Annotated in this window: 222 protein-coding genes, 1 tRNA gene, 2 pseudogenes and 3 riboswitches (1 of these 228 cut by a window edge); of the genes and pseudogenes, 118 read left to right on the top strand and 107 right to left on the bottom strand. The window is 63.9% G+C overall.

Annotation, left to right across the window (positions count from 1 at the left end; all coding sequences use genetic code 11):
• Both FZI91_RS24060 and FZI91_RS24055 read left to right on the top strand, forming a co-directional pair.
• A protein-coding gene (locus FZI91_RS24060; RefSeq protein WP_309224201.1) for a TadE family type IV pilus minor pilin crosses the window boundary here: on the top strand, positions 1 to 89 show its 3' end. The gene continues 196 nt to the left of window position 1, outside the view; 89 of the gene's 285 nt are visible here — the last part of the coding sequence; its start codon lies beyond the left edge, outside the window; the stop codon is at positions 87 to 89.
• Positions 10 to 432, top strand: a complete 423-nt coding sequence (locus FZI91_RS24055; RefSeq protein WP_309224196.1) for an Rv3654c family TadE-like protein — start codon at positions 10 to 12, stop codon at positions 430 to 432. Before FZI91_RS24060 ends, FZI91_RS24055 begins: the two co-directional genes overlap by 80 nt.
• Before the next feature lie 12 nt (positions 433 to 444).
• On the opposite strand, the gene FZI91_RS21100 is transcribed toward FZI91_RS24055, so the two are convergent.
• Entirely contained in the window at positions 445 to 1080 is a 636-nt protein-coding gene (locus tag FZI91_RS21100) for a TetR/AcrR family transcriptional regulator (protein WP_155941050.1), read from the bottom strand.
• Positions 1081 to 1284: 204 nt separating this feature from the next.
• Here FZI91_RS21100 and FZI91_RS21095 point away from each other — a divergent pair, with 204 nt between their 5' ends.
• The 5 genes from FZI91_RS21095 (at position 1285) to FZI91_RS21075 (ending at position 7425) form a co-directional block, all read left to right on the top strand.
• The gene (locus FZI91_RS21095) at positions 1285 to 1746 is read left to right on the top strand and encodes an MmpS family transport accessory protein (RefSeq protein WP_155941049.1); all 462 of its coding nucleotides are present in this window, start codon (positions 1285 to 1287) and stop codon (positions 1744 to 1746) included.
• Positions 1743 to 4685: an RND family transporter gene (locus tag FZI91_RS21090; RefSeq protein WP_155941048.1), complete on the top strand. Its 2943-nt coding sequence runs from the start codon at positions 1743 to 1745 to the stop codon at positions 4683 to 4685. Before FZI91_RS21095 ends, FZI91_RS21090 begins: the two co-directional genes overlap by 4 nt.
• Before the next feature lie 117 nt (positions 4686 to 4802).
• Positions 4803 to 5243: a MarR family winged helix-turn-helix transcriptional regulator gene (locus FZI91_RS21085; protein WP_155941047.1), complete on the top strand. Its 441-nt coding sequence runs from the start codon at positions 4803 to 4805 to the stop codon at positions 5241 to 5243.
• Between the two features lie 117 nt (positions 5244 to 5360).
• On the top strand, positions 5361 to 6455 hold the full coding sequence (locus tag FZI91_RS21080) for an NmrA family NAD(P)-binding protein (RefSeq protein ID WP_155941046.1): 1095 nt from the start codon (positions 5361 to 5363) through the stop codon (positions 6453 to 6455).
• A gap of 130 nt (positions 6456 to 6585) precedes the next feature.
• The gene (locus FZI91_RS21075; RefSeq protein WP_155941045.1) at positions 6586 to 7425 is read left to right on the top strand and encodes a bifunctional 2-polyprenyl-6-hydroxyphenol methylase/3-demethylubiquinol 3-O-methyltransferase UbiG; all 840 of its coding nucleotides are present in this window, start codon (positions 6586 to 6588) and stop codon (positions 7423 to 7425) included.
• A gap of 577 nt (positions 7426 to 8002) precedes the next feature.
• On the opposite strand, the gene FZI91_RS21065 is transcribed toward FZI91_RS21075, so the two are convergent.
• Complete coding sequence (locus FZI91_RS21065; protein WP_155941043.1) at positions 8003 to 8377, bottom strand: hypothetical protein; 375 nt, start codon at positions 8375 to 8377, stop codon at positions 8003 to 8005.
• A 297-nt stretch (positions 8378 to 8674) separates the two neighbouring features.
• Between FZI91_RS21065 and FZI91_RS21060 the strand changes: the two genes are divergently transcribed.
• Positions 8675 to 9895: a cytochrome P450 gene (locus tag FZI91_RS21060; RefSeq protein WP_155941042.1), complete on the top strand. Its 1221-nt coding sequence runs from the start codon at positions 8675 to 8677 to the stop codon at positions 9893 to 9895.
• A 25-nt stretch (positions 9896 to 9920) separates the two neighbouring features.
• Here FZI91_RS21060 and FZI91_RS21055 read toward each other — a convergent pair whose 3' ends face one another.
• From FZI91_RS21055 to FZI91_RS21025, 7 genes are all read right to left on the bottom strand, one after another.
• Positions 9921 to 10478, bottom strand: coding sequence for a TetR/AcrR family transcriptional regulator (locus FZI91_RS21055; RefSeq protein ID WP_155941041.1), 558 nt, complete (start codon positions 10476 to 10478; stop codon positions 9921 to 9923).
• A 182-nt stretch (positions 10479 to 10660) separates the two neighbouring features.
• Positions 10661 to 11029 (bottom strand): hypothetical protein, encoded by a 369-nt coding sequence (locus tag FZI91_RS21050; RefSeq protein ID WP_162526631.1) that lies wholly within the window; start codon positions 11027 to 11029, stop codon positions 10661 to 10663.
• Positions 11026 to 11946, bottom strand: a complete 921-nt coding sequence (locus tag FZI91_RS21045) for a carbon-nitrogen hydrolase family protein (RefSeq protein ID WP_155941039.1) — start codon at positions 11944 to 11946, stop codon at positions 11026 to 11028. Before FZI91_RS21045 ends, FZI91_RS21050 begins: the two co-directional genes overlap by 4 nt.
• A gap of 30 nt (positions 11947 to 11976) precedes the next feature.
• Positions 11977 to 12621 (bottom strand): TetR/AcrR family transcriptional regulator, encoded by a 645-nt coding sequence (locus FZI91_RS21040; RefSeq protein ID WP_162526630.1) that lies wholly within the window; start codon positions 12619 to 12621, stop codon positions 11977 to 11979.
• Positions 12622 to 12700: 79 nt separating this feature from the next.
• On the bottom strand, positions 12701 to 13558 hold the full coding sequence (locus FZI91_RS21035; RefSeq protein ID WP_155941038.1) for a metal-dependent hydrolase: 858 nt from the start codon (positions 13556 to 13558) through the stop codon (positions 12701 to 12703).
• A complete protein-coding gene (locus FZI91_RS21030; RefSeq protein ID WP_155941037.1) occupies positions 13558 to 13932 on the bottom strand; it encodes a 2TM domain-containing protein in 375 nt (124 codons plus the stop codon). Before FZI91_RS21030 ends, FZI91_RS21035 begins: the two co-directional genes overlap by 1 nt.
• Positions 13932 to 14417, bottom strand: a complete 486-nt coding sequence (locus FZI91_RS21025; RefSeq protein ID WP_309224195.1) for a PadR family transcriptional regulator — start codon at positions 14415 to 14417, stop codon at positions 13932 to 13934. Before FZI91_RS21025 ends, FZI91_RS21030 begins: the two co-directional genes overlap by 1 nt.
• A 120-nt stretch (positions 14418 to 14537) precedes the next feature.
• Here FZI91_RS21025 and FZI91_RS21020 point away from each other — a divergent pair, with 120 nt between their 5' ends.
• On the top strand, positions 14538 to 15497 hold the full coding sequence (locus FZI91_RS21020) for an alpha/beta hydrolase (RefSeq protein WP_155941035.1): 960 nt from the start codon (positions 14538 to 14540) through the stop codon (positions 15495 to 15497).
• A gap of 78 nt (positions 15498 to 15575) precedes the next feature.
• A complete protein-coding gene (locus FZI91_RS21015; RefSeq protein ID WP_155941034.1) occupies positions 15576 to 16679 on the top strand; it encodes an NADH:flavin oxidoreductase/NADH oxidase in 1104 nt (367 codons plus the stop codon).
• On the opposite strand, the gene FZI91_RS21010 is transcribed toward FZI91_RS21015, so the two are convergent.
• Positions 16676 to 18988: a DEAD/DEAH box helicase gene (locus FZI91_RS21010; RefSeq protein ID WP_162526629.1), complete on the bottom strand. Its 2313-nt coding sequence runs from the start codon at positions 18986 to 18988 to the stop codon at positions 16676 to 16678. The two genes, FZI91_RS21015 and FZI91_RS21010, sit on opposite strands and share 4 nt — an antisense overlap.
• A gap of 336 nt (positions 18989 to 19324) precedes the next feature.
• Between FZI91_RS21010 and FZI91_RS21005 the strand changes: the two genes are divergently transcribed.
• From FZI91_RS21005 to topA, 3 genes are all read left to right on the top strand, one after another.
• Positions 19325 to 19528 (top strand): cold-shock protein, encoded by a 204-nt coding sequence (locus FZI91_RS21005; protein ID WP_155941032.1) that lies wholly within the window; start codon positions 19325 to 19327, stop codon positions 19526 to 19528.
• Positions 19529 to 19706: 178 nt separating this feature from the next.
• Positions 19707 to 20294, top strand: a complete 588-nt coding sequence (locus FZI91_RS21000) for a hypothetical protein (protein WP_162526658.1) — start codon at positions 19707 to 19709, stop codon at positions 20292 to 20294.
• 175 nt (positions 20295 to 20469) lie between these two features.
• The gene (topA, locus tag FZI91_RS20995; protein WP_162526628.1) at positions 20470 to 23265 is read left to right on the top strand and encodes a type I DNA topoisomerase; all 2796 of its coding nucleotides are present in this window, start codon (positions 20470 to 20472) and stop codon (positions 23263 to 23265) included.
• Here topA and FZI91_RS20990 read toward each other — a convergent pair.
• A complete protein-coding gene (locus FZI91_RS20990) occupies positions 23262 to 24752 on the bottom strand; it encodes an adenylate/guanylate cyclase domain-containing protein (protein ID WP_155941190.1) in 1491 nt (496 codons plus the stop codon). The two genes, topA and FZI91_RS20990, sit on opposite strands and share 4 nt — an antisense overlap.
• Positions 24753 to 24913: 161 nt before the next feature.
• Here FZI91_RS20990 and FZI91_RS20985 point away from each other — a divergent pair, with 161 nt between their 5' ends.
• Positions 24914 to 26152 (top strand): DNA polymerase III subunit delta', encoded by a 1239-nt coding sequence (locus tag FZI91_RS20985; RefSeq protein ID WP_155941031.1) that lies wholly within the window; start codon positions 24914 to 24916, stop codon positions 26150 to 26152.
• A gap of 91 nt (positions 26153 to 26243) precedes the next feature.
• Positions 26244 to 26319: transfer RNA gene (locus FZI91_RS20980), tRNA-Thr, on the top strand.
• A 62-nt stretch (positions 26320 to 26381) separates the two neighbouring features.
• On the opposite strand, the gene FZI91_RS20975 is transcribed toward FZI91_RS20980, so the two are convergent.
• The 3 genes from FZI91_RS20975 to FZI91_RS20965 all read right to left on the bottom strand — a co-directional run bounded on the left by FZI91_RS20975 (position 26382) and on the right by FZI91_RS20965 (position 27602).
• Positions 26382 to 26600 carry a hypothetical protein gene (locus tag FZI91_RS20975; protein WP_239001932.1) on the bottom strand — a complete coding sequence of 73 codons (219 nt, stop codon included), beginning with the start codon at positions 26598 to 26600 and terminating at the stop codon, positions 26382 to 26384.
• A gap of 98 nt (positions 26601 to 26698) precedes the next feature.
• Positions 26699 to 26947 (bottom strand): hypothetical protein, encoded by a 249-nt coding sequence (locus FZI91_RS20970; RefSeq protein ID WP_155941030.1) that lies wholly within the window; start codon positions 26945 to 26947, stop codon positions 26699 to 26701.
• A gap of 235 nt (positions 26948 to 27182) precedes the next feature.
• A complete protein-coding gene (locus FZI91_RS20965) occupies positions 27183 to 27602 on the bottom strand; it encodes a hypothetical protein (RefSeq protein ID WP_162526627.1) in 420 nt (139 codons plus the stop codon).
• Positions 27603 to 27917: 315 nt separating this feature from the next.
• Here FZI91_RS20965 and FZI91_RS20960 point away from each other — a divergent pair, with 315 nt between their 5' ends.
• From FZI91_RS20960 to FZI91_RS20925, 8 genes and pseudogenes are all read left to right on the top strand, one after another.
• Positions 27918 to 29156: a hypothetical protein gene (locus FZI91_RS20960; protein WP_239001939.1), complete on the top strand. Its 1239-nt coding sequence runs from the start codon at positions 27918 to 27920 to the stop codon at positions 29154 to 29156.
• A gap of 12 nt (positions 29157 to 29168) precedes the next feature.
• Positions 29169 to 29495, top strand: coding sequence for a hypothetical protein (locus FZI91_RS20955; RefSeq protein ID WP_155941028.1), 327 nt, complete (start codon positions 29169 to 29171; stop codon positions 29493 to 29495).
• A gap of 242 nt (positions 29496 to 29737) precedes the next feature.
• Entirely contained in the window at positions 29738 to 30490 is a 753-nt protein-coding gene (locus tag FZI91_RS20950) for a hypothetical protein (RefSeq protein ID WP_155941027.1), read from the top strand.
• A 10-nt stretch (positions 30491 to 30500) separates the two neighbouring features.
• Positions 30501 to 31221: pseudogene (locus FZI91_RS23770) on the top strand (hypothetical protein); the annotation flags it as partial.
• A complete protein-coding gene (locus FZI91_RS20940; RefSeq protein WP_239001938.1) occupies positions 31104 to 31730 on the top strand; it encodes an alpha/beta fold hydrolase in 627 nt (208 codons plus the stop codon). The pseudogene FZI91_RS23770 and the gene FZI91_RS20940, both read left to right, overlap by 118 nt.
• Positions 31731 to 31795: 65 nt before the next feature.
• Positions 31796 to 32341 carry a hypothetical protein gene (locus FZI91_RS20935; RefSeq protein ID WP_155941025.1) on the top strand — a complete coding sequence of 182 codons (546 nt, stop codon included), beginning with the start codon at positions 31796 to 31798 and terminating at the stop codon, positions 32339 to 32341.
• Positions 32342 to 32352: 11 nt separating this feature from the next.
• On the top strand, positions 32353 to 33480 hold the full coding sequence (locus tag FZI91_RS20930) for a hypothetical protein (protein ID WP_313884542.1): 1128 nt from the start codon (positions 32353 to 32355) through the stop codon (positions 33478 to 33480).
• A 4-nt stretch (positions 33481 to 33484) separates the two neighbouring features.
• The gene (locus tag FZI91_RS20925) at positions 33485 to 34642 is read left to right on the top strand and encodes a hypothetical protein (protein ID WP_309224193.1); all 1158 of its coding nucleotides are present in this window, start codon (positions 33485 to 33487) and stop codon (positions 34640 to 34642) included.
• On the opposite strand, the gene FZI91_RS20920 is transcribed toward FZI91_RS20925, so the two are convergent.
• Positions 34582 to 35004 carry a transcriptional regulator gene (locus FZI91_RS20920; RefSeq protein WP_162526625.1) on the bottom strand — a complete coding sequence of 141 codons (423 nt, stop codon included), beginning with the start codon at positions 35002 to 35004 and terminating at the stop codon, positions 34582 to 34584. The two genes, FZI91_RS20925 and FZI91_RS20920, sit on opposite strands and share 61 nt — an antisense overlap.
• Before the next feature lie 241 nt (positions 35005 to 35245).
• Entirely contained in the window at positions 35246 to 35938 is a 693-nt protein-coding gene (locus tag FZI91_RS20915; RefSeq protein ID WP_162526624.1) for a GAP family protein, read from the bottom strand.
• A gap of 215 nt (positions 35939 to 36153) precedes the next feature.
• On the opposite strand from FZI91_RS20915, the gene FZI91_RS20910 reads away from it, so the two are divergent.
• A complete protein-coding gene (locus FZI91_RS20910; RefSeq protein WP_162526657.1) occupies positions 36154 to 36849 on the top strand; it encodes a CPBP family intramembrane glutamic endopeptidase in 696 nt (231 codons plus the stop codon).
• On the opposite strand, the gene FZI91_RS20905 is transcribed toward FZI91_RS20910, so the two are convergent.
• The gene (locus FZI91_RS20905) at positions 36846 to 37280 is read right to left on the bottom strand and encodes a DoxX family protein (protein ID WP_155941023.1); all 435 of its coding nucleotides are present in this window, start codon (positions 37278 to 37280) and stop codon (positions 36846 to 36848) included. The two genes, FZI91_RS20910 and FZI91_RS20905, sit on opposite strands and share 4 nt — an antisense overlap.
• 82 nt (positions 37281 to 37362) lie before the next feature.
• Between FZI91_RS20905 and FZI91_RS20900 the strand changes: the two genes are divergently transcribed.
• Entirely contained in the window at positions 37363 to 37923 is a 561-nt protein-coding gene (locus FZI91_RS20900; protein ID WP_155941022.1) for a TetR/AcrR family transcriptional regulator, read from the top strand.
• Here the strand turns inward: FZI91_RS20900 and FZI91_RS20895 are convergent.
• Genes FZI91_RS20895 through FZI91_RS20885 form a run of 3 tightly spaced genes read right to left on the bottom strand, consistent with a single transcriptional unit; the run spans position 37920 to position 41903 of the window.
• Positions 37920 to 38477, bottom strand: coding sequence for a DUF4352 domain-containing protein (locus FZI91_RS20895; RefSeq protein WP_155941021.1), 558 nt, complete (start codon positions 38475 to 38477; stop codon positions 37920 to 37922). The genes FZI91_RS20900 and FZI91_RS20895 overlap by 4 nt on opposite strands.
• Positions 38474 to 40120 carry a CocE/NonD family hydrolase gene (locus FZI91_RS20890; protein ID WP_155941020.1) on the bottom strand — a complete coding sequence of 549 codons (1647 nt, stop codon included), beginning with the start codon at positions 40118 to 40120 and terminating at the stop codon, positions 38474 to 38476. The genes FZI91_RS20895 and FZI91_RS20890 overlap by 4 nt, the downstream gene beginning before the upstream one ends.
• A 10-nt stretch (positions 40121 to 40130) precedes the next feature.
• On the bottom strand, positions 40131 to 41903 hold the full coding sequence (locus FZI91_RS20885; RefSeq protein ID WP_155941019.1) for a hypothetical protein: 1773 nt from the start codon (positions 41901 to 41903) through the stop codon (positions 40131 to 40133).
• Between the two features lie 69 nt (positions 41904 to 41972).
• On the opposite strand from FZI91_RS20885, the gene FZI91_RS20880 reads away from it, so the two are divergent.
• Positions 41973 to 42905 (top strand): GDP-mannose 4,6-dehydratase, encoded by a 933-nt coding sequence (locus FZI91_RS20880; RefSeq protein WP_162526623.1) that lies wholly within the window; start codon positions 41973 to 41975, stop codon positions 42903 to 42905.
• On the opposite strand, the gene FZI91_RS20875 is transcribed toward FZI91_RS20880, so the two are convergent.
• Together FZI91_RS20875 and FZI91_RS20870 are read right to left on the bottom strand one after the other, a co-directional pair.
• Positions 42864 to 43262 carry a DUF2304 domain-containing protein gene (locus FZI91_RS20875; protein ID WP_162526622.1) on the bottom strand — a complete coding sequence of 133 codons (399 nt, stop codon included), beginning with the start codon at positions 43260 to 43262 and terminating at the stop codon, positions 42864 to 42866. The genes FZI91_RS20880 and FZI91_RS20875 overlap by 42 nt on opposite strands.
• Positions 43259 to 43969 carry a glycosyltransferase family 2 protein gene (locus FZI91_RS20870; RefSeq protein ID WP_309224192.1) on the bottom strand — a complete coding sequence of 237 codons (711 nt, stop codon included), beginning with the start codon at positions 43967 to 43969 and terminating at the stop codon, positions 43259 to 43261. The genes FZI91_RS20875 and FZI91_RS20870 overlap by 4 nt, the downstream gene beginning before the upstream one ends.
• A 173-nt stretch (positions 43970 to 44142) precedes the next feature.
• Between FZI91_RS20870 and FZI91_RS20865 the strand changes: the two genes are divergently transcribed.
• Entirely contained in the window at positions 44143 to 45528 is a 1386-nt protein-coding gene (locus FZI91_RS20865; protein WP_155941017.1) for a wax ester/triacylglycerol synthase family O-acyltransferase, read from the top strand.
• An 83-nt stretch (positions 45529 to 45611) separates the two neighbouring features.
• Here the strand turns inward: FZI91_RS20865 and FZI91_RS20860 are convergent, their stop codons facing one another.
• Genes FZI91_RS20860 through FZI91_RS20850 form a run of 3 tightly spaced genes read right to left on the bottom strand, consistent with a single transcriptional unit; the run spans position 45612 to position 52233 of the window.
• On the bottom strand, positions 45612 to 46874 hold the full coding sequence (locus FZI91_RS20860; RefSeq protein WP_162526654.1) for a hypothetical protein: 1263 nt from the start codon (positions 46872 to 46874) through the stop codon (positions 45612 to 45614).
• On the bottom strand, positions 46871 to 48223 hold the full coding sequence (locus tag FZI91_RS20855) for a M1 family metallopeptidase (RefSeq protein ID WP_155941016.1): 1353 nt from the start codon (positions 48221 to 48223) through the stop codon (positions 46871 to 46873). The genes FZI91_RS20860 and FZI91_RS20855 overlap by 4 nt, the downstream gene beginning before the upstream one ends.
• Positions 48220 to 52233, bottom strand: coding sequence for a Pls/PosA family non-ribosomal peptide synthetase (locus FZI91_RS20850; protein WP_162526621.1), 4014 nt, complete (start codon positions 52231 to 52233; stop codon positions 48220 to 48222). The genes FZI91_RS20855 and FZI91_RS20850 overlap by 4 nt, the downstream gene beginning before the upstream one ends.
• Before the next feature lie 296 nt (positions 52234 to 52529).
• Between FZI91_RS20850 and FZI91_RS20845 the strand changes: the two genes are divergently transcribed.
• The gene (locus FZI91_RS20845) at positions 52530 to 53306 is read left to right on the top strand and encodes an SIMPL domain-containing protein (protein WP_155941015.1); all 777 of its coding nucleotides are present in this window, start codon (positions 52530 to 52532) and stop codon (positions 53304 to 53306) included.
• Between the two features lie 24 nt (positions 53307 to 53330).
• Here the strand turns inward: FZI91_RS20845 and FZI91_RS20840 are convergent, their stop codons facing one another.
• Positions 53331 to 54296 (bottom strand): TerC family protein, encoded by a 966-nt coding sequence (locus FZI91_RS20840; protein ID WP_155941014.1) that lies wholly within the window; start codon positions 54294 to 54296, stop codon positions 53331 to 53333.
• Between the two features lie 243 nt (positions 54297 to 54539).
• Positions 54540 to 54652, top strand: a riboswitch (SAM riboswitch).
• A 32-nt stretch (positions 54653 to 54684) separates the two neighbouring features.
• On the opposite strand from FZI91_RS20840, the gene FZI91_RS20835 reads away from it, so the two are divergent.
• Both FZI91_RS20835 and FZI91_RS20830 read left to right on the top strand, forming a co-directional pair.
• Positions 54685 to 55995 (top strand): aminotransferase class V-fold PLP-dependent enzyme, encoded by a 1311-nt coding sequence (locus FZI91_RS20835; protein ID WP_155941013.1) that lies wholly within the window; start codon positions 54685 to 54687, stop codon positions 55993 to 55995.
• 46 nt (positions 55996 to 56041) lie between these two features.
• Positions 56042 to 56461 carry a hypothetical protein gene (locus FZI91_RS20830; RefSeq protein WP_162526620.1) on the top strand — a complete coding sequence of 140 codons (420 nt, stop codon included), beginning with the start codon at positions 56042 to 56044 and terminating at the stop codon, positions 56459 to 56461.
• Between the two features lie 20 nt (positions 56462 to 56481).
• Here the strand turns inward: FZI91_RS20830 and FZI91_RS20825 are convergent, their stop codons facing one another.
• Entirely contained in the window at positions 56482 to 57003 is a 522-nt protein-coding gene (locus tag FZI91_RS20825; protein WP_155941183.1) for a 2-oxo-4-hydroxy-4-carboxy-5-ureidoimidazoline decarboxylase, read from the bottom strand.
• A gap of 113 nt (positions 57004 to 57116) precedes the next feature.
• Between FZI91_RS20825 and FZI91_RS20820 the strand changes: the two genes are divergently transcribed.
• Complete coding sequence (locus tag FZI91_RS20820; RefSeq protein ID WP_162526619.1) at positions 57117 to 57815, top strand: MmpS family transport accessory protein; 699 nt, start codon at positions 57117 to 57119, stop codon at positions 57813 to 57815.
• On the opposite strand, the gene FZI91_RS20815 is transcribed toward FZI91_RS20820, so the two are convergent.
• Positions 57812 to 58300 (bottom strand): inorganic diphosphatase, encoded by a 489-nt coding sequence (locus FZI91_RS20815; RefSeq protein WP_162526618.1) that lies wholly within the window; start codon positions 58298 to 58300, stop codon positions 57812 to 57814. The two genes, FZI91_RS20820 and FZI91_RS20815, sit on opposite strands and share 4 nt — an antisense overlap.
• Positions 58301 to 58465: 165 nt before the next feature.
• Between FZI91_RS20815 and dacB the strand changes: the two genes are divergently transcribed.
• The 3 genes from dacB to tilS are packed head-to-tail and all read left to right on the top strand — an operon-like array spanning position 58466 to position 61847.
• A complete protein-coding gene (gene dacB, locus FZI91_RS20810; protein WP_239001935.1) occupies positions 58466 to 59845 on the top strand; it encodes a D-alanyl-D-alanine carboxypeptidase/D-alanyl-D-alanine-endopeptidase in 1380 nt (459 codons plus the stop codon).
• Positions 59845 to 60915, top strand: a complete 1071-nt coding sequence (locus tag FZI91_RS20805; RefSeq protein ID WP_155941010.1) for a zinc-dependent metalloprotease — start codon at positions 59845 to 59847, stop codon at positions 60913 to 60915. The genes dacB and FZI91_RS20805 overlap by 1 nt, the downstream gene beginning before the upstream one ends.
• A gap of 56 nt (positions 60916 to 60971) precedes the next feature.
• The gene (gene tilS / locus FZI91_RS20800; protein WP_162526653.1) at positions 60972 to 61847 is read left to right on the top strand and encodes a tRNA lysidine(34) synthetase TilS; all 876 of its coding nucleotides are present in this window, start codon (positions 60972 to 60974) and stop codon (positions 61845 to 61847) included.
• Between the two features lie 72 nt (positions 61848 to 61919).
• On the opposite strand, the gene FZI91_RS20795 is transcribed toward tilS, so the two are convergent.
• A complete protein-coding gene (locus FZI91_RS20795) occupies positions 61920 to 63407 on the bottom strand; it encodes an NAD(P)/FAD-dependent oxidoreductase (protein ID WP_162526617.1) in 1488 nt (495 codons plus the stop codon).
• 89 nt (positions 63408 to 63496) lie between these two features.
• Here FZI91_RS20795 and hpt point away from each other — a divergent pair, with 89 nt between their 5' ends.
• Positions 63497 to 64078: a hypoxanthine phosphoribosyltransferase gene (gene hpt, locus FZI91_RS20790; RefSeq protein ID WP_162526616.1), complete on the top strand. Its 582-nt coding sequence runs from the start codon at positions 63497 to 63499 to the stop codon at positions 64076 to 64078.
• Here the strand turns inward: hpt and FZI91_RS20785 are convergent.
• From FZI91_RS20785 to FZI91_RS20765, 5 genes are all read right to left on the bottom strand, one after another.
• Positions 64075 to 64689 carry an SIMPL domain-containing protein gene (locus FZI91_RS20785; RefSeq protein WP_155941007.1) on the bottom strand — a complete coding sequence of 205 codons (615 nt, stop codon included), beginning with the start codon at positions 64687 to 64689 and terminating at the stop codon, positions 64075 to 64077. The two genes, hpt and FZI91_RS20785, sit on opposite strands and share 4 nt — an antisense overlap.
• Positions 64690 to 64692: 3 nt before the next feature.
• Positions 64693 to 65382, bottom strand: coding sequence for an SIMPL domain-containing protein (locus tag FZI91_RS20780; protein WP_375234393.1), 690 nt, complete (start codon positions 65380 to 65382; stop codon positions 64693 to 64695).
• Between the two features lie 69 nt (positions 65383 to 65451).
• Entirely contained in the window at positions 65452 to 66513 is a 1062-nt protein-coding gene (locus FZI91_RS20775) for a zinc-binding dehydrogenase (protein WP_155941006.1), read from the bottom strand.
• Complete coding sequence (locus FZI91_RS20770; protein WP_162526615.1) at positions 66513 to 67691, bottom strand: LLM class flavin-dependent oxidoreductase; 1179 nt, start codon at positions 67689 to 67691, stop codon at positions 66513 to 66515. Before FZI91_RS20770 ends, FZI91_RS20775 begins: the two co-directional genes overlap by 1 nt.
• Positions 67688 to 68653 carry an alpha/beta fold hydrolase gene (locus FZI91_RS20765; protein ID WP_155941005.1) on the bottom strand — a complete coding sequence of 322 codons (966 nt, stop codon included), beginning with the start codon at positions 68651 to 68653 and terminating at the stop codon, positions 67688 to 67690. The genes FZI91_RS20770 and FZI91_RS20765 overlap by 4 nt, the downstream gene beginning before the upstream one ends.
• Before the next feature lie 115 nt (positions 68654 to 68768).
• On the opposite strand from FZI91_RS20765, the gene FZI91_RS20760 reads away from it, so the two are divergent.
• On the top strand, positions 68769 to 70115 hold the full coding sequence (locus FZI91_RS20760; RefSeq protein WP_155941004.1) for an amidase: 1347 nt from the start codon (positions 68769 to 68771) through the stop codon (positions 70113 to 70115).
• 49 nt (positions 70116 to 70164) lie between these two features.
• Here the strand turns inward: FZI91_RS20760 and FZI91_RS20755 are convergent, their stop codons facing one another.
• Entirely contained in the window at positions 70165 to 70992 is an 828-nt protein-coding gene (locus FZI91_RS20755) for a Coq4 family protein (RefSeq protein ID WP_155941003.1), read from the bottom strand.
• A 107-nt stretch (positions 70993 to 71099) separates the two neighbouring features.
• Between FZI91_RS20755 and FZI91_RS20750 the strand changes: the two genes are divergently transcribed.
• Positions 71100 to 71762 carry a helix-turn-helix domain-containing protein gene (locus FZI91_RS20750; protein WP_155941002.1) on the top strand — a complete coding sequence of 221 codons (663 nt, stop codon included), beginning with the start codon at positions 71100 to 71102 and terminating at the stop codon, positions 71760 to 71762.
• Between the two features lie 12 nt (positions 71763 to 71774).
• Here the strand turns inward: FZI91_RS20750 and FZI91_RS20745 are convergent, their stop codons facing one another.
• The gene (locus tag FZI91_RS20745) at positions 71775 to 73418 is read right to left on the bottom strand and encodes a substrate-binding domain-containing protein (protein ID WP_155941001.1); all 1644 of its coding nucleotides are present in this window, start codon (positions 73416 to 73418) and stop codon (positions 71775 to 71777) included.
• Between the two features lie 298 nt (positions 73419 to 73716).
• Between FZI91_RS20745 and ftsH the strand changes: the two genes are divergently transcribed.
• The 15 genes from ftsH (at position 73717) to FZI91_RS20670 (ending at position 89466) form a co-directional block, all read left to right on the top strand.
• Positions 73717 to 76044 (top strand): ATP-dependent zinc metalloprotease FtsH, encoded by a 2328-nt coding sequence (ftsH, locus tag FZI91_RS20740; protein WP_155941000.1) that lies wholly within the window; start codon positions 73717 to 73719, stop codon positions 76042 to 76044.
• Between the two features lies 1 nt (position 76045).
• Positions 76046 to 76660 (top strand): GTP cyclohydrolase I FolE, encoded by a 615-nt coding sequence (folE, locus tag FZI91_RS20735; RefSeq protein WP_155940999.1) that lies wholly within the window; start codon positions 76046 to 76048, stop codon positions 76658 to 76660.
• A gap of 7 nt (positions 76661 to 76667) precedes the next feature.
• Positions 76668 to 77723, top strand: a complete 1056-nt coding sequence (gene folP / locus FZI91_RS20730; protein WP_162526614.1) for a dihydropteroate synthase — start codon at positions 76668 to 76670, stop codon at positions 77721 to 77723.
• Positions 77720 to 78100 (top strand): dihydroneopterin aldolase, encoded by a 381-nt coding sequence (gene folB, locus FZI91_RS20725; RefSeq protein WP_155940998.1) that lies wholly within the window; start codon positions 77720 to 77722, stop codon positions 78098 to 78100. The genes folP and folB overlap by 4 nt, the downstream gene beginning before the upstream one ends.
• A complete protein-coding gene (gene folK / locus FZI91_RS20720) occupies positions 78100 to 78624 on the top strand; it encodes a 2-amino-4-hydroxy-6-hydroxymethyldihydropteridine diphosphokinase (protein WP_162525924.1) in 525 nt (174 codons plus the stop codon). The genes folB and folK overlap by 1 nt, the downstream gene beginning before the upstream one ends.
• Positions 78624 to 79091 (top strand): DUF3180 domain-containing protein, encoded by a 468-nt coding sequence (locus FZI91_RS20715; protein ID WP_162525889.1) that lies wholly within the window; start codon positions 78624 to 78626, stop codon positions 79089 to 79091. Before folK ends, FZI91_RS20715 begins: the two co-directional genes overlap by 1 nt.
• Before the next feature lie 70 nt (positions 79092 to 79161).
• Positions 79162 to 80682: a DUF6779 domain-containing protein gene (locus FZI91_RS20710; protein ID WP_155940997.1), complete on the top strand. Its 1521-nt coding sequence runs from the start codon at positions 79162 to 79164 to the stop codon at positions 80680 to 80682.
• Positions 80683 to 80836: 154 nt separating this feature from the next.
• On the top strand, positions 80837 to 81793 hold the full coding sequence (locus FZI91_RS20705) for a Rossmann-like and DUF2520 domain-containing protein (RefSeq protein ID WP_155940996.1): 957 nt from the start codon (positions 80837 to 80839) through the stop codon (positions 81791 to 81793).
• Positions 81790 to 82725: a pantoate--beta-alanine ligase gene (panC, locus tag FZI91_RS20700; protein ID WP_155940995.1), complete on the top strand. Its 936-nt coding sequence runs from the start codon at positions 81790 to 81792 to the stop codon at positions 82723 to 82725. Before FZI91_RS20705 ends, panC begins: the two co-directional genes overlap by 4 nt.
• A complete protein-coding gene (gene panD / locus FZI91_RS20695) occupies positions 82725 to 83147 on the top strand; it encodes an aspartate 1-decarboxylase (protein WP_162525890.1) in 423 nt (140 codons plus the stop codon). The genes panC and panD overlap by 1 nt, the downstream gene beginning before the upstream one ends.
• A gap of 2 nt (positions 83148 to 83149) precedes the next feature.
• The gene (locus FZI91_RS20690) at positions 83150 to 83965 is read left to right on the top strand and encodes a type III pantothenate kinase (protein ID WP_155940993.1); all 816 of its coding nucleotides are present in this window, start codon (positions 83150 to 83152) and stop codon (positions 83963 to 83965) included.
• A 59-nt stretch (positions 83966 to 84024) separates the two neighbouring features.
• On the top strand, positions 84025 to 85527 hold the full coding sequence (gene lysS / locus FZI91_RS20685) for a lysine--tRNA ligase (protein ID WP_162525891.1): 1503 nt from the start codon (positions 84025 to 84027) through the stop codon (positions 85525 to 85527).
• Positions 85528 to 85688: 161 nt separating this feature from the next.
• Positions 85689 to 86033: a histone-like nucleoid-structuring protein Lsr2 gene (lsr2, locus tag FZI91_RS20680; RefSeq protein ID WP_155940992.1), complete on the top strand. Its 345-nt coding sequence runs from the start codon at positions 85689 to 85691 to the stop codon at positions 86031 to 86033.
• Positions 86034 to 86336: 303 nt separating this feature from the next.
• Entirely contained in the window at positions 86337 to 88874 is a 2538-nt protein-coding gene (locus FZI91_RS20675; RefSeq protein WP_155940991.1) for an ATP-dependent Clp protease ATP-binding subunit, read from the top strand.
• Between the two features lie 121 nt (positions 88875 to 88995).
• Positions 88996 to 89466 carry a DUF2231 domain-containing protein gene (locus FZI91_RS20670; protein ID WP_155940990.1) on the top strand — a complete coding sequence of 157 codons (471 nt, stop codon included), beginning with the start codon at positions 88996 to 88998 and terminating at the stop codon, positions 89464 to 89466.
• Positions 89467 to 89483: 17 nt separating this feature from the next.
• Here FZI91_RS20670 and FZI91_RS20665 read toward each other — a convergent pair whose 3' ends face one another.
• From FZI91_RS20665 to FZI91_RS20650, 4 genes are read right to left on the bottom strand one after another with little or no spacing between them, the layout of a single operon-like run.
• Positions 89484 to 90350: an LLM class flavin-dependent oxidoreductase gene (locus FZI91_RS20665; protein ID WP_155940989.1), complete on the bottom strand. Its 867-nt coding sequence runs from the start codon at positions 90348 to 90350 to the stop codon at positions 89484 to 89486.
• A 32-nt stretch (positions 90351 to 90382) separates the two neighbouring features.
• The gene (locus FZI91_RS20660) at positions 90383 to 91366 is read right to left on the bottom strand and encodes an ABC transporter substrate-binding protein (RefSeq protein WP_155941176.1); all 984 of its coding nucleotides are present in this window, start codon (positions 91364 to 91366) and stop codon (positions 90383 to 90385) included.
• 2 nt (positions 91367 to 91368) lie between these two features.
• A complete protein-coding gene (locus FZI91_RS20655) occupies positions 91369 to 92145 on the bottom strand; it encodes an ABC transporter ATP-binding protein (protein ID WP_155940988.1) in 777 nt (258 codons plus the stop codon).
• On the bottom strand, positions 92145 to 93194 hold the full coding sequence (locus tag FZI91_RS20650; RefSeq protein WP_155940987.1) for an iron ABC transporter permease: 1050 nt from the start codon (positions 93192 to 93194) through the stop codon (positions 92145 to 92147). The genes FZI91_RS20655 and FZI91_RS20650 overlap by 1 nt, the downstream gene beginning before the upstream one ends.
• Positions 93195 to 93303: 109 nt before the next feature.
• Positions 93304 to 93541: riboswitch (cobalamin riboswitch) on the bottom strand.
• Between the two features lie 23 nt (positions 93542 to 93564).
• A riboswitch (cobalamin riboswitch) is annotated at positions 93565 to 93671 on the top strand.
• A 40-nt stretch (positions 93672 to 93711) separates the two neighbouring features.
• Here FZI91_RS20650 and FZI91_RS20645 point away from each other — a divergent pair.
• Positions 93712 to 93918, top strand: a complete 207-nt coding sequence (locus FZI91_RS20645; RefSeq protein ID WP_030095805.1) for a CbtB-domain containing protein — start codon at positions 93712 to 93714, stop codon at positions 93916 to 93918.
• Positions 93919 to 93940: 22 nt separating this feature from the next.
• A complete protein-coding gene (locus FZI91_RS20640) occupies positions 93941 to 94735 on the top strand; it encodes a CbtA family protein (protein WP_155940986.1) in 795 nt (264 codons plus the stop codon).
• A gap of 4 nt (positions 94736 to 94739) precedes the next feature.
• On the opposite strand, the gene FZI91_RS20635 is transcribed toward FZI91_RS20640, so the two are convergent.
• From FZI91_RS20635 to FZI91_RS20625, 3 genes are all read right to left on the bottom strand, one after another.
• Positions 94740 to 96116 (bottom strand): oxygenase MpaB family protein, encoded by a 1377-nt coding sequence (locus FZI91_RS20635; protein WP_309224098.1) that lies wholly within the window; start codon positions 96114 to 96116, stop codon positions 94740 to 94742.
• A 166-nt stretch (positions 96117 to 96282) separates the two neighbouring features.
• Positions 96283 to 97596: a serine hydrolase gene (locus FZI91_RS20630; protein WP_155940984.1), complete on the bottom strand. Its 1314-nt coding sequence runs from the start codon at positions 97594 to 97596 to the stop codon at positions 96283 to 96285.
• Positions 97597 to 97619: 23 nt separating this feature from the next.
• Positions 97620 to 97937: an antibiotic biosynthesis monooxygenase gene (locus FZI91_RS20625; protein ID WP_155940983.1), complete on the bottom strand. Its 318-nt coding sequence runs from the start codon at positions 97935 to 97937 to the stop codon at positions 97620 to 97622.
• Positions 97938 to 97990: 53 nt separating this feature from the next.
• Between FZI91_RS20625 and FZI91_RS20620 the strand changes: the two genes are divergently transcribed.
• Positions 97991 to 98773 carry an alpha/beta fold hydrolase gene (locus FZI91_RS20620; RefSeq protein ID WP_162525892.1) on the top strand — a complete coding sequence of 261 codons (783 nt, stop codon included), beginning with the start codon at positions 97991 to 97993 and terminating at the stop codon, positions 98771 to 98773.
• A gap of 83 nt (positions 98774 to 98856) precedes the next feature.
• Here the strand turns inward: FZI91_RS20620 and FZI91_RS20615 are convergent, their stop codons facing one another.
• On the bottom strand, positions 98857 to 99060 hold the full coding sequence (locus tag FZI91_RS20615; protein WP_155940982.1) for a hypothetical protein: 204 nt from the start codon (positions 99058 to 99060) through the stop codon (positions 98857 to 98859).
• A gap of 71 nt (positions 99061 to 99131) precedes the next feature.
• Here FZI91_RS20615 and FZI91_RS20610 point away from each other — a divergent pair, with 71 nt between their 5' ends.
• Complete coding sequence (locus FZI91_RS20610; protein ID WP_155940981.1) at positions 99132 to 100088, top strand: helix-turn-helix domain-containing protein; 957 nt, start codon at positions 99132 to 99134, stop codon at positions 100086 to 100088.
• A gap of 3 nt (positions 100089 to 100091) precedes the next feature.
• Here FZI91_RS20610 and FZI91_RS20605 read toward each other — a convergent pair whose 3' ends face one another.
• The gene (locus tag FZI91_RS20605; protein WP_155940980.1) at positions 100092 to 100577 is read right to left on the bottom strand and encodes a hypothetical protein; all 486 of its coding nucleotides are present in this window, start codon (positions 100575 to 100577) and stop codon (positions 100092 to 100094) included.
• Between the two features lie 6 nt (positions 100578 to 100583).
• The gene (locus FZI91_RS20600) at positions 100584 to 101456 is read right to left on the bottom strand and encodes an A/G-specific adenine glycosylase (RefSeq protein WP_162525893.1); all 873 of its coding nucleotides are present in this window, start codon (positions 101454 to 101456) and stop codon (positions 100584 to 100586) included.
• Here FZI91_RS20600 and FZI91_RS20595 point away from each other — a divergent pair.
• From FZI91_RS20595 to FZI91_RS20580, 4 genes are all read left to right on the top strand, one after another.
• Positions 101450 to 102064, top strand: a complete 615-nt coding sequence (locus FZI91_RS20595) for a carbonic anhydrase (RefSeq protein WP_155940979.1) — start codon at positions 101450 to 101452, stop codon at positions 102062 to 102064. The genes FZI91_RS20600 and FZI91_RS20595 overlap by 7 nt on opposite strands.
• Positions 102065 to 102118: 54 nt before the next feature.
• A complete protein-coding gene (locus FZI91_RS20590; protein ID WP_155940978.1) occupies positions 102119 to 103069 on the top strand; it encodes a cytochrome c oxidase assembly protein in 951 nt (316 codons plus the stop codon).
• 43 nt (positions 103070 to 103112) lie between these two features.
• Complete coding sequence (locus FZI91_RS20585) at positions 103113 to 104645, top strand: LCP family protein (protein WP_162525894.1); 1533 nt, start codon at positions 103113 to 103115, stop codon at positions 104643 to 104645.
• A gap of 110 nt (positions 104646 to 104755) precedes the next feature.
• Positions 104756 to 105502, top strand: a complete 747-nt coding sequence (locus tag FZI91_RS20580; protein ID WP_162525926.1) for a hypothetical protein — start codon at positions 104756 to 104758, stop codon at positions 105500 to 105502.
• Here FZI91_RS20580 and disA read toward each other — a convergent pair.
• A complete protein-coding gene (gene disA, locus FZI91_RS20575; RefSeq protein ID WP_155940977.1) occupies positions 105499 to 106584 on the bottom strand; it encodes a DNA integrity scanning diadenylate cyclase DisA in 1086 nt (361 codons plus the stop codon). The genes FZI91_RS20580 and disA overlap by 4 nt on opposite strands.
• Before the next feature lie 50 nt (positions 106585 to 106634).
• Between disA and FZI91_RS20570 the strand changes: the two genes are divergently transcribed.
• On the top strand, positions 106635 to 107150 hold the full coding sequence (locus FZI91_RS20570) for a PaaI family thioesterase (RefSeq protein ID WP_155940976.1): 516 nt from the start codon (positions 106635 to 106637) through the stop codon (positions 107148 to 107150).
• A gap of 18 nt (positions 107151 to 107168) precedes the next feature.
• Here FZI91_RS20570 and FZI91_RS20565 read toward each other — a convergent pair whose 3' ends face one another.
• Positions 107169 to 108323 (bottom strand): acyl-CoA dehydrogenase family protein, encoded by a 1155-nt coding sequence (locus FZI91_RS20565; protein ID WP_155940975.1) that lies wholly within the window; start codon positions 108321 to 108323, stop codon positions 107169 to 107171.
• Positions 108320 to 109813 (bottom strand): carotenoid oxygenase family protein, encoded by a 1494-nt coding sequence (locus FZI91_RS20560; protein ID WP_203448804.1) that lies wholly within the window; start codon positions 109811 to 109813, stop codon positions 108320 to 108322. Before FZI91_RS20560 ends, FZI91_RS20565 begins: the two co-directional genes overlap by 4 nt.
• A 43-nt stretch (positions 109814 to 109856) precedes the next feature.
• Here FZI91_RS20560 and FZI91_RS20555 point away from each other — a divergent pair, with 43 nt between their 5' ends.
• Complete coding sequence (locus FZI91_RS20555; protein ID WP_155940974.1) at positions 109857 to 110594, top strand: FadR/GntR family transcriptional regulator; 738 nt, start codon at positions 109857 to 109859, stop codon at positions 110592 to 110594.
• On the opposite strand, the gene radA is transcribed toward FZI91_RS20555, so the two are convergent.
• The gene (gene radA, locus FZI91_RS20550) at positions 110595 to 112037 is read right to left on the bottom strand and encodes a DNA repair protein RadA (protein WP_162525895.1); all 1443 of its coding nucleotides are present in this window, start codon (positions 112035 to 112037) and stop codon (positions 110595 to 110597) included.
• A gap of 296 nt (positions 112038 to 112333) precedes the next feature.
• Here radA and FZI91_RS20545 point away from each other — a divergent pair, with 296 nt between their 5' ends.
• Positions 112334 to 113449 carry a ferredoxin reductase gene (locus tag FZI91_RS20545; RefSeq protein WP_155940973.1) on the top strand — a complete coding sequence of 372 codons (1116 nt, stop codon included), beginning with the start codon at positions 112334 to 112336 and terminating at the stop codon, positions 113447 to 113449.
• Between the two features lie 172 nt (positions 113450 to 113621).
• On the top strand, positions 113622 to 114716 hold the full coding sequence (locus FZI91_RS20540; RefSeq protein ID WP_239001717.1) for an acyl-CoA desaturase: 1095 nt from the start codon (positions 113622 to 113624) through the stop codon (positions 114714 to 114716).
• 11 nt (positions 114717 to 114727) lie between these two features.
• Here FZI91_RS20540 and FZI91_RS20535 read toward each other — a convergent pair whose 3' ends face one another.
• The 3 genes from FZI91_RS20535 to FZI91_RS20525 all read right to left on the bottom strand — a co-directional run bounded on the left by FZI91_RS20535 (position 114728) and on the right by FZI91_RS20525 (position 116403).
• The gene (locus FZI91_RS20535; RefSeq protein WP_162525896.1) at positions 114728 to 115093 is read right to left on the bottom strand and encodes an MmpS family transport accessory protein; all 366 of its coding nucleotides are present in this window, start codon (positions 115091 to 115093) and stop codon (positions 114728 to 114730) included.
• A gap of 82 nt (positions 115094 to 115175) precedes the next feature.
• Entirely contained in the window at positions 115176 to 115640 is a 465-nt protein-coding gene (locus tag FZI91_RS20530) for an MmpS family transport accessory protein (protein ID WP_155940971.1), read from the bottom strand.
• A gap of 76 nt (positions 115641 to 115716) precedes the next feature.
• Entirely contained in the window at positions 115717 to 116403 is a 687-nt protein-coding gene (locus FZI91_RS20525) for a hypothetical protein (RefSeq protein WP_162525897.1), read from the bottom strand.
• 435 nt (positions 116404 to 116838) lie between these two features.
• On the opposite strand from FZI91_RS20525, the gene FZI91_RS20520 reads away from it, so the two are divergent.
• From FZI91_RS20520 to FZI91_RS20485, 8 genes are all read left to right on the top strand, one after another.
• A complete protein-coding gene (locus FZI91_RS20520) occupies positions 116839 to 117327 on the top strand; it encodes a CarD family transcriptional regulator (RefSeq protein ID WP_155940969.1) in 489 nt (162 codons plus the stop codon).
• Positions 117317 to 117985 (top strand): 2-C-methyl-D-erythritol 4-phosphate cytidylyltransferase, encoded by a 669-nt coding sequence (gene ispD, locus FZI91_RS20515; protein WP_155941169.1) that lies wholly within the window; start codon positions 117317 to 117319, stop codon positions 117983 to 117985. Before FZI91_RS20520 ends, ispD begins: the two co-directional genes overlap by 11 nt.
• Positions 117982 to 118488 (top strand): 2-C-methyl-D-erythritol 2,4-cyclodiphosphate synthase, encoded by a 507-nt coding sequence (ispF, locus tag FZI91_RS20510; RefSeq protein ID WP_155940968.1) that lies wholly within the window; start codon positions 117982 to 117984, stop codon positions 118486 to 118488. The genes ispD and ispF overlap by 4 nt, the downstream gene beginning before the upstream one ends.
• Before the next feature lie 11 nt (positions 118489 to 118499).
• On the top strand, positions 118500 to 119909 hold the full coding sequence (gene cysS / locus FZI91_RS20505; protein WP_162525898.1) for a cysteine--tRNA ligase: 1410 nt from the start codon (positions 118500 to 118502) through the stop codon (positions 119907 to 119909).
• 2 nt (positions 119910 to 119911) lie between these two features.
• Positions 119912 to 120859 carry a 23S rRNA (guanosine(2251)-2'-O)-methyltransferase RlmB gene (rlmB, locus tag FZI91_RS20500; protein ID WP_155940966.1) on the top strand — a complete coding sequence of 316 codons (948 nt, stop codon included), beginning with the start codon at positions 119912 to 119914 and terminating at the stop codon, positions 120857 to 120859.
• Between the two features lie 293 nt (positions 120860 to 121152).
• A complete protein-coding gene (locus tag FZI91_RS20495; protein ID WP_155940965.1) occupies positions 121153 to 121533 on the top strand; it encodes a hypothetical protein in 381 nt (126 codons plus the stop codon).
• 58 nt (positions 121534 to 121591) lie between these two features.
• Positions 121592 to 122107, top strand: a complete 516-nt coding sequence (locus FZI91_RS20490; protein ID WP_155940964.1) for a hypothetical protein — start codon at positions 121592 to 121594, stop codon at positions 122105 to 122107.
• 94 nt (positions 122108 to 122201) lie between these two features.
• Positions 122202 to 123173 (top strand): glycerophosphodiester phosphodiesterase family protein, encoded by a 972-nt coding sequence (locus FZI91_RS20485; RefSeq protein ID WP_375234353.1) that lies wholly within the window; start codon positions 122202 to 122204, stop codon positions 123171 to 123173.
• On the opposite strand, the gene FZI91_RS20480 is transcribed toward FZI91_RS20485, so the two are convergent.
• The 8 genes from FZI91_RS20480 to kstR form a co-directional block, all read right to left on the bottom strand.
• Complete coding sequence (locus FZI91_RS20480) at positions 123170 to 123886, bottom strand: LamB/YcsF family protein (RefSeq protein WP_155940963.1); 717 nt, start codon at positions 123884 to 123886, stop codon at positions 123170 to 123172. The genes FZI91_RS20485 and FZI91_RS20480 overlap by 4 nt on opposite strands.
• A gap of 18 nt (positions 123887 to 123904) precedes the next feature.
• Positions 123905 to 124735: a metal ABC transporter permease gene (locus tag FZI91_RS20475; protein WP_155940962.1), complete on the bottom strand. Its 831-nt coding sequence runs from the start codon at positions 124733 to 124735 to the stop codon at positions 123905 to 123907.
• A complete protein-coding gene (locus FZI91_RS20470) occupies positions 124728 to 125501 on the bottom strand; it encodes a metal ABC transporter ATP-binding protein (RefSeq protein WP_155940961.1) in 774 nt (257 codons plus the stop codon). The genes FZI91_RS20475 and FZI91_RS20470 overlap by 8 nt, the downstream gene beginning before the upstream one ends.
• Before the next feature lie 40 nt (positions 125502 to 125541).
• On the bottom strand, positions 125542 to 126429 hold the full coding sequence (locus FZI91_RS20465) for a metal ABC transporter solute-binding protein, Zn/Mn family (RefSeq protein ID WP_155940960.1): 888 nt from the start codon (positions 126427 to 126429) through the stop codon (positions 125542 to 125544).
• A gap of 58 nt (positions 126430 to 126487) precedes the next feature.
• On the bottom strand, positions 126488 to 127282 hold the full coding sequence (locus tag FZI91_RS20460; RefSeq protein WP_162525900.1) for an SDR family oxidoreductase: 795 nt from the start codon (positions 127280 to 127282) through the stop codon (positions 126488 to 126490).
• Positions 127279 to 128283: an SDR family NAD(P)-dependent oxidoreductase gene (locus FZI91_RS20455; RefSeq protein WP_155940958.1), complete on the bottom strand. Its 1005-nt coding sequence runs from the start codon at positions 128281 to 128283 to the stop codon at positions 127279 to 127281. The genes FZI91_RS20460 and FZI91_RS20455 overlap by 4 nt, the downstream gene beginning before the upstream one ends.
• Positions 128284 to 128331: 48 nt before the next feature.
• Entirely contained in the window at positions 128332 to 130863 is a 2532-nt protein-coding gene (gene otsB / locus FZI91_RS20450) for a trehalose-phosphatase (RefSeq protein ID WP_162525930.1), read from the bottom strand.
• Positions 130864 to 130932: 69 nt separating this feature from the next.
• Positions 130933 to 131601 (bottom strand): cholesterol catabolism transcriptional regulator KstR, encoded by a 669-nt coding sequence (kstR, locus tag FZI91_RS20445; RefSeq protein ID WP_155940956.1) that lies wholly within the window; start codon positions 131599 to 131601, stop codon positions 130933 to 130935.
• 208 nt (positions 131602 to 131809) lie between these two features.
• Here kstR and FZI91_RS20440 point away from each other — a divergent pair, with 208 nt between their 5' ends.
• On the top strand, positions 131810 to 133966 hold the full coding sequence (locus FZI91_RS20440; RefSeq protein WP_162525901.1) for an acyl-CoA dehydrogenase: 2157 nt from the start codon (positions 131810 to 131812) through the stop codon (positions 133964 to 133966).
• On the opposite strand, the gene FZI91_RS20435 is transcribed toward FZI91_RS20440, so the two are convergent.
• The 3 genes from FZI91_RS20435 to FZI91_RS20425 form a co-directional block, all read right to left on the bottom strand.
• Positions 133926 to 134174, bottom strand: a complete 249-nt coding sequence (locus FZI91_RS20435; RefSeq protein WP_155940954.1) for a hypothetical protein — start codon at positions 134172 to 134174, stop codon at positions 133926 to 133928. The genes FZI91_RS20440 and FZI91_RS20435 overlap by 41 nt on opposite strands.
• Before the next feature lie 185 nt (positions 134175 to 134359).
• A complete protein-coding gene (locus tag FZI91_RS20430) occupies positions 134360 to 134899 on the bottom strand; it encodes a hypothetical protein (RefSeq protein ID WP_155940953.1) in 540 nt (179 codons plus the stop codon).
• A 64-nt stretch (positions 134900 to 134963) separates the two neighbouring features.
• Positions 134964 to 136016 (bottom strand): ferredoxin--NADP reductase, encoded by a 1053-nt coding sequence (locus tag FZI91_RS20425; RefSeq protein ID WP_162525902.1) that lies wholly within the window; start codon positions 136014 to 136016, stop codon positions 134964 to 134966.
• A gap of 277 nt (positions 136017 to 136293) precedes the next feature.
• Here FZI91_RS20425 and hsaA point away from each other — a divergent pair, with 277 nt between their 5' ends.
• The 5 genes from hsaA (at position 136294) to fmdA (ending at position 140623) form a co-directional block, all read left to right on the top strand.
• Positions 136294 to 137481 carry a 3-hydroxy-9,10-secoandrosta-1,3,5(10)-triene-9,17-dione monooxygenase oxygenase subunit gene (gene hsaA, locus FZI91_RS20420; RefSeq protein WP_162525903.1) on the top strand — a complete coding sequence of 396 codons (1188 nt, stop codon included), beginning with the start codon at positions 136294 to 136296 and terminating at the stop codon, positions 137479 to 137481.
• Positions 137482 to 137495: 14 nt separating this feature from the next.
• Positions 137496 to 138398, top strand: a complete 903-nt coding sequence (gene hsaC / locus FZI91_RS20415; protein WP_155940952.1) for an iron-dependent extradiol dioxygenase HsaC — start codon at positions 137496 to 137498, stop codon at positions 138396 to 138398.
• A gap of 14 nt (positions 138399 to 138412) precedes the next feature.
• Positions 138413 to 138985 (top strand): 3-hydroxy-9,10-secoandrosta-1,3,5(10)-triene-9,17-dione monooxygenase reductase subunit, encoded by a 573-nt coding sequence (gene hsaB / locus FZI91_RS20410; RefSeq protein WP_155940951.1) that lies wholly within the window; start codon positions 138413 to 138415, stop codon positions 138983 to 138985.
• An 85-nt stretch (positions 138986 to 139070) separates the two neighbouring features.
• Complete coding sequence (locus FZI91_RS20405) at positions 139071 to 139352, top strand: zinc ribbon domain-containing protein (protein WP_155940950.1); 282 nt, start codon at positions 139071 to 139073, stop codon at positions 139350 to 139352.
• 14 nt (positions 139353 to 139366) lie between these two features.
• Entirely contained in the window at positions 139367 to 140623 is a 1257-nt protein-coding gene (gene fmdA, locus FZI91_RS20400) for a formamidase (RefSeq protein ID WP_155940949.1), read from the top strand.
• 7 nt (positions 140624 to 140630) lie between these two features.
• Here fmdA and FZI91_RS20395 read toward each other — a convergent pair whose 3' ends face one another.
• Positions 140631 to 141737, bottom strand: a complete 1107-nt coding sequence (locus tag FZI91_RS20395; protein WP_155940948.1) for an agmatine/peptidylarginine deiminase — start codon at positions 141735 to 141737, stop codon at positions 140631 to 140633.
• A 17-nt stretch (positions 141738 to 141754) separates the two neighbouring features.
• Entirely contained in the window at positions 141755 to 142129 is a 375-nt protein-coding gene (locus FZI91_RS20390) for a hypothetical protein (protein WP_155940947.1), read from the bottom strand.
• Positions 142130 to 142374: 245 nt separating this feature from the next.
• On the opposite strand from FZI91_RS20390, the gene aqpZ reads away from it, so the two are divergent.
• A complete protein-coding gene (gene aqpZ, locus FZI91_RS20385; RefSeq protein ID WP_162525904.1) occupies positions 142375 to 143139 on the top strand; it encodes an aquaporin Z in 765 nt (254 codons plus the stop codon).
• A gap of 19 nt (positions 143140 to 143158) precedes the next feature.
• Here the strand turns inward: aqpZ and FZI91_RS20380 are convergent, their stop codons facing one another.
• Entirely contained in the window at positions 143159 to 144430 is a 1272-nt protein-coding gene (locus FZI91_RS20380) for a hypothetical protein (RefSeq protein WP_155940945.1), read from the bottom strand.
• A 142-nt stretch (positions 144431 to 144572) separates the two neighbouring features.
• Here FZI91_RS20380 and arr point away from each other — a divergent pair, with 142 nt between their 5' ends.
• A complete protein-coding gene (gene arr / locus FZI91_RS20375) occupies positions 144573 to 144998 on the top strand; it encodes an NAD(+)--rifampin ADP-ribosyltransferase (protein ID WP_155940944.1) in 426 nt (141 codons plus the stop codon).
• A gap of 4 nt (positions 144999 to 145002) precedes the next feature.
• On the opposite strand, the gene FZI91_RS20370 is transcribed toward arr, so the two are convergent.
• From FZI91_RS20370 to FZI91_RS20345, 6 genes are all read right to left on the bottom strand, one after another.
• Entirely contained in the window at positions 145003 to 145404 is a 402-nt protein-coding gene (locus FZI91_RS20370; protein WP_155940943.1) for a hypothetical protein, read from the bottom strand.
• An 84-nt stretch (positions 145405 to 145488) separates the two neighbouring features.
• The gene (locus FZI91_RS20365) at positions 145489 to 145887 is read right to left on the bottom strand and encodes a MauE/DoxX family redox-associated membrane protein (protein WP_155940942.1); all 399 of its coding nucleotides are present in this window, start codon (positions 145885 to 145887) and stop codon (positions 145489 to 145491) included.
• A gap of 22 nt (positions 145888 to 145909) precedes the next feature.
• The gene (locus FZI91_RS20360) at positions 145910 to 146851 is read right to left on the bottom strand and encodes an acyl-CoA dehydrogenase family protein (RefSeq protein ID WP_155940941.1); all 942 of its coding nucleotides are present in this window, start codon (positions 146849 to 146851) and stop codon (positions 145910 to 145912) included.
• Between the two features lie 31 nt (positions 146852 to 146882).
• Entirely contained in the window at positions 146883 to 147839 is a 957-nt protein-coding gene (locus tag FZI91_RS20355; RefSeq protein ID WP_162525905.1) for an acyl-CoA dehydrogenase family protein, read from the bottom strand.
• Positions 147836 to 148972: an acyl-CoA dehydrogenase family protein gene (locus tag FZI91_RS20350; RefSeq protein WP_155940940.1), complete on the bottom strand. Its 1137-nt coding sequence runs from the start codon at positions 148970 to 148972 to the stop codon at positions 147836 to 147838. The genes FZI91_RS20355 and FZI91_RS20350 overlap by 4 nt, the downstream gene beginning before the upstream one ends.
• Positions 148972 to 150534, bottom strand: coding sequence for a FadD3 family acyl-CoA ligase (locus FZI91_RS20345; RefSeq protein WP_155940939.1), 1563 nt, complete (start codon positions 150532 to 150534; stop codon positions 148972 to 148974). The genes FZI91_RS20350 and FZI91_RS20345 overlap by 1 nt, the downstream gene beginning before the upstream one ends.
• 100 nt (positions 150535 to 150634) lie before the next feature.
• Between FZI91_RS20345 and ipdE1 the strand changes: the two genes are divergently transcribed.
• The 5 genes and pseudogenes from ipdE1 to FZI91_RS20320 all read left to right on the top strand — a co-directional run.
• Positions 150635 to 151777 (top strand): acyl-CoA dehydrogenase IpdE1, encoded by a 1143-nt coding sequence (ipdE1, locus tag FZI91_RS20340; protein WP_155941165.1) that lies wholly within the window; start codon positions 150635 to 150637, stop codon positions 151775 to 151777.
• Positions 151777 to 152565 carry a (5R,7aS)-5-hydroxy-7a-methyl-1-oxo-2,3,5,6,7,7a-hexahydro-1H-indene-carboxyl-CoA reductase gene (ipdF, locus tag FZI91_RS20335; RefSeq protein WP_162525906.1) on the top strand — a complete coding sequence of 263 codons (789 nt, stop codon included), beginning with the start codon at positions 151777 to 151779 and terminating at the stop codon, positions 152563 to 152565. Before ipdE1 ends, ipdF begins: the two co-directional genes overlap by 1 nt.
• A 52-nt stretch (positions 152566 to 152617) precedes the next feature.
• On the top strand, positions 152618 to 153268 hold the full coding sequence (locus FZI91_RS20330; RefSeq protein WP_162525907.1) for a TetR/AcrR family transcriptional regulator: 651 nt from the start codon (positions 152618 to 152620) through the stop codon (positions 153266 to 153268).
• Between the two features lie 18 nt (positions 153269 to 153286).
• Positions 153287 to 154435 (top strand): steroid 3-ketoacyl-CoA thiolase FadA6, encoded by a 1149-nt coding sequence (gene fadA6 / locus FZI91_RS20325; protein WP_155940938.1) that lies wholly within the window; start codon positions 153287 to 153289, stop codon positions 154433 to 154435.
• Positions 154436 to 154479: 44 nt separating this feature from the next.
• Positions 154480 to 154737: pseudogene (locus FZI91_RS20320) on the top strand (hypothetical protein); the annotation flags it as partial.
• Between the two features lie 95 nt (positions 154738 to 154832).
• Here FZI91_RS20320 and FZI91_RS20315 read toward each other — a convergent pair.
• The 5 genes from FZI91_RS20315 to echA20 form a co-directional block, all read right to left on the bottom strand.
• Positions 154833 to 155171 (bottom strand): hypothetical protein, encoded by a 339-nt coding sequence (locus FZI91_RS20315; RefSeq protein ID WP_155940937.1) that lies wholly within the window; start codon positions 155169 to 155171, stop codon positions 154833 to 154835.
• Between the two features lie 102 nt (positions 155172 to 155273).
• Positions 155274 to 156350, bottom strand: a complete 1077-nt coding sequence (gene ipdC / locus FZI91_RS20310) for a (3aS,4S,5R,7aS)-5-hydroxy-7a-methyl-1-oxo-octahydro-1H-indene-4-carboxyl-CoA dehydrogenase (protein ID WP_162525908.1) — start codon at positions 156348 to 156350, stop codon at positions 155274 to 155276.
• Positions 156347 to 157093: a CoA-transferase subunit beta gene (locus FZI91_RS20305; RefSeq protein WP_155940936.1), complete on the bottom strand. Its 747-nt coding sequence runs from the start codon at positions 157091 to 157093 to the stop codon at positions 156347 to 156349. The genes ipdC and FZI91_RS20305 overlap by 4 nt, the downstream gene beginning before the upstream one ends.
• Positions 157090 to 157992: a cholesterol ring-cleaving hydrolase subunit IpdA gene (ipdA, locus tag FZI91_RS20300; RefSeq protein ID WP_155940935.1), complete on the bottom strand. Its 903-nt coding sequence runs from the start codon at positions 157990 to 157992 to the stop codon at positions 157090 to 157092. The genes FZI91_RS20305 and ipdA overlap by 4 nt, the downstream gene beginning before the upstream one ends.
• 32 nt (positions 157993 to 158024) lie before the next feature.
• A complete protein-coding gene (echA20, locus tag FZI91_RS20295) occupies positions 158025 to 158795 on the bottom strand; it encodes a (7aS)-7a-methyl-1,5-dioxo-2,3,5,6,7,7a-hexahydro-1H-indene-carboxyl-CoA hydrolase (RefSeq protein WP_155940934.1) in 771 nt (256 codons plus the stop codon).
• A gap of 111 nt (positions 158796 to 158906) precedes the next feature.
• Between echA20 and FZI91_RS20290 the strand changes: the two genes are divergently transcribed.
• Positions 158907 to 159674, top strand: a complete 768-nt coding sequence (locus FZI91_RS20290; protein ID WP_162525909.1) for an SDR family oxidoreductase — start codon at positions 158907 to 158909, stop codon at positions 159672 to 159674.
• Position 159675: 1 nt separating this feature from the next.
• On the top strand, positions 159676 to 160587 hold the full coding sequence (locus FZI91_RS20285; protein ID WP_313884541.1) for an SDR family oxidoreductase: 912 nt from the start codon (positions 159676 to 159678) through the stop codon (positions 160585 to 160587).
• A 79-nt stretch (positions 160588 to 160666) separates the two neighbouring features.
• Here FZI91_RS20285 and FZI91_RS20280 read toward each other — a convergent pair whose 3' ends face one another.
• Positions 160667 to 161170, bottom strand: coding sequence for a nitroreductase family deazaflavin-dependent oxidoreductase (locus tag FZI91_RS20280; RefSeq protein WP_155940932.1), 504 nt, complete (start codon positions 161168 to 161170; stop codon positions 160667 to 160669).
• Between the two features lie 17 nt (positions 161171 to 161187).
• Here FZI91_RS20280 and FZI91_RS20275 point away from each other — a divergent pair, with 17 nt between their 5' ends.
• Positions 161188 to 161574, top strand: a complete 387-nt coding sequence (locus tag FZI91_RS20275; protein WP_162525910.1) for a hypothetical protein — start codon at positions 161188 to 161190, stop codon at positions 161572 to 161574.
• A 115-nt stretch (positions 161575 to 161689) separates the two neighbouring features.
• Positions 161690 to 162931: a cytochrome P450 gene (locus tag FZI91_RS20270; RefSeq protein ID WP_162525911.1), complete on the top strand. Its 1242-nt coding sequence runs from the start codon at positions 161690 to 161692 to the stop codon at positions 162929 to 162931.
• 51 nt (positions 162932 to 162982) lie between these two features.
• Here the strand turns inward: FZI91_RS20270 and FZI91_RS20265 are convergent, their stop codons facing one another.
• Positions 162983 to 164143, bottom strand: coding sequence for a steroid 3-ketoacyl-CoA thiolase (locus FZI91_RS20265; RefSeq protein WP_155940931.1), 1161 nt, complete (start codon positions 164141 to 164143; stop codon positions 162983 to 162985).
• A 218-nt stretch (positions 164144 to 164361) separates the two neighbouring features.
• Between FZI91_RS20265 and FZI91_RS20260 the strand changes: the two genes are divergently transcribed.
• The 7 genes from FZI91_RS20260 (at position 164362) to FZI91_RS20230 (ending at position 171415) form a co-directional block, all read left to right on the top strand.
• Positions 164362 to 165621 carry a cytochrome P450 gene (locus FZI91_RS20260; protein ID WP_162525912.1) on the top strand — a complete coding sequence of 420 codons (1260 nt, stop codon included), beginning with the start codon at positions 164362 to 164364 and terminating at the stop codon, positions 165619 to 165621.
• A gap of 23 nt (positions 165622 to 165644) precedes the next feature.
• The gene (locus tag FZI91_RS20255) at positions 165645 to 166724 is read left to right on the top strand and encodes an acyl-CoA dehydrogenase family protein (protein WP_155940930.1); all 1080 of its coding nucleotides are present in this window, start codon (positions 165645 to 165647) and stop codon (positions 166722 to 166724) included.
• A 12-nt stretch (positions 166725 to 166736) separates the two neighbouring features.
• Positions 166737 to 167900 (top strand): acyl-CoA dehydrogenase family protein, encoded by a 1164-nt coding sequence (locus FZI91_RS20250; protein WP_155940929.1) that lies wholly within the window; start codon positions 166737 to 166739, stop codon positions 167898 to 167900.
• 40 nt (positions 167901 to 167940) lie between these two features.
• Positions 167941 to 168891 carry an OB-fold domain-containing protein gene (locus FZI91_RS20245; RefSeq protein ID WP_309224100.1) on the top strand — a complete coding sequence of 317 codons (951 nt, stop codon included), beginning with the start codon at positions 167941 to 167943 and terminating at the stop codon, positions 168889 to 168891.
• Positions 168888 to 169313 carry a MaoC family dehydratase gene (locus tag FZI91_RS20240; protein ID WP_155940927.1) on the top strand — a complete coding sequence of 142 codons (426 nt, stop codon included), beginning with the start codon at positions 168888 to 168890 and terminating at the stop codon, positions 169311 to 169313. Before FZI91_RS20245 ends, FZI91_RS20240 begins: the two co-directional genes overlap by 4 nt.
• Entirely contained in the window at positions 169310 to 170473 is a 1164-nt protein-coding gene (locus FZI91_RS20235; protein ID WP_162525913.1) for a lipid-transfer protein, read from the top strand. The genes FZI91_RS20240 and FZI91_RS20235 overlap by 4 nt, the downstream gene beginning before the upstream one ends.
• A gap of 102 nt (positions 170474 to 170575) precedes the next feature.
• Positions 170576 to 171415 carry a DUF559 domain-containing protein gene (locus FZI91_RS20230; protein ID WP_155940926.1) on the top strand — a complete coding sequence of 280 codons (840 nt, stop codon included), beginning with the start codon at positions 170576 to 170578 and terminating at the stop codon, positions 171413 to 171415.
• 63 nt (positions 171416 to 171478) lie between these two features.
• Here FZI91_RS20230 and FZI91_RS20225 read toward each other — a convergent pair whose 3' ends face one another.
• A complete protein-coding gene (locus FZI91_RS20225) occupies positions 171479 to 172336 on the bottom strand; it encodes a MaoC/PaaZ C-terminal domain-containing protein (RefSeq protein WP_155940925.1) in 858 nt (285 codons plus the stop codon).
• 9 nt (positions 172337 to 172345) lie between these two features.
• Positions 172346 to 174034 carry a 3-oxosteroid 1-dehydrogenase gene (gene kstD / locus FZI91_RS20220; protein WP_162525914.1) on the bottom strand — a complete coding sequence of 563 codons (1689 nt, stop codon included), beginning with the start codon at positions 174032 to 174034 and terminating at the stop codon, positions 172346 to 172348.
• Between the two features lie 123 nt (positions 174035 to 174157).
• Between kstD and FZI91_RS20215 the strand changes: the two genes are divergently transcribed.
• Genes FZI91_RS20215 through dmpG form a run of 4 tightly spaced genes read left to right on the top strand, consistent with a single transcriptional unit; the run spans position 174158 to position 178506 of the window.
• Positions 174158 to 175741, top strand: a complete 1584-nt coding sequence (locus tag FZI91_RS20215; protein WP_155941160.1) for an FAD-binding protein — start codon at positions 174158 to 174160, stop codon at positions 175739 to 175741.
• On the top strand, positions 175734 to 176519 hold the full coding sequence (locus tag FZI91_RS20210) for a 2-keto-4-pentenoate hydratase (RefSeq protein ID WP_155940923.1): 786 nt from the start codon (positions 175734 to 175736) through the stop codon (positions 176517 to 176519). Before FZI91_RS20215 ends, FZI91_RS20210 begins: the two co-directional genes overlap by 8 nt.
• A gap of 11 nt (positions 176520 to 176530) precedes the next feature.
• Positions 176531 to 177439 carry an acetaldehyde dehydrogenase (acetylating) gene (locus tag FZI91_RS20205; protein ID WP_162525915.1) on the top strand — a complete coding sequence of 303 codons (909 nt, stop codon included), beginning with the start codon at positions 176531 to 176533 and terminating at the stop codon, positions 177437 to 177439.
• 2 nt (positions 177440 to 177441) lie between these two features.
• A complete protein-coding gene (gene dmpG / locus FZI91_RS20200; RefSeq protein WP_155940922.1) occupies positions 177442 to 178506 on the top strand; it encodes a 4-hydroxy-2-oxovalerate aldolase in 1065 nt (354 codons plus the stop codon).
• 642 nt (positions 178507 to 179148) lie between these two features.
• Here dmpG and FZI91_RS20195 read toward each other — a convergent pair.
• Positions 179149 to 179370, bottom strand: coding sequence for a hypothetical protein (locus FZI91_RS20195; protein ID WP_155940921.1), 222 nt, complete (start codon positions 179368 to 179370; stop codon positions 179149 to 179151).
• A gap of 370 nt (positions 179371 to 179740) precedes the next feature.
• On the opposite strand from FZI91_RS20195, the gene FZI91_RS20190 reads away from it, so the two are divergent.
• Both FZI91_RS20190 and FZI91_RS20185 read left to right on the top strand, forming a co-directional pair.
• Positions 179741 to 182746 carry an AAA family ATPase gene (locus tag FZI91_RS20190; RefSeq protein WP_155940920.1) on the top strand — a complete coding sequence of 1002 codons (3006 nt, stop codon included), beginning with the start codon at positions 179741 to 179743 and terminating at the stop codon, positions 182744 to 182746.
• Between the two features lie 224 nt (positions 182747 to 182970).
• Positions 182971 to 184959: a MinD/ParA family protein gene (locus tag FZI91_RS20185; RefSeq protein WP_155940919.1), complete on the top strand. Its 1989-nt coding sequence runs from the start codon at positions 182971 to 182973 to the stop codon at positions 184957 to 184959.
• Here the strand turns inward: FZI91_RS20185 and mnhG are convergent.
• From mnhG to glp, 11 genes are all read right to left on the bottom strand, one after another.
• Positions 184956 to 185282 carry a monovalent cation/H(+) antiporter subunit G gene (gene mnhG, locus FZI91_RS20180; protein ID WP_155940918.1) on the bottom strand — a complete coding sequence of 109 codons (327 nt, stop codon included), beginning with the start codon at positions 185280 to 185282 and terminating at the stop codon, positions 184956 to 184958. The two genes, FZI91_RS20185 and mnhG, sit on opposite strands and share 4 nt — an antisense overlap.
• Complete coding sequence (locus tag FZI91_RS20175; RefSeq protein WP_155940917.1) at positions 185279 to 185569, bottom strand: monovalent cation/H+ antiporter complex subunit F; 291 nt, start codon at positions 185567 to 185569, stop codon at positions 185279 to 185281. The genes mnhG and FZI91_RS20175 overlap by 4 nt, the downstream gene beginning before the upstream one ends.
• Positions 185566 to 186135, bottom strand: coding sequence for a Na+/H+ antiporter subunit E (locus FZI91_RS20170; RefSeq protein WP_155940916.1), 570 nt, complete (start codon positions 186133 to 186135; stop codon positions 185566 to 185568). Before FZI91_RS20170 ends, FZI91_RS20175 begins: the two co-directional genes overlap by 4 nt.
• Positions 186132 to 187724, bottom strand: a complete 1593-nt coding sequence (locus FZI91_RS20165; RefSeq protein ID WP_162525931.1) for a Na+/H+ antiporter subunit D — start codon at positions 187722 to 187724, stop codon at positions 186132 to 186134. Before FZI91_RS20165 ends, FZI91_RS20170 begins: the two co-directional genes overlap by 4 nt.
• Positions 187725 to 187729: 5 nt before the next feature.
• Positions 187730 to 188194 (bottom strand): Na(+)/H(+) antiporter subunit C, encoded by a 465-nt coding sequence (locus FZI91_RS20160; protein WP_155940914.1) that lies wholly within the window; start codon positions 188192 to 188194, stop codon positions 187730 to 187732.
• Positions 188194 to 191031, bottom strand: a complete 2838-nt coding sequence (locus FZI91_RS20155) for a Na+/H+ antiporter subunit A (RefSeq protein WP_155941159.1) — start codon at positions 191029 to 191031, stop codon at positions 188194 to 188196. Before FZI91_RS20155 ends, FZI91_RS20160 begins: the two co-directional genes overlap by 1 nt.
• Positions 191032 to 191171: 140 nt before the next feature.
• On the bottom strand, positions 191172 to 193337 hold the full coding sequence (locus FZI91_RS20150; RefSeq protein WP_155940913.1) for an AAA family ATPase: 2166 nt from the start codon (positions 193335 to 193337) through the stop codon (positions 191172 to 191174).
• A 6-nt stretch (positions 193338 to 193343) separates the two neighbouring features.
• Entirely contained in the window at positions 193344 to 194234 is an 891-nt protein-coding gene (gene pssA / locus FZI91_RS20145; protein ID WP_155940912.1) for a CDP-diacylglycerol--serine O-phosphatidyltransferase, read from the bottom strand.
• A gap of 42 nt (positions 194235 to 194276) precedes the next feature.
• Complete coding sequence (locus tag FZI91_RS20140) at positions 194277 to 195002, bottom strand: phosphatidylserine decarboxylase (protein ID WP_162525916.1); 726 nt, start codon at positions 195000 to 195002, stop codon at positions 194277 to 194279.
• 9 nt (positions 195003 to 195011) lie between these two features.
• Positions 195012 to 195206, bottom strand: coding sequence for a hypothetical protein (locus FZI91_RS20135; RefSeq protein ID WP_155940911.1), 195 nt, complete (start codon positions 195204 to 195206; stop codon positions 195012 to 195014).
• Positions 195206 to 196399 (bottom strand): gephyrin-like molybdotransferase Glp, encoded by a 1194-nt coding sequence (gene glp, locus FZI91_RS20130; RefSeq protein ID WP_155940910.1) that lies wholly within the window; start codon positions 196397 to 196399, stop codon positions 195206 to 195208. Before glp ends, FZI91_RS20135 begins: the two co-directional genes overlap by 1 nt.
• 93 nt (positions 196400 to 196492) lie before the next feature.
• Here glp and FZI91_RS20125 point away from each other — a divergent pair, with 93 nt between their 5' ends.
• Complete coding sequence (locus FZI91_RS20125) at positions 196493 to 197299, top strand: HAD-IIA family hydrolase (protein ID WP_155940909.1); 807 nt, start codon at positions 196493 to 196495, stop codon at positions 197297 to 197299.
• A gap of 15 nt (positions 197300 to 197314) precedes the next feature.
• Positions 197315 to 197695: a VOC family protein gene (locus tag FZI91_RS20120; protein ID WP_155940908.1), complete on the top strand. Its 381-nt coding sequence runs from the start codon at positions 197315 to 197317 to the stop codon at positions 197693 to 197695.
• Here FZI91_RS20120 and FZI91_RS20115 read toward each other — a convergent pair.
• Together FZI91_RS20115 and FZI91_RS20110 are read right to left on the bottom strand one after the other, a co-directional pair.
• Entirely contained in the window at positions 197692 to 198102 is a 411-nt protein-coding gene (locus FZI91_RS20115; RefSeq protein WP_155940907.1) for a hypothetical protein, read from the bottom strand. The genes FZI91_RS20120 and FZI91_RS20115 overlap by 4 nt on opposite strands.
• Entirely contained in the window at positions 198099 to 198686 is a 588-nt protein-coding gene (locus FZI91_RS20110) for an MspA family porin (protein ID WP_162525917.1), read from the bottom strand. The genes FZI91_RS20115 and FZI91_RS20110 overlap by 4 nt, the downstream gene beginning before the upstream one ends.
• A gap of 195 nt (positions 198687 to 198881) precedes the next feature.
• Here FZI91_RS20110 and FZI91_RS20105 point away from each other — a divergent pair, with 195 nt between their 5' ends.
• Positions 198882 to 199799 carry an SDR family NAD(P)-dependent oxidoreductase gene (locus FZI91_RS20105; protein WP_162525918.1) on the top strand — a complete coding sequence of 306 codons (918 nt, stop codon included), beginning with the start codon at positions 198882 to 198884 and terminating at the stop codon, positions 199797 to 199799.
• On the opposite strand, the gene FZI91_RS20100 is transcribed toward FZI91_RS20105, so the two are convergent.
• The gene (locus FZI91_RS20100) at positions 199796 to 200278 is read right to left on the bottom strand and encodes an SRPBCC family protein (RefSeq protein ID WP_162525919.1); all 483 of its coding nucleotides are present in this window, start codon (positions 200276 to 200278) and stop codon (positions 199796 to 199798) included. The two genes, FZI91_RS20105 and FZI91_RS20100, sit on opposite strands and share 4 nt — an antisense overlap.
• A 560-nt stretch (positions 200279 to 200838) precedes the next feature.
• On the opposite strand from FZI91_RS20100, the gene FZI91_RS20095 reads away from it, so the two are divergent.
• On the top strand, positions 200839 to 201918 hold the full coding sequence (locus tag FZI91_RS20095; protein WP_162525920.1) for an AraC family transcriptional regulator: 1080 nt from the start codon (positions 200839 to 200841) through the stop codon (positions 201916 to 201918).
• A 24-nt stretch (positions 201919 to 201942) separates the two neighbouring features.
• Here FZI91_RS20095 and FZI91_RS20090 read toward each other — a convergent pair whose 3' ends face one another.
• On the bottom strand, positions 201943 to 202542 hold the full coding sequence (locus FZI91_RS20090) for a TetR/AcrR family transcriptional regulator (RefSeq protein ID WP_162525921.1): 600 nt from the start codon (positions 202540 to 202542) through the stop codon (positions 201943 to 201945).
• Positions 202543 to 202955: 413 nt separating this feature from the next.
• Between FZI91_RS20090 and FZI91_RS20085 the strand changes: the two genes are divergently transcribed.
• Complete coding sequence (locus FZI91_RS20085) at positions 202956 to 203669, top strand: MspA family porin (RefSeq protein ID WP_375234355.1); 714 nt, start codon at positions 202956 to 202958, stop codon at positions 203667 to 203669.
• Positions 203669 to 204490: a hypothetical protein gene (locus FZI91_RS20080; protein ID WP_155940902.1), complete on the top strand. Its 822-nt coding sequence runs from the start codon at positions 203669 to 203671 to the stop codon at positions 204488 to 204490. Before FZI91_RS20085 ends, FZI91_RS20080 begins: the two co-directional genes overlap by 1 nt.
• Before the next feature lie 569 nt (positions 204491 to 205059).
• Here the strand turns inward: FZI91_RS20080 and FZI91_RS23765 are convergent.
• The 5 genes from FZI91_RS23765 to FZI91_RS20055 form a co-directional block, all read right to left on the bottom strand.
• Entirely contained in the window at positions 205060 to 205206 is a 147-nt protein-coding gene (locus FZI91_RS23765) for a hypothetical protein (RefSeq protein ID WP_162525922.1), read from the bottom strand.
• Positions 205207 to 205442: 236 nt separating this feature from the next.
• A complete protein-coding gene (locus FZI91_RS20070) occupies positions 205443 to 205946 on the bottom strand; it encodes a cupin domain-containing protein (protein WP_155940900.1) in 504 nt (167 codons plus the stop codon).
• Between the two features lie 48 nt (positions 205947 to 205994).
• Entirely contained in the window at positions 205995 to 206573 is a 579-nt protein-coding gene (locus FZI91_RS20065) for a hypothetical protein (RefSeq protein WP_155940899.1), read from the bottom strand.
• A gap of 32 nt (positions 206574 to 206605) precedes the next feature.
• A complete protein-coding gene (locus FZI91_RS20060; RefSeq protein WP_162525923.1) occupies positions 206606 to 208300 on the bottom strand; it encodes a DEAD/DEAH box helicase in 1695 nt (564 codons plus the stop codon).
• A 124-nt stretch (positions 208301 to 208424) separates the two neighbouring features.
• On the bottom strand, positions 208425 to 209336 hold the full coding sequence (locus FZI91_RS20055; protein WP_155940898.1) for an SDR family NAD(P)-dependent oxidoreductase: 912 nt from the start codon (positions 209334 to 209336) through the stop codon (positions 208425 to 208427).
• 100 nt (positions 209337 to 209436) lie between these two features.
• On the opposite strand from FZI91_RS20055, the gene FZI91_RS20050 reads away from it, so the two are divergent.
• Both FZI91_RS20050 and FZI91_RS20045 read left to right on the top strand, forming a co-directional pair.
• Positions 209437 to 210000 carry a TetR/AcrR family transcriptional regulator gene (locus FZI91_RS20050; RefSeq protein WP_155940897.1) on the top strand — a complete coding sequence of 188 codons (564 nt, stop codon included), beginning with the start codon at positions 209437 to 209439 and terminating at the stop codon, positions 209998 to 210000.
• 47 nt (positions 210001 to 210047) lie between these two features.
• Positions 210048 to 211136 carry a hypothetical protein gene (locus FZI91_RS20045; protein ID WP_155940896.1) on the top strand — a complete coding sequence of 363 codons (1089 nt, stop codon included), beginning with the start codon at positions 210048 to 210050 and terminating at the stop codon, positions 211134 to 211136.
• On the opposite strand, the gene FZI91_RS20040 is transcribed toward FZI91_RS20045, so the two are convergent.
• The gene (locus FZI91_RS20040; protein ID WP_155940895.1) at positions 211133 to 212353 is read right to left on the bottom strand and encodes a hypothetical protein; all 1221 of its coding nucleotides are present in this window, start codon (positions 212351 to 212353) and stop codon (positions 211133 to 211135) included. The two genes, FZI91_RS20045 and FZI91_RS20040, sit on opposite strands and share 4 nt — an antisense overlap.
• A gap of 5 nt (positions 212354 to 212358) precedes the next feature.
• Complete coding sequence (locus FZI91_RS20035; RefSeq protein ID WP_155940894.1) at positions 212359 to 212853, bottom strand: hypothetical protein; 495 nt, start codon at positions 212851 to 212853, stop codon at positions 212359 to 212361.
• Positions 212854 to 213205: 352 nt separating this feature from the next.
• On the opposite strand from FZI91_RS20035, the gene groL reads away from it, so the two are divergent.
• A complete protein-coding gene (gene groL / locus FZI91_RS20030; protein WP_155940893.1) occupies positions 213206 to 214831 on the top strand; it encodes a chaperonin GroEL in 1626 nt (541 codons plus the stop codon).
• 70 nt (positions 214832 to 214901) lie between these two features.
• Here groL and FZI91_RS20025 read toward each other — a convergent pair whose 3' ends face one another.
• Together FZI91_RS20025 and FZI91_RS20020 are read right to left on the bottom strand one after the other, a co-directional pair.
• Positions 214902 to 216728 carry an ATP-binding protein gene (locus FZI91_RS20025; protein ID WP_155940892.1) on the bottom strand — a complete coding sequence of 609 codons (1827 nt, stop codon included), beginning with the start codon at positions 216726 to 216728 and terminating at the stop codon, positions 214902 to 214904.
• Between the two features lie 150 nt (positions 216729 to 216878).
• A complete protein-coding gene (locus FZI91_RS20020) occupies positions 216879 to 217874 on the bottom strand; it encodes a hypothetical protein (protein WP_162526758.1) in 996 nt (331 codons plus the stop codon).
• A gap of 339 nt (positions 217875 to 218213) precedes the next feature.
• Between FZI91_RS20020 and FZI91_RS20015 the strand changes: the two genes are divergently transcribed.
• Genes FZI91_RS20015 through FZI91_RS19985 form a run of 7 tightly spaced genes read left to right on the top strand, consistent with a single transcriptional unit; the run spans position 218214 to position 226323 of the window.
• Positions 218214 to 219083: a TauD/TfdA family dioxygenase gene (locus FZI91_RS20015; protein ID WP_155940891.1), complete on the top strand. Its 870-nt coding sequence runs from the start codon at positions 218214 to 218216 to the stop codon at positions 219081 to 219083.
• Positions 219080 to 219634, top strand: coding sequence for an FcoT family thioesterase (locus FZI91_RS20010; protein WP_162526759.1), 555 nt, complete (start codon positions 219080 to 219082; stop codon positions 219632 to 219634). Before FZI91_RS20015 ends, FZI91_RS20010 begins: the two co-directional genes overlap by 4 nt.
• Positions 219635 to 219684: 50 nt before the next feature.
• A complete protein-coding gene (gene fadD10, locus FZI91_RS20005; protein WP_375234400.1) occupies positions 219685 to 221226 on the top strand; it encodes a fatty acid--CoA ligase FadD10 in 1542 nt (513 codons plus the stop codon).
• The gene (locus tag FZI91_RS20000) at positions 221219 to 221470 is read left to right on the top strand and encodes an acyl carrier protein (protein ID WP_309224224.1); all 252 of its coding nucleotides are present in this window, start codon (positions 221219 to 221221) and stop codon (positions 221468 to 221470) included. Before fadD10 ends, FZI91_RS20000 begins: the two co-directional genes overlap by 8 nt.
• Positions 221467 to 225651 (top strand): AMP-binding protein, encoded by a 4185-nt coding sequence (locus FZI91_RS19995; RefSeq protein ID WP_309224225.1) that lies wholly within the window; start codon positions 221467 to 221469, stop codon positions 225649 to 225651. The genes FZI91_RS20000 and FZI91_RS19995 overlap by 4 nt, the downstream gene beginning before the upstream one ends.
• Before the next feature lie 31 nt (positions 225652 to 225682).
• Positions 225683 to 225994, top strand: a complete 312-nt coding sequence (locus FZI91_RS19990; RefSeq protein ID WP_155940887.1) for a PE family protein — start codon at positions 225683 to 225685, stop codon at positions 225992 to 225994.
• Positions 225995 to 226029: 35 nt separating this feature from the next.
• Positions 226030 to 226323: a type VII secretion protein EsxS gene (locus FZI91_RS19985; protein ID WP_155940886.1), complete on the top strand. Its 294-nt coding sequence runs from the start codon at positions 226030 to 226032 to the stop codon at positions 226321 to 226323.
• Position 226324 lies beyond the last annotated feature (1 nt).

Raw genomic sequence — 226324 nt, 5'->3', positions numbered from 1 at the left:
TGGTGGCGCGTGTCACGGCGACAAGCCGACTGCTGCCCGCCGTCACGATTGCCGCCGAGTCGGTGTCTGCGCTGGAACCGGGGAGCTGACAACGGTTCGGCGACCCTGGTCGCGGTGGCGATGATGGCTGTGATGTTGGCGTTGACGGCCGGTGGAGTGGCGATCGGATCGGCAGTGGTGGCGCGTCACCGTGCCCAAGCCGCGGCCGATCTGTCGGCGCTCGCCGGGGCGCAATGGGCCCTGTACGGCGTCGCCCCGGCGTGTGCGCAGGCGACGGCGATCACTCGGCGGATGGGCGCCTCCATGGCGAGCTGTGTGGTGGATGATCTCGATGCTGTTGTGACGGTGAATGTTCCGGTGATACTAGGACGGTTCGGAATTGGCCCGGCACGGGCGGCGGCCCGTGCGGGGCCGGCCACCGAAGGCGGGTGATGGCAGTACTGGTCAGCGCTTGATTGTCGATTGCGGTGAATCGAGATAGGGAGCCACAGCGGCGTAGAAGATCTCGACGTAGATATTGACCATGTGTTGGCGTTCCAAGTCAGGGCGGGATTGCCACCAATGTCCGAGACGTTCAGCTGCCCCGGACATGGCGTGTGAGAGTCCCTCGGCGAAAAGCTTGGGTATGTCGGGATGATCCTTGGTGATCAGTGCGTAGGTCGTCTCGATGTTGTCCAACCGCAGCGCGGAGAGTTCTTCTCGCGAATCGGCGGGTAGCACCACCGCGCTGCCGTAAATGAGCTCCCATCGCTCCGGATGGGTTTCCAAGAGCTCAAAGAACAGGTCGGCGGCGGCGGCGAACTGCTCCCGCACTGCCTGCGCGGGATCTGCTCGCTGTACCAGGGCCTGCGCGAAGTCGGCTTGGGCTCGCCGGGCACAGGCCAGGTATGCCCCGTCCTTGGTTTTGAAATGGCGGTAGGCGATGGGCTTGGTGACGCCCGCGGCCTGGGCGATGTCACTCAACGACACCGCGGCGAATCCGCGTTCGAAGAACAGCTGTTCGGCAGCGTCCAGCAGATGCGCGTGGCGCTCCCCCCACGGTCGGCGCGATCCTGCGCCGGACGTCGGGCCTGTCTCCATGAGGGAACATCCTAGCCGACTTGTTACTTCGGGTAACAAGAGCTAAGTTACCGATGGTAACAATGAGATGTGCACCGTCAACACGGAGGAGCCTGCGATGAGTGGGGGATTCTGCGCGCGGGGATGCCTCCCCGGGTCGGTAACGAGCGACGAGGAGGATCGCATGTTCGCTGTCCATGCCGCCCCAGCTAGGCGTCCCCAGCGATGAGCCGGCACAAGCAGTCTCGGGGTCGTGCCGGTCGAATTCTTGGCGCGCTGTGGATGCCGTTGGTGGCGCTCATTGTCATCGTGACTGTTGGTTTCGGGGTGAATCGGATTCGGGAGAAGTCGCAGGCGATCAGCTACCCGCCGACTACCCGTCCGATTCCGGCCACGGTTGTTCAGATCAATCCCAAGAACGTCACCTATGAGGTGTTCGGCAATCTGGGAACCAACGGGAAAGTGTCCTATGCAAACCTCAACAGCGAACCCGTCGACGTCGTGCTGACATCACTGCCGTGGTCGGTTTCTGAGACCACCATGTCGTCGGCCGCATCACTGAGCCTGGTCGCACAGGTCGACGGAGACTCGTTGGGCTGCCGCATCCGGGTCAACGGCGAGGTCCGCGAGGAGCAGGTCGTCAACCATGCCAGTGCCGCGGTCGCCTGCACGGTGACGGCAGCATGACCTCGGGTCAGCAGCCGCCGGAGGACGCGGCCACCGGTCCGGTGTTGGTACCGCCCGCACCGCCGGTGGCGAAGGAGCCCGAGAAGCGCCCTGGCGCAGTGCGATTGCTCCGCGTGCTGGCGATCCCTGTGGTGATTTTCTGGGTCATCGCCGCCGCGGCACTGAACATCTTTGTGCCCACCCTGGAAGAAACGACCGCGGCCAATGCCAAGGCGATGATTCCACGTGACGCACCGTCTTCGGCCGCTGCCATCACTCAGGGCCAGGACTTCAAGGAGTCGGACTACACCAGCATGGCGGTAGTTGTCCTAGAGACACAGGGCCGCACGCTCGGCGAGCAGGACCACCAGTACTACGACGAGATGGTTCGCCGTCTGCTTGACGACAAAGAGCATGTGCAGTCGCTCATGAATCTTTGGGGTGACCCGGTTACCCGCTCGGGGCAGCAGAGCGCCGACGCGCAGGCCGCGACACTGACGGTCCGGCCGGCCGGCGATCTGGGCGATGCCGACTCCAATCGGTCGATCAAGGCCATCCGCGGCATCATCGAAAAGCTAGATAAGGACAAGCCCGAGGGCCTCACGGTCTACGTGAGTGGTCCGGCGCCGTTGGCCTCGGACACTCTCAATGCGGCCGACGAGAGCATGGTCACGCTGACGATCGTCACCGTTGTGGTGATCATCGCGATGCTGCTCATCGCCTACCGCTCCATCACCCGGGCGATCATTCCGTTGATCGGAGTCTTGATCACGCTGGCCACGGCCCGCGGTGTGGTCTCGCTGCTGGTTGAGAACCATGTCATCGGGATCTCGTCCTTCGCGATGAATATGGCGGTGTCTTTGGTTCTTGGTGTCGCTACCGATTACGGCATTTTCTATCTCGGTCGTTTTCAGGAGGCCCGGCGCGCGGGAGAGGATCGGGAGTCGGCGTATTACACCTCGGTACGCAGTGTGGCCCACGTTGTTCTGGGGTCGGGCATCGCCATATCGGGTGCGTGCCTGTGCCTGAGCCTGACGACGCTCGACTACTTCCGGACCTTGGGCCCGCCGTGTTTTGTGGCGATGGTTGTCGCCGTTATCGCGGCGCTCACGCTGGGTCCGGCGCTGCTGACGCTGGGCAGCAAGGTGCCCTGGTTGTCTGCTCCGGCCAAGACCAGCCCGGTCTGGCGCAAGCTGGGCACGGCGATCGCCAAATGGCCCGGCGCGATGATCGCGGTTGCGGCGCTGGTGATTCCGCTGTGCATCGCCAACCTGGCCAACTACACGGTGAGCTACAACGATCGGGATTACGCTCCCAAGAGCGTCGAGTCGTCTCGCGGGTATGACGCTGCGGATCGACATTTCCAGCCGAGCCAGCTCTCGATCGACACTCTGTACATCAAGGCCGATCACGATATGCGCAACACCACCGACATGATCAGCCTGGATCGCGTCGCGAAGAATATTGTTCGGACACCGGGCATTTCGATGGTGCAGAGCATTACCCGCCCCAACGGTCGGCCCTTGGAACACGCCTCGCTGCCATACGCGATGGGCTCGATGGGGACCAAGATCGGCCAGAATCTGGGGTTTTTGAAGGACCGCGTGGCTGATATCGACACCATGGCGGCCCGGATGGGCGACATGATGGCCTCGACCAAGAAGATGGCGGACATCACCGGCCAGCTCTCCGCGGGTACGCAGATGTCCGTAGAAGCTTCAAGGGGCCTGAAGGCCGCGATGGACAAGACCCGCGACAACCTGTCCACGTTTGACGACTTCTTCCGGCCCTTGCGCAACTACATGTATTGGGAGCCGCACTGTTTCGATATTCCGATCTGCTGGGCCATGCGCTCGTTGAATGAATCGGTCGACAATATCGATGAAGCGACCTCACAGCTAGGTCCAATGGTGGACGGGCTGAGCATGGTTGATGCGGCCACTCCGCAGATGATCACGCAGCTCAACGCGATGGTCCAGAACATGGCGGTCATGCAACAGCTGACGCTCACGATGCAGAGCATGTTTCATACCACCATCGCCCAGCTTGAGCCGATGATCGATCCGATGGTGGATATGGGGAAGGCATTCGATAACGCCAAGAACGACGATTTCTTCTTCATGCCGCCAGAGTCTTTCAAGACTAAGGATTTTCAGACCGGGTTAAAGTTCATGATGACGCCCGACGGCAAGGGTGCCCGGATCCTGATCTACCACCAGGGTGAGGCGATGAGCCCGGAGGGTATCGATCAGATTCAGCGGGCCGAGGCCGCCGCGCACGAGGCCGTCAAGGGGACATCGCTGTCCAACGTTGATCTGCTGGTAGCGGGTGCATCTGCGAATTATCGTGATGTGCAAGCGTTTTCCATGAATGACATCTTGACGATGATGCTGGCCACGTTCGGACTGGTGTTTCTGATCGTCATGGTCATCACCCGCACACTGGCCGGTTCGGTGATCGTGCTCATCACCGTGGTGCTCTCCTTCCTAGGCTCCCTGGGATTGGCTGCCTTCATCTGGGAAACACTCATCGGCATCGAATTACATTGGTTGACACTGCCTATCGCGTTCATCGTGCTTGTCGGGGTTGGCTGTGACTACAATCTGCTGTTGCTTTCTCGATACCGCGAAGAGCTGCACGCAGGCATCCGCACCGGCTTGATCCGCACCATCGCCGGCTCCGGAAATGTCGCCGTCACCGCGGCGTTCGTGCTGGCGGGCACCATGCTGGCCATGCTCTCTAGCGACGTCGTCAACATCGGCCAGGCCGGATCCACCATCTGCATCGGCTTGATCTTCGACATGATGATTGTCCGGCTCTTCCTGGTGATGCCGCTGGCCCGGATTTTGGGGCCATGGTTCTGGTGGCCGCAGAAGTTGCCTACACGCAAACGCGCCACGTTCAGGGATGGGCCGCAACCTGGCCCGCAACCAGGCGAGTCGGAGATCGCGCGGGTATGACGGATCACCGGCCGCGGGCCACGGAACGAACGTGGCTCGCGGCCGGTGTGTTTCAGAGAGACGCACGGAAGTTCCCGAAGTCTTGCCTGATAATGATGTATATGCAACAATAGCTTCATGGTCACCGATGCCGTGGACGAGATCGCCGGCGAATGCCTGGCTGTCCGTGTCCGGCTGCTCGGCCGGGCTGTTACGGGCGTGTACGACCGCGCTCTTGAGCGTCACGATGTGAGCATTGCCCAAATCAACCTCATGGCGGCGCTGGGCAAGGTCGGTCCCTGCTCGCCGGCGCGCATCGGGGAGGTCTTGCAGCTGGAGCGGTCGACCGTCAGTCGCAACCTAAGTCTGTTGATCAAGCGCGACTGGGTGAAGGCCGTCTCGTCGGACGCCAAGGGAGTGCGCGAGGTCGCGCTGACCTCGTCGGGCAGTAAGAAGGTTGAGGCCGTGATGCCCGAATGGAGGCGAGCGCAAAAAGAGGCCGCGCGGCTCCTGGGGTCCGGTGGTGTTGAGGCCGTCCGAACCCTGGCGGCCACTATCGGTCTGCCACCCAGCGGCTAGCGATCAGCATGAGCCACACACCCACTGATTTCACCCTATGTTGCATATACATCACTAGGCGAGAGTTCCGTTGCGACGGAACGGTCATCCGAAAGCCGAACCAAGGAGAGAGCTGCAATGTCACCACATGTCACGTCGACAATCTTCATGATCGGTGCCACAGGCGCCCAGGGTATTCCCGTCACGCGAGCCCTCGTAGGCGACGAGAAGTACTCTGTCCGATTCCTCACCCGCGACGCCTCGAGTGCGCGAGCGCGAGCGTTGCTCGAACTGGGAAATACCTCGGCCCTGGAAGGCACCTTCGCCGACGAATCCGTGCTGCGAGAAGGGTTTCGCGGATGCGACGGCGCGTTTATCAATATCGACGGATTCAATACCGGTGAGAAAACCGAGATTTACTGGGCGATCCGCGCGTACGAGATCGCAATCGAAGAGGGGATCAAGTTCTTCGTATATGGAAATCTCGACTATGGGCTCAAGAAGGCCGGCTATGACTCCAAGTACCGCGTTGGCCACTATGACGGTAAGGGACGCATCGCCGAATGGATCCTGCTTCAGAATCAGGCGAACGCGGAGCGGATGGGTGCGGCAATCTTCACGTCGGGTCCATACATTGAGATGACGATCTCGCCCCTGACTCCCATGGCACCTATGGTGGAGGACGGCGTGGTCACCTGGCGAGTTCCACTGGGTAACGGAGCGGTGCCCCATGTCTCGCTTGAGGATTGCGGTTACTACGTCCGATGGCTCTTCGACAACACCGCCCGATCCAATGGCATGGACCTCGAAGTCGCTATCGACCACATTCCCTATAGCGAGCTTGCCCGGGCGTTCGAGAAGGTCACGGGACATCCCGCGCGGTACGTAGACACAGATCTAGACGCCTACTGGCAGGGGCCGCTTGGAGGCATGGCTGATCGCCCGGCCGGATACAACGCGGACCCGGATGATCCAAGCACCATGACATTCCGAGACAACTTCACCGGCTTTTGGAATCTCTGGAAAGACGGAATCGTCAAACGCGACTACTCATTGTTGGATGAAATTCACCCGAACAGGATCCGCACGGCTGAGCAGTGGTTCAGGCGTGAGGAGGAATTGGGCAGGGAGCGCGGGAAGGGCGGTCTCTGGGAGCGGGTCCAACCGCAAAACTGGAGTCTGGACGCGGCGATCTTGAAGAGTAGTCAAGATCTGCGCACTGGCAAGCTGTGATCGGCAGGGATCGCGACGAGTGCCGCGCGTGGGCCTCGGATTCGACTGCACGATAAGAACGTCCGGCCAGAGCGTCAATGCGTGCGGACGGGCCACTAAATGGGTTGTTCGTGCCAATAGGATGGCAACCATGGGTGAGAGAGACAGTTGGCTAGGTGCAAATCGAGCCAACTGGAACGAGCGTGCTGCGATTCATGCGGCCCGCGATGGGTCGGGATACCAGGTGCAGGAGTTCATCGCGGATCGCTCGTTGCTCTCCGATGTCGTCCGTTTCGACCTGCCGGTGTTGGGCGACATCGTGGGTAAGAAGGCCGTGCATCTGCAGTGCCACATCGGGACCGACACTATTTCGCTGGCCCGCCTGGGCGCCACCGTTACCGGGCTTGACTTCTCCGAAAGTGCCGTGGGGGAGGCGCAGGCACTAGCTGCCGAGACCGGTGATGCCGTGACGTTCGTGCAGGCCGATGTCCATGATGCGGCAAAGGTATTACCGCGCAACCATTTCGACCTCGTGTACACGGGAATCGGGGCGCTGTGCTGGCTGCCGCGCGTCGAGGCATGGGCGAGGGTGGTCGCGGACCTCCTTGCGCCCGGCGGGTCTCTCGTCATTCGCGAAGGACACCCCATCCTCTGGTCGATGGACGAATCCCTGGGTGACGAGCCTCATCTGCGCTACCCGTACTTCGAGCACGAGGAACCGTTGGAATGGGATGACGGCCAGACGTATGTCCCCACGGACAAGATCATTCAGTCGTCCAAGACCTACGAATGGAACCACTCGCTGGGCGAGATTGTGACGGCATTGATCAATAGCGGGCTGCATATCGACCTTCTCGCCGAGCATGACAGCGTGCCATGGGAGGCGCTGCCCGGTCAGATGACGTTGCGGCCCGGTGGTGAATGGGCGCTGACTGAGCGATCGGGCGTCATGCCGTTGAGCTACACGATCAGGGCCACCAAAACCGCGTAGTCGGCAATCAAATCTATTGCACTGCGACCAATACCAGGCTTCCGCTCATCGCCACGAATGAGACGAAGGTTGCCGCCTTGAAACTGAGGGTGGACGTGATGTCTTCCTTGAACGCTATCGGCCGAAACAGGGTGGGATTCAGCGCCGCTCGCAACCAGGATGTCCTGGGGGCTGGGCATGGGAATCCACTGTATTCTGTTCCCCGACTGGTGAGATCAGCAGGATGTAAAACAGCGAAACATATGGCTTAGATCTATGTATGTTCTTCCGGCATACCGGAGTTCGTCTCTTCACGATCGTCGGACAGAGGTCGACAACGTGACGTTGGACCTCGGGGACTTGCGGACGTTGACCGCTCGGATGCGGGCTAAGGGCACAGCCGCCAAGTGGCAGAGTTTCTTTAAAGTTATGTTTAACAACGGCATTCATGGCATGACTATCGGTGCTGATGAGTCAGTAACCGTAGTGTAGGCAGGTTCACCAAGGCTTGTCAGATAGCTCCAGCGCTACTTGGGTTGCAATCGCTTTGCGCGATTTAGTCTCTCGGGACGAAGGCCGCCGCTAGGGCTGGGCCGAGTTAGTTCTCGAAGACGTCCGCGGGATACTCGTTGACCGAAAGGACCAGAGTTGTTGTTGGAATCTTCATGTCGTCCACATACTGGTGTGCGGCTGTATCGCTCTCGATAAGTGGCTCGATTAGTTCGATGATTTCATTCAGCTTGGCCCGGTCGAATCTCCAGACAACGAGATACGGGCTGATGTCGATGTCCGCGGCGCCGCTCTTCTCAGCTATCTGATGCTTGACCCCGTCTCCACAGTCAAAGGCAGCGTGCCCGCTATCGCGTGCTTGGTGGAGGGCAGATATGAACTTGCGCATGCCGTCTTGGTCCGCTGCGGCCAGCGTGATCGGATCCCCGAGGCTGAGATACGGGCCGACGCGAAACGTAGTCATGGTCTGTCCTTGCGGGGGAACGATTGCCAATCGGAATGCTTCCCATGGTGCCATCTGGCGCCCGGTGAGTAGCCCCATCCCTCACCGTTCTTATCTCTGAGGCGTTTTCGCGCAGAGTAACCGAGCTGAGGACAGGAGCCCGATCGAACAGCCGATACGACTGCCTATTGCATTACAGATGAGACTATGTGTAATGTCTGCATTACGAAAGATGAAAACTGTTACGCATGCCTGTGTCGGTGCGACCGGGGCCGCGTATCCAGTTCCTTGCCATCCGTTGGCTTTTGAGGAGTGCACATGTCTATCGGTCCTGTTGTGCTGCCGCCGTTGGATATCGACGGGCCTGATTTCGGGCTTGAGGACCAACGGGACCTGCACACGGTCCTTGCGCGCCTGCGGAGAAGCAAGGCGTATGCGGTGGTGCCATTCGCTTCGACGAAGGCGGTGCTGCTCTTGACTCATGAGTTGGTGTCGGCGGCGTTTCGAGACGAAGAGACCTTCCCCATGCGGGCTTTTCATGAGATAGCCACTAAGCCGCTGCTCGGGCATTCGATCTTGACCATGACTGGGCAACAGCACCGTGTTAATCGTTCGATTGCGTCATCTCCGTTGCGCCGCAACAAAGTCCAATCCTATTCCGGCGCGGTGATCCAGCCGGTGCTCGATGAGCTTATCGACAGATTCGCGGGCCGAGGCAGCGCCGACCTGGTCGCCGAGTTTTGCCAGCGATTCTCACTGTTGATCAACAACCGGATGCTGGGTATCCCCATCACCGATGAGCACTTGTTCTACACGTGGTCACACGGGATGTTGCACTGGATGTTCGATGTCGAGCGTGGGATGCGCTGCGCCCGTGAGCTCACCGAGTACGTCACCCCGCTGGTGGCCGAGCGCCGGGCCAACCCTGGCGATGATCTGATCTCGCACATTGTGACCGCCACGGCCGAGGATGGTGAGCAGCTCAGCGACGAGGAAGTTCTCACCTTCATCCGGGTGCTGTATCCGATAGGTGCCGATACCACCATGCTCGCCATGAGTGTTGTGCTCTCGGCGCTGTTGACTCATCCCGAGCAGCTTGAGTTGGTACGCACCGATCCCAAGGAACATGCCGAGTGGGCGGTCTGGGAGGCGCTGCGCTGGGAGCCGCCGGTCAGCTTGATGCCGCGAGCTTGCCCGAATGCGGTCCGTTGGAACGGTATTGATATCCCGGCGCAGACTCCAATGATCTTCGCGATTGGGGCGGCCAACCGGGACCCAGCCATCTATCTGGACCCGGACGTATTCGACGTCACCCGTAAGTCCAAACCCATCGTCAGCTTTGGGCAGGGGCCGCACAGCTGCATCGGCAACTGGCTGGCCATCGCCGAAATGACGCACGCACTGACCACATTGCTGACTCGGTTACCCGAGTTGCGTCTGGCGCCTGGAACTGATCTTGAGCAGGTGCGGGTGCGTAGTCAGATCGGCACCGCGGTACGTGGCGCGAGCACTCTGCCTGTGGTGTTCACGGCCCAATGATGCACCGGGGCACCGCGGCCCGTGTTCACGTCAGGAGGACCGGGACGACGAACCGTCGGATGAAGTCGAGCTCCTTGGCGTGATCGCCATGCGGTGCGATAGCCAGCGAGATGATCGCCCGGGCGGCCCACTCCACCTTGTCCACAGTGGTATCTACTGATCCTCCACCGACCGCGAACTCATCCGCCAAACGCAGAACCTCGGCATTCGAGCAGGCCAGCTCCAGGGCAAGGGCGGTGCTCTCGCTCGCGAACCACGCCAACATCGGAGGAGACTCCCGCACCAGCTCCACCGCCCGCACCAGCACTATCCCAAGGGCAGCCGCCCCCACGTCTTGGCCGGCAACCGCCTGCTGAAGCTGCGGAATCATCCGTGTCACCTGCCGCTGCAAGTATGCAGCCATCAAGGCGTGGCGACTCTCGAAGTAGCGATACACGGTGGGTCGCGAGCAGTTCGCCTCGGCTGCAACATCAACCATGGAAACCGACGTCAGATCGTTGCGGGTGAACAATCGCTCAGCGGCATCCAAGATCGCCTCAACGGCAACCTCGCCGTGTTGACGCGCAATCCACTGCCCCGCCACTACGTCTCCACTTCATACAGCCGCCGATACATGTCTGCGATCTTGTCATGCAGGGAAATCATATCTGCCGGGATGTAATGCACGCTGTTTAGCGGAACGCCAGGTGCGTCGCCGGGGAGTGGAGCGCTCGATACTGTTGTAAGGGTGGATGTTCCGGTCAGCATTCAGTCACGGTTCCGGAGCTACTGCACCGCCACCAATACCAGGCTTCCGCTCATCGCCACGAATGAGACGAAGGTTGCCACCTTGAAACCGAGGGTGGACGTGATGTCTTCCTTGAACGCCATCGGCAGAAACAGGGTGGGATTCAGCACCGCGCCAAAGACCACGACGCCGGCCAGCCAGCGGGGTAGATCGGGTACCGCAAGACCCACCGCGATCAGCAGTATCCCCATCATGATGTAGTCAAGGTGGGCCTGCAGAATCCTGCGCCCGTTGACCACGCCGATGCGTTGGATTACTTGTGGTGCAAGGAAGTTCGCGGCAACGGCCCACCCCAGTAGTGCGCCGAAGGCCAGCTCGATCAACCCTGCGCGAACGACGAAGTTCACGCGCTCACCATGTTCTTCCGGTACCACGGGCGACCATGCCAGCGTTGGTAATGCCATGCCGCAGTGGCGATTAATCCACGCGAGTGCAGCCAGTATCGGTCGGGAACTTCGAGTGTGGGTGCACGCCGTCCGGGGTCGATGTCGCCAAGAACGACGCCTTGCCCCTCTTCGGGTCGACGTTCCGCGACAACTCGACCGGCGCTATCGGTGATGAGAGTTGATCCTTCGAATTGGCCTTGGTATTCGACGGGCAACCACGGCATGGCGCACCGAAATTCACCGACGTGAGCGGCGTGAATAACTGGCGCACCAACATATTTGGCGAAAGTGGCCGCGGCGGTCCTGGCAGTGTCGCGGTTGCGGCGTTCCATGCCGTCAAAGGTCGCGCGCGGGTGCCAGCGCGGTATCGACCACCACCCGGATCCGGTCATCACCACGTCGACGCGTGAACGCAGGCGTTGTGCCGTGCGGGTGCGCATCAGCTCCCAACACACGGCAGCTCCCACCTCGTAGGCGCCGGCGCGGAACACGCCGTCGTCCTGACCGCCTATGTAGAAGGAGTTCTCCCACATGGTGGGCAGATCCTTGTCGTGCCGCCCGACGATCCCGGTGGAGTCGGCCGCGAAGTAGGCATTGCGGACGTGTCCGTCCTCGTCTCGGCACAGGAACGACCCGCCAACGAGCGCGTCGTATCGGCGAGCCACTGCACACAGCAGTTCGGTAGCAGCTCCACTCGGAGGCAGCGCGGCGTCCTTCAGGGACGGATCGAATGCAATCCCGCTGGTGAAGAACTCGGGCAGCGCGATGATCCGCGCGCCGGCTCGTCCGGCTTCATCGGCGAGCTGCGCGCATTTCTCTAGATTGGCGGCCACATCGCCGATCACCGCTTCGAGTTGAACCGCCGCCGCTAGCACCATAACCGAACGCTACTACAAAACTGAACGCTACTACAAGAGTTTTTGTGCGACGAGGCCCCGTTCAATCACGTCGCGGCCCAATGCGAGCACCCGTTTCATTTCGGCCGGCTCGAGCCGCAACCGGTCGGGGCGCAGATTGAGAGACAAAACGCCGTTCCAGGCGCCCCACAGGAAGATTGACGTGCGGACCGGATCGGGGCAGTGCACCTGACCGGCGGCGTCTGCACGCCGGAGCACATCGGCGATGTCACCCACGAGCGCCTCGACCTTGTCGGCAATCCGACGCTCGACCTCGTCGGCCATATCGCCCGGAGGAACGTCGAGGGTGCGTAGGGCGATCATCCGGAAGTAGCCGGGATTCTGCAGATGAAAATCGCAGTACGCATCACTGGCAGCGCGAAGTTCCTCCACGGGGGTGCGCCCCGCGCCGAACGCCTTGGCCATCTCCGCTTCGTTCACCGACAGGGCGCGCTCAACGAGTGCGAGATACAGGCGTTCCTTGTTCTTGAAGTGGTGATAGATCGAACCGACCGCGAGATCGGCGGCCTCGGCGATGGCATCCATCGTGACGGCATGAAACCCGCGCTCTACGAAGAGCCGTTCGGCCGCATCAAGGATGGCCGCGGTCGTCACAGCGGTGCGACGGTCTTGACGTCGGGCCTTGGTCTCGGACACACACCGAGGCTACGGGGGCCCGTTCTGATGGTGGTAGTTCCGTGTCGTTTTCCTCGGGCCGACCCGCTTGGCTGGTTGCCTACCGCAGATGATCGGCTAATTGCCCTTGCTCGCCGAACAATTGGGTGTTCCAACGCTCGATCAGGTCGGTGTTGTCGAAGTCATCCGGGTGGAACCCTGGGCGGTTGTAAGACCGGATACGTCCGATAATCTCGCGACTGACGAAAGGTGAATGCCTCAACGCGGCTGCACTTTTAATCAGACGGATGGGGTTGTACGCCGCCCGGTCGCGACTCAGTGATAGCACGGTCTCCAGGAATGCCCCGCAGATGAATGTGATGGTGATAAACCGCATCGCCCAGATGCGCATCCGCTCGGTGCCGCCGACGGTCCGGTAGACATCGAATGCGACCGCGCGATGTTCGGACTCCTCCAGTGCGTGCCACAGCAGGACCGACCTAACCTCGGTGTCGCCCAACAGATCCTGCGCGCGTTGGTCGGTCAAAAGGGTCTCGGCGAGCGTTGCGGTGTAGTGCTCTAGTGCGGCCGTCACGGCGAGGTTGAAACGAGGCGATAAGCGCCGCGTGTAGAGATTCATGCCGCGCATCGTCATCCGATCCACAAAGGCTGTCGGGTAGCCCATCTGCTGCAGACGATCGTTCAGTTCGCGGTGTTCACGCCCGTGTGTCACCTCTTGGCCGATGAACCCAGCGACTTGCCTTTTCAGCACGGGGTCGGTGATCTGGTCCGAGTAATGCTTGACCGAGCGGATAAAGAAGTCCTCCCCCTCGGGAAACACCGCAGATAGCATCGCGATGATGTGGCTCATCGCCAGGTCGCCCTGTACATAGTGGCGATTCAACGAACCAGTCGGATACCGAAACTTGATGCGCCTGGTCTTGATGGGTCGGGTGCTGTTGTCGACGGCGGTGTTCATCACGACTCCTCGGTGGGTGTTGTAAACGGGGCTTGGTCGAAGTCTCGAGCGGCGTCCGGTTTGGTGGGAGATTCCTCGGGGCGCAGGAGCCAGATGTGTCTGGCGACGACGTAGTGCACGATCAACGCGATTCCCCAGCCCAAGAGTGGGTAGACGAACCAGGGGTAGGCGGTGCCGTGGTCGAATCGCCAGGTGAGCGCCCAAATGGCGATTAGCAGAATCTGCACGGCAGCGTAGGTGCTGGCATGGATGTGGAAGGCCGTTCGATTCACCTGCCCGATCCATTCGAGGCGCCTGCGATGGAGGCGGCGTTGATCTTCCTCAGCTCTGCGCTCGGCGCGCTCGACAGCTCGTTCAAAGGCATCACCGCTCATCACTTGGTTCCTTCCTTCCGGTTTTGAGCTTGGACAAGGTCTGCGATCTCGGCGGCGGCCTGATCGAGGATTGCCTCTGCCGCGGCGGGATCGACCCGGCCCGCAAACGGCATGACTTGAGCGGTGAATCGGGCCAGCGTCTTCTCGAGTGAGTCGCCGCGGCCGAACCGTGCACCGGTGCGCAGCTCGACGGCTGCCAGCACATCGGCGCGACCGACCAGGGCCTGTTCGCCTTCTGCGGAGGCGCGATAGATCGTTCGGCCTTCGCGAGGCTGACCGATCAGCAGACCTTCGGCGGCCAATGCTTCGACCGCCGGATACACCGTGCCCGGGGAGGGCTGGTATCCGCCGGCACTGAAAAGGCGCGATAGCTCAGACATCAGCTCATACCCGTGCATGGGGCGCTGAGCCAGTAGTGCCAAAAGCACCAGCGGCAGCTCGCCATGTCGGAAGAACCGCGCCCGTGCCACTGAATGACCTCCCACGCCTACGAAATTATTACGAAGCAAGCTATATCGAAACTATTACGAAGTCAACGGATGGGTGCACGGACAAGTTGTCAGGCCGAGGCAAGGGCAGTCTTTATCTGGCGGTAGCGTGGCCGGATGGTCGTCACCCTGCACCCCAAGACGGGCATCGTCGCCCGCCTGCCGTTCCTATTCGTGCTGCTGTTCGTGAAGCCGATCCTGGCCCTCTTCCCGACCACCGAGTTCGGGTTGCGCCAGCTCAAGTGGCTGGACCAGGGCGCCCAGCGTGGGCCGGATGCGCCGGGTATCGAACGGACGCGAATCTCCCTGGCCGACAGGCCCACGGATCTGATGGTTCCCGCCGGGACGATCCCCGCGGATTCCGACACCGCCATCCTCTATCTGCACGGTGGTGCGTTCATCGCCTGCGGCCCGGCCACGCATCGCAAGATCACCGGTCTGCTGTCGCGCCAGCTCAAGATCCCGGTGTACGTCCTGGACTACCGGCAGCTACCGGTCGCCGGTGTGGGCTCCTCGGTGGAGGATGCGGTGCGTGCGTATCGAGAGCTGCTGGCGGACTACGCGCGGGTGATCGTCGTCGGTGACTCGGCGGGCGGATTCCTGTGCGGCAAGGTCATTGAGCATGCGCACGTCAACGGTCTGCCGAAACCCGTTGCCTATGTCGGTTATTCACCGCTGTTGGACCTCGATCTGGGCATCAATCCGACGAGCACCAGCCGCCACGACGCCTACCTTCCCAAGGGCAAGCTGGCGAAGCTGGCTCCGAAATTCGACAGGGGCCCAGCGGAATTTACCGGGGAGCGTCGCATTGTTTCCGTACCGGTCGAGGCGTACCCGCCCACCCTGCTGATCACCGCGCAGGACGAGTTCCTGGAACCGGATGCCATCGAACTGGCCGAGAAGCTCTCCGGCGCGGGTGTGGTGGCCCAGGTGCACAGCTACGCGTGGCAACTGCATGCCTTCCCCGCCATCGCCGTCTCACGCGATACGGCCGAGGCTGTCGTCCTCTCGGCCGACTTCATCCGGGAGGCGCTGTCTGTTGCCGAGCAGGGGCCGGCGGCCGAACAGGCAGGGTAAAGACGACCGGGAAGTATCTCGTGCGTCTCGGTGTTGGCATGTGCCGGACCAGCCACCCGACGCGAGGAGCCCCGGAACATGAGTCTGTTGTTCGAGCCCTACCGGCTGCGCGGCATCACAATTCCCAACCGAATCTGGATGTCGCCGATGTGCCAGTACTCGGCCGCGCCGAACGGCCCATTGACCGGCACACCCAACGATTGGCATCGCACCCATCTGATCAGTCGCGCGATCGGTGGGTCGGGCCTCGTCTTCACCGAAGCCACCGCCGTCAATGCGGAAGGACGCCTGTCCCCGTACGACACCGGCTTGTGGAACGACACCCAGGAACACGCATGGACACGCGTCGTGGAAAGCATCAGGAGTCTTGGTGCAGTACCGGCCGTTCAACTCGGGCATGCCGGGCGTAAGGCGTCGACCGTCGCGCCGTGGGACGGGCACCGTTCGTTGGATCCCTCGGACCCGTTGAGTTGGCAGACAATCGGACCCACCGATCAGCCCTATGGGGAGTTTGTGCCGCCTGCAGCGGCCAGCACGGAAGATCTCACGAAGATCATCGATGATTACGTCCGTGCCGCGCAGCGGGCGCTACGAGCGGGTTTTCAGGTTCTGGAGATCCACGCCGCACACGGCTACATCCAGCACCAGTTCCTTTCTCCGGCAAGCAATACCCGTACAGACGAGTATGGAGGCAGCTTCCTCGGCAGGGCGAAGCTCACCCTCGACACGGTCAGCGCGGTACGCACCGTCTGGCCCGAACACTTGCCGCTGTTCGTGCGGGTCTCGGCGACCGACTGGGTGACCGAAGAGCCGGGCCTCGAGGTGAACAGCTGGACACCCGACCAGACCGTCGAGCTAGCCAAACTGCTCGGCCATCAAGGTGTGGATCTCATCGATGTCTCGACCGGCGGCAATGTGCCGCACGTGCGCATCCCGACGGGGCCCGGATACCAGGTGCGGTTCGCGCGTCGCATTCAGTCCGAAACCTCGCTTCCTGCAGCGGCTGTCGGGATGATCACCGAATCGCACCAGGCCGAGTCAATTCTCGCCGCGGGCGATGCGTCGGCCGTACTGTTGGCCCGCGAGCTGCTGCGTGACCCCTACTGGCCGCGACGGGCGGCCCGGGAACTCGGCGTGGAGCTGAGCCCGGCAGTGCCGCGGCAGTACGCTCGCGCCTTCTAAGTGCCCGGCAACTGGGATAACACCAGGCGCAAAACCTTGATGGCCGCGGCCTTGTCCAGGGGCGAGTTCCCGTTGCCGCACTTGGGAGATTGCACACACGACGGGCACCCGGCCTCGCACTCGCAGGCGGCGATCGCGTCGGCCGTGGCGCCCAACCAGGTCCCGAGCTGTTCATAACCCCGTGCCGCGAAACCCGCACCACCGGGATGTCCGTCGTAGACGAATACCGTCGGCAGGCCGGTTTCGGGCTGCAGTGCGGTGGACACCCCGCCGATGTCGCCGCGATCGCAACTGGCCACCAGCGGCAGCAGACCGATCGCGGCATGCTCGGCGGCATGCAGGGCACCGGGGGTCAGCAAGACGTCGATGCCAATGCCCGCCAACGCTTCCGGTGTCACGGTATACATCACAGCCTTGGTGCTCAGCGTCGACGAGGGCATGTCCAGCTCGACGAAGTCGAGGACCTCGCCGGTCGCCAGCTTGCGCAGATATCCGATCACCTGATGGGTGACGTCCACTGGGACCAACCCAATCTGTACGTCGACCAGGTCAACCCGTTCACCCTCGCCCGTGATGGCGATGTCAATGGTGGAGCGAGCGAAGGTTGAGTAGTCGGGACTCGCGTTGTGCACCAGGGCGATTCCCTCACCAAAATCGAGCGAATCGACCAGATACGTCTCCCCCGAATGCAGGTAGACCGCTCCTGGGTGCACCGTCGCGGGAGCACGCCCGGTATCAACGGTCCCCAACACTCGGCCGGTATCGGCCTCCAGGATCGCCACCTGCCCGCCGATCGAACCGCGGATATCCACCGCGGCATACGGATTCAATCCGGGCGCGGCAAAAAACCCGCCCGGACGCTTACGGAGCAGGCCGTCGTCCACGAGACTGGCAACCACATCCGTTGCCTCCAAAGACCGCACATCTTCCTCGGTCAACGGGAGTTCCGTTGCCGCACACAGTAGGTGAGGGCGCAGGACGTGCGGATTGGCGGGGTCGATCACCACCGCCTCGATTGGCTTGTCCAGCAGCGCGCCCGGATGGTGCACCAGGTACGTGTCCAGTGGATCGTCACGGGCCACCAACACCACCAAGGAGCCCTGTCCGCGTCGGCCGGAGCGGCCCGCCTGCTGCCAGAAGGAAGCCACCGTGCCCGGGAAACCCGCGACCACCACGGCGTCGAGCCCGGCGATATCCACACCCAGCTCAAGGGCATTCGTCGTCGCCGCACCTGTCAGCGCACCCGTCGATAACGCCGCTTCCAGCGCCCGGCGATCCTCCGGCAGATATCCCGCCCGGTACGCGGCTACCTGGGACGCCAACGCGGGGTCGACCTCCGCAAGTCGGTGCGCGGCACTCAGCGCCGTCATTTCGGCACCGCGCCGAGATCTGACGAACGCCAGTGTCCGTGCCCCCTCCTGAACGAGATCGGCTAATAGCCGGGAGGCCTCGGTGCTGACCGGACGGCGGACGGGCGCTCCGTTCTCGCCGGTGATCGGCAGCAGCGGTGGCTCCCACAGCGCTACCGTGCGCATTCCGTGCGGCGACCCGTCCTCAACCACCGCTTCCACCGACTGCCCGATCAGTGCCTGCGCGGCAGTACCCGGATTCGAGGTGGTGGCACTCGCAAACACCACCGTCGGGTGCGATCCGTAGCGCGCGCACAAGCGCAGTAATCGCCGCAATACAAGGGCCACGTTTGATCCGAAAACGCCACGGTAGTAATGACATTCGTCCACCACAAGGTAGCGCAAGCCGCGCAGGAACACCGACCAGCGAGCGTGGTTGTGCAGCAGCGACGCATGCATCATGTCGGGGTTGGTGAAGATCCACCGGGAGCTTTCCCGAGCGAAGCGCCGTAACTCATTGGAGCTGTCGCCGTCGTACGCACAGGGCAATATCCGCTCGAAACTCGTTATCCCCGAGGTTAATTCGCGTACCGCGCGCAGCTGATCGTGTCCGAGCGCCTTGGTGGGCGCCAGATAGAGGGCGCGTGCCCGTGGCTCGGAGGCCAGCGCGGTCAGGATCGGCAATTGGTAGGCCACCGACTTCCCGGACGCGGTGCCGGTGGCAACCACCACATGGCGGCCGGAGAACGCCAGCGCGGCTGCGGCGACCTGGTGCGACCACGGAACGCTTACGCCCTGCGCGGCGAAAGCGGCTACCGCGTCGGGGTGCGCCCACCGCGGCCAGGTATCCGGCCGCGGGTCTCGAGCGGGGATATCGCAAACGTGCCGTACGGGGGTTTCGCCGCTGGGGGTCCCGGCGACGATGAGATCCAGCAGTTCGCGACCGTAGCTGCGAGTCACCGAAAAAGCCCCACTGAACAGCGCATTTGTGCCAGAGCGACGCCGGGTTCGCTACCGCATCTGGCCATAACGCCAGGGTAGGGCAGGCCAAGAGGGATCGAAGTTTCGCCACTGTTCATCGAAGTCTGCATCAAATATCTGGCGCACCGCTATCGCCAACGCTCCAAACATGCTCTACTTAAGGAGGTCGCAGCTTCTGTGTTCGTGTTTTGCACTCGCAGGATCGACGTTGCGGTCGCGGTTCCTGCGAGGGTAATTCCACGGGGTATGGCGGTCGGAACGGGGCCCGACGTGCCGAACGGGTATGTCGCACCCAAGTAAAGAAAGATCAAAGAAATGCCACAGGGAACTGTGAAGTGGTTCAACGCAGAAAAAGGCTTCGGATTCATTGCGCCCGAGGACGGCTCCGCTGACGTCTTCGTTCATTACACGGAGATCACCGGAAACGGATTCCGCACCCTCGAAGAGAACCAGAAGGTCGAGTTCGAGGTAGGCCAGAGCCCCAAGGGCCCGCAGGCTACCGGCGTCCGCGCCGTCTGACCCACATCCGTCGAAGAAACGCCCCCGACCATGGTCGGGGGCGTTTCTGGTCTCCCGGAACATCCGAGTAGACACGTAGCGCACGCTAAGCGCGGGTATCGCGTGCACGAAGCCGGGTGCACTTCCCGCTCGCGTGGGGCTGCTCTCCGAGGCACCCAAGAAAGTACTGTCTGTGACTGTGAGCCAGCTGTCCTTTTTTTCCGCCGAATCGGTGCCTCCCGAGGTCGCCGATCTGGCGGGGCTGCTGGCCGGACCGGGTCAGGTGGTTGTCAGCGGAGCGGGTGCCCGTATCTCGGTGGTCGTCGACCAGCCGTGGCGTGCCCTGGCGCTTGCCGAGATGATCGTCGAAACCGGGCTGCAGGCCGAAGTGGGCCATACCGAAACCGGCACTGAGAATCATCCGCTGGTGCGTACCGCTATTGATCCGGTGCTGCTGCCAGTCGCCAAGGAATGGACCCGTGGTGCGGTGAAAACAGTGCCTGCGCAATGGCTTCCGGGTGCACGTGAACTGCGCGCCTGGGTGCTCGCCGCGGGCATGCCGGAGGCCGACCGTTACCTGCTGGGCCTGGATCCGCACGCCCCCGACACTCATTCCACGTTGGCTGCCGCGTTGATGCGGGTGGGTATCGCTCCAACCCTGATCGGAACACGCGGTGCGAATCCGGCGTTGCGGATTAGTGGGCGGCGCCGGCTGGCGCGGCTGCTGGAAAATATCGGAGAACCACCCGGTGACACCGAAGCATTCCGGGCATGGCCCAGGGTTTAGCAGGGGCTTAGTAGAGGTGTGGACACGCTTTTGGCCACCCTGACATCAGGAATATCCGTGCCCATATGCAAGGCTAGGTTTGCGCAATTGGCGTGGGGGTGTCATCTTGTGACCACGGCGGACCGCCGATGCACCGTACATATGCCGCGAAATGCGCAGGTAAGGAGACGAAGCAGTGCGACGGCTCGTCATCGTCGAATCACCGACGAAGGCCCGCAAGATCGCTGGCTACCTGGGCGACGGATACGTCGTCGAGTCTTCGCGTGGCCACATCCGGGACCTACCTCGTGCTGCTGCCGACGTTCCCGCCAAATACAAGACGGAGCCGTGGGCCCGTCTTGGGGTGAACGTCGACGCGGACTTCGAACCTCTCTATATCGTCAGCCCCGATAAGAAGGGCACCGTCACCGAGCTCAAGGGCCTCTTGAAGGACGTTGACGAGCTCTACCTCGCGACGGACGGTGACCGCGAGGGTGAGGCCATCGCCTGGCACCTGCTGGAGACGCTCAAGCCCAAGGTGCCCGTCAAGCGCATGGTGTTCCACGAGATCACCGAGCAGGCCATCCGCGCCGCCGCGGAGGACCCGCGCGACCTGGATACAGATCTGGTCGACGCACAGGAGACCCGCCGCATCCTCGACCGCCTCTACGGCTACGAGGTCAGCCCCGTGCTGTGGAAGAAGGTCGGACGGAACCTGTCCGCCGGGCGCGTGCAGTCGGTGGCCACCCGGATCATCGTCCAGCGCGAACGTGACCGCATGGCGTTCCGCAGCGCCGGGTACTGGGACCTGGGCGCCGAGCTGGACGCGGGTAAGGACAACCCGGCGGCCAAACCTCCCAAGTTCAACGCCCGACTGCTCAGCGTCGACGCGCAGCGGGTCGCGGCCGGCCGCGATTTCGACTCCCTGGGTCAGCTGAAACAGGCCTCCGGTGAAGGCCCAGGGGTGCTGGTTCTTGACGAAGCCCGTGCCAACGCCCTGGTCACGGGGCTGTCTCAGGCCACGCTGACGGTTGCGTCGGCCGAGGAGAAGCCGTACACCCGCAAGCCCTACCCGCCGTTCATGACGTCCACGCTTCAGCAGGAGGCCGGGCGCAAGCTGCGGTTCTCCTCCGAGCGCACCATGAGCATTGCGCAGCGGCTGTACGAAAACGGCTACATCACCTATATGCGTACCGACTCCACGACGCTCTCCGAGTCAGCACTGCAAGCGGCACGATCGCAGGCCGGCGAGTTGTACGGAAGCGAATATGTGCATCCTTCACCGCGGCAATACACCCGCAAGGTGAAAAATGCGCAGGAAGCTCACGAAGCCATTCGCCCGGCGGGTGAGACTTTCCAAACTCCGGGTCAATTGCATTCATTGCTTGACAATGACGAATTCCGTTTGTACGAGCTGATCTGGCAGCGCACCGTTGCCTCGCAGATGGCCGATGCCCGCGGCACCACGCTGAGCCTGAAACTTTCTGGCGCCGCCACCTCCGGAGAGCAGGTGGTTTTCACCGCCAGCGGTCGCACCCTCACCTTTCCCGGCTTCTTGTCGGCATATGTTGAGACCGTCGACGAGCAGGCCGGCGGCGAGGCCGACGACGAGGAACGCCGCCTGCCACGGCTCACGCAGGGGCAGAGCGTCACGGTTGCCCAGCTGTCCGCGGACGGGCACACCACTAATCCGCCCGCCCGTTACACCGAGGCCTCGCTCATCAAGGCGTTGGAAGAGTTGGGGATTGGGCGTCCGTCGACCTACTCGTCGATCATCCGGACCATCCAGGACCGCGGCTATGTGCACAAGCGCGGCAGCGCGCTGGTCCCGTCCTGGACCGCGTTCGCGGTGATCGGGCTGCTGGAGCAACATTTCGGCCGGTTGGTCGACTACGACTTCACCGCCGCTATGGAGGACGACCTCGATGAGATCGCCTCCGGTAACGAACGTCGCACAAACTGGTTGAACGCCTTCTACTTTGGTGGTGATCACGGCGTCGAAGGCTCGGTGGCACGTGCCGGCGGTCTCAAGCGCCTGGTGGGTGTCAACCTAGAGGAGATCGACGCCCGCGAGATCAACTCGATCAAGCTGTTCGACGACGACCAGGGTCGCTCCATCTACGTTCGGGTCGGCAAGAACGGGCCGTACCTAGAGCGGATGATCGCGGACACCGATGGTGCGGCCGGAGAGCTCAAACCGCAGCGCGCCAACGTCAAGGACGGCGTCACCCCCGATGAGCTGACCGTCGAGATGGCCGAAGAGTTGTTCGCGATCCCGCAGGAGGGGCGGACGCTGGGTGTCGATCCGGTGAGCGGACACGAAATCGTCGCCAAGGACGGACGTTTCGGTCCCTACGTCACCGAGGTGCTGCCCGCACCGCCGGAGCCCGCCGAGGCCGAGAAGCCCAAGCGGGGCGCCAAGAAGGTCGAAGGACCCAAGCCGCGCACCGGCTCTCTGCTCAAGACCATGACGCTGGAGACGGTGACACTTGAGGATGCGCTGAAGCTGCTGTCGTTGCCGCGTGTGGTGGGCGTCGACCCCGCCAACAACGAGGAGATCACCGCGCAGAACGGGCGTTACGGCCCGTACCTGAAGCGGGGCACCGATTCTCGATCATTGGCCGACGAGGATCAGATGTTTACCGTCACCCTCGACGAGGCGTTGAAGATTTACTCCGAGCCCAAACGCCGTGGCGGACAGGCGGCTTCGGCGGCACCGTTGCGTGAACTGGGTGCGGACACGGCGACCGGCAAGCCGATGGTGATCAAGGACGGCCGCTTCGGCCCCTATGTCACCGATGGTGAGACCAACGCGAGCCTGCGCAAGGGCGATGACGTGCTGTCGATCACCGATGAGCGGGCCTCCGAGCTGCTTGCCGACCGTCGCGCGCGTGGCCCGGTGAAGCGGATCAAGAAGGCGCCCGCGAAAGCGGCCAAGAAAGCTCCCGCCAAGAAGGCGCCCGCGAAAAAGGCCGCCAAGAAGGCGACCTAGCTGCGGCGAGGCCGCGCGACCTGTGTTGACACGTTGCGGCCTCGAAGCTCGACGGTCTCGCCGACATCCCAGCGCAGGGCTTCCTCGTCCCGGGCTTCCATGACGGCGGCGGCAGAGGCCAGCACGTTTCCGGGTTCGTTCTTGGCCAGCTCGGTCAGGCGTGCGGCCTCGTTCACCGGGTCGCCGATGACGGTGTACTCAAAACGGGCCTGCGCTCCGATATGTCCGGCGATGGCCCGCCCTGCGGAGACCCCGATGCCGAAGTCGTTGGAGCCCAACACATTGGTGAGTTCGTCGGCGAGTTCACGGGCGGCCGCGAGTGCGGCCGCGGCGCCGTCGGGGTGGTCGATGGGCGCGCCGAAGATGGCCAGCGCCGCGTCACCCTGGAACTTGTTGACGAAACCGCCGTGCGTGTTGACGGTGTCGACGATGACCCGGAAGAACTCGTTAAGTACCCGCACGACCACGGCCGGGCCACGGTTGGATGCCAGCTGGGTGGATCCCACCAGGTCGACGAAAAGTACTGCGACGCTGCGTTCCTGGCCGCCGAGTTCGGTGCCGTACTCGAGGGCTCGGCGCGCAACGTCCTCACCGACGTAGCGGCCGAACAAGTCGCGCAGGCGCTGCCGTTCGCCGAGATCGCGCACCATGTCGTTGAACCCCGCCTGCAACAGACCCAGCTCGCTGGCGTCGTAGATGGGCACGTGGGCGTTGTAGTTGCCGCGCTGTACTTCGCTAAGCGCCCAACGCAATTGGCGTAGCGGGTCGGCGATCGAGGTGGCCACTAGCAGGGTGCCCATCAGGCCGATGGCCAGCGCGATGATCGCCAGGATCAGGATCGATCCGGTGAGGTTTTCGGCCCCGGACTTGAGATATCCCGCGCGCTGACCCACCACCGTCAGCACGATCGCGAGGATCGGCACGCCGGTGCTCAATGCCCAGGTGAGAAGCTGACGGACGATAACGCCTGGGGCGGTGACGTTTTCGGGTACACCGCGGCGTAACGCTTGGATGGCGACCGGGCGCAGCACGCGTTCGGATTGTAGGTAGCCGATGATGCTGGTCGTGGTGGCGCCCAACACCGTCGCGAACATGGAGACCAAGATTGAGCTGTGCGTGGACGACCAGGTGACGGCGACGAAGATCGCGCCACCCACGAGCCAGGTCGCAACGCTGATGACTGTTCGGTAGAAGGGCATCTGCAAGGCGCGGACCCGAACGGCCTCGGAGCCCTCGGACTCGAAGTCGGGGGAGCTGTATTGCCATCGCAGCACCGGTATCAACAGGTAGGTGCTGACGATCGCGCCTGCTACAAACAGGATGAACAGCGAGACGCCCAGGATGATGAGGCGCTGCGGGCCGAGCTCGGTCAGTTCGACGCGGTCGCTCGGTGGTAGGCCGAACCGCAGGAAGCCGAGTACGAACAGCGCGCCGACCAGGTTCGACTGGGCGATACCCATGATGAACAGGGGCCAGGGCGTACGCATGACCCACCGGGAGTACCGGACTGCGCGTGCAAGCGGGCGCTGGTCAGCCCGTCCGTCCGCGCTAGTCACCCGTTAACCGTAGCTGTCGGCGGTGACGGAGGGGCTTCACAGGCCCGTCTGCCTGCCCGGGGCGTCTGTCCTGGCGGCTAGGGTTGGGGGCAATGAGCGGGGTTTTCGAGCGCCTGGTGGATCAGGGAGCGGTGGTGTCCACGCTCTCGTCCGCAGCGATGGCTGCGCGTGGCGATGCTGCGGGCCGCATGACCCACGCGTGGTTGTTTACCGGGCCGCCCGGATCGGGCAGGTCGGTGGCGGCTTTGTGTTTTGCCGCGGCGTTGCAGTGTGAGTCCGATGGTGTGGTCGGCTGTGGGGAATGCCGCGCCTGCACCACGACGATGGCGGGGACCCATGCTGACGTGCGCAGAGTCGTGCCCGAGGGATTGTCGATCGGCGTCGACGAGATGCGCGGCATCGTGCAGACCGCATGGCGTCGGCCGAGTACCGGACGGTGGTTGGTGGTGCTCATCGAGGACGCGGACCGCCTGACCGAGGGCGCCGGAAACGTGCTGCTGAAGGTCGTCGAGGAGCCGCCGCCGCGGACGGTCTTTCTGCTGTGCGCGCCGTCGGTGGACCCGGAGGACATCTCGATCACGTTGCGCTCGCGCTGTCGGCATGTGGCGCTCGTCACTCCGTCGGTGGCAGCCATCGCACAGGTGTTGGTGGACCGCGATGGGATCGACGTCGAGCAGGCCCAGTGGGCGGCGTCGGTGAGCGGTGGTCACGTGGGCCGGGCCCGGCGGCTGGCCACCGATGAGCAGGCCCGAGCACGCCGGCTGCGGGCGCTGGGGCTGGCGCGGGAGGCGGCCACCCCGACGCGCGCGTATGCAGCGGCCGAGGAGCTGGTGGTCAGCGCTGACACCGAGGCCAAGGAGCTGACGGCTGCGCGGAACGAGGCCGAAGAGGAGGAGCTCAAGACCGCCCTCGGCGCAGGGGGGACCGGTAAGGGGGCGGCGACCGCGCTGCGTGGGTCCGCGGGCGTCCTGAAAGACCTTGAGCGCAAACAGAAATCGCGTCAAACACGGGCGTCGCGGGACGCCCTGGATCGCACGTTGATCGACCTGGCGACCTACTTCCGCGATGCCTTGGTGTTGTCGTTCGGGGCCGTCGAGGCGGGCCGGGATGATCCGCTTGCGGGAAGACCGTCCAGGACCGTGGCGCTGCATCATCCCGATATGGCGGACCGGCTCGTGCCGATGGTGGAGCGAGTGCCCGCCGAACAGCTGCTGCGATGCATCGAGGCCGTGTTGGAGTGCCGGGAAGCGCTGGCGGCCAATGTGAAGCCCAAGTTCGCGATCGATGCGCTGGTCGCGACCGCGGGGCAGGCGCTGCGTCCGTCCGAGTAACGACGGCGATGAGCGCTTGCGCGAAGAGCATCAAACTTGGGCCACCCGACGGGGGTGCCGTAGACTCACCGGCGCTGGGTTCGCCCAGCGTGCTGCCCTAGCTCAGTCGGTAGAGCAATTCACTCGTAATGAATAGGTCGGGGGTTCGATTCCCCCGGGCAGCTCCAAAGCCCCAGGTCATAGGCCTGGGGTTCTTTGTATTCGAGGGCAGAAATGCCTCAAGTCATCACTAAATCATCACTAATTCGCACGACGCGCCTGCGTCTCTGCCTGCGGCCGTGAACCTCTTGCGCACCGCGTCCCGCCGCTCTTCGTCCGTAAGCGCACCAACCCGTTGCGAACCCTCGCGGGTGAACAGCTCAGGGCGCAGCTCGCCATTTCTGTCGAACGGAGTCCAACGGTCGCGGAGGAATAACCGACGCAACGCGCGGGCAATGGTGCGCTTCATGATTCCCCCTCGGGCTAAGGGATGGGATGGGGCGGAATGAACATCACCCCTGAGACGACAAAACACCAGCTAGGCCAGGGTTTTCATGCAGTGGATATTCAGGCGGCGGCGAGATCCCGCTTTCGGTGACACGATCGGCACAGCGCCTGGTAGTGAGCCGGATCCAGGCTGTATCTGGCGATGGACGCCTTTTCGGTCATGCCTATCAGCTCGTCTGGATCACCGTGGTCATAGCTGTAATCGACGGCCTGTTTGTCGCACTCGGCGCACTCCTGCCCTCGGGCGGTCCCCTTGATGGCCCGTAGTCGGCTGTGCACCGACCTGTACCCAATCTCACCGTCTTGCATCCAGAAACCAATACTTTCGATGTCCCAGGATGACTCGACCAGCTTCTGAAGGTGCGCTCTACAGACGCCGTTGGTGTCTCGACTGAGGCCGCAGCCAGAGATGATGCATTTGGTCTTCGGACTGAGGTACGCCACGCACTGTCCTGTCACTAAATGGGCTGGTCAGGGCCTTAAATCCGTAAATGGGCATACTTGTCCACCGAAATGTTGAACGCCATTTCGCCATAGCCGCAGGTCAGATATGCGATCCACGCTTGGGCGTGTCTTGCCGCCATGTGGTGTGTGCGGCCATGAGTGCCGAGGCCAGGGCCGGAGCGTCCTGCATGGGTAGTACAGAAGGGAGGTTGGCCACAGCCACCTCGTCCCCGCGCAGTGAGATACGGACTTCACCCGAAGCCCATGGTCGCGCGGTGATCGGCACTTCGACGTAGCGGCGGCCGGCCTCGTCCGTCTCAATGGCTGGCAGCTCGAGCATCAGGTACCCCTTGGTCGTGAGAGCGTCGGGAAGTATCGAGGCGACGATATCGGCGACCTGCGTCTGCGTATAGACGACGGTCTCGGTCTTGCCCGCAGCGCCGATGCTCACCCTGCGCGTGAGGCCGAACAGGTTCGGTATGCCCTCGATAGCCTCACGAATGGCCTTGCGCGCGTCCATTGGCCAGTTCTACGCTGCCGGCCCGACATCGACGGGTGGTCCGGTCAGGATAGGGAGACCTGGCGAACTCGTTCCCGTATGCCCACCAAAGCCTGGCGCCGAATGATCTATGTTGCTCCAAGATCGCGGAGTCGACCGCGGCCCTGCAGGTTGCATCTACCAGGGGTGATGTAAGGCAGGATATCGCATAGCTAACTCATTAGCTGGGATTTGATCGACATGGCAACTATGTGTATGTAATGATCTGCGCAGGGGCGTGCTCGGCGTCAGCTGAAAGGGGCGGCTGTATTCATGGTCATGAAGGATCGTTGGATGATGCATACAGGTTTGCGGCGCGTGTCGGCGCTGGTGGCGATTATCGCCCTGGCTATCGGTGGAGCGAAGGTTGTCGATGACAACACCGTTCCCGGTAGCGGATTCTCGGCGGTGGCCACTGTGGCAGCGGACCCAACGGGCGCTCCTGGACCCACCGGGGGCATGACCGACGGCGGGGGTTCGCAATTTCAGCCGCCTCAAATGCCCAGTTCCATGCCCGACTACCAGGGCGGCAACAACCAGCCGCCGCTGAACCAGGACGGCGGGGTGTCGGTCTACAACACGGGATCACCTGGGGCACAACAGGTTCCGGGTCAGCAAGGTGGGCAACAGCTGCAGCAGGGCTGGGACCAACCTGCCCACGGCACGCAGATGCCCGACTACCAAACCAATCCCGGCTACACACAAGGACCTGGGAAGCCGAACCCCGATTACCAAGCACCGCAACAACAGTCGCCGCAGCAGGGGCAACAGCCGCAACAAGGCAACCCGAACCAGCCTTCGCAGCAGCCAAGCCAGGCGCCGACGCAGGAACGTGAACCGTCTCAAGTCGACCAGCAAGACCGTCAGATTCAACAACAGTGCGAGTTGCAGGCCGAGGATTTGGGTCTGCTTGAGGAGTTCCTGTCATTCATCGGGGAATCTATTGGTGGCGCAGGGGATATCTTCAAAAAGCCTGAACGGAAGTTTGCTCCCGCGCCGCAGTGTGGCATCTGTGGCAAGCCGATGCTGCCTCGGCGCCCTGCCCCGCAGTCGCCGGCACCGCCGACCCCGCCGGCGCCAGTGCCGTTCAATAACTACACGCCTAAGACATGGGGCGCATGCCCGGTCGATGGGAGCAAAGAGACCAAGGTTGTAGCCACCTTCCTGCGTAGTGGAATGTCTTCGACGCTGAACTCGGGGGTCAGCACGCTGTATTGCGGGACGTCGGGCTATGGCTTGAACCACCTCTACGCCAGGCATCACGACCAAGACTGGCAGAATAAGAGCTTCGAGGGTGGGAATCCCGGTAACTGGCGTTATCTTGCGGATTATGCTATCGCCGCTGTACTTGCATATCCGCAAGGTGCGGTTTATCAGCCAGGAAATAATACATGGATGTACTATCGTCAAGTCGATCTCATCACGGCCGATGGAAAAGTGATTCCTGGTCACTCCTTTTGGGCTCGCGTAGTAGTCTCGAATTCGGATGGAAAGATAATCACCGCCTTCCCGTCGAGCTCGCCTCCAATCAAGTAATGGCGCGTTGCAATGAATACTGAAGATAGAAATGCGCTCGTAGAACTGGCTGAAATGGTAGCCGAAGGAACAGAATGCGCGTTAGAGGAAGTTTCTGCGGATCATTGGATTGTGCGAGTTGGCGGTAGCGAACGGACGCTGGAGTTTATTGTGGATCCTCCGGGGGCAAGGCTGCTAATCGAGCATCATGGAGGAACTGTCAAGCGGGTCTGGCCAGAAGATGATAGTTTCCATGCTGGGCTGAAGATCCTCGCTGTTCATATCGACGAATCGATCGCCACGATGAATAGAGATCGGAATCGTATGATACTTACGCGAGAAGGGGTGCTTCTAAAATGAATCGAAACCCACTCGGAACAGTGCTCATTATCTCACTCGCGATGTCAATCGTAGGTGCTTGCAACAGGCAAGGGCAAGTTGCATCCAACTCGGATGCAGCGACAGCGGACCAGCGATGCACTGTAATCTCCGAAAAGATTGGCAGCAAAATCGAGTTCCTCAGGAAAGCGCAACATACTGTACTTCCTTCCGATAATGGTGATATGAGGCTCGGATGCGGTTGGCATAGACCCAGTGACCAAATGGCATTATCGGTCTACATCACAAGACCGGGAAATCTGCATGATGACATTGCGGAGACTCGCAAAGAGTACTCAGGCCAGAGTGAGCCCGTAGTTGAAAGCTCCGTATCGGGTGCGACGGTGATGCGCATACCAGGGATTCCTCGGACGATCGCCTTTACCGAGACTTGCAGAATCGACGTATTTGCGCCTGCTGACCTACGCGATCTAGACATTTCTCAAGCCGCGGTTGATACGGTGCAGACTGTAGGCTGTGACCCGCTGAATAATCGCCAAGCGGATGAAACCAGCCGGGACTTCGATCAGATACCTGGACAATACCCGACGCCGGCAACGCTCACCGGCAACGGAGCAAGCGAAGCTGTCGTGGGGTCCTGTGCGACGCTGAAAGGCCGACTGGTCGATGCAACGCTGCTGACTGTGGACTGCGGATCTCGGGAAGCCGTATACAGAGTCATCCAAAGAGTGAACGTCCCGGCAGAATGCGTCCAAGACGCTGACCGTAAATTTTACCGCAACACCAAGTCTGGTGGGCAATGGACTGCCTGTTTGGATTTGAAATGGGACGAGTCGCTCTGCGTAAACATTGGTGATTCTGAGGTCTCAAAAGTCGAGTGTGGCGACCCGAATAGCTCGAACAAGTTCAAGCCAACGAAGGTAATTTTGAACACTACAAATATTGACGGCTGTTCGGACGGCGGATACCAACACCCAATACGCCGATTCACCATCTGCACGGAGACGCAGAAGTAGCCTGTCGTTTGTGGCAGGTGGTGTAGCTCAACGGCGGTGGACCGCCGACGAGTTGGTGGTGGCGTTGGATCGGTCGCTGTCGTGCGCCAAGGCCGGCGAGAGGCTGGGGCGCACCCGAGTACAGGTGAAGAAGGCCCGGAATCGGTATCAGGGACGCGATGTTGAGCAGCTTCTGGCCCAGAAACGCAGCGGTGCTGTCGAGCAGTCGCGAGTAGTCCAGGCCGATATTGGCTGCTACGGGGCGTGGACGCCTGAGGAGATCGCAATCGCCTTGGATCGGTCCATTCCTCGTAGCGAAGCAGCCCGCCGGCTGGGACGTTCTTTCCCGGCGATCAAACGCCTCCGATATCTGCAGAGCCAAAAGGCCTTGGGCTGCCGGCCGTCCGGGAAGCGCGCCATGAGCCGATACGGCAGCGCCTCTGGTCCGAGGAGAGATCGCCGTCCTCACCGACGAGTCCCGCACACCGACTGAGATTGCCGCCGAATTGGGGCGTTCGATCAACTCGGTGAGCGTCGCCCGCGCGCGTTGGCTAGGTCGCCTGCAGGGCAAAATCGCCGAACATCTACACGGTACCTACACCGCGGTGAGCCGCTACGGATGCTTGTGCCTGCGATGCCGGGATGCGGCCGAGGCCGAGCGGCTACGACGCCAACAGGCCACCTGGCCCAGGGCGGTCAACCACAAGCAGCCCTGGACCGACGACGATATCGAGATCGCGCTGTCGTCGTCGGACATTCGCTCGGTGGGAACATCGCCCAGCGCCTAGTCAGGCGAGCGCCTGTTGGATACCGCGGCCTGGGCGTTATGGATTCCACCTGGAACACCGGTCCCTTGAATCTTCTCGAGCGGGTGCCGCTGCGGCTGGCTGCTCCGCTGCTGCGGCTCATACCGGCACGAGCTCTGCCGCGCGTGATGGCAGATGCGTCGGCGGTCACGGGCGCGGCACGTGCTGACTTGGTGCGCGCCTTTTCGGCGATGTCGAAGGCCGAATTTCTCGAGGTATGGCGAGCGACGACCGAGTTCGTGACGCCCGACCCCGACTACCGCACCCTGTTGCCGCTATTGCTGATGCGGGGAGCCGACGATCGCACGGGAAACATCGCGAAGGCGATGCCCCGGTGGGCAGCCGCCGAGGGCGTCCCCGAGGTTGTCATCTCCGGTGCTGGTCACGCGGTCTCGCTGGACGCCGCCGAATCCGTAAATGTGCATCTCTTGCAGTTTCTCCACACATCGAGGTAGAGGCGCGGCAGCCTCCGGAGAACCTTCTGCTGTGATGGCCCCCACTATTCGCTAAATTGGTGGCTATGTGGAAGGCGACTGGCGGTGAGGGACGTCGAACTCTGCGTCGTGCATCCGGTCTCGAAAACTCGATCGTGTCCGCTGTCGACACGGTCCTGGCGGCGTCGGTAGGCGGTTGCTCGGTGTCCGAGGCGGCACAGGCATGGGCCGCGGCCAATGGCCGAGCGATGACGATCGAAGACGTGTCGCTCTCGCCCGGGGTGTTCGGACAATGGCTGTCCTTCCCTGACCGGGACCTTGTACAGATCGGGCACGGCGTCGTCGGCCGCGACCGCACCATCGCCCACGAATTGGGGCACATGGTGCTGGGGCATCGCGGGATACCGATCACCGAATACGCCGCCGATCACGTTCAAACCGTCGGCCCGGAGCTGATCGCGCGAATGCTGCAACGGAGCTGCTGCAGTGACGGTTTCGCTCATGAGGATGAACGCTGGCCGGCCGATGAACTCGCCGCGGAACGGTTCGCCGGACTGTTGATTCGACGGTTGAGTGCGGGGCGGCGCGGGCGCTCGCGGTGGAGTCATTACATGGACGACGCACTGGGGTGATCGCAGGCTCGGTGTGGGAGCTTCTGCAGGTCGCACGCGTAGCGATCCTGCTGTGTTTTCTGCCGGTGGTGTTGTACCGCGTCTGGCGAGTGCTGCGGTACCCGACATCTGTTCCGGCCGTGGCGGTCACCAGCTTCGGAGTGTTGGTGTGGTTCTGGCTCCTTGCGTTCACCGACTGGGTGTGGGCGGCTTTGCCGCCGGTCGTGCACGCCCTCTGTTTCGGCGGCTTGCCCACCGTCACGATGGCCGCCTGCTTGCAGGTCTTTGTCGTCGGGATCAGTGGTGACGCGTCGCCGGAGCGCATACGTCGTGGTCTGCGGACCACTTTCGCGGTGACGGCCATCGTTCTGGTTGTCGTGACCATATGCGTGAGTCAGAGCAACGTGCTGTTCGCTACGAACGATATCTATGAGCTCATCGATGCCCTTCTCCACGGCGGTGATCGAGGATCGATCACCGCCGAGGTGGTGAGCAGCGGTTTCATGTGCGCGGTACTCGTTCAGCTCGCCTGGGCCGGCATGCGGCATGCCGACCGAACGCCAGTCGGCACAGGGCTGGGACTGCTGGCGGCCGCGGCGGTGTTCGAACTGGTAGCGATCTCCTACGGAGGGCTGTGGCGACCCTTGAACCAAGGGCACGGGAACACCTTGGGCACATTCGGACTGTGGCTGGAGAGCTTGCCTGGATGCGCTGGAGCGGTTCTGATCATCCTGGGGTTTCTCTGGCCACCCGTGGCGACGCATGTTCAGGCGCGACGAAAACGACGCATGTTGCAACCCCTTCACGATGCCCTCGAGAAGCTCTTTCCGGGTGTGATTCCTCCGATGGATCAACGAATCAGACTGTCGGACTTAATATTTGAATGGACGACGCATATCCAAGATGGCCTCACGCTATTGGGGCAGGGGCGGCAGGTGTCACCGCAAACCCGCGATTCGATACCCGGAGGGTGTGATGAACGAGCGGTAGCTGTGACGAATTGGCTTACAGGACAAGATGTTCCTGGCTTCAGCTCCGAATGGCTCCGTCCGCCGAGCGGCGTGAGTGATGAAGCGTGGGTGCTTGCCATCGCGGAGGCCTATGCAGACTTTGGGGAGAGTCAGATACGGCGGGAAACGACTGTGTGCGTACTACGGTGAGAGAGTGAGAGCTGAGCCGGCGGCCTGGGAGGTTCTGCAAACCATGCGGCTCGTGGTTCTAGCCAGCTTCCTGCCTGTTCTTCTCTACCGAATCTGGCGAATGTGGCGTCGTCCGATATCGCCGGCAGCGATGGCGATCACCGGATTCGGTGTGCTGTTGTGGCTATGGCTGCTTGCGTACACCGACGCGGTGTGGGCTGTATTGCCGGTGGTTGTGCGCTCTATTGTCATGAGCGGAACCGGCGCGGTACTGATGATCACGTGCGTGCAAATCTTCGTGGTGAGCAGCAGTGGTTACGCACCGCCAGCGATGATCCGCCGTGATCGGCGGATCATCCTCGCCGTAGCGGCCTGCGTCCTGGTCGTCGTCGCCGTGGCCGCCAGTCAAAGTCACATCGCTGCGACCGTCGGTGACCCATACACATTCACCAAAGTCCTGTACGAGACCAGCGACCGCAGTTTGATGGTCGCCTTTGCGGTGTCCGATGCGTACGTGGCGGCGGTGCTCATCCAATTTGTTTGGCTGGGTTGGCGATACGCTGATATGACACCGGTCGGATTGGGTTTGGGATTCCTCGCGGCCGCGGCGGCAGTTGAACTTGTGGCGATGGTCAGTGGCGGTGTTTGGAACCCGCTGCGCTGGTTCGGCGTAGAGCCTGACCGCGACATTGAGCTCTCGATACAGACGGCCCTCGGATGCGTTGTGTCCATTCTGGTGGTGACCGGATTCCTGTGTCCGCCGATCATGCTGTACCTGCAGGCGCGCAAGAATGTCCGCCGGCTGAGGCCGCTTCGGGATGTCCTTTCTGCTCGCTTCCCAGGACTGTATCCCCCGGTCGAATCTGGAATTCGATTATCAGACTTGGTGTTTGAGTGGACGACTCATATTCAGGACGGGCTGACCATGCAGGCCCAGAGTGAACAGCTTCCACACAAAACGAAGGCTTCCGCTCCTGCGCAGAAGTCGGATCATGTTGTGGCCATCGTTGATTGGCTGGATGGACGGCCGGCGGCGGGCTTCAGCTCCGAATGGCTCCGTCCGCCGAGCGGCATGAGCGATGAAGCGTGGGTGCTTGCCATCGCCGATGCGTACCGCAGCTGTCAGGAAGACTCGGACTTTCCAGCGCTCTCGTCAGGGATGCCTTCGGCCTTGCGGAGGTGATCGACCATGTCGGCGATGGCTTGTCGGCTGTGCTCGGACAGCGCGTAGCTTCGTTGGGCGATCTCGCGCACCTTCGAATCGCGTAGTTGCACAAGCCAGTCGAGATCGCGATTCACCGTGTCGGCGTAGTCGGCGTCATAGAAGTAGGCGGGACTTACCTGAAAGAACTCCGCGAGGGCCGTGACGATCTCCGGTGCCGGGTTAGAGCGCTCGCCCTTGCGGAGCAGCGAAAGATAGGGCGACGACACCGCGACACCGCGTTCGGCAAGTGCGGCGACTACTTCATTAAGCGAGTACGGTCCGCGCCCCGCGGGATGCACGGTGGCAAACAAGTGGCTCAGCCGGCCCGGAAATTCTGGCACCACACCCCCTCGCACGCTTTCACTTCGCCGCCCACGATACACGCCAATTCGACGTTGTTAGCCCCAGGTAGCGGGTTTTTGAGCGATGTAGAACCTATCTGACGGATAAGCGATTGACAAGCGGTATTTACTGACAGTAATGTCCGAAGTGTTCGTCCGGCTAATCAAGATCCATATCTGCCGAGCCGCCTAGATCGCTGTGCTCATCGTGGGGTTGAGCACAGCGATCAGTGCATTCTGACTAACGCCCCCACAGCGCGTCGTGGTGAATCAGCGCGCTCGCAATCATGATGGTGCCGAGCCCCAGGAAGATGACGCGAATCGCGGTGGGTCCGTACCGCGTCACCGTCCGCACCAACCCGCGTTGCACCCGTTGCGCCCGCGAAGATCGACGCGTCGATAGCGCCAGAATCAGCAGGCTCGGCAGCACGGCGAGTAAGCCGTAGCCGACCACGAGCAGTGGCCACATCCCCGGCAGCGGATGGCGTGAGGCGAGCATCGCCAGCGCGCTTAGATAAGGCACCGACGTGGGCGCCTCCGCGAAGCCCAGCGCGAGTCCGACGAGCGCGAGAAGCCACGGATGGCGTCGCGCAATGGTCCGGATCCACGGCGGCGTTACCGGTTCGGTGAACCACGTCAGTGCGGCAAAGGCGATCAACAGCACGCCGATGATCAACTGCGCCCAGTACCGCGTCGACGGGGTGATGTCGGAACCCCCGGCGACATCGGTCAGCGAGCGCACACCGAGCACGGTCGCGATGCCGAACGTGAACAGCGCCACGAACAACCCGGTGATGAAGCTGAGGCCGCCGGGCAATGCGGATCTGCGCTCCAGTCGGGTCACGTACACGATGGTGGTGGCGATGCCGATATTGAGCACGTTGAGTGCGTCCAGGCAGGCGAATCCCGCGAACGCCAGCACCAGGGTGAGCACGACTGCAGAACTTACGGGAATGCCGATCGTGTTCCCGGTAGCCCGGCACTGTGGGCGCGGCCACAGGTAACGCGGGTCCTCATCCACTCGACTATGTCCATATGGGGGGCTTGGCGCGAATGGATCACAGACAGCCGGGGCGGCCGGGATTCGCCGGTACCCTGGATCGGGTGCTTGCCCAGACGACTGCTGCGCCCCTGCAGGGATTGCGGGATGTGCGCACCTATTTCGACATCGCGGTCGTCGTCGCGATCCTCATTGCCACCAATCTGATCGCCCACTTCACCACCCCGTGGGCCAATATCGTCGTGGTCCCGATGGCGGCGATCGGGCTGCTTGCGCTGATTCGCTACCGCGGACATTCCTGGGCCGAGTTGGGGCTGGGCCGCCACCATTGGCGTTCCGGCGCCAAGTACGCGGCCGTCGCGGTCGTCATCGTGGGTGTCGTGATCGGCATCGGGCTGCTGCTTCCGATCACCCGCCCGATGTTCCTTAACAGTAGTTATGCGACGACGGTGTCGGGCGCATTGTTGGCCTCCTTCGTGCTGATCCCACTGCAGACGGTGATTCCCGAGGAGCTCGCGTTCCGTGGTGTTCTGCAGGGGACGATGGCCAGGGCCTGGGGTTTCCGGGGAGTCGCGGCCACCGGGTCGCTGCTGTTCGGCTTCTGGCACATCGCCACCTCGCTGGGCCTGACGACCGGCAATGTCGGCCTGACCCGGCTTCTCGGCGTTGGCCTATGGGCTCAGATCGTCGGTGTCGCCGGAGCGGTGATCGCCACCGCGATCGCGGGATTCGTCTTCACTTGGCTGCGTCGCCGCAGCGGCAGCCTCTTGGCGCCCATTGCCTTGCATTGGTCGCTCAACGGGATGGGCGTGCTGGCCGCAGTTTTGGTCTGGCATCTGATCTAGCCGCACGCGACGATCGTCGTCGCCGCGAGGAACAGCAGTTGTTCGGCGGTGCGCCACCCCAGCGGCGTGGACAGCGGATTGGACCGCTGGCTCGCCGCATAAACATTCGCCGGGAACATCACGATCAGCAGCATCCCGAGGCAGGCCGCCGCTAGCACTCTCGTCGACGGGATGAGCACGCCGACCGCGCCGAGTATTTCGAAGACTCCGGTGAGCGCCACCAGGAGGCCGGGCGCCGGAAGTCGGGGCGGGACAATGGCGATCATCGCGTCACGCATCTTCGGAACGAAGTGTGCGACTCCGGTCAGCGCGAACATGGCGGCAAGGCCGACCGCTACCGAAGCGGGCCACGAATCGACGGGCACACCCCCCAATGCGCCGGCCAGGCGCGCCAGCAGGGTTCCCAGGACCAACGCGATCAGTGGGGCCATGATCATTCTCCAATCTTGACAGTGACTAGTTTGACCATACCCATTAACTAGTCACTGTCAAGATCTGCGTTATGCTGGTGCGATGTCGTACCACCATGGCGCTCTGCGGGAGGCGATACTGGCCAGCGCGGCCGATATGGTGGCCCGGCGCGGCACCACGGAGCTGTCGCTGCGCGAACTGGCGCGTGAGGCTGGTGTCTCGCACGCCGCACCCGCCCACCATTTCGGGGATCGCCGGGGTCTCTTCACCGCCTTGGCCGCCGACGGATTCACCAAACTCGCCGAGTCCCTCGACCGTGCACACCCCGACTTCCATGCCGCGGCCCTGGCCTACGTGGAGTTCGCGCTGGCGAATCCGGGGCACTATTCGGTGATGTTCGAACCCGCGCTCCTGGATCCCGCCGACGCGCAGCTGACCGGGGCACGAGACCGAGCCAGCGCCGCGTTGGACGCCGGGGTTGCGACGCTGACGCCCCAGCAGACGTCGGCCGATAGGGTCACCGCTGCCCGTGCGGCGTGGTCCTTGGTGCACGGCTTCGTCTCGCTGTGGACCAGTGGGGCACTTGCCGATTCGCGCGGCGATGCGGATCCGCGGAGCATCGCCTCGCAGATCGCCTACGCGCTGTTCCCGCCCATCGACTAGCCGAGCAGCACCTTCGCGCCCTTGGAGCTGTAGTCGGTGTGTAGGTCGATCTCCTTGGGTATGGTTCCGGCGGGCAGGTCGTAGACGAGCACGGACCGTTTCTGTGCACCGGCTCCGAGTTCTGCTCCGGGTTCGAGTTGTTCGGCATTGCGCGCCAAGATATTCGCCATGCTGTCGGGCGCATACGTGTTGCCCGTCGCATCCCTGAGTTTCTGCTCGTCTCCGAGGAACGAGTGCGTTGTCGACCCAAGGTTCAGGACTTCCAGGTGCACGACGACGAAGGTGCCGGTTGCGTTCGCCTGCAGAGCCGGGTCGACCGGATCGCCAACGGTGCCGGTGCTGCTGACCTTGGTGACCACAAAGGCGAGGTCGCCATCGTGTACTTGCTGACCGAGGGCGCCGGGCTTGCCCTCATCCGCCGTCACCACTTTGGTTTCGGCGCCTCCACTGGTGCCGCCGACGTGAATGAGGGTGGGCCGGCTTTCTGACACACCGCCGCCTCCGCAGCCGGTGAGGAGTATTCCGATAAAGCCAAGGTTGGCAAGATATTTCATGATGAGGGCATCACGGGGAGGGTCACCGACGATGGGTGTGCTTCATCGTGGCGTATTTCGAAGCGGATCGGGACCATGCGGCTGGCGGTCGCGAGCGGCTCACCGGTGCCGGTGTTGCGGGCATGGTTGGGGAAGCCGCCCCCGCTGACCTGTACCCGCAGCCGGTGCCCCCGCGCGAACCGGTAACCGGTCGGATGCATGGTGACCGTCACGGGGGAATCCGGCTGGCCGCTCATTCGGATGATTCCGTCGATGACGTTGCGGGACAATCCTTTTCGATCCACATCGCAGAGTCTGACGAACAGATCGCCCTGGCCGCTGTCGGTCGTCGCGTATATGGACGCCGAGACCGGGCCGATCAGATCCAGATCGCTCGTCAGTGGCTTGCTGGTGAAAACGAGGACATCGGAACGATTCTCGGTGGTCGCATTGTCCCGTTGGCCGGAGGCTCGGGCATCGAGGAGTGGCCCGCCAACCGCCGGAGTGGGGTCTGCCGGGTCATAGGTGAATTCGTTGACGGGATTATCGCCGCGTGGTGCCTGCCAATCCAATGATTCGGAGGCCCGTAGATACAGCGGGGTCGGCGTCGATTGTTGGGGTGGCCACTGATCGAAATCCAGCCACTGGCCAGCCTTCTGCAGGTAGATCCGCACCGGTGCGCGATGAGTGGACGAGGTGTCGCCGCGCAGATGCGCAGCTAGCCAGGAGAAGCTGTCGGTGACCGCAGCCTTGATGGATTTGGTGTGGTCCCACGGTCCGATGGTGATTCGTCGTGGGCAGTTGACCGCCTGCAGCTCGGCATAGTCGCGCAGCTGGCCCACTAGGAGTAGGTCCCACCACCCGGTCACCATGCTCACCGGCGTGTTGAGCTCCGCGAGTCGAGGAGTGTGGTTGATCTCATCCCAGTAATCATCATCGATGTGATCGGTTACCGTGCGCCAGAACGGTTCTGGCTTTCCGATCGCGACGTTGTCGGCGTCGCCCAACGGCAGGTGGTCCATGGCGCTGCGGACCCGATTCGTGTGCGCGCCCGCCCGCAGCAGGCGTGTCAGTGTCGAACCGGCGGGTGAGCCGATCGCCGCAGACCAGCTCAACAGGTTATGCAGATTGAACGCTCCGCTGGGGTAGAACAGTTCGGTGAAATTGGTGGTGGTGATCGCCGGGCACATGGCGGCCAATGGCGGGTCGATGTACGGAGCTACCGCCCACTGGGTGTGCCCCAGGTAGGACGGGCCGGCGGTCGCCAGCGTGCCGTCGCACCACGGCTGCTTACGTATCCAGGCCGCGGTGGCCAGGCCATCCGCACGCTCCTGCCGGAATGCATCGAATCTGCCCTGGGAGCCGAACTGTCCCCGGGTGTCCTGCAGGATCACCTGAAACCCCTGGCGTGCCAACAATACTGACCACAGTTGGGTGATCACGCCGCTCTTGTCGTATGGCGTTCGGAAGATGACGACCGGCAGGGGATTCCGCCCGGCCGGGCGGAAATGGTCCGTGGCCAGCTGCACGCCGTCGGGCATGGTCACCTTGATGTCCCGCCGCACCAGCACTTCGGCGGTGGTGGGTTCAGGGAGGTCGAGAAGCCTTTCGAGGACGGGGGCGGACAGTCGTCCCGTCCAGGTCAAAGCCAGGTCTGCGAGCATGGTGCCCAATCTACCGGGGAGCGAGTGCCCCCACCGGCCCAACGGCGATGCACAGCGATAGCGACTGCGTAATCGGTTGCAGGGTAAGTGTATTTCCCGAACCTGGGAGTCTGATGAACACCCGGTTGAGCCCTGGGCGTACCGGAACCTTGACCGGCGGCCCGTTGGTGAGTGACGCCCACACCGCGCCCTCGGTGTTGGCTAGATAATTCAGTTCGACGATCCAGTCCGCGGGGAGCAGCGGCCCACTCAGCGGCATGGTTTCGAGGGACTGGACCAGATATCCGCATCCGCCGACCGGCCCCTCGGAGAGGGAGCGAACCCACGTCACCTGGGCATCCAGCAGGTGACCGTTGCGGTCAAGCATTCGCAACTGTGTAGTGGTGGAACCGATCTCCGGGCGGGGTTCGACCAGGGCGAACATGTGACTCAGCAGATTCTCGGGTCGCACCACGTTTTGCAGGACCAGCGGGTCGACCTCCTGATCGAGCACCGCCGGCCCATCCGCGACCGCGGCGAGCGAGGCCTTGACGTTGGCGATATAGGGCGCTGCGGGGTTGTTGCGCCAACTGTGCAGATAGCTGATGGTCGATACCAAGCTGCTCGCGACGAAGAGACTGAGCGCCACAGTGATCGCCATGGTGCGCCGAGAAGAACTGTTCAGGCGCCAGCTGCCCGGGCGGTTCGGTGCGGTCAGCCCCACCGCCGCGAGGAGCGTCGCGACCACCACCAGGTCCGGGAGATAGCGCAAGGTCTGCGCGAGCAGCAATGCCGTGAAGGCCGACGAGCGCATCAGGTAGATCGGCGCCTGGCTGGTAACCAGGTACCCCAGCAGTGTCAGCCAGACCAGGCCGAGCTGCTGCTTACGAAAACAGGTCAGCGCGATCGTCGCAATCAGCGCTCCGGCGCCGAGCCCGATCACGAACGACGACGGCTCGGCCCACGGTGAGCTCGGCACCCAGCGGTCCCAGCGCCACGGCCCGCCCACCAGGCCGGGGAGCACGCCATGGGTGAATGACCGCTGCAACAGCGACCACGTCATCGACAGATCGGTGCTCCACCGCTTCTGGTCCACCACCACGAGATACAGCGCGATCCACGCTGCGGTGAGCACGCCGGCGGGGACCCATAACAATGTGCCCCGCCGCCAGGTCAGGGTGAGCGAGGCCCATCGGTCCCCGCGTCGATAGGCCAACAGCGCCACCACCGCGAATGCCACGAACGGGATGACCACCGACTTCTCGAAGAACAGCAGCCCGCCGAGGAAGGACAGCATTGCCGTCGCCGCGTACCTGCGGTTTCCAGTGCGATCCAGCAAGACCGCATCGCCCACGAACCAGCACATGGCGGTCAGCATGGGCAAGGAGTTCAATGCCGCCGACCACCAGGTGAATCCCGGTATTGCCAGCGGTGTGAACAGCGCGAACGTGAGCGGCACCAGCAGCACTGGCCGCCAACCCAGGATCACCCACAACGCCCGCAGCAGCGCTAGTGATGCCAGGGCTTGCAGGACCACCAGGCTCAGCGCCGGCCAGAACCACGTCAGCGGCGCGAGCTTGGTGATCATGCCCGCCAGCAGGAAGGCCGCGGGCATGACATGCCCGTCGTGGTCGTCGAATAGGTACGACGGCGAGAACAGCCCCTGCGTGCCAGCCCGGCCGACCAGGATCAGGTCGTCCCAGTAGAAGTCCCCCCCAAAGGCCAGCACGCCGCGAACCACGAGTTGCACCACGATGAGCACCGCCGCCGCGACGGCAACACGGTTGGTTCTGGCAACAGGCATTGGGGCAGACCCTATCGGTAGGGTGGGGGCGCAATCGGAGAGCTGTCCCGAGCTAAGAGGAGTCACCACGTGCGGGCAATGGTTACCGGAGCCGCAGGATTTATCGGATCGACACTGGTCGACCGCCTGCTGGCCGACGGGCACGAGGTAACGGGACTCGATAACCTGGCTACCGGCAAGGTGTCCAATCTGGAGGTTGCCGAGGCGCAGTCGCGGTTCACCTTCGTCAAGGACGACATCGTCGAGGCGGATCTGAACGCCGTCGTCGCCGAGTACTCGCCCGAGGTGATCTTCCACCTGGCCGCGCAGATCGACGTGCGCCACTCGGTCGCCGATCCACAGTTCGATTCCTCGGTCAACGTGGTCGGCACGGTGCGCCTCGCCGAGGCCGCACGCAAGGCAGGAGTGCGCAAGATCGTGCACACCTCCTCGGGTGGATCCATCTACGGCACCCCGGAGCAGATCCCCACCAGCGAGGCCGTCCCCACCGATCCGCACTCGCCGTACGCGGCGGGCAAGGTCGCCGGCGAGATTTACCTCAACACCTTCCGGCACCTGTACGGACTGGAGTGCTCGCATATCGCGCCGGCCAATGTGTATGGGCCGCGCCAGGATCCGCATGGTGAGGCCGGCGTGGTCGCGATCTTCGCGCAGGCACTGCTGTCGGGACGCGCCACCAAGGTGTTCGGTGACGGCGGCAACACCCGCGACTACGTATTCGTCGACGACGTGGTGGAGGCCTTCGTGCGCGCCTCGGGCCCGGATGGCGGCGGCCAGCGATTCAACGTTGGTACCGGTGTGGAAACCAGTGACCGGCAATTGCATTCACTGGTGGCAGCAGCCGCGGGCGCAACCGATGATCCGGAATTTCATCCGCCGCGGCTGGGCGATCTGCGTCAGTCCTGCCTGGACGTGAGCCTGGCCAAGAAGGTGCTGGGCTGGGAACCCAAGGTGGCGCTATCAGACGGAATCGGCCGGACTGTTGATTTCTTCCGGGGCTAGCCCAGGGTTGATCGAACCCTCCGGGGGCTCGGCACCGCGCAATGCGACCGCGCGCGCGAGCCGCGAGTAGCGCAGCTCCAAATCCTTGAAACGCAGGTAGGTGCTGAGCGTCGTGAAGGCGAACGCAATGATCAGCGCGTACAGCATCAGGTCCGTACCGCGGCCCAGGCCGAGCCAATGCGCCACTGTGGTGGTGTCATTGGGACGCAGGATGGCGTAAACACCGGCGATCACGAAGACCACGAACCCAAGCTTGACCCAGGCTTTGGCCTGGGCGGTGCTGCGTGAGCGCAGTAGGTACACCAGCAGTAACAGGACTGCGACGATCAGCAGTGGCTGGATCCAGGTGACGCTCACGGCAACCTCCTGCGGAAGGCGGTATCGAACATGATGTTGACCCCGTTGATCAGCGACTGGCCCTTGGCCATCGAATACTCGGTATAGAGGATGTCAACGGGTTGTTCGGCGACCCGCCAATGATTTTCGGCGATCAACGCGATGAACTCGCTGGCGTGGCCCATACCGTTCATGGTGATGGTGAGGCCGTTCGCGACGGTTCGGTTGAAGACACGCAGACCGTTGTGGGCGTCGGTCAGATTGAGGCGGCGAGTGCGGGGGCTCAGCAGCACAACGGTTTTCAGCACCACCCGTTTGATCAGCGGCACGTGGCCGGGTGCCGACCCGGCACCGAACCGGGTGCCGACGATGATGTCGAGCGGCTCCAGTCGCAGCCTATCGACCATCGCCACGACATCCTTGACCTGATGTTGGCCGTCGGCGTCGAAGGTGACGAAGATTTGGGCGCCAGGCTGTGCACGCGCATATTCGACACCGGTCTGAATCGCTGCGCCCTGCCCCAGATTGACGGGATGACGGACCACGTGCGCTCCGGCGCCGTGTGCAAGGGCTGCGGAGCGGTCGGCACTGCCGTCGTCCACACACACGATGTTGGGGAACGTGCCGAGCGCCGCGGCGATGACGTCGGCGATGACTGGTCCCTCGTTGTAGGCGGGGATGACCAGCCAGGTATCAGCATTGGCGCTGTTGCTCCCTGGGATGCTCACTGGGATCAAGGTAGCACCGGTGGCCCAAATGGCCCGTTTCTACCAGCGTGAGCGTTGCACAGACGGGTGCTTGATCACCGAACTTTTGACATCAAAGTTCATTTCAGGCCTCGTCGCCGACCAGTCCTGCCATTTCGCTGGAAGCGGAGGGTGGCGGCACTAATGTTGCCGCCATGCAACGGCTGTCTGGGGTAGATGCGGCGTTCTGGCACGCCGAAACGGCGGGCTGGCACATGCACATTGGGGGACTGTCGATTTATGACCCCACCGATGCGCCGGACTACAGCTTCGAGCGGGTGCGCAGCCTCATCATCGAGCGGCTTCCGTCGATGCCGCAGTTGCGCTGGCGGGTCACCGATGTCCCGCTGGGACTGGACCGGCCGTGGTTTGTCGAAGACGAGGAGCTAGACCCCGACTTTCACATCCGCCGCATCGGTGTGCCCGCGCCCGGCGGTCGCAAGGAGCTGGAAGAACTGGCCGGCCGGTTGATGTCCTACAAGCTCGACAGGTCGCGACCGCTCTGGGAGCTATGGGTCATCGAGGGTGTCGAGGGTGGGCGCGTCGCCACGTTGACCAAGATGCACCACGCCATCGTGGACGGTGTCTCCGGCGCGGGGCTGGGCGAGATTTTGATGGATATCGCTCCCGAGCCCCGGCCCGCACCTGACGAGACGGTTGGCTCGCTGGTGGGGCTGAGTCTGCCGAGCCGCGAGCGCATCCTGTTGAGTGCGCTGATCAATGTGGGTGTCAAGACGCCGTATCGGGTCGCGCGATTGGTCGAGCAAACGGTCCGGCAGCAGCTCGCGGTGTTCGGTGTGGCCCGCAAGACGCCCCGGTTCTTCGAAGCTCCGCACACCCGGTTCAACGCTGCGGTATCGCCGCATCGGAGGATTGCCGGCGGACGCCTTGACCTGGCACGCGTCAAGGCCGTCAAGGATGCATTCGGGGTCAAGGTCAACGATGTCGTGCTGGCGATCATTGCTGGTGCGGTTCGCGACTATCTGGCCAAACGCGACGAGCTACCGGAAGAGCCCCTCGTGGTCCAGATTCCGGTCTCGGTGCGCACGGAGGAGACCGGTGGCGAGGTCGGCAACAAGATCAGCTCGATGACCGTCTCACTGGCGACGGACATTGATGATCCGGCCGAGCGGATCCGGGCGATTTACGTGGGTACGCAGGGCGCCAAAGAAATGGCGCGGGCGATGTCGGCGCACCAGATCATGGGGCTCACCGATACGACGCCGCCTGGGCTGCTGCAGTTGGCGGCGCGGGCATATACCGCCAGCGGGCTGTCACGGAATCTGGCGCCGATCAACCTGGTGTTGTCCAACGTCCCGGGACCACCGTTCCCGCTCTATATGGCTGGTGCTCGGCTGGAGTCGATGATTCCGCTGGGACCGCCCGTCATGGACGTGGCCCTGAACATCACGTGCTTCTCCTATATGGAGCACATGGACTTTGGATTCGTCACGACGCCGGAGGTCGCTCCCGATATCGACGAGATGGCCGACGGGCTTGAGGCCGCGCTCGTGGCGTTGGAGCACGCCGCCGGGATCTGACGGGTTAAGCGCGCCGCCGAATGTGCGCTCAGACAGAAATTTCGGCCGAAATGTCTGCGTAGGCGCACACTCGCGCAAAGAACTCAGTCGATTGCGGGATCGAGCGTCCCCGGCTTGTCGCTCCAGAACGCCAGCGCGACCACGTGCACAACGATGCCGACGACGGGTCCGCCGATCAACGCAATGACCGTTCGTTCCTCCAGCTCGAGCGGCAGCAGCAGCAAGAGGGTCGATACCACGGTGGCACTGACCCACCCTGCCGAATACGCGAGGTGGCGGGCGTGTGCGACGGCGGCGGCCCCGGTCAGGGTCAGGAGTGCGATCATCACCGCGCCTGCAGTCAGCCAGCCCAGCAGCGGACCGCCTGCCTGATACGCCGGATCGAAGGCCGTGCGCAGCAGCCAGGGGCCGACGGATGCCGCCAGCGCGATGCCCACCGCGCCGACTCCCACGATGATGGCCGCGGGTGTCAGCAATGCATGCAGGCGCCGATCCCGTTCGTCCACGAAATGGGCGATGAGGTTGCCCTGTAATGCCGTCAGCGGCACCAAAAGCGGGGCGCGGGTCAGCGTGACGGCCAGGATCACCACACCGCCGGTGGTGCCGAGATCACCGGCGGTCGACTGCAGCAGCACCGGGAATCCCATTACCAGGACGGCGCTGGCCGCGGCCGCGGCGATCGAATGCCGGGCGCCGCGCAGGAACTCCATCATGTCGACGAGTGCCGGTACCTTCAGTGCCTCGCGCGTGGGCTTCGACACCACCGCGAGTAGCAGCCAGGACGCCGATCCGGCGACCGTGGCCCAGAGGTATCCGACGAGTCCGAGGGTGGCCACGAACGTGACAACGGCTACCACCAAACGGATTCCGGCATCGGTCACCATCAGTACGCCGTACTGGGTCCAGCGACTGGACCCCGCCAGTGCGCCCAGCGTGGTCGCGTGCATGCAGAATCCGGCGAGCCCTCCGGCGAGCAATGCCACGCTGAGCCAATGGAATTCGGTGAACACGTGTGATGCCCACAGCGGTGCGGTGCCGACGATCCCGACCACGGATGCGATCGCGAAGGCGAATGCGATTCTGATCGGCAGGGTGGTGGCCAGCGGCGAGTGTTCCCGCTGGGCCAGCGAGAGCCGCACTTCGCGGGTGGTCTCCTGCAGCAGCCCGTTGGCCGCACCAGTCACCAAACCGAAAGCGCCCCAAAATACTCCGAATACCGAGAACAACGCGGGGCCAAGCTCGCGGGCCGCCAGGTAGAGCACGGTGTAGCCGCAGATCGCGCTGATTGCCGTGGCGACACCGATCCGTGCGACGCTGGAGCGGGTGCTGGGACCGGCGTCGGTCACTTCCGATCCAACGGCGGGAGTTGTTTCTCGTGCAGCCACGCGGACCACAGTGGCCGCAGCGATTCGTCGGAGTATGCGGCGGCCAGGCCCGTGAAGTCATCGGTGATGACGGTGCAGTACCGGTATCGGGTGGTCCAGTCCTGTAGTAGCGCAAAGAATTTCGTCTCACCGAGACGCAGGCGCAACGCGTGCAATGTCAGCGCTCCACGCTTGTACACGCGATCGTCGAACATCAGCTGCGGGCTCGGGTCGGCCAGAATCAAGTCTTGCGGAAGGTCCTTGAGCTTCTGGTGATAGTGGCGGGCACGCGCATCGGCCGACGGTCCACCGGATTCCTCCGACCACAGCCATTCGGCGTAACAGGCGAACCCTTCGTGGAGCCAAATGTCGCGCCAGCGGCGCGCGGTGACGCTGTTGCCGAACCACTGGTGTGCCAACTCGTGCGCGACGAGCCGTTCGGAGTGCCGATCCCCATTGCAGTGGTTGGCGCCGAACACCGAAACCCCCTGAGCTTCGAGGGGGATATCGAGCTCGTCGTCGGTAACCACCACGGTGTATCCGGCGGCAAATGGGTAGGGGCCGAACAGCTTGATGAACAGTTTCATCATTTGCGGCTGCCTGCCGAAGTCGTGCTCAAACCGATCGCGCAAGCGTGACGGCAGGGCGGCGCTCATCGAGACGGGGTTCTTGGCGAGCTTGAGCGTTTGGTAGTCGCCGATTTGCAGGGTCGCCAGGTACGGCGCCATCGGCTCGGGCTGCTCGTAGGTCCAGATGGTGTGCGTGGCCCGCACGCGTCGGGATATCAACTCCCCATTCGAGATAACGCAATACGGACTGTCGCTGCTGATGATGAAGCGATAGCTTGCCTTGGAACTGGGGTGATCGTCACAGGGGAACCAGGATGCGGCGCCGTTCGGCTGCCCGGCAACCAGCGCCCCGTTGGATAGCTCCTCGAATCCGACATCTCCCCACATGGTGTTGATGGGGCGCGGTGATCCGCCGTAACGAATCACGATCGTCATGGCCGCCCCGGCCGGAATGGCGGTAACCAGCTTGACAGTGACCTTGCCGGCGCGGTGTCCGAAATGTGCTGGACGCCTGCCATTCACAGTTACCTTTGAGACGCCGAGAGTATCGGCGAGATCGAGGGTGAACTCCTTGAGTGTGGCGAGGGTGACGGCGGTGATGGTCGCGCTACCGGTTAGCCGGTTGATGGCCACCTTGTATTCCAGATCCAGCTCGTAGCGGGACACCCGGTATCCGTAGTTGCCGTTCTGCGGAAGGTAGGGGTCGATGACGGGAGGCCGTGGGGGGAGCCGTTTGGCTGCCTTCTTGCCTGGTTTGGTCATGCGGCTTTAGATCCCTTGCCGGCCTTGGATTTCTTTGGTGCCATCGGGTCCAGCTTGCCCCACGGCGAAATCGGGTTGCCCTGCCACCGGGTGGACGGGGGAACCACGTCACCGCGCACCACCAGCGAGGCCGGACCGACGGTGGCCCCCGCGCCGAGCTCGGCGGCAGGCAGTGCAACGCAATGCGGCCCCAGGGTGGCGCCCTCGCCGAGGACGACGGTGTCCATCCGCATGATCCGATCGTGGAACAGATGCGTCTGCACCACGCAGCCACGATTCACGGTGGCGCCCTTACCCAGAGTCACCAGGTCGGCCTCGGGCAGCCAGTAGGTCTCGCACCACACCCCGCGGCCGATCTTGGCACCCAGACCGCGCAGCCACCAGTTCTGCATCGCCGTTCCCGAGGCCGCCCGCGCAAACCACACGGCAGCAACGGTTTCCACGAACGTATCGGCAACCTCGTTGCGCCAGACGAACGATGACCATAGCGGCTTCTCCACGGCCCGGGTGCGACCCACCACCACCCACTTGGCCACCACGCTCACCACTCCGGCCACCAGTCCCGCAACCAGGAGCACCACGCCGCTCAGCGCGGCGGCCACCCAGAAGTTGAAACGGATGGCGATCGTCTGCAGGGTTAGCAGCACTCCGACGCCGATCCCGAACGTCACGATGATCGGGATGATGCGGCAGGTTTCCACGATTCCGCGCATGACCTTGAGGCGGAATGGCGGCTCGAAGGTGAGCGTGGCATCCGCGTCATCGGCCTTGCGGCGCAGCCGCTTCGGCGGGCTGCCGATCCAGGAAGAGCCCGACTTCGCCTTGTGCGGGGCCGCCGAGAGTACGGCGACCAGCGCATCATTGGGGACCTTGCGGCCGGGCTGGGTGATCCCGGAGTTTCCCAGGAAGGCGCGCTTGCCGATTCGGGCCTTGGCGATGTGAATCCAACCGCCGCCCAGCTCGTAGGAGGCGACCATGGTGTCGTCGGCCAGGAAGGCTCCGTCGTCAACCTCGGTGAACTTCGGTACCAGTAGCGCCGTCGAAATTTCGGTGTCCTTACCGATTTTCGCGCCCAGAATGCGCAGCCACCACGGAGTCAGCAGGCTCGCGTAGATGGGGAACAGGTAGTTGCGGGCGGCGTCCATCAGGCGTTCGGTGCCCCACAGTTGCCATCCCTGCCGACTGCGGACGGGGTGGTATCCCTCGTGCACGCCGATCGACAGCAGCCGCACCAGGACGACGGTGATGCCGGCGTAGACGAGCACACTGACCAGCGCTGCGCCCGGCGTCCAGATGAGTGCGGGCACAATGGCTTCACAGATCGTGGCGGCGTCTCTGATGCCGAACGCCACCACCGCCAGTCCGGCCGCCAGCGCCAGCAGGGGCAGCCCGCCGATCAGGACGGAGGTGATGCCGTAGATCGCAATCCACTGTGCGGCACGGGGTGGTCGATAATCGGGCCACGGGTGCCGGGCCTTGCCGGACTTTACGGCCGGTGAGCCCTTCCAGTACTGGCCGTTCTTCACCCGCCCAACGACACCGGAACCCGGCGCCACGTCAGCGTTCTTGCCGATGACCGCACCGGGAAGCAGGGTGGTTCGGGCGCCCACGGTGGCGTCATCACCGATGACTATGGGGCCGACATGGAATTTGTCGCCGTCCACCCAATGCCCGGACAGATCGACCTCGGGTTCGACGGAACTTCGGTGCCCCAGGGTGAGCCAGCCGGTTACCGGCGGTGAGGAGTGCAGGTCGACGCCATTGCCGACACGCGCTCCCAGGGCCCTTGCGTAGTACACCATCCACGGTGCGCCAGAAAGGTTCTCGGCACCGCTGGCGGTGGCAAGCCGGTCGGCGATCCACACCCGCAGATGCACACTCCCGCCGCGTTCGTAGGTGCCGGGCTTGACGCCGGATAGCAGCAGCCGGGCCCCGATGACGGTGATGCTCATGCGACCCAGGGGGGTGATGAAGAGCAAGAATGCCGCCAGCACTACCCACCAGTTGACGGTGACCAGCCATGGAACGTGGCTGAATGTCGCAAATGCATTGTTGGCCAGGGCAAGCCAGGTCACCCACTGCAGACCGGTGAGTGTGGTCAGCGGAACCGTCGCGGCAAGCTGTGTCAGCTCGGCTAGTCGCGGGACCGGCTTGACGATCCGTGGTTCGACCTCGACGGGAGGGGCCAGCTCATCCAGATAGGTGGCCAGCGATCCGAGCCTCGGCTGGTCGTACAGATCGGCGACGGTTACCTGCGGATAGCGCTGCCGCAGTGCCGCGACCAACTGCGCCGCGGAGAGCGATCCGCCGCCGAGCGCGAAGAAGTCGGCCGCGGGCCCGTCGATCGGGGCGGCCAGAATGTCGCGCCATAATCCGGCGAGCCAGCCCATGGTGCCGCCCAGGTCGGCGGCGTCGTCATCGGCGCTGGCCCCCGGCGGAGGCCACGGCAATGCGTTGCGGTCGACCTTTCCCGATGTGCGGGTGGGTAGTTCGTCCAGTTTGACCAGTCGTGGCACTAGTGCCGCGGGAAGTGATGCGGCCAGGCTGGCGCGGGCGGCGGCGATATCGAAGTTGGGGTCGGCGCTAGCGATGTAGCCGACGAGCAGTGGGGTGCCGCTGGCGGTCTTGCGCACCGCGGCGGCGCCGCCGCTCACCCCGGGCAGGTTGACCAGGGCTGCGTCCACCTCGCCGAGTTCGATCCGCCGACCGCCGACCTTCACCTGATCATCGGCGCGGCCCTGGAAGTACAGCCCGTCGGACTCCAGGCGCACCAGATCGCCGCTGCGGTATGCCCGCGACCATCCCAAAGTATCTAGGGGAGCGTACTTTTCGGCGTCTTTCTCCGGGTCGAGATACTTGGCCAAGCCGATGCCGCCAATGACCAGCTCACCGATCTCGCCGTAGGCCACCTGATTGCCCTTGGCATCCACTACCGCCAAATCCCAGCCGGGCAGCGGCAATCCGATGCTTACGGGGCTGATTCCGTCCAACCTCGCCGCGCAGGCCACCACGGTGGCCTCGGTGGGGCCATAGGTATTCCACACCTCGCGTGCGGCACCGTCTTCTCCGGTAGCCAGCCGCTCGGCCAGGTCCGGTGGGCAGGCCTCGCCGCCGAAAATCAGCAGGCGCACTGCCTCCAGTGCTTCAGCCGGCCACAGTGCGGCCAGGGTGGGCACCGTCGATACGACGGTGACATCGCGGGACACCAGCCATGGGCCCAGATCCATGCCGCTGCGCACCAGGGAACGCGGTGCGGGTACCAGGCAGGCGCCATAGCGCCAGGCGAGCCACATCTCTTCACACGAGGCGTCGAAGGCCACTGACAGCCCCGCGAGCACCCTGTCGTCTGGGCCAATCGGGTTTTCCTGCAGGAACATCTGTGCTTCGGCGTCGACGAAGGCAGCGGCATTGCGATGCGTCACCGCGACACCCTTAGGGGTGCCGGTGGAACCGGAAGTGAAGATGATCCACGCGTCGTCGCGGGGTGATGGTTCTGTTGCGCGCCAGCCTCGTGAGGACCCTGGGCCACGAACCAGCCCATCGGGGGTGATGATCGCGGCCACCTGCGCCTCACCAAATACCAGCGCCGCGCGCTCTTCGGGATCGTCGGCGTCGACGGGAACGTATGCGGCCCCCGCAGCCAGGGTCGCCAGGATCGCCACGTAGAGCGAGTAGCTGCCCGAGGGCATGCGGATGCCGACCCTGTCACCGCGCCCGATTCCGCGCGAGCCCAGCCATTCCACGCTTGCCTGCACGTCGGCGATCAGTTCGGAGTAGGTGAGCTGCACGGTGCCGTCGTCGATGGCGGGAGCATCGGGATTCTCCGCGGCCGTCGAGTAGAGGATGTCGATCAGGGTGCGCGAGGGAGGCGCGGACTTGCCGAGGAGATATTGCGGTGGCACGGGGTGGGCCGGACCCTCGTGAGATGTCGGGGGAGGCGCGGAGTCGGGCACCGAATCCGGTGCCTCTTCGCGCGCGCGGCTCGTGGGTGACTCGTCGGGGCCGGTCACGCTTCTCCTCGTAATTTCCGCGTCGGTTCTGTGGGCCTGGAGGGGTATCGCAGCGAGCCTATCGGTCTGGGTGCGGCTCGGCCCGGCGCCGCGCGGAACGGGTCGCGCGGGCGGGGTGAGGCCTGCGTCGCAGAGTTTGCCTTTGTGAGAACCCGAGGGCCAGCTCCGCGGCAGGCGCGGGCCACCGGTCGCGAGCAATCCAGAAGTGACACCGCTGGCTTTTAGCAACTTATGAATTATGCTGATCGGCAGTTGATTGCTATAGCGCTGATGTGTCAGCGAAGGGGAGGGAAACAATGTCGGAAGCGTCGTCACTGTCCGGAACGTCGGGTCGATTCGGTGCGAAGCAGGCACTGATCGCCGTCGTGATTGTGTCGCTGGCACTGGTGCTGGGTGCATATCTGGTTGGGCGCAAGAGCTTTGTCATCCGAGGTGACGGGAATGACACGATCCAGGTGACCGGTTCCGCAACGAAATCGATCAAGTCCGATTACGGAACGTGGCACGGATCCGTCGGAGTGCGGGGAGATACCAGACCGCTGGCCTACACGGACCTGAAGAGGTCCATCGCGGACGTTATGAAGTACCTCAAGGACGAGAAGCACGTACCCGAAACGGCGATCAAAGTGGGCGCGATCGCGACGACGGCGATACCCGAGAAGGACGCCAACGGCCGCGACACCGGAAAGACCATCGCGTACGACATGTGGCAGGACTTCGACGTGTCTCTGCCCGACGTGCAGAAGGTGACGGAGCTCGCCCAGACCGCGTCGGATCTGCTCACCAGAGGAATCACCATCAAATCCGATGCGCCGCAATACCTCTACACCAAGCTCGCCGACCTGCGGGTCGAGATGCTGGCCGAGGCGGCCAAGGACGCGCGCATCCGTGCCGACACCATCACCAAGAACGCGGGCAGCCGCGTGGGCGGCGTTCGTGCGGTCAAGACCGGGGTATTCCAGATCACCAGGCCCAACTCGACCGACGTGAAGGATGGCGGCAGTTACGACACCTCCACCATCGACAAGGACATCACCGCGGTGATCTCGATGACGTTCGGGGTCGAGCCCTAGCAGTCATTGGCTCGGCGTGGACTGCTACTCGGCGGCGCGTCTGGTCTTGTACAGACTGGCCGCCGTCGTGATGGCCAGCGTCACCACAATCACCGCGAGGCTCGCCAGCGTGGGGATCTCGGGCACGTGCACCGGATGGCCGCCGTTAATGAAGGGCAGTTCGTTCTCGTGCAGGGCATGCAGGATGAGCTTCACGCCGATGAAGAAGAGGATGAACGCCAGCCCCTGCGACAGGTACACCAGCCGCTTGAGCATGTCACCCAGCAGGAAGTACAGCTGTCGCAGGCCCATGAGTGCGAACACGTTCGCGGTGAACACCAGGTAGGGCTCCTTGGTGAGCCCGTAGATGGCCGGTATCGAGTCGAGCGCGAACAGCAGGTCCGTGGTGCCCAGCGCGACGATCACCAGGAACATCGGCGTCATCAGTCTGGCGCCGTTTTCCTTGACCCACAGGCTCAGGCCGTCCCATTTGTCGGTGGTGCGCAGATGCTTGCGGGCGAACTTCACCACGGCGTTGTCGCCGTCGTCGTCATGTTCGGTGTCACGCGCCAGATTGATCGCGGTGTACACCAGGAACGCGCCGAACAGGTAGAAGATCCAGGAGAACTCGTTGATGGCCACCGCGCCGAGCGCGATGAAGATGCCGCGGAAGATCAACGCCAGGATGATGCCGACCAGCAACGCCTCCTGCTGATACACCCTGGGCACTTTGAAGCTGGCCATGATGATCAGGAAGATGAACAGGTTGTCGACAGACAGGCTGTACTCGGTGAGCCAGCCCGCAAAGAACTCCAGCCCGAACTGGCCGCCGTGGAAGAACCACACCCACAGGCCGAACGCCACCGCCAGGCCTATGTAGATACTCAGCGCGGTAGCGGTTTCCCGGACCGTCGGTTCATGTGGCCGTCGGGCGATCACGACGATGTCCAGTAACAGGATCGCGATCGTCACGCCCAGGGTGATGATCCATTCGAGCTGGGATACCTGCATTGAATAACCTCCGGTCGTCAAAACGCCGGAGGTCTCTTCCGCCGGCAGGTGGCCGGCCTGCGGCACCGACCGGACCGACAATGGCCGATGTGATGACGACACCGCAGCGAAGGAATACTCCCCTCCGGTAGCCAGTGTGCCCTATGGCGCCGGGAACGGAAAATCGGGAGTGAAATCCCGGATTTGAATCACCGTGCGCAATGCGCTTGACCGTGACCGCGGCGGCCGGGCACACTCCGGACAGGTCATGAGAACCAGCGACAAGCCCTGGCTAGCTGGTCGGCAACCCTCCTCCACGGTGGGGTGCTCCAGGTGACGACCTGGCCGTGCCCGACCGGGTGCGGCAAGCGTGGACTCGCCGTGCGGGTCCGGTGAGACGGGATGTCACATGTCAGTTTCCGAAGTAGCGGTCGCGCGCGTTGTGGGGTCCGATACCAAAGTTCCTCTGGCCCAAGGTGGTTGGATTAGGTACGCCAATTTCGACTACGCGGCCAGCGCGCCCGCGCTCAGCGATGTCGCCGACCACATCACCGAGCTGCTGCCGTATTACGCCAGCGTGCACCGCGGGGCCGGATACGCCTCCCGCGTGTGCACCGCCCTCTACGAAGGGGCCCGGGGCAGAGTGGCGCACTTCGTCGGAGCCCCCGACGGTCACCAGGTGATCTTCACCCGCAACACCACCGACTCGCTCAACCTGCTGGCCTCGGCCGTGCCAGGTGACGTGGTGGTGCTCGATATCGAACACCACGCAAACCTGTTGACCTGGCAGCGATATGACGCCCGAGTGGTCGAGCATCGGGCCACCGTCGCCGATACCGTGGCCGCGCTGAACGACGAACTGGCGCGACGTCCCGCCGCACTCTTGGCGGTCACCGGCGCCTCCAATGTCACCGGCGAGGTGCTGCCGCTGGCCGAACTCGCGGCAGTCGCTCACCGGCACGGGGCCAGGATCGCGGTGGACGGGGCGCAGCTGGTGCCGCACCGCAGGATCGATCTGGCGGCGGTGGGTATCGATTACCTCGCCTTCTCCGGGCACAAACTGTACGCACCCTTTGGCGCGGGAGTACTTGTGGGACAGGCTGACTGGCTGGATGCCGCGCGGCCCTATCTCGCCGGCGGCGGAGCGGTTCGCAATGTCGGCCTCGACGGCACGGAGTGGATCACCGGTCCTGGGCGGCATGAGGCGGGAACCCCGAACGTGGTCGGCGTCGCCGCGGTAGCGGCGGCGTGCGAGGCCTTGGGAGCCCTCGATGAAGCGAGCCACGTGGAGGAAGCGCTCACTGCGCAACTGCTCGTCGGACTGGATGCCATCGAAGGCGTTGACACCCTGCGCATCTGGGTCGAGGGCCGTGACGTGCTGGGCATCGTGTCCTTCACTGTCGCGGGATACGCACCCTCGGTCGTGGCCGCCTATTTGTCCGCCGAACACGGCATCGGGGTGCGGGACGGCAGGTTCTGCGCGCACCCGCTGTTGGCCAGGCTGGGTGCACCCGCGGGAGCGGTGCGCGCCAGCATCGGATTGGGAACCACCGCCAGCGACATCACCCGCCTCCTCGAGGCAATCGGCGAACTCGTCCACAACGGCCCGAGTTTGAGCTACACCGAGCGCGACGGACAAGTCGGCCCGGCCGAGGATTCGCGCCCACTTCCCGATTTCCTGGGAAGGATTTCGGGACCTAGGCCGTTTGGTTCGGTGTGAACGCAACGCTGGCGAGGGTCGATGGGCGGTCGATACGGTGAGCGCCGTGGCAGCAGGAGATCAGGCATTTCGCGTATTTATTGAGACCGCTGCCGAATGGGTGGAGCTGACCAGCGGTGCTGGGCCGACACAGCGTGTCACGGCGCCCGACCTCAAACACGCCCAGCGCATCAGGCACGGGGTGCGGGGCGCCCGGGGTGAATCGCCCGGAGTGATTCTCGACGTTCACGTGCATATCGAGTCCGATTCACGATCGGCACGTAAGCATTTCGCGACCCTAGAACCCCCCGCCGCGGTGTCCTATGCGGGCACGCCGGAGGGCCTTGCCGGGCTGATCACTGATATCTACCTGGCCGGCGTCGCGGACGGTGTGACCCTGATCCCGGCATCACCGAGCACTGATGTCGACTGTGCCGCGCGCCACGCGCTGGCGTTGCTGTCGCAGCGGGTCCCGCTGGCGGCATAGCCTGTGCCGTCGGCGGCTGATTACCAGTTGTCGTAACCACCCTCGGGGCCGAGCATGCGCTCCAGCCGGGTGCGGTTGATCTTCGCAAGCTCGTTGCGAGTCACCTTGCGTTCGGTATCCGCGTCGTGATGCATCCGGTCGGAGATGGCCTGTAGTACGGAGGCACCGTCTTGTCCGCACATATGCATGACGAACCGATGGCCGAAGTGGTGCTCGTACCGATGTGCGGCGGAACGCAACGCGGCCATCATGCCGGGGGTTTCGTCGCGGATAGCGCACTGTTCCGCGTGAGAACGTGCACTTCCTGGGCGCTTTCCGAGCGGGGGATAGGCGATCAGTACTTCATCCAGCGATTCCTCGGACAACGCGAACAGTTCATTGTCGGCGAGGCGGAGCAGGGCATCGTGATCGGCGAATGGCCGCGCCGCCGCGATCTTCCGAGCCCACGTCACACTTCCGCCGCACTCGTACAGCGCGTGGACCGCTTTGGTATCGGGCATCCGGTTGAACGTCTCGCGGCCGATGCCCTGATGCATCAACATAGAAACCATGATTCGTCCCCCTCGGATAGTTCGCTAGAGGGAGACGGTTGATTTTGCAGGAGCTTAACGCGACGTAACATTGCCTCAGCCCGAGCGGGGAGGAGTGGGGGACAGTGACAGATCCGGCGTGGCAGCAGTATCCGCAGGAGCCGTGGCCGCCGACCGAGGCGGTTCCGTATCCAGAAGATCCCAAGCCGCCGAAATGGCCGTGGATCGTTGCCGGCGTCAGCGTGCTGGCGGTGCTGGCGATAGCCCTGACCTCGATCTTGGTCATCACTCGTCGTACCGAGGTGGCCGCCCCGACAACCGTCACGGTCACCCCGTCGACGACCTGGACGGGGCCCAACGACGTGCCGTTGCCCTCGATCACCACGACCGAGCCGCCTCCGCCGTCACCTCCGCCGCCGAATACCAGCACCGGTGTGGAGACGACGCCCACAACCACCGAAGCGCCGCCGGTTCCGACCACGACCGAGGCGCCGAAGCCGGTGCCGACGACGGGTCAGGGACCCGGCGGCTCGGGGAACGGCGCAAAGAGCGTCACCTACAGTGCGTGGCGCAACGATGCGCCGGCCGACACCGTCAATTTTCCTGTTGAGATCGGCTACACGACCGACACAGACTTCGTGCGGATTACTAACGCCTCACTGCCGTGGTCGATGTCGGTGACCCGGACGAACACGAGCATCCCGCTGACCCTCTCCGTCCTCGGGACAGGCGTCAGCTGTTCGATCAACGTCGATGGCGTGGTGGTCTCCACGGACAGCGGTACCGTACTTTCCGCTGCGTGCAAGGCGCCTATGCCGGGCTAGTGCCCCTGGGTCTTCAGGCGCTCGAATGACGCGATGACCTCGGCCTCGGCCTCGGTGCGCCCCACCCAATCGGCAGCCTTGACGAACTTGCCGGGCTCCAGATCCTTGTAGTGCACGAAGAAGTGCTTGATGGAGTCCAACTCGAAGCTCGACACGTCGCCGATCTCCTGGATGTGGTCCCAGCGCGGGTCGCCGGCGGGCACGCACAACACTTTGTCGTCACCGCCGCCGTCGTCGACCATCTTGAACATGCCCACGGGCCGCGCCTCGACGATCACGCCCGGGAACACGGACTCGGGCAGCAGCACCAACGCATCCAGCGGGTCGCCGTCCTCGCCGAGCGTGTTTTCGATGAAGCCGTAGTCGGCGGGGTAGGCCATCGGGGTGTAGAGGTAGCGGTCCAGCCGCACCCGGCCGGTCTCGTGATCGACCTCATATTTGTTGCGCTGACCCTTGGGGATCTCGATGGTGACGTCGAACTCCACTACCTGCTCCTCTAATCGCGACTAAGTCTGTTGGTCTTCGCGCAAGCGCTCATCCCGGGCGCGCACCAGGATAGCGATACCCTGCAGAGCATGGTGACGCCCAGGGCTTCCGATGAGGCCCCCACGACTGGGAGGGGCCTCCAGCAATCGGGACGAGGCGCTGCTTTGGATCCGCGTCGTTGGCAGCGTTCCACCCACGCGCTGCTCGCCATCGCGGTGGTGCTGGCGATTGCCGCGTTGGTGCTCGTGGCGTCCCTGACCACGGGCGCCTCGGCGCCTCGGCAATCCCAATCCGCCGACTCTCAGCCGGCATTGGTGACACCCAAACCTGTCGTCGTGCCGGTCTCTGACAGTGCTCCGATTCCCACCGAGGATGGTCTGGCGCGGGCACTGGACAAGGCATTGTCGGATCCGGCGTTGGCGATGTTCACCGGCCGGGTGACCGATGCGCTGAGCGGCCGCGAACTGTGGCAGCAGGGCTCCGACGTGCCGATGGTGCCCGCATCCACCAACAAGACATTGACGGCGGCGGCGGCGCTGCTGACCCTCGACCGAGACGGCAAGCTCACCACCTCGGTGGTGGCCGATACCGCCGGGCAGCGGGGACTGGTAACCCTGGTCGGCGGCGGAGATCCCATCCTCAGTGCGGCACCCCCGGGTACCGACACCTACTACCGCGATGCCGCGCGGATCAGCGACCTGGCCGACCAGGTACGTAGGTCGGGCGTGACCGTCACCTCGATCACGGTGGATATCAGTCGGTTTGGGGGCCCGTCGATGGCGCCGGGGTGGGATCCGGCCGATATTGACGGCGGCGACGTGGCACCCATCGAGGCCGTCATGCTTGATGCCGGACGCACCCAGCCCGCCGACTCCGACTCGCGCCGATCCACCACACCGGCCCTCGACGCGGGCCGGGCACTGGCCACGGCACTCGGCGTGGACCCCGACGTGGTGCGGTTGGATACCGCCCCGCCGACGGCGAAAACCATTGCGTCTGTTCAGTCGGCACCGCTGATGGAGCGGCTACGGGACATGATGAACCGCTCCGACAATGTGATGGCGGAAACCATCGGCCGCGAGGTGGCCCTGGCGTCGCGCCGGGCACAGAGCTTTACCGGCACCGTCGATGCTGTCACGAGCCAATTGCGTGGTGTCGGAGTCGATCTCACCGGTTTGACGCTGCGTGACTCGAGTGGGCTGTCGGTGGATGACCGAGTCACCGCGCGCACTCTCGACGACGTCATCCTGGGGGCCGCCGGTCCCGATCACCCGAAGCTGCGTCCGCTGCTGGATGTTATTCCGATCGCCGGCGGCAGCGGCACGCTCTCGGAACGCTTTGTCCTGCAGGATCGTAGCTCCGCCGGCTGGTTGCGCGCCAAGACCGGATCGCTGACCGGAGTGAACACGCTTGCCGGGGTGGTTACCGATGCGAGCGGGCGGGTGCTGACCTTTGCCTTGATGCAGAACCACGCCACTGCCCCGACGGCGCGCAATGCGGTCGACGCGACCGCGGGAGTGCTCCGGTCATGCGGATGTAGCTGATGACCGAATCGGGCCGGGTCGCGGATGGCGGAGTTGCAACCGAGCATCCCGAGTTGACGATGGGCCGCATGGTCAATTGGGAGTTCGCCGCGACCTTCGGCGCCAAGCTGGCCCGGCCGGCGCCGCCGACTACCGAGTACACCCGCCAGCAGGCGATCGTCGAGTTGGGGGACGCGGCGCGGCGCGCGGAGAGTCCGGTGCGTGAGGTCACCGGTCTGGCCGACGGTCTGGCCGTACCGGAGGCTCGGATCATCGACCGGCCCAGCTGGATTGCCGCCGCCGCAGAGTCGATGCGGCTGATGGCCGGCGGTGGCGACGGAGCCCCGGGATTCGTCTCGGGACGTGTCGCCGGGGCGCAAACCGGTGCGGTACTGGCATTCATCTCGTCAGGCATTCTCGGGCAGTACGACCCATTCACCGCCGACGGAACTGGGGCATTGCTGCTGGTGTACCCGAACATCATCGCGGTGGAACGCCAACTTCGGGTGCTGCCCAACGATTTCCGGATGTGGGTGTGCCTGCATGAGGTGACGCATCGCGTCCAGTTCTCCGCCAACCCGTGGTTGGCTGGCTACATGTCGGGGACGTTGGCGTCACTCGCGCACGAGCAGGAGGAGGACGTGACGGCCATGCTCGGCAGGCTGGCCGAGTTTGTGCGCTCCCCGAAGAGGCAGGGTGAGAACGGGATCGTCGATCTGTTGCGCGCCATGCAGTCAGAACAGGGCAGGGACGCACTGGACCGCCTGCTGGTGCTCGGCACGCTGCTCGAAGGCCATGCCGACCACGTCATGGACGCGGTGGGGCCCGCGGTTGTTCCGTCGGTGTCCATTATCAGGTCCCGGTTCGAGGCGCGGCGTTCACGCAAGCAGCCACCGCTGCAGCGGATCATCCGTGCGCTCATCGGCATGGACGCCAAGATGCGCCAGTACACCCGCGGCAAGCGATTCGTCGACCATGTGGTGGGGACGGTCGGGATGGAGCGCTTCAACACCGTCTGGCACGACTCCGAGACATTGCCTAAACCTGCCGAGATCGAGAACCCGGATCAATGGATCGCCCGAGTTCTTTAGCGCTGCGAAGAGCGGTCAAAGCATTTGGAGCACAACACCTACCGGGTGTGACGGACGTGGCCGTGGCGCTCTCCGGTGGCGCCGATTCGTTGGCGCTCGCCGCCGGTGCCGTTGCACAGGGCTGGGCGGTGACCGCGCTCATCGTCGATCATGGGCTGCAGCAGGATTCTGCCGAGGTGACAGCCCGTGCGCGAGGCCAGGCACTGGACTTGGGATGCCTTGAGGCGTTGGTGCTTTCGGTGACCGTCGACGGTGCGGGCGGACTCGAAGCGGCCGCGCGGTCCGCTCGGTACGCTGCGCTGCAGCAGGCGAGGGGCACGCTTCCGGTGCTGCTCGCTCACACGCTCGATGATCAGGCAGAAACGGTGCTACTCGGACTGGGGCGGGGATCCGGTGGCCGGTCCATCGCCGGTATGCGGCCCTGGGATAGCCCGTGGGGTCGCCCCCTTCTCGATATTCGCCGCAGCGAAACACGTGCTGCCTGTGTCGAATTAGGAATTACTCCGTGGGAAGACCCGCATAACGTGGATGCGCGATTCGTCAGAGTCCGCCTGCGCCATGAGGTGCTGCCGCTGCTGGAGCAGGTCCTCGGTGGCGGTGTCGCCGAGGCACTGGCCCGTACCGCGGCCTCGCTGCAAGACGACGGGGACGCGCTCGACGCGCGGGCGCGGGCGGCCTATTCGGGCTCGCAGTCCCTTGGGATTTCCGATCTGCGTGGCCTGGAGCCGGCGGTGCGGCGGCGGGTGATCAGGGTGTGGCTGCTGGCCGGTGGTGCGCAGGACCTGAACGACAACCAGATTCGTGCGGTGGATGCGCTCATCATGCAGTGGCGCGGGCAGGGTGGAGTTGCGGTGGGCGCCGGTCTGCCGTACCAGCGGTTGGTGGCCTCCAGGTCCGGCGACCAGCTGGTGCTCTCCGTCCACGACGTCTAGCGATTTCGGTGCATTCATAGAGGAACAGCGCGCTATGTCCTGGTCAAATACACGCAAATCGCGGTGTGGGTGTCAGGTGATCGCAAAGTCCTCGCGTATCGGCGAAGTGAGCGTGCGGCGGTAGTCAACGGGAGGCCAGGGCCACAGCTCCGGTACTCCGTCGGCGCCCAGGTACCAGCTGTCGCATCCGGTGGACCACACCGTGTTGGGCATCGCCCGCCGCACGTCCGCATTGAACGACTCTGCCGCCTGGGCTGTGGGCGCCACCGATTGAATTCGGCCAGAACGGATCTCGTCGATCCAGTGCATCGCGTACTTCACTTGTGTTTCGGCGATCGAGATGAGCGAGTTGTTACCGATCGGGCTGTTCGGTCCGATCAGCAGGAAGAAGTTCGGGAATCCGGCGAGTCCGACGGCGCGGTAGGCGCGCGGCCCGTCGCTCCACGCATCGCTGAGCTTCATCCCGTCTTGCCCGATCACCTCCATCGGACGCAGATAGGAGTGCGCATTAAAACCAGTGGCACACACCAGGATATCAAGCGTATGCAGCTTTCCGTCCGTGGTGATGATGCCCTCAGGAACGATGCGGTCGATGCCCTCGGTGAGCACCGAGACATTGGGTCGTTGAACCGCCTTGAAGAACGGCACCGACATCACCAGTCGTCGGCACAGGGGTTCGTAGTCGGGATGCAACTTCTCGCGCAGCCGCCGGTCGCGGATGAGCAGCCGATGTGAGGCTCGGACGTAGCCCTGGATGACTCGTCGCCGCAGTCCCGGACTGACCACCGAGCCGCCCACGCCGCGCTCAAAGTAGAAGCGCCACAAACGATAGGAGAATCTGTTCAGAATCGGTACGCGTGACCAGATGGACTTCGACATGGTCGAGTAGGTGAAATTGGGGACCGGTGCGACCCACTGGGCCGTGCGCTGGAACACCGAGAGGCTCTGAACTTCATCGGCGAGAGCGCTGATGATCTGGACCCCCGAGGATCCCGTCCCGATGAGGCCCACCCGCTTGCCGGCGTACGGCACCGAGTGATCCCAACGGGCAGAGTGGAAACACGGTCCGGCGAAATTCCGCAGCCCGTCGATATCTGGCAGGCGCGGCAGGTGCAACACCCCGGTGGCGCCCACCACGATGTCGGCGGTGTCGGTGCTGCCGTCGGAAAGCCCCAATTCCCAATGGGGATGGCCGGGCTTGTCCGCCCATTCGGCGCGGGTGACCGCGGTGCCAAAGCGGATGTTCCGACGCAGGTCCTGTTTGTCGGCGAACCCCTTGAAGTACTGGTGAATCTCGGCTCCGGGTGAAAAACCTTTGCTCCATTGGGGGTTGGGGGCGAAGGAGTACGAGTAGTAGCGGGAGGGGACATCGCACTGCAGACCGGGATAGGTATTGTCCCGCCAGGTGCCGCCCACCTCGTTGGCCTTCTCGTAGACGGTGAAGTTGGTGATGCCCCGGTGTCGAAGAGTGGAAGCCATGCACAGTCCGGACATCCCGGCCCCGATCACCACCACACGAATATCGCGGGACTTGCCTGCCCCGTAAGCGCCATTGCTCACGTTTCCATATTGACCTATTTCGTAAACAAAGTCACTACCTTAGCTCTCCGGCTTGGAGAGCTAACCTCCTCCATGGCACGCTGTGCGTCGTGACCTGCGAACAGGAACAGGCATGCGGCGAGCAATACAGCGGCGACGTGAAGTCTGTGCTCCTTACCGAGGAGCAGATCCGCGCCAAGACCCTGGAGCTCGGCGCCGCGATCGGCGAGAAGTACCGCGACATCGAGGGTGACCTGCTACTGGTCACCGTGCTCAAGGGCGCCGTCATGTTCGTCTCGGATCTGGCCAGGGCGATCCCCATCCCCACCCAGATGGAGTTCATGGCCGTCAGCTCCTACGGCTCGGCAACCTCGTCCTCCGGTGTGGTGCGCATCCTCAAGGACCTGGATCGGGATATCCAGAACTTGGACGTTCTGATCGTCGAGGACATCATCGACTCCGGTTTGACCCTGAGCTGGCTGATGCGGAACCTGGCCTCACGCGGCCCCCGCTCACTGAACGTGGTCTCGCTGCTGCGCAAGCCCGAGGCCAAGAAGGTCGACGTCGAGGTGGCCCTCGTCGGATTCGAGATCCCCAACGAGTTCGTCGTCGGCTACGGGCTCGACTACGGCGAGCGCTACCGCGACCTGCCTTTCATCGGCACCCTGCACCCGCGCGTCTACACGGACTAAGGCTGCAGTTCCCACACCACCGTGATCTGAGCGCTGACCGTCTGTTGGCCCGCTTCCACCGCCGGTCCCGACGGAGCGGATCGCATCGCCATGGTCGCCATCCGCAAGGTCGGCGCCGAGTTGTAGCCGGTGTCCTCGACGCGAAGCACCTTCCCGAGCGTCGCCCCGGCGAGCCTGGCGTACTGCTCGGCATGTGCCTTCGCATCGGCGAACGCGCCATCGCGTGCCAGGGTGTCCAGCGCGGAACTGTCCTGCAGATCGAAGCTGACCCCGGACAGCTGCGCGGCGTCCCCTCCAGCGGTGATCGCCTTGTCCAGCACCTCAGACACCTTGGACAGGTCCCGGACCGTGATCCGCACCGAGTTGTCCGCCGCGTACCCGGTGACGCGATTGCCGTCGAACTGCGGGTGCACCGACATCGAGGCCGTTCGGACGTCCTCGGGCGGCACACCGGAGGACAGCACCGCCTCGATCACGGCGTGGGCCCTGGCCTTCACGTCGGCCATTACCCCCGCGACGCGGCGTGAACGCACCGAGACCCCGACGGTGGCCATGAACACGTCGGGGCTGCCGCTGGCCTCACCCCGTCCGACGACCGTGATCTCTCCCATGGCCTACTTCAGCTCCCAGATGACGCTCACCTGAAAGCTCACCGTCTGCTGCCCGGGTTCCAGCGGCGGTGCGAACTGGGCGTCGGCCGGCATGGGTGCCCGCTTGCTCATCATGGGCGCCGGGGGTGGCACCGAACCATGCGACTCGTCGATCCGCAGCACCTCGCCCAGCTTGGACCCCGACAACCCGGCGTACTGCTCGGCGCGCGACTTGGCGTCGTTGAATGCCCGCTCGCGGGCCCCCTTCACCAGGTCGGCATCGTTGTCGAGATCGAAGGTGACGCCCGAGAGCCGGGCGGCCTCACCGCCGGCCTGCACGGCCTTGTCGAGTACCTCCGAGGCCTTCTTGAGATCGCGGACGTTGATCCGCACCGAATTGGTGGCGTTGTAGCCGGTGATGCGGGGCGCACCGCCCGGCGGGTAGGTCTGCTCAGGCTGGATGGAGAGCTCGTTGGTCTGCACGTCCTCGCGTGCCACCCCGGCTCCCACGACGGCGTCGATGACGGCCTGAGCCTTCTCACTGGCCTGCGACAGCGCGCCGGACACGTCCTTGGCGGTTACCGATACGCCCACGTCGGCGCGCAGGACATCGGGTGCGCCCTTGACCTCGCCCTTGCCGACGACGGTGACGTTCCGCGTGGATTCGGGGCTGTCGGCGGACTCATCGCCACAGCCGGCGACGAGCACGGCCATGGCAGCGGCGGTCGCAACGGCGGCCATCCGGGTCAGTGCTTTCACGATCACTCCTGTCTTCCCCGACAACTAAGGCACCACCAAGATCTTGCAGTGGCGTTCCGGATCGCCGAGATCGGCAAATGCCGATCCGACATCCTCCAGACCTACCTCACCGGTAACCAGCGGCGCAACATTGATCTCGCCGTGTGCGATTCGCCGCAGCGTCTCGGAGAACTCCGCGGGGTCGTAGGCGAGCACGAATTGGATCGCAACTTCTTTGGCGATCCCGAAGTACGGGGTGATGGCATCGGGTTCCATGCAGACGCCCACGACCACCACGCGGGAGCTGTGCGGTGCGTCGCGCAGCACGTCGTTGAGGATGCCGGGTACCCCGACGGCCTCGAAGATCACCGGTGCACCCTGGAGCCGCGAAGTCGGCGACATTCCGCCTCGGCCGACCCGCGACCAGGCCTCGAAGGTGGGTTCGGCGGCGGGGTCGACGACCTCGTGTGCCCCCATGAGTCGCGCCAGATCGCGTCGGGCCGGGGAGAAATCGGCGGCAACGATCGGCTCGATGCCCTGTGCGGCGAGCGCGGCGACCACCGCAATTCCCACTGGCCCACAGCCGATGACGATGGCTCCGGTGCCCGGTTGGATGCCCGATTTGTTGACGGCGTGCAGACCGACCGCCATCGGTTCGGTCAGTGCCGCATGCCGGGGATCGAGCCCGTTGGGGATGGGCAGCAGCAGTGGCGCACTCAGCAGCATGTGCTCGGCGTAGCCGCCGAGAGTGCTGTTGCTGTAGACGATGGGCTCGATTCCATTGGCGGACAGCAGGATCGGAATCGAAGTCACCAACGTTCCGGGGGCGGGAGCCTGTGTTCCCGGTCCGGCCTCGAGTACCTCGGCCGCGAACTCGTGCCCCATGAACACGTCGGCCCCTAGATCGACCCCATCGGTCAGGCTGGGCATGCCCGCCATCTGTTTGGACAGTTCGATGGCCTGCGCGCCGTGCTTCGCGAAATGCAGGTCGGATCCGCAGATTCCGCATGCCGAGACCTTGACGAGCACCTGGCCCTCGCCCGGTACCGGGTCAGGGACGTCGTCGCGATACACCATTGCGCCGTCGCGGAGCACCGATGCCCGCATTAGACCGAATCCTTCTCGGTTATGTGTTCTCCGATGGCCTTGGCCACCGCCTCACCCGCCCGGCCGAGTAGCTCTCCGCGCTTGGCCTGCGCCCAATCATGCGAGGCCTTCGCCGCGGCCAGCTGGCCGGTGAAATGCGGAATCACTTTGCGGGCAAACAGTTCATAGGACTTGAACGTTGCCTCCGGTGGCGCCCAGTCGTGGCCGAGCATCAGGAAGGTACCGAAACCGCCCGACTTGTCGAGCAGATCCTGGATGTATTCGATCGCGTCATCGGGGGTGCCGATACAGCAATTCCCTTCTTCCACATAGGCATTAACGAATTCGCGCGGATCGGATTGTTCACCGACCTCATTGGCCAGTGGAAGCACGCCGACGGCGCCGAAGTAGTGGGCGTAATCAGGTAGTCCGTAGGTGCAGTCCTCGATGGCCTGCTCGCGTGTCTCGGCCAGATGCATGATGCCGAGCACTCGCCAGCTGGACCGATCGGGTTCGGGATGGCCGTGGTCTGTCGCCTGTTCGCGGACCACTTCCCACGCGTTCTCCAGGGCCGCGAACCCGCCCGGAATCGACACCGACAGGGACAGCAGGCCCGCGCCGAGTTTTCCGGCCAGTCGGGGACCGGACGGCGAAAACATGGCAGCGGTAAGGATTTCCGGATGAGGATGGGTGTAGGGGCGCAGTTGAAGCTGCGCGTCGCGCAGGGTGAACCAGGAAGTTTCGCGGCTGATGCGCTCATCGGGAGCGGCGCGCAACAGCGCCATAATCGCTTCCAGCGAGTCCTCCTGCATCTGTCGCTGATCCACCGGATCGATGCCCATCATGTAGGCGTCAGTGGGCAGGGCGCCTGGCCCAGTGCCGAAAATGACCCGGCCCCTGGTGATGTGATCGAGCAGAATCCAGCGGTCCACCACCATGAGCGGGTGGTGGTACGGCAGTGACACGACGCCGGTGCCCAGTCTGATGTGTTTGGTGCGCTCGGCGGCGGTGGCGATAAAAATCTCGGGGCAGGAAATCAATTCGTACCCGCCGGAGTGATGTTCACCGAACCAGGCCTCGTGGTATCCCAGCCGGTCCAGCGCCACCACGCGATCCAGGTCGTATTCCAATGCGGTGGTGGGATTCTGGCCCACCGGGTGAAACGGGGTGATGAAGGCGCCAAAGCGAAGTTGACTCACCGGGCGACCCGTTCGAGGAACTCCAGGAGCGCAGCGTTGACCTCCTGTGGTCGCTCCTGCTGGATCCAGTGCCCGCCACCCTCGATCAAGAGGTCGCCCCGGTTATCGACCCGGTGTTTCAGGCTGCCCGCGTGGTCGGTGAATCCGAGGACGGGATCGGCCGCGCCCGCGATGAACAACGAAGGCACCACCACGTTCGCGCCCGCCAGATGCTCAGTCAGTGCCCAGTTTCGGTCGAAATTTCGATACCAGTTCAACCCTCCGGTAAACCCGGTGCGGGTGAATTCTGTGATGTAGTGGTCTAATTCGGCCTCGCTCAGCCATTCGGGAAGCTCACCGGGATCGCTCATGCGCTCGATGAATCCGGCCGGGCCCGGCGCAATCATCGTGGCACCGTCGATGTGGGCCATACCGGCCATCATCCGGCGCATCGTGGTGCCCGGATCGCGATTGAGGTCGGCATCGGCCACCCCCGGCTCCTGGAAGTACAGGATGTAGAAGAAGTTGTCGCCGAACAGCTTCTTCCATGCCTGGGTCGGAGCAGCCTGGCTGCGTCGGGTGAAGGGGACCGAAAGACCCGCGACGCCCTCGACGCGTTCGGGTACGGCGAGCGCGGTATGCCAGGTGACGACGGCGCCCCAGTCGTGGCCGACGAAGGTCGCCTTGCCGGCACCCACGTCGTCGAGGATGCCGAGCAGATCGTCGGACAGCGCCTCGACGTTGTAGTCGTCGATATGTGCGGGTGCACTCGAGCGGCCGTAACCCCGCTGATCGGGGGCGATGACGTGGTATCCGGCGGCGGCGAGTGCCGGAATCTGGTGGCGCCAGGAATATGCCAGTTCGGGGAAGCCATGCGCCAGAACAACTACCGGTTGGCCGAGTTCGCCGGCCTCCACAATGTGCAGATGCACCCCGTTTGTTGCGATGTCACGTTCCCGGATATCCACGGCGGCATCGGTCATGAGCGCATTCTCACCTTCTGGGGTGGCCAACAGCGTTGTTGTGCGGTGTAGTTGCCACTAAACCACAACCGACAATCGTCGACCAGGGACCGCGGTGGTGGGCCACACTGGATCGATGGAGTTCACCGCCACTGAAATCGCGGCGGATGTGCGTTCCGGCGCGATGGATCCGGTTGCCGTGGCGAAGCAGGTGCTCAGTCGAATTACCGAGCGGGACAAGGTAATTTGTGCCTTCGCCAGGGTGATGTCCGATGAGTCGGTGCGCGAGGCCGAGCTGTTGGCACGTCGGCATGACTTAGCCGGGCTACCGCTGGCGGGTGTGCCCGTCGCGATCAAGGACGTCGTTCCCGTCGCAGGCGAGCCCATGCGAATCGGCTCGCTGGCCACCTCGGCGAAGCCGCAGCCCCGCGATCACCCGGTGATCACCAGGCTGCGGGAAGCGGGGGCGATCATCATTGGGCTGACGGCGCTCCCGGAGCTGTCGCTGTGGCCGACCGCGGATGGGGCCCACGGGATCACCAGGAATCCTTGGGCACTCGAGCGCACCGCAGGCGGTTCATCGGGCGGGTCCGCTGCGGCGGTATCGGCTGCGATGGTGCCTGCGGCGGTCGGTTCCGATGGGTTTGGTTCGTTGCGTGTGCCCGCCGCCTGCTGCGGTCTGGTGGCGCTGAAGCCGGGCATTGGGGTTGTCCCTGCCCAGTTGGGAGTCACCTCGTGGGGCGGCGTCGGGGTCAACGGTCCGATTGCCGCGACCGTTGCCGATACCGCGCTGCTGTTTTCGGTCCTTGCCGACGATCCCGCGCTTGCCGTGGTGGACACGCCGCGACCGCTGCGCATCGTGGTTCCCACCAACGAGCCGGTTCCGCATGTCCGGGCGGATGCGGCGGCGCGCACGGCAGTGAGCACGGTCCGCGCGACGCTGACGGACCTCGGTCACTTCACCATGGCGGCCCGACTGCCCTACCCGCGTAATCTGCTGCCCGTCTTCGCGCGGTGGTTCAATGCGCCCACCGCCGACGCGGATGCTTTCGTCATCGACCGCTCGGTGTTGCAGCGCAGGACTGTTCGTCACCTGAGGCTGGGCCGGTCAATGCGCAACCTGGTGTCTGACGAACAGATCGCGGCGGCGGCACTGCGGGCCGCGCGGTTCTTCGACGACCACGCCGCCGATGTGGTGATGACCCCGACCTCGCCGAGAATGCCGGTGCGGGCATCGACGTGGTCGCAGCGCGGATGGCTCGCGAATGTGGTGGCCTCGTCCATGTCGACGACCTACACGCCGCTATTGAGCCTCGCGGGTTGGCCCGCGATCACCGTTCCCGCGGGCATTCACCCCCGGTCGGGAACGCCGTTGGGGGTGCAATTCGCCGCGCGGCCCGGTGACGAGGCGCTGCTGCTGGCGCTCGCAGCCCAGGTGGAACGGCACCGTCCGTGGCAAAGGTGGCCGGCGCGCTACGCCTAGCCGTTCGTGGTGGCGGTGGCGCTCTGGACCGGGTGTCGATTTGCGGTCATCAGGCGGCGGCGGGTCCCTCGGCGAGGATCCGCTCGTAGTCCCAGGCTGTTGGAGCCGTGATGGACGGCGGCGTCCATGCCGTGACCCACCGGCCTTGGGGATGCGCCACCTCGACGGGTGCGACGCCCAGTATGTTCTGGACTTCGCGGTAGGGCAGTTCGAGTAACTCTTCCCAGGGGGCGGCCATCAGCAGGTCGGCACGACGGCCGCGCTCCACTGCCTGTCGGTAGTAGCGGAGTTTGAACGGCACCGATGCGCCGGGCAAGGTTAGTGCCCCCAACTGTCCGAGCCGCTCCAAAGGTCCTGCGGGTTCCATTTGCCCGCAATGGAATCCGATATTGGCCATCTCGCCGGCGATGTCGGGACCGTAGCCGCCGATGGTATGGAACATATCGTGCAGGGCGGTACCGCGAATGATCATGTAGTAGAAGTCGTCGTCCCAGTTGTTCTTCTCGGCGATCGGTCTGATGATGTCCGCCTCGCCGAACACTCCGGCATCGAGCTTGTTGGTGCGCAGGAATGACAGGTACGCGTGCCCGAGGCTGCCGAACGGCAACGAGGTCAGGTACCCCTCGTCGTTCAGTACGGCAAGCAGATCGGGCTTCTTCTTGAACAATGCGCGGCCGTTGGGATGCGACCGCACTTGGTAATACGCGCGTGCGAAGACCGGAGCCTCCATCCCGAGAAACGCCTCGTAGATATCGCCGTGGTATTTCGCGTTGAACAGCATCCGCCAGGCCTTGAGCCAGGGCGCCCATGTCACTTGATCCGGGACAGATCCACCGGGATTTGAGTATTCATCGAGGTCTGCGCGGTTCTCAGGCATATAGACTCGGGCCCTTCCGGTGGATGCCAGGACGAGATCGTCGTAACTATCGATAATAGGCATCTGGCTAGAACTGTCAATATATTGTCTGAGGGAGGCCATAGTCGATGGCTCGCATGAGTGAAGGCGAGAGCAAGGCTCCCCGTGGCCGCGGCAGGCCGATGGGTGGCGGAAATAGCGCGCAGCAGGCGCAATCTCAGCTTCTGGATGCCGCCGAGCGGCTGTTTGTCGAGCGCGGCTACGGCGCGTCGACCATGGAGGCGATTGCGCGGGAAGCCGGATACAGCAGGGCCGTGGTGTATCGGCACTTCCGGAATCGCGACGAGCTGATGGATGCTCTGGTGGTTCGCGCGACGATGAATGAGATCGCCACGATGATCCCTCGCATCATCGGCCTGAAAGATCTCGCCGCGATCATCCCGGAATCAATGGTGATCGTCTCCGTGGAGGTCGGCGCCAATCCGCTGCTGCGTGTGCTCGCCGACCGCGACGGTCGCGGCACCGTCGCATCGCTGATTGTCAACGCCCCGAACCTTATTGACTTGTTGATGTCCATGTATGCGGGTGTCTTCAGTACCCGAATATCGGAAGTCCGCCCGGGTGTGCGGCCCGAGGACGCGGCACGATACGTGCTGTCCGTCGCGTTGTCGCTGCTGCTCGGCCTGATCCCGGGAACCGACGACCCCCAGCAGGTTCGGCGCTATGTCAGGGTTTTCGTGCTGCCCACGCTGCTTGCGAATCCGCCCGAACCCGAGTCCGTCTTCCTTTAGAGACGCGCGAGACTAGCGCGCGGCGGTCCGAGCCCTGATGAGGTCGGTGACGATGTTGGGGATCTCGTCGGCGCTGCGCGCAACCCGGCTGCCGCCACCCGGGGTGGCATCTGAAATCTGTTTGAGGACATTGGCATCCGCATCTTCGGTGATGCCAAGCGTGATGAGCACGACGGGCCGCGCCGGGTCCTGCTCCTTCTTCAAGGTCGAGAGCAGACGATCCAATGAGATGCCGTTGGGATCCTCGTTGGCGCCGTCGGTGATGATGACCACGCTGTTGATGGCGTGGGGGTCGTAGGTGGACTGGACCTTGCGGAACGCCGCGAGAGTGGTGTCGTACAAACCGGTTCCACCTCCCACCAGGGAATCCAGACCACGACCGTCATCGAGGAGAAGTTGACGCTGAGTCTTGTCGCCGACCTGCGCGCTGAGCGCGCGGATGGGCTGCAGCTCCCGCCAGTCCTGGCCGGGTCCGCCCTTGTCGATCGAGAACACCCACAAACCGATCTGTGCGTTCTCGGGGAAGAGTGGAAGCCCATTGTCGATCGCCTGACCCAACAGGGCAACGCGCGACACCGGCCCCGCCGGCGCCCGCATCGAACCGGAGACATCGAGCACTGCGAGCATCCGGGACGGCAAGGCCAGCACCGCATATCGCCGCATCGCGGTGTCGAACGCCGTCAGGTCGTTGACGGTGAGCGTCTCTACCGTGCCCGCGCCCTTGCCGTCCAGCGGCGCGAAATCGGGTCCCCGGAATCCGGCGCTCGCCAGTGCGTCGGCCCCATTGCTGCCACCGAGACGTTCCGCCAGGGTTTCGCCGGCATGTTTGGCCTTCGCATGCCGATCGTTGGCGGATTCGGTGACCGCGATCGGATAGTTCAGGGTCGGGGTGCCGGTGGCCGGAACCACGGCGGCGAGCTTGGTATCCGGGTGTTTGGCGTTGTATTCGACGAGCTGCTGCTCGGTCGACACCGCCAGGCCGCCGTCCTTGGCCACTTCACCCAGTCGCTCCTCGGCGCTGCCCTGCTTGGTGTTCGTCAGCTGCGCCTGCGCGATGGGCACGAGCGCGGCGGTAATCGCGTTGGGATCGCTCTTTCCTTGTTCGGCCTCTGCCAGCGCACCCAGCACCGGACCGGCCGCTACCGTGTCCTCCAACGGATTGCCGATGCGCAGCCCGGGCTGTTTCAACACGCTCAGCCAGGAGTCGAACCTCGGCGCCTCGCCCTGTTTGGCCGCCACCACAACGGGGGTTCTGGCCACCGATTGGCTCGCGGAATCCATGGGGGACCCAGTGGTCCGCAGCTGCTTCACCAGCCAGATCGACGAATCGGGAAGCCATAATGCGGGCGCGCCGTTGGGCTTGCCAATGGTGGCCGCCGTCACCGCGGAAGCTTTTGCGTCCACGGTGAACTTCGCGCAGCCGAGGTCCTTCGCGGTGGCACCGTCGATCACCGTCGATATGACGGGAGCGATGGCCGGGTCGGCGGCGATGCTGAAGGATTCGACATCCCCGCACCGGTCGGACAATTTCTTGTAGACAAATACCCCGAGCCCGCCGAGCAGGATGGCGACAACCGCGAGCGCGATCCACTTGGGTAGACGCGATCCACCCGAGCGCTGTCTTCTACGGTGGCGATCACTGTGGCGACCTGGCATGACTGGACCTCTTCGTTCTCGTCCACACGCAGACCAGGTGCCCGCGTTCGTGAGGCTCGGGCGATAGTACCGTGAACAAGATCACCGCCCGGCCGCCTCGAATGTCGACTTTCCGCCTGGAAATGGGGGAAACGAAGGCGAGAAGTTGACGTTCGGGATCGCCGCGAAGGCGCGTTGGTTTCGCTCAGCGCACAATGCGCGCCGGTCGAAGGAAAACGCAGGTGAGGTAGCCTGAGAGTTCGTTATATCTTCCCCCTGTCGACGGAAGGACCGGGCCGCTGACCGTGGCCGACGCTGTATGAACCGGACAAACGTGTTTCGCACCCTGGGTGTCATCGTGGTGGTGCTGCTGCTGGGGTGGTCGTTCTTCTACTTTGGCGACGACACCCGCGGCTACAAAACCGTGGACACCACGGTCGCGATCAAGCAGATCGACACCGACAACGTCAAGAGCGCCCGCATTGACGACCGAGAACAGCAGCTGCGGCTGGACCTCAAGTCCGCCAACGGGGACACCGAAGGCAAGGACAAGGTCATCACCAAGTACCCCACCGGGTACGGAGTGCCGCTTCTGGAGAAGCTGAACGGTAAGGGTGCCGCCGTCAACACGACGGTGAATCAGGGCAGCGTTTTTGGAACACTGCTGCTCTACCTCCTGCCGCTGATCGTGCTGGTCGCGCTGTTCTTTGCGTTCAGTCGGATGCAGTCCGGCGGTCGCGGGATGGGCTTCGGTTTCGGGAAGTCGCGTGCCAAACAGTTGACCAAGGACATGCCCAAGACCACCTTCGCCGACGTGGCCGGTGTCGACGAGGCCGTCGAAGAGCTCTACGAGATCAAGGACTTCCTGCAGAACCCTGCGCGGTACCAGGCGCTGGGCGCCAAGATCCCCCGCGGTGTGCTGTTGTATGGCCCGCCCGGTACCGGTAAGACGCTGCTAGCGCGTGCCGTCGCTGGGGAAGCGGAAGTGCCGTTCTTCACCATCTCCGGCTCGGAGTTCGTGGAAATGTTTGTGGGCGTAGGTGCTTCGCGCGTGCGTGACCTGTTCGAGCAGGCCAAGCAGAACAGCCCGTGCATCATCTTCGTCGACGAGATCGACGCCGTCGGTCGTCAGCGTGGCGCAGGCCTGGGCGGCGGTCACGACGAACGCGAGCAGACCCTCAACCAGCTGCTGGTGGAGATGGACGGCTTCACAGACCGTCAGGGCGTCATCCTGATTGCCGCCACCAACCGCCCCGACATCCTGGACCCGGCGCTACTGCGTCCGGGGCGCTTCGACAGGCAGATCCCGGTGTCCAGCCCGGATCTTGCCGGACGCAAGGCCGTGCTCAAGGTGCACTCGGCCGGAAAGCCCTTCGGACCCGACGTCGACTTCGACGGGTTGGCCAAGCGCACCGTGGGCATGTCCGGTGCGGATCTGGCCAATGTCATTAATGAGGCGGCGCTGCTGACTGCGCGGGAAAGCGGCACCGTGATTACCGGTGCCGCCCTTGAGGAATCGGTTGACCGGGTGGTCGGCGGGCCTCGGCGCAAGGGTCGGCTCATCAGCGAGCACGAGAAGAAGATCACCGCCTACCACGAGGCGGGACACACCCTGGCCGCCTGGGCAATGCCCGATATCGAACGGGTATACAAGGTCACCATCCTGGCGCGTGGCCGCACCGGCGGGCATGCCATCGCGGTGCCTGAGGACGACAAGGGCATGGCCACCAGGTCAGAGATGATCGCGCAGTTGGTGTTCGCCATGGGTGGGCGTGCTGCAGAGGAACTGGTGTTCCGCGAGCCGACGACCGGCGCCGTCTCCGATATCGAGCAGGCGACCAAGAAGGCTCGCGCCATGGTTACCGAATTCGGTATGAGCACCAAGCTCGGTGCCGTGCGGTACGGCACCGAACACGGTGACCCATTCCTGGGCCGCACCATGGGCACTCAGCCCGACTACTCACATGAGGTGGCTCGCGAAATCGACGAGGAGGTGCGCAATCTCATCGAGGCTGCGCACACCGAGGCGTGGGCGATCCTCACCGAGTACCGCGATGTCCTGGACACGTTGGCCGGCCTTCTGCTGGAGCAGGAAACCGTGGTCCGCAAGGAGCTCGAGGAAATCTTCAAGGATGTCCAGCGTCGTCCGCGACTGGCTATGTTCGACGATTTCGGAGGTCGCATTCCCTCTGACAAGCCGCCCATCAAGACCCCGGGTGAGCTTGCCATCGAACGTGGTGAACCCTGGCCGCCGCCGGTGCCCGAGCCCGCGTTTAAGAAGGCAATCGCCGAGCAGGCGGGCGCTGGACTCGCCAACGGGACGCCGTACGTGCCGATCGGCCAGAACGGCCCTGTGTCGAATGGTCAAGGCGGGCAGCCTGTTCCGGTGGGAACCCATCCGGGTCAGCAGCCGCCGGGAGCCAACTATGGCGCGCCCGCGGGCTGGTACGCGCCCGGGTGGCCACCACAGGGGCAACCGCCGTACCAGCAGCCGGGTTACCCACCCCAGGGGCACGCCCCGTACCCGCAGCCGGGTTACCCACCGCACTCGCCCTACCCTGAATCGGGCCATCAGCCCTACCCGGTGCCCACCCCGCATCAGCAGCCGGCACCGGCTCCGGACGAGGGCAGCGAGAGCAAGAGCTGACATGAACTCGCCCGAAACGGCCGAGCGCAACGGTCAGCCGACCCGTTACGTCTTCGACCAGGCACGAGCCGAGGCCGCGGTCCGCGAACTGCTTTATGCGGTTGGTGAAGACCCGGACCGCAATGGTCTGGTGGATACCCCAGCCCGCGTGGCGCGCGCGTACCAGGAGATCTTCGCCGGGCTGTACACCGATCCGGACACGGTGCTGAACACCACCTTTGACGAACAGCACGATGAGCTGGTGCTGGTGAAATCGATACCGATGTACTCGACATGCGAACACCACCTGGTGTCCTTCCACGGTGTTGCGCACGTCGGATACATCCCCGGCCAACACGGCCGGGTCACCGGGCTGTCGAAAATCGCTCGCCTGGTTGACCTTTACGCAAAACGGCCTCAGGTGCAGGAGCGGCTGACGGCGCAGATCGCCGACGCGTTGGTGCGCAAGCTGGAGCCGCGCGGAGTGATCGTCGTGATCGAGGCCGAGCATCTGTGCATGGCGATGCGTGGTGTACGCAAGCCCGGTGCGACAACCACCACGTCCGCGGTGCGCGGCCAGTTCAAACGTGACGCTGCCTCGCGCGCCGAGGTTCTCGACCTGATGATGAGGACATAGTCGCGACGTGACGGATACCCCCGCGTTGACCCACATTTTGGGAGTCGTCAATGTCACCGACGACTCCTTCTCTGACGGTGGACAATTCGTCAGGCAGTCGGACGCGGTGGCGCATGGCCTGTCGCTTGCCGCCGCCGGTGCCGACATCATCGACGTCGGGGGGCAGTCCACCCGGCCGGGTGGCAAGCCGATCGCGCAGAAGCTCGAGCTGCAGCGGGTTGTCCCCGTTATCGAAGAGCTGGCCAGTCACGGGATCAACGTCAGCGTGGACACCATGCGCGCGTCGGTCGCGGCGGCCGCGGTGAAGGCTGGTGCCAACATGGTCAACGACGTTTCGGGTGGCCGTGCCGATTCGGCGATGGCCCCGTTGATGGCGGATCTTGATCTTCCGTGGATTCTGATGCATTGGCGTTCAAAGGATTTCATCCACACGTCAGCCGCGCGAAACTACGGTGATGTGGTCACCGACGTATCGCGAGAACTCATGGAGTCGGTGGATGTCGCGCTCAAGGCCGGCGTCGCCAAGGAACGGCTCATCCTCGACCCGGGCCTCGGTTTCGCCAAGACCGCACACCACAATTGGCTGCTGCTGCAGGCGATCCCGGACCTTCAGGAGCTTGGTTTCCCGATTCTCATCGGCGCGTCACGGAAACGATTCCTGGGCGCGCTACTCACCGACCTCAAAGGGGTGGAGCGCCCCGCAGACGGGCGCGAAACCGCGACCGCCGTCATCACCGCGTTGGGCGCGCTGCATGAGGTATGGGGTGTGCGCGTGCACGATGTTAGGGCCTCCATGGATGCGCTGAAGGTGGTGCGCGCCTGGGAAACCGGTGGCGTCGAGACCATCGAAGAGGGCGAAGAGGACACCGCAGAAAGCGGCGATGAAACCCCGCGGGACCAGCGGCCCGCGCCGGAGCCCGCGCCCGTCGCAGACGTCCGTCAAGACGAGGTGACTACGGAGGTGACCGTGCGAACCGTGCGGCCTGAGCCCAGCAAGACGGCAGGTGGCAGGTGGCGCCGTGAGGTTGCGCAGCGCGGCACTAAAGGCGGCGGCACGAAATGACCGATCGCATCGAGCTGCGTGGCCTGAAAGTCTTTGGATACCACGGAGTGTTCGAGCACGAACGCCGCGACGGCCAGGAATTCTCCATCGATATCACCGTGTGGATGGATCTCGACACCGCGTCAGCCACGGATCAGCTGACCGACACGCTCGACTACGGGGAACTGGCGCAGCGGGCCGCCGCGATCGTGTCCGGCCCGCCGCGCAACCTCATCGAATCGGTCGCGGGGGCGATCGCCGATGACGTGATGACCGATGCCAGGGTGCATGCGGTGGAGGCGGTGGTGCATAAACCGAACGCGCCCATTCCGTTGACCTTTGGTGATGTGGCGGTGGTGGCCCGCCGATCCCGGCGATCTCGCGGCGGGGCTCAATAGTGGTGCGTGCCGTGCTTTCGATCGGATCGAATCTCGGTGACAGGCTCGCGCATCTGCAATCGGTTGTCGACGCGCTCGGTGCGGACGTACTGGCGGTATCGCCGGTCTATCAGACCGCCCCGTGGGGATCGGTGCCACAGGAGGACTTCCTCAATGCCGTGGTCATCGCCCGGGGGCGTGAGCCTGGGGAGTGGCTCGCGGCGGCGCACCGCCTGGAGCAGTCCGCGCAGCGGGTACGTGCGGAGCGTTGGGGGTCAAGGACTCTCGACGTCGACGTGATCAGCTGCCAGCACACTGACGCCGTTGGCGAAATCCTTTCCGATGACCCAGATCTCACGTTGCCGCATCCGCGTGCGCATCAGCGCGCCTTCGTGTTGGTGCCGTGGCTGGCGATCGAACCCGACGCGGTGCTGACGGTCGACGGACAGGTTCGTCCGGTGGCTGGCCTGCTGGCCGGGCTCGCCGCTGACGAACGTGACGGTGTGCGGCGGGCGGGTCACACCCTGACCGGTCCGGTGACGTAGTGGGCCCCACCCGGATCCGCGATCTGCTGATTGCGGGCGCTATCACCGTGATCGTTGGCTACTTGGTGGTCTTGACGTCCTACGGGTCGCTACCGCCGATCCCGTTGCTCGCCGGTGTCTCGCTGCTGGTGTTGGCGATCGCCGAGGGCGGCTGGGCGTTCTACGTCCGCGACAAGGTCGACGACGGCAAGATCGGGGTTGGCGCCGGGCGTTTGCCCGCGCTCATGGTGGCACGGTCGGTTGTGGTCGCGAAGGCATCAGTGTGGTTGGGCACGCTGATGACCGGGTGGTGGACGGCGATGCTCATCTACATCGTGCCGCGTCGCGCGCAGCTGGCGGCAGCCGCGGCGGACACCCTCGGGGTGGTGATCGCGACCGGCTGCGCGTTGGCGCTTGTGGTCGCCGGGCTCTGGCTTCAGCATTGCTGTAAGTCGCCGCCGGACCCGCCCGCGACCGCCGCGCAATAGCACCTGCGCATGTCGAATCGCCGAATCGAGGTCGGCCAGCACACTGCACTGTCCGGGTACAGTCACCCCCATGACCATGCCCACCCGTGCGGCGAAGCCTCGGCGTGGCAGCCGCCGCCCCGGATGGGCGTTGCTGACCGCGTTGCTGGTGCTGGCGATCGGGTCCGGGGTTGCGCTGGTTTTCACCGATAAGGCCATCTATCTTCGTGTCGGTGTGGTGCTGGCGCTGTGGGCCGCGGTTCTCGCATCATTCGCCGCGCTCACCTACCGGCGGCAGAGTGACGCCGATCAGGCGAAGGTGCGCGACCAGAAGCTGGTGTACGACCTGCAATTGGAGCGAGAAATTTCGGCGCGCCGGGAGTACGAGCTGACGGTCGAGAGCAGATTGCGCCAGCAGCTGGCGGGTGAGATTGAGGCACAGGCGGCCGACGAGATCGCGACGCTGCGCTCGGAGCTGGCCGCGCTGCGTACCAACCTGGAGATCCTCTTCAATACCGATCTCAGTGATCGGCCGGCGATCGAGCACGATCCGATTCGTGCGCTGGGGCCCTGGCCCGGCGCACAACCCGAACCTGGGCCGCAACGAGCCGAACCCGCCGCCGCATTCACCCATTCCGTTCGTGAGCCGGAGCTGCGTCCGGTGCCCGAGTACCAGGACGTCAGCGCGGTGGAGGAAGACACTCGGACCTCCGAGTACCCGATCATTGATGTTGCCGAAGACCCCCATCACGTGGACGAGGCACCCCCGACGCCCCCCTACCCGGCTGCGCCATATCCTCCTGCGCCCTATTACGGAACCGCTCAACCCCATGAGCCCGAGCCCTATCAGCAACCCGTGTCCTCGGGGACGCATTGGCGTCCGCACCCCGAACCTCAGGTGCCGCAACCCCCGATGCAGGAGCGCGAGCCCGAGGTCCAGGCCGCCGCGGGATCTGTGCAGCCGGCATATTGGGCTGCCAGACAAGAAGATTGGGATGCAGCCGCCGACGGCGAGGACTGGGATCCGGTGCCTCAGCCGATGGCGCCCCCCGAGCAGCCGGTCTCGCAATCAGGATGGAACGCGCCGCCGTCCGAGTGGAACGCTCCGCCGCCGCCACCTAGCGCGTGGGCCCCGGCACCTGCCGAGGGACAGTGGCTACCGCCCGGAACCGACGGAAGTAATTGGGCCGCCAACGAATCCACGCCGCCACCTGCCCCCACCTACCAGGCCGCACCGCCGGTAGGACGTCACTCCGGGACGCCGTCCCGGCACCAGGCGCCGGCCGCGACCGAAACAGGTGGTGGTGGACACTGGGCGCCCGAGCCGTCCTACCCACCGCCGCCTCCGCCCCCGGCTCCCGAACAGCCGAGCCAACCCGAGGTTTCGGGTGGCCACCGCGCTCCAGAACCCGCGGAGTCCGGCGGCGGTCGACGCCGAGCGCCGGAGCCCGAGGAATCGGATGAAAGCCGGGGCCGGCGTCGGGTGGAGGAGACCGGCGGCTTCTCGGTTGCCGACCTGCTGGGACGCCTTCAGACCGGTCCGGCCGACGCCGGGGAGCCTTCGGAGCCGTCCGAATCCGGCGGTGGCCGCCGCCGCCGGCGCGAGGACTGATCTGCGCCGATTTCGTCACTGTGCGCAAAAGTGAGCAATCTAACGGTCCAGGCCTCTGCCGTTCGCGTCGCGGCGGGATTAATCTGCTGATGACCGTCCGGTACCTGTAGAGCAGGACTGGAACGTATCTAGTCTGCGAGGTGTCTCGTTCAGCATGTCTGAGGCTTTCAGTGTTGATGGTCCGTTAGACGGGTTGCGACCTGCGCGTCTTGCGATCGGAATCATTTCCGCCGGCCGCGTCGGCACGGCCATCGGTGTTGCTCTGGAGACGGCAGGGCACTTCGTCGTTGCGTGCAGCGCGGTGTCCGATGCGTCGCGCCGACGTGCCGAGGAACGACTGCCGGAGAGCCAGGTGTTGCCCGCCCAAGAGGTGGCCCCGCGCGCCGAACTCCTGTTCCTTGCGGTGCCGGATCACGAGTTGGCGGCGTTGATCGCCGGCCTTGCCGCCACTGGTTCGGTGCGGCCCGGGACCATCGTTGTACACACCTCCGGTGCCAACGGCATCGCCATCCTGGAGCCGCTGACCGCTCTCGGATGCATTCCATTGGCCATTCATCCGGCCATGACCTTCACCGGCGGCGACGAAGACATCGAACGACTTTCCAACTCCTGCTTTGGAATTACCGCAGCCGATGAGACGGGTTACGCCATTGGTACGGCGCTGGTGCTGGAGATCGGTGGAGAACCGGTCCGGGTCCGCGAGGACGCCCGCACCCTGTATCACGCGGCGCTGGTACACGGATCGAACCATGTTGTGACGCTGGTGTTGGATGCGGTCGAGGCGCTACGTTCCGCACTCTGGGGGCAAGAACTGTTGGGGCAGGAGACCATTGGTAATGGGCCCGGCGGTCTACCGGAACGGGTACTGGGGCCGCTGGTGCGTGCCGCGGTTGCCAACGCGCTGGATCGTGGCCAGGCCGCGCTGACGGGCCCGGTGGCGCGTGGCGACGGTGCCGCCGTCGGTCGCCATCTCGACGCACTCGCCGAGACCGATCCGGCTCTAGCGGAGGCATATCGGGCCGACGCCCGGCGCACCGCGCAGCGAGCGCATGCTCCTCAATCGGTTTTCGCCGCACTGGAACCCCGAGATATTGGAGACGCACGCGGATGACGAGTTTGTATGGGCCCAAGGGACCGAAGGGCTACCTCCGTGGAGAGCTGACCATTCACCACGATCCCGACGCGATGTACGACGTGTCGAAGGCGTTGCGGCATACCGGCCGCCGGATCATGTTGGTGCCGACCATGGGTGCCCTGCATGAGGGTCACCTCACGCTTGTGCGGCACGCTCGGAAGGTTCCGGGCGCGGTGGTAGTGGTATCGATCTTCGTCAACCCGTTGCAGTTCGGCCCGGGTGAGGATCTCGACGCCTATCCGCGCACCCTGGACTCGGATGTCGAAAAGCTGCGCGGCGAGGGTGTGGAACTGGTGTTCGCCCCGACCGCCGACGCGATGTACCCGAACGGGCAGCGCACCACCATCCAGCCCGGCCCGCTCGGTACGGATCTTGAGGGTGCCGCGCGCCCAACGCATTTCGCCGGGATGCTGACGGTTGTGCACAAGCTGCTGCAGATCGTGGCGCCCGACCAGGCGTACTTCGGCGAGAAGGATTATCAACAGCTGGTACTCATCCGGCAGATGGTCGCCGACCTCAACCTGAAAACGCGCATCGTTCCGATTCCGATTGTCCGCGAGGCGGATGGGCTGGCGATGTCTTCGCGCAATGTCTTCCTAAGCCCTGAACATCGGGACCAGGCCGGCGCCTTATCGGCCGCCTTGCTCGCCGGAATCTACTCGGCCTCGGCGGGTTCGGAAGCGGCTCTGGACGCCGCCCGCGCTGTCCTCGACGAGGTGCCGGCGATAGAGCTGGATTACCTGGAGGTGCGCGGCGCCGATCTCGGCCCCACCCCCGCAGCAGGACCCGGCCGCATGGTGGTGGCGGCCAAGTTCGGGACAACTCGGCTTTTGGACAACGTCCCCATCGAAATAGGCCACACCCCACCGAGCGGCCCTGATCAGACTGATCTCCCCTGGAGGAATTGATGTTCCGCACGATGATGAAGTCCAAGATCCATCGCGCCACCGTGACGCATGCCGATCTGCACTACGTCGGATCCGTCACCATCGACCCCGATCTCATGGAGTCCGCCGACCTCCTGGAGGGTGAGCAGGTGACCATCGTCGACATCGACAACGGCGCCCGGCTGGAGACCTACGCAATCACCGGCACGCGTGGCAGCGGCGTCATCGGAATCAACGGTGCGGCAGCACATCTCGTGCACCCGGGTGACCTGGTGATCATCATTGCCTACGGCGTGATGAGCGATGAGGAGGCTCGGGTCTTTAAGCCGCGGGTGGTGTTCGTGGACTCGGACAACAGGCAGGTTGAGCTGGGCGAGCACTCGGACGACCCGGCCTACGTGCCGGAGAACTTCGGCTTGGTGTCGCCGCGCGGTCTGGTGTAGCCATGCTGCTGGCGATCGACGTACGCAACACCCACACCGTGCTGGGGCTGGTCGCCGGCGCGGGTGAGCACGCAAAGGTTTCGCAGCACTGGCGGATCCGTACGGAAACCGAGATCACGGCCGACGAGTTGGCACTCACCATCGATGGGCTGATCGGCGATGAGAGTGAGACGTTGACCGGGGTCGCGGCGCTTTCCACCGTGCCGTCGGTGCTGCACGAAATGCGCGGGATGTTCGACCAGTACTGGTCATCGGTTCCGCAGGTTCTCATCGAGCCGGGAGTGCGCACCGGGCTCCCGCTGCTTGTCGACAACCCTAAAGAGGTCGGCGCGGACCGGATCGTCAACTGCCTTGCTGCACATCACAAGTTTGGTTCGGCATGCATTGTGGTGGATTTCGGCTCATCGATCTGCGTGGACGTGGTGTCGGCGAAGGGCGAGTTCTTGGGAGGTGCGATCGCTCCGGGTGTGCAGGTGTCCTCCGATGCCGCGGCCGCCCGCAGCGCCGCGTTGCGGCGTGTTGAGCTGACCCGCCCGCGCTCCGTCGTTGGCAAGAACACGGTGGAATGCATGCAGTCGGGGGCGGTGTTCGGATTCGCCGGGCTGGTGGACGGGTTGGTGGAACGAGTACGCCGCGATATCGACGGCTTCAGTGGCGCCGGTGTCACGGTGGTGGCCACCGGCCACACCGCGCCCCTGATTCTTCCCGAGATCCGTACTGTGGACCGCTACGAGGAGCACCTCACGCTCGACGGCTTGCGGCTGGTGTACGAGCGCAACCGAGCCGACCAGCGCGGCAAGGCCCGCGCGGCGAGATAGATACACCTCAGAATCGGCAAATCAGTCTGACCGAGGCACTACCACTAAGCTGCCGAGACGTGACTGATCCAGATGCGCAGACCAGCTTGCCGGAACAATTTCGCATCCGTCAGGGCAAGCGCGAGAAGATGCTCGCCGAAGGCACTCAGCCGTATCCGGTGGAGGTGCCCCGCACCCACAGCCTCAAGCAGATTCGTGACGCCTACACGGAGCTGGAAACCGATACCAGCACCGGCGATCAGGTGGGCGTCTCGGGCCGCGTCATCTTCTCTCGTAACACCGGCAAGCTGTGCTTCGCGACGCTGCAGGACGGTGACGGCACCCCGCTGCAGGTGATGATCAGCCTCGCCGGTGTCGGCGAGCAGGCACTTGTCGACTGGAAGACCGATGTGGATCTTGGCGACATCGTGTTCGTGCACGGCGAAGTAATCAGCTCTCGTCGCGGCGAACTGAGCGTGCTGGCGGACAGCTGGCAGATGGCGTCGAAGTCTCTGCGTCCGCTGCCCGTTGCTCACAAGGAGATGTCCGAAGAGACCAGAGTGCGCCAGCGGTATGTGGACCTGATTGTGCGACCGGAGGCGCGCCAGGTCGCTCGGCAGCGGGTGGCGGTGATGCGGGCGGTCCGTGACGCTATGCACCGACGCGGATTCCTGGAGTTGGAGACGCCAATCTTGCAGACCCTTGCGGGTGGCGCCGCCGCGCGACCGTTCACAACGCATTCCAACGCGCTCGATATCGACCTGTTTCTGCGTATTGCACCGGAACTTTTCCTGAAAAGGGCACTCGTCGGCGGCTTCGAGAAGATTTTTGAACTCAACCGAGTTTTTCGTAATGAAGGGGCCGATTCTACGCATTCTCCCGAATTCGTGATGCTCGAAACATATGAGACCTATGGCACATACGATACCGCCGCAACAATGATCCGTGAGCTCATCCAGGAGGTAGCGGACGATGCAATGGGTACCCGGCAGGTGACGTTGCCCGACGGATCAACGTATGACTTGGACGGTCAGTGGACGACGTTGGAAATGTATCCGTCCTTGTCGGAAGCGCTCGGGGATGAGATCACGCCCGAAACCCCGATTGCCGCGCTATGGAAGATCGCGGATCGAGTGGGCGCAGAGATTCCCACCGATCGCGGCTATGGCCACGGAAAACTCGTAGAAGAACTCTGGGAACACCAGGTCGGTGACAAAATGTTCGCACCGACTTTTGTTAGGGATTTCCCCGTCGAGACGTCACCGCTGACGCGTCAGCATCGGAACATCTCGGGGGTCACCGAGAAGTGGGATCTGTATGTCCGCGGGTTTGAATTGGCGACCGGCTACTCGGAGTTGGTTGATCCGGTGATCCAGCGTGAAAGGTTCGTTGACCAGGCTCGATTGGCTGCGGCCGGCGATGACGAAGCGATGAGTCTCGATGAGGATTTCCTCGGTGCGATGGAGTACGGGATGCCTCCCGCAGCCGGAACCGGGATGGGTATCGACCGGTTGTTGATGGCGCTTACCGGATTGGGAATTCGGGAGACGATCTTGTTCCCGATTGTCCGACCCACGCTTTGATCTACGCGTTCGAATTTTTCCGCACTTTTCAACTACGAGTGTAGTGAATCGCTTGCCTTGAGCGGAACACGCGCAGCCTTGCGGGTATGTTGAACTTTGCGGCAATCCGTGGCATGTTTGAGTTGGACCAACGGGGGTTCCGCTTTTGGAAGGAAACAGGAATGGCTAAGAAGGTCACGGTCACGCTTGTCGACGATGTCGATGGTGAAGCGCCTGCCGACGAGACCGTTGAATTCGGTATTGACGGCGTGACTTACGAGATCGACCTTTCTTCAAAGAATGCAGAGAAGCTGCGCAATCAGCTCTCGGTATGGGTCGAGCACGCTCGCCGTGTCAGTGGTCGTCGTCGTGGGCGGGGGAGTTCAGGCGCCGGGCGCGGGCGCGCCAGCATCGACCGCGAGCAGAGCGCGGCGATCCGGGAGTGGGCACGTAAGAACGGACACAATGTGTCGTCACGTGGTCGCATTCCTGCAGAAGTGGTTGACGCGTTCAACGCCTCCAACTAGGACGTCCCCCCAGGATTTCGCTTATGGCGAAGCTGGGGCAAAGTCGGAAACGTTTTCACCGCACCTGGCGTTATTCGGTTGCCTAACAAGCACCGCCGGGTGCGGTGATTTCGTGTATGAGGAAGGTGTCTCAGGGGGCGTCCCTGGGTATCTCCTGGTATGCGAGCAGCGCACCGACAACGGCCGACCACTAGAGTGGCAATTAGGTCCGAGTGCCAGCGGAGATGAGCCGTTCGGGGGAAGCCCCGGAGCGGCAGGATGTACCGCTTGTACGAAGACCGGACGAGGAAGCGAGGGAGACCGATGTTCGAGAGATTCACTGACCGCGCACGGCGGGTGGTGGTGCTGGCTCAAGAAGAGGCCCGCATGCTCAACCACAACTACATCGGCACCGAGCACATCCTCCTCGGCCTGATCCATGAGGGTGAGGGTGTTGCCGCGAAGTCGCTGGAGTCGCTTGGCATTTCCCTAGAGGGGGTGCGCAGCCAGGTCGAGGAGATCATCGGCCAGGGGCAGCAGGCACCGTCCGGGCATATCCCCTTCACCCCCCGCGCCAAGAAGGTGCTGGAGCTGAGCCTGCGCGAGGCGCTGCAGCTCGGCCACAACTACATCGGCACCGAGCACATCCTGCTGGGCCTCATCCGTGAGGGTGAGGGCGTGGCGGCTCAGGTGCTGGTCAAGCTGGGTGCTGAGCTCACTCGGGTGCGTCAGCAGGTCATTCAGCTGCTGAGCGGCTACCAGGGCAAGGAGACCGCCGAGCCCGGTACCGGTGGTCGCGGTGGCGAGGCGGGTACCCCGTCGACCTCGCTGGTCCTGGACCAGTTTGGACGCAACCTGACTGCCGCCGCTCTGGAAGGCAAGCTCGACCCGGTCATCGGCCGCGAGAAGGAAATCGAGCGGGTCATGCAGGTGCTGAGCCGTCGTACCAAGAACAACCCGGTGCTGATCGGCGAGCCCGGTGTCGGCAAGACCGCCGTCGTCGAGGGCCTGGCGCAGGCCATCGTGCACGGCGAGGTGCCCGAGACCCTGAAGAACAAGCAGCTGTACACCCTGGACCTGGGGTCCCTGGTGGCCGGCAGCCGGTACCGCGGTGACTTCGAGGAACGCCTCAAGAAGGTGCTCAAGGAGATCAACACCCGCGGCGACATCATCCTGTTCATCGACGAGCTGCACACGCTCGTCGGCGCGGGTGCCGCCGAGGGCGCGATCGACGCGGCCTCGATCCTTAAGCCCAAGCTAGCTCGCGGTGAGCTGCAGACCATCGGTGCGACCACCCTCGACGAGTACCGCAAGTACATCGAGAAGGACGCCGCCCTGGAGCGCCGGTTCCAGCCGGTGCAGGTGGGCGAGCCGACCGTCGAGCACACCATCGAGATCCTCAAGGGTCTGCGTGACCGCTACGAGGCGCACCACCGGGTATCCATCACCGACGGCGCGCTGGTCGCGGCGGCGACCCTGGCCGACCGGTATATCAACGACAGGTTCTTGCCGGATAAGGCCATCGACTTGATTGACGAGGCCGGCGCCAGGATGCGCATCCGCCGGATGACCGCTCCGCCAGACCTGCGCGAGTTCGACGAGAAGATCGCGGACGCGCGCCGGGAGAAGGAATCGGCCATCGACGCCCAGGACTTCGAGAAGGCCGCGCGGCTGCGCGACTCCGAGAAGCAGCTGGTCGCGCAGCGGGCTGATCGTGAAAAGCAGTGGCGCTCAGGTGATTTGGATGTCGTGGCCGAGGTCGACGATGAGCAGATCGCCGAGGTGCTGGGCAACTGGACCGGTATCCCCGTGTTCAAGCTCACCGAGGAGGAAACCACTCGGCTGCTGCGCATGGAAGAGGAGCTGCACAAGCGGATCATCGGGCAGGAGGAGGCCGTCAAGGCCGTCTCCAAGGCCATCCGCCGCACCCGTGCCGGTCTGAAGGACCCGCGGCGCCCGTCTGGCTCGTTCATCTTCGCCGGGCCGTCCGGCGTCGGTAAGACCGAGCTGTCCAAGGCGCTGGCGAACTTCCTGTTCGGCGACGACGACGCGCTCATCCAGATCGACATGGGTGAGTTCCACGACCGCTTTACCGCTTCAAGGCTTTTCGGCGCTCCTCCGGGATACGTCGGCTACGAGGAGGGCGGTCAGCTCACCGAGAAGGTGCGCCGCAAGCCGTTCAGCGTGGTGCTGTTCGACGAGATCGAGAAGGCTCACCAGGAGATCTACAACACCCTGTTGCAGGTCCTCGAGGATGGACGTCTGACCGATGGCCAGGGCCGGACCGTGGACTTCAAGAACACGGTGCTGATCTTCACCTCGAACCTGGGGACATCCGATATCTCCAAGGCAGTGGGTCTCGGGTTCTCCGAGGGCGGCGGCGGCTCGAACTACGAGCGGATGAAGCAGAAGGTCAACGACGAGCTCAAGAAGCACTTCCGTCCCGAGTTCCTCAACCGCATCGACGACATCATCGTGTTCGAGCAGCTGACCAAGGAACAGATCATTGAGATGGTCGATCTGATGATTGCCCGGGTCGGTCGGCAGCTCAAGACCAAGGACATGGCGATGGAGCTCACCGACCAGGCCAAGGCTCTGCTGGCCAAGCGCGGGTTCGACCCGGTGCTGGGTGCGCGACCGCTGCGCCGGACCATCCAGCGCGAGATCGAGGACACCCTCTCGGAGAAGATCCTCTTCAACGAGATCAGCGCGGGCGAGCTCATCACCGTCGATGTCGAGGGCTGGGACGGCGAGAGTGCCGGCGAGGACGCGAAGTTCACCTTCGTTGGTCGTCCGAAGCCCGCGCCGCCGGCGGACGACGACGAGTCGGCCGTCGATCTGGCCAAGGCCGGTACGGAATAGTCAATCGATCACAAAACGCCGAGTGTGAGCATCACTGCTCACACTCGGCGTTTTTTGTGCCCTGACGTTCACACTCGGCAATTCTGGGCCGCCGGGGGCCCAACAGCAGTAGTGTCCCCGCATGAATACGATCGGCGGACTGCCCGCGCACGTGCTGTTGGTGCATTTCGTTGTCGTGCTTGCGCCGCTGACGGCGGTTCTGGAAATCCTGTGTGGGTTGTCCGTCGCCGTCCGGTCGCGGCTGGTGTGGCTGGTGGCCGCGCTCTCGGCGGTCACGCTGACACTCACGCCGATCACCACCTCGGCGGGCGAGTGGCTGTTCGATCGTGAAGAACATCCCAGCGAGGCGCTGCTAACCCACACCGAGCGTGGCGACTGGATGTTGGTGTTCTCCGGTGCGCTGGTGTTGGGAGCGATCGTGCTGGCGATTGCTCACCGGCTCGACGTGTCACCCGAGCGGCTCGGACCGCACCTGGCGGTTGCGGCCTTGGTGCTAGTGCTCGGGGTGGTCTCCATCGTCGGTGTGATCCGGATCGGGGACTCCGGCGCAAAGGCCGTGTGGGGCAAAGAACTTGCCGGAGACGGCGAGTAGGTTCGGACCTGCCTGCCTCACGAGTGTAAAAGCGGCGCAACGTCCTGACCGAGACTGTGGACATAGTCGATGAGGTCGGGTTCGTTCCCGGTCGGGGATGCGATGAAATCGGTGACACCGAGACGCTGCAGCGCGAGAAGCTGATTGGCCACTTCGGTCGCGTCTCCGCCGATGCTCACCGAGGTATCGAAGGAGATGCCGGGGTAGTGGCCGGGATCGGTCGCGATGAGTTCGGCAGCGCCCGGCCCCACGCTGATGGTGCGGCTTAAGAAGATGCGGTGGTCGGGGCCGGGGCTGATGAGCTCGCAGTGGGCGGCAACCGTATCGGCCGTGACCATGCTCGTCAGCAAGGTGCCATCGCCTAACCGGCCGGCCAGGCGCAGCGAATTGGGGCCGTTCGCGCCAATCATGATGGGCAAGCGTTCGGCCGGTGGCCAATCCAGCCGCACCCGGTCCAGCCGTACGTACCGCCCGGAGCGGGTGACCTCTTTGCCGGACAAGAGCTCTCGCAGTGCGGTCACGTATTCCTCGAGCAGGCTCAATGGTGAACCGACCTTGGCTCCGATCTGTGCCATATGGGGCTGCCAGCCGTGGCCGATACCCGGGATGACTCTGCCGGGAAAGTTGCGGGCCAGGATGCTGTAGTCCATCGCCGCCGTGACGACGTTGCGTACCGGCGTCGAGAGGAAACCGGTGCCGACACTGATCCGTTCGGTCACGGACAGCGCGATGGATGCGTAGCTGATCGACGTGGTTGCGAAACAGTCCTCACACACCCATAGCTGGTCGAGACCCGCAGCCTCGGCCGCGCGGGCGATATCGGGAAGTCGTTCCGGCGGAAGTGACGGCGGGACCATGAGGCCGAGGGCGGCGGGGGAGCTCATCTCGCCACCCTATGCCCATCGGCCGACAGTGCTCAGAATCCCTTGCCGCGTAGATAATTCGCCAGCGTGACGATGGCGTCGGGATTGCGGGGTCCCTCCACCAGCGCGGCGTACGGCAGGACAATGAAGTTCTCGTCGCGCACCGCCCGCGTGTGCCTCATGAGCGGTTGCGCCTTGAGGAGGTTGATTTTCGCTTCGGCGGTGTTGTTCGGACCGATGCCGTAGTCGCAGATGATGATCACCTGCGGATCACGTTGGGCCGCGGTCTCCCAGGCGGTGGTGGTCCAGCTATCGTTCAGATCGGAGAAGACGTTCTGTCCCCCGGCCATTTCGATGATCTGTTGGGGCGCGGCGTTCTTGCCCGATGTGAATGGTTCCGCATCGCCACTGTCGTACAAGAAGACACGCGCCGGTGGCTGCCCCGTGGGTATGCGTGACTGCACAGAATCAACGGTCTTGCGGTAGGTCGCGATCAGGTCCCGGGCGCGGTCCTGGACACCGAAGATCGTGCCCAGATTGGTCAGATCCTCATACAGGGCGTCGAGAGGAGGCTTGATACCGCGCCGCACTGTTCCCGGTTGGCGGCACGCCTCGGTGAGCTGATAGGGCACCGAACCGATAGTCCGAATCCAATCCGGCGTCAGCCCCGATGTTTCATTGAATCCGTAGTTCCACCCGGCGAATACGAGATCGGGGCGCGCCGCCTGTACGGCCTCGCGGGTGAATCCCTGCCCCAGATTGGTGGTGGATTCGAACTGCGCCTTCCACGGCGAGGTCATGACGTCGCGGTCCTGTCCCGCGTCTATGAAGTATCCGGCCATTCGGTCCTGCAGGCCCAGTGCGAACAGAATTTCGGTCACCCCGGTGTCGTTACTTACCGCCCGAGTGACGGGCACCGGAACATTAAGTGGTGCACCGCAATTTTCGATGGACGCCTTGTCCGTTCCGGGTGTCTGCGCCTCGATGGTCGCGCAGCCCGCGACAAGTAGCGAGATGGTGACAGCCATCGCCTGCATCTTCATTGCGTCTTCTCCTGTGTGTCGAATATGACCTGTGGAACGCCGCTTCGTGGATGCGCGATGACATGAGCGCCGATACCGAACCAGCGGCCAATGGACTCGACGGTGATGACCTCATGCGGCGACCCCGACAGCACCACGCGGCCTTCGGCCATGACATGGATCACGTCGCAGTACTGGGCGGCGAGGTTGAGATCGTGCAGTGCCGCAATCACCGTAATGCCCAGGGCCCGAGCCGAACTGAGTATCGAGTATTGGTGGTGCACGTCCAGATGATTGGTCGGCTCGTCGAGCACCAGCACGCGCGGCTGCTGTGCCAGGGCCCGGGCGATGAGAACTCGCTGTCGCTCGCCGCCCGAGAGGGAGCTGAACCTGCGGCCTGCGAGCGCCGTCACATCCGCCGTTTCGGTGGCCTCCGCGCAGATCTGCCGGTCCTGTGCGGTGACGCCACGCAGGGACGTGCCATGCGGCAGGCGGCCGGTGGCCACGACCTCCGCGGCAGTGAAGTCGAAATCCAAGGACATGTCCTGGGTGAGCGCTGCCACCTGACGGGCGTTCTCCCGCATGCTAATTGCGCGCACCGACATGCCGCTGACCTGAACGTCACCCGAGACGGGGGTGAGCGCGCGGTACAGGCAGCGCAGGGTGGTCGATTTGCCGCTGCCGTTGGCGCCGACGATGCCCACGAATCCGCCCGATGCAACGTCGAGGTCGATATCCGACACGATCTGTGTACCCGCGATATCGACGGACACACCCCGATAGGTGACTTCCATCAGCCGACCGTCCCCGCCGACATCGCGCGGCGTCGCATCAACCCAACGAATACCGGCACCCCGACTGCCGCCGTGATTGCACCCAGCGGAAGTTCCTGGGGTGGGATCGCGGTCCGTGCAACGAGATCGGCGGCCACCAGAAAGCATGCGCCCAGCACAGGCGCGATGACGATGACCCGGCGATGGTCCGCGCCGACCAGCAGCCGGGCCGCATGGGGAATCACCAGTCCCACGAATCCGATTGCTCCGCAGATGGATACATAGCATCCGGTCATCACGGCGGACATCAAGAACAGCGCCACCCGGAACCGTCCGGCGGGTAGGCCCAGTGACGCACTGACCTCATCGCCCATGGCCAGGGCGTTGAGCTGGCGGGCCAACCCGGCTACACAAACAACCCCAATCACGGTCGCCGCGAGTGCCACCGGCACCTTGTCCCAGGACGACGACCCCAGGCTGCCGAGTAGCCAAAACATGACGCTACGTGCCGCCTCCCCGTTGGGCGCGAGGAACAGCAGCACCGTCGTCACCGCGGACAGGCCGTAGCCGACGGCCGTGCCCACGAGGATCAGCCGCAGCGGCACCAAACCCTGTGGGGAACGGGCGATGTAATACACCAGCGCGGTGGCGGCGAGGGCGCCGAGCGAGGCCGACAACGACAGCGCGTAGGCGCCGAGGGTGCCCAGCACGCCGTAGACGACCACCGCGGTTGCCCCCACCGAGGCTCCCGACGAAATGCCGAGAACGTAGGGATCGGCCAGGGCGTTGCGGACCATTGCCTGCACCACCACGCCGACCACGCTGAGCCCGGCGCCGACGAGGATGGCGAGAATCACCCGCGGCAGTCGAGACTCGATGACAATCCGATAGTTCGCAGCATCGGCGGCGCGCACGGAGCCGCCGGTGCCGCCTACCCAAAGGAACCGCAGGCAATCGCGCCACGGCACATCGGCTGTACCGAAGGCGAGCGCAATCACAGACAGCACCACCAGCGCCAGGCCACCGACCACTGCGAGTGCTGCGGACCGTCCGGTTGCGGGCATCGACATTCCTGCGTCGTCGGGTCGCCGGCGTCGCGGGTGGGAAAGAGCCAGGAGCGGTCACGCCACGTGCGCGCCCTCCACCAGCTGATCCCTCGGCGCTGGCGAAGACCGCGCCGGATGGCGCGGCCGCGTTGGCAGGTCTTCGGACTCGCGGACGCGAGGCTTGTCGGGCCTCACCTACTGGCGGCTGCTTCCCGGGCTCTTTGTTCAGAAAATCAAGCCCAGTGCTTTGGATGCCGCTGTCGTTTCCACATACCGCTGCGGGGCAGTTCCGGGTTCACACCGGATTCCCTCTTGCGATTCCCGGCGGCGCCGTAGGCACTCCCGGGAAAACCAATGCGGGGCCAAAACTATCACTCGAACGCGCCGCCCGGCCGCGTCGACTAAGCTCAGTGCGTCCTTCGACAGGACGGGAACCTGGTGTAATCCCAGGACGGTCGCGCCACTGTGAGAGTCAGACCCCGCCGTCGATGCCAAGACAACCGATCAGATCCGGGACGCGGTACCCCCGAAGAGGAGCGACATGGCCCACACAACGTCCGCCAGCCATCCGGTTGCGGTGTCCATTCCCCAGGCAGCGCTGTGGTTGAGCGTGACCACCTTGTTTGGGCTGCTCGCCTACTACTTCATCGGCATCGACCAGGGTGCGGTGTCGATCTTCGGCAGCGATATGCACGTTCACGAATTCGTGCATGACGCCCGCCACCTGCTCGGTTTCCCCTGCCACTAGAGCGCCGGGACGAACGCATCTCATGGAAAAATCAATAATCCTGCGCGGCTTGGGCTTCGGCGCAGTCGGCGGGCTGCTGTCCTTCATCTTCGGATGGATATTCGTCGAGCCGGTCATCAACAGGGCCATCTCCTATGAGGAGGGCAGGGGGGAAGCGCAGGCCGCGATCGATGCGGCGGCGGGTGTCCACGCCCATCACGAGGGTGCCGAGCTGTTCAGCCGGTTCGCTCAGGCCAATGCCGGCCTGGCGCTCGGCGTCATCGGGTTCGGTGTCGCGATGGGCGCGCTGTTCGCGGTGGCCTATGTGGTGGCGATCGGCCGGGTGGGCAATCTCAGCCCGCGCGGGCAGGCGCTCTCGGTTGCGGGCGGGCTGTTTCTGGTGCTGTATGTCGTGCCGTTCCTGAAGTTCCCGGCCAATCCGCCGGCGGCGAGCGCCGAGGGCACCATCAAGGAGCGCACCGGCTACTTCGTGCTGATGATCGTCGTCGCTGCCATTGCGCTGACGGTGGCGCTCTGGGTGGGGCGCGCGCTTGCCGAGCGGTGGGAGACGTGGACCGCCACTTTGGTTGCGGCTGCGGTGTTCGTTGTGCTGGTGGGGCTGGTCATGGCAGTGACACCGGGGTTTGTCGAGGCACCGCAACCGCTGCTGGATGCCAACGGGACGATCGTCTACCCAGGTTTCCCGGCGCACGACCTGTACCTGTTCCGGCTGTACTCGTTCCTCACGCAGGCGATCATGTGGGCGACCATTGGCATCGGATTCGCCACCGTCGTGGGGCGCAAGACGCTCAACAGTCAGGCGGCCACCACCGGGTAGCGGCCTATGCGGCGGTGAATTTCCTTCCCGCTGTGTTGTTGTCGTGCATTGCGAAGGTCGACTTCACTCGCAGGGGTTTCTCGGCGACGTCCAGGACCAGTTTTATGTAGTCACCCGGATTCGGTATGGCCGCTCCATGAATCAGCCGGCGCACCATGCCGATGCCGGGCATGTTGTCGCGTGCGGCGGCGGCACGTGAGACGGGTATGGCGATGGCCTTAAGCGCGAGCCCCGCCAGGCGATGATCGACCCATTGGTAACCCGTGTCGCGGAAGAACTCGTCCATGGCCGCGGGGCCCATGATGACCGAACCTGTTGCGCTGAGAAACAGCGAACCGGCACGGGTGAGAGTTGGGCCCAGGAGCCTTTCGCCGCCGGGGACAATCGATGTCACGCGATTGATGGCACCTAGTCCTACCTCGACGAGTTCTGCGCGCCAGGGTGAGGAGTTACCCGACCGCGCCAGCAGGTAGTCCAGGTTGCGCATGGCGTCCAAGCCTGTGCGGGGAATGAGTTCCTCGGCGACGCCAAAGACGTGCGCCCAACGCAGGGTGTGGTGCCAGCTGTCGTCGAGATCCTCGAGGGTGCATGGCCGTCCATGCCGATGATCGATGAGCAATGCGCCCAGGCTCGCGGCTTCCAGGAAACCCAGCATCGACGAGTTGGAGATCGGATTGCCATGCAGGGCGTAGTGGTCGTCGCCCCACGCGGAACGTAGTCCCTTGCGCGCCAATGAATGCACCAGACGTACCCGGAGGGCGAGCTTCATGCCGTCCCCTCCTGGCCGGAATGCGTCACGGTCGAAAAGTCGGCCGAAGAACCGTGCGGTCTCCACCACGCGCTGCGGTCCCTGGTCGCGGAAGCGTCCGCTGGCCCCGGTGGAGGCGGAGACGTCGGCGTTCATCACCGTGTCGAACACCGCGAACGTTCCCACGATCACGATGGTGAGCAATGTGGAACTGGTCATCCGTTTGCGACCGCGTTCGGCCTTTACCGGGTCCCACCAGTCCGGCACGCGGTAGGCGTCCTCCAGTAGGGCCTGCAATTCCGCGGGCGGGTCATCCAAGGATTCGATGCCCTGATCGATCGCCTGGTCGAACAGTGCGCGGGCCTCCTTGGAGCCGAGCCGTCCGAACATGTCCACCACGGCATCCATCAGCTCGTCGCCCTGCCACATGTGGTCGTCGAACATCTGACTCAGCGGTGTGGGGGTGATCTCGTCCTCAACCTCGAACCAAGGTCCGAACATGTGGTGCCTGCAGTGGCGCCACACCCAGCTGAATTGGTCCTTGGCGGGCGGGATTGGTCGACAGGGCATGCCCGTTCGGTAGTAGTAGTCGTGTTTGTGCTTAGTGTTTGTCGAGGTCACAGGTTTCGCCATTGAACCAGCCCTTCTCGAGGGTCCCGCGTGTCCCACTAGTTGGCAACATATGTTGTTAATTTTGAAAACTAGCAGCCCCACGCCCGCGAAGCTAGCCCCAGACCGTGCTTACGCGGCACGTGTCGCGCGGGCGCTCATCTCCGCTTGATGGTCTTCGCGCTGGCGCTCATCCCAGCTTCTTGAAGACGCCCTTGGCTAGGCCCATGACCCACCCGCCGGCGCCGGGGCCGAACGCGCGATCCCAATTCAATTGAAAGCTCACTACATAGGGCTGGTGGTTGCGATCCTCGGCGTACCAGCTGAATGACAGGTCGCCCGGTAGGTTGCCGCCCTTGGCGCCGATGTAGCGCCAGTTTTCGCTGTGCAGGTCGATACCCGGCTCGGCCGACAGGATGTCGCGAATCGGTGCCGCCGGACCGACAGCGGTCTTCTGCAGCGCCGCGTGTACACGGCAGATGTCTTCCGCGCTGCCGTACCACTCGATGCCGTACTTCGATGCCGGCGTGGTGGTGCGGTCGGGGTCGAGCTTGTAGTCGCGGGTATCGGCGTCGGCGAGCATCCGGCCGCGCTGCTCAGGGGTGGTGGCGTCCTTCCATTGCTGGCGGACGTCCGGGATGCCCCAGCCAATGTTGAACAGTTCATGCATGGTCGGGAAGGGTGTCATTGACGCAGGGTCGTGATGGCCCCCGTCGGCCAGCGCCTTTTCCATCGCGTGACGGCCGACGCGGTTGATCAACATGTCGGTGCCCATGTTGTCGCTCACCGAGATCATCTTCTGGGCAGCGGTGCGCACCGAAACCGTGGAACCCGTCGGGAGCTTGTCCATCGAACTGCCGAGCGCCTTGCCGCGATCGGTGACGGTGAGTTGGTCGTCCCATGTGAGGGTGCCGGCGTTGATGGCGGTGCCGGTCGCCAGGAGCACGTACAGCTTGAAAACCGAAGCGAGCGGCATGGATTCGGAAGTGCTGGTCCCGGCGACCTGCTGGCACTCTCCGTTGACGATCTTGGAGGCGCGGTAGGAGTACCGGCCGCCGGATGCCGACATGGCGGTGTCGACATCCGACCATTCGGCGATGTTCGGCGGCTGCTGATAGGGAACCAGCCGGTCGACATCACCCTTGTCGTTGGTGCGCAGCCCGATGTCGACGTTGGCGCCATACGGTGCGATCAAGTGGACGGTGGAGCTGTTCGCCGCCAGATCGACCGAGCTGACCTTGTACGGCCGGTCAACCCATAGCTTGGTCATGATCTCGGTGTAGTCGTCGACCTTGTTGGCAGCGGCCAACGTCGCGACGCCCTGCTTGCCGATCGGCCAGTTCGAGTTCAGCATGTCGATCAGCTGCTGTGATCGCAGCCCTGGCGGCGTGCTGGTGTCCACATCGCCATGCGGCACCTGCCGCAGCTTGATGCCACACCCTGCTGTGCTGCCGACCGACAAGGCCAGCACGGCGACTGTGCACACAGAAACGGCGCGCGTCATGCGCGCGCGCAACGAACCGTCGTTCACGCCTTGGCGGCAGCCCCGGTCACGTCGAGCACCACCTCGAACTCCAACAGGTGCGCGCCCTTGGCCACAGGCTTGGCCTGCTGGCCGGCGTGCGCCTCGACTGCCGGACCGGTGGCCCAGGCCTGGAAGGCCTCCTCGGTCTCCCACTGCGTGACCACGAAGTAGCGGTCCTCGCCCTTGACGGGGCGCAGCAGCTGAAAGCCCAGGAATCCTGGCTGGTTCTCCACAGCGCCGGCACGGTGAGCGAATCGCTTCTCCAGCTCCGGACCTGCACCCTCGGGGATCTCGATTGCGTTGATCTTCACCACGGACATGGGTTCAGGCTACCGTGCGGGCTCCTACCTTATGAGGGGCGATGATGAGAGGCATGGACCGCGACCGCCTGTTCGACCAGGGAGGACTTTCTGAAGAGTCCGGGGCGCCGCCCATCGTCCTCGTTCACGGTCTGATGGGCCGAGGTAGCACCTGGTCCCGGCAGCTGCCCTGGCTGCGTGAGCTGGGGCGGGTGTACACCTACGACGCACCGTGGCACCGCGGCCGTGATGTTGTTGATTCCCAGCCGATTTCGACGGAGCGTTATGTGAATGCGCTCGCGACTGCCGTACGGGCACTAGGCAGTCCGGCGCTGCTGGTCGGGCATTCCATGGGCGGACTGCACGCGTGGTGCCTGGCGGCGGAGCATCCGGAGCTGGTGTCCGCGCTGGTGGTGGAGGACATGGCGCCCGACTTCATCGGCGGAACGACGGGCCCCTGGGAACCCTGGCTGTATTCGTGGCCCGAGGTCTTCACGGCCCCGCAGGACATCCTCGGCAGATTCGGACCTGTTGCGGGCCAATACTTTTTGGAGGCCTTCGACCGTGGCCCGGAGGGCTGGCGGTTGCACGGCCCTATCGACAAATGGCTCGCTACGGCATCCGAATGGGGAACTCGTGACTTCTGGGACCAGTGGCGGGCAGTGCGCTGCCCGGCGCTTCTGCTGGAGGCCTCGGACAGCGTCGCGCCCGCCGGGCAGATGCGGAAGATGGCCGAGATCGGTTGGAAGTCAACCTATGTGAAGGTCGAAGGTGCGGGGCACCTGATTCACGATGATGCTCCCGAGACGTATCGGGCCGCGGTCACCGAGTTCATTCTTGAAGCGGGACTCCACTAGCGGCAGGATTGCTCGTCGAGTGTGCGTCCATGCAGGGAATCAGCGAGAGATTTCTGCCTGTGCGCACGCTCGCGGCTCCGGCCTCAGCGTCGGGAGTGGATGACTTCCATCTCGTGCAGCTGCCTTGCCAGGTCGCGGTCATCGGCGAAGGTGCCACCGAGTGGCGCGGCGACCCGGAACTGGTCCAGGCGGATTCGGAAGGTCGCGTTTCGGCGCGCGATCCAGCTCAATGCGACCGCCAGGGCGAAGGGGGAGAGTAGGACGAGCGTGGCGGCGAAGATGGTCATGGCAATAATTTTGTTCTAATAAATATTGTGCCAACAGTGGCAGAATTGACGTCTTCCGATAATATTCAGCCATGCTGCATTCCGTCGCGGCCCTGGTCCTCGACCGCGTCGCCGTGTTTGAGTTCGGAGTCATCTGCGAGGTCTTCGGCATCGACCGCACCCGGGACGGAGTGCCGAACTTCGACTTCCGGGTGTGCGGAGTCGAGGCCGGCGTCCCGCTGCGCACGACGGTCGGGGCGTCGATCATTCCTGACCGCGGCCTCGAAGGGCTGGCCGACGCCGACCTGGTGGCGCTCCCGGCCCGTCCCTTCACTGAGGGCTATCCGCCCGAGGCCCTCAAGGCGGTGCGTGCGGCGGCGGACCGTGGGGCCACCGTGCTCACCGTCTGCTCGGGTGTGTTCATCGCGGGCGCCGCGGGGTTGTTGGACGGGCGCCGCTGCACCACGCATTGGATGTACACCGACGAACTCGCCCGCCGGTATCCCACCGCGACGGTGGACCGCGACGTGCTGTTCGTCGACGACGGTGACCTCATCACCAGCGCTGGGACCGCTGCGGGAATCGACGCCTGCTTGCATTTGGTGCGCCGCGAGCTGGGTAGCGACATCACCAATCGGATCGCCCGGCGCATGGTGGTACCGCCGCAGCGCGCTGGCGGCCAGCGTCAGTTCATCCCACACCCCATGCCCGATGTGGACACCAATGGCTTTGGCGGACTGTTCGATTGGCTGATTGAGAACATCGATCAGACGCACACGGTGGCGGATCTTGCTGCGCGCGTGCACATGTCGACACGTACGTTCGCCCGTAGGTTCACCGATCAGGCTGGTGTGACACCGATGCGCTGGATCATCGACCAACGGGTGCTGTTAGCGCGGCGCCTGCTGGAGGAGACGGATCTGGATATCGATAGCGTCGCGGCGCGAAGCGGATTCGGCACGGCAATCCTGCTGCGCCATCACTTTCGTCGCTCCGCGGGTGTCACCCCCACCGATTATCGGCGCATGTTCGCCCGTGAGGCAGGGTAGGACCTACCGCTTGATGATGAACCGGTAGTCATACCAATGCGCGCCGTAACCAGGGTGGGCTATCACCCCAATGAGGCGGTCGTACTGGATGTTGTGGGGGCAATGTTCGGTGATGTGCATGTCGTAGCGGTAGGTGGCGGTTTGCGTATCGCCCTTCCGATCTTGTCTCCCACGATCCGTGATGGAGTTGAGGGTGTAGTTGCAACCGGGCAATGGCATCGCTGCGCGAACCATCCGTTCGGTTTGTCCGTTGAAGTCTCGCCCCACTGCGTCATCCGGGCCCTCAGTGGCCCACACGACGGAGACCTTCCTCGGGATTCCGTCATTTAGTTGTGCCACTAGGGTGTTCGCGTTCTGGTTCTGCCTCGTTGCGCTGTACGGCTCGTATTCCGATAGGTCTTGATCATCGAAAACGATCCAGCCGACGATGGCCGCGCAGACGAGTCCCACGACCACGAGCACCACGAATCCGAAACGTTTCTTGTCCATGTCGTCTTAGCCCTCGCCTGCCAGCGCGAACCGGCCGTCCCCCGTCTGCTCCACCAGTCCGTCCATGAGTAGCGAGTCCAACGCGCGATCACGTTGGGCGACGTCGGACAACCACACGACATCGAGCTGTGCCCGAGTTACCGGAATGCTGCTGCCGCGCAGCACATCCAACAGCCGACCGCGTACTTGACGATCCGTACCGGCGTACTTCTGCACCGGCCGCACCGGAGTGTCTAACTCGGGACGTCCCGCTTCGCGCCACTCGCAGGAGCTCAGCGGGCACAGCGGGCATTGGGGACTGCGCGCCGTGCACACCAGCGCGCCCAGCTCCATGAGTGCCGCCGAAAACCGCGCCCCGTTCTCGTCGGGGAGCAGCGCCTCGGCATCCCGCAGGTCCCGGGCCGACGGCGCGGAGTCGGCGATGCCGTGCACCGCCCGCGCGATGACTCGGCGAACGTTGGTGTCCACCACGGGAACTCGCTGCCCGTAACCGAAGCAGGCGATGGCGCGCGCCGTGTACGCGCCCACGCCGGGCAGCGTCAACAATGTCTCGACATCGTCGGGTACCTGGTCGTCGTAGTCGCGGGCCAGGACTGTCGCGCACTCATGCAGCCGCATCGCGCGGCGCGGGTATCCCAGTTTTCCCCACGCACGCAACACTTCTGCCACAGACGAATTCGCCATTGCCGACGGCACCGGCCAGCGTACGACCCATTCCCGCCAGATCGGTTCCACTCGCGCCACCGGCGTCTGTTGCAGCATCACCTCGCTGATGAGGATGTGCCACGGCGTCGCTTCGGGGTGGCGCCACGGAAGGTCCCGCTCGGCGAGGTCGAACCAGCCCAAAAGTTCGTCAGGGCACAATGGCGAGCATGGCATCTGATCCGAAGTCCGCCTGGAAGGCACTCAAAGAGGGTAACCAGCGTTTTGTCGGTGGTTTCCCACAACACCCGAGTCAGAGCATCGCCCATCGCGCACAACTCGCCGCGGGCCAGAACCCCCAGGTGATGTTGTTCGGGTGTTCTGACAGCCGGGTCGCCGCGGAGATCATCTTCGACCAGGGCTTGGGTGACATGTTCATCGTCCGCACCGCGGGCCAGGTGATCGACTCCGCCGTGCTCGGTTCCATCGAGTACGCGGTAGCCGTCCTCGGGGTGCCGCTGATCGCCATTCTGGGGCACGACTCGTGCGGTGCGGTGGGTGCGACATTGGAGGCTCTCGACACGGGCGAGGTGCCGGGTGGGTACATCCGCGACCTGGTGGTGCGCGTGATCCCGTCCATCCTGAGTGGTCGCAAGGACGGATTGACCCGGGTCGACGAGTTCGAGGCCCGCCACGTGCAAGAGACCGGGACCAAGCTGCTGCAACGCTCCCAAGTGGTCGCCGATGCGGTCCGCGCCAAGAAGTTGGCCATCGTGTACCTGACGTACAAGCTTGCCGACGGGCGCGTGGAGGTGCACGGTCACGTCGGCGATATCGGAGAGTAGCCCAGAACTCACAGTAAACGTGCAGGTTGACGGGGCGATTCAGCCTTCATACTCATGGGTGTGCTGGCGCCCCTGACTCCCGCGTCCGCGGTCGGTACGTGGACTTTCGATATCTGGTCCGCAGTGCTCGTTACGGGGCTCGGGGCCGGGTACTGCTGGTGCTACCGGCGAAATTCGGGTCCAGAACGGCGTCTCCCCGTGGTGTTCGTAGCGGGCCTGCTGGTGTGGCTGCTGGCGACGATGAGTGCGGTGGGCGTGTACGCCCAGGTGCTGTTCTGGGTGCGGGCGTTGCAGGTGCTCCTGTTGATGTTCGTGGTCCCATTTCTGCTGGCTCTGGGGCGCCCGATCACCGTGATTCGTGCTGCAGTTTCGCCTGATTGGCAAGCGCGGATCGATCGCATGCTGTGTTCGCCGGTAGCACGTGTTGCCGCACATCCGTTCACCACTTCGGTGGGGATGCTCGCGACTCCGTGGTTGCTCTACCTAACGCCCTGGTATCGGGCCACGCTCCAGGATCCGTGGATTGCCGCCGGCACACGAATATTGCTGGTGCTGATCGGGTTTGGATATTTCTATGCGCGTCTACAAAGCGATCCGGTACCGCGGCGGTATTCCCAGATGGTGTCGCTGGTCATCAGCATTGCGGAGTCGCTGGGGGACGGGATTCTCGGTCTGGTGCTGTGGCAGGGCCCGCTGATCTGCGCTGATTTCTACCTGCATGCACGGACCGGTTGGGGCCCCAGTTTGCGCGACGATCAGTCGTTTGGTGCCGGAATCTTGTGGATTGTCGGGGATGTGCTGTCGGTTCCGTTCCTGATTCTGCTCATGCGGGCCTTCTCGGTTGACGAGAAAATGCACTCTGAGCTGGTCGATTCGGAACTCGACCGTCTTGATCGCTGCTCGGAGGAGCACAGTTATCCACAGGGTGAGGATGGCCACGTGGCGGCGTCGTCGTTGTGGTGGGAGAATGAACCAGAATTGCGTGAGAGGTTCGGCAGGGGATGACAGCAAGTGTGTGCGCGTTGCTGCCTTCTATTGGCGGTGACGGGTGAGCCGCGACAGTGGTCGCAGGCGGGCCAAGCACGCGCTACCCAAATCGAATAAACGCTGGTCAGTAAGCGGAACCGCGGCGGGACGCGCCATTTTCTCGCTGCTGGCATGCGGCAGCCTGGTGGTAACCGGCGCCGGCTGGCAGGTCTTCTACAAAGCATTCAGCCATGTCCCCACCTCCGCGGCGGAGGCCGAAGGTGGCAAGTCGAGCGACGGCTCCATGAACATGCTGCTGATCGGTCTGGACTCGCGGAAGGATCAGGACGGAAACGACCTGCCCAAGGCGATCCTGAACCAGCTGCACGCCGGAGACTCGGATGCGGGCGGCTACAACACCAACACGCTGATCCTCGTGCACGTTGGTGCCGACAATAAGGTCACCGCCTTCTCGATCCCCCGTGACGATTGGGTCCCGGCCGAAGGCATCCCCGGCTACAAGCACATCAAGATCAAGGAAGCGTATGGCCTGACCAAGGCCAACGCGGCGGACAAGTTGGTCAATGAGGGCGTTACCGATCAGGCGACCCTGGAGCAGCAGAGCCGCGAGGCCGGACGCCGCGCCACCCTCAACGCCGTACACCGGCTCACCGGCCAGCCCATCGACTACTTCGCCGAGGTCAATCTGCTCGGTTTCTACGATCTGGCTTCCGAGCTCGGCGGGGTCAACGTGTGCCTGAACGACGCCGTCTACGACAGCTATTCGGGCGCAAACTTCCCGGCCGGCGAGCAAACCCTCAATGCCTCACAGGCATTGGCATTCGTGCGGCAACGCCATGGCTTGGAGAACGGCGACCTCGACCGTACCCACCGTCAGCAGGCGTTCCTGGTATCGGTGATGCAGCAGCTGCGCAACGCGGGAACACTTACCGACATCACCAAGCTGAACGGTCTGATGAACGTTGTCCACAAGGACGTCGTGTTGTCGAAAGGCTGGAACGAGAAGCAGTTCCAGCGTCTCGGGCAGATTGCCGACGGCAATGTGAACTTCCAGACGTTGCCGGTGGTCCGGTACGACAACATCAACGGTGCCGACGTCAACATCGTTGACGCGATGGCGATTCGGGCCAAGGTGGCCGCTGCATTCACGGGGAACGACTCCGCTCCCGCGTCCGCCACGACAACGCCCACCAGCACCGTTGACGTAGTGAACGCCACCACGACGTCCGGTCTAGCGACAACGATTTCGTCCGCGCTGGTTGGTAGGGGCTACACCAAAGGCGAGGTGCGCGACCCCGTCAGCGGCGAATCAACCGGTACTGCCATCGATTACGGTGTCGGCGCTGAGGCCGACGCCCGGGCAATGTCCACGATGTTGGGGATCGAGATGAAGCCCAGTGCGGATCCGTCGTTGGCGCCCGGGCGAATTCGGGTCATGCTGGGCGACGGTTACTCCGCACCGTCCGACGTGATGAGCGCCGAGGACAGTGGCACCGCGAGCTCGATGTCGAGCTCGGAGTCCTCGGGTGATTACGCACCACCGGACTCGGGTAAGCCGGTGGTCGGCGCCAGCGGTGTCCCCTGCGTGAACTAGCGCCCACCGCCCGCGCAGTCCCAAATAGCACTGTGAAGTCTGCATAGCTCGCCGACACGCCGAGCGAGGTCGGCCATCTCGTAGTGACCTGCGCTTACCGTTGAATCGTGATTGAAATGCACCCTCAAGGCCCGCTGGCTTCAGAGATCTATTGGCGGCGCCGTGCCCTCGCGATTGGCGTGGCGGTGGTCTTGGTCGCCATCGTTGCGGCGGTGATCTTCGCGCTGGTCGGTGGCAGTGCAGGGGCCGATACGACGGCCGCCGACAAGCCCGCCGATTCGGCCGCGGCCCCCGGTAAGCCGGTTATCCTGCCGCCCAATGAGATCAAGAAGCCGACCGACAAGCCTGCGGATGCGCCGCCCCATGACGGACCGCCCATCGCCAAGCCTGAGTTGGTGCCACCGGTTGCATTGAATCCCGGCGAAGACTGCCCCGACGCGACGCTCGCGGTGAAGGCGTCCACCGACAAGCCCAGCTATCTGGCCGGTGAACAGCCCAAGTTCACCATGGTGGTCACCAACATCGGTCTGGTGCAATGCAAGCGTGATGTGGGTGCCGCGGTGCTGGCCGCATCGGTGTTCAGCACCGACAACAAACGGATTTGGGCCAACTTGGATTGCGCGCCGTCTCAAGAGTCGTCCATCAAGAGCTTCAACCCGGGTGAGCAGGTGACCACCGAGGTCACCTGGACCGGAATGGGTTCGGCGCCGAACTGCCCGTTGCCACGCCCGGCGATCGGTCCAGGAACCTATTCGCTGGTGGTGCAGCTTGGTGATCTGCGCAGTGCGCCGGTGCCCTTCCTCATTGGCGAGAAGCCTGCCGACGCGCCGCCGCCGGCAGGGCCGCCACCGGCCTAACCGGTCTGCTCGGTGAGGGTGGACTCGGCAAGCCGGGATAGTCCCTCTCGGATGTGCCGGGCCCACATGGCGCCGATGCCTTCCACAGACTGCAGATCTGTCGCGCTCGCCGCCAGTAGCCCTTGCAGGGATCCAAAGGCCCGCACCAGCCTGTCGATGTGCGCGAACTGCAGGCGAGGGATCTGTGTCATGGTCCGATAGCCCCGTGAGCTCATTGCGGTGTCTTGGGCTTCTACGGTCGACGGATATCCGAACGTACGTGACAGCACCGTGAGATCCAGCAGGTCGGTATCCGAGAGCGCGTCCAAATCCTCAAGTGTTGAGGCGATCTGCTCCGGGGTGGGCGGCTCGGGGTTGGCGTGATAGTCCCGAACGAGCAGTTCACGTTCGGTGTCGTTATCGCCGACCAGCTCGCCGATCTGTAGTTTGAGCTGGCGGCCATCGGTGCCGAGCTCGATGACATCGAGTTCGATGTCCTGGCTGATCCGGCGTACCAGCTCCAGTCGCTGTGCCACCGTCATGACGTCGCGCAGGGTGACGAAGTCCTCGATCTCCGCGGTGGAGAGCGCCGACGTCACCTCGTCCAGTCGTGTCTTGTAGCGCTCCAAGGTGGATACCGCCTGGTTGACGCGCGACATCACCGTCGCCGAATCCATCACCACGTGCCGGATACCGGCGGTGTACACGCTCACGATGTTCATCGAATGGCTCACCGACACAACGGGATAATCCGTCTGAATGGCGGTGCGTTCCGCGGAGCGGTGCCGGGTGCCGGATTCGTCGGTCGGAATGGATGGGTCGGGGACGAGTTGCACATTGGCGCGGACTATCCGCGATCCGTCGGTAGAGAGCACCACCGCGCCGTCCATCTTCGACAGCTCGCGCAGGCGGGTGGGGACGAATCCGACATCCAGTGCGAAGCCGCCGTCGCAGATGGCCTCCACCTTGTCGTCGTAGCCGAGGACGATCAAGGCCCCGGTGCGACCACGAAGAATGCGCTCCAATCCGTCACGCAGCGGTGTGCCGGGCGCCAACCTGGCCAGGGTTTCGCGCATTCGTGCGTTGGCTTCCGCGTTGTCCATTACGCACCTCCCTCTTCAGGCTCGGGTCGCCGCAGTTAGATTACGTGGTCATGTCGCAGTGGACGTTGCCCGAGGGGCTTGAGCTGGTCAGTCGCGGTCCGGAAGCTCCGGCTCCAGGCACCGAGCTCATTGCGGGTTGGCCCCGCCGGTTCGCCTCGCCGGACGCGGAAGAGGACCTGTGGGGAGTGCGGTTCTATGCCGGGGAGGGGGTAGGGATCACGGGCCAATTCGCGGTACGCCCGGAACTCGAAGGTGGACCCGGTGTCATCCACGGTGGTGTGCTGGCCGCGATATTCGATGAGCTACAAGGGTTTACCGGGATGATGACCCAAATGGCAGCAGTGACGGCACATTTGGAGATCGACTACCGCAAGCCGATTCCGATTGGGGCGACGGTCGATCTGACGTGCACCGTGCACGGCAAGGCCGGGCGAAAGTTGTACACCTCCGCCGTCGCCAAGATTGACGACGAGCTCGTGGCGAGTTCGCAGGGCATCTTCGTGGTGATAGACCCGGACCAGCATTACGGCGAGGGCACCGCAAGAAGATTGGGCATGAGTCCGTAAAACCGCGCGGTGGGAGGCCTAGTACGAGCGCGGTAACCCGAGACTGTGTTGCGCGACGTAGTTGAGGATCAGCTCGCGGGTAATGGGCACGGTCTTGAACAACCGCACGAATTCGTACATGTTGGCCAACGCCACCTCCCGGGTGAACCCGCTGCCGCCGTGTACCTCGATGGCTTGATCGGTACATCGAGTTCCCGCCTCGGCCGCCAGGAATTTTGCCATGGTGCTCGCCTCCGCGGCGTCGGATCCGCTGTCGTAAAGAGCCGCCGCCTCCCTGGTCATCAGGCGCGCCGATTCCAGCGCGATCTTTGCTTCGGCCAACGGATGTGCGATGCCCTGGTGTGAACCGATGGGGACATTCCACACCTGTCGCTGCTGTGCGTAGGCGACGGCTTTGTCCAACGCATAGCGGGCGACGCCGTTGCAGATGGCGGCGATGATTACCCGTTCGGGGTTGATTCCATCCCAGGCCACCGTGAGCCCGCCGCCCTCAGTGCCGATGAGCCGATCCGGGGTGACCTCCACGTTGTCGAAGAACACTGTGAACGATTTATCGGTGATCTCAAAGGTCATGGGAATGCGGGTCATCGAGATGCCGGGCGACTCGCGGTCTACGACGAAGGTCGACAGTTGGCCCCGCCCGTTGGGAAGGGTGCCGGTGCGGGTGACAACCAATATCGCATCGGCTTGATCGGCGGCGGTGATGAACGTCTTCTGGCCGCTGATGTAGTAGTTATCCCCCTCGCGCCGTGCGGTTGTCGCCACATTGTGGGTGTTGGAGCCGGCGTCGGGTTCGGTGATCGCGAAGGCAAGCTTGGCTGTTCCCTGCGCCATTGGGGCGAGCCAGCGCTGCTTCTGTTCATGGGTGGCGTGCCGGGAAAGCATGCTGCCGACGATCCCGGGTGAGATCATCAGCATGATCTGTGGGCAGCCGGCCGCGGCGCACTCCTCGGCGACGATGGCGAGTGCGGTCAGGCCCATACCGCCTCCGCCGTGCTCCTCGGGAAGGTTCACATTGGTAAATCCGGCTTCTGCCAGGGCGTTCCAGAGTTCCGTCGGGTGCTGCAAGGTCTCGCTGCAGTGTGTGAAGTACGCATTCCCGAACTGCGAGACGATCCCGTGGACGGACTCGCGCAGCGCGCTCTCCTCGGAGATGCTGAAGGTGGTGGTCATCGGAAGTCCTTCCAGTGTCCGTGCGGGGTGAATCCGAGTAGGAACGGAATCTCGATGCGGCATACGGGGCCGGCGGTGATGTCATGAGTGTCGAAAATGACGTATTCGCCCAGGTTTTCGGTCCATCGGGAAACCGGCACCATGAGGTACCCGTCGCCCTCGGGGGCATCGGGAGTGCGGGGTACAAATGTCGGTTCCATCACGAGCGACGGGCGTTCATGCCGGAGTCGGTACTCCTGCTCGGCACCGCTTGCGATGTCTCGGACGATCAGGCTGTGCATCCGCATGCCATTGCCTCTGGCGTCTCCGCCGATGAGATACCCCCACTGATGGCCACGGCCGTAGAACCGTTCGTCCACCTTGGGAAGCTCGCACGGTCGATCATCGAGGATCTCGGAAGTCACTGCACCGGATTGCAAGTCAACGGTCCACCGACCCATCGTGCTTCGAGCCAAGTTGAAGAACAGTGAGACGTCGTCACCCTCGAAGCCGTCGATATCGAGAGGGAATGGTGGACGCTCGAAGATGGGTGCGTCCAGCGTTATCGTATTGCCGCTGACGTTGGCCGCCAGGGTGTGCATGATGTACTGGAATTCTATTTCAGCTGTGATCCAACGTATTTCGCCATGCTGGACATCGCTGCGCGGAATGAGCGCCAGCATGATGGGCAATCCTGGATCCCAGGACTGTACGGACAGTCCGTTGCTGACTCTGTCGGGGTCGAAGGTGAATCCCTGAAACGGCAGCACGATCCAGTCCGACGTCAACCACATATCGTGAACCTCGGAACTGTATGGAGCGTCATGCAATTCGCGGGAGATTACCGTGTGGTCGGGCTGGACGACATGCACTGTCGCATAGGGCGGTCGGTTGGAGTAGGACCATCCGTAGAGGGTTCCGGTGGCTTGGTCCCACTTCGGGTGTGCTGTGAATGCCGCGTCTCCGAAACCGGCTTGGTCGAAGATGCCACGGGCCAGCTGCGGCGACCACGGAACGACGCCGCGGGTTTCCAGGCTGATCGGATCCAGGGCTACCGGCGGGCTGCCCTGTTCGCCGGAGGCCAGGATCTCTTCCCCGAACGGGAAGCAGTTGATGTTGTTGGTGCCCTGCGGGATTCCTTGGGTGGCCGCGTCGCGAATCACCGGACCGTACCCGATATTGCGCCAGTCGCTCCATTCGCCGTCGGCCCACTGGAACATCCCCCGCTGGTGCTTTTCTTCGAAGAGATATTTGGGGGTTCGGACCCACCGATTGCGAAAGTCCGCGCGCCCGTTCTCCAGTACCAATCCCTGCACCATGCCGTCCATGGCTAGAAGTCCTGTGACGCTGCTTCTTCCAGGCCGTTTGAACGTTGGTCCAACGCGGTAGAAGCCGCCCGACAGGTCCTTGGGGATCTCGCCGTATGTGGTCACGCAGTCTTCGACGGTGGCTTCGAAGCGCATGGGTCGGAACGCTCCGTTGAGGACTGCGGAAGGGGGGATGTGCACCATGGCTACTTAGTATACTAAGTGAGCGGGCGTTAGACTAGTGCCCGTGACCAGGCCGATGGCGGCGAAGGCGCCCGATGTGATCGCGGGAATGCTGCGGCGCCGGATCCTCAGCGGTGATCTCGTGCCCGGTGATTCGTTACCCCCCGAGGCCGAGCTGATCAACCAGCTTGGCGTCAGTCGCGAGACCGTTCGGGTGGCGCTGCGGCTGCTGGAGGCCGAGGGGCTCACCGAGACCAGGCAGGGGCGTACCGGGGTTCGTATTTGTCATCCGGAGCCCGAGCAGGTGGCGCGTTCTCTGGTTCAGCTGCTCACGCTCACGGGGGCCACGTGGGGGGACCTGCTGGCGTTCCGCAAGATGCTGGAACCGTCGGCCACCGGGCATGTGGCCGAATCCGCCTCAGCGGACGAGCGTGCAGCCATCCTTGCGGCGGCACAACAAGGTATCGCGCCGGACGGTACGGGGTATCACGAGTTCCATGAGCTGGTGGTGCGGGCGAGTGGAAACGCCATTCTGACAACGGTTCTCGCGGCAATCGAGCAGGCGGTCCGCTGGGCGGCAGCCGAGCAGCGCATCAGTCAGTTCGAACGTGAGGAGGCCGCGCGGTCGCATCGCGAGATGGCCAAGGCGATCGCCGCCGGCGATCGCAGGCTGGCCGAGCGCAGGATGAGTCAACACCTGGATGCCGCGCTGCGGCATGTGGAGGCATCCGGGATGTCCGGCGAGCCGATGATCCCTCCGGCTCGCTGGAGCGGGGAAGACGTCAGCGTTCCCTGGCGGTAGTCAGTCCCCGAACTCGTCGAGATCCTGCGCAGGGGTCCTCGCCAGACGCAGACCCGGCCGCTTCTCCGGTTCGATCTTGCGCGCCTCGGACAACACTTCGAGGGCCCTGCCCACCGTCGGGCAGCGCAGCAGGTGCATCCCGGCAGGGTGTAGATCGTCGCCCTCGGGGGGGATCACCGCATGTGTGTACCCCAGCCGTGCGGCCTCGGCGATTCTTCTGCCGACCGCGGCGGTGCGCCGGATATCGCCCGCCAGCCCCACCTCGCCGATGAACACCATGTTGGAGGGCAGGGCGATGTCGGTATAGGCCGAGGCCACCGCCATCAGGATGGCCAAGTCCGCGGACGGGTCGGTCATTCGCATACCGCCCACCGTTGCCATGTAGATATCGTTGTTGCCCAACGGAATCCGTCCGTGCCGCTCCAGGACTGCGGTAACCATTGCCGAGCGTGCATGGTCGAGTCCGCTGACTGCGCGTCGCGGCGACGGGTTGGTTGACGTCGTGACGAGGGATTGCACCTCGCCGAGTAACGGGCGCTTGCCGTCGAGGGTGACCGTCACCGCAGTCCCCGCCGCGGCATTCTCGCGATGCTCCAGGAACAATCCGGACGGGTCCGTGACGCACTCGATTCCTTTGTCGCGCAACTGGAAACATCCGACCTCGTCGGCCGCGCCGAAGCGGTTCTTGATCCCGCGCACCATACGCAACGCCGTGTGCTTATCGCCTTCGAAATGCAGCACCACGTCGACCAGATGTTCCAGCGAGCGTGGTCCCGCGATCGCACCATCCTTGGTGACGTGACCGACCAACACCATCGCGACCCCGGATGACTTGGCCGCCATGGTCAGCGCCGTCGTTACCGCACGCACCTGCGTGACGCCGCCGGTCACCCCGTCGGCATCGGTTGTTGACATGGTTTGCACCGAATCGATAACCACCAGTGTGGGTTTGACGACTGCGATGTGACCGAGCACGCTGTGTAGATCGGATTCGGACGCCAGATAGACCTCGTCGTGAACGCAGCCGGTGCGCTCGGCCCGCAACCGCACCTGTGCCGCGGACTCCTCGCCGCTTATGTAGAGGGCTCGTCCGCCCGAGACCGCCCACTGATGGACAACCTTCAGTAGGAGCGTCGACTTCCCGACCCCCGGCTCGCCGGCCAGCAGGTTCACCGAGCCGGTGATGACTCCACCACCGAGGACTCTGTCGAGCTCGGAGACGCCGGTGGGATGGTGCCGGGTGGTGTCGGTGGCGATGCTGGTGATGGGTACGGCCGCAGTGGCCGGGGCCACCGCTCGGACGGCCCCGAGCCCGCCGATCGAAGACAACACGGCGGTCTCGCCGACGCTGCCCCAGGTGCCGCAATCGGGGCAGCGGCCCACCCATTTGGCGGTGGTGTGCTGGCATTCCGAACAGCGGTACTGCGCGCGGGGTTTGGCCACACCGCGACGTTAGCCCCTGGGTGTGACAGTCACGCCCAGGGTTCCCCCAGGAACGGGCCATAGGTTCGTGCTGTCGCCGTGATACACGTACAACTGTGAACCCTTTCTAAGGACATCGTGTGAATCGGTCGCGTAGGCGCATCGTCCGGCATCTGTAGTGAAAACACTGTGAACAGGCGCTTTTGAACTGCAGCTGAATCGCAATGTTGCGCGCGTCACGGCAGTATCGCTTGTGGTGCAAGGCGTCCTGTCGTACTGTCGTCGGTGTACAACTGTTAACCGAAATGGAGTCGAGTATGTCTCTCAATGTTCAGGCCTTGACCTCTTCTCGGCTTGCACGTCGCGTACTGACCTCGTCGTTCGTCAAGGCGGCTACAACTCCGCACGGTGTTGACCGCTACTTCGAAATGATCGACCCGTTGTGGTCCACGACTGAGACCCGCGCCGATGTGACCGACGCCGTCCGGAAGACCAAGGACAGCGTCACCCTGACTTTGCGCCCCAATGCCAACTGGAAGGGCTTCCGGGCCGGACAGTTCGTCAAGCTCTCCGTTGAGATCGACGGCATCCGTCGCACCCGTTGCTACTCGCCGGCGAACTCGCAGTTCCGCCGTGACGGCCAGATCGAACTCACCGTCAAAGTAGACCCGAACGGCCTTGTTTCGCCCTGGCTGCTGGCCAACGCCAAGCCCGGCTTGGTCGTACAGATCTCGGCCGCGCAAGGCGAGTTCTACCTGCCGCTACCGCATCCGCGAAGCATCCTGCTCATCAGCGGTGGTTCGGGAATCACGCCGGTGATGTCGATGCTGCGCACCCTCACCGATAAGGCGTACATCGGAAAGATCACCTTCCTGCACTACGCGTTCACCAAGGACGACGTGATCTACCAGGCTGAAATTGATGAGATCAAGGCCAAGTACGAAGGCGTCAGGATCATCCGCGCATATACCGAAGCGTCCGACGGAGACCTCGAGGGCTACTTCAGCAAGGAGCACCTGGTCGCCGCCGACCGCCACTATGCGGAAGCCGAGACATACCTGTGCGGCCCGATGCCGCTCATGAACGCGGTCCGTGAGATCTTCGATGCCGAGGGTCTCTCGGACAAGCTCCACCTCGAGCAGTTCGCCGCGCCGATTCGCACCGTCAGCACCGACGATGCCGAAGGCGACCTCACCTTCTCCGAGTCGAACACGGCGGTCGCCAATAACGGCCAGACGATCCTCGAGCAGGCCGAGGCCGCGGGCCTGACCCCGGAGTACGGCTGCCGCATCGGTATCTGCTTCACGTGTGTTCGCAAGAAGGACAGCGGAACGACCCAGAACGTACTCAACGGCGACCTCTGCAGCGACGGTGACACCAACGTCAAGCTCTGCATTAACAAGCCCGTCGGCGATGTCGTCATCGCCCTCTGATCTACGCCGAGCCAGCCTCCACCACTGCCCTGAAGGAGACCCGAAGATGACTACTTTCGCACCCGCTATCAAGCAGAAGAACCAGAAGAAGCCGACTGTCTACGCACCGCCGGCCAGGCCGAACGACCTCAAGAAGCTGTCTTCCGAGCAGATCGAAGAGTTCGGCGAGGAAATGGACGACCTGCGTGCGCGTATCGTCGCCGACCTCGGTGAGAAGGATTCCGAATACATCCGCGGCATTGTGAACAAGCAGAAGAAGCTCGAACTTGCCGGCCGCGCACTGCTGTGGGCTGGTTGGTTCCCGCCGGCCTGGCTGGGAGGAGTCGTTGCGCTTTCTCTCTCCAAGATCATCGACAACATGGAGATCGGGCACAACGTCATGCACGGCCAGTACGACTGGATGCAGGATCCGGCCCTCACGTCGAAAAACTTCGACTGGGACACCACCATCGCCGCTGACAGTTGGCTATACACGCACAACTACATGCACCACACCTTCACCAACATCGTCGGCAAAGACCACGATGCGGAGGGTTACGGCGTCATGCGCATGACCGAGGAGCAGCCGTGGCACCCGATCTGGCTGCTCAACCCGGTCTTCTGCGCCACCCTGCAGATCTTCTTCCAATGGGGCACCGCCCTGCAGGAGCTTGAAACGGAGAAGTTCGTCCGGGGCGAGAAGTCATGGTCTGAGATGCGGGCGGGTCTTGCCCGGTTCCGCGCGAAGGCCGGCAAGCAGGCGCTCAAGGACTACGTCATCTTCCCCCTGCTGTCGGGTCCGGGCGCACCGTTCACGTTCGCTGGAAACGTCGTCGCCAACCTGGTCCGCAACCTGTGGGCATCGTCGGTGATCTGGTGCGGTCACTTCCCTGAAGAAGTCCAGACCTTCTCGATCGAAGAGACCGAGGACGAGAGCCACGGCGGCTGGTACTACCGCCAGATCCTCGGCTCGGCCAACTTCACCGGTTGGAAGGGTATCGACATTCTGTCGGGCAACCTGAGCTATCAGATCGAGCACCACCTGTTCCCCGACCTCCCCGCGTACCGCTATGCGGAGATTGCAGTCGAGGTCCGCGCGATATGCGAGAAGTACGGCATCGCCTACCACGAGGCTTCGATGGCGAAACAGCTGGGAAGCGTCTACAAAAAGGTTTTCAAGCTTTCGTTCCCTGACAACTTTTTCAAGAAGTCGCCGATTGCAACGGTCGCAGACATCATCACGTTCCCGGTGCGGGTGGTGCGGCGTCAGTTCCAGGCTGCGGTCTGAGCCTGGCGCGCTTAGTCAGGGGGTAGCGGGACGATGCGGTCCTGACAGTTCACGGTCTTCTCCCCGTCGTTGGACAGCACCGTCTGCCCATCCACCAGAATCCGGCAGTAGATGTGGCCCGAGCCCCAGATGGCCGTCACCTGCTTCGCGGTGTCCTTGTACGGCCAGGCCACCGTTACCGACCATGGCAACTTGACGTCTCTGACGGCCTGGGGTGTTCCGGCGTAATCGCCGTAGCTGATGGTGCCGGCCTCGGGTGTCTTGCCGGACGCCCACACCAGGTACGTCACCTTGGGAGGAGCGGCCTGCGCGGTCCCGGGCAGCACCAGACCACCAACAGCAACCGCTGCTGCTACCGCCGCCAGCGCTTTCTTCACGGTGACCTCCCGGTTCAGGCTTTGCGCGGAAGTTATCACGGAGACGGTGGGCAAATGGCCCGAATCGTCAGGCCCGCCCAGATCAGCGTGGACGGGTGCAGGGGTCGCCGTCCACCTCTGTCAATATGCCGACGATGGAACCGGAGTTACCGCGTTGGCAGTGTTCGCGCGGCAGGCCGTCGGTGGCGTAGCTGCAGGTGGCGAGCTCCACGCGGTCGTCCTCGTCGACCACCTGGCCGTCGACCAGAATCTGGCAGTAGATGCGGGGGCCATCGCCGGTGTTGTAGCCGGTGACGTTGATGACGGGGTGCTTGGTGTTATCGGTCCACGTGATGTCCTTGCCCCAGGGCAGCTGCGGATTCACCGCGCCGTGGCGAGAGCCGTCGGCCTCGTTGTAGCCGATGGTTGCCGCGACGAGCGGGCCGTACTCCGCCCACACCCTGTAAGTCACCGTGTGGGTTGCCGCGTGCGCGCTGGGCGCGGTGAGCGCCGCGCCGATCAGCACAAACACAGCGACCGCCGACGCGCTGGTGAACAGCCATTTCATGGCCGCAAGCTAGCACGTGGAATGCAAAGGCCCGGGTCGGCAGATCGCCGTCCCGGGCCCTCGCTACGTAATTGTGTTAGTGTCCGCCGCCCTCATGGCCGCCACCGTTTTCGGTGTGTTGGCGGGGTTCGCTCGGACCGGCGTCGATCGGCACCGTCACGGTGACCTCTCCGGCCTTCTCGAACTTGAAAGTGAACCGGTAGGTCAGGCCGTCGGCCAGGTCCTTCTTGAGCTGCAGTTGTGCCTTGCTGTGCTTGATCAGTGGGTCGGATGCGGCCTGCGGCTTGGGTTCCGGTGCCTGGGCTGGGGTTTCCGTCGCCGGGGGAGTCGCGGGCGTCGCCGGCTCGGTGGGGGCCTCGATCTTGACCTCGTGGGTGGGCTCCTGGCCCTCAGCGGCTCCGACGAACAGGCGACCGGTGGCCGGGATGTCGCTGTCGCCGCTGAGTGTCACGGTGCCGATGTCGTCCGGGGAGGTGACGGAGGTCAGCTTGTCGTTGATCTCCACGGATTCATTCGCGATGACCAGAACCAACTCGACCTTCTGGCCGGCGCGCTGCTTAACCGGATCCGGGCTGCCGACCAGGTGGACATTGCGCAGGGCCAGCTTGCCGAGGTTGGCGCTGCCGCCATTGATCGCCGAAGACTGGTTCGCGGTCTGCGATATCTGTCCGGCGCCGCAACCGGCGAGAGCGGTCGCGAGGACCGTGGCACCGAGAAGCGTCGCTACGCGAGCGGTGCTGAGCGTGGACCGAGTGCGAAACACAGGCATCTCCCTGATTCGAAAGCGGCTCCGGACGACGATGAGCCTCTTGGGCGAAGAAGCTCCAACACCATCCGAAATCCACCTGCGGCCGATATCTCCTATAGACAGTAGTAGGTGCCCCGCGCGGACGAAAACACCGGGGCAGTGGGATGACGCCCCCGAAGCGGGCGTACCCCCAGCGTGTGCGAAGGCAGGCGAATTCGGTGGCCCAGTCCGCCACCGGGGAGTCGATGTGACCTGGATTACCGCTTGTGGGGGCCGGTTTATGGATCCGATGGAGAGATCTCGCCACGGTCCAAAAAGGGTGCTGGAAGCACGAAAACGTCACCCTGTCAACCCCGGTGGTTCACGTGCAGTGCCCCTGACCTGCGCTGTTGGTGGGCACGCCGAGTTACCACGTGTTAGAATTGGGTATCGAAAGGGGCACGAAACAAGATGATATTTAAGGTCGGAGACACCGTTGTCTATCCACATCACGGTGCAGCACTGATCGAAGCAATCGAGACCCGAACGATTAAAGGCGAGCAAAAAGAGTATCTCGTCCTCAAGGTTTCCCAGGGCGATCTGACGGTGCGCGTGCCCGCAGACAACGCCGAATACGTCGGCGTCCGTGACGTCGTGGGACGCGAAGGTCTGGACACGGTGTTCCAGGTGCTGCGTGCACCGCACACCGAAGAGCCGACCAACTGGTCCCGTCGATTCAAGGCCAATCAGGAGAAGCTGGCTTCCGGCGACGTGAAGAAGGTCGCCGAGGTTGTGCGTGACCTGTGGCGTCGCGAGCAGGAGCGCGGTCTGTCCGCGGGCGAGAAGCGCATGCTGGCCAAGGCTCGCCAGATCCTGGTTGGTGAGCTCGCGCTTGCTGAGAACACCAACGCTGACAGGGCCGACATGCTTCTCGACGAGGTGCTGGCAGCTGCCTCGTAGGACGGCAGCGATAGTTCCGGCCGCCGGTCTCGGTGTGCGGCTGGGTGCAGATTTTCCAAAAGCCTTCGTCACGCTGGCGGGGCGCACGCTCCTCGAGCATTGCGTGGCGGGTTTGCGCGCGTCACAGGTGGTCGACGACGTGGTTGTTGTCGTCGGCGCCGACTGCGTGGACCAGGCGGTGTCCTTGGTTGGGGCAGTGGCCTCCGTTGTGCCCGGAGGCTCCGAACGTACCGACTCTGTGCGGGCCGGCCTCGCCGCTGTGGATGCGGCGGATTGGATTCTGGTGCACGACGCCGCGCGTCCGTTGACCCCTCCAGACATGATCGCCCGCATCGTGGCAGAACTGCACGGTGGGCGCACGGCGGTCGTCCCCGCTCTCCCGGTGGCGGACACCATCAAAGAGATCGATGCCGACGGGAATGTGAAGGAGACGCCGGACCGAGCAGTCCTGCGTGCGGTACAAACCCCGCAGGGATTCGCCGCCGACGTCCTCAGGCGGGCTTATGCCGCCGCGGGTGACGTTGCCACGGACGATGCGGCGCTCGTCGAGCAGCTCGGAGAGTCGGTCCACGTGGTGGAAGGAGACCGGATGGCGTTCAAAATCACGACCGCCTTCGACCTAATCTTGGCCTCATCCATACTGGGAGAGACGGAATGACAGACGAGCCTGATGGTCTTCGCGCAAGCGGCTCATCCATTCGCGTGGGCATCGGCACCGATGTGCATCCCATCGCCGCCGGTAGACCGTGCTGGCTGCTCGGGTTGATGTTTCCCGACGCCGACGGCTGCGAGGGGCATTCGGACGGCGACGTCGCCGCCCACGCACTGTGTGACGCGCTGCTGTCGGCGGCCGGGCTGGGCGATGTGGGCGCGGTATTCGGCACGGGCCAGCCGCAGTGGTCCGGTGTCAGCGGGGCGAAGATGCTGACCCATGTGCGGGAGTTGCTGCACGACAATGGCTTCCGGATCGGCAATGCCGCGGTGCAGGTCATCGGTAATCGGCCGAAGATCGGCCCGCGCCGTATCGAGGCCGAGGCAGCGCTGTCATCAATCCTCGGGGCGCCAGTATCGGTATCGGCAACCACAACCGACGGGCTGGGCCTGACCGGGCGGGGCGAGGGCCTCGCGGCAGTGGCAACGGCACTGGTATCAGCGCGGTAAGCTCGCTGGTCGTGACCGGTCACGCTCCGCTTCGGCTTTACGACACCCACGCGGGTGCCGTGCGTGACTTTGTACCCCTGCGGCCCGGGTCGGTCTCCATCTACCTGTGCGGGGCAACCGTGCAGGGTCTGCCTCATATCGGTCATGTGCGCAGCGGGGTTGCCTTCGACGTACTGCGCCGCTGGCTCACCGCCCGCGCCTACGACGTCCTGTTCGTCCGCAATGTCACCGATATCGACGACAAGATCCTGAACAAGGCTGCGGACGCCGGACGACCTTGGTGGGAGTGGGCTGCGACCTACGAGCGCGCCTTCGACGCGGCGTACGACGCCCTCGGGGTGCTGCCGCCATCGGTATCGCCGCGTGCGACGGGGCATATCACTCAGATGATCGAGTTGATCGACCGTCTAATCGATACTGGGCACGCCTACGCCAGCAATGGCGACGTCTACTTCGATGTGCTGAGCTACCCCGAGTACGGGCAACTGTCCGGACACAGGATTGACGACGTGCACCAGGGTGAGGGCGTCGCGACCGGGAAGCGTGATCCGCGGGACTTCACGATGTGGAAGGGCGCCAAGCCCGGTGAGCCGTCCTGGCCCACCCCGTGGGGTCCAGGTCGTCCGGGTTGGCATACCGAGTGCGTCGCGATGTGCGAGGCGTATCTGGGACCTGAGTTCGATATCCACGCGGGCGGAATGGATCTGGTGTTCCCGCATCACGAGAACGAGATCGCGCAGGGTCGCGCTGCCGGCGACGGATTTGCCCGGTACTGGCTGCACAACGGCTGGGTCACCATGGGCGGCGAGAAGATGAGCAAGTCGCTGGGCAATGTGCTGTCCATCCCGGCTGTGCTGCAACGTGTTCGGGCCGTTGAACTGCGCTACTACCTGGGCAGCGCGCATTACCGTTCGATGCTCGAATACTCCGAGACCGCGCTCGCCGACGCGGTGAAGGCATACTGCGGCATCGAGGATTTCCTGCATCGGGTGCGCATCCGGGTGGGTGAGGTACCGGTGGGCACCTGGACTCCCGCCTTCGCCGCCGCCCTGGACGACGACCTCGCGGTGCCGATCGCGCTTGCCGAGGTGCATTCGGCCCGTGCCGACGGAAATCGGGCGCTGGATGCCGGAGACCACGAGGGCGCGATGTCCGCGGCGTCGAGTGTCCGCGCGATGATGGCGATCCTCGGTTGCGATCCGCTCAACGAGCGCTGGGAGACCCGCGATGAGACGTCGGCAGCGTTGAATGCCGTCGACGTGCTGGTGACCGCCGAGTTGGAGCGGCGTGGAACGGCACGGGCAGAGAAGGATTGGGCGCTGGCCGACGAAATTCGGGACCGGCTCAAGCGGGCCGGTCTGGAGATCACCGACACCGCCGATGGCCCACAATGGTCCCTTACGAATAGCGATGAAGAGTAGCAATGGCAGGCAATTCTCAGCGCCGCGGCGCGATACGTAAACCGGGCACCAAGAAGGGGCCCACCGTCGGTTCCGGCGGTGTGCGCCGGCGCGGTCTGGAAGGTAAGGGCGCGACACCGCCTGCCGACCAGCGGACAAAGCATCCTGCGGCCAAACGTGCTGCGGTTCAACGAAAAGTCGCCGATGCGAAGCAGCGTCGGTTCAAGCAGGGCGATGAGTCCGAGATGGTGCTGGGCCGCAATCCGGTGCTGGAATGCCTGCGCACCGGGGTGCCGGCAACGGCTTTGTACGTGGCCGTCGGCGCCGATAACGATGAGCGATTGACCGAGTCGGTGGCTCTTGCCGCCGATGCCGGGATCGCGATCCTGGAGGTGCCGCGCCACGACCTGGACCGCATGAGCACCAACGGATTGCATCAAGGGCTCGCGCTGCAGGTTCCGCCGTACAAGTACGCGCATCCCGACGATCTGCTGGCGCGCGCGCGTGCTGAAGCGCAGCCGGCGCTGCTGGTGGCGCTCGACAACATCTCCGACCCGCGCAACCTGGGGGCCATCGTGCGTTCCGTGGCCGCCTTTGGTGGGCATGGTGTGGTCATTCCGCAGCGCCGCAGCGCATCGGTGACCGCTGTCGCGTGGCGCACCAGTGCGGGCGCGGCGGCGCGGCTACCAATCGCGCGTGCCACGAATCTGACACGCACACTGAAGGATTGGCAGGAGAAGGGTCTGACCATCGTCGGACTTGATGCCGGCGGTGACACCGAGCTTGACGATCTTGCTGGCGCCGGCGACATCGTCGTCGTCGTGGGCTCTGAGGGTAAGGGGTTGTCCCAGCTGGTCCGCAAGACCTGCGATGCCGTGGTGTCGATTCCAATGGCCGGGCCGGTCGAATCCCTGAACGCCTCGGTGGCGGCGGGTGTGGTGCTCGCGGAGATCGCGCGCCAAAGGCGCTGACCTTCCGCCGAGAAGGCAACTGTGTACAGAAAATGGCTGTTTGGTGTACGTGAGTGTCTTCTCGTCGAGAGTGACTGTGTGTGTCTTGGATATTGCCTGTGAGCGGTCTTTCTCGAGAGTTTGGCTGCGCCGATTGATGTAGATTGGTTTCTGTCCTCGGCATATCAGGAAGGCGGGGTAGCGTGCGAAGTGTCAGCTGCGTGATATCAGGCTTAACTGCCGCGGCCTTACTTTGGAGTTCTTCTATTGCGATAGCTAATGCTGAGGCGCCACGGAAGATCTTATGTAGCGCGTTGGACACTGCGCAGCAACACAATAATTCGGTCGGTGACGATATCGATAATATGCGCACGACACTGCAGAACGTTTTCGTCCAGGGCGGCAAAATCCAAACGACGAACAATATCTCTATTACGGTTAATCGTGATGTAGAGGTTCTGAAATCGGACGCATCCGGTATTGGGGACGCTGGCCTTGCTAGCGCGGTGAATGCGCTAGGTGGAGCGGTGGATAACATGAGGCAATCTGTGGATGGCTTGTTCGGCACCTCGTATGCCACTGAAGGTAATCCAATTCCGTCGCCCGATACTTACGGATTTGTCGATGCTGCTGGCGACAAACAACAGGCTGTCGCAGCGGTGCTGAACCAGCTTCGCACTGGCGGCTGCTCCTAAATGGGGCGGATGCAAGAGTAATGTTGGACCAATTGGAGTGACTGGACAGGTGAATGCCATGGCGAATGCACGATACGGTGCGTTCTTCTTCCTGTGCGCTATGGGCGTGGCAATGTTGGGCGGTGCTATCGCTCCACCAGCTCATGCGGCGCCACCTCCCGAAAGGGTGACGTGCGGTGCGTTAGATGTTGCTCGGCAGCATATTGATGCTGCTGGCGGTGAAGTCAACAATATGCGGACAGCGCTTCAGAGTTTCGTTGTCGGCAGGAACAAGATGCAATGGACAAACAACATCTCTATTGCGGTGAATCAAGACGTTACGGATATGCGGAATGACCAGGCTGCCATCGGCGACAAAGGTTTCGCCGATGCTGTTGAAGCTTTTGCTTCTGCGGTCAATGATATGAACCAATCGGTCAAGGGTATTTACCACGTGGCTAGTGATGATGACGGCACGTATCTTGCGTCATCGATTCCTTCCCCCGATACCTATGGGTTTGTTGATACCGCTGGCGATAAGCAGCTTGAGATTGTGGCCGCTGTGAACCGGATTCGTGCGGGGGGTTGTGCGTAAGGATTGATCGAGCGGGCGCGTCCGTGGCCTCTGCTCTAGCATCGTTGCAGTGAGACGCCTGGTTTCTGTCTGTGCCCTTGCTGTTGCCGCGTCGGTGATCCTTGCGTGCGCCCCGACCGATAGTGGCGGTCCGGGCTCCTTCGACCTGCAGGCGCACCGCGGTGGTCGCGGTGAGACCACCGAGGAATCGTTGCGTGCCTTCGCCAAAGCGCTCGAGCTCGGGGTGAGCACGCTGGAGATGGACATCGTCATCTCCAAGGACCGCAGGCCCATGGTGTGGCATGACCCGGTGATTGATCCGGTGAAATGTTCGGATACTGGTCCCGCGACGGCCGGCGACCCCCAGTTCCCGTACGTCGGGAAGCTCGTCAAGGACCTGACCTATCCGCAGCTGCGCACCCTCGACTGCGGCAAGCTACTCAAGGACTTTCCCAACGCCGAGGTGGTGAAGAGTGACAAGATCGCCACACTGCCAGAGGTTTTCGCGCTGACCGACTCGTACAAGGCCGATGTGCGCTACAACATCGAGACCAAAGTGGAGGCCGCCGAACCGGAGAAATCGGCGGATCCTCAGGTCTTCGTCGACGTTATCCTCGACACGATCCGGGCCGCGGGCAAGCTCGACAAGGTAGAGATCCAAAGCTTCGATTGGCGCACGCTCCCCATGGTCCGCGAGGCCGAACCGAATGTTCCTCTCGTGGCGTTGTGGGACGAAACCACCTGGCTTCCCGGGTCGCCATGGCTTGGCGGTGTTGATCCGGCGGTGGTCAAGGACCCGATCGACGGCGCCAAGCAGGTGGGAGCGAACATCCTGTCGCCGGGTTACACCGTTCCCTACGGAGGCAAGGTCGGCGATCCGGGCTTCACCCTGATCGCGGACAAGAAGTTCATCGACCGCGCACATGCTTCGGGGTTCAAGGTCATTCCGTGGACCATCAACGATGCTGACACCATGAAGGCACAGATTGATGCCGGAGCCGACGGCATCATCACCGATTATCCGACGGTGTTACGAAAGGTCATGGCGGAGCAGGGCCTGCCGCTGCCGCCGGCGTATCACCACTAGACAAACGGCGCGAGATCTATTCCGTTGTCGGTCAGTGCCGCGCGAACGGCCCGCGCGATTGCCACCGCATCGGGTGAATCACCGTGCACGCATATCGATTCGGCGGTGCGGCTTAGGGCGGGAAGGCGCGCCGCCACCGCGGCGGGATCGCTCAGAATCGCACCCGGCTCGCTCCGCGGGACCAGGGTACCGTCGTTGCGGTAGCCGCGGTCGGCGAAGGCCTCGGGCACCACGCGCAGCCCCAATTCGCTTGCGCGCTCACCGAATATGCCGTGCGGCAGCGTCAGCACCGGGAGCTCGGTGTTGAGGTCCCGCACCGCGCGCGCTACCGCATCGGCTTGTGCCTCGTGGTGGATGATCGTGTTGTACAGCGCTCCATGCGGTTTCACATAGGACACCGAGGAACCGACGGTACGGGCCAGCGCATCCAGTGCGCCGATCTGATACACCACATCGGCGTACAGATCGTCGGCGGAGACGTCGATGAACCGCCGGCCGAATCCCGCCAGATCGCGATAGCCCACTTGGGCGCCGATGCGGATTCCGCGTCCGGCGGCGGCGCGGCAGGTGCGGTGCAGGGTCGCCGGATCGCCCGCATGAAAGCCGCAGGCGAGGTTGGCGCTCGTCACCACGTCCAGCATGGCCTCGTCATCGCCCAGGCGCCAGGCACCGAAACCCTCGCCTAGGTCGGCATTCAGGTCGATGCTGCTCATCGTGTCAGCCTAACGCGCTCAGGCGTGCCGATACCGGCCGATGAGGCGGCAGAGAAGATAGATCGCGACGGCGATCATGGTGACGAACACCGAGATCGGCACTCCCGGAGCCAAAGACAGCACGATACCGCCGACTGCGGCGATCTCGGCGAAGACGATCGACAAGCAGATGGCGCGTGCCGGCGACGAGGTGACGCGTGCGGCCGCGGCCGCGGGTGTGATGAGCAGCGACATGACCAATAGGGCCCCGACGATCTGCACGCCCTGCGCCGCGGTGAGCCCGACGAGGGCGGCGAACACAATCCCCAAGGTACGCACCGGGACTCCGCGGGCCTCGGCAACATCGGGATCGACGGTGGCGAACAGCATCGGCCGGTAGGTGACAGCGAGCACCGCGCCCACCACGACGCTCACCACAACCAACATCAGCAGTCCGCTGTATCCGACGCCGACGATCTGCCCGGTCAGCAGCGCGAAGTTAGTGCCGGTGCGTCCCGGATACAGATGGATGAACAGCACCGCCAGCCCGAGCCCGAATGCCATGACCACGCCGATCGCCGAATCGCGATCCTTGGTGCGTTGGCCGAGAACACCGAAAAGTATTGCCGCGACCACGCTTCCCAGCAGGGCCCCGGTTCCGACATTGGCCCCCGCCAACAGCGCGGCGGCAGCACCTGTCAGTGACAGCTCACTGGAACCGTGTACCGCAAACGACATCTGGCGCATCACCACGAACGGGCCGATGAGGCCCGCCAGCAGTCCGAGCAGTGCGGCGGCCAGGATCGCCTGCTGCACGAAGTCCCGTCCGAGCAGGTCGGCGGTGAGGGAGAAGTTGAAGAGATCATTCATGTGCGTGCTCCGCACACTCGTTCGTATCGCCGACCACCACATACTGTCCGCGCACCTGCACCACGTCGATCTGGGTGCGGTACAGCTCCGACAGGGTTTCTGTCGTCATCACTTCGTCGATGGCGCCAATCCGGAATCTTCCGTCCACCAGGTAAAGGATTCGGTCCACGTACGGCAGGATCGGATTGATCTCGTGCGTCACGAACAGCACGGCCGTCTGGGCGCTGCGGCGTCGTTTGTCGAGAAGCGCGCAGATCTGCTGCGCGCTGGCCGGATCCAAGTTCAGCAGCGGTTCATCGCAGAGCAGGAGGGTGGGGTCGCCGGCCAATGACTGAGCGATCCGCACCCGTTGAAGCTCGCCGCCGGACAGCGACGCGACTGCCTTGGTTGCCAAGTGGCTCGCGTCGACCTGGTTCAGGGCGAGATCGATTGCCGCGCGGCGGCGTGCCCGTCGGGTGGGATTGAGTTCGGCCAAACCCCAACGGTGCCCGTCGATCCCGAGGCCGACCAGGTCCTCCGCGCGCAGAATCAGCGCGTTGTCGGCGAGCCGGTGCTGGGGGATGTATCCCAAGTTGTCGGTGACTGCCATGGTGCCTCGGGTCAGCGGAACTTGTCCCAGCAACAGCCGCAGCAGCGAGGTCTTGCCGGAACCGTTGGGGCCCAGTACCGCGATGAACTCGCCCGGGTCAACGGTGAGGTCTAGGTCCTCCCAGAGGGTGCGTCCGCCACGGCTCAGTGACGCGTTGTGCAGCGTGGCGACACTCATGTGGACATCATCTCGCTCTGATGGTCTTCGCGCAGGCGCGTCATCCCAGAGCCGCGGCGAGCTGCTCGGTGGTGCGCCGCTGCCAGCTGACGTAGTCGGTGCCCTCGGGCAGGGTTTCGGTCACGGTCACCACCGGTACGCCATGTGATTGTGCTGCTTGCTTGATCCGATCGGTGACCGGTCCGGCGGTCTGGGTATTGAACAGCAGGGCTGCAACCTGTTTGGTGTTGATCAGGTCCAGCGCGGCGGCGACGGCCGCGGGGGAGGGATCTTGGCCGTTCTCGGTCGCTTCCGCGAAATCGTGGGGTGTGCGGTCGACGAGATCGCAGTGGGAGATCAGGTGGCTCGCCACGGGTTCGGTAGCGAGGATGGCCTTGCCGTGGTGCTTTTCGGCGATGCCGTGTTGGAGATCCGAAATGGAATCGAGCTGCTGCCCAAACGTTTTGGCATTTGCGCGGTAGGTGTTGGCGTTGTCCGGATCGGCCTTGGCGAGCTCGTCGGCGACCTGGTTGGCCACCTGTTCGGCGACGTGCAGACTGTAGAAGACGTGCTCATTCTTGTCCGCGGAGTCGGCCGCAAGCAGCTGGTAGGCGTTGACCCTGGGCTGGCCGTCCTTGAGGAGTTTGTCCACGAAGGGGTCGTAATTGCCGCCGTTGTACACCACGAGGGTGGCGTCCTGAACCTTTGCGGCCGCGGCCGGTGTCACCTCGAACGAGTGGGGGTCGGTGTTGCCGCCGCTGACCAACGCGCTGACCTTCGCATGGTCACCGGCGACTGCCGCGACCACCGAGGCCCAAACGTCGGTGGAGGCCACCACCGTGGGTTCACCGGTCTGCTCGGGGGAATGGCCGCATCCGGAGAGCGCGAGCATTCCGATAGTCGCGACCGCCAACACCACGCGAGCAAGCACAGTTGACCTCCAGCTCATCCAGTAATGAAAACGATTTTCATTATGACGGATGAGGTAGTGCAAGTGCAAAACGTGTTCAACGTTCGCTGATGTTGGTGGCGAGACGCAGCGCCGGGAGCAGCAGCGATCGCGGAGTGAATCGTCCAGCCAGGGTCATCGCTTGTGGTACCGCCCCGGGGACCACGCTGCGAGACCCGCGCAGCATGCCCTTGATGGCTGCGGCGGAGACCTGCTTGGGTGAGACCTGCACACCGGGCACGCTGAACCGTTCCGCGCTGGCGATCTCGGCCCACTCGGTGGGCACCGGCCCCGGGCACAGCACCGTGCAGGACACGCCGGTACCCCGCAGCTCTTCGTGCACCGCCTCGGAGAAGGACTGGACGTAGGCCTTGGTTGCCGCATATGTCGCCATGTAGGGAATCGGCTGGAACGCGGCGACCGAGGCGATGTTCAGTACCGCCCCCGTGCCTCGCGCCACCATCCCCGCCACCGCGGCATGGGTCAATGCGACGAGGGTGATGACGTTGACCTCGATCTCCTCGCGTTCACGATCTAGCGGCATCTCGTGAAATATCCCGCTTGTGCCGAATCCGGCGGAATTGCACAACCCCGCAATGCGATTGGCGGCGATCCACTCGCCTAACGCGTCCCGGCCTTGGTCGACGCCAAGGTCGAGCGCCTGCACGTCGACCTCGATGCGGTGCCGGGCGCTGAGGATATCGGCGAGCTTGTCCATTCGGTCCTTGCGCCGCGCCACCAGGACCAGCGAGTAGCCGCGTTTGGCCAGCCCGTAGGCGAGCTCGGTGCCGATCCCCGAGGATGCGCCGGTGATGACGACCGGGCCGTTGGTGCCCGGCTTCGGCAGGCTCACCAGTGCACCCCGGGTGTCACGTCGATGAAGATCTGTTGCCCGCTGTCCACGTCCTCGGCTTTGAGATTCTTGACGCCCTTGGCAGCGTCGGAGTCGGGGAACATCTTGTAACCCTGATTACGTACCGCATCCATGATTTCCGGTGTCAGTGAGTCTGCAAGCGAGGCAATTCGCCCGAACGCCGAGGCGACCCGTCGCGGTCGCTCGGTGATCGCCTTGGTGATGACCTCGCCCGCCTCGTCGGGAGTCAGCGCCGGGAACTTTTTGTACAGCGTCGTCGGCGCGATCATTGGGGTGCGTACCAGCGGCATGTGAATGGTGGTGAACCGCAGTCCCTCGTCGGAGGTCTCGGCCTGGAATGCGTCCGAGACGGTGTCCAACGCCGCCTTCGATGCGATGTACGCACCGAACCGCGGCACCTTGGTCTGCACTCCGATGGACGAGATATTGATGATGTGTCCGAACTTGCGCTCCCGCATGCCGGGCATGAATCCGAGGATAAGATGAAGCGGTGCAAAGTAATTGAGCTGCATGGTGCGCTCGAAATCATGCGGGCGGTCATAGGATAGGGCAAGTGATCGTCTGATCGAGCGACCGGCGTTGTTGATGAGTATGTCCACCCTGCCGTGCTCGGCCAGCACGTCCTTGACCATACGATCGATCGCATCCAGATCCGACAGGTCGCATGGAAACACGTGAGCGGTGCCGCCGACCCCGCGGACCTGCACCGCGGTCTCCTGCAGTTTGTCCTCGGAGCGGGCCACCAGTAGCACCGTGCCGCCGGCCGCGCCGATCTGGAGTGCTGCGGCCTGGCCGATACCCGACGACCCGCCGGTGATCATGACGATCTTGTTGCGGACCGACGAGCGCAGACTCCGGCTCGGCGTGACGAGCTTGGCAATGGCGTGTGGGGTGAGTTGTCCGGTCGGCGTCGTCAGGGCCTTGTTGACCTTGCCGAACTGTTGCGACGCCAGCGAGCTGAGACGTTGCATGGGGTTCATGGGTGAACGCTATGCCCGCACCCGTCCTGAGCGCGGCGAAATGGCTCGTTAGGACAGCAGCGCTGCGCAGCGCAGCAGCCCGATGTGGCTGTACGCCTGTGGGTGGTTGCCCAGCGAGCGTTCGGTCACCGGGTCGTACTCCTCGGACAGCAGTCCGGTGGGGCCGGTGGCTTTAACCAGCTGGTCGAAGAGCAGCTCCGCCTGCGACCGCGCCCCGATCAGCAGATAGGCCTCGACCAGCCACGCCGCGCACAGGTGGAAGCCGCCCTCGCCGCCGGGCAGGCCGTCATCGCGGTGATAGCGGTAAACCGTTGCACCGCTACGTAATTCGGCTTCGGTGGCGATCACCGTCGCACTGAAACGGGGGTCGGTGGGCTCGATCAGTCCGGACAGTCCGATATGGAGGGTGGCGGCGTCCAGGTCGGTGCCGTCGTAGGCGGCGGTATAGGACTTGACCGACTCGTTCCAGCCCTTCTCGATGACCTCGGCGGCGATCTTGTCGCGCAGCTTTGCCCAGGACGGCGGCGTTTCACGCTGGAATTCGGTGGCTAGTTTTACCGCGCGGTCCACCGTCACCCAGCACATCACCTTGGAATAGACGTGGTGACGTGGATTACCGCGGATCTCCCAGATGCCATGATCGGGTTCGTGCCACCGGCGCTGCACGGCAAGAACCATGTCGGACACCAGGTTCCAGTCGGCATCCGTCAACGGATTGCCGTGTCCTAGGCGCTTGCGCGCATGGGTCAGATCGTGGATCAGCTCGACCACGGGGCCGAAGACGTCCAGCTGCACTTGGGAATTGGCGGCGTTGCCGACGCGGACCGGACGCGAGCCCGCGTAGCCGGGCAGGGAGTCGATCACGGCCTCGGGCGGCAGTACCGTCCCGGCCAGGGTGTACAGCGGGTGCAGACGGTCGGGGCCGGGAAGGTGCTCGAGCACCCGGTGCAGCCAGCCCAGCAGCCCCTCGGCCTCGCTCAGTGAACCCAGCGCCACCAACGCCGAGGCGGTCATGGACGCGTCTCGCAGCCAGCAGTACCGATAGTCCCAGTTACGAATGCCGCCAATGTCTTCCGGCAGTGATGTCGTCGCCGCGGCCAGGATCGCGCCCGACTCGGCATGGACCAGTCCGCGCAATGTCAACGCCGAGCGCTTCATCAGTCCGGGCTTGCGTTCCGGGAGGGCAAGAGTCTTGGACCAGTCGCGCCAGTACGATTCGGCGCGCCGTCGCATTTCGGATTCCGGAATCGGATTCTCGCCGAGGTCCTCTGTGCCACAGCGTAGTTCGAGAATCATTGGGCGATTGGAGCGGCTGATGGTCGCGGTCGCGGTCTGCTCGTCGGCGGTGATGGTCCAGGTGACGCCGGGGGCGCGCAGCACCATCGGATCGTTGGTGCCCAGCACGCGCAGGCCGTCCTCTTCGGCCACCAACTGGACGGGGGCCTGACCGAACTCGGGACGCGGCGCGAAGCTGATCACCGCGTCTGCCTCGCCGGTGACCACCCGAATCAGGTCGGTGCGTCCGGGGATTTCGTCGTGTGCCAGGTAGTCGGTGACTTGCAAACTGGCCCAGCGTGTTTCGATGGTCATGGTGCTGTCGACATACTGCTGACCGAGCGGCAGTGCAGACCGAGCGGGACCGATCGTGAAATGTCCGGCCTCGTCACCGCCGAGTAGGTGGGCGAAGACGGCCGCCGAGTCGGGTTCCGGGTGACACATCCAGGTGATGCCGCCGGTAGGCGTTACCAGTGCGATGGTGCGTGAATTGGCGAGCATGGTCAGACGTTCGATGGGTGTGGCGTGGCCGCCGAGCAGCCAGGTGCGGCGTTCCTCAAGCAGGAATGCCAATGCCGTACCCACCGATTCGGTGTCCGGGATCCGATATCCGGCGAGTGTCTGGCCGTCGCCCACCTTGATGCCCAGATCCGGACCGTGCAGGCGCGTAAAGACCTTTTCGTCGGTGACATCGTCGCCGAAGAACACCGCGGCGGTGGCGCCCTCCTGGTGACGCAGGATGTCGAGAGCGTGGCCCTTATCTGTGGGGATGACGGCGAATTCGAGGACCTTCTTGCCCTCGGTGACCTGTGCGCCCCACCCGTTGGCGACCGAGAGGGCTTGTGTCAACGCGGCGTCGCCGTCCTCTTCGGAGGCATTACGCACGTGCAGCGCGACACTCGCGGGTTTCAGCTCGATGGCCACCCCGGCGTACTCGGCGGCGATGGCCGATAACCGGCTGGTGATGGTCTTCAACAACGCCTTGGCGTCGCCGTCGATGGCGTGCACGAATCCGGCGTCGAATTCCGAACCGTGGCTGCCGACGAGATGCACCTCGGCGGGCAGCCGCGACAGGGTTGCCAGATCGCGCAGCGCACGGCCGGAGATCAGTGCGGACGTCGTCGACGGCAGCCCGGCCAAAGCGCGCAGCGCCGTGGTCGATTCGGGGTGGGGTCTGGCGTCATCGGGGTTGTTGACCAGCGGGGCGATCGTTCCGTCATAGTCGGAGGCCACCAGCAGTCGGGGTGTACGGGCGACCTCGGAGAGAGCCCGGCGCAATTCGACGGGCAGATCCTGCGCACTCACCACAGCTGGAAAGTCTACGTCCGCTACCTGTTTTTGCCCGGGTAGCAGGGGGCTCGGAGCTCCGAAAAATTACGTATCGCCGAGCAGTAGTCGGACGGTTCTGTCGAGGCGGTGGCTCACGTCGGTGGCAGATGCGCGCCGCGTCAACCAGGCAATCATGTTGGAGGTCCAGACATCTGAGATGACACGGGCGATGTGGAATTGCGCATCGGACGGGTCGTCATCACCGGCCATGGCGCGGGCGAAGATGCCGTCCATCAGCCGGCCCACGTGATCAACCTCACCGGCGGCGGAAGCGTCGGCGAAAACCAGCGCGCGCGTCATCGCCTCGGTGAGTAGCGGGTTGCGCTGCATATTGCGGTTCAGCCGGGTGATCGCCGTGTGTAGCCGTTCGTACGCGGTGCCGCCGCTGACGATGTTGCGATCCGTTTTTGCGTCGATCTGCTCGAATTCGCGCTCCAGCGCGGATACCAGTAGGTGCACCTTGGAAGGGAAGTAACGGTAGAGGGTGCCGACGGCGACATCGGCGCGTTCGGCCACGGTGCGCATCTGCACCGCCTCATATCCGCCCTTGGACGCGATGGCCAAGGTGGCGTCAAGGATGCGCTTGCGCCGCTCGCGCTGTGCGGTCGAACCCAGATCATCGTCGGACAGCGCGGAGATGGCGGCAGGCTGATTGGCCTCGTCGGTGTCTCCGCTGTCCGACTGCACGGTTTCAGTTGTCCGAGGCGTTGCCATTGCGTCTGTACTCCTTGTGCTCAATCCCGCGCATCCGCGCGATCGTTCCAGCGCACGACTATACGGATGCCTGTCGGCGGTTTCAGGTCTCCCTGGCCCACCGGTAGTGCTCTGTACAGCCTGAATGCGTTCCTACTACACTGAACCCAATCGAGATATTAGAACACGTTCTAGTCTGATTTGCCTTGAAAAAATGCAGGAGGAAACTGTGGCGGCATCACCTGGTCTTCGCGCAAGCGGCTCATCCGAAGTCCAGGAAGCCGCGCGGGACGCGGTCCGTCAGTGGGCAAAGAGTGCGGCGGTCATCGAGTCGGTTCGGAAGCTGGAATCCGCGTCTCCCGAGGCCCGGGCCTGGGGTTCCGCCTACGTCGGGCTCGCTGAGCTGGGCATTTTCGGTGTCGCCGTGCCGGAGGCCGCTGGCGGTTCCGGAGCCGGGTTCGACGACATGATCGCCATGGTCGATGAGGCCGCGGCGTCCTTGGTGCCCGGCCCGGTGGCCACCAGTGCGTTGGCCGCGGTGGTGCTGGCATCGGCCGGTCACGGTGAGTTGGTCGAGGCATTGGCGGCCGGCGAGCGCACGGCGGGCCTCGCCCTCGCCGGGGACCTGAGGGTCGCCGAGGGGCTGGTGTCGGGCGTGTTGCCCGCGGTGCTGGGCGGCACGGCCGACGGTGTGCTGTTGGCCCCCGGACCCGACGGATGGCTGCTGGTGGACTGTGTGGCCGTCGGTGTCGACGTGAACCTCAAGAAGGCAAACGACTTCTCCCGTCCGTGGGCCTCGGTCACCCTCAACGATGCCGTGGCGCACCCGGTGAGCCTGCCCGCCGCTGTGGTTGCCGATCTGGCCGCGGTGACGCTCTCGGCGGAGGCGGTGGGGGTGGCGCGCTGGGCGCTGCAGACCGCCGTCGAGTACGCCAAGGTGCGCGAGCAGTTCGGCAAGCAGATCGGCAGCTTCCAGGCCATCAAGCACATGTGCGCGGAAATGCTGTGCCGCGTCGAGCAGGCCGATGTGGCGGTGTGGGACGCCGCCGGGTGCGCGCAGGATGTGCTGGCGAACAATGGTGACTCTCAGCAGCTTTCGTTGGCGACTGCGGTCGCGGCGGCGGTGGCCGTCGATGCGGCCGTCGTCAACACCAAGGACTGCATCCAGATTCTCGGTGGCATCGGTTTCACCTGGGAGCATGACGCGCATCTGTACCTACGGCGCGCATATACGCTCCAGGCGTTCCTGGGTAAGCCCGCGGTATGGCGGCGCAAGGCCGCCGCGCTGACGCTGGTCGGAACCCGTCGGTCTTTGACCATCGACCTCGGTGAGGTCGAAACCCAGCGCGCGCAGGTCGCAGCCACTGCGGCCGAAATCGCCTCGACGCCAAAGGATGAGCACCAGATTCGGCTCGCGGAGACCGGATACCTCGCCCCGCACTGGCCCGCTCCGTACGGGGTGGGCGCCGGTGCCGCGCAGCAGCTGTTGATAGACCAAGAGCTGCATGCGGCCGGCGTCACCCGGCCCGATCTCGTCATCGGATGGTGGGCCGCCCCGACCATCCTGGAGCACGGAACTCCGGATCAAATAGCGCAATTCGTCGCGCCCACCCTGCGTGGGGAGATCGAATGGTGCCAGCTGTTCTCCGAGCCCGGTGCGGGTAGTGACCTTGCGGCGTTGCGCACCAAGGCGACCCGGGTCGACGGCGGATGGAAACTGGACGGACAGAAGGTGTGGAACTCCAAGGCGCAGGTCGCCGACTGGGCGATCTGCCTGGCCCGCACCAACCCGGATGTGCCCAAGCACAAGGGCATCACCTATTTCCTGCTCGATATGAAGACCCCCGGGATCACCGTGCGACCGCTGCGCGAGATCACCGGCGAGGAAATGTTCAACGAGGTCTTCCTCGATGGCGTGGTCATTCCCGACGAGAATGTGGTCGGCTCGGTGGACGACGGGTGGCGTCTTGCCCGCACCACGCTGGCCAACGAGCGGGTCGCGATGGCCGGTGGCGGAGCTCTCGACGAGGCCATGGAGTCGCTAATCGCCCTGATTGGCGATTCCGAATTGGATGTGGCGCAACTAGATACGCTCGGGTCGTTTGTGTGCTCGGCGCAGTCGGGCGCGCTGCTGGACCTGCGCACCGCGCTGCGTGCCATTGGCGGTCAGGACCCGGGCGCGGCCTCGAGCGTGCGCAAGCTCGTCGGGGTGCGTCATCGTCAGGGGCTCTCGGAGCACATCCTGGACTACATCGACACCCATGGCGCGGTGGAGTCACACGAGATGTGGCTGTTCATGCGCGACCGGTGCCTGTCGATTGCTGGCGGCACCACGCAGATCTTGCTCAGTGTGGCAGGTGAGCGGCTGCTCGGGCTGCCGCGCTAGCGACCCATCGGTGGCTCCGGATGCGGTCGAGCTTGACGTCGGTGCGCAGTGCGTCCGAGACCGTCTTTGACGGGCGACCATCTACGTCAAAACCGATGTCTGCCAACATGGTGACCATCTCGGACACGGTAGTGAGTCCATGGCGATGGATATGTAAGACAAGCAGATAGCGCAGATCGGTGTGTAGCGAGCGAGTCCGCGCGGTCATGTCTGTGCACGATGCCAAAGGGCCCTGACAATGAACCTGACATAAACCGGGACAGTGAACCGGGCGGCGAGTCGGGCCACATACATCTTGTGCCCGCGTCTATGCGACAAAGTCCTGCGTTGTCCACCGTCGGCCCATAGTTGTCGCATAGACGTGGGCACTAGGCGTACACGTACCCGCAAGGACTAGCTGAACCGCGCCACCGCGCAGGCGTCGGGCGAAATCACGCTGCGGCCACCGATGCTGGCCTCGACGTGGCTGCAGACGATGTAGTCGGCGTCGAGCTTGGGTTGCCCGGTTGCCCAGTCGGTGGGCTGGGTGGTGCCGGTGACCCGGAAGCGGTCGGTGTCGCCTCCACCGAAGTAGACGGTGGTGAGTAGCCAGGTGCTACCGCCGTTGTGCTCCACGGTGTTCGGGTTGTCGCCCCACTGCACCCAGAGGTAGTTCATGCGGTCCGAGGTGCGTAGTTCGGTGGTCTGCTTGGCCCACAGGTCGCCGCCGAACCCCTCAACCCCGTTGGGGGTACGAAGATTAAAGCTTGCGGTGTAGTAGCACTGCCGTTCGGCCTTGCGGCAGTCGGCGGTGGCATGCACCTCGAGCTGGCGGCCCTCGTCGACCGGGGTGCTGACGTCTGTGGTCTTGACCTCGGCGGAGGCAACACCCGGGGCGATCAGGGAAGCGGCCACCAGTGATGCGGCGGCCAGCGCCGGTTTCAGGGACTTCATGATCCTGGAATCGTATCGGCACGGTCGGGCGGGGGCGCCGAGATCTGTTTTCTGTACTCGGCGTTCACTCATCGAAGGTGACGTTGACGTCGTCGGTTTCGGGCACCGCCTGGCACGCCAGGATGTAGCCGTCATCGATGTCGTTCTGAGACAGGGCGTCGTTGACGAGCATGCGTACCTTGCCGTCCTTGAGGATGCAGGCGCACGTCATGCAGTGCCCCTCGCGGCAGGAGAACGGCGCATCCAGTCCCTTGGCAAGGAGCACGTCGAGCAGCACGGTTTCCCGCGGCCAACTGACCGTATGTGTCTCGCCGTCGAGTTCGACGGTGGCGCTGGCCGGCGGTTCATCGCCCTCGGCGGGCTCGGCGAGGACAACCTCGGCGAACGGGTCGCTTTCCAGTGAACGGAAGACTTCGACGTGTACGCGGTCGGCCGGCATGCCATTGCCCTTGAGTGCGGCTTCGGAGGCGTCCATGAACGGTCCGGGACCGCAGATGAAGGCCTCATGCCCGGCGAAGGGTGCGGCCACGGTGGCCAGCGACTGTTGCGACGGCAGACCCTGCACCGATTCGAGCCAGTGGATGACGGTCAGACGGTCCGGATGTGCGGTGGCCAGCTCACGCAGCGCGGCAGCGAAGATGACCGACTGCTCGTCGCGGTTGGCGTAGACGAGCACCACCTTCCCGCTGCCCTGCGACAGGGCAGACTTGGCGATCGCCATCATCGGAGTGATGCCGCTGCCGCCGGCCAGCAGTAACAGGTCGTGGTCGAGGTTCTTGGGGACGAAGACACCCGACGGCGCGAGCACGTGCATGTGCATGCCGGCGTGCGCGTTGTCGCAGATCCAATTGGACCCGTACCCGTTGACGGTGCGTTTGATCGTGACCGTCAACCGGTCATCGATATGCGGCGAGCTGGACAGCGAATAGCAGCGCGCCACCGAGCCGGTGCGATCGGACGGAATGCGCAGTGTGAGGTACTGGCCGGGTGCGTAGGTGAACTTGTCGGCGGCGTCCTTCGGAATGTCAAAGACCAGGGACCTGGAGTCGGCGGTTTCTTCGACGACCTCGGCGATCCGTACCTCGAGGACGTGCTTCCCTAGCGGAACGTCCGTCACGTGATTTCCTCCGTCGTTGGCTTCGTGCGGTCAGGCTCAACTAGAACCGAACTAGAACAGGTTACAGAATTGACCTTTGGCCCTACAACACCGTTGTTGCTTTGTTCCAGTTGAGCCCGCCTTCCCGGGGTGGGAGAGGCAATGTCGACACAGATCGAAACGTGTTCTAGTCTCAGCAGGGAACAACCGCTGTCACCGAGGGTGTGCCGTGGTTGTTGCGAACTACTAGCCCTAGTTTGTGCCGACTGATGCTAACTACAGCAGTGGAGGAAATGCAGTGACGACGACCGAACAGCGGGACGAGATTCAGGCGGTTCTCGCAGGAATTGACGACCTGCTGCCCACCCTGCGCAAGCGCGCGCAGGAGACCGAGGACCTGCGGCGTCTGCCCGACGCCACGGTCGCCGACCTGCAGGAAATTGGCTTCTTCAAGCTGCTGCAGCCGTCACAGTGGGGTGGCTTCGAGACCGATCCGACCGTTTTCTACGAGGCGGTGCGCCGTCTGGGCAGCGCGTGCGGCTCGACCGGCTGGGTCTCTTCGATCATCGGCGTGCACAACTGGCACCTGGCCCTCTTTGACCAGCGGGCGCAGGAGGAGGTCTGGGGTGAGGACACCAACGTGCGTGTGTCGTCCTCGTACGCCCCGATGGGCGCGGGAGTCGTCGTTGACGGCGGATACCTGGTGAGCGGTTCCTGGAACTGGTCCTCGGGCTGCGACCACGCCACCTGGGCGTTCCTCGGCGGCCCCGTCATCAAGGACGGCCGTCCCGTCGACTTCGGCAGCTTCCTGATCCCGCGCACCGAGTACCGCATCGACGACGTGTGGAACGTGGTCGGCCTGCGTGGCACCGGCAGCAACACCGTCGTCGTCAAGGACGTCTTTGTGCCGACGCACCGCTTCTTGTCGTACAAGAAGATGAACGACCAGACCGCCGGCGGCTACGAGACCAACACCTCTCCGGTGTACAAGATGCCGTGGGGCACCATGCATCCCACCACCATCACCGCGCCGATCATGGGTATGGCCTACGGCGCGTACGAGGCGCACGTCGAAGCGCAGGGCAAGCGCGTGCGTGCCGCCTACGCCGGCGAGAAGGCCAAGGACGACCCGTTCACCAAGGTGCGGGTTGCCGAGGCTGCCAGTGACATCGACGCCGGATGGCGTCAGCTGATCGGGAACGTGGGCGATGAGTTCGCGCTCATCTCGGCCGGACAGGAGGTCCCGTTCGAGCTGCGCGCCGCCGCACGCCGCGACCAGGTGCGCGCAACCGGCCGGGCTATTGCGTCGATCGACCTGCTGTTCGAGAACTCCGGTGCCACTGCGTTGTCGAATGATGCTCCGGTACAGCGGTTCTGGCGTGATGCGCACGCCGGACGCGTGCACGCGGCCAACGACGCCGAGCGGGCTTACCAGATCTGGGGTAACCACGCCTTCGAGCTGCCCGCCACCGACACAATGGTTTAGGAGAGCCGTACCCCATGAGCATTATCAAGGCGCTCGGATACATGCGGATCCAGGCCACCGACGTGGCGGCTTGGCGCGAGTTCGGGACCAAGGTGCTCGGCATGATGGAAGGTGCTGGCGATGACCCGTCGGCGCTGTATCTGCGGATGGATGATGTCGCTGCCCGTCTGGTGATCGTGCCGGGAGACAACGACCGACTGTTGGCCTCCGGTTGGGAGGTCGCCGACGCGCCGGCATTGCAGGCCGTACGGGAACGTTTGGCCGAGGCCGGGGTCGAGTACGCAGAGGGCACCAAGGCAGAGATTTCAGATCGCAAGGTCGAGGGTTTCGTCCGGTTCAACGATCCGTCGGGGAATGTGCTGGAGGTTTTCCACGGCGCTCAGTACCTGGGCCGCCGGTTCGTCAGCCCGTACGGCCACAAATTCGTCACCGCCGAACAAGGGCTTGGGCATGTGGTGCTCACGTGTACCGATGACGCCGCCGCGCAGGCGTTCTATCAGGACGTGCTCGGTTTCCAGCTGCGAGACTCGATGAAGCTGCCCCCACAGCTGGTGGGGCGTCCCGCCGACGGTGATCCGGTCTGGTTGCGTTTCTACGGATGCAACCCGCGGCACCACGCACTGGCGTTCATGCCGATGCCGAATCCGACTGGCATCGTGCACCTGATGGTGGAGGTGGAGAATTCCGACGACGTCGGCCTCTGCCTGGACCGCGCGAACCGGAGGAAGGTCAAAATGTCGGCCAGCCTGGGTCGGCACATAAACGACAAGATGTTGTCCTTCTACATGAAGACCCCCGGCGGGTTCGACATGGAATTCGGTTGCGAAGGACTGGAAGTCGAGGACGAGAGCTGGATCGCGCGGGAGAGCGTGGGGATCAGCCTGTGGGGTCACGACTTCAGCATCGGGTTCAAGTAGAGGTCCGCGCAGAGATGTCTGAACCGGAGATTGATCCGCGGACGTTCCGGAATGTGCTGGGGCAGTTCTGTACCGGCGTCACCATCATTACCACGACGCACGAGGACGCACCGGTGGGCTTCGCCTGTCAGTCGTTCGCGGCGCTGTCGTTGGACCCGCCGCTGGTGCTGTTCTGTCCCACCAAGCAGTCCCGGTCGTGGGCGGCCATCGAGGCCTCGGGCAAGTTCTGTGTGAACGTGCTCGCCGAGGACCAGCGCGAGGTGTCGGCGCGCTTCGGCTCCCGTGAGCCCGATAAGTTCACCGGAATCGACTGGCGGCCATCGGGTCTCGGATCGCCGATCATCAACGGGTCGTTGGCGTACCTCGACTGCGAAGTCGCCACTGTCCACGACGGTGGAGATCACTGGGTGGTGTTCGGGTCCGTCAAGGAGCTTGGCGAAAGCACCGCGATTCCGTCCGCTACCCGTCCGCTGTTGTTCTACCGCGGGCAGTACACCGGCATCGAGCCCGATAAGACCACGCCCGCCGATTGGCGCAATGACCTGGAGGCGTTCCTTACCGCCACCACCGAGGACACCTGGCTGTAACCGGCCCTCGGTTCGTTTCCTGTGCGGGCCTGGCCAATCCGGCGTAACGTCACAGTTCCAGGTGCTACCTCGGTGAGGGCGGGTCATGGCGTTGTACGAGTATCGGTGCGCGAACTGTGGCGATACCTCGCGTAAATTTCCGATGGCCACGGCGCCCGATACGGTGCCGTGCCCCGGCTGCCCCGCCTCGGCACGACGGCTTTTCGGTATCGCCGGAATGAGTCGTGGTTCCTCATCGCGCATGCGCTTGCTCGATGCCACCCATCGCAGTGCCAGTGAGCCGCCCGTGGTTTCCGCGCCGCCTCCGGCACGCCGATCAGCCCCGGTGACATCGAATCCCTTGCATCGCAAGTTGCCCCGCCCCTGACCGGAAGGACTGCCATGCCCGAAGTGTTGTTCCCGCTGGATTCGAGCAAGAAATTCACCGAGCAACAGATCGTCGGGCACAACCGGTGGCACCCGGACATTCCGCCGGCGGCAGTCGTGAAGCCCGGTACTTCGTTCCGTGTGCATTGCCGCGAATGGTTCGACGGCGCGATTCACAACGACGACTCCGCCGACGACATCCGTGATGCCCCACTGACCACGGTGCATGCTTTGTCGGGACCGTTCTCGGTGGAGGGGGCACAGCCGGGAGACCTGCTGATTGTCGACATCCTGGATGTGGGTCCCATCCCGCAGGAAGACTCCGGGCCGCTGGCTGGTCAGGGGTGGGGTTACACCGGCATCTTCCCGACTGTCAACGGCGGCGGATTCCTTACCGAGCAGTTCCCGGATGCGTACAAGGCGATTTGGGACTTCTCGGGGCAGACCGCCACCTCCCGGCATGTTCCTGGGGTCAGCTTCACCGGGATCGTGCATCCGGGGTTGATGGGGACGGCGCCATCGGCAGAACTGCTGGCGAGATGGAACGCTCGCGAGGGTGCACTGATTGCCACAGATCCCAACCGTGTTCCCGCGCTGGCACTTCCGCCGGAGCCCCGGGATGCGGTGCTCGGTGCGCTTACCGGGGAAACCTTCGACAGAGCGGCGGCTGAGGCGGCCCGCACCGCGCCGCCCCGGGAGAACGGTGGCAATCAGGACATCAAGAACCTGACCAAGGGCAGCAGGGTGTTTTACCCGGTGTTCGTGCCGGGCGGAAAGCTGTCGGTCGGCGATTTGCACTTTTCCCAGGGTGACGGCGAGATCACCTTCTGTGGGGCCATCGAGATGGGTGGCTTCATCGACTTGCATGTCGACGTCCTCAAGGGAGGTATGGACACCTATGGGGTGTCGGAGAACGCGATCTTCATGCCGGGTAATACCGATCCGCAGTATTCGCAGTGGTTGGCATTCTCAGGGACCTCGGTCACCCTCGACGACGAACAGCGTTACCTGGATTCGCATTTGGCGTATCAGCGCGCTTGTCTGCACGCCATCGATTACTTGACCAAGTTCGGCTATAGCCCGGAGCAGGCCTATCTTCTACTGGGCGCCGCGCCCATCGAGGGGCGACTGTCCGGCGTCGTCGATATTCCGAATTCCTGTGCCACTGTTTATATTCCGACGGCGATCTTCGACTTCCCGGTGACGCCCTCGGCCGCGGGCCCGGTGCAGATCGACGCCGGCCCGGGGGCACCGCGATCGGTTGCGTACTGAGTCGGCGTTATCGGGGTTCCTGCTGTGTGGCGCAGTGGATGCCACCGCCACCGGCGGCTATCCCATCGATATCGAGCTGAATCACCCTGCGGCCGGGAAAAACACGTTCCAGGGTGGATTTGGCCTCCGCGTCGGCACGCGGATCCCCGAACTCCGGGGCGATGACGCCGCCGTTGCACACGTAGAAGTTGATGTAACCCGCTGCGAAGTCTTCTGATTCGAACTCGTCGCGGCCCTGTTCGGGTGCTTCGAGCACTTCGACCTGCAATGCGCGTCCGGCTGCATCTGTAGCGGTTTCGAGGATCTTGAGATGCTGACGTGTCACGTCGTAGTCGAAGGAGTCTGGGTCGTTGTCCAGTCCGGCAACGACGACACCGGGCCCGGCGAATCGCGCGTAGAAATCTGTGTGCCCGTCGGTGATATCCATACCCGCGATACCCGGCAGCCAGATGATCTTCTGGAGACCAAGTAGGCGTTGCAACTCTGCTTCGACGTCCTTCTTGGAGCGCCCCCGGTTGCGGTTGTTGTTGAGAACGCAGCTTTCCGTAATGAGCGCGGTGCCCTCACCATCGACTTCGATCCCGCCGCCCTCCAGGACGAGATTGGTGTGTAGAGCAGGAACTCCGGCGAGCTTGGCGACTTCGTCGGCGACCTTGGCGTCGGAGTCGTGCTTCTGTTTGTTGCCCCAGCCGTTGAAGTTGAAATCAACGGCCGCGCTGCCGCTGTCGTTGCGAACGAACACCGGGCCGCTGTCGCGGATCCACAGATCGTCCAAGGGCGCGGGAATCAGGTCCACGTCGGGCCCTGCCAATTTACGGGCCAGCTCGGTCTCCTGCGGTCGCACCAGCATCGACACCGGCTCGAACTGTGCGATGGCCTGGGCGATCGCAGCGAGATTCTGCTGGACCCTTCGATTCAGCCGTTGGCCCCAGATCTCTTCACTCGCTCCGAATGCCATCCAGGTTCGCAGGTGTGGTTCGCCCTCGTCAGGCATGCGCCAGGTTCTGCCGTCGCTCACCTCGCCATTATTGTCGTCGCGTTCATCGGCGCAGGAAGTCAGCGCGAGGCCCGCTGCCACCCCCGCTCCGAGTTGGAACAGGTGTCGTCGGCGCATAACCAGATTGTGCCAAGTTATGCCGCGCGGGGGCGTAGGGCCGCGATGAGCCCCTCCGGATCGGTGACGCTGAGCTGAAGGCCGCCGACCGCGCCGAACGACATGGGCGCCTTAGGTTTGATGGGCGGGGAGTATTGGATGTCGACAATGCCGCAGCGTGAGCCGTTGACGAGCCAGCCGGTGCCGCTGGGGTGCACGCCCCAGGCCAGCGGCTTCTCAGCGCGAGCTATTGCCGATCGGATACTCGTCAGCGGGATCTGGATAGAGAAGGCCCATCCGTGCTTGACGGTGAGCGCGCCGTCTGCAACCCGGATGATCGTTCGCTTGCGGCCCATCAGTAATGCCGTCGCGAGCGGCAGGTACCAGCGGTCGTAGCGCAGTTCAAAGTCCATCGGACACCCCTGTCATGTGATCACCATACTGAGTGCAGCAAACGATAGAGGGGTGGATGTCTCGATGCGGCGGGCAGTTTATGCCCCTGGTCCCGAGCACGTGTGGCCGCACATCCTCGTCAATTGGGCTACTGGGTGCCACCAGAATTCGTGACCCAACCGTTTCTGATAAGTGGCTGTGGGTTTCGACTTTGAATTGCTGTAATCAAGATCACTCGAGTTCTTCCGAACGAAGGGATCCGACAGTGACTAAGACGAGTACGAAACTATTGGCCGAGTTGTTCGGCACATTCTGGCTGGTATTCGGTGGCTGTGGCAGTGCGATCTTCGCGGCCAAGAATGTCGCCGATGCCGGCGAAGGCAACACAGGAGCGATCCAGCTGGGCATCGGCTTCCTGGGTGTAGCGCTGGCCTTTGGATTGACCGTCGTGACAATGGCTTACGCCGTCGGTCACATTTCGGGTGGACACTTCAACCCGGCAGTGACTCTGGGTGCGGTAATCAGTGGCCGACTTCCGGCCAAGGACCTGCCGGGCTACTGGGTGGCACAGGTGGTCGGTGGGCTCGTGGCGGGTACCGCGTTGTGGTTCATCGCCCGGGGTAAGCCCGGTTTTGAGGCTGCCGGCAATATGGCCGCCAACGGGTACGGCGAACACTCGCCCGACCATTACACCCTGGCAGCGGTGGTGACGGCCGAGATCGTGCTGACCGCGATCTTCCTCATGGTGATTCTCGGCGCCACCGACGATCGTGCTCCGAAGGGCTTCGGTCCGCTAGCAATTGGTCTGTGCCTCACATTGATTCACCTTGTTTCGATCCCCATCAGCAACACCTCGGTGAATCCAGCGCGTTCGACGGGTGTCGCCTTCTTCAACGGTGGGGCCGCGCCGGGACAGCTGTGGGTGTTCTGGGTGGCGCCGCTGATTGGCGGCTTGATCGGCGGGGTGCTCTACCCGGTGCTCTTCGAAAACGGCAAGTTCGCACTCGCGGGAGGCGCCGACAAGAGCTGATCCTGCCGCGCAGAACACGTCAGGTGTACCAGCGCCTGGCGTGTTCGGCGTGCGTTGGGAGGTAGGCGCCGGGACCGAAGTGCTCGTCGTAGAAGTCGAGGTCGATGTTCTGTGCCTGCAGGTACATCAGGACATGCACAGTCGGAACGGTGCCCGGAATCTTCCCGAAGGTCTCGTAGATGTAGGACGCCTCGACGGTGACGATCTCTTGGATCGCCTCCGCGGGGAGCGCGGCGGATCGCACCTTGCGTGAATCCGCCCAGGCTCCGGGGGTGTCCGGGTGGAAGGGGCCGCCGGGTCCGTACTTGCGGTCGATGAACTTCTGCACTCCGTCCGCGATCGTGGGAACGTGTGGCGGGCTGAGGGTTTCGAAGTACCCGGGTAGCCCAGTGGCGTTCGGGAACGGCCAGCGATCGTCGGTGTCCGAACGGAAACCGATACCGGGGGCGCGTGGATCGCCGGACCCGCCAAGTACCGAGAGCCGGTCCAGCCCGTCGAACATCCAGCCGCCCAGGCCGAGTGCTTGCAGCAGCAGCACCCCGTTGTGGGTGGCGGTGGCGAGTTCGGCGCTGGCCTCGGTGAGGGTGTACTGCTCGACGAAGGACAGCGGAATTGGGTCGTCGTAATTCCTGAGGCCGCTGAACTTTTCGGTGCCAGGAATGGGACGTCCGTTGACGTCGTCGTAGACGAGGTATCCGTTGGCGGCGAAGAAGGACAGGTTGGCGATTAGGTGTTCGGCCAAATCGGCCACCGGGAAGGCCAACAGGCTGCCCGGGTGGTTGCCGATCCAGGTGTTGTGTCCCTCCATGTACGGCTCTTCCCTGGGCAGCTCAAGTCGCGCATCCGAAATGCGGACATACGAATCGGCGGTGTGCGCGATCCAATCCTCGACGGATGTGAACTCCTGTGGCGGCTCATCGCGGGTGGGGAGCAGGTAGGTCCCGGTGTCGTCGGTGAAGAAGAGCTGACTGGTGTGAAAGCCCGCGGCGGAAGGAAACGTGCGACCGGTCGCACTGCCGGAATAATTCGGAAAGGAGGGGGCGTATCCGGGGTGATGTGTGATGCCATAGTGCCACCCAGTCACGCCACCGACCACCGAAAGAATCAGCGCCCGTTCGACTTCCGATATCGGGGTGACCGGGTGCTTGCTGGTGAAGGCGAGGGGACCGTCGGGAATGCGTCCGCCCAAAGGGAAGCGACGTGACCGTCGTCCGGTGATCGCCGCTAGCAGCGGGAACTGGGTGACCTGTGCGAGGGCTTCGCGTTCTCGGTCGGAGATTTGTAGCGGCATGAGCTAACCCGACCACTGAGGAGTTGTGGGGTCAACCTTTTCGTTCTCCCCTTTCAATTTATGACACAGAGGGGGGCTTGCCGCAAGGCCCCCTCTGTGCCGCACAATCCTGCGACCACGAATTTCGACGATGGGAACTGGGATGACGATGCCGAACTTCTTCGAGGCGCACGAGTCGGGTGCGTACTTCCACGGCACCAAGGCCGACCTGGCGATAGGTGACCTGCTGATGCCCGGGTATCTGTCGAATTACGAGGAGGGCCGCGTGATGAACCACATCTACGTGACGAGAGTGCTCCTTGGCGCGGGGATGGCGGCCATGATGGCCAAAGGTGAAGGCAGGGGCCATGTCTACGTCGTGGAACCGGAGGGCACCTTGGAAGACGACCCGAATGTGACGGACAAGAAGTTTCCCGGCAATCCGACCCACTCCTACCGCAGCCGGGAACCCGTGCGCATCGTCGGCGAGGTCATGGACTGGGTGGGGCCGCCTCCCGAATTCATGGAAACCTTCCGGGCGGGGCTCGCTGATCTGCAGCGCGAAGGAAACGCCGTCATCTACGACTAGGCCGTTAGGGCACGAAGCCCGAACCGGTGGATAGCGCCACCATAAAGAGTCCAACGAAGATCACCAACGTGCAGATGAGACCGACTCCGATGCCCGACCAGAATGCGGCCAACCACCGCCCGCGCCGGGTGTTATCGGGGGCAACGACCGCCGTCGCGATGGTGATGCCGACCGCGCTCCCCACCGCGAGACACCACAGCACTTCCGTTGCTTCCCAACGGAACATCATGCCCAGACAGATGGCCAGAAGGCAGAACGTCATGCTCAGCGCGACGCCGCCCAGGCTGAGTCGTCGGGCTTGTCGCCGCAGCACGGTGTCACGTGTGGTGCAGAGCCGCAGCATGGTGACAATCGAGAGCACACCGATCCCCAGCTCCACGAGAAGTATCACGTTGTAGATCGCCATAAGTCCCCCCGGATTGTTTCCCGGAGGCGACGTTAGCGGCTGCTCGTGGAGGTTCTGTGAAGGCGAGAAGGAGATTGCTGAGCTCTACGCGGCGCGTTCGGCGGTGCGCCACACTTTCAGGGCTTCGGTGATCATCGGGATCTGCAGGGGCAGTCGGGCAATGGCGCCGAGCTTTAGCGGAAGCGGCTTGTCCCACCACAGCCGCACCATATTGAGGTTGGCGGGGAAGACTGCGATGAACAGCAATGCCGCGACCAGCCCACCGGTCTTGCGGGTCTTGGGTACCAGCAGCAGCGCGCCGGTACCAATCTCCGCGACACCCGAGGCGTAGGTGTAGAGCCGGGCGTCGCCGGGTAGCTCGGCAGGGACGATCCCGTCGAAGGGTTTCGGTGCGACGAAATGCAGGGCGCCTACGCCGAGTAGCACTGCGGCGAGTCGGTAGGCGGGCCACTGGCTCAGCCGCGGGCTGGCTTTCGTCTCCATGACGGGAGTCTAAGCCGGAACCTCAGAGCCCCGCAGCGGTCTCCAAGCTTGGCAGCAGCTGTCGCGGTGTGCCGAGCAGCAGCGCGCTGCCGTGCGCACGTTTGAAGTACAGATGTGCGTCGTGCTCCCAGGTGATGGCGATGCCGCCGTGCAGCTGGATCGAGTCGCCGGTCACTGCCGAAAGTGCTTCGCTGGCCTTGATTCTCGCCACGGTCGCGGCCTCGGGGCTCAGGTCAGAGATGGCCTGGTACACGGTGGCACGCGCGGATTCCACCAGCACATATAGGTCGGCCATCCGATGCTTGAGGGCCTGGAAGCTGCCGATCGCGCGGCCGAACTGCACCCGTGTCTTGGTGTACTCGACGGTGAGTTCGAGGGACCGTGCGGCGGCGCCCACCTGCTCGGCGGCCAGCAGCAGTCCGGCCTTGTCGATTAGGCCGGGGGCATTTCCGATGGGTTTGGTTCCGGTCACCTCAAGCGCGGCCAGCCGACGGGTGGGGTCCAAGGTGGACAACTGAGCAGCTGTGACGTTCTCCGACAGGTTCACCTGGTCACCGTCGAGAGTGAGCACCACATCGGCGATATCGCCGTTGACGACGTACTTCGGATCGAAGGCCACCGCACCGATTGCTTCACCGGCGGCGAGAGATTCCAGCAGTTCGCCCTCGTACCCGGCCTCCAGCAGCGCGAGCTCGGCCCAGAGGGTCCCCATCAGCGGGGTGGGCACCAGACCGCGGCCCAGCTCCTCCACCACGACGGCGGCGTCGGCGAGTTCGCCTCCGGCGCCGCCAAATTCTTCGGGAACCAAGAGGGCGGCGGCGCCCACCTGCTCGCACAGGACCTTCCACAGACTCTCGTCGTAGCCGAGCGGTGATTCCATTGCGGCCCGAACCGCGGCCGAGTCGGCTCGTTTGGTCACCACGGAGCGGGCGGTGTCCTGGAGCAGCTGCCGTTCTGCACTCATGCCAGTGTCCTCTGCTCTTCGCGCAGGCGGCTCATCGCAAGCCCCCAAGTACGCGAGCGCGATGCCATTCGGAGGTGCCCCAGGCGGACATCAGTGCCCTCACCTTGAGGATCCACAGCGATAGGTCGTATTCGGCGGTGAAGCCGATGGCCCCGTGAGTCTGCAGCGAGGATCGCGCGGCAAGGTAGGCGGCCTTACCGGCGGCGACTTTGGCGGCGCTCACATCGCGTGCCGCGGTGGGGGATTGGTGGGCGAGTGAGAGTGCCGCGCCGTAAACCAATGGCCGGGCCAGTTCCAGGGCGATGTGCACATCGGCGAGCTTGTGCTTGACGGCCTGATAGGAGCCGATGGGTCGGCCGAACTGGGAACGCTGCTTGGCGTACTCCACCGCACGGTCCAGCAGTGCCTGTCCGGCGCCGATGAGCTGTGCCGAAATGGCAAGCACACCAAAGTCGATGGCTCGGCTGGTGTCTCCGGAGACGCCACCGCCCGTTGCCGTCACATCGAACACCCGACGAGTCGCATCGATCGACTCGTGCAGTGCGCCGGCCCGCGCCTCGCGGACGCCGATCTCGTCGGCGATGAGTATGAGCCCGGCGACATCCGCGTCGAGGGCGCGCGGGGTGATCGGGGGAGCCGCGACGGTGGCGATGAGCTCACCGGAGGCGAGCTGTGCGGAGCGGTCGTCCTCGGCGAGCAGCACCGGAGCCACCGCGAGCGATTCGACGACCGGCCCGGGCACCGCCCACTTGCCCAAACCCTCCAGCGCGACAACCAGATCGACGGGGTGTGCCTCGATGCCGTCGTACTTCTCGGAGACCGCCAGGGCGGTGACGCCAAGGTCGGAGAGTGTCGACCAGACGGCCAGGCCGGGTTCGTGGTTTCCGTCTGCCCACGCGCGCGCCGCGGCGGGAACGTCGGCGGCGGACAGGGCGGCGTCGATGCTGGCGGCGAAGTCGCGCTGCTGCGTGTCTAGATCGAACTTCACTTCTTGGGCTCTTTCGGCAGGCCGAGGATGCGTTCGGCGATGATGTTGCGCTGGATCTCGTTGGTACCCGCGTAGATCGGTCCACCGAGAGAGAACAGGTATCCATCGGTCCAGGGGTTGGTCAGCTCGCCATCCGCACCGCGCAGGTCGATCGCCGCCTCGTGTAGGGCAACATCGAGTTCGGACCAGAACACCTTGGTGATCGAGGACTCGGCACCCAGCTCGCCGCCGCCGGACAGCCGGGTCACGGTGCCGAAGGTGTGTAGCCGGTACGCCTGTGCGGCGATCCATGCATCGGCAACCCGCTCGGCGGCGAATTCGCTGTCTGGCACCGACTTCCACAGGTCCACCAGACGGTCGGCGGTGGCCAGGAAGCGGCCGGGGCTGCGCAGTGACATGCCGCGCTCATTGCTCGAAGTGCTCATGGCTACGCGCCAGCCGTCGTGCACCGCCCCAATGACGTCCGCATCGGGGACGAACACGTCGTCCAGGAAGATCTCGGCGAAACCGGCGTCGCCGTCGAGCTGCGGGATGGGGCGTACCGTGACGCCTTCGGACTTGAGATCGAACATAAAGTAGGTCAGGCCCTGGTGGCGCACGGAGTCCGGGTCGGAGCGCCACAGCCCGAATCCTCTGTCCGCGAAGGGTGCTCGCGAGCTCCAGATCTTCTGCCCAGACAAGAGCCAGCCGCCGTCCACCTTGCGTGCCGGGGAGCGCAGCGAGGCCAGGTCGCTACCGGACTCTGGTTCCGACCAGGCCTGCGCCCAGATCTCCTCGCCGTTGGCCATTTTCGGCAGGATGCGGTCTAGCTGATCCTTGCTGCCATGTGCAAAGAGCGTCGGCCCCAACAGGAACATGCCGTTCTGGCTGATCCGGGCGGGGGCGCCGGCTTTGAAGTACTCCTCCTCGAAGATCACCCATTGCAGCAGGGTGACGTCACGACCGCCGTACTCCTTGGGCCAAGACACCGCCGAGAATCCGGCGTCGAACAGCGTGCGCTCCCATTGGCGATGCGCCACAGCACCTTCCGGGGAATCGTAGGAGGGCAGTGGCGGATTCGGGACGTTAGCGGTTAGGAACTCGCGCACCTCCGTACGGAACGCCTCGGTCTCGTCGTCGAGCAGTAGGTCCATTAATTGGTCTCCTGTTCGTGCAAGGCGCGCAGGGTGGGCTTGACCACCTTGCCGCCCAGGTTACGGGGAAGTTCATCGAGAAACTCGACGAACCGCGGTTTCTTGAAGTTGGCCAGATGCTTTGCGCTGTAATTGATTACGGACTTGGAGTCCAGGGTCGCGCCGTCGCGCAGCACGATATAGGCCTTGCCGACCTCGCCAAGCCGGTCGTCAGGCACGCCGATCACCGCCGCATCCGCGACGCCGTCGAGTCGCAGCAGCGCCTGCTCGATCTCGGCGGGGTAGACGTTGAACCCACCGCAGATGTACATGTCCTTGAGCCGGTCGGTGATGGTGAGGTTGCCGTGCTCGTCGAGCTTGCCGATATCGCCGGTGTGCAACCAGCCGTCGGAGTCGATGGTCTCCGAGGTGGCCTGCGGATCGTCCAGATAGCCCTTCATGACATTGGCGCTGCGCAGCAGCACCTCGCCCTCGTCGCCTGGCTTCTCGGCCCCGTCGATCTGCAGTTCGTACCCGGCCATCGGGCGTCCGCAAGTGGTCGCGACGGTGATGGCGTCGTCATCTGACCGGCAGATGGTCGCGAAACCCTGTGTCTCCGTGAGGCCGTACGCGGTGAGCACTAGGTCGAAGTCCAGCTCCGACTGCATGCGTTCGATGAGTACCACGGGGACGATCGCGGCCCCGGTGACCGAGTACCGCAGCGAGGTCAGGTCGTAGTTCTTGCGCGTCGGATGGTCCAGCAGCATCTGGAAGATGGTGGGCGCCCCGGGTAGCACGGTGATCTTGTGCTGTTGGACCGCGGCCATCGCAGCTTCCGGTTCGAAGGTCAGCTGCGGCATGAGCGCCGCCCCGGTCTGCAGGCACGCCAAGATGCCGGCCTTGTATCCAAAGTTATGGAAGAACGGGCTGATGCACAGGTAACGGTCATGCTCGGTGAACTCGCCGTAGGTCGCCCAGGTCAGGGACGCGGCGAGCGGCTGGCGGTGCATGCACAGCACGCCCTTGCTGCGTCCGGTGGTGCCGGAGGTGAAGAGGATGTCGCTGATGTCCTCCGAGGTCACCGCCGCCTTGCGGGTGTCGATGTCCTCGTCGCTTACGCCAGCTCCGTGCGCGATGAACTCGTCCCAGGTGGATTCGTCACCGGCCTCGACCGCGATCCGCACGATGTGTTTCAGGTCGGGGAGCTGCGAAGTGTCCAGATTGTGAATGCGGTCGGCGCCCAGGAAGCTCCCGACCGACACCAGCACCGGCGCCTTGCTGCGCTGCAGGATGTCGGTCGCCTCGTCCACGGTGTACCGAGTGTTCATCGGGACGACGGCCGCTCCGGCGTACTGCGCGCCCAGGCAGGCGATGGGCCAGTGCCAGGAGTTCGGGGACCAGATGGCGACCCGGTCGCCGTGCCGAACGTCGAGCGCGATCAGGGCCGCGGCGAAGCGTCGAGCGCGGTCTCGGAGGTCGGCGAAGGTCAGCCAATGGTCGTCCGCATAGAGGGCGTCGCGGTCACCAAAACGGGCGACTGCCTGGTCCAACGCGGCCGGAATGGTGAGTTCGGGTGTCTGCATCGACTGTCCGTCCGCTCTCCTCTAACAAAGCAAGTGCTTGGTAGGTTAGCCTACTGGAGTGGTTGAGCACGAGTTGTCCCTGCGGGCATCCATGTCGTCGATGCCCGACGAGCAGGTACGTACCGAGATTCGGGAGTGGTTGGCCGAGAACCTTGTCGGCGAGTTCGCCGAGCTGAAAGGCCTTGGTGGACCGGGCAGCGAGCACGAGGCCTTCGACGAACGACTCGCCTGGAACCGGCACCTGGCCGCCGCGGGCTGGACCTGCCTGGGCTGGCCGGTTGAGCACGGCGGACGTGGGGCAACGATCAGTCAGCGCGTCATCTTCTATGAGGAGTACGCGCGCGCCGAGGCGCCGCACAAGGTCAACCATCTGGGTGAGGAACTGCTGGGGCCGACGCTCATCGCCTACGGCACCCCCGAGCAGCAGCAGCGCTTCCTGCCGACCATCCGCGATGTCACCGAGCTGTGGTGCCAGGGTTATTCAGAACCTGGCGCCGGGTCCGATCTCGCGAACGTGTCCACCACCGCCGTGCTCGACGGCGATGAATGGGTGATCAACGGGCAGAAGGTGTGGACCTCGCTGGCTCTGCAATCGCAGTGGTGCTTCGTGGTCGCGCGTACCGAGTCAGGATCCTCGCGGCACAAGGGTCTGTCGTATCTGCTGGTGCCGTTGGATCAGCCGGGGGTAGAGATTCGGCCGATCATCCAGCTGACCGGCACCTCGGAGTTCAACGAGGTGTTCTTCGACAACGCCCGCACCTCAGCCGATCTGGTGGTCGGCGAGCCCGGTGACGGGTGGCGGGTCGCCATGGGCACGCTGACCTTCGAGCGCGGCGTCTCGACACTGGGCAACCAGATCACCTATGCCCGTGAGCTTTCCCGGCTAGCCGAGCTGGCTCGGGCGAATGGCACGGCGGACGATCCGGCGATCCGTGAGCGCCTCGCCCAGGCCTATGTGGGGCTGCGCACCATGCGCGCCTACGCGCTGGCCACCATGGACGAGGAGCGTCCCGGGCAAGACAACGTGTCAAAACTGCTGTGGGCCAACTGGCATCGCGATTTAGGCGAGCTGGCGATGGAGATCATCGGCAAGTCGACCCTGCTGACCGATGACGGCGAGATGGACGCATGGCAGCGGCTGTTCCTGTTCTCGCGCTCCGACACCATCTACGGCGGCTCCAACGAGATTCAACGCAACATCATCTCCGAGCGGGTGCTCGGTTTACCCAGAGAGGCGCGCTAGTGAGTTTGTCGCAGGCACCGGAAGAAATTGCCGGACACGGACTTCTGAAGGGCAAGGCCGTCGTCGTCACCGCCGCGGCGGGCACCGGCATTGGGTCTTCTACCGCACGCCGGGCACTTGCCGAGGGTGCCGATGTCGTCGTCTCCGACTACCACGAGCGTCGCCTCAATGAGACCCGGGATGAACTGGCCGCACTCGGCCTGGGCAAGGTGGCGGCCGTCGTATGTGACGTCACCTCCACCGAGGCTGTCAACGCGCTCATCACCGAATCCGCTGCGGCCCTAGGGCGTATCGACGTCCTGGTGAACAACGCCGGGCTGGGTGGCGAGACCCCGGTCGCCGATATGACCGACGAGCAGTGGGACCGGGTGCTCGACGTGACCCTGACTTCCACCTTCCGCGCGACCCGCGCGGCCCTGCGGTATTTCCGCGAGGCCGGGCACGGCGGCGTCATCGTCAACAACGCGAGCGTGTTGGGCTGGCGCGCGCAGCACGGGCAGGCGCACTACGCGGCGGCCAAGGCCGGCGTGATGGCGTTGACTCGGTGCAGTGCCATCGAGGCCGTCGAGCACGGGGTGCGCATCAACGCCGTCGCGCCCAGCATCGCCCGGCACAAGTTCCTCGACAAGGTGACCTCCTCGGACCTGCTGGACAAGCTGTCCTCCGATGAGGCATTCGGCCGTGCCGCCGAGCCGTGGGAGATTGCCTCCACCATCGCCTTCCTGGCCAGCGACTACTCGAGCTACCTGACCGGCGAGGTCATCTCGGTGTCCAGCCAACGGGCGTGATATCCGGCACGTAAACTCGACCAAACAAGCGCTTGGTTGTTACAGTGAGGAGGTGGACAAGGTGGCAGAAGTGAATGCTTCGCCTGCTGCTCTTCGCGCAAGCGGCTCATCGCCGTCTCGGCGGGACGAGCTGCTGAGCCTTGCCGCCGAGATGTTCGCCGAACGCGGCCTGCGCGCGACCACGGTGCGCGATATCGCCGACGCGGCAGGAATCCTGTCGGGGAGCCTCTATCACCACTTTGACTCCAAAGAAGCGATTGTCGACGAGCTCCTGCGCGATTTCCTGGAGGGGCTGTTCGCGCGGTATCGCGAGATCGCGGCGGCCAACCTGAATCCTGTCGACACGCTCAAAGGGCTGTTTCTGGCCTCGTTCGACGCGATCGAAACCAAGCACGCGCAGGTCGCCATCTATCAGTCCGAGGCGCCGCGGCTGTTGTCGCAAGAGCGGTTTGCCTATCTCAACGAGCTCAACACCGAGCAGCGTGAACTGTGGCTTGAGGTGCTGCGCGACGGGATCGCCCAGGGGTACTTCCGCCCGGACCTCGATGTAGCCGTGGTGTATCGGTTCATCCGCGACGCGACCTGGGTGTCGGTGCGCTGGTTCCGCCCGGGTGGCTCACGCACGGCCCAGGACGTTGCCGAACAGTACCTTTCGATAGTCCTCGGCGGGATCACCATGAACAACACCGCTCAGCCCACCTAGTAACCAAGGAGATTCACCATGTCTGAGGCGTACATCATCGACGCTGTGCGTACCGCTGTCGGTAAGCGCAACGGCTCGCTGTCCAAGGTGCATCCGCTGGATCTGGGTGCGGCCACCTTCAAGGGTCTGTTCGACCGAGTGGACGTCGACCCCGACGCCATCGATGACGTGATCATGGGTGTGCTCGACGCCATCGGTGGGCAGGCCGGCAATGCCGGACGGCTCGCGTGGCTCGCCGGCGGGTACCCGGAAGAGGTGCCGGGCTGCACCGTCGACCGCCAGTGCGGATCGAGCCAGCAGGCCATTTCCTTTGCCGCGCAGGGTGTTATGTCCGGCACCGCCGATCTGATCGTGGCCGGTGGTTTCCAGAACATGAGCCAAATTCCGATCTCGGCAGCGATGCTCGTCGGCAAGGAGTACGGATTCACCTCGCCCACAGCAGAATCCGAGGGCTGGCTGCACCGCTACGGCGACCAGGAAATCTCGCAGTTCCGCGGCGCCGAAATGATCGCCGAGAAGTGGGACATCAGCCGCGAGGACATGGAGCACTTCGCGTTGGCCAGCCACGAGCGGGCCTTCGCCGCAATCCGCAACGGGCACTTCGACAACGAGATCATCCCGGTTGGCGACTTCCGGGTCGACGAGGGACCGCGCGAGTCCTCGCTGGAGAAGCTGGCGGGGCTCAAGGTCCTGGTCGAGGGTGGCCGGCTGACCGCCGCATTGGCCAGCCAGATCTCCGACGGTGGCAGTGCGGTCCTGGTTGCCTCCGAGCGGGCGGTCAAGGAGCACGGGCTGAAGCCGCGGGCACGTATTCACCACATCAGCGCCCGCGGTGATGACCCGGTGTTCATGCTGACCGGCCCGATCCCCGCCACCAAGTACGCGCTGGAAAAGACCGGCCTGACGATGGACGATATCGATGTCGTCGAGATCAACGAGGCCTTCGCGCCCGTCGTGCTGGCCTGGGCCAAGGAATTTGACGTCGACCTGAAGAAGGTCAATCCGAACGGCGGCGCGATTGCTCTTGGGCATCCTTTGGGTGCCACCGGAGCCAAGCTGTTCGCCACCATGCTCAATGAGCTGGAGCGCACCGGAGGCCGCTACGGCCTGCAGACGATGTGTGAGGGCGGCGGTACCGCCAACGTCACCATCATCGAGCGCCTCTGATTCGTATCGCCAAATGTCGACAGTCGCCGGCGTAGCGTGAACATATGCGCGCTGGAATCCTGATCGGTACGGCCTTTGTGACGTTCGGCGTCATCGCGAGCGCCGCCCCGGCGGTCGCTGAGCCGTGCCCACCGGAGGTGTGCAGCGTCCCCGGGCTCCCGGGCTTGCCGAGTGGCGGTATCCCGTTCATGCCGTCGTCGATGTCCGATCTCCCGCCGCAACTTTCGCGGTACGAGGGGTGGGGGGACCCGCAGCCGGATTGGTGGAATCAGGGGGAGGATCTCGGCCCAGCTCCCGCGCCAGCACAACTTCCGCCGGGGTTGGTGGAGCAGGGGCTGCGGTGGATGGATGGCGCCAATGGTGCGCCGCCCATGTACCCGCCGCCGGCCTAGCCCTCCTAGTCCCCAGCCCAGGTGCCGAACGGCACGTCGGGATCGGTGCCGTCAGGAGTGGACGGGTCGGCGCCGCCGATATCGTCCGCGTGGTCCGGAACGTAGGGATCGGTTCCGTACGGCACATCCGGGTTGGCGCCACCGGAGTTCTGGTCTTGTAACAACACATGGTGCCGACCGCGGTCGGTCGGCAATTCCATGGATCCCTGCGCGGGCGCGTGAATTGGCTGCTCCGGCACCGATGGCTCGTCGGGGTCGGCCGCGGCAATGGGAGCCAACGCGAGGGCCGCGAAGGTCGCCAGGCAACAGGCTGCCGTCGAGAAGGTGAACTTTCGGTTGGTCATCCTGCCAGGATTCTCCCGCAGTCTGTGAATCCGCTGGGGCTTTCCTTGCTGTCGAATGGGAATCTGGCGAGGGATTTGCCTCGTGAGATACCCACTCGGCGGCTAGAGAATCGCTGAGTTGGCTGCCTTCAGGTGGTCGACGGCCTCGGTGACGATCGAGTCGATCAGCTCCTGGCAGGTCGGCAGATCGTCCAGAATGCCCGCGACCTGACCGGAAGCCAGAACTCCGGCACCTGTATTGCCTTCTACCAGACCGGCCTTCAGCAGCATCGGGGTGTTGGCGGCCATGAGCACCTGCGACCAGGTGAGCTCCTTGCCGTGCCGCATCGCGAGGCCGTCTTTGACCATGGACGCCCAGCTCATGCCGGTCATCTTCTTGAACTTGGCAGCGTTGCGCACCGCGGCGGCGAAACCGCGTACCCGTGAGCCACTTTCGAGCTTCTCGACGAGCTCGGTGCGCAGCACTCGGTGCGGCATCCCGTCCACACGTGTCGACACCACGGTGCCGCCGAGATCGGAGGCCAAATAGCGCTGCTTCACTGCGTCGGGCACCGTGCTGTCGGAGGTGAGCAGGAAGCGCGTGCCCATGGCGACGCCGGCGGCACCGTAGGACAACGCCGCGGCCAGACCGCGTCCGTCGAAGAACCCGCCCGCGGCGATCACCGGCATTCCGGTGTCCTTCACCGCATCTAAGACCGAGGGCAGCAGTAGCGTGGTGGCGACCGGTCCGGTGTGGCCACCGCCCTCACCGCCCTGCACGATCACCGCGTCGGCGCCCCAGGCCGCGACCTTCTTGGCGTGCTTGGCGGCTCCGATGGATGGAACGACCACAACGCCATTGTCTTTCAGCTTCGCGATCAGATCCTGCTTGGGCGCCAGCGCGAACGAGGCGACGCGAACCTTTTCGCGGATCAGCAGATCGATGCGCTCGGTGGCGTCACCGGCATCGGCGCGAATGTTCACACCAAAAGGCTTATCGGTCAGCGACTTCGTCTTCGCGACGGCCGCGATCAGCTCGTCGAGCGTCATGGTCGCCGAGGCCAGGATGCCTAGTCCGCCGGCGTTGGACGTGGCTGCGACCAGGCGTGGCCCGGCGACCCAACCCATGCCCGTCTGTACGACGGGGTGGTCGATGCCGACCAGTTCGGTCAGCGCGGTCTTGAGGACGGGCGTGCTCACGCCTTGACTTCTTTGTCTCGGAACGACTTCGGATCGATGACCTCGCGGATTATCCGCAGCTCTTCGTCGGTCGGCAGCCGGGTCTCGCCGGCTTCGTCCAGCCCGTGCACCTCGAAGCTGGTGTTGGACGCGACCTCCTCGGCGGAGACGCCGGGGTGCAGCGACAGAGCCTGCATCTGACGATCTGGGCCGTTGAAATCGAACACGCCGAGGTTCGAGATCACCCGGAAGACGTTGAGGTACTTGAACGCAGGGTTCTCCGGGTCGACCTTGTCGTATCCGACACCGGAGACCACGTCGACAGAGTTACCGAACACCCGCGTCGAATGGTTGCCCACGAAGTAGGAGGTGGCGTGGTTGATGGTGTTCCCTGGGGCGCCGCGCACACCGAACATCTGCCGGGTGGGGTGCTGCAGCGGCCCGAACGCCGAGAGGTTCTGGTTGCCGTAGCGGTCAATCTGGTTGGCGCCCATGACGACATGGCGACGACCGGAGGCCACCACGTCGAACACCTTGCGGAACGGCATCCAGCCTTCGATGGGCGATGTCCCGCCGATCGCGGGTGTCTCGGCCATCAAGACGGCTTCGCCGTCGGAGAGCACCAGATCGGGGGAGAAGGTCAAGCGGGCCAGACGGGCTCCAACGGTCGACATCGTCGACATCGCGGAGGCCATGATCTCGCCTGCGTCCCTGAACAACTCGGCGCATGCGACGGCGCACACCTCGGCGCGGGTGATTGTCATGACTTCTGCCCTCCATTGTCTGCTCTTCGCGCAAGCTGCTCATCGCCGAAACGCTTGACGGCTGCCTGGTAGTCCTCTTCGGAACCGGACAGGTAGGTGTCGACGAACTTCTGCCAGGTTTCGGGATCGGCGGCAGCCTCGGCGTAATGGCGTTGGAACTTCTCGTCGCGGCCGTAGTCGGCGGCGCCGATGGTGAAGTGTGCACCGCCGGGTGCCTCGACCACCTTGTCGACCATCATGCGATTCAGCAGAAGCGACTGTAGTGGAACGGATTTCACCAATTCCTCGGTCGAGACGACCTTCTCCACCGACAGGTACCGGCGCTCAGCGGCCATGCAGTAGAGGTCGTCGAAGTACGGATCGACGCCGGTGTAGGCGGCGTTGCCGGTGGCGTCACCCAGATTCAGGTGCACGAAGGCGGCGTCCAGGTTCAGCGCCGGCATGGCCACAAGCGTCTCGTTGTCGGCGTAGGGCGAGGTGACGGTCTTGAGTTCGTCGCCCCAGAAGTTCATGACGTCAGAGCCCAGCCCGGCACGGATGGGTAGGAACGGCAGGCGTGCGGCGGCGGCTTCCAGGCCGCACTTGACCATGCCCTCGTCCATTTCGCGAGACTCGATCGCACCGGTGGTGCGCGCCTTGGCGAACCACGGGTCGTAGAACGGCGGCGAGTCCAGCGAGACGAAGCCGTAGTACGCCTTCTTGACCTTGCCGGCCGAACACAGCAGGCCCAGGTCTGGCCCGCCGTACGTGACGACGGTCAAATCCTTAATGTCCGAACGCAGAATCGCGCGCACGAATGCCATTGGCTTGCGGCGTGAACCCCAGCCGCCAAGTCCGATGGTCATTCCACTGCGCAGCTCGGCGACAACATCATCGAGGGAAGTTCGTTTGTCACTCATATTTTCTCCTCTTCACGCAAGCGGCTCATCGGCTACTGTCCCTTCGGCTTTCCGGTCTCGACGAACGCGTCACGATGCTCGTCGGCGACACCGGCCAGGTTGAGTTCGAACGTAAAGCCTTGTTCCATGCGGTAGCTCGACTCGACGTCCTGCGGGTCGATGAAGTTGATGGCCTCTTTGGCGGCCCGGATGACGCGGGTGTCCTTGGCGGCGATATCCCGTGCTACGCGCAGGGCGGCCTCGTCGAGTTCCTCGCGGGGCACCACCTCGTGCACGGATCCAAAGTGGTGCAACGTCTTCGCGTCGACCTTGGCGGCGGTGTAGAACATCCGACGCATCAGGTGCTGCGGTACAAGTCGCTGCAGATGGGTGGCCGTGCCGAGCGCACCGCGGTCCACCTCGGGGACGCTGAACACCGCGTCATCGGAGGCAACGATCACATCGGCGTTGCCCACCAAGCCAATTCCGCCACCGAGGCAGAATCCGTTGACGGCGGCGATGACCGGGACCTTGCAGCGATACACCGCACTGAAGGCTTCGAAGCAGCCCCGGTTGGTATCGATGAGGGCCTTGTGGCCCAGCCCCTCGGCCTGGGTGCGCTGCATCTCCTTGATGTCGGCGCCGGCGTTGAATCCGCGGCCCTCGGCGCGCAGGATCACCACGTGGGTGGACGGATCATCGCCCGCGGCGAGGATCGCGTCGGCCAGTTCGAACCATCCGCGCGAGGGGATGGCGTTGACCTTTGGATAGTCAACGGTGACGGTGACGATGCCCGGTTCAACCGTGGCAGTGGTGATGGGCATTGAGCTCCCTCAAGGTACCGAAACAAGCACTTGCTTGGTACGCTACCATGGCCCGTGCGCAGCAGGAAAGCGCAGGACAATTGGCAGTTGGTGCACGGAAGGAATGACGGCGTGACCGCATACGACCTCGGCCTCGGCGGTCGCGTCGTGCTGGTAACCGGTGGCGTCCGCGGCGTCGGCGCGGGAATCAGCCGGGTCTTCCACGAGCTCGGCGCCACCGTGATCACCTGTGCGCGCCGTCCGGGTGAAACTCCCTATGAGTTCCACTCGTGCGATATCCGCGACGAGGAGTCGGTGGATGCGCTTATCGGCGCCATCGTCTCCGCACATGGACGCCTGGATGCCGTGGTGAACAACGCCGGCGGCGCGCCCTTCGCTCTCGCGGCCGACGCAAGCCACAACTTCCATCGCAAGATCATCGAGCTGAACCTGCTCTCCGCGCTGCTGGTCTCGCAGCGCGCCAATGCCGTGATGCAGAACCAAGACGACGGCGGCGCCATCGTCAACATCACCAGTGTTAGCGCGAGCAGGCCGTCGCCCGGCACCGCCGCCTACGGCGCCGCGAAGGCGGGCCTGGAAAGCCTCACCCGGAGCCTCGCGGTGGAGTGGGCACCCAAGGTACGGGTCAACGCACTCGCCGCCGGGATGATCCGCACCGAGCTATCGGAAATGCACTACGGCGACGAGGATGGGATCGCCGCTGTTGGTGCGACGGTGCCGCTGGGACGTCTCGCCAACCCCGACGAGATCGGTTCGACCGCAGCCTTTCTGGCCTCGCCACTGTCTTCGTATGTGACCGGTTCGGTCCTCACGGTTCACGGCGGAGGGGAGCGCCCCGCGTTCCTCGATGCCGCCAATGTCGAAACTAAGGAGAAGTAACGTGCCAGGTTTGCTCGACGGTCGGGTCGTCATCATCACCGGTGCGGGCCGGGGCATCGGCCGCGCGCATGCACTCGCGTTCGCGGCAGAAGGCGCGCAGGTCGTCGTCAACGACATCGGTGTGGGCCTGGACGGCTCGGCCGGCTCCAGCCCGGCACAGGAAGTCGTTGAGGAGATCAAGGCCGCCGGTGGCGAGGCCGTCACCAACGGTGATGACGTCGCAGACTGGGGCGGCGCCAAGAACCTCGTCGATACGGCGGTCAATTCCTTTGGCCGCCTGGATGTTCTGGTCAATAACGCCGGGTTCCTGCGTGACCGCATGCTCGCCAACATGAGCGAGGAGGAGTGGGACGCGGTAATCCGCGTGCACCTCAAGGGTCACTTCGCGCCGCTGCGTCACGCCGCCGCCTACTGGCGTGACGAGTTCAAGGCCGGTAATGCGGTGGATGCGCGCATCATCAACACCAGCTCGGCTGCTGGTCTGCAAGGCAGTGTCGGACAAGGGAACTACGCCGCCGCCAAGGCAGGGATCTCCACCCTGACGCTGCAGGCCGCCGCTGAGATGGGTCGCTACGGGATCACCGTCAACGCGATCGCGCCCGCCGCCCGCACGCGGATGACCGAGGCCGTCTTCGCCGAGACCATGGCTAAGCCGGAGGATGGTGCATTCGACGCAATGGCCCCGGAGAATGTCTCACCGCTGGTGGTCTGGCTCGGTAGCCCCGAGTCTCGCGAGGTCACCGGCAAGGTGTTCGAGGTCGAGGCCGGCATCATCCGCGTCGCGGAGGGCTGGGCGCACGGCCCACAGGTGGACAAGGGTGCCCGTTGGGACCCAAGCGAATTGGGCCCGGTGGTCACCGACCTGCTCGGGCAGGCGCGTACCCCGGTCCCGGTCTACGGTTCGCAGGGCTGACGCCTTGCGCCGAGTGTGAGCGCCAGGTTGGTGAAATCGCCGAGTGTGAACGGCAGCGCTCACACTCGGCGGGACGGAACTAAGCCCGTTCGAGGATGACGACAGGGATCTTGCGGGTCGTGTACGACTGGTACTTGTCGAAGTCTGCATAGAGCTCGACAAGCTTGGGCCAGTAGTACGCGCGTTCCTCGTCATTGGCTGTCCGCGCCGTCATAGTGCGGATATCACCCTTAACCTGAACGGTAACTTCAGAGTTGGCCTTCAGATTGAGGTACCAGGCTGGGTTGGCGGCGCGCCCGCCCTGCGAGGCCACCAAAACGATCTTGTCCCCGTCGGGCAGAAAGAGGAGCGCGCTCAGCCGCTTCTGCCCGGTCTTGCGGCCGGTCGTGGTGAGCAGCATGACCGGTATACCCCATGGGAAAGCCGCACCCACACGCCACTTTCCGCCGAGCCGGCCGTCGGTGCGCTGGTACAGCCAGACGTTGGCGGTTGTCATCCATTTGATCAGCTTGCCGGCGAACTCGGAGTTCAGCTGGGCGGGTGCGGTTGCGGATGATCCGCTAGCGGGAAGACCGTTAGACATGGCCCTATGCTACGAGGGTGTCAACACCTGCAGCCTCAGACGAAGTTCGTATTGCCGCCGCCAACGCGTACATCGAAGCCTTGGTCACCCACCAGGCCGACGCGGTGCCGTTCGCCCCGGAGTGTGTGCGAATCGAGCAGGGTGTCAAGACCGGGTTCTCCGGGGATCACTTGCGGCGCAGCCTAAATAACGGCCCGCAATTCAAACTCATCGCGGCCGCGTCGAACCGAAAGTTCCGCGTCGAGGGGGAGAACGTCATCGCGAGTTTCGTTATCGAGACCAAGGCCAAGGCGGCCGGATGGCGGGTCGTCGCGAAAGTGGACGAGACCTTCAAAATTCCGGCAGACGATCCGCGGATTCATCACATCCGGGCGATCTTCGTTCCGAAGCTGTCGCGTACCTAGAACACGTTCTAGATCTGCAGGTTTTCGTTTCCATGCCCTTGTCCTGGGGTGGATTTCTGTGCTTCACTGCCACTAGAGCCATTAGTGAAATGCATCACAGGCCAGGAGGTACGGCGTGGTACATCCCCATCTTCCCGCGGATATCGACTTCACCGATCCCGAACTCTTCGTTCGAGGGATCCCGGAGCGTGAGCTCGCCGAACTGCGACGTACCGAGCCAATCTGGTGGAACCACACCGCACGCGGGGTTGCCGGGTTCGATGACGACGGCTTCTGGGTGGTATCCAAACATAAAGATGTGAAGGACGTTTCGCTGCGGTGCGAGGTGTTCTCCAGCGAGGAGAACACCGCGATACCGCGCTATCTGTCCACCACTCCACGCGAGCGGATCGATGCGACGCGTTTGATCATGCTCAACATGGACCCGCCGCGGCACAGCAGATTGCGGCATATCATCAGCAGGGGGTTCACGCCGCGTGCGGTGGGCCGGCTGCGCGATGACCTGAATGCTCGCGCGCAAGGCATCGCGAAGGCGGCCGCGCAAAACCACCACGGTGACTTCGTGGACCAAGTGGCCTGTGAGCTTCCGTTGCAGGCCATTGCGGGCCTCATGGGGACTCCTCAAGAGGAACGCGAACAGCTCTTCGACTGGTCCAACAGACTGGTCGGCTCGGACGATGGTGATGACACTGCGATCGCCAGCACTGAGCTGCTGATGTACGCCATGCAGGTGGCGGCGCGAAAGGCAGCCGACCCTGGCGAGGATATTTGTACGGATCTGCTGAACGCCGATATCGACGGCCACAAGCTATCCGATGACGAATTCGGTTTCTTCGTCATGCTTTTGGCGGTGGCAGGCAACGAGACAACCCGCAACTCCATCACGCACGGCATGCACGCCTTCACGCAATTCCCGGAGCAGTGGGAGCTGTACAAGAAGGAGCGTCCCGAGTCGGCGGCCGATGAGATCGTGCGTTGGGCGACCCCGGTGACGTCGTTTCAGCGGACGGCACTTGAGGACACCGAGCTCGGTGGCGTGCAGATCAAGAAGGGTCAGCGCGTCGTGATGATGTACCGCAGCGCGAACTTCGACGAAGAGGTCTTCGAGCACCCGTTCAGCTTCGACATCATGCGTAGTCCCAATCCGCATGTGGGATTTGGCGGTAACGGCGAGCACCACTGCGTCGGGGCGAACCTGGCGCGGATGACCATCAATCTGATGTTCAATGCGATTGCCGACCACATGCCCGACCTCACGTCGGCCGGTGACCCGGAGCGGCTGCGTTCGGGTTGGCTGAACGGCGTCAAGCATTGGGAGGTCGACTTCTGCCCGGCCGGATTCGGTCGGGCCAGCTGACACGAAAAGACCCCCGGACACCGCGGCGCCGGGGGTCTTTTCGTGTCGCTGCTAGATGCGCTCGATGATGGTGCCGGTGGACAGCGCACCGCCCGCGCACATCGTGATCAAAGCCGTTGATTTGTCGGTGCGTTCGAGCTCGTGCAGCGCCGTGGTGATCAGTCGGGCGCCGGTGCTGCCCACGGGGTGACCCAGCGCAATCGCACCGCCGTTGACGTTCACACGATCGAAGTCCGGCTTGTGCACGGCGGCCCAGGACAGCACGACGGAGGCAAAGGCCTCGTTGATCTCGACGACGTCGATATCGCCGATCTTCATGCCGGCGCGGTCGAGCACCCGCTGCGTCGACTGCACCGGACCGTCCAGGTGGTAGTACGGCTCGGCGCCGACGAGCGCCTGCGACACGATGCGCGCACGGATCTTCAGGCCCAGCGCACGGGCTTTGTCCTCGTCCATGAGCAGCACCGCGGCGGCGCCGTCGGAAATCTGCGACGATGTACCGGCGGTGTGAATGCCTTCGGCCATAACGGGTTTCAGGCCCGCCAGCGACTCCAGGGTGGTCTCGCGGAGGCCCTGGTCGCGGTCGACGGTCTTCGTCTCGCCGGTGAGGTTGCCTTCCTTGTCCACCTGGGGGGCGTCCAGTGCGGTGATCTCGCGGTCGAAGCGACCCTCGGCCCACGCCTGCTTGGCCAGTGCCTGCGAGCGGACGCCGAGCCCGTCGACGTCGGCGCGGGTGATGCCGCGGCGCTTGGCGATGCGCTCGGCAGCTTCGAACTGGTTGGGCATATCGATATCCCAGGACGCAGGGCGCGGGATGCCGGTGCCGCCGACATTGGCACCGAGCGGTACGCGGCTCATGGATTCGATGCCGCACGCGATGCCGGTGTCGATGGCACCCGAGTAGATCAGGCCGGCGATCAGGTGGTTGGCCTGCTGCGCACTGCCGCACTGGCAGTCGATGGTGGTTGCGCCGGTGGCTTCGGGCAGCCCGGCGTGTAGCCACGCCTGCCGGGTGATGTGGCCGCCCTGCTCGCCGAACTGGGTGACACAGCCGCCAATGACCTGCTCGACCTCTTGGGGATCGAGGCCCGCGCGGGCGATCACTGACTTCTGGATGCTGCCGAGCAGCTCGGCCGGATGGAGACCCGCGAGCCACCCACCTCGTTTGCCGATGGGGCTGCGCGTCGCTTCGACGATGACCGGATTACCCATGGAGCTGCTCCTTTGCGCTCTGAACGTTCACTTCACGGTAGAACACGTTTCAGTCCGGAAGCAATGAGAACGTGTTCTCACCCCACGCACCACGTTTTGTCTGCGCTGATCGTGTGCTTCAATGGGGCTAGAGAGTGTCGTATCTCACTCGGCTCTCACTAGATGCTCTAACCAGATTGTCCCTGAAAGACGCCCCCGAAAGGCCATAGGAGTTCAACGTGGTGCACCCCAGCCTTCCCGCCGGTTTCGACTTCACCGACCCGGAGATCTACGCAGAGCGGCTCCCCATCGAGGAGCTCAAGGAGCTGCGGAAGACGGCTCCCGTCTGGTGGCAGGAGCAGCCCGACGGCATCGGTGGCTTCAACGACGGCGGCTACTGGGTCGTCTCCAAGCACAAGGACGTCAAGGACGTCTCGTTGCGCAGCGACGTCTTCTCCAGCTGGGAAAACACCGCCATTCCGCGGTTCGCCGATGACATGACGCGGGAGGCCATCGAGCTGCAGCGCTACGTCATGCTGAATATGGATGCCCCGCATCACACGCGACTGCGCAAGATCATCTCCCGTGGCTTCACCCCGCGGGCGATTGGACGGCTGCGCGAGGAGCTGAACGAGCGCGCTCAGCAGATCGCGAAGAACGCGGCGGCGAGCGGCTCCGGTGACTTCGTGGAGCAGGTTTCCTGTGAGCTGCCGCTGCAGGCCATCGCCGGTCTGCTCGGGGTTCCGCAAGAGGACCGTGGCAAGCTCTTCAACTGGTCGAATGAGATGACCTCGTACGACGACCCCGAGTTCTCTCACATTGACCCGGCGGCGTCGTCGATGGAGATCCTGGCCTACTCGATGGAGATGGCGAAGCAGCGCGCCGAGAATCCGGGCGAGGACATCGTGACCACGCTTATCAACGCCGAGGTCGAGGGCGAGGGCAAGCTGTCGGACGACGAATTCGGCTTCTTCGTGATCATGCTTGCGGTGGCCGGTAACGAGACCTCGCGTAACTCGATCACCCAGGGCATGATGGCCTTCACCCAGTTCCCGGAGCAGTGGGAGCTGTACAAGAAGGAGCGCCCTGAGACGGCGGCCGACGAGATCGTGCGTTGGGCGACCCCGGTGACGTCGTTTCAGCGGACGGCACTTGAGGACACCGAGCTCGGTGGCGTGCAGATCAAGAAGGGTCAGCGCGTCGTGATGATGTACCGCAGCGCGAACTTCGACGAAGAGGTCTTCGAGGATCCCTTCTCCTTCAACGTCATGCGTAATCCCAATCCGCACATGGGATTTGGTGGCAGCGGTGCGCACTACTGCATTGGGGCCAACCTGGCCCGGCTGACCATCAACCTGATGTTCAACGCCATCGCCGATCACCTGCCGAACCTGGCTCCGGCAGGCGATCCGAAGCGGTTGCAGTCCGGCTGGCTCAACGGCATCAAGCACTGGCAGGTTGATTTCACCGGCGCCAGCGGTTGCCCGGTTCTGCAGTAATTCTTCAAAAGGAAACGAGCAAAATGGATTTCGCCTTCGCGGAGGAGCAGCAGGCTGTCTCCGACGTGATCGAAGCGGTGCTTGCCGATCGTGAGTTCATCGGTGTGGTTCCGGAGGTCGGATACGACGAGAATGCCTGGCAGGCCTTGTCTGCCAATGGAGTTCTGTCATTGGCGCTCCCCGAACGTCTTGGTGGTGATGGTCTGGGCCTGGCCGAGGTGTCCGTCGCCTTGCGGGTTCTCGGGAAGCATGGTGCGCTGACGCCGGCCTTGGCGACGCTCGGATTCGGCATCGTGCCGCTTGTGGAGCTGGCCTCCCCGGAGCAGCAGGATCGGTTCCTCGCCGACATCGGTGCAGGCGGCATCTTGACGGCGGCTTTGGATGAACCGGGCCGAGCGGTTCCTTCCGTGCCGTCGGTTTCGGCGGTACGCGATGGGTCCTCGCTGGTGTTGAACGGCCGAAAGATCGGTGTTCTGCATGCAGCCGAGGCGAATTGGATACTTGTCACCACCGACAATGGCGTCGTTGTGGTGGCACCTAACACCCCGGGCGTGACGATTCACCGGACGCCGACGGCCAGTAAGGCCGCCGAATACGCGGTCACCTTCTCGGACGCGTCGGTGCCCGCTGGAGATCTGTTGGCAGGTTCGCAGCTCGATTCTCGCGCGGTCGATCGGCTGAATGCGTTGGCTTTGGCGGCCATTGGTTCCTACGCGGACGGGTTGGTTTCCGGCGCACTGCGTTTAACTGCCGACCACGTGTCCAACCGCGTGCAGTTCGGCAAGCCGCTGGCCACCTTCCAGGCCGTAACGCAGCAGCTGGCGGACGTTTATGTGGTGTCGCGGACGCTGAATCTTGGTGTTATCTCGGCGGTATGGCGTCTTTCGGAAAGGCTGGATGCCACCGAGGATTTGGATATCGTGACGTTCTGGATGGCCTCGGAAGCCCAGCGTGTCATGCAGATCTGCCATCACCTGCACGGCGGTCTCGGTGTCGACATCACCTATCCGATGAATCGCTACTACTCGACGATCAAGGATCTGAGCCGCCTAGTGGGCGGTTCCTCTGAGCGCCTCGACGTTCTCGCTGCGGCGCAAGCCTGATTGGACTAGACGATGTTCATTGACCTCACGCCGGAACAGGCCAAGCTACAAAGCGATTTGCGGCAGTACTTTTCGAATCTTGTTACCGCCGAAGAGACCCGCGGAATGATGCTGGACCGCCACAGCTCCTCCTATGAGGAAGTCGTGCGCCGAATGGGCACGGATGGCTGGCTCGGCGTCGGCTGGCCGAAGGAATACGGCGGACACGGATTTGGTCCGCTAGAGCAGCAGATCTTCATGAATGAGGTGATCCGCGCCGACGTCCCTATGCCGTTGGTGACATTGCAGACCGTCGGACCGACGCTGCAGAAGTACGGCACCGAGGAACAGAAGAAGAAGTTCCTTCCCGGAATCCTCGCCGGTGAGATTCATTTCGCGATCGGTTACACCGAGCCGGAGGCCGGTACCGACTTGGCGTCATTGCGTACCACCGCCGTCCGCGATGGCGACCACTACATCGTCAACGGGCAGAAGATTTTCACCACCGGTGCGCACCAGGCCCAGTACATCTGGCTGGCCTGCAGGACGGACTCGGATGCGCCGAAACACAAGGGCATCTCAATCCTGATCGTGGATACCACGGATCCGGGTTACTCGTGGACGCCGATCATCACCAACGATGGCGCGCACCACACCAACGCCACGTACTACTCCGATGTCCGGGTGCCCGTGGAAATGCTGGTGGGTGAAGAGAACTTGGGCTGGAAGCTCATCACCACGCAGCTAAACCACGAGAGGGTTTCACTCGGCCCCTCCGGTCGGATCGCCGCGATGTACGACCGGGTGTACGAGTGGGCCGCCAAGCCGGGGGCTGACGGAGTGGCGCCGCTGTCGCACGATGATGTGCGCCGTGTGCTCGGAGAGATGAAGGCGGTGTGGCGGCTCAACGAGCTGCTGAACTGGCAGGTTGCCTCGTCGGGCGACGACATCAGTATGGCTGATGCCGCGGCGACAAAAATCCTTGCCACCGAATGGATTCAGAAGATCGGCCGTATGAGTGAGGGCGTGGTGGGCCGCTACGGCGATCCCGCGGACGCGAACACCGCCGAGACACTCGAATGGCTTGATGCACAGACCAAACGCCACCTGGTGATCACCTTCGGTGGCGGCGTGAATGAGGTGATGCGAGAGATGGTGGCAACGGCCGGACTCGGTACCCCGAGGGCTCCGCGGTGATGAGCGCTTGCGCGAAGAACGGACAGATATGAGCGACACGGTGCTTCAGGTTCAAGAGGGTGCGGCCAAGATCAAGGCCGCCGGGCCCAGCGCGCCCAAGGTGGGCCGTGACCCCGTCAACCGGCCGATGATCAACAACTGGATCGAGGCGATGGGGGACACCAACCCCATCTACGTCTCCGATGAAGCCGCCCGTGCCGCAGGGCATCCCGGTATCGTCGCACCGCCCGCCATGGCGCAGGTATGGACCATGGGTGGGTTGCATAAGGTGCAGGCCACCGATGATCCGCTGGGTCGCGCGATGGAGCTGCTAGACGGAGCCGGGTACGAGTCGGTCGTCGCGACCAACTCAGAGCAGATCTACCACCGCTACCTGGTGCCGGGTGAAGAGGTGAGCATCACCAACGAGGTGAGCGACATCTTTGGGCCCAAGCAGACCGCGCTGGGTGAAAGTTTCTTCATCAACATCCACGTCGAGTGGAAGGTCGGCGACGAGCTTGTCGCCGAAATGAACTGGCGCATCATGAAGTTCCGGCCGTCAGCGGCTCAGCCCACTGCACCTGCCTATGGTGATCTGGACCCGTCCAAGCTGATGCGACCGTCCTGGTCGCGCGATAGCGCGTACTTCTGGGAAGGCGTCGCCGCGCACGAGCTGCGGTTGCAGAAGCGTCCCGACGGTTCGTTGCAACATCCGCCGGTGCCGGCGGTGTGGCAGGACAAAGAAGCACCCATCGAGTATCAGGTGGCCAGCGGCAAGGGCACGGTGTACAGCTACGTGGTGCACCACGCGCCGCAAGTTCCCGGCCGCGCTTTGCCTTTCGTGATCGCGTTGGTCGAGCTTGACGAAGGTGTGCGGATGCTTGGTGAGTTGCGTGGGGTATCGGCCGATGATGTTCAGATCGGCGCACCGGTTCAGGTGACATATCTCGACTTCCCGGCCGAGGGCGACGACCCGGCGTGGACTCTGTACGCATGGGAGGCAGTGTCATGACTGGCGATGAGCCGCTTGCGCGAAGAGCACAAGCCGAAGTTGGCGAGAAGCTGCCCGAGCTGAAGCTCGAAGGCACTCCGACGTTTATCGTGTCGACCGCGTTGGCGACCAGAGATTTCCAGGATGTGCACCACGACCGCGATCTGGCTCAGGCCAAGGGATCCAAGGACATCTTCGTCAACATCCTCACCGACACCGGCTTGGTGGAGCGATTCGTCACCGACTGGGCCGGGCCTTCCGCACGCGTGAAGTCCATCTCGCTGCGACTCGGTGTGCCCTGGTACGCGTATGACACCACTGTGTTCACCGGCTCGGTGACGTCCGTCGAGGACGGACTCGTGGAGGTAGATGTCGTGGGCAACAACAGTCTTGGTGCGCATGTCACCGCCAAGGTGAAGCTGACGATCGGAGAATCGCAGTGAGCGGGCTATCTGGGCGGAGCGCTATTGCCGGCATCGGTGCCACCGACTTCTCCAAGAAGTCCGGACGGTCCGAGCTGCGTCTGGCTTCGGAGGCTGTGCTTGACGCCCTCCAGGATGCGGGCCTGTCTCCGAGCGATGTCGATGGTCTGGTGACCTTCACCATGGACTCCAACCTGGAGACCGCGGTAGCGCGCTCGACGGGTATCGGCGAGCTGAAGTTCTTCAGCCAGATCGGCTATGGCGGTGGAGCGGCCGCCGCCACGGTGCAGCAGGCCGCGTTGGCGGTTGCGGCAGGTATCGCGGAGGTGGTCGTCGCCTACAGAGCTTTTAATGAGCGTTCGGAGTTCCGCTTCGGTCAGGTGATGTCTGGTCTGAGCTCAACGGCGGATTCGCGCGGCGTGGAGTACGGCTGGTCGTACCCGCATGGGCTGAGCACGCCGGCCGCATCGGTGGCCATGGTCGCGCGGCGGTACATGCATGAGTACGGTGCGACGAGTGCCGATTTCGGCGCGGTGTCGGTGGCCGATCGCAAGCACGCGGCCACCAACCCGAAGGCCTTCTTCTATGGCAAGCCGATCACCATTGAGGATCACCAGAATTCGCGGATGATCGCCGATCCGGTGCGGCTGCTGGATTGCTGCCAGGAAAGCGATGGCGGGGTGGCGATCGTGGTCACCACGCCGGAGCGGGCCAGATCCCTCCGGCAACGTCCCGTGTCAATTGTCGCGGCGGCGCAGGGATCGGGTGAGGACCAGTTCACCATGTACTCCTACTACCGCGACGAGCTTGGGTTGCCCGAGATGGGACTGGTTGGGCGGCAGCTGTGGGCGCAGTCGGGGCTCCTGCCTGCTGACATTCAAACGGCCATCCTGTACGACCACTTCACGCCTTACACCCTGCTGCAGCTCGAAGAGCTCGGATTCTGCGGTAAGGGCGAGGCGAAGGACTTTGTCGCCAACGGCGCCATCGAGCTGGGCGGGAAGCTACCCATCAATACGCACGGTGGCCAGCTCGGCGAGGCATATATCCACGGCATGAACGGCATAGCCGAAGGTGTGCGTCAGCTGCGCGGTACATCGGTCAACCAGGTGCCGAACGTCGAGCACGTCCTCGTCACCGCCGGCACCGGCGTCCCCACCTCCGGTCTCATTCTGGGCTAGCGCCCCTTTCGTCGAGTGTGCGTCCACGCAGAGATTTCACGGGATTTCTCTGCGTGAGCGCACACTCGCGAACTTGTCGGTGGGCCGTCGCATGATGCCGACATGGGTGGGCCATTTGTCGGTAGCGAGGCCTTGGCGGCGGGCACGTATTCGCGCTACGAGCTTGCGCGGCGATTCGTCGCGCTGTACCCCGATATCTATGTCCCGAAGGGATCGCAGCTCAGTGCGGTGACACGCGCGGAGGCCGCCTGGCTATGGACGCATCGGCGGGGGACGATCGCGGGGTTCTCGGCATCGGCGCTGCATGGCTCGAAGTGGATCTCACCGGATCGTGGTGCTGAGGTGATCCACGAGAATCGGCGGCCACCGAAAGGGATCTTGGTGTGGACGGACGCTATCGAATCCGACGAGATCCAGTGCGCAGACGGCCGGAGGCTGACCACACCGGCACGTACCGGGCTGGATCTGGCTTGTCGCTACCCGCCGGCCATATCGATCGCGGCTCTCGATGCATTATGTCGAGCATCAGAGCTGAAACCTTCCGAGATTCTTCGGCTATTGGAGCGGTACACGGGTCGGCGGGGCATCAGGCGGGCGCGGTCCGTACTCGAGTTGGTCGACGCCGGTGCGCAATCGCCCAAGGAAACCTGGTTGCGACTTGTCCTGATACGGGCGGGGCTGCCGCGACCACAGACCCAGATCATGGTTCATAACGGGGACTTCGTCGCGCTCGCCTATATCGATATGGGCTGGGAAGAGGTCATGGTCGGCGTCGAGTATGACGGGGACCAGCACCGAACCGACCGCAGACAGTATGTGAAGGACATCAAGCGGATGGAAATGCTGGAACGGTTGGGCTGGCAGATCATCAGAGTTGTCGCCGAAGATCACCCCGACGACATCATCCGCCGAGTGCGGGAAGCGTTGGCACGTCGCCGATAATCCGCGAGTGTGCGCTCAGACAGAGAAATCCCGTGAAATGTCTGCCTGGACGCACACTCGGCGTTAAGAAAAAGTGAGCTCCACGTCGGCCAGCGCCGGCGCGTCCTCACGCTCGGCAACGACAGCCGAGATCAGCAGCTTGCCGTTTTCCTTCCAGATGCGGGTCTTGAGCGTCTCACCCGGGAACACCACACCCGCGAATTTCGCGGCATAAGACGTCACGCGTGAAGCGTCGCCGTCCAGCGCCGCGTCGACGGCCGCCTTGCACACCACGCCGTAGCTGCACAGGCCGTGCAGGATCGGGCGGGGGAATCCGGCCGCCGCCGCGAAGGCCGGGTCGGAGTGCAGTGGATTGCGGTCACCGCACAGCCGGTACAGCAGCGCCTGCTGCGGCAGGATGTGCGTCGAGACTTCAGTATCAGGCTCCCGCCCAGGAATCTCGCTCGATGAGGACGGTCCGCGTTCGCCACCGAAGCCGCCCTCGCCCCGGGCGAAGATCGACCGGCGGATGGTCCACAAGTCCCCGTCCTCGTTGGATGCTGTCGTTTCGGTCACGATGACGGCGGCCTTGCCCTTATCCCAGATCTCGACAATCTTGCCAGTCGATTGAGCACGACCGGAGGGCGGCAAGGGTCGGTGAGCGGTCACCTGCTCGGTGCCGTGCAGGATCTTGGCCAGGTCGATTTCGATCCCCGGGAACGACACCTTCGGCGGCTCCACCGCGTGGAAACCGGAGGCGACGGTCGCGAACGTCGGCAACACCTGTGGTGTCTTGTCCTGCAGGTACCGCAGTTCGGTCTCGCTCACCGGGTCGGAGCCTGCTCCGATGGCCAGGTGATACAGCTGCACATCGGATGCGGTCCAAGAGAACTCGGCGGGCTCGACGGCCGCGCCCAGCGCGATATCGACGTTAATAGGCATCTGCCGACCCTACTTCCCGGCGATATCGAGCGCGGCGAGGTATCCCCATGTCATGGCCGGTCCAATGGTGGCACCGGGGCCGGCGTAGGTGTGACCCATCACCGGGGTACTGACATTGCCTGCGGCATAAAGACCGTCGATGACGCTGTTGTCGTCGCGTAGCACGCGTCCCTGCAGGTCGGTGCGGACGCCGCCCTTGGTGCCCAGGTCGCCCGGCACCATTTTGGCCGCGTAGAACGGGCCCTTCTTGAGCTCACCCAGGTTTGGATTCGGCTTGTTGGTGGGGTCGCCGTAGTAGCGGTCGTAGGCGCTCTTGCCGCGGCCGAAGTCCTCGTCGACACCGGCGCGGGCGAAGCCGTTGAACCGCTCGACGGTCTGAACCAACGCATCCACGGGGAGATTGGTCAGCTTCGCTAGTTCCTCCACGGTGTCGGCCTTGACGATGACACCCGAGTCGATCCACTTGCTCGGAATCTTTTGTCCCGGCTGTAATCCGCCGAAGATGTACCGGTTGCGGTACTCCTGGTCGAAGAGCAGCCACGCCGGCAGGTTCTCACCCGGGCCGGGGCCCTGGCCGTACTCGCCGCCGTACATGCGGTGGGCGGCTTCGACGTAGGGCAGCGACTCGTTCATGAACCGCTTAGCGGACGAGTTGACGATGATCGACCCGGGGGAGTTGCGCTCGGACAGCGCGAACCACGGGCGTCCGACCAGCGGCACCGTGGGGCCCCACCACGAGTCCTCCATGAACTCCAGTGCAGCGCCCAGCTTTTCGGCGGCCAGGATGCCGTCACCGGTATTGGCCTTTGCGCCCACGGTCCACTCGGTAGTGATGGGGGCGCGTTGGTACTTCACGCGCATCTGCTCGTTGTGCTCGAACCCGCCCGAGGCGAGAATGACGCCCTTTCGCGCCCTAATCACCGTCGGTTCGGACGCCTCCGGAGCGCCCGTTTCGCGCACATAGACGCCCTTGACGGTGCCGTTCTCGATGTAGAGATCGGTGAGCGCAGTGTTGAGCTTGACGGGAACTCCGGCGTCGCGCAGTCCGATTCGCAGCGCGGCCGACAGTGCCCGGCCCATGCCGACGAGTTTCTTGCCGGTGCCCTGGGCCCAGAAGGTGCGCACGCCCACGCGCAGGCTGCGCAGCAGGCCGCGCGGGTGACGCTTGAGCTGATTCAGGCGAACATAATCCTGCTGGCGCACTACGACATTCAGTGGAACCTTGCCATATGGGGGCTCCAGGTTAGGCAGGTCATCGCCAAGCTTTTTGGCGTTGAACGGCTTTGGCTCCACCGATCGCCCGGCGGGACGCCCGCCCGGTGCCTCGGGGTAGTAGTCGGAGTAGTTGGGCACCCAGTCGAGCTTGAGTGGGGAGTTCGCCAACACGAATGACAGCATCTCCGGGCCGCGATCGAGGTAGGTGTCGATTTTCTCGCGGGGGACAACGTCGCCGATGATGTTGTAGAGGTACTCGCGAGCCGCCTCGGGGGTATCGGTCTGCCGGGCTTTCTTGAGAACCTCGTTGTTGGGGATCCAGACGCCACCACCCGAACGGGCGGTCGATCCACCGAAGTGGGGGGCCTTCTCGATCAGTACGGTGCTCAGCCCGTTGTGTGCCGCGGTGAGCGCCGCAACCATGCCGGCGCCACCACTCCCGACGACGACGACGTCGTACTCCTGCTCAGTCATGTAGAACACGTTATAGAATTGAGGCGGCCCGGCGCTACCGGCGCTGGCCTGTGGTTTCATCGTTTGGACATGTGAATGTTGCGGTGAAAATCAGAACACGTTGCTGTGAATTCGCTAGGAGGCCCTGTGTCACTGTCTTCGACGGATGTCGTCGTTGTCGGATACGGGGTGGCGGGGGCGGCAGCCGCGTTGGCCGCGCTTGAGCGCGGAGCATCGGTCACCATCCTGGAGCGATTCGACGGCGGCGGGGCTTCGGCCATTTCAGGGGGTATTTACTACGCCGGTGGCGGCACCAACATTCAGCGCGACGCGGGCGTCGAGGACACCCCGGAGCTAATGCTCGAGTACCTCCAGCTGGAGGTCGGCGACGCCGTCAAACCCGAGACTCTGCGCAAATTTGTCGATGGCAGCGTCGACACTCTCAATTGGTTGCAGGGTTACGGGGTGCCGTTCCAGGGTTCGCTGGCTCCGTTCAAGACCTCATACCCCACCAACGACTACTACCTCTACTTTTCGGGCAGCGAATCCTCCGGGATGGCGCGAGCGGTGACACCGCCCCGTCAACGCGGGCACCGCGCCTTTGGCCGGGGTGTGTCCGGTAAGGCGCTCTTCGCGCCGATGGCGGCCTCCGCCGAACGGTTGGGCGCCGATGTGTGGCGGCAGACCCGGGTCACCGACCTGATCGTCGAGGACGGTCGCGTCATCGGGGTGCGGGGAACGACCCTGAAGGACGCACCGTCTTGGGTCCGCCGGTTGTATTCACGGCTGACGGCATATGCCACCAAGCCGGGCGTGTACTACCCGCCGATGCGAAAGGCGTTGGAGGGTCCGGCGTATGCGCTGGAGCGCCGGTTCGCCAAGCCGTTCGAGATCCGGGCTAACGACGGGGTGGTCCTGTCCTCGGGTGGATTCATCGCGAACCGCGAACTCGTCGAGCGCCATGCCCCCGCCTACCGGGATGGGCTTCAGCTGGGTACCGCCGGAGACGACGGAACCGCGCTGACGCTCGCGGAACCCCTGAGTGCGGCCACCGGGCACCTCGACGAGATCTCGGCCTGGCGGTTCATCGTGCCGCCCGCCGCCTTCATGGGCTCGCTGCTGGTGGATGCCAAGGGGCATCGGATGATTGACGAGTCCCGCTATGGCGCCGCCCTGGGTAAGGCGATTGTGCAGCAGGGCGGTGGGGCCGGCTACCTGGTGGCGGACAAGGCATTGGTGAGGCGGGCACGTCAGCAGTTGGGCTCACAGACGTTGTGGTTCCAGCGCATCCAGGCCGAGTCGTTCCTCAACGTGGGACGCAAGAAGGCCGGAACCATCGAGGAACTTGCAGCTAAGGCGGGTATCGATCCGGAAGGATTGGCGCGCACCGTGTCCGAGCACAATCGGGCCATCGCGGACGGCACCCCAGATTCTCTCGGGAAGCCCGACGATATCCGGGTTCCGATCGAAGCGGGCCCGTACTACCTGTTTAACGTGTCCATCAAGACCAACATGCTCAATCCGTGCCCGATGCTGACTCTTGGCGGGTTGGTCGTGGACGAGGACACTGGTGCCGTGCAGACCACATCCGGCGTGGCGATCCCCGGGCTCTATGCCGCCGGGCGTGCGGCGGTGGGCATCTGCTCCAATTCGTATGTGAGCGGATTGTCCCTGGCCGACTGCGTCTTCTCCGGGCGCCGGGCGGGGACCGAGACTGGGAGACACATAGATGCTTAGTTCTGACGTTCGCGACGCCATCGCCGCTGATCTGGCCGAGGCCGAACGGACCCGGGTGGCCATCGCGCCGCCCACCGATAGTCATCCGGATTTCGACGTGGTCGATGCCTATGAGATCCAGCTCATGAATATTCGCTCCCGCCTAGCGGACGGAGCCAAGACAGTGGGCCACAAGGTGGGCCTATCGTCCGAGGCGATGCAAACGATGATGGGTGTCCACGAGCCGGACTATGGGCATCTGCTGGCCGATATGGAGCTGTTCGAGGACGTCGCCGCCTCGGCGTCCAAGTTCCTGTTCCCGCGGGTAGAGGTGGAGGTGGGATTCATCCTGGCCGCCGACCTGCCGGGCGAGGACTGCACCGAGGATGATGTGCTCGCGGCGACTGCCGCCTACGTGCCGTCCATCGAGGTAGTGGACAGCCGGATCACCAACTGGCAGATAAAGATCTGCGACACGATCGCCGATAACGCATCTTCGGCCGGGTTTGTCATTGGTAAGCAACGGGTTTCGCCGAAGGACATCGACATCAAGTCGATCGACGCGGTGCTGACCTGCAACGGCGAGAAGCTGGCTGAGGGCAGAAGCGATGCGGTGCTGGGTAACCCGGTGACGTCCGTGGCGTGGTTGGCACGCAAAGTGGCCGGTTACGGGGTGCGCCTGCGTGCGGGAGATGTGGTGCTGCCGGGTTCGTGCACGCGGGCATTCGACGCCCATCCGGGGGATGAGTTTTTGGCCGAGTTCGCCGGACTTGGTTCGGTCCGACTGGCTTTCGAATAAGAGGAGAGATTGTGTCGTCAAAGGCATCTGTAGCGATCGTTGGTTCGGGAAACATCAGCACCGACTTGCTGTACAAGTTGCAGCGGTCCGAGTGGCTGGAGCCGCGGTGGATGATCGGCATCGATCCCGAGTCTGAGGGGCTGAAGCGCGCCCGGGGATTCGGGCTGGAAACCTCGCATGAGGGCGTGGATTGGCTGCTGGCGCAGGACGAGAAGCCGGATCTGGTGTTCGAGGCGACGTCCGCCTATGTGCACAAGGCCGCCGCGCCACGCTACGAGGAGGCCGGGATCCGGGCGATCGACCTGACCCCCGCTGCGGTGGGCCCTGCCGTGGTGCCGCCGGCGAATCTGCGTGCGCACCTTGATGCTCCGAACGTCAACATGATCACCTGCGGTGGCCAGGCGACGATTCCGATCGTCTACGCGGTGTCGCGGGTCGTCGAGGTGCCCTACGCCGAGATCGTCGCTTCCGTCGCTTCAGTTTCAGCGGGGCCGGGGACGCGCGCCAACATCGATGAATTCACCAAAACCACCTCTAAGGGTGTCGAGGTGATCGGCGGCGCCAAGCGCGGCAAGGCGATCATCATCCTGAACCCGGCCGATCCGCCGATGATCATGCGCGACACCATCTTTTGCGCGATCCCCGAGGGTGCGGATCGCGACGCGATCACCGCGTCGATCCACGACGTGGTGAGCCAGGTGCAGCAGTATGTGCCCGGATATCGGCTGCTCAACGAGCCGCAGTTCGATGAGCCGTCGGTGGTCAACGGCGGCAACCATGTGGTCACCACCTTCGTCGAAGTGGAGGGCGCGGGCGACTTCCTACCGCCGTACGCGGGGAACCTGGACATCATGACCGCGGCCGCGACCAAGGTCGGCGAGGAAATCGCCAAAGAACTTCTATCTGCAAAGGTTTCCTGATCATGAGTGTTCAGTTGGCTGCTTCTGATGGCATCTTCTTTGACGCCGCGTGGGATGTGCGGATTACCGACACGTCGCTGCGCGACGGCTCGCACCACAAGCGGCATCAGTTCACCGCTGACGAGGTGCGGGCGATCGTCGGCGCGTTGGACGGTGCCGGGGTTCCGGTCATCGAGGTGACCCACGGCGACGGGCTCGGTGGCTCCTCGTTTAACTACGGGTTCTCGAAAACCCCGGAACAGGAACTGATCAAGCTCGCCGCGGAGACCGCCAAGAATGCGAAGATCGCGTTCCTGATGCTGCCGGGTCTGGGCACCAAGGAAGACATCATCGAGGCGCAAGGCAACGGCGGATCGATCTGCCGTGTCGCGACGCATTGCACCGAGGCCGATGTCTCGATTCAACACTTCGGGCTGGCGCGTGAGCGCGGGCTGGAAACCGTTGGCTTCCTGATGATGTCGCACACCGTATCGCCGGAGAAGCTGGCCAAGCAGGCGCGGATCATGGCCGACGCGGGATGTCAGTGCGTGTATGTGGTCGACTCCGCGGGCGCATTGGTGCTGGACGGGGTGGCCGACCGGGTCGCCGCGCTGGTGGCCGAGCTGGGCTCGGATGCGCAGGTTGGTTTCCATGGACACGAGAACCTGGGGCTCGGTGTGGCCAACTCCATCGAGGCAGTTCGTGCCGGTGCCAAGCAGATCGACGGCAGCACAAGACGTTTCGGTGCCGGCGCGGGTAATGCTCCCGTTGAGGCGCTGATCGGTGTGTTCGACAAGATCGGTGTGAAGACGGGGATTGACTTCTTCGATATCGCCGATGCCGCCGAAGAGGTTGTCGCGCCGGCGATGCCGGCCGAGTGCCTGCTAGACCGCAACGCGCTCATCATGGGCTACAGCGGGGTGTACTCCAGCTTCCTGAAGCACGCCATCCGGCAGGCCGAGCGCTACGGGGTGCCTGCGCACCAGCTGCTGCATCGCGCCGGTCAGCGCAAACTCATTGGTGGGCAGGAAGATCAGCTCATCGATATCGCGTTGGAGATTCAGCGGGAGAACGCCGAGAAGGGATAGCCGGGTCATCATCACGCCTTGCCCAGACCAGACGAAAGCGGTTTGGTAGGCGTCCGCTCCGTCTTAGCCACGTTCTTCGTGGCGCCCCTGCTGAACAAGGGCCCATGTCCTGGGCATGCCCGCGACTGCTGCGAGACCTGCTGACCGTTTTGACGGGCCCGCTGGGTTTGTTCGTGACGCCGTTAGAGGTCTGCCCCTGCCAACGGCGTTCAACGCGTCTGTGACAGGCGAGATCATGTCCGTCGGGTCCCTTTGGTGCGGATGTCCTGAACCGGCTAGTTGAGGCCATGGTGTTTGTCTGTCTGCCTCCACCTGAGATCCGCGACCGACAACGTCGGCGCCGATAGAGGTCGCTGCCATGGTCGCCAATGTGATGGGCTCGACGACGATGTCTTGTCCCATGCGATGTCACCCTCTCGTTGATCCGGTTTGACTGCTCTTAGCCGATTCCTCCCCGTTCGTAGCTGCGGGCATAGCTGCGATGAGTATTGCCCGCCGTTGGGAAACCGGATTCCCGTCTCGCTATTACGCCTGTAGTAGCCATTTTGAGTCTCTCGATAGGACGGGTTGGCACGTCTCCCGGCGGCCTTCGACGAGGTTCCGGTCGTTTCTATGCGGCCATTTCGGATTGCTAAACACGTGTCAACACACGCTTCGGGCTTGGCTCTGGCTGGGAATGAGGGTCGAGCCGCCCCACATGTTCGACCACAGGCCGGTCATCGCTCCAACCTCGTTGAACTGCGCCTTTACCGCCTGGTCTCGGCTTTCCATGGTGCCCGAGATGGCCTTGCATTCCGCCTGCATGGACTGCTTGAGGCCGCGCTGCTTGTTAGGGCGAGTCGTGATCGATTCAGAGAGAGTCATACGGATCACATCCAGGTCGTCGGGGGTTTGTCCGCGAAGCCAAGCGGGCTTTCCAGGCTGCCGTGAGGTCCGCCCCAGCGGGCAGCCCCAATGGTCTGACGACCTCGTCCGCCAGCGCCTGCGGTGGCCTAGCGAGTTCGCGCTGGTCGATCTTGATGTTCATCGGCAGGCCCTGTTCGGTGGCTACTGCCGAAATCAATCCGGTATCAGACCGCACTGAACGCTGCGAAGACGTCGCCACCTCCCCTAAACTGCTGGTTGAGGACGGGGGCTAGATCGGTTGTCTAACCAGTCTGGATACCAGTGTGCTAGCTAATGAGTAGGATCGAACTCTACGACGATTAGTCGATCGAGGAAGGGGAGGGGGACGTTGCCCAAGCAGGATCGTGGTGCACCGGCCCGCCCTCCGTGGCTGCCTGAGGAAGAGGAACGTCGCGGGGTCCTCAGCCTCTTCCGGCGTGGCCGTAAGGGGAACGACGATGCCGAGGACGAGTCGTCGCCGGCGGACACCGAAAAGTCAGCGCCCTCGAAGTCGAAGAAGGCTGCCGACGAACAGCCCGTTGATACGAAGTCGGTTGCACCGGAACCGTCCAATGACACCAAGGCCGAGCCCGAGGCCTCCAGGTACTACATCCCGCCGCGTCCCGATGTCTCGGCTCAACCTGTCGAGCCGCCGGTAGCCGAATCGAAAGATGTTGCACCGGAGGTTATCCCGGAAGATCCGAAGATCTTCTCGCGGCCCGATCAGCTTCCTGAGATGAAGCCCGCTCCGCGCTCGATTTCGTCCTTCGCGCCTCCGTCAGCCTCAGAATTTGCTGCGCCGGTTGAGCCGGAAGCGGCTGCGCCGGAACTGGTTACGCCCGCGGAGCTGCCAGCGTCCTTCACGCCGTCGCCAGCAGCGCCTGTCGCCGAGCAGGAAACGCCCGAGCCCCCCGTTGCGGCCACAACCGGGCCGGCCAGTGCCCCACTCGTCGCGGACTGGTCGCGTCCAGAACCCGTCGAAGATCGGGCTCTGCAGGAGCCTCCGGTGAGTGAGGACGTCGCCCCGGAGGCTGCACCGTCGGATCCGTTCTCGCGCTTCAGTGAGTTGGAAGCGAAACTTCGTCAGACCAGCCTCGACGAAAGCATTCTGGGTGAGAACGCGGAGCGACGGCGCCACCGGATGCCCGAGCCCGAACTGGAGCCTGCACCGACAGCGACAGTGACAGCGACACCGGCGCCGACACTACGGTTCACTCCGCCAGAAGCTGTCGAAAAGGCTTCCGAGGCAGCCGAAAAGGTTGACGAGGTCGAAGGTGTTGCGGAGGTAGATGCTGCCGAATCGCTGCTCTCGGCCCCTGAATCCGAGACCCCCGACGTTGTTACTTCAGAGCCCGCACCGCAGCCGCAGGACGACGTGGTCGAGCAGCCGGCTGTCGTCGAGCAGCCGGTTGTCGTCGAAGCGGAGCCGATAGCGGAGCCGGTCGAAAACGTCGATGATGTCGACGCCCGGGCGGCCGCGTTGTTGCAGCGCATCGAGGCCAAGCGTGAGCAGCTCAACCAAGAGCGGGCCGCCTTCGAGGCATCCGAACCTGCGGTGGCACAGCCTGATCCGGAACCGACGCTAGCGTGCGAGTCAGTCACGGAATCACCTGCTGCGGCTACAGAAGAAGTAACTCCGGAGCAGGTCGTGCCCGAGCCGGAGGCCGAACCCGCCGTGGCAGCTGCCGACCCGGAGCTCGTCGCGGCAGAGCCCGAAGAACCTCTCGCCGCGCCGGCACCGGCGCAGAGCGTCCAGCAACCGGTCGAGCCACCGTTCGCGGAGGTGTCGTCGGAGGCTCCTGAAGAGCCAGTACAGGTGGTGCCCGAACCGGAGCCGCAGGAGGAGCGCGGGGAAGCCGCTGCCGTACCCGAAGAGTCGGCCGCCTCCGCTGAGGCAGCCGAGGCGCCGGCAGAGCTGGAACAAGGAGTAGTGCAGCCCGATCCGCATCCGTCGGGGTCGGAGGCGACTTCCGATGAGTCGCAGGACGCTGACACGGCGACGGGGCAGCCCGGGCGCGGATTAGCGACACCGTCCTGGGAGATTCCGAATGCCGTGCAGCCGGCCCCGGCCGCCGAACCGCTGGCGGCGCCTGTGTATCCGGTGCCGCAGCAGCAACCGCCGGTTCAGCAGCCCGCAGCGCAAGCTCCACCGGGGTGGAACCCGCGGCAGCCTTACCCGGGGCAGTGGCCACAAGGTGCTCCAGCGGCGCCGCAGCCCTACGGTGGGCAACAGTTTCAGCAGCAGCCACCTCCCCAACCCACAAGTGTTCCGGGCCAATGGCAATGGGTGCCGCAGCAGCACGCGCCCCAGCCTCCGCAACAGCAGGGGCCGCCCCCTGGGCAGCAGGAACCGCCCGCCGGCTATGTGCCGCCGCCTCAAGCCACCGCGCCCCCCGCTAATTATCGTGCGCCGCAGGCCTATCGGATGCCGCCATCATTAGATGAAGCAGAGATCATCAACCGCGGTCGCTATGCCCCCAAGGCGGGCTGGCGCAAGGCGGTGCATGCGGCTACCGGCGGTCACGTCAATCCGGGCGACTCCCGCAAGGATCGTGAACACGACCAACTACTGGCGAGTATCCGTCAGCCGATACTCGGCGACTACCGCATCGCGGTTCTTTCCATCAAGGGCGGCGTCGGGAAGACAACCACCACATTAGGATTGGGTTCGGCGTTCGCAACCATCCGGACCGACCGGATCATCGCCGTGGATGCGAACCCTGACCGCGGAACGCTCGCGGAACGTGTGCGTGACAATTCCACGCAATCCACCGTTCGCGACCTACTCCATGATCAGAACATCAGGAGTTATGCCGATGTGCGCAATCACACCCGGATGGCGACGAGCCGTCTGGAAGTGCTTGCCAGCGAGCAGGATCCGGCAGTTTCTGAGGCGTTCGGCGCGGTCGACTACCGCAACACCATTGACATTCTGCAGCGGTACTACAACATCATCCTGACCGACTGCGGCACTGGAATCATGCACTCGGCAATGGCAGGTGTATTGGAGCTAGCGCACACCATCGTGTTGGTGAGTTCACCGGCTATGGACTCGGCGCGGAGCGCCTCGGCCACGCTGGATTGGCTTATGCAGCACGGATATTCCGCATTGGTGCGGGAGGCTCATGTGGTGTTGAGTGCCTCAAGGCCCGGGTCTGCGGGCATCAAGTTGGACAAGGTGTACGAGCACTTCGCGGCTCGATGCCGGTCGATTCACATGATCCCGTTCGACCCGCACCTCGCAGAGGGTGCCGATGTCGATTTCAACCTGCTCAACACCGACACCAACGAGGCGTATCTCAAGCTGGCAGGCGCCATCTCCGAGAGTTTCCCGCGGCTACACGGTCCACGATGAGCACCAAGCAGGTCTGCTGCGGCGGAACATCGATATCACTGGCAGCGGCCGGTTTGTCTGGAACGTCATCGAATCTGCCGAAGAGGAACGAGAATTCAGGCTCAATGAGGAACATGGTGTGGGGGGTTGAGGATCTTAGTGAAGATGCGTTGCGGCGAATCGAGGCCGTTGACGTGAAGTCGGCACGCACGGATGTACTCGGAATGATGGCGAAGTGATCTGAGATGGCTGATTCCAAGGACAACGCACCCGATTCGCCACCGCCCAGCGGACCGTGGCGTGAGCCCATCGCGGATGGGCTGGGCCAGGACACCAAGGGCAGTCCGTTCCGTCGATCCAAGAATTCGAACCAGGAGTTCGTTCCGCCGAGCGCCGACTACTTCCCGCAGCCGACGCTCCAACCGCCGCCCCCGTTGCCCAAGGCTCCCAAGCTGTCTCGGCGTCAGCGGAATCATCAGCGCAGCAACCAGCGGCCGATGAACCCGACATGGGAACCCGATCCATTGAGCGCGCATGGCATGCCGCAGTACCAAAACCCGGCCCCGCCGGGTCCGCCTCAGGGCTACGGCGCGCCAGTTCAGCAGCCACCGCAGGGCTATCAACAACCACAGGACTACCAACAACCGCAGAACTACCAACAACCACAGAACTACCCGCCACCGCAGAATTACTATGCGCCGCCGCAGAACTACTACGTTCCGCCGGAGGCTGGGCCCGCGGCGCAGCCGCCGGCGCCGATCGAGGCCGCGGCACCTTTTGCACAGCCGCTCGCGCCGGAACCGGCGAGTGAACTGCCTGCGTGGCCCGCCTCCGCAATGGTGCCCGAGCCTGCCGTCGGGGCGGCTCCTCCCGAGCCGGTCAGGGAAGAGCGGCCCAGCGAAGAGCGGTCTGGGGAGGAGACACCCCGGGAGCAGGCGCCCGCCGAGGTTCCGCCAGTCCCCGAGCGCGTGGAACCGGCCGCGCAGGCTCGGCCCGACGACGCGTCGTCAATGATTCCGGCGGGTATGACGCCGTGGGGCGGCCAGGCCCCCCAAACAGCGCCCTCCAGCACGCCGCCCGCGAATCCGTGGGCGGCGCAACCGTTCCTACCGTCACCGTCACCGGCAGCCCCGCCCGAAATGTTCCCGCGGGGGGACTGGAATGCGCCGGCCGCGCCACCACGGGCACCGGGAGGCCCGGTGGGCTATGTGCCGGGCCAGACGCCGTTCACCGCCGCGCGGCCCGAGATTCCAGTGCGCCGTCCGATGCAGCCGCAGCAGCCGCCGCGACCGCAGGGGCCGAGCCATGATCAGCTTGGTCTGATCAGGTCGGTGAAGCCACTGCCAAGGAGCGGGTGGCGCAAGGCTGTTCACCGGCTCTCCGGTGGAGCGATCAACCCCGGCGAGTCGACGGACGAGTCGCATCGTAGTGATTTGATCGACCGGATCAACGCGCCGGTCCGCGGTGATTACCGGATTGCCGTGCTGTCGCTCAAGGGCGGCGTGGGCAAGACCACCACCACGTTCTCCCTGGGCGCCACCTTCGCCTCACTGCGTGGTGACCGGGTGATCGCTGTCGACGCCAACCCCGACTTCGGGACACTCGCCCAGCGCGGCCCGGACGAGACGCGCTCCACGGCGCGAGACCTCCTGCGCGATCCCGATATTCACCGGTACTCCGATGTGCGCAGGCACACCTCGCAGAGCGCCAGCCGCTTGGAAGTGCTTGCCTCGGAGCGTGATCCGGCGGCATCGGAACTATTCTCGGAAGCCGACTACCTCGCGGCGATGCGGATCCTGCAGCGCTTCTACAACATCATCCTGACCGATTGCGGTACCGGGCTCATGCACTCGGCGATGGCCGGCGTGCTGGGCGAAGCCAACGCGATTGTGCTTGTGACATCGCCTGCCATCGATGGTGCGCGCAGCGCCCTGGCGACCTTGGATTGGCTTGACCACCACGGGTATTCGCATCTGGTGCGTCAATCGGTGGTAGCCATCAGCTCATCTCGGCCGGGCGCGTCATCGATCGACCTTGAGCAGCTGAGCCGGCACTTTCTGACGCGTGCCCGCGCGGTGCACATCATCCCGTTCGACAACCACCTGTCGGAGGGATCAGAGATCTCACTGGAGCTGATGGGCAAGAAGGCTCGGATGGCATTCATGGAGCTGGCCGCCGCCGTCGCCGATGGCTTCTACGAGGGTGGAAACACCCGGCAGACGAGCTGGGGCTAACGCTCCAGCTCGTCCGTTGTCATCAAATCATCGCGGATGCTCCGCTCGCGGTACGCCAACCGCGCCACCCGATGTGCTACCACCGGCGCGGTGATGATGGTGAACAGCCCGGCCAATACGATCATGCTGACATCGGTATGTCCCCGAAGCCGCAGCGCGGCACCGGTCAACACCAGCAGCAGCCCCAACACCTGTGGCTTGGACGCGGCATGCATGCGGGCCAAGGTGTCTGGGAAGCGCACCACACCGATGGCGGCGGTCAAGGCCAGTACCGAACCGAACAAGACCAGTGCACCGGAGAGGCCGTCGAGGAATGCATTCATCGGCGTCCTCTCTCGTCGTGAGGATCGATCGCGGTATCGGGCACGCGGAACCGGGTCACGCTCACCGAGCCGATGAAACTAATCAGCGACAACGCAACAATCCCGTACAGCACAGTGGAATCCAGGCTGTAGGCCGCCCACGCCGCAAGTCCGCACATGGTGACGGCGACCAGGGTGTCCACGGCGACCAGTCGGTCCAGAGTATTCGGTCCGGCGAGCAGTCGGTACATCGTGACGGTCGCTGCGGCAACGAGCAGCACCGCGGCGATCTGCCATACGAGGCTCATATTCCCTCCCTCGTCTCGGACTCGTCGATTTCGGGGTGCCAGTCGACGTCTCTCTCGAAGGCCGCGATGAAAAGTGCTTCCAATTTCCGTAATTGGGAATAGAAGCCCGCCACGGCTTTCGGTGAGCCCACATCCAGCACGTGCACGTATGCCAGCCGGCGCTCCTGATCTATCTCGAGGACCACTGACCCCGGAATGATCGTCAACGTGTTGAGAAGCAGCGCCATAACCAAATCCGACTTCACCGAAATCTGTGCCCGCAGTACGGCACTCAACGGCGGTGGCCCCGGCCTGATGGCCAGCCAGGCGACCTGCAGGCTGGACAGCACCGAGTACCAGAAGACGGTGAACGCCAACCGGACCATGGACGCCACATGCAGCCGTCCCTCAACGGGCAGTCGGGGCATGGGTAGTAACACGGTGATCGCCAAGGCCACCAGCAGCCCGGTGATGGTGTTCGCCACCGAGAAGTTGCCCCACAGCATGGTCCAGACCAGCACCAGCCACACCAGAATCCAGGCCCGTAGCGCAATTTCGCGCGGGCCGTATCTGGCCAGGGTCTTCATCGCGCACCACCGCCAAGGACGGCGCTGATGTACACCGCACGGTCACGAACCTCAGCGGCAGCGCGGTCACTAATGCCGATGATGGGTCCCGCGAAGATCGTAAGGGCCACGCCGACGGCGATCAGGCCCAGTGTGGGTGCCAGCATCCCGATCGGCATCCGGCCCACATCTTCCCGATCGACGTAGGCCACATCCACGGCGTCGTCGAGAAGAGCGGAAGGCGCCGCAGTGGCGAGATCGCCCTCGGGCGCATCGGCACGTGGGCGCCAGAACGCCTTGGTCCACACCCGGGCCACCGCATACAGGGTCAGCAGGCTCGTCACGGTGCCCCCCGCCACGAGCGTCCATGCCAGCACCGAGCCCTGCAGGGATCCCGCTTCCAGCAGTGCGACTTTGCCGATGAACCCCGAGAACGGTGGGATGCCAGCGAGATTCAGCGCGGGCACCAGGAAGGCGAAGGCCAGCAGGGGGCTCGCGGCGGCCAGGCCGCCCAGCCGGTTCAACGACGATGCCCCGGCCTGTCGTTCGATCAGGCCGACCACCAGGAACAGGGTCGTCTGCACGATGATGTGGTGTGCCACATAGAAAATAGCCCCCGACATGCCGAGCTCGTTGGACAGCGCGATGCCGAACACCATGTACCCGATGTGGCTGACCAGGGTGAAGGACAGCAGTCGTTTGATATCGCTCTGCGCGATGGCACCCAGGATGCCGACGATCATGGTGAGCAGTGCCGCTACCAGCAGTACGGTGTTCAGGACGCCGCCGGGGAACAATAGGGAATGCGCGCGAATGATCGCGTACACACCCACCTTGGTAAGCAAGCCCGCGAAGACTGCGGTGACCGGTGCCGGAGCGGTGGGGTACGAGTCGGGCAGCCAGGTGGACAGCGGGAAGATGGCAGCCTTGATGGCGAAGCCGATGAGCAGCACCGCGAAGATCGCCATCCGGGTGCCCGACGGGATACCGTCTGCGCGCACCGCGATTTCGGCCATGTTCAGGGTTCCGGTGGCCGCGTACACGAAGGCGATGCCCAGCAGGAAGACCACCGAGGACATCATCGAGACCATCACATACGAGATGCCTGCGCGCACTCGGTCGGCACTGGCCCCGATGGTCAGCAGCACGAAGCTCGCGGCCAGCAGAACCTCGAATCCGACATACAGATTGAACAAGTCGCCGGCGAGGAAGGCGTTGCACACGCCCGCCGACAGCGCCAGATAGGTGGGCAGGAAGATCGACACCGGCTGGCGATCATCGCCGTCACGGATACCCTGCGCCGCCGCGTACAGCACCACCGCCAGCAGCACGATGGCCGATACCACCAGCATCATCGCCGAAAGGCGATCCACCACAAGGGTTATGCCGAGCGGTCCCAGCCGGTCCGGGGTGGGCCCCCATCCGCCGACGGCCAGCGCGAAGGTGCCATCGCGGTCCGCCAGGTACAGCAATGCCACACAGACCCCGAGCACGGTGGTCAGCGCGGTGACGGTGATCAGCAATTGCAGTCGGGGACGACGTCCAGCGATGAGGGTTAATGCGGCCGCGGTCGTGGGGATGAGGACCGGGAGCGGCGTGAGAACAGTCATGGCACTCATGGCTTCTCACCCACTGGTAGCGCATCGAGCTCGGTGGGGGAGTCCTCGTCGAGGGATCCGGCTTCTTCCCGGTGCTCCTCATCGTCATCGGTGACCGGTTCCGGTGGCTCCTGCGCGACGCGTGCGTCCTCGGCGTCATCATCCACGACATCGTCGGCTTCCAGAGTGAACATGCGGTAGATGAGGGCCAGCGCGAATGCCGCGACGCCCATGGTGATGACGATGGCGGTGAGGATCATGCCCTGCGCCAACGGATCTGCCACGGTGTCTCGGCCGGCGGACTGTCGCCCGATGATCGGAGGATTGCCCGACGGGCCACCCACCGTGAGGATTAGCAGGTTCACGGCATTGCCGATCAGAAGCAGGCCCAACACCATGCGCGTCAGGTTGCGCTCGAGCATCAGGTAGACGCCGCACGCCGTGAGCGCGCCGATGATGATGAGCAGTCCGAGATTGGTCATTATGCATGCACCTGCCGCGGGGTCTCTTCCAGCTCGACGTCTAGGCGCGCTCCCAGGCTGCGCAGCACATCGAGCACCAGGCCGACCACCACCAGGTATACGCCAAGGTCGAAGAACAGCGCCGTCACGATCTTGACGTGCCCGAATCCGATGAGGTCGAATTGTATTGTGGCTGAAGATAATACGGGCGCGCCCAGCAGCATGGACGCCAGTGCGGTGCCGCCGGAGAAGGCAAGTCCGAGTCCGAGGATCTTCCCCGCATCGAATGGCAGGGTCTCACCCAGCTCGTATCGCCCGCCGGCCAGATAGCGCAGCACCAGGGCCAGGCCGGCGGTGAGGCCGCCCGCGAATCCTCCACCTGGGACGTTGTGTCCAGCGAAGAAGAAGTAGATCGACAACACCATGACAAGGGGAAAGATCAGCCGCGTCGCTACCTCGAGGACCAACGACCGGTGCTTCGGATCGCGTAGCTCGCTGCCACGCAGCCAGCTGCCAGATGCCACCACCACATCGGGCTGTCCGGCGGCGTCGCCAACCCTGGGGGCTCGTCCAAAACGCCGGTGCCGGAACATCAACGAGGCAACCCCCGTCGCGGCGACCAGCAGCACTGAGATCTCGCCGAGGGTGTCCCAGGCGCGGATGTCCACCAACAACACATTCACGGTGTTGGCCCCGTGCCCGCGTAGATACGCTGCCTCGGGGAGCAGGTCGGCGATGGGGCGATCGCGTCGTGCCGCCATCGCGTACACCCCGAGTGTGGTCACGGTGCATCCGACCGCGATCGCGAGCACGGCACGGGGCAACCGGAACCTGTTGGCCTGCCGAACATCCGATTCGGCGGGCAGGGCGCGCAACACCAGCACAAAGATCACCAGTGTGAGGGTTTCGACGAGGAACTGGGTGAGTGCGAGATCGGGCGCCCCATGCAGGGCGAAGATGGTGCCCGTCCCGTATCCGGTGATGCCCACCAGCAGCACCGCGGCGAGGCGGTTACGCATGACCGTCGCACCGATGGCGGCCGCGAGCATCAGCACGCCCACCACGGCCTGCAGCGGGGAATCCCACAGTTTCAGGTGTGCCTGATCGCGGTCGCCGACGGCTAGCACGATTGTCGGCAGCGTCACCAGGGTCACCAGAATGGTGGCCTGGGTAAACGGGATCGAGCCGCGCTGGGTCAGCGCGGTCAGTCGCTGTGACAGCACATCGGCGCCGCGCAGCACGGCATCGTATCCGCGGTCGGCGTTCCCCAAGGGGTTGACGGCGAGCCGCGCCCGGCGTAGGCGTCCTCGTGAGAAGAAGGCAAAGATGCCGACCGCGAAGGCGATCACGGTGAGCAGCAAGGGAAGTCCGAAGCCCTCCCAGATCGCGATATGTGCGTCAATGGGATTGGCGTAGCTGCCCAGCGCCCAGTTCAGCCAGTCGGGCAGCACTCCGGCCGCTATTCCCGCCACCGACAGCAGCGCGGGCGCCACCAGGAATACCGGTGCCGGTGCGTGCAATCCGTGCACACGAGCACTCGGCTCAGGTAAGCCCTTGCGCGCGAATGCGCCCCACATGAACCGCATGCTGTAGGTGATGGTGAACATCGACCCGATGACGATTCCCGCCAGCACCCACGGCGCCGCCGAACCGAGCACCCGACTGTGCAGCACCGTGGCGAAGGCAAGTTCCTTGCCGACGAACCCGAGGGTCAACGGCACCCCCGCCATGCTCGCCGCGGCGAGCCCGGCGATCACGAGTAGCGCGGGTTCGCGATTTCCTAGCCAGGCCAGCTTGCGGATATCGCGGGTGCCGACCGTGTGGTCGATGATGCCCACCACCATGAACAGCGTGGCCTTGAACAACGCATGTGCGCACAGCATGACCAGGCCGGCCAGCAGGATGTCGGGATCGCCGGTTCCGGTGAGTACCACCAGGAATCCGAGCTGGCTTACCGTGCCGAAGGCCAAGATCAGCTTGAGGTCGTACTCACGCAGTGCCCGCCAGCCGGCCAGGATCATGGTGGCGATGCCCAACACCAGAATGGTCGGCCGCCAAGGCGTCGCCTCGGCGAACCCGGGCGACATCCTGGCCAACAAATAGATGCCGGCTTTCACCATCGCCGCGGCGTGCAGGTAGGCGCTGACCGGGGTGGGTGCCGCCATGGCGCCGGGAAGCCAAAAGTGTACGGGCACAATGGCGGACTTGCTCAATGCGCCGATGAGCACCAGTACCAGACCGACATTGGCCGCCATCCCCGACGGGGGGTGGGCGATGAGATCGGATAGCGAGAAGCTGCCGCCCACATGGCCGAGCACGATGACCCCGACCAGCATCGCCAGACCGCCGGCGGTGGTTACGAGCAGTGCCTGGACCGCGGCGCGACGGCTCGCGAGTCGCTCGGCGTAGTGCCCCACCAGAAGGAAGGACAGGACGGTCGTCAGTTCCCAGAAGATGTAGAGCAGCAGCAGGTTGTCGCTGACGACGAGGCCGAACATGGCGCCGGAGAACGCCACCAGCTCGGCGGCGAAGCTCGGGAGCCGCGGCTCGGTGTGGCCGTCACGATGGCGGAAGTAGCTTGCGCAGTAGAACAGCACCAGGGACCCGATGCCGAGCACCAGGACGCTCATGATCGCGGCGAGCGAATCGAAGCGCAACGAGATGTCCATCGCCAGCTCGGGTACCCACGGGACGTCTACTCGGACGTCTGCACCGTCGCCCGGCCATCGTGCCAATACCCAGATCAGCGAACCCAATGGGACCAGGGCAAGGGGGTAGAACGCCACTCGGCCGGCGCGCGCAACAAGTAGCGGCGCGACCGCAGCCGCCAGGGCATGCGCAAGCAGAATGGCAAGCAAAGGCACTCCCGTCTATCGGTTGTTGGGCGGGGTGTCGTCGTGTCTAGTTTACGGGGCGGGGGTATTTCGCGTCGGTTGGGTGGCGGGCGCTCTCGCGCAGCAAATACAGACGTACTCGGCGTCAGGGGAAGAGGCGCTGACTAACGGTTGTCGGCGAACGCACGCAGCGATGCCACCTGCACCGGATCCAACGATGGGCGCACCGTGGCACGCGCGGTTTCGACATCGGCGACGGTCACGTCGGCGGCATCGATCGATCGACGCATCGCCGCCATCGCGGCCTCGCGCAACAACGCCGCGCAGTCCGCGGCCGAGAAGCCTTCGAGCTCGACGGCGAGGGCATCCAGATTCACATCGGCGTCCAGCGGCACTGACCTCGCGGCCGTCTTCAGAATCTCCTTGCGGGCTTGCGCATCCGGAGGCTCGACGAACACCAGCCGTTCCATCCGGCCGGGACGCAGCAGGGCCGGATCGATGAGCTCGGGCCGGTTGGTGGCGCCGAGCACCACCACATCGCGCAGCGGCTCCACCCCATCCAGCTCGGTGAGCAGGGCGGCCACGACTCTGTCGGTGACACCCGAGTCGAAGCTCTGCCCGCGTCGCGGGGCTAGCGCGTCCACCTCGTCGAGGAACACCAGCGAGGGTGCCGAATCGCGGGCCCGCCGGAAAAGGTCGCGCACGGCCTGTTCGGAGGCACCCACCCATTTGTCCATCAGCTCGGCGCCCTTGACGGCATGCACCGACAGCCGACCCGAACTGGCCAGCGCGCGCACGACAAATGTCTTCCCGCAGCCCGGCGGTCCGTACAGCAGCACCCCGCGGGGCGGGTCGACGCCCAGCCGCGCGAAGGTGTCGGGATGCTGCAATGGCCACAGAACTGCTTCTGTCAGCGCCTGTTTGGTGGACACCATGTCGCCGACGTCATCGAGGGTGATCGACCCGATGGCCACCTCTTCGGTACTGGACCGGGACAACGGCCGGATCACGGATAGTGCGCCGACCAGATCCTCCTGGCTCAGCGTTGGTGCGGTGGCCTTCTCGCTGGCGCGTGCGGCGGCCCGCAGTGCGGATTCGCGTACCAGCGCAGCCAGATCGGCCACCACGAAACCCGGTGTGCGTGATGCGATCTCATCGAGCTGCAAGTCTTGTGAGGGCACCTTGGCTAGCAGAACCTCCAGCAGCGCCTTGCGGGTGGCCGCGTCTGGCAGGCTCAGGCCCAGCTCGCGATCACACAGCTCGGGGGCGCGCAATCGCACGTCGATCGCGTCGGGGTGTGCAGTGGTCGCGATGAATGCCACCCCGGAAGTGGCTACCGCGGAACGTAACTCGGCGAGAATGAGCGTCGCCACGGGTTCGGCCGCGGCCGGCAGCAGTACGTCGACATCGGAGATGAGCAGCACTCCGCCCGATTGGCGGACGCGGCTCACCGCGCCGCGGATCGCGTTCAGGCGTCCATCTGCGGTGGTGGCGCCCACCTCCGGCCCGTCCAGCTCGACCACTGTGCGCGGTGCGCACACCGCACGCGCCAGCGTCGCCTTGCCGACACCGCCCGGCCCGGAAATTAGCACGCCCAGATTGGGCTGGGCACCAAGTGTTTTCAGCAGGTTGGGCTCGTCGAGGGCCAGTTTGAGCCACTCGGTGAGGCGCGCGGCCTGGGCCTGGGAGCCTTTGAGGTCCTCGACGGACACCGCAGCGGGGGGTTCCGGGGGTGGGGCCGCCTCGGCCACCGGGGTCGCCGTCTGCGGAGAGGGGGTCGCACCCTGCCAGCTCACCAACGAATTGGGCTGCACGCTGACCGGACCGGCCGGATCGACCGCGGTCACGGTCAGCAGCTCCGAGGTCCAGGTGATACCCACCGAGCGGGCGAGCGCACTCGTCGCTTCCGATGTCGATGTACCCGGCCCCAGATCTCGCGGCAGCAGCGACACGGTGTCGCCGATCGTCATCACCTTGCCCAGCAGGGCAAGCCGAAGCGTCGCGGACGAAACGGACTGCCTAGCGAGGGAAGATCCGCTCACGGTGATGGACCGCGCCCCGTGCACCGTCACCGGTGCGATGATGACCGACGCATCCTCACGCAGTCCGGCATTCGACAAGGTGACGTCGTCGAGCAGGGCAGTGCCGGTCGGCACCGAGCGCGGCGCGACTCCGACGACCGCCGCAGTCGTTCGCGAACCGGTCAGAGATATCGCATCCCATTCCCGGATGCCCAAGGCGGCAATCGCTTCCGGATGCAACCGGACGACACCGCGCCGCGAGTCGACGGCGGATGTGTTCAGCCGGGCAGTGAGCGTGAGCGAGCTCATGCGAACCTAGCGAGGTCTGCCGGGGCGTCGCAGCCCCATGCGTTCGGCCGTGCGCCGTTTCGGCAGCGCGGCCTGCCGGAAGGCGCGTCGCTGGTCCCGCCGCTGATCGCGGCGAAGGTCCCGGCGCTCCTTGGGTTTGGCGTCCCAGGACTCTGGCCGCGCGGCAACCCACCGCTGGCTGCGCCAGGCGAAGGGGATATGCGCCAGATACACGACAATCAGAACCAGCAGCAGCACATACGGATACTGCAGCAGCAAGGCCGCGGCCACCGTCACCAGCGCAAGCAGCAGTACCACCATGCGGGGCGGCACCGAGATGGATTTCATAGCGGCGGTGGGGATCTGACTGACGATGAGGACCGACACGAACACCATCCACGCGCAGACGCCCCACACATTGGTGGGCCACTCCTCGTCGGGGAATTGCAGATGTACGGCCAACGGCGCCAGCACCATCAACGCCCCTGCCGGGGAGGGCACGCCGACGAAGTACTCCTTGGTGAAGGCGGGCTGGGAATCGTCGTCGAGCAGGGTGTTGAAACGGGCCAGTCGCAGCACGATGCATACCGCGTAGAGCAGCGAAAAGACCCATGCCGTAGGGGTTTCCGACAGCATGGAGATGTACAGGACCACCGCGGGGGCGACACCGAAGTTCACCGCGTCGGCCAGCGAGTCGATCTCCGCGCCCATCCGGGACGTCGCGTCCAACAGTCGGGCGATCCTGCCGTCCAGCCCATCGAGGATCGCCGCCGCGGCGATCAACGTCAGCGAGATATATGGCTTTCCGTCGAATGCGAACTTGATCGACGAGAGGCCACCACAGATCGCCAGCACCGTCATCACACTCGGCAGGATCCGGATGTGGACGGGGGGCCTAGAGGCGTCAGATCGTGTCATGGATGAGCCTTTTGGGCGAAGACCGTGTCATGGATGAACCGCTTACGCGACAACCGTCGAGGCGGGCAGCTCGGCGAGCACCGTCTCGGCGCCGATGGTCCGTTGTCCCTTCTGGACAAGAATTTTCGAGCCCTCGGGCAGGTACGTGTCGACGCGGGAACCGAATCGGATCAGCCCGTAGGTATCGCCGATCGACAGCTGATCACCCACCTTGGCATGGCAGATGATGCGACGTGCGATGAGCCCCGCGATCTGCACCACCACCACATCGTGCCCGGTGCGGGTGCGGATCTGCACGCTATTGCGCTCATTGGCGACGCTCGCCTCGGCGCGATCGGCGGACAGGAACTGGCCGCTGCGGTGGATGACGGCGGTCGCCGTGCCGGCGACCGGGACACGCTGCACGTGCACGTCGAACACCGACAGGAAGACGCTGATGCGGGGGAGCGGTTCGGCGGGCAGTCCGAGCTCAGGCGGCGGCACCGCGCGGTCGACGAGGCAGATCTGGCCGTCGGCGGCGGCGACCACCACGTCGGCGCGGTTGGGTGGGATGCGTGCCGGATGCCGGAAGAACGCGGCACACGCGCCCGCGAGCGCCAGGCCGGTTCCGCGAATCCAGCGGTTCTTGAATCCAACACCGGCCAGTCCCAACCCGCCGGCGATGAACGGAAGACCTGCCGGATGGATCGGGGGGACGGTCGAGCGAAAGAGTTCGACGATATGCGGAACTCCTGATTCGGAGCCTGGGGTTCGAGGGCGTCTTGCCACCGGACCATCCTAGTGATGCAGTGGGCCGACCGGGGACACTGCAGCAGACACGGTGACCGGGATGCCATTGACCGCGGCATTCCCGCTAGATACGTCCACAAGCTTCCCCGGAGACAAGATGTCGCTATTGACCCCGGGATTGGCGGCGGCGAGCCCGTAGCGGCCGGCGTCATCGATGATCCGGGCCCTGGTTTCGTCGGTCATCAGGTCAGATTCCACACGCTGACGGTCGTTCCCGCGGCGAGTTCGGTGACCTCCTCGGGGATGTCCAGCAGGCAGTTCGACGCCGCCAGCCAGCGCAGATGATGGGACGCGGGCGGTCCGACGACGGTCACCGTGCCCTTGTCGGCGTCCCAGCACCCCCGCCGGAACTGCCGCTTACCGGCAGGGGTGGAGATCCCTTCGGTAAGCACGGCCTCGTGACGTTCCCTGGCCGGATTCAAACCCATTGCCGCTCTTAACGGCTCGCGAATGAATACCTCGAACGAGACCAGCGCGCTGACGGGGTTACCTGGGAGGGTGAGCACCGGTACGCCGTTGACCTGACCCGCCCCCTGCGGCTTACCGGGTTGCATGGCCACCGAGACGAACTGCACACCGGCGTCAGTGAGCGCATCCTTGACCACTTCGTACGCCCCGGCGCTCACCCCGCCGGTGGTGATCACCAGATCGGCCTGCGCACCGAATTCGTCCAGCACGGACAGGAATTGCTCGACATCGTCGGCGACGGTCGGCGCCACGACGGCGTCGGCCCCGGCTTCCTGGACGGCGGCGGCCAGCATGATCGCGTTGGATTCGTAGATCTGTCCCGGTTTGAGGTCGGTGCCAGGGGGAACCAGCTCGCTGCCGGTCGAGGCGATGACGACCCGCAGACGCGGATGCACGGTGAGCTCCTCCAGGCCCAGTGCCGCGGCAAGCCCCAGGGCCGGAGCCTTGAGGCGGGTGCCCGCGGCCAGCACCGTGACGCCGGCCTGCACGTCCTCGCCTGCGCACCGGATGTGTCGTCCGGCACGAGGTTCTTCGGTGATGGTCACGGTTTCGGTGCCGCCGTCGGTGGCCTCAACGGGTACTACCGCGGTGGCACCCGCGGGAACGGGGGCGCCCGTCATGATCCGATGCGCGGTGCCGGGCTTGAGCGTCAGCTCATCGGTGCGCCCGGCGGGGATGTCCTCGGTGACCGGCAGCGTCACCGGGTGCGCGGGGCTTGCCCCGGCCAGATCGGTATGGACGACGGCGTAACCGTCCATCGCGGAGTTGTCGAACACCGGCAGATTCAGCGGCGCGACGACGTCGGTGGCCAGGACCAGACGTTCGGCCGCGCCGACCGGTATCCGTACGGGTGCGGGAGCCTTTATCAGCTCGGCAACGACCTGTTGATGCTCTGCGACGGAACGCATCGGCCAACTCTATCCATGTGCCTAGTTGTCCGTCTTTGAGCGACGACCTGCCCTCGGCGTGCGCGTCCGGCGGTATGCCGGGAAAATAGCCTGATGACGGTCGGCGGAGTGCTCTTCGATATCGACGGGGTCCTGGTGACCTCGTGGGAGCCGATCGACGGCGCCGCACAGGCCCTCAAGGCGCTGCACGACGAAGATATTCGTCGTTGCTTCCTTACCAACACCACCTCGCGGACCCGAGTGCAGATCGCGGAGTTGCTCAGTGCCGCCGGGCTCTCGGTGCCCGCCGATGAGGTGATCACCGCCGCCATGCTGACCGCAGATCATGTGATCACGCACCACCCCGGCGCTCGGTGTTACCTGCTCAACGACGGCGATATCACCGCGGATATGCCGGGAGTCGATTTCGTCGAATCCCTCTCCGATGATCCCGACGTGATCATTTTGGGTGGGGCGGGTCCGCAGTTCGACCACGTCGCGCTGAGCCGGGTGTACGACCTGATGGCCCAGGGAATTTCGGTAGTGGCGATGCACCGCAACGCGGTGTGGAGCACCCGCGAGGGATTGCGGGTCGATACCGGTGTGTACCTGGCGGGCATGGAGCAGGTGTCGGGACACAAGGCCGTGGCGGTCGGTAAACCCGCCCCGGCGGGATTTCAGCTGGCCGCCGAGCGGATGGGCTGCGAGCCGGATCAAGTCGTGATGGTGGGAGACGACCTGCACGTCGACGTGCTGGCTGCACAGGTAGTGGGGATGACCGGTGTGCTGGTGCGGACCGGCAAGTTCCGCCAGGACACCCTCGACAGGTGGGCGGCCGACCAGTACGCGATGCAACCGGCATACGTGGTGGATTCCGTGGCCGATCTGCCTTCCCTTCTGTCGAAATTGTCGGGCCCATAGACCAGAATCGGCAGCATGATTGATCACTTCGGTATCAACTGTGCGGATCTGCCGGCCGCGGCCGCGTTCTACGACAAGGTGCTCGGGGTTCTCGGGTTCTCCCGGCAGATGGATTTCGGTGTCGCCATCGGGTACGGCGCCGAGGGCAAGCCCGATTTCTGGATCGGCGGTGATGGCAGCGATATGGGTTCCAATCGGGAAGTCCACGTTGCTTTTTCGGCCGCCAGTGCCCAGAAGGTCGACGAATTCTTCGCGACGGCCACCGGTGAGGGCGCCGAGGTGCTGCACGCGCCGCGGCTGTGGCCGGAGTATCACCCCGGGTATTACGGTGCATTCGTGCGCGACCCTGACGGCAACAACGTCGAGGCCGTGTTTCACGGGGCTGCGCCCGCCTAAGCGCCCGGCGTGACTATCGCCGTCGTCGGCGTGGTCGGAGCCGAACCCGCGAGAACGATGGGTGGCGGTGATGTCGTTGGCTCGGCGGCGGTCGACGGTGGGTGGGTGACAGGCGCTGCACCGTCTGGCGCCACAATGGGGGCCGACGCGGTGCCGTGCGGACCCGATATTGCCGAGTCCGTTTCCGAATCTCCGTCGGGGGGCCAATCCACGCTTGTCGGCGGCCAACTTTCGGCCCTATCGCCTCCGGCGGCTGCCGGAGGCGCACATCCCGCCGACGCACCGAAATCACCCGGGCTGCAGTTGTCGGCGCGTGCGACGGGCGCGTGCGACGTGCCCACGATCGTCGACACGACCGCCGCGGTGATGCACCGCGCGAGTACGTGGCGTTTCCGGGGAGTGCTCATAGCGAGAGAATGTCCCCGTACACGTTCACGCTGTCATCGGACTTGTCGGTATCGATCATCGCCGTGGTGAAGAACCGGATGGAGACCGGTCCGCCGCAGGCGTCCACTTTGACATGTGCGTCGTGAACCACGATTTCACCTGTACGTCCTTTGAGCGCCTTCTTGCCCAGCACGATGTTCTTGATCGTCCCGGGTAACAGATTGACCGAGATATCCCCGTTCACCTCCGCGTATGGGCCGATCATCGCGAGGACGTTGGTGCCCCCGGAGAAGCCGGGATTGACGCCCGCATCGGCGCCGACCTGCACACTTCCGCCCTCGCTGAGGTCGATCTGGCAGCCGAGCTGCAGACCCATGACGAGGGTGCCCGAGTTGACCGCGATGGTGCCGTTGGCATCAATGCTGGCGGCAGCCTTGCCGGAGACGAAGCCCTCGCGGGTGAACGCGGTCGCTGCCATGTTTGGCACCGAATTGACCGTCATCCGCGTCAATGAGGCACTCAGGTGCCAGCCGTCGTCGGTAACCGCGGATTGGGTCACGTCAGCGACCGGTAGCGGATCTGCCGCAGCCACCGCGACACGCACACAGGAAAGCGAAATAACAAGGGCAACAACAGAAGTGATTTTGCGCACGAACCCGCCTTACGTGGAATGGGTGGCCGAGCTCAGCTATCCGGCGACGAGCGTAAGCACCATGGCTGTGCGCCACCTGGTACCGAACACCGGGAGAACTGTGAATGCGCGGTGGGCAGTATCGCGAAACTCCGGCAGGATGAGCCCGTGACCTCGCACTGGACCACCGCCGATATCCCTGACCAGACCGGACGCGTTGCCATTGTCACCGGTGCCAATACCGGCCTGGGGCTGGAGACGGCCCGCGCATTGGCTGCCGCGGGTGCCCAGGTGGTGCTTGCGGTTCGCGATATGGACAAGGGCGCCGCCGCCATCGACGAGATCAAGAAGACCGCCCCGGCGGCCAACCTGGCGCTGCAGCGGCTCAACCTGTCGTCGCTGCCGGACATCACGTCCGCTGCCACGCAGCTGGGCGCCGATTACCCGCAGATCGATCTGCTCATCAACAACGCCGGAGTGATGTATCCGCCGAAGAGCAGCACCGCGGACGGGTTCGAGCTGCAGTTCGGCACCAACCACCTGGGGCATTACGCGCTCACCGGATTGCTGCTGGAGAACCTCACCGCGGTGCGCGGCTCGCGCGTGGTCACCGTCAGCAGCAACGGCCATAAGTTCCGGGCTGCAATACATTTCGACGATCTACAGTGGGATCGTAGCTATGACCGGGTGGGGGCCTATGCACAGTCCAAGCTGGCCAACCTGCTCTTCACGTACGAGCTGCAGCGCCGGCTGGTGGCGGCCGGCGCCGAGACGGTGGCGCTGGCGGCCCACCCCGGCTTCTCGAACACGGAGCTGGCCCGGCACCTGACGTTCCTGCCCGAGAGTGTCACTTCCGCCGGTATGTCGATCCTGGGACAAGGTGCCGATCGCGGAGCGCTGCCGACGCTACGCGCCGCCGCCGACCCCACGTCGGCGGGCGGCCAGTATTACGGGCCGGGCGGTATCGGAGAGTTCCGCGGGTATCCCAAGGTGGTCAAGTCAAGCAAGCAGTCACACGATGAGGCTCTGCAACAACGGCTTTGGTCCGTCTCGGAGGAGTTGACCGGAGTGCGGTTTCCCGTCTAGATAAGCGACGCAAAGCGGGTAAGCGACTCAGTGAGCGCGTGAGTCGCGTCCTGATGTATTGCCGTGCCGACAACCCCCACCATCCTCAGACCGACGAAGTCGGCACCCAGGGTGAGCACTGTCGAGTCACCGTCAGGCCTTACCGTCAGCGTGAATGTAATCTCCGTGCCGGCTATGCCCGAGCCACTGAACACGAGTTTCTCGAACGGACGGTACTCGTTAACCGTCAGCGAGATCGTCCTGACCATCCCCATGACATTCACTGCGGCGGAGACTACGGCGCCTTCCGTGATCTCGGTCGAGAATTTGCTGCCACAGTTGGTGACGATCCGGTTCCATTCGCTCCACCTGCTGAAGTCGACGGCGAAGTTCCACACCCTCTCGCACGGTGCATTGATTCTCGATTCGGCGAATGCTGATGGCATGGAGGGATCTACTTTCTTATTCGTCTCCTGATCCGAAACGATCGATTGATCCATCGTGAGTGACATTTGTTCGCTCGCAATCTGTTTCTGTTTGTGTAAGTCGAGGCCAATACGTGCTATTGCCAGTCGACGGGAGACATGAGGAGTGCTGCTGTGGGGAGAATAGGTTTCTGATGGCTACGTGCTCGTGGCGCCGAATCGGAATGGGGCCCTGAGTCTCGCTAGGGGATTTGTTCGGGACGCCCGGGTTTCGGATTCCTGGGCGACGATCTCGACTCGTTAGAATTTGGTGCTCGCCGACATCACTGGTGGCGATACCGCCCAGGCAACGGAAGTAGCGCTATTTTTGGGCTGTAATTCCCGCGGCTGCGAATTGCCCCGTGGGGCGCCGACCTAAAGCCTTCTTGTCAATTCGCTGATCGCCCATGGGCTGCTGTACGCGAAATATGATCTACCGCGAGCGATGACACCCATGTTCTACCCCTGTCCTGACGTGTTGTCGTTGATCCTAGGGTCTAGCAATCTCCGGGGGAGTGACAGAAACTCCCGATCTTCTTGACCTAAACGTCCAAAGCGAACCGATGTGCAGAGGGGCGGACTGCTACGTTCGGGGCGTGCACACTGCCGACGGCACACGAGATGACCCGCAAGATGCGGTAGTTGATTCGAAGAATCTCCACGACTGGTCCGCGACGTTGGTTCCGACTCGGCGCGTGGAGGCCATGTTGGCGCTGGCGGCGCGAGAACGCTGGGACATGGTCCGTGTTCTGCGAGATGCCGGAGTCGATCCACAACCGCTCATCGATGGCCGTGCACGAATGAACTACGACCAGTTCACCACGGTGGTTCGGTTGCTATGGGGACAGACTGACGATGAGCTGGCCGGTTTGGGGCCAGGGCCCATGCCGCGAGGAACGACTCGGCTGATCGGCTGCGCGGTGTTCTCTGCCTCGTCAGACGTCGAAGCGATGATCGCGCGTTTCGAGATCTTGCGTGGCGCGGTACCTGGATTTCCCCCCGTCCATATTGAGCGCACAGCCGACGAGTTGGAGATCAGATTCGACATCGGTGACGTGGATAAGCCCGTCGAGCTCCTTGTGGACCTAATACTCATGTCGATCCTCCGGCTCGCGGAATGGGGCATCGGCCGCAAGGTTCCGGTGCACCGAGTCGAGGTCCCGTACCTTCAACCCGAGGACGTCGACGACTACGAGCTGCTGTTCGGTGCTCCAGTGAGGTTCGGGGCACCACTGCCCACCTTGGTGTTGGATGCTGCGCTGCTGTCTGCTCCGGTGGTCCGGACCGAGGCTGATTTTGACGACTTCATCTCCCAATCACCAGAAGATGTGCTGTTCCGTAGACGTGGATACGAGGTCTCCACGGCAGAGCAGGTTCGCCGGATGACGGAGCAGGGAATCGGAGGGCAGTGGCCAACGACCTCCGCGATGGCCATGCGCCTGGGAGTCAGTGCTCAGACCCTTCGCCGCAGATTGCGCGAAGAGGGCTCCTCGGTTCGGGTGATCCGGGACGAGGTTCTGCGCGACGCGGCCATCGCCAGTCTTTCTCGCGGTGACGAGAAGATCGCGGTCTTGTCCGAGCGGCTGGGGTTCTCCGAACCGAGCGCGTTCAACCGCGCGTTTCGCCGCTGGACAGGAAGCGCGCCCAGCGCGTACCGCTCGTACCAGCAGCGGTAATGCGCACTCTGAACGGCGAAGAGGCTACTTAGGGGAGTCGGGCGACTGGCCGATGATGAGCGGGACGACTGCGCGCCGAACGAAGTTCCTTACATCGTCCTCGGATGTCATAGCGGGACCGATGTCTGGAAACACCACCATGGAATGGAGCAGTCTGAGGACCACACTCGCGAGGTCAGCGTCGTCGACGACCGATCCACGACCGCTGGCGCGAGAGGTTTTGAGTATGTCCACGATGGGTTCTGCACCCGACGTCAACCACATCGCGCTCCGCTGTGAAAGATCGTCTAGCGCCTCGCCTCTGCCGACCTCCATCGCCTTCACGAGCACTGGGTGTGATCGAAAGGTCATCACCATCGACACGAATGCTTGTTCCAACTTGGCCGCGGGATCATCGATCCCCACGAGACTTTCCTCTATCTGTGCCGCCATCCGCAGACCCGCCAGTGTCAATGCCGCGTCACGGACCTCCATCGCACCGCCGATGGTGCGGTAGACGGTGACCCGATCCACGCCCGCGCGGCGGGCGACGTCGGCCATTGACGTCTTCATGAATCCGACGGCCGCGAACTGTTCTAGCGCAGCATCGAGGATGGCCGCGATGCGCGGCTCAGGGGGGGACACCAAGCCAGTCTATGGGCGGGTTGGTGCCCCTCCTGGTTGCCCTCCAGCGCATGTTTTCGCAGGTAGAACGATGCAACAACATATGTTGCGCTGTTGCATTGACACTGATACAGTGCAACCACATTTGTAGAACTGTTACATTTCGGTTTCTGGGAGGGGTGCAATCGTGTTGATGGGCTGCTCTTTCATCATTAGAGATCAAATGTGAATTGAGTACCCGGGCGGAAACTTGGCTCGAAGTTGTGGGCAAGTCGGCGATTGGGACTATTCCATCCTGATATGGATCAAGCGCGGCAATTCACGGAGTCTCTGCATTTACGATTTCATCTAATTCCACGATCAGGAGGGGCCGCTGCGGCACGAGATTGACCTATGTACTGCATGGTGGATACCGATTACAAGAATGGGTTCTTATGAGTCTTGAGAAGAGAGAATTTGACGTCCGCACTGGCGCCTCGCGCAGCGGGATGAAGATTCTGGGTTGGGGCCTTGGCGTGACACTGGCCATTGCGACGGCTGGGGTGTCACACGCTGACCCCCAGGTAATGCCGTTCAAGCAGCAACAGTTTGTTACTGCCGATGGGTGGGTTGTCGATGTCACCCTGTCGAACGAGATTATCGACCATATTGACAACCTCGCTGGGGCATCGAACTCCTGGCAAGCTCGAATAAGCCTACGGGCTGAAGCCAACATAACCGGTACGGGATCAAGCCCTATTCAGGATGGCCAGCTGGAATCCGGATACTTTGTCGGGTGCCGCACCGACTCCTCGCCTGGCGTCGAGCTGGGAGGCGGGATCGCCGGTGGAGCCGGCCTCTACGAAGTCGGCGGCGGCCAGGGAGGATTCCCCAGTGGCGGCACGGGAGCAGGCGCGATCGGAGCTTCGCAGAACGTCGGAATTGGCGGCTCGATTCGCGTGCTCCTCAAGCCCGGCGGCCTCGCTCAAGTACCGCTGGATCGGATCAACCTTCGGGACACGAGTGTGGTTTCTGAATTCAACAATCAGAATCTTGAAGCCGACGGATGCGGTGGTCAGGTCAAGATCCAGTCGTACGCGACCATCAAGATCCGCACCAAGCGCGGCAACAACACTCAGACCATCTACGGCGACCCTAAGGACCTCTGATGAACAACAGGAAGAACAGTAGTCGTCTGGTTGCACGGACAGCATTTGTTGCTGCTGTAGGCGTCGGCATCGGCGGACTGATGGTGCCGGCTTCTGCCGATCCGATTGGCCCGTCACCCACTCCCGGTGACAACACGGCGCCGATTGTTGTCGTGGCGACGCCCGGTACCGCCGGTCAGCCGACTCTGGTCATCTCGCCTCCGACGGACGCCCAACCGACCGATCCGGCACGGGTCAATCCAATCGGTGGCGCGCGCATCGCCTCGTCTGTGCCCGTCGGGCTCGGGCCGGGTAATGGCAAGCCGCTGTTGGAAAGTCAGCCGCGCTTGCAGGCCACGGTGCCTCCTTTTGCGAGGAACGGCATCTTTGTCAAGACCGGAGTGCCGGGAAAGGACCTCACTGTCCATCTTCCTGACGAGATGTTGCTGAGCCCGGCCGAGTGGGGCCCCAACGGGGTGGCCACCTACAGCACCAGCAATGACGAGTATTCCGTTGTCCCGCTGCCCGATGGCGGTGTTGACTTCTCGATTCGGAAGAAGACCTCCTACAGCCCGAACGCGTATCAGTTCTTCCTGAAGTTGCCGGCAGGAACGCACTGGGAACAGCAGGGATCCACGACCGTCATCAAGTCGAATGATGAAGGCCCACAAAAGCCATCGGTTCCGATTGGTACGTTCTCGGCCCCGGCGGCCAAGAACAAGAACGGCACGCCGCTGGCGGTGACGACAAGTGTGTCTCCGCTGTCGGAACTGATCCTCGATATCGATGCTCAGCAGACGGATAACCCCATCGAGGTCAACTTCTCGTACCACCCCAGCTGAGACTCCGAATCGGGGATTCGGTATCTGGAGATAGATGGGGTGCGTCGGGGGACATACACCGTCTGACTCCAGATTCGGAATCGAGAGGTAGCGCAGTCGATACTCATCGGTCGATTGCGTTACCTCTCTCGGGTTCGAAGAGCTTGGGTGCGAAAGGAGTACGGGGCATGCGGTATCGGCAGAATTACGGTTGCGCACTCATTGTTGGCGTCTCGTTGTTGTGCCCGGGTGTCGGTGCCGCTGATCCTGCGGACCTCAGTCCCTGTAACGGGGATTCGATATTCGATAGTCCGTCGTGCTATCTACAGTCCTCGGACGGGTTGAGCAATCGCTTTGAAAAGACGAGTGCGCCCGCGCCTGAGGGGCAATCGACAGCGGTGCGAGTCCTGGATGCGACGGGCGCGGTGCGGCAAACCATCGTCGAACCTTATAAAGGATTGGGCTCTGCGCCGATAGTGCTGCGAGATCTCGATCAAGACGGCCGCGAAGAGCTTCTCGTGGCGCTCGATTCCCGCCAACGTTATGTGCGGTGGGCAATTTGGCGTGCGCAGCAGCCCTCGCCTACATACTCACGCGTTGGTGAGGTAGTTGGGGAGGCCTATAGCGCCGAACCCAATGTGGTAATGGTGCGCGCTGGTAGCGACATCTCGTTTCTCGATTTCGATGCGGGAGCCTTGCGGCCCATTGCGGAAGCTGCCATCAACGGAGATGGACATTGCTCCTTGGCGGCGCACTCCGGCATCAGCAGGCTGGGTCTACAGCCCGCTGATGCCGAGAAGCGTCTATGTGAGGTCGCGCTTCGATAGCTGGGTGAGTAAGTGAGTGCGCTATGGATGACAAAGTGTCTGGTCGGCCGGTTCCTACCTGCGCGAGCAGGGCGGGATGCCGGAACGTCATGGATCTGAACAGGCAGATTGATCTGGAGATGGCAGACGACGGGACCGAAGGGCGATCACACGAAATAGTTGTCGTGGTCGATGAACCACTGCGTCCGCTGTTCATCGGTCATATCGGCTAGCTCGCCAAAGCCTTCGAAGTATCTATGGCGGGGTGCACCGGGTGCGAACAGCATGAGCATGGAAGCTGCTTCGCCCGAGTCATTTTGGAATGAGTGGAGCCCGCCGGGCGGGACGAACAAGAAGTCTCCCGACGTCGCGTCCACCCAGTCTTTTCCGTTGTAGAGCCGCCAGGATCCGGACAGCACGAAGAACGCCTCCGACATCGCCTTGTGGAAATGTGTAGCCGCGCCAAAGCCTTTCACCGGGCCGGCGTCGATTCGGTAGAGGCCGTAGTCGCCCGCGGTCGACTGTTGCGTGGCGAGGTAGTGGTACCGAACGACGTCGCCGTCACCGGGGGCGTAGTCGGGTGGATCGGTGGCCGGCGTGAACGTCGCACTGATCTCGCCGGTCTCGCCGTGATATCGCGGTTCGGGATATCCAGAAACGATCAGGGACATGCGATCCACGCTACGCGGGTTGGCGCTCCCGTTGAAGGCGTGGATTAGTCAATCCTCGGGCCACAATTTCGCCGCGAACATGAACAACCCCCAACTGAAACCAGCGCCGAAATCCTGCCCATTCCATACGTACGTGTGCTCCCGGTACGCGGGTAGATGGTCGTCGAACAGTGGGCACTCATGAGCCGGACCTACGGGACCGAAGCGCTTCGCGAATTCGGCGACGTCCATGCTCCAGGTGGGCAGATCTCGTGGGGAAATGACATCAACACAGCGACCCCTGACATGCCGATACCCGACTGTATTGACTTCCCCTGCAACAGCTTCAAAATCGAACTCGGACCAAAGGATGCTGGAAAATGTCACGGAGGTAGGGCCGTCGATCCCCAAGAACTTCTGTAGATCTGGCACGAACGTGGATTCGCTCTGAAACGCCGCCGCAGCCCGGTCGTGTAGCCGTTGACCCTCGTCGCCAGACAGTCCATGTTCGGACAGCTTGGACTCAAGCTCGTGGCTCTTTTGGCACATCTTCAGCCTGAGCTTCATAGTCATGAGCACGTAGACCTCGAACGCGAGAACGGCGGGCACGCTGTCGAGCCGTTTCGTTCGGGGCAGCCTGAACCGCATGCGTTCAGTATCCAGGGACGGCGACGGTGCGCCTAGAACTCCCGGTGCAGGGTGCGCACGGCGTCGATGCGTTCCTTGAGTTGATCGCGGGTGGCTGCCGCGATCGGCGGGCCGCCGCAGCGTCGACGCAGCTCGTTGTGAATCCAGCCGTGCGGCTTACCCGACTTGAAATGGGTGGCCGACACCAGCGCGTTGAGCTCGCGTCGCAGCTCGCGCAGCTGTCCGTGCGTCGAGGTGATCTCCGGTGGGACCTCGCCGGAGGCGGTGCGCTTAGTGAGTTGCTCTTCCTGCCTGCGCCGCAACAGATCTCGCATCTGGTTCGGATCGAGCAGGCCCGGAATGCCGAGGTACTCGGCCTCCTCCTCGCTGCCAGCGGGGGTCGCGGTGCCGAAGGATGCGCCGTCGAAGATCACCTGATCCAGCTCGGCGCTCGCACTCAGCGATTCGAAGCCCTTTTCTTCGTCGCTGGGCTCGCTGCGCTTGCGCTCCACCGGCTCCTCATCGCCCATCGGTTCGCGATGCGGCTTACCGAGCACGTGGTTGCGCTGCTCCTCGAGGAGGCTGGCGAGCTCCAGCAGCGTCGGCAACGAGGGCAGGAAGATGCTCGCCGTCTCACCGGGGGCGCGCGAGCGCACGTAGCGTCCGATCGCCTGAGCGAAGAACAGCGGCGTCGAGGCATTCGTGGCGTAGACGCCGACCGCCAGGCGGGGCACGTCGACACCTTCGGACACCATGCGCACCGCCACCAGCCACTCGCTGCCGTCGGCCGCGAACTGGGAGATGCGGTCCGAGGATTTCGGGTCGTCCGAGAGCACCACGGTGGGTTCTCTGCCGGTGATCGTGGTCAGCAGCTTCGCGTAGGCGCGCGCGGCCTTCTGATCGGAGGCGATGATCATGGCCCCGGCATCGCTCATGCCGCCGTTGCGTTTCTGCAGCAGCCGCGCGTGCGCGGCGCGCAGCACCGCGGGGATCCACTCGCCGCTCGGATCCAAAGTGGTGCGCCAGGCGCGCGCGGTCTGCTCGGCACTCAATGGTTCACCGAGCCGGGCGGCGTGTTCCTCGCCGGCGCTGTCGCGCCAGCGGGCCTCACCGGAGTACGCCATGAAGACCACGGGACGGACCACCCCGTCGGCCAACGCCTCGGAGTAGCCGTAGGTGTGGTCGGCCTGTGAGCGTTGGTATCCGGCGCCGTCGGGCTCGTAGTTGATGAACGGGATGGGACTGTCGTCGCTGCGGAACGGGGTTCCGGTCAGCGAGAGGCGCCGGGTGGCGTCGTCGAATGCCTCGCGGACCGCCTCGCCCCAGCTCTTGGCGTCGCCGGCGTGATGGATCTCGTCGAAGATGACCAGGGTGCGGTGGTTCTCGGTACGGACTCGGTGCCGGGTCGGATGGCTGGCGATCTGTGCGTAGGTGACCACGACGCCGTGGTACTCCGAGGAGGTCTGCGAATCGGAGTTGCTGAACCTGGGATCCAGGGAAAGCCCGAAGGATGTCGCCGCCTGCGCCCACTGCACCTTGAGGTGTTCGGTGGGCACCACGACGGTGATTTTGTCGACGGTGCCGTCGGCGAGCAGCTCGGTAGCAATGCGCAGGGCAAATCTTGTTTTGCCTGATCCCGGGGTTGCGACGGCCAGGAAATCGCGGGGTTTGGCGGCCAAGTACCGCACCAAAGCCCTACGTTGCCAGCCCCGCAATGTGTGGGTGCTGGGCGCCTCTACAGCCCGCACCCTGTAACTCCTATCTGACTGGACTGCAGACTAGCGCAACGGATTACGGGAGTGCACTTCGGCGGGCGTGGCGGGCGCCGCGTGTCGTGCCGTGGGTGTGGCAGTCCACGCGGCGCCCCTCACCTCACTTGACCGGGAAGATCACGTCAGTGAGGTCTTCAGATACCGACCACAGGCGACGCTGCAAATCGAGGTCATAGGACTGCTCGCTCGATGCGACGACCTTGGGATTACCGCGTTGCTCCATGATTCCGTCCGGACCGTAGTACTGGCCACCCAGAGCGGCCGGATCTGTGGCGGCGCGCAGCGTGGGCAGGGCGCCCATGTCTGCTCCCTGGGTCAGCAGGGGCGCCACCACGTCGAACACAGCCCTGACCCACAGCGGGGAGTTGCGTGCCAGTTCGGTGTTAGATCCGCCGGGGTGCGCCGCCAGCGCGACAGTATTGGTGCCTGCCAGGCGCCGCTGAAGTTCGTAGGTGAACAGCAGATTGGCGAGCTTGGACTGGCCATAGGCCTTTACTCGGTCGTATTCGCGCTCCCATTGCAGGTCGTCAAAGTGGATCGCTGCACGCAGGCGGTGTCCGATGCTGGAGACGGTGACGACGCGAGATCCCTCGACAGGAAGGAGGCGTTCCAGCAGCAGGCCGGTAAAGGCGTAGTGGCCCAGGTGGTTGGTGCCGAACTGCAGCTCAAAACCGTCGGCGGTGGTGGACTTGTCCGTCCACATGACGCCGGCGTTGTTGATCAGCAGGTCGATCCGGTCGTACCGCGATTTCAGCTCATCGCTGGCACGTCGGACGGACTCCAGCGAGGACAGGTCCAGCGACTGCAGTACGACGTCGGAGTTCGCGTGGGTCGCGACGATCTCGTCGGCCGCGGCCTTGCCCTTCTCGGCATTGCGCACCGCGAGCACGACGTGGGCGCCGCGCCCAGCCAGTGCCTTGGCGGTTTCCAGACCGAGGCCGGTGTTGGCGCCGGTGATGACCGCGACGCGGCCGGTCTGGTCGGGGATATCGGTGGTGTTCCACTCGCTCATGGGAAGTCCTTGGGTAGTCTGTCAGTAACCGGGGCGGTTACTCCGCTTATGACTATACGGAACGTGCGCCCCGTTTTGTCAATGCCTGAAGGAGTGCGAGATGGATCAGCCCGCCCGACCCTTGCGAGCCGACGCCGCTCGCAACCGCGCGCGGGTCCTGGAAGTCGCCTATCAGACATTCGCCGAGGAGGGCCTCGGTGTCCCGATCGACGAGATTGCACGGCGCGCCGGGGTGGGTGCCGGCACGGTCTACCGGCACTTCCCGGCCAAGGAGGATCTGTACCGCGCGGTCGCCGAGGATCGCATGGGCACCGTGATCGGGCAGGGGCGCGAGCTTCTCGAATCGGTCGATCCCGGAGATGCGCTCTTCGAGTTCCTGCGGTCGATGGTCTCGTGGGGCGGAACAGATCAGGGTCTGGTCGACGCGTTATCCGGTGCGGGTATTGACGTCCAGGCACTCATTCCGCATGTCGAGGATTCGTTCTATGCGCTCCTTGGCGACCTGCTGCGTGCGGCACAGAAGGCCGGTACCGCACGGTCGGACGTTGGCGTGCACGAAGTGAAGACGCTCCTGGTCGGATGTCAGGCCATGCAGAGCTACAACAAAGAGGTCTCGCCGTTGGTGACCGATGTTGTTTTCGACGGGTTGCGCCCACGCAAGTAGCCCGTGCGAGTTTGCGATCGCTACCCTGATCACCAGGGAGGCAGCAAATGCTAGTGCGTCGTTGGATGGCTGTGTTGGCCGCGCCGGTGTTGGTGGCCGGGTGCTCGCTGTTCGGATCGCCTCAGCGCGACGACTGGCGTGCCAAGACGGATATGGACTCCGCTGAGCTTGCTCTGCGCGCGGCGTTGCGCACCATTGATCCGTGCGGATTTGTCGATGCGAAAGCGGTCCAGACGAAGATTCCGCGGGCCATTTCGTATGGGTACACCGAAGGTTTTGACCGATGCACCTTGCAGCTGGGAGCCTTCGCCGGTGATTTTCCCAGTGATGTGTCAGCGACCATAGGTTTTGATCTGTCGCCAGCGCCCGGGCAGATCGTCGAACAACCCATCGACTCATTCGACGTCAACGGGATCATGATCGCGCACGTGTTGGGGCCGACGAGCAACCGCGGGTGGTGTCGCTACGTCTTCAACCTGGGTGCAGGCGATCTTCCGGGTGGGGCAGCCCGAGGTGATGCCGCCGATCTGATGAGGCGGGTCCGGGTCACCGTGGTGGCCAGCCTCTCCAAAGATCCCGGACCAGGTAGACCTGTTTACCCGTGCGACGAAGCCATAGCGATCGCTAGCGGCGCGGCGCGGATCAGGTCGGAACGTCTGCCCCTGCGATCCGGTTCAGCTCCCAGCCCGATCGGTCAGGATCCGTGTTCGTTGCTCGCTGATCTGCGAGGGTTCGCAAGCTACCGGCCGGGCGGCGGCTCCATGTACGTAGATCTGTACAGCTGCTACTTCAGCCAGGGGGCGCCGGAGGACCGAAAGGCAGGCGGCATCCTGGTGGAACTGCGTCCGGTGAGCCCCGACGAGCCGGACCGCTCCGAGTACGGCAACGAGAGACATGCGGTCACCGAGCGGCGCGATGGCGTCGAATTGCACGTCAGCACCATTACGAGCAAGTACGACAAGCCGTCCTGCGAGGTCTTTGTGTTCCTGGGCAAGGAGTATCTGCCGACGTACTTCGCGCCACCCGAGGCTGCGCGTCCCGAGGATGTTCGTGTACCCGGCGCCATGCTGCGAGGGATGTCCTGTGATGAGGACAAAGCGGTCGCGGTGGCGGCGGGTCAGCGGTTCGCCGGCTAGGAGTCGCGCCGTAGGCGCCTGACGACCGCCGCTATCCAGGGCAGCGTCGCGACGCCGCCCAGCACCAGGAGCCACGGTGCTCGCCACCACCAATGCAGGGGGTGCGGAGCGGCGGAAACGTCCGCGGTGAGGAGCCGCGCCGTTGACGACCACACCACGAACGCGTCGCCGATCGGCACCACACCGAAGGCATATCGCTTGGTTCCGGGCAGAGTGACCGGCACACCCACCAGCTCGCCCTCGGCGCCGATCGCAGCGGCCAGCTCGGCATCACCGTTTACGCGGGCCGCACCCATCGCGACCACGGTCGCCGACAGGCTGATTCCGGCGATCAGGGGCCCGGAATCGACATCGCCGTGTCCGTCGACGCCCTGCCGATACTCCCGTATCGCGGGCCCGAATCCGCCCGGGTAGGCAACGAATTGACGCCGGTAGGCAACGTATTGACTGTGAGTGAACGAGCGGTCGATCTCGGGCAGGAATCGTTGGATCATGGTCTGTGACGTCGCGCGCGACCCCTCAATGAGCGAACCGTCAAACGGCGAAACCTCATGGGGGAGAAGACTTGTCGTCGGGTCAAGGTATCCGGGGACGGCGCCTAGCCACCGATCGATCACCGCGCCAAAACGGTCGCCCAACAGATGGTCGTGTAGTCGCAGCGCGGCCATAGCCACTGTCGAGTCGACAGGCCACGACCGTCCCGGATACGCCGACAGGAATGGGCTGTCGGAGGCCGTGAACGCCCGGGCGATCTCCTCGCTGCGCGTCGTGAACAGCTGCCGCTCGGCGCTGTCGGTGCCGTCGAGGGTAAGGATCGAGCCCCGCAACCAGGTGGTCCAACCTGCCCAGAACACGCCGTATGTCGGACGTAGCGTGGAGTCGAAGGCGGCCTTGCCCTCGGCCGACTCTGCGCGTGCCAATGCCCACCGGGCCTCGTGCAGGGCCTGATCGCGCAGTTCCGGGTCGGTGTGCGCGGTCTGAACCCAGGCAAGCCCATAGAGCACGTTGGTGAAGAAGAACCCCTCCGGAAACTGTTGCTGCGCAGCCGAGTCGGCATGGGCATCGAGCGATTCGCGGACAAAGGCCAGCTGCCGCACCGTCGAACCGGACTGCTCGGTGATCCCGGGCTGCGGCCAGAGGAACTGTGTCGCGGCGAGCGCGCACAGCAGCGTCACGGCGATCCCGAGGCTGCGCGGTATCCATCGGAGCTTCCTCACCGATTTCACCGAGCGCGGTCCCGGAAGAGTGAGGCAACCAACAGCATCCACGCCGCGCAACCGACGAGGAATGCCGTCACGGTGCTCCAGACGCAGAACGTGTCGATGAGACTGCGGTGGTATTCGCGGTCGATCCAGCCGCTGGCGAATTTCTCGTTGGTCACGGTCTTGCCGGCCAACGCCGCCAGGATGGACGGGTACCCGCTTTCGGCATCGTCGTCGGAGAAGGTCAGCCCGAGTACGAACAGCGTCACCCACACCGTGACCTGCGCCCATGCCTCGACAGCGGTCAGGTCGCGGTGCGCATAGGCCAGCGCCGTCGTCACCGAAAGGCAGACCAGCAGCACCGGTCCACCTACAAACATCAAGAAAATCGTCATGAGTCCGGCCGTGTCGTAGCCGAGATAAGCGAGCAGCCACTTGCCGTAGGCGGCCCAGGCGATGGCCAGCAGGTTCATCGGAATCATCAACCGATAGACCACCCCGCGAATCCCCTCCACGCGATAAATGTACGAGGCCGGCCCGCGCGCGTTCGGCCATCTCGTCAATGCTGTGGTCGGCAATGAACTTCGCCGGACTTGGTCGAATTCGCCGCTGTTCGGGCCGCCGTCGATACCTGACACGGTCACATCCACCCTGCCGTGGCCCCGACGTCGTGTTTGTTGGCCTGCTGACCACCCGATCGCCCTTGCACTCGCCATGCCCGAGTGCTAAAAAGGGGATTGGCACTCACGACCGGTGAGTGCTAGGCCGGTCCAGTGAGGACGCATCCCACACAGCTGCGTCCGTCCGTCGCGGGCACTGAGCCCGGCCAAGAACGTGCAACCCCCTATACGGAGGAATCACTTCGCAATGGCCAAGATAATTGCGTACGACGAAGAGGCTCGCCGCGGCCTTGAGCGGGGCCTGAACGCCCTCGCTGACGCGGTCAAGGTGACGCTGGGCCCCAAGGGTCGCAACGTCGTCTTGGAGAAGAAGTGGGGCGCCCCCACGATCACCAACGATGGTGTGTCCATCGCCAAGGAGATCGAGCTGGAGGACCCGTACGAGAAGATCGGCGCCGAGCTGGTCAAGGAAGTTGCCAAGAAGACTGACGATGTCGCGGGTGACGGCACTACTACCGCCACCGTGCTCGCTCAGGCGCTCGTGAAGGAAGGCCTGCGTAACGTTGCCGCCGGCGCCAACCCGCTCGGCCTGAAGCGCGGCATCGAGAAGGCAGTGGAGGCCGTTACTAGCGCCCTGCTGGCTTCGGCCAAAGAGGTCGAAACCAAGGAGCAGATCGCGGCCACGGCCGGTATCTCCGCGGGCGACCAGTCCATCGGCGATCTGATCGCCGAGGCAATGGACAAGGTTGGCAACGAGGGTGTCATCACCGTCGAGGAGTCCAACACCTTCGGCCTGCAGCTGGAGCTCACCGAAGGCATGCGCTTCGACAAGGGCTACATCTCGGGTTACTTCGTGACCGATGCTGAGCGTCAGGAAGCCGTCCTGGAGGATCCCTACATCCTGCTGGTCAGCTCCAAGGTGTCGACCGTCAAGGACCTGCTTCCTTTGCTGGAGAAGGTCATTCAGGCCGGCAAGCCGCTGCTCATCATCGCCGAGGACGTTGAGGGCGAGGCTCTCTCGACCCTGGTCGTCAACAAGATCCGCGGCACCTTCAAGTCCGTTGCCGTCAAGGCGCCGGGCTTCGGTGACCGTCGCAAGGCCATGCTGCAGGACATTGCGATCCTGACCGGTGGCCAGGTTGTCAGCGAAGAGGTCGGCCTCTCCTTGGAGACCGCCGACGTCACTCTGCTGGGTACCGCCCGCAAGGTTGTCGTCACCAAGGACGAGACCACCGTTATCGAGGGTGCCGGCGATGCCGACGCGATCCAGGGCCGGGTTGCCCAGATCCGCGCCGAGATCGAGAACAGCGACTCCGACTACGACCGCGAGAAGCTGCAGGAGCGCCTGGCCAAGCTGGCCGGCGGTGTTGCGGTGATCAAGGCCGGAGCTGCCACCGAGGTGGAGCTCAAGGAGCGCAAGCACCGCATCGAGGACGCCGTTCGCAACGCGAAGGCCGCCGTCGAAGAGGGCATCGTCGCCGGTGGTGGCGTCGCCCTGCTGCAGGCCGCCCCCGCGCTGGATGCACTCCAGCTTGAGGGTGACGAGGCCACCGGCGCGAACATCGTGCGGGTGGCGCTGTCGGCTCCGCTGAAGCAGATCGCCTTCAATGGTGGCCTGGAGCCGGGTGTTGTCGCGGAAAAGGTCTCGAACCTTCCTTCGGGCCACGGCCTGAACGCGGCAACCAACGTGTACGAGGACCTGCTCGCGGCCGGCGTTGCCGACCCCGTGAAGGTGACCCGTTCGGCGCTGCAGAATGCATCGTCGATCGCGGCGCTGTTCCTCACCACCGAGGCCGTCGTTGCCGACAAGCCGGAGAAGGCCGCCGCACCTGCGGGCGACCCGACCGGTGGCATGGGCGGTATGGACTTCTAAGTCCTGAGCTGAAAACGGCCCGGCCTGCCTGGAGAAATCCAGTGCAGGCCGGGCCTTTTTCGTTCTGCGCTCAGCTGTCTAGGTCAAGGTGTTCAAAATAGATACCGCCGTAGGATGCGACTTTGTGGAATCGACTTATCGCCGGCTTGTCTCCTCCGATAATGAATTGAAGCTCGGAAGGTTCTCTCTTCGCAAATGCTCTAATCGCCGATGCGCATGAATCGCCTTGATCTCCATCAATACGCGGGAGCCGTCGGGCCATTTCGACGTCACCGGAAGCAGTTAAATGCGGGATCGCGGCCGGCAGATCTGGCATGTCTGATGTATCAACATAGATCCCGTTGATGTCGTCGACGAACAGAGTTTCGCCGCTGGATGCCTCGACGGCCCGCCTTACTGCGACAACAGTGTGGTTGGCGTATGGGCTGATTAGCTCAGTCCCGGCAACCTTATTGATCCAGGGGTTGTTGATCCGTTCCAGCCCAAAGAGTAGGTTGACGATTGCCTGAGCGGCGCGTTCTCTTAGTTCAGCATTCTTGGAGACCAGCAGAATGCGGATGGGGGTTCGGTCGTTGCTGGAATGTCCCCGCCGGCTCCATTCTTGGTCAAATTTGAATGATGCAGTCTCCGATTCCGAGAACTCGGTTAGCGCAGGAATATTCATCGCAGTCATGGTCGCCAGCGCAGTCGACAGTGCGTGCTCTCGGTCGCCGATGATGTCTCTTACGCTCTGTTGTCTTGTGCGTCCGTGTAGCACTGCGAGAGTCGGGGCAGCAAGGAGTTCATCAAAGGGCATCGCGATCACGTTGGTCTCCAGTGCGAAGCGCCTGCTCCCTGGGTATATCACCCAGAGTGCGTCGAGGCGAAGATCTTTCAGTGCCGAGCGCATGGATGAGGTGAGCCGCGGTGCGTCCGTACGTTTCACCTCCACCCCGATTCTGAGCCGGCCGTCGGTGAGGAATAGGTCCAGCTCTGCACCATTGCTAGTCCGCCAGTGGTAAGGCCGGAATTCCGGTGCGCGACGCAGACATTCGTCGATAACGAATGACTCCCAGCTTGCTCCATGTATAGAACTACGCATTAGGGCCGAGGTATCGCCGATTCCCAGTATCTCGTGAACGATGCCGGTGTCGCGGAAGTAAACCTTTGGACTGCGGGTGATCCGCTTTCCGATGTTTTCATGCCAGGGCTGCAATATTCGGACGATCAAGGCATCATCCAAAATATCGAGATAACGTCGCGAAGTTGACTCGGAAATGCCCAAGGACCGGGCGACCGCTGCGGCGTTCCACAGGTTCCCGTGGACATGCGCCACATGTTGCAGGTATCTCTCGATGGTTGCTGCAGGCAATCCCGTGCCAAAACCGGGGAGATCTCGCGTGGTCAAATTTCTGATGTATTGGCGGCGCCACTGCATCGAATCCTCCGCGCTCTCTGCCAGTAAAGAGCGCGGGAAGCCTCCGCGTAACCACACGAGATCGGGCTGAATATCGGGGTCGCTGCCTCCGAATCCTCCAAGCGTGACCTCCTCGATTCTGCCGGTCAGCGACTCTGACGCTTGCCGAAGCGCCTCCGGCGCTGCGCTACCCAGAATGAGAAAGGTTGCGGGCCTGTTGGGTCGATCGGCGAGTACCCGCAAGACAGGGAACAGCTCGGGGCGGTGTTGAACCTCATCGATGACAACGACCCCACGGAGTCCGTCAAGGGCAGTCATGGGCGAGTCGAGGCGGGAAAGGTCGTCGGGGCGCTCGAGATCGAAGTAGTTCAGGCTCCTCGGCTCGACGATCGAGCGCGCAAGCGTCGTTTTGCCTACCTGGCGAGCCCCAATGAGGAGTACGACGGGGGCGCGACGAAGTGCGGTGTGAACACGCGCCTCGTCGCGGGGTCGCGGCAACATGCCCTGAGGTTACCATGTAAATCCTCCTTGGCCTGGGGGATTTACATGGCAATCGGCTGGAAGGCCTTTCGTTGTGCCGAGTGGGAACCTCGCGAGGAATTCTGGCTCGATTCCCTCGTGAGGTTCCCACTCGGTTTGGGGTGCAGCGATTTACACCGGTGAGGGTGCGATCACGCCGCCGGTGAGACGTCGGTAGGTGTAGACGTGGATCAGAGCGCATGTCGCCATACCCATCGGCATGAAGATGATCGTGCCCAAGAAGCAGGTAATCGCGCTGGCGATCACAGCCACGATGATTACCGCGATTGCGATGAGATCGACGAGGATCACCGAACCGAGGTTGTTCTTGGCCAAGTCGATGCTTGCTTTGACGGCGGCCATGCCAGAGAGTCCCCGCTCCATCGCGAAGTAACCGGTGAACTGCAGAAACACGACTACGGCGAGCGTAACCAGGAACGACGCCAGACTCAGCAAGAGAATCAGACTGATACTCCCGGCAAGCGCGGCGCCGAACGAGAGCAGCTGGATCACAATTCCTGGCACCGCGGTCAATAGCACGGCACCTGCATATTGGCCGAAGTTGCGGGGCTGGAAGAAGCTACCGAAACTGACGGGTTTGCCATCTGCCACATCGAGATTCGCGCCGACGAGGCAGTTTGATGCGACTATCGCAAGGGCAAGTGTCACGAGGGAGCCGAGCAATGTGACGACGGGGGATGTCGCGGTGTAAGCGGCGGTAAACGCGTCCCCCATATTGCGCGTGGCGACTCGACTGGTCGCGGTTAGTGAGATCACTACCTGCGGGATTAGGGAGATCACGAACCAGACAATGTATGGGGGCACGATCGTGCCGAAGCGCTTGGTGACATGGGCCCACGCCCAGCTCCACGACTCACCCACCGAGAACGGGCCTTGCGGTGGCCACGACGGGGCCGGCGGATAGCCGTACCCGGCCGGCGGATATCCCGCGGGAGGCGGTGGGGGGAACTGACCGCCGGGGTAGGGCGGCGGGTACTGCGGAGCTCCCGGGGGAGGGCCCGGCTGATATCCGGGCGGGGGACCTTGCGGGTATCCCGGTGGCGGCTGATTCGGGTTGTACGCGTTCGGATCACCCGGTGCGGGCGGCTCCTGTGGTGGGTAAGTCACCCGTCAAGGCTAGCAACGGAGCTGTTTGCTAGGCGCGATATCCACAGAATGGTCGACGGTGTGTTCTTGCGTGCGATCGCTGCGTGAGCGAGCCCGCTAGGTGATGCAGCCGACTCCTTCCGCTGCCCGTGACGCCGCCCACTAATTCGATTGTTTTCCAACGTCTTTCCCGACATGAGCTTGGTGCGTGCCGACCGGTTGCCTACCCACTCAAACGACATTTGAAGTCTGCGGGAACTTTTCGCGTCCACGGCTCGACTTATCTTCTAGTCCATCCGCTGCACGCTCAGCGGTTGACGTCATGGGTTGGGTCCGATCAGCAAGCAGAGTAGGGAGTCGATGACGCTGAACGTGAAGGGCGAGGGTCTGGGGGCGCAGGTCACGGGGATAGACCCGGGGAACTTGGAGGGCATCGAGACACGGGAGATTCGTGAACTCGTCTATGAGAACAAACTCGTCGTCCTTAAGGATGTTCATCCGACACCCGAGCAATTCATCCGCCTTGGGCGGCTGATCGGAGAGATCGTGCCCTACTACGAGCCCGTCTATCACCACAAGGACCACCCCGAGATCTTCGTCTCGTCCACCGAACAGGGGCACGGCGTTCCGAAGACCGGCGCGTTCTGGCATGTCGACTACATGTTCATGCCGAAACCCTTTGCGTTCTCCATGGTGGTGCCGCTCGCGGTACCCGGGCGCGACAGAGGGACATACTTCATCGACCTCAACAAGGTATGGGAATCGTTGTCTGACAAGGTGAAAGGCTCGATACGGGGGACCTACAGCACCCATACTCCGCGCCGCTACATCAAGATCCGCCCGAGCGATGTCTACCGGCCCATCGGAGAAATCTTGGCCGAGATCGAGCGGGTCACCCCTCCGCAGAAATGGCCCACGGTGATCAAACACCCGAAGACCGAGGAAGAAATCCTCTACATCTGCGAGGCCGGCACCGAAACGATCGAGGACGGGCAAGGAAAGCTTCTGGATCCGGCGCTGCTTCGGCAGCTGCTGGAAGCGTCGGGACAGCTCGATTCCGATTATGCCTCGCCGTTCATCCACGCTCAGCATTACGAGGTGGGCGATATTGTCTTGTGGGACAACCGGGCTCTCGTCCACCGGGCCAAACATGGAACCGCCTCGGGAACCCTGACAACCCACCGCCTGACCATGTTGGATGGTCTCGAGACGCCTGGACTGGCGGCGTGAGCGGTGCCGCGGCAACCCTGTCGGTGCAGACCGGGTTGCCCTCGACGGGCATGGTTCCCATCGGGGAGGATGTGCTCAGCAGAGTGCTCGAGCCGTACTCGTACAAGGGATGTCGCTACCTGACCGATGCGGAATACGGAATCACCTCCGATGCGGTGCACGCACGAGGAAACTTCGGGATCAACGAATCCGCCTACATTCGCAGCACGGGCCACTTCAACGCCGTGGAACTGGTCCTGTGCTTCAACCAGCTCGCGTACAGTGCGTTCGCTCAAGGCGTTGTGAACGAGGATATTTGGGCATTCCGCGGCTGGTCGATCGAGGACTACTACCGGAATCAGCTCGCCGGCATGTTGATCAAGAGCACATCATCGCGGTTCCGGAGACTGGTCGATTCGCGGCACTTCTCCGCACGTCTGCAGGCCCGCGACTTCCACATCGTCGAACGGTCGTGGCGCTATTTGCAGTTCCACAGCACCATCGAATTCTGGGATGAGAGTGGAGGATCGGCGAGTGGGGAGTTCGAAATAGCCGTCCTCAACATCCCGTAGCACGCCGACAGGAAGCAGATTTCACCGTCATGTCACAGTCACCACCCACCGTGCTGCAACGGGTCATTGCGCGGGCCCGTATGCAGCCAGCGGCGGTTGCGTTGCGCCGCTGCGACGGTACGAGTCTGCTGCATTACGCGGAGCTCGTCGCGGCCATCGAAGGGCTGGCGGCAAGACTTCACGATGAATCGGTCTCCCGCGGATCCCGGGTAGTGGTTCTCTCGGACAACGGGCCCGAGACCTATCTCTCGGTGTTGGCCTGTGCGCGTCTCGGGGCCATCGCGGTCATGGTGGACAGCGCCCTGCCTGCGGCGACCATCGCTCGCTTCTGTGAGGTGACCGAACCTGATGCGATCCTGGTCGCGGCTCCCGATGTGTTGCTATCCGAAGACACTCAGTCGATTACGAGGATAGCGGTGCGTGCAGGCGCCGAGGAGGGTGGCAATGCTAACTTCGGTTGTCCGCCACTGGACGGGGGGCAAGGCGGTGCGGATAACCCACTCGCCATGATCTTCACCAGTGGCACGACCGGTGAGCCGAAGGCCGTGCTGCTGCCCAACCGCTCCTTCTTCGCCGTCCCGGATATCCTGCGGGACGAGGGGCTGAACTGGATAGATTGGGTCGCCGGGGAAACCACATACTCGCCGTTACCCGCGACGCACATCGGAGGACTCTGGTGGATCCTCAATGGTCTGACGCATGGTGCCTCGTGCCTCACCGGTGGTGAAGGTAGGTCCTCTGTGGCCGAGATACTCGCCGGGAATGGTGTCGCAACAACGTGTCTGGTTCCCACCCTCCTCACCCGACTGGTGTCCGAGATGAGGTCCACCGGCGCCTCAGTCGGTCAGTTGCGATTAATAGCCTACGGCGGTTCGCGGGCAATCCCCGGCGACGTGCAATTCATCGAAGCTGCCGGGGTGTGCACGGCTCAGGTCTATGGGTTGAGCGAAACAGGTTGTACTGCACTGTGTCTGCCGACGGACGCGGAATCGATTTCTAGGATCGAGGAGGGTGCCGTCGGACGTCCGTACCCGGGGGTGCAGACATACCTTTCGAGCAGTGAGGTCGGCGGGCCCGCTGATGCTATTGCCTCTGCGCCTTATGGCACGCTGTGGATTAAGTCGCCGGCAAACATGTTGGGGTACTGGAACAATCCCGATCGCACCCGGGAGGTCCTGGTCGACGGGTGGGTGAACACCGGAGACCTGGTAGAGCGCCGGGAAGATGGCTTCTTCTACATCAGGGGTCGATCGTCGGAGATGATTATTTCGGGCGGAGTCAACGTGGTGCCCGACGAAGTCGATCGGATCGCTGAAACAGTTCCGGGCGTCCGCGAGGCGGCGTGCTATGAGGTTCCCGATGAGGATTTCGGCGCCCTGGTTGGACTGGCGGTGGTCCCCTCTGGGCCGCTCGATACGCAGAAATCAGCCGATCTCAAGCAGCGGATCGCGGCTAGTTTTCGACGCGAATCGGAGTCGATGGCTAGGCCGTCCTTCATCGAGCTTGTCGAGGACATTCCACGAACCAAGTCTGGCAAGGTTATTCGCTCATCTTTGGCGGCGATGCTGAATGGAGCCTCGGCTCGTGTCTGATGTCACGCGTGAACGAGTTCTCGGAGCACTCTGCGAGGTGCTGTACATCTCCGAGTCGGAGCTTTTCGATGGTGACGCGACCGACCTCCGGGATTTGGGGCTGGACTCGGTCCGATTCATGCTTCTGATGAAGCAGCTCGGAGTGGGCCGTGGATCAGTAATGCAGAAAGATATGGCGGGCGATCTGTCCGTCGCGGGATGGGTCCGTGTGTTGGGGCAGGCTGGGTTGGACGGTGCCGCGTGACGGCAGTGGTGGAGCCCCGGGTGGATCGCGTCTCCTTGAGTAGGTCTCAGCAGAACATCTACAACGGCGCACAGCAGGCCGACGATCCAGGGTTGTACCTGATCGGCAAGAGTTACCGGTTTCATCCGCAGGACATGCGGGCGTTCCGCGCGGCGCTGGAATCGACGATCGCCGGGAATCCGGTGCAGCTCTGCGTCCTGGAGGCGTCGAAGGACGCAGCCGACTATCCAGATCTCGCGCGGCGGTTGGAGTTCAGCGACATCGTGCACGTCGCCAGCGATGACGAGAACCTGACGATCCGGTGCGGCGAGGAGCTCGTACGTACCTGGTTTCCGGATCTACACGGCAAGCCACTCGTGCGCTATACGGCGCGAATCCGCGAAGACGGTCTGGTAGTGGGCCTCGACATACAGGCGCACCACCTCCTGCTCGACGGGGGGGCGGTCGGGGTGGTAGAGGCCGACCTGGCGCGACATCTCGCGAGTGCACCCGCGGTCGATATTCCTTGCTTCAGTGAGGGTATGGCAAAACTTTCGGTGGCGCACAACCGGGAGAATGTCAAGGCAGACGAGTCCCTGCAACGCTTTGCGCGCACCGTTCGGGACGAGCTTGCCGATGCTGCCAGACATGCCGGGCAGGGCCGAATGGTGGAGCCCCCTCCCTCGTCCGCGGCCAAGGGTGTCCTACGCGAATCGATCACGCTCTCCGGCAAGGCGTTCGATGCGGTTGTCGCTCTGGCCGAGTCCAGGCAGGTCCCGTTGAACATCCTTGTTGCCGCAGCATCCGTGGCGGTGAACGCGAGCCTGCAGCAGAGCACCACGACCCTGCTGATCCATGCCGTCGACAATCGGTTCGCAGACCCCGACCTGGACGTGGCGACCTGCCTGGTCAACTCGATTGCGCACCCGGTTCGGTTCGCCGCGTTCGCATCTGTGCGTGATGTTGTCCGTGCGCTTGATCGTGACTACGTCAGGGCATCGCGGCGCCGTTGGCTCCGTGAAGAGCAGTACCGGCGGATGTACCTGGCGATCAACAGGACATCTCACGTCGAGGCGCTGACGTTCAACTTCATTCGCGAGACCTGTGCCCCGGCCCTGCGTCCGTTCCTGTCGGAGGCGCCGGTTCCCACCGACATCGGTCCCGTCGAAGGCATGACCGTGTCGTGCATCGTGAATGAGGACGATCGCGCCCTCACACTGTCCATCTGGCAGCGGGTGGATGCGGCCGAGGCACACGCGCATCCCTGGGTCGCCGAACGGATCGCCGCCGCGCTCGGATCGATGGATGGCCTGTGGGACAAGCCGATCGCGATGGCGGTGAACGAATGGTTCGCGATCGGACCGGACGGCGCTCTCCGCCGAGGTGACGAATCCATGCAGGCAAGGCGACAGCCCTCGTCCGCCTGGTTCACGGACACGTCAGGTGGAGTGGGCAAATTCCTCGTGGGGCGTCGATTCGTCGATCCGTGGATCGCGTGGCTGGAGCGCACTGGTATTGAGCCCGGCGACATTGTGGTGTGCCTCGACGACGACACCGACAAGACCATCGACTTGTTAGTCGCAAGCCATCTTGCCGGCTGCGGTTACAGCGTGTGCGATAGTGCCGAAGAGGTTCCGCTGCGCATGAATTCGATCGCGGAACACACCGCGGGTGTCGCCGTGTGGGAGGTCGACGTTGCCGCCGCTGTGCTCACGGCGGACCTGGACGAGTCGTTGCGCCGGCTTGTCGACCAACGCATCGATAGAGTGGCGCAGGACAGCGGGTTGGCCACCAGAACCGCCTACATCATGGCGACCTCGGGCTCGACCGGAGAACCCAAGCTCGTGCCGATATCTCACGGTGCGCTGGCGATGTTCAGCGATGCGGTGCGAGATGCCTATCACTGGGCAGCGTCCGACACCCTCCTGCAATGTGCCCCGTTGACATCGGATATCAGTGTTGAAGAGATCTTCGGCGCGGCGGTCTGCGGAGCCACCCTTGTCCGCTCCACCGCCGTCAAGACCGGTGACCTTGACGCGCTTCGACAAGATCTCGTCGACGGTCCGACACTGATCGATCTGCCGACCGCGGTATGGCACTTGCTGTGCGAGGATCCCGATGCCCTGAGTGTGATCGGCGGCTCCGGCATCCGTCAGGTAGTAGTCGGTGGTGAGGCGATCCGCCCGAGTGTTGTCGATAAGTGGGCTGATTCCGTTGTCTCCCAACATATCACGTTGATCTCTACCTACGGTCCGACCGAGACGACGGTTGTCGTCTCCCAGCTGCCCATCGTCTGCGACGGATCCGGCCATGCCAGCGCGGAACGCCTTAGGTTGGGCAGGCCGATTCTGCCGAACACCGTGTTCATCGCCTTCGGTGAAGTCGTCATCGCGGGAGACACCGTGTCGCCTGGATACCTCGGGATGGACAGCGCGAGTTTCGGAACGGTGAACACCACCGACGGTGCGATACGGCGAGCATTCGCCACGGCCGACCGTGTGGTTGTCGACGAAGACGGCTTTCCCCTCTTCGCCGGTCGCCGGGACGCGATCGTGAAGGTCTCCGGTAGACGGGTGGACACCGCTGCGATAGTCCGCTGCCTTTCTGAGGATGTCGCTGTTGCCGATGTCGGTGTCGGGGTCCACAACGGTGGGCTTGTGGTGTGGTTCCAAACCGGACGCACCCGTGAAGGCTTGGAAGACAACGAGGTTGCCGTCAGGATCAGGCGTGCCCTGGCGAGTTTCGGTGTCGCCTCATTCTTTGTCGTGGGTGTGCCTGCGATCCCGAGGAAGGCGAACGGAAAGGTCGACAACGACAGTCTGCAGACTATGCCGCAATTCGTGGACGCCGTGCCGAACGACGACGAGATTGGGGAGACTGCAGCGGGTCTCGCGCGGATCTGGAGTCGACACCTCGGGCGGCCGATCGGGGCGGATTCATCGCTTCTGAACGAGGGGATCGGATCGCTGGATCTCATCAAGATTCTCCCGGACACCCGCAAGTACCTCGGTAGGCAGCTGTCCATTCTGGATCTGATCAGTGCCGACAGTGCCGCCTACCTGGCTGCGGTGGGAGCAGCGGCGGAGGAGCTTGCATCGGTCGATGCCGCGGCCGAGATTGGTGCCGATCTCGAGCGGATGCTAACGACCCGTACCGCTACGACACTGAGTACCAGAGGATCCCAGGACCGGAGCAGTGGCGCACTAGTTGTGCTTGGCGCTTCCGGAATCGTCGGCACCGGATTTGCGCGGGCGGTGCTCGATCTGAAACGTGACGGCACATTGCGACCCGACGTGGTCTTTGCGACGAGGTCGGAGCTCGCCGAGGCTGGGCCCTGGCCGGCTCTCCGGGATGTCGCCGGCGTCCGGATCCTTCATATGGGAGCCGGGTTCGGTCCGAACAGTATCGACCAGTTGCTGCGTGACGCGGGCGCCCGAACTGTCGTCAATTGCATTGGGAATACCAATATGTTGGCGCCCTACCGGGATGTTCGCGACGCGAACGTGGAGCTGGTTTCGGCGGCCGTTGAGGCGTGTGTGGCCGGTGGTGTGCGGCTGGTCCACATGTCGACGTACGTTGTCAACGGGGACGCCGCAGTAGCGCGGGTCACCGATCCTCGCCAAGCCGTCTACCCGTACGCGGCCTCGAAGGCGTTAGCCGAACTTGTGGTGGCCGGCTCGCCTAGCGAGCTTGACTTCACCCTGGTACGGCTGCCCCGGGTGCTGGGCGAGGCCGACCAGCTACGTGCCTCCGCCGACGTGTTGGTGTCGATTGTCGATGCGTCCATTGCCGTGCGGGCCTGCCCTTCTGTGGTGCTGACCGAGGAGGTCACCACGGGACACGTCGTGGCCAAACAGATTCTGGGACTGCTGCAGGAGTCATCCACGCTGGGACGTGGGATCACCGTTGTGCGTGGTCTGGAGGTGCCCTACACGGAGTTCCTCGCTGGGTACGGGCTGGAGGAAGTCGATTTAGGTGAGTGGATGCGCCGGGTGGATCTCAGCGAGTGGGCCGCGTGCAACCCGCGGCGGTGGTCGGTGATCGACGCCTGGGCCGGCCTCGGGATGAGGCTCGGCTCACGAACGTATGCGGAGTTCCTGGCCGACTATCCGACCATCGCACTCGAATCCGGCCCCGGTGTCGAGCTCGTTGCGGCGCCGGAATCGCTTCGAGATCTGTTGGAACACGGATGTTCTCGATGATCGAAACACACACACGGAAGGGGTGCTCACGATGAGCCTCAACGTCGTTCCCGAAGGGCTGATGGCCGCCGGTGCCGCGGTGGAGGCCCTGACCGCACGTCTTGCCGCCGCTCATGCCGCCGCTGCTCCGGTGATCACTGTCGTGGTGCCACCGGCCGCTGATCCAGTATCGATCCAGAATGCGGCGGTGTTCAGTGCGCATGCCGTCGAGCGTGAGGGTGCGGCCACCGGTGCCGTGTCCGAGCTGGGGAGGGCGGGCATCGGAGTTTCCGAGGGAGCCGTCAGCTACACCGTCGGTGACATGCACGCTGCCGCAGCGTATATGCCGTGGCTTGCGGGATAACAGGAAATAGAAACTGAGAAGAAGGAGAGGATCATATGAGTCTGCTTGACGCACACATCCCCGCTCTGGTGGCCGCAGAGGGCACCTTCGGCGCGAAGACCGCGTTGATGCGCAGCACTATCTCGCAGGCCGAGCAGGCTGCGATGTCGGCGCAGGCCTTTCACGTCGGTGAGTCGTCGGTGGCCTTCCAGGCCGCGCACGCTCGGTTCGTCGAGGTGTCCGCGAAGGTCAACGCGCTGCTCGATATTGCGCAGCTGAACCTGGGCGATGCCGCCGCGACCTACGTCGCCGAGGATGCCGCCGCCGCCAGCCGTTACACCGGCGTCTAAG

Source organism: Mycobacteroides sp. CBMA 271 (assembly GCF_009729205.1).
GTDB lineage: Bacteria > Actinomycetota > Actinomycetes > Mycobacteriales > Mycobacteriaceae > Mycobacterium.
The sequence above is the reverse complement of the archived record's forward strand: the minus strand, read 5'-3'. Positions and strand labels throughout refer to the sequence as shown.

What these genes read in the sequence shown, in the direction of transcription:
- FZI91_RS21100 (WP_155941050.1), bottom strand. Translation starts at nt 1,080, where the DNA reads ATGGAGACAGGCCCGACGTCCGGCGCAGGATCGCGCCGACCGTGGGGG.
- FZI91_RS21095 (WP_155941049.1), top strand. Translation starts at nt 1,285, where the DNA reads ATGAGCCGGCACAAGCAGTCTCGGGGTCGTGCCGGTCGAATTCTTGGC.
- FZI91_RS21090 (WP_155941048.1), top strand. Translation starts at nt 1,743, where the DNA reads ATGACCTCGGGTCAGCAGCCGCCGGAGGACGCGGCCACCGGTCCGGTG.
- FZI91_RS21085 (WP_155941047.1), top strand. Translation starts at nt 4,803, where the DNA reads ATGGTCACCGATGCCGTGGACGAGATCGCCGGCGAATGCCTGGCTGTC.
- FZI91_RS21080 (WP_155941046.1), top strand. Translation starts at nt 5,361, where the DNA reads ATGTCACCACATGTCACGTCGACAATCTTCATGATCGGTGCCACAGGC.
- FZI91_RS21075 (WP_155941045.1), top strand. Translation starts at nt 6,586, where the DNA reads ATGGGTGAGAGAGACAGTTGGCTAGGTGCAAATCGAGCCAACTGGAAC.
- FZI91_RS21065 (WP_155941043.1), bottom strand. Translation starts at nt 8,377, where the DNA reads ATGACTACGTTTCGCGTCGGCCCGTATCTCAGCCTCGGGGATCCGATC.
- FZI91_RS21060 (WP_155941042.1), top strand. Translation starts at nt 8,675, where the DNA reads ATGTCTATCGGTCCTGTTGTGCTGCCGCCGTTGGATATCGACGGGCCT.
- FZI91_RS21045 (WP_155941039.1), bottom strand. Translation starts at nt 11,946, where the DNA reads ATGGTGCTAGCGGCGGCGGTTCAACTCGAAGCGGTGATCGGCGATGTG.
- FZI91_RS21035 (WP_155941038.1), bottom strand. Translation starts at nt 13,558, where the DNA reads ATGAACACCGCCGTCGACAACAGCACCCGACCCATCAAGACCAGGCGC.
- FZI91_RS21030 (WP_155941037.1), bottom strand. Translation starts at nt 13,932, where the DNA reads ATGAGCGGTGATGCCTTTGAACGAGCTGTCGAGCGCGCCGAGCGCAGA.
- FZI91_RS21020 (WP_155941035.1), top strand. Translation starts at nt 14,538, where the DNA reads ATGGTCGTCACCCTGCACCCCAAGACGGGCATCGTCGCCCGCCTGCCG.
- FZI91_RS21015 (WP_155941034.1), top strand. Translation starts at nt 15,576, where the DNA reads ATGAGTCTGTTGTTCGAGCCCTACCGGCTGCGCGGCATCACAATTCCC.
- FZI91_RS21005 (WP_155941032.1), top strand. Translation starts at nt 19,325, where the DNA reads ATGCCACAGGGAACTGTGAAGTGGTTCAACGCAGAAAAAGGCTTCGGA.
- FZI91_RS20990 (WP_155941190.1), bottom strand. Translation starts at nt 24,752, where the DNA reads ATGCGTACGCCCTGGCCCCTGTTCATCATGGGTATCGCCCAGTCGAAC.
- FZI91_RS20985 (WP_155941031.1), top strand. Translation starts at nt 24,914, where the DNA reads ATGAGCGGGGTTTTCGAGCGCCTGGTGGATCAGGGAGCGGTGGTGTCC.
- FZI91_RS20975 (WP_239001932.1), bottom strand. Translation starts at nt 26,600, where the DNA reads ATGAAGCGCACCATTGCCCGCGCGTTGCGTCGGTTATTCCTCCGCGAC.
- FZI91_RS20970 (WP_155941030.1), bottom strand. Translation starts at nt 26,947, where the DNA reads ATGCAAGACGGTGAGATTGGGTACAGGTCGGTGCACAGCCGACTACGG.
- FZI91_RS20965 (WP_162526627.1), bottom strand. Translation starts at nt 27,602, where the DNA reads ATGGACGCGCGCAAGGCCATTCGTGAGGCTATCGAGGGCATACCGAAC.
- FZI91_RS20960 (WP_239001939.1), top strand. Translation starts at nt 27,918, where the DNA reads ATGCATACAGGTTTGCGGCGCGTGTCGGCGCTGGTGGCGATTATCGCC.
- FZI91_RS20955 (WP_155941028.1), top strand. Translation starts at nt 29,169, where the DNA reads ATGAATACTGAAGATAGAAATGCGCTCGTAGAACTGGCTGAAATGGTA.
- FZI91_RS20950 (WP_155941027.1), top strand. Translation starts at nt 29,738, where the DNA reads ATGGCATTATCGGTCTACATCACAAGACCGGGAAATCTGCATGATGAC.
- FZI91_RS20940 (WP_239001938.1), top strand. Translation starts at nt 31,104, where the DNA reads ATGCCGGGATGCGGCCGAGGCCGAGCGGCTACGACGCCAACAGGCCAC.
- FZI91_RS20935 (WP_155941025.1), top strand. Translation starts at nt 31,796, where the DNA reads ATGTGGAAGGCGACTGGCGGTGAGGGACGTCGAACTCTGCGTCGTGCA.
- FZI91_RS20905 (WP_155941023.1), bottom strand. Translation starts at nt 37,280, where the DNA reads ATGGCCCCACTGATCGCGTTGGTCCTGGGAACCCTGCTGGCGCGCCTG.
- FZI91_RS20900 (WP_155941022.1), top strand. Translation starts at nt 37,363, where the DNA reads ATGTCGTACCACCATGGCGCTCTGCGGGAGGCGATACTGGCCAGCGCG.
- FZI91_RS20895 (WP_155941021.1), bottom strand. Translation starts at nt 38,477, where the DNA reads ATGAAATATCTTGCCAACCTTGGCTTTATCGGAATACTCCTCACCGGC.
- FZI91_RS20890 (WP_155941020.1), bottom strand. Translation starts at nt 40,120, where the DNA reads ATGCTCGCAGACCTGGCTTTGACCTGGACGGGACGACTGTCCGCCCCC.
- FZI91_RS20885 (WP_155941019.1), bottom strand. Translation starts at nt 41,903, where the DNA reads ATGCCTGTTGCCAGAACCAACCGTGTTGCCGTCGCGGCGGCGGTGCTC.
- FZI91_RS20865 (WP_155941017.1), top strand. Translation starts at nt 44,143, where the DNA reads ATGCAACGGCTGTCTGGGGTAGATGCGGCGTTCTGGCACGCCGAAACG.
- FZI91_RS20855 (WP_155941016.1), bottom strand. Translation starts at nt 48,223, where the DNA reads ATGACCAAACCAGGCAAGAAGGCAGCCAAACGGCTCCCCCCACGGCCT.
- FZI91_RS20845 (WP_155941015.1), top strand. Translation starts at nt 52,530, where the DNA reads ATGTCGGAAGCGTCGTCACTGTCCGGAACGTCGGGTCGATTCGGTGCG.
- FZI91_RS20840 (WP_155941014.1), bottom strand. Translation starts at nt 54,296, where the DNA reads ATGCAGGTATCCCAGCTCGAATGGATCATCACCCTGGGCGTGACGATC.
- FZI91_RS20835 (WP_155941013.1), top strand. Translation starts at nt 54,685, where the DNA reads ATGTCAGTTTCCGAAGTAGCGGTCGCGCGCGTTGTGGGGTCCGATACC.
- FZI91_RS20825 (WP_155941183.1), bottom strand. Translation starts at nt 57,003, where the DNA reads ATGTTGATGCATCAGGGCATCGGCCGCGAGACGTTCAACCGGATGCCC.
- FZI91_RS20805 (WP_155941010.1), top strand. Translation starts at nt 59,845, where the DNA reads ATGACCGAATCGGGCCGGGTCGCGGATGGCGGAGTTGCAACCGAGCAT.
- FZI91_RS20785 (WP_155941007.1), bottom strand. Translation starts at nt 64,689, where the DNA reads ATGGGAGAGATCACGGTCGTCGGACGGGGTGAGGCCAGCGGCAGCCCC.
- FZI91_RS20780 (WP_375234393.1), bottom strand. Translation starts at nt 65,382, where the DNA reads ATGGCCGTGCTCGTCGCCGGCTGTGGCGATGAGTCCGCCGACAGCCCC.
- FZI91_RS20775 (WP_155941006.1), bottom strand. Translation starts at nt 66,513, where the DNA reads ATGCGGGCATCGGTGCTCCGCGACGGCGCAATGGTGTATCGCGACGAC.
- FZI91_RS20765 (WP_155941005.1), bottom strand. Translation starts at nt 68,653, where the DNA reads ATGACCGATGCCGCCGTGGATATCCGGGAACGTGACATCGCAACAAAC.
- FZI91_RS20760 (WP_155941004.1), top strand. Translation starts at nt 68,769, where the DNA reads ATGGAGTTCACCGCCACTGAAATCGCGGCGGATGTGCGTTCCGGCGCG.
- FZI91_RS20755 (WP_155941003.1), bottom strand. Translation starts at nt 70,992, where the DNA reads ATGCCTGAGAACCGCGCAGACCTCGATGAATACTCAAATCCCGGTGGA.
- FZI91_RS20750 (WP_155941002.1), top strand. Translation starts at nt 71,100, where the DNA reads ATGGCTCGCATGAGTGAAGGCGAGAGCAAGGCTCCCCGTGGCCGCGGC.
- FZI91_RS20745 (WP_155941001.1), bottom strand. Translation starts at nt 73,418, where the DNA reads ATGCCAGGTCGCCACAGTGATCGCCACCGTAGAAGACAGCGCTCGGGT.
- ftsH (WP_155941000.1), top strand. Translation starts at nt 73,717, where the DNA reads ATGAACCGGACAAACGTGTTTCGCACCCTGGGTGTCATCGTGGTGGTG.
- folE (WP_155940999.1), top strand. Translation starts at nt 76,046, where the DNA reads ATGAACTCGCCCGAAACGGCCGAGCGCAACGGTCAGCCGACCCGTTAC.
- folB (WP_155940998.1), top strand. Translation starts at nt 77,720, where the DNA reads ATGACCGATCGCATCGAGCTGCGTGGCCTGAAAGTCTTTGGATACCAC.
- FZI91_RS20710 (WP_155940997.1), top strand. Translation starts at nt 79,162, where the DNA reads ATGACCATGCCCACCCGTGCGGCGAAGCCTCGGCGTGGCAGCCGCCGC.
- FZI91_RS20705 (WP_155940996.1), top strand. Translation starts at nt 80,837, where the DNA reads ATGTCTGAGGCTTTCAGTGTTGATGGTCCGTTAGACGGGTTGCGACCT.
- panC (WP_155940995.1), top strand. Translation starts at nt 81,790, where the DNA reads ATGACGAGTTTGTATGGGCCCAAGGGACCGAAGGGCTACCTCCGTGGA.
- panD (WP_162525890.1), top strand. Translation starts at nt 82,725, where the DNA reads ATGTTCCGCACGATGATGAAGTCCAAGATCCATCGCGCCACCGTGACG.
- FZI91_RS20690 (WP_155940993.1), top strand. Translation starts at nt 83,150, where the DNA reads ATGCTGCTGGCGATCGACGTACGCAACACCCACACCGTGCTGGGGCTG.
- lsr2 (WP_155940992.1), top strand. Translation starts at nt 85,689, where the DNA reads ATGGCTAAGAAGGTCACGGTCACGCTTGTCGACGATGTCGATGGTGAA.
- FZI91_RS20675 (WP_155940991.1), top strand. Translation starts at nt 86,337, where the DNA reads ATGTTCGAGAGATTCACTGACCGCGCACGGCGGGTGGTGGTGCTGGCT.
- FZI91_RS20670 (WP_155940990.1), top strand. Translation starts at nt 88,996, where the DNA reads ATGAATACGATCGGCGGACTGCCCGCGCACGTGCTGTTGGTGCATTTC.
- FZI91_RS20665 (WP_155940989.1), bottom strand. Translation starts at nt 90,350, where the DNA reads ATGAGCTCCCCCGCCGCCCTCGGCCTCATGGTCCCGCCGTCACTTCCG.
- FZI91_RS20660 (WP_155941176.1), bottom strand. Translation starts at nt 91,366, where the DNA reads ATGCAGGCGATGGCTGTCACCATCTCGCTACTTGTCGCGGGCTGCGCG.
- FZI91_RS20655 (WP_155940988.1), bottom strand. Translation starts at nt 92,145, where the DNA reads ATGGAAGTCACCTATCGGGGTGTGTCCGTCGATATCGCGGGTACACAG.
- FZI91_RS20650 (WP_155940987.1), bottom strand. Translation starts at nt 93,194, where the DNA reads ATGTCGATGCCCGCAACCGGACGGTCCGCAGCACTCGCAGTGGTCGGT.
- FZI91_RS20645 (WP_030095805.1), top strand. Translation starts at nt 93,712, where the DNA reads ATGGCCCACACAACGTCCGCCAGCCATCCGGTTGCGGTGTCCATTCCC.
- FZI91_RS20640 (WP_155940986.1), top strand. Translation starts at nt 93,941, where the DNA reads ATGGAAAAATCAATAATCCTGCGCGGCTTGGGCTTCGGCGCAGTCGGC.
- FZI91_RS20635 (WP_309224098.1), bottom strand. Translation starts at nt 96,116, where the DNA reads ATGGCGAAACCTGTGACCTCGACAAACACTAAGCACAAACACGACTAC.
- FZI91_RS20630 (WP_155940984.1), bottom strand. Translation starts at nt 97,596, where the DNA reads ATGACGCGCGCCGTTTCTGTGTGCACAGTCGCCGTGCTGGCCTTGTCG.
- FZI91_RS20625 (WP_155940983.1), bottom strand. Translation starts at nt 97,937, where the DNA reads ATGTCCGTGGTGAAGATCAACGCAATCGAGATCCCCGAGGGTGCAGGT.
- FZI91_RS20620 (WP_162525892.1), top strand. Translation starts at nt 97,991, where the DNA reads ATGGACCGCGACCGCCTGTTCGACCAGGGAGGACTTTCTGAAGAGTCC.
- FZI91_RS20615 (WP_155940982.1), bottom strand. Translation starts at nt 99,060, where the DNA reads ATGACCATCTTCGCCGCCACGCTCGTCCTACTCTCCCCCTTCGCCCTG.
- FZI91_RS20610 (WP_155940981.1), top strand. Translation starts at nt 99,132, where the DNA reads ATGCTGCATTCCGTCGCGGCCCTGGTCCTCGACCGCGTCGCCGTGTTT.
- FZI91_RS20605 (WP_155940980.1), bottom strand. Translation starts at nt 100,577, where the DNA reads ATGGACAAGAAACGTTTCGGATTCGTGGTGCTCGTGGTCGTGGGACTC.
- FZI91_RS20595 (WP_155940979.1), top strand. Translation starts at nt 101,450, where the DNA reads ATGGCATCTGATCCGAAGTCCGCCTGGAAGGCACTCAAAGAGGGTAAC.
- FZI91_RS20600 (WP_162525893.1), bottom strand. Translation starts at nt 101,456, where the DNA reads ATGCCATGCTCGCCATTGTGCCCTGACGAACTTTTGGGCTGGTTCGAC.
- FZI91_RS20590 (WP_155940978.1), top strand. Translation starts at nt 102,119, where the DNA reads ATGGGTGTGCTGGCGCCCCTGACTCCCGCGTCCGCGGTCGGTACGTGG.
- disA (WP_155940977.1), bottom strand. Translation starts at nt 106,584, where the DNA reads ATGGACAACGCGGAAGCCAACGCACGAATGCGCGAAACCCTGGCCAGG.
- FZI91_RS20570 (WP_155940976.1), top strand. Translation starts at nt 106,635, where the DNA reads ATGTCGCAGTGGACGTTGCCCGAGGGGCTTGAGCTGGTCAGTCGCGGT.
- FZI91_RS20565 (WP_155940975.1), bottom strand. Translation starts at nt 108,323, where the DNA reads ATGACCACCACCTTCAGCATCTCCGAGGAGAGCGCGCTGCGCGAGTCC.
- FZI91_RS20560 (WP_203448804.1), bottom strand. Translation starts at nt 109,813, where the DNA reads ATGGTGCACATCCCCCCTTCCGCAGTCCTCAACGGAGCGTTCCGACCC.
- FZI91_RS20545 (WP_155940973.1), top strand. Translation starts at nt 112,334, where the DNA reads ATGTCTCTCAATGTTCAGGCCTTGACCTCTTCTCGGCTTGCACGTCGC.
- FZI91_RS20540 (WP_239001717.1), top strand. Translation starts at nt 113,622, where the DNA reads ATGGACGACCTGCGTGCGCGTATCGTCGCCGACCTCGGTGAGAAGGAT.
- FZI91_RS20530 (WP_155940971.1), bottom strand. Translation starts at nt 115,640, where the DNA reads ATGAAATGGCTGTTCACCAGCGCGTCGGCGGTCGCTGTGTTTGTGCTG.
- FZI91_RS20520 (WP_155940969.1), top strand. Translation starts at nt 116,839, where the DNA reads ATGATATTTAAGGTCGGAGACACCGTTGTCTATCCACATCACGGTGCA.
- ispF (WP_155940968.1), top strand. Translation starts at nt 117,982, where the DNA reads ATGACAGACGAGCCTGATGGTCTTCGCGCAAGCGGCTCATCCATTCGC.
- rlmB (WP_155940966.1), top strand. Translation starts at nt 119,912, where the DNA reads ATGGCAGGCAATTCTCAGCGCCGCGGCGCGATACGTAAACCGGGCACC.
- FZI91_RS20490 (WP_155940964.1), top strand. Translation starts at nt 121,592, where the DNA reads ATGGCGAATGCACGATACGGTGCGTTCTTCTTCCTGTGCGCTATGGGC.
- FZI91_RS20480 (WP_155940963.1), bottom strand. Translation starts at nt 123,886, where the DNA reads ATGAGCAGCATCGACCTGAATGCCGACCTAGGCGAGGGTTTCGGTGCC.
- FZI91_RS20475 (WP_155940962.1), bottom strand. Translation starts at nt 124,735, where the DNA reads ATGAATGATCTCTTCAACTTCTCCCTCACCGCCGACCTGCTCGGACGG.
- FZI91_RS20470 (WP_155940961.1), bottom strand. Translation starts at nt 125,501, where the DNA reads ATGAGTGTCGCCACGCTGCACAACGCGTCACTGAGCCGTGGCGGACGC.
- FZI91_RS20465 (WP_155940960.1), bottom strand. Translation starts at nt 126,429, where the DNA reads ATGAGCTGGAGGTCAACTGTGCTTGCTCGCGTGGTGTTGGCGGTCGCG.
- FZI91_RS20455 (WP_155940958.1), bottom strand. Translation starts at nt 128,283, where the DNA reads ATGAACCCCATGCAACGTCTCAGCTCGCTGGCGTCGCAACAGTTCGGC.
- kstR (WP_155940956.1), bottom strand. Translation starts at nt 131,601, where the DNA reads ATGGCAACGCCTCGGACAACTGAAACCGTGCAGTCGGACAGCGGAGAC.
- FZI91_RS20435 (WP_155940954.1), bottom strand. Translation starts at nt 134,174, where the DNA reads ATGACCGCGCGGACTCGCTCGCTACACACCGATCTGCGCTATCTGCTT.
- FZI91_RS20430 (WP_155940953.1), bottom strand. Translation starts at nt 134,899, where the DNA reads ATGAAGTCCCTGAAACCGGCGCTGGCCGCCGCATCACTGGTGGCCGCT.
- hsaC (WP_155940952.1), top strand. Translation starts at nt 137,496, where the DNA reads ATGAGCATTATCAAGGCGCTCGGATACATGCGGATCCAGGCCACCGAC.
- hsaB (WP_155940951.1), top strand. Translation starts at nt 138,413, where the DNA reads ATGTCTGAACCGGAGATTGATCCGCGGACGTTCCGGAATGTGCTGGGG.
- FZI91_RS20405 (WP_155940950.1), top strand. Translation starts at nt 139,071, where the DNA reads ATGGCGTTGTACGAGTATCGGTGCGCGAACTGTGGCGATACCTCGCGT.
- fmdA (WP_155940949.1), top strand. Translation starts at nt 139,367, where the DNA reads ATGCCCGAAGTGTTGTTCCCGCTGGATTCGAGCAAGAAATTCACCGAG.
- FZI91_RS20395 (WP_155940948.1), bottom strand. Translation starts at nt 141,737, where the DNA reads ATGCGCCGACGACACCTGTTCCAACTCGGAGCGGGGGTGGCAGCGGGC.
- FZI91_RS20390 (WP_155940947.1), bottom strand. Translation starts at nt 142,129, where the DNA reads ATGGACTTTGAACTGCGCTACGACCGCTGGTACCTGCCGCTCGCGACG.
- FZI91_RS20380 (WP_155940945.1), bottom strand. Translation starts at nt 144,430, where the DNA reads ATGCCGCTACAAATCTCCGACCGAGAACGCGAAGCCCTCGCACAGGTC.
- arr (WP_155940944.1), top strand. Translation starts at nt 144,573, where the DNA reads ATGACGATGCCGAACTTCTTCGAGGCGCACGAGTCGGGTGCGTACTTC.
- FZI91_RS20370 (WP_155940943.1), bottom strand. Translation starts at nt 145,404, where the DNA reads ATGGCGATCTACAACGTGATACTTCTCGTGGAGCTGGGGATCGGTGTG.
- FZI91_RS20365 (WP_155940942.1), bottom strand. Translation starts at nt 145,887, where the DNA reads ATGGAGACGAAAGCCAGCCCGCGGCTGAGCCAGTGGCCCGCCTACCGA.
- FZI91_RS20360 (WP_155940941.1), bottom strand. Translation starts at nt 146,851, where the DNA reads ATGAGTGCAGAACGGCAGCTGCTCCAGGACACCGCCCGCTCCGTGGTG.
- FZI91_RS20350 (WP_155940940.1), bottom strand. Translation starts at nt 148,972, where the DNA reads ATGGACCTACTGCTCGACGACGAGACCGAGGCGTTCCGTACGGAGGTG.
- FZI91_RS20345 (WP_155940939.1), bottom strand. Translation starts at nt 150,534, where the DNA reads ATGCAGACACCCGAACTCACCATTCCGGCCGCGTTGGACCAGGCAGTC.
- ipdE1 (WP_155941165.1), top strand. Translation starts at nt 150,635, where the DNA reads ATGCCCGACGAGCAGGTACGTACCGAGATTCGGGAGTGGTTGGCCGAG.
- fadA6 (WP_155940938.1), top strand. Translation starts at nt 153,287, where the DNA reads ATGTCTGAGGCGTACATCATCGACGCTGTGCGTACCGCTGTCGGTAAG.
- FZI91_RS20315 (WP_155940937.1), bottom strand. Translation starts at nt 155,171, where the DNA reads ATGACCAACCGAAAGTTCACCTTCTCGACGGCAGCCTGTTGCCTGGCG.
- FZI91_RS20305 (WP_155940936.1), bottom strand. Translation starts at nt 157,093, where the DNA reads ATGACAATCACCCGCGCCGAGGTGTGCGCCGTCGCATGCGCCGAGTTG.
- ipdA (WP_155940935.1), bottom strand. Translation starts at nt 157,992, where the DNA reads ATGAGTGACAAACGAACTTCCCTCGATGATGTTGTCGCCGAGCTGCGC.
- echA20 (WP_155940934.1), bottom strand. Translation starts at nt 158,795, where the DNA reads ATGCCCATCACCACTGCCACGGTTGAACCGGGCATCGTCACCGTCACC.
- FZI91_RS20280 (WP_155940932.1), bottom strand. Translation starts at nt 161,170, where the DNA reads ATGTCTAACGGTCTTCCCGCTAGCGGATCATCCGCAACCGCACCCGCC.
- FZI91_RS20265 (WP_155940931.1), bottom strand. Translation starts at nt 164,143, where the DNA reads ATGGGTAATCCGGTCATCGTCGAAGCGACGCGCAGCCCCATCGGCAAA.
- FZI91_RS20255 (WP_155940930.1), top strand. Translation starts at nt 165,645, where the DNA reads ATGGATTTCGCCTTCGCGGAGGAGCAGCAGGCTGTCTCCGACGTGATC.
- FZI91_RS20250 (WP_155940929.1), top strand. Translation starts at nt 166,737, where the DNA reads ATGTTCATTGACCTCACGCCGGAACAGGCCAAGCTACAAAGCGATTTG.
- FZI91_RS20240 (WP_155940927.1), top strand. Translation starts at nt 168,888, where the DNA reads ATGACTGGCGATGAGCCGCTTGCGCGAAGAGCACAAGCCGAAGTTGGC.
- FZI91_RS20230 (WP_155940926.1), top strand. Translation starts at nt 170,576, where the DNA reads ATGGGTGGGCCATTTGTCGGTAGCGAGGCCTTGGCGGCGGGCACGTAT.
- FZI91_RS20225 (WP_155940925.1), bottom strand. Translation starts at nt 172,336, where the DNA reads ATGCCTATTAACGTCGATATCGCGCTGGGCGCGGCCGTCGAGCCCGCC.
- FZI91_RS20210 (WP_155940923.1), top strand. Translation starts at nt 175,734, where the DNA reads ATGCTTAGTTCTGACGTTCGCGACGCCATCGCCGCTGATCTGGCCGAG.
- dmpG (WP_155940922.1), top strand. Translation starts at nt 177,442, where the DNA reads ATGAGTGTTCAGTTGGCTGCTTCTGATGGCATCTTCTTTGACGCCGCG.
- FZI91_RS20195 (WP_155940921.1), bottom strand. Translation starts at nt 179,370, where the DNA reads ATGACTCTCTCTGAATCGATCACGACTCGCCCTAACAAGCAGCGCGGC.
- FZI91_RS20185 (WP_155940919.1), top strand. Translation starts at nt 182,971, where the DNA reads ATGGCTGATTCCAAGGACAACGCACCCGATTCGCCACCGCCCAGCGGA.
- mnhG (WP_155940918.1), bottom strand. Translation starts at nt 185,282, where the DNA reads ATGAATGCATTCCTCGACGGCCTCTCCGGTGCACTGGTCTTGTTCGGT.
- FZI91_RS20175 (WP_155940917.1), bottom strand. Translation starts at nt 185,569, where the DNA reads ATGAGCCTCGTATGGCAGATCGCCGCGGTGCTGCTCGTTGCCGCAGCG.
- FZI91_RS20170 (WP_155940916.1), bottom strand. Translation starts at nt 186,135, where the DNA reads ATGAAGACCCTGGCCAGATACGGCCCGCGCGAAATTGCGCTACGGGCC.
- FZI91_RS20165 (WP_162525931.1), bottom strand. Translation starts at nt 187,724, where the DNA reads ATGACTGTTCTCACGCCGCTCCCGGTCCTCATCCCCACGACCGCGGCC.
- FZI91_RS20160 (WP_155940914.1), bottom strand. Translation starts at nt 188,194, where the DNA reads ATGACCAATCTCGGACTGCTCATCATCATCGGCGCGCTCACGGCGTGC.
- FZI91_RS20150 (WP_155940913.1), bottom strand. Translation starts at nt 193,337, where the DNA reads ATGAGCTCGCTCACGCTCACTGCCCGGCTGAACACATCCGCCGTCGAC.
- pssA (WP_155940912.1), bottom strand. Translation starts at nt 194,234, where the DNA reads ATGACACGATCTGACGCCTCTAGGCCCCCCGTCCACATCCGGATCCTG.
- FZI91_RS20135 (WP_155940911.1), bottom strand. Translation starts at nt 195,206, where the DNA reads ATGACCGACGAAACCAGGGCCCGGATCATCGATGACGCCGGCCGCTAC.
- glp (WP_155940910.1), bottom strand. Translation starts at nt 196,399, where the DNA reads ATGCGTTCCGTCGCAGAGCATCAACAGGTCGTTGCCGAGCTGATAAAG.
- FZI91_RS20125 (WP_155940909.1), top strand. Translation starts at nt 196,493, where the DNA reads ATGACGGTCGGCGGAGTGCTCTTCGATATCGACGGGGTCCTGGTGACC.
- FZI91_RS20120 (WP_155940908.1), top strand. Translation starts at nt 197,315, where the DNA reads ATGATTGATCACTTCGGTATCAACTGTGCGGATCTGCCGGCCGCGGCC.
- FZI91_RS20115 (WP_155940907.1), bottom strand. Translation starts at nt 198,102, where the DNA reads ATGAGCACTCCCCGGAAACGCCACGTACTCGCGCGGTGCATCACCGCG.
- FZI91_RS20100 (WP_162525919.1), bottom strand. Translation starts at nt 200,278, where the DNA reads ATGGATCAATCGATCGTTTCGGATCAGGAGACGAATAAGAAAGTAGAT.
- FZI91_RS20085 (WP_375234355.1), top strand. Translation starts at nt 202,956, where the DNA reads ATGAGTCTTGAGAAGAGAGAATTTGACGTCCGCACTGGCGCCTCGCGC.
- FZI91_RS20080 (WP_155940902.1), top strand. Translation starts at nt 203,669, where the DNA reads ATGAACAACAGGAAGAACAGTAGTCGTCTGGTTGCACGGACAGCATTT.
- FZI91_RS23765 (WP_162525922.1), bottom strand. Translation starts at nt 205,206, where the DNA reads ATGTCCATCTCCGTTGATGGCAGCTTCCGCAATGGGCCGCAAGGCTCC.
- FZI91_RS20070 (WP_155940900.1), bottom strand. Translation starts at nt 205,946, where the DNA reads ATGTCCCTGATCGTTTCTGGATATCCCGAACCGCGATATCACGGCGAG.
- FZI91_RS20065 (WP_155940899.1), bottom strand. Translation starts at nt 206,573, where the DNA reads ATGCGGTTCAGGCTGCCCCGAACGAAACGGCTCGACAGCGTGCCCGCC.
- FZI91_RS20055 (WP_155940898.1), bottom strand. Translation starts at nt 209,336, where the DNA reads ATGAGCGAGTGGAACACCACCGATATCCCCGACCAGACCGGCCGCGTC.
- FZI91_RS20050 (WP_155940897.1), top strand. Translation starts at nt 209,437, where the DNA reads ATGGATCAGCCCGCCCGACCCTTGCGAGCCGACGCCGCTCGCAACCGC.
- FZI91_RS20045 (WP_155940896.1), top strand. Translation starts at nt 210,048, where the DNA reads ATGCTAGTGCGTCGTTGGATGGCTGTGTTGGCCGCGCCGGTGTTGGTG.
- groL (WP_155940893.1), top strand. Translation starts at nt 213,206, where the DNA reads ATGGCCAAGATAATTGCGTACGACGAAGAGGCTCGCCGCGGCCTTGAG.
- FZI91_RS20025 (WP_155940892.1), bottom strand. Translation starts at nt 216,728, where the DNA reads ATGTTGCCGCGACCCCGCGACGAGGCGCGTGTTCACACCGCACTTCGT.
- FZI91_RS20015 (WP_155940891.1), top strand. Translation starts at nt 218,214, where the DNA reads ATGACGCTGAACGTGAAGGGCGAGGGTCTGGGGGCGCAGGTCACGGGG.
- FZI91_RS19990 (WP_155940887.1), top strand. Translation starts at nt 225,683, where the DNA reads ATGAGCCTCAACGTCGTTCCCGAAGGGCTGATGGCCGCCGGTGCCGCG.
- FZI91_RS19985 (WP_155940886.1), top strand. Translation starts at nt 226,030, where the DNA reads ATGAGTCTGCTTGACGCACACATCCCCGCTCTGGTGGCCGCAGAGGGC.